The organism is Variovorax raffinosi (genome assembly GCF_051216615.1).
Lineage (GTDB): Bacteria > Pseudomonadota > Gammaproteobacteria > Burkholderiales > Burkholderiaceae_C > Variovorax.
Genome location: NZ_JBPJZR010000005.1, coordinates 221,847 through 445,385, shown reverse-complemented (window position 1 = coordinate 445,385; position 223,539 = coordinate 221,847). Strand labels below are relative to the sequence as shown.

Sequence of the window (223,539 nt, the reverse complement as noted above, 5' to 3'; positions counted from 1 at the left end):
ACTCGAGCCTGCCGAGCGAGGACTTCCTCGACTGGGGCTGGCGCTACAGCTTCTACGTGGCCTTCGCGATCAACGTGGTGGCGCTGTTCGCCCGGCTGCGCCTCGTGGCCACCGACGAATACTCGCGCCTGCTCGAAGAGCGCGAACTGGAACCCACCAGCGTGACCGAGCTGGTCAGCTCGCAGGGTGCCAACATCCTGATCGGCGCGTTCGCCGCGCTGGCCAGCTACGCGCTGTTCCACCTGATCACCGTGTTCCCGCTGTCGTGGATCACGCTGTACTCGGACCAGTCCGTCACCGAATTCCTGGTGGTCCAGATGATCGGCGCGGTGCTTGGTGCCGCCGGCATCGTGGCTTCGGGCCTGCTGGCCGACCGCATCGGCCGTCGCTTCACGCTGGGCGGCCTGGCCGCCGTGATCGCGGCGTTCAGCGGCTTTGCGCCCACGTTGCTCGACGGTGGTCGCGTGGGCCAAGACATCTTCATCCTGGTGGGCTTCGTGATCCTGGGCCTGTCGTACGGCCAGGCGGCCGGCGCCGTGACCTCGAACTTCGCGCCCAAATACCGCTACGTCGGTGCGGCCCTGACGGCCGACGTGGCCTGGCTGATCGGCGCGGCGTTCGCACCGCTGGTCGCCCTTGGCCTGTCAGCCCACTTCGGCCTTGCTTATGTCAGCGTCTACCTGCTGTCGGGCGCCATTGCTACCCTGGCGGCACTGGGCCTGAATCGGGCGCTGGCGCGCGACTGACCGGCGTTCTCAGCCGTTCTTTCCAAAAGGGGCCTGCGGGCCCCTTTCCCATTTCTGGCGCAACGGTTGGCGTGCTGGCTTAGGATTCGCCGATGTTTGCCGCCGCCATCTTCGACATGGACGGGCTGCTCATCGACTCGGAGCGGCCCATCATGGCCGCCTGGATCGAGGCGGCCCGCACGCTCGACATCGAGCTTTCGCACAGCCAGTACCTGCAGGTGGTCGGGCTCGCCACCGTGGAGTCCGAGCTGATCCTGGCCTCGCTGCTCGGCGGGCCCGAGGCGTACCGCCATGCCGTGGCCCACGTCCGCCAGCGCCTGCAACTGGAGCGCGTGGACGGCACGCCGCTCTTTCCCATCAAGCCCGGTGCGAACGAGTTCCTGACCGCCTTGCGCGAGCGCGGCACGCGCTGCGCAGTGGCGTCGTCGTCCACCAGCGGCCAGATCCAGGCCTGCCTGGGCAGCCTGGGCCTGCTGCATCACTTCTCGGCCTTCGCGGGCGGTGATGAGGTAGTGCGCGCCAAGCCCGACCCGGCGCTCTACCGGCTCGCCGCCGAGCGGCTGGACGTCGACCCGGCACAGTGCATCGCCTTCGAGGACAGCGAGAACGGCGCCAAGGCCGCGCTGGCGGCGGGCATGCGTGTGGTGGTCGTCCCGGACCTGAAGCATCCGCCCGCCTCGATCACCGAGCGCGCGTTCCATGTGCTCGATTCGTTGCACGATGCGGTGGCGCATGTGCCGCGCTGGTTTCCGCAATGACCAGCCCCTCTCTGCCTCCCGTCGCGGACCTGCTGCGCTATCAGGCGGCTCGGTTGGGTCTCGGTACGCTGGACGCCGACACGATCAAGAAAACCATCGTTGAACTCATGAACGGCGGCTTTTATGTCGACGAGTGCCAGGATGTGTTGGATGCATTCCCTCATCCTCGAATGGACGAGGTGTTGCCGGCGTTCAAGGCGGCTCTGGATCACCACGGGGTTGCGTTACCGAACAGGGAGGCTGCGGTCTGGCTGCTCATCGAGTACCGGGCTCTTCGGATGGCATCGGAACACTTCGACGCCGTGGAAGAATTGAGCCTGCTCATCGAGGACGTCTACTACTCGTACGATTTTCACGCCCCGGCCGGAGGGTTTCTTGGAGACTCTCACGACATTGAGAAGCTCATCGGAATCTATTGGGGGAGCGAAGCGTTGAGAGAAGGCTCAGGCGATTCCCCGCTGGATGGTGAGGCTCTCATCGCGCTGAATTGCGACATACGGGCCGAGGCGAGGCGCTGGCTGGCAAAGCACCCATGATCAAGATCGGCACGCTCTGCCATGTGGTCGACAGCTGCCTCGCGTCGCCAATGACCGAGCGCGCCGTGGGGCGCATCGTCGAAGTGGTCTCGCTGCCCTACGACGCGCCCAGCGAGCGCTACCTGCCCGGCACCTACTACGACGTGCTGTTCGAGGGCTGGACCTTCTACTGCCGCAGCGACAAGCTCGTGCCGATCAACGACCCCGACGCGGACGTCGGCCGCTGGGAGGACGAGTTCCTCGACCAGCCGGCGGGCGCGGCTCAGAGCACTTCGTCGCGCAACTGCGGGAACACCTTCGATACCTTCGCGAGCAGGTAATCGCCGTAGCGGCCGCTGAAGGCGTGCACGTTGGCGCGGTCCCAGCGCTCGGCGCTGTCGTCCAGCGCCTCGGCGCCCGCAAGCCCGTCGATGCGCTGCACGCGCGCCTCGAAATTCGGATCGAAGAACAGCGGAAACGACAGCCGGTCGCGGCCCGAGGTGTTGCGCTTGACGCGGTGCGGCGTCGACTTGTAGAGCCCGCCGGTCATGCGGTCGAGCATGTCGCCGATGTTGCAGATGAACGAGCCAGCAATCGGTGGCGCGTCGATCCAGCCGCCCGGCGTGTGCACTGCAAGGCCGCCCACGTTGTCCTGGTGAAGGATGGTGAGCAGGCCGTAGTCGGTGTGCTCGCCCACGCCCCATTGCACATCCAGCCCTTCGGGCACGGGCTGCGAAGGGTAGTTGAAGAGGCGAAACAAAATCAGCGGATCGGCCGTGTAGCGCTCTGCGAAGTAGGGCGCCGGCAGGCCGAGGCTGAGCGCGATGCCTTCCATCAACCGGTGGCCGAGCTGCGTGACGGCGGCCATGTAGTCGAGGATGGTTTCGCGAAAACCCGGCACGTCGGGGAACAGGTTGGGCCCGTGCACCGGCGTCTTCGCCTGCACCAGCGGGTGCGTGGCGGGCAGCTCGGTGCCGAGGTACAGGCCTTCCTTCCAGTCGGGCCGGCCCGAGGTCAGCTCGCCGCCGAGGGGGAAGAAGCCGCGCCATGCACGACCGCCCAGTGCCATGCGCCATTGCATCTTGCTTTCTTCGGGCAGCTCGAAGAACCGGTGGCTCAGGTCTTCGAGCCGCTGCACCAGCGCCGCATCAACGCCATGACCCGTGACATAGAAGAAGCCGTGCGCCCGGCAGGCCGCGCCGATCTGGGCGGCCACGTCGTCGCGTGCAGCCGTGCCGGCCACGAGCGGTGCAACGTCGATCACGGGCAGCGAGAGGAGGTCGGAAGAAGTGGTGGTCATGGTCGTGGAAAGCATGTCATGCGCTGCGGGCAAACGGCGAGCGGATGTCCGAAAGGAACTGCTGCGCGCGGGGATGCTGCGGGCGGTTGAAGAAGTCGTCGGGCGTGGCGCGCTCCAGCACCTTGCCTTCGTCCATGAAGAGCACGCGGTCGGCCACCTCGCGCGCAAAGCCCATCTCGTGCGTGACGCACACCATGGTCATGCCGTCGCGCGTGAGGTCGCGCATCACCAGCAGCACCTCGCCGACCATCTCGGGGTCGAGCGCGCTGGTGGGTTCGTCGAACAGCATCAGCGGCGGTTGCATCGCGAGCGCACGTGCGATGGCCACGCGCTGCTGCTGGCCGCCCGACAGCTCGCTCGGCCAGGCATCGGCCTTGTTCGACAGGCCCACGCGCTGCAGCAGGGCCATCGCGCGGTCTTCGGCTTCCTTGCGCGAGAGGCCACGCAGTTGCATCGGCGCCATCGTGCAGTTCTGCAGCACCGTGAGGTGAGGGAACAGGTTGAACTGCTGGAACACGAAGCCGATGCGCGAGCGGAAGGCATTCACGTCGGTACCGGGCGCGTGGATGTCCTTGCCTTCGAGCAGGATGCGGCCCGACTGGATCGGCTCCAGCCGGTTGAAGGTTCGGATCAGCGTCGACTTGCCTGAGCCCGAAGGCCCGCACACGACCACCACCTCGCCCTTGTGGATGGTCTCGGTCACGTCGACCAGGGCGTGGTAGCTGCCGTACCACTTGTTGACTTTGTCGAGTTCGATCATGCGGGCACCTTGGCGGTAGAAGCGGCGGTCGAGAGGCCGCGGCGCGCGAGCCGGCGCTCCAGCCAGTAGGCGAAGCGCGACAGGCCGAAGCACAGGATGAAGTAGGTCAGGCCCAGGATCAGGTAGATCTGCGCCGGCTTGGTGAACACCTGCGTGTTGATCTGCGTGGCGATGAACGACACCTCGGCCAGCCCGATGATGTAGCCCAACGAGGTCTCCTTGATGGTCGAGACGAACTGGTTCACCAGCGACGGCAGCATGCTGCGAAGCGCCTGCGGCAGCACCACGAGGCGCATCGCGCGGCCATAGCTCAGGCCGAGCGCGCGGGCGGTTTCCATCTGGCCGCGCGGCAGGCCTTGGATGCCGGCGCGCACGATCTCGGCCAGGTAGGCGGCGTCGAACACCACCAGCGCGATCAGCATGGTGGTGAACTGGTCGGTCTTGATGCCGGTGACGCTGGGCAGGAAGAAGTAGGCCCAGAAGATCACCATCAGCAGCGGCAGGCCGCGCACCACGAACACGAAGCCCGTGACCGGCCAGCGCAGCCAGCGCCACGGGCTCACGCGCGCCAGGCCGAGCGCGATGCCCAGGGGCAGCGCCAGAATCAGCCCGCACGAGGCCAGCAGCAGCGTGAGCACGAGGCCGCCGAGTGGCCCGTTCGGGTACTGCCCGATGAGGAAGTAGACCCAGTAGTCGTTGATGATCTGCAGCATCAGTAATGGCCCCCACGCTCGGCACTGCGTGTCCTCGCTGCCCCCCGAGGGGGCCGCTCGCGCCTTGGGGCGGCCCGGCGTCGCTCGGTCGCGTTCATATGGTCCGCACCGGGAACCGGTGCTGGTACCAGGTCGCCAACCCAGTGATCGCCAGCGACACCGTGAGGTACGCCGCGCTCGCGAACGCGAACGACTCGAAGCTGCGGAAGGTGGCGCTCTCCACCTGGCCGGCCTGGTACATCAGCTCGGCCACGCCGATCACGGTGGCGATGGAAGTGTTCTTCCACAGGCTCAGCGTCTGCGAGATCAGCGGCGGAATGGTCACGCGCAGCGCCTGCGGCAGCACCACGCGGCGCATGGTGGCCAGGTAGCTGAAACCCATCGCGCGTCCGGCCTCGAACTGCACCGTGGGAATCGCGCGGATGCCGCTGCGGATGTCTTCCGCCATGAAGGCCGCCGTGTAGAGCGCCAGCGCGATCACGGCGCTGAAGGCTTCGATGTGGCCGGCATAGAGCCACTGCTTGATGCCCTCGGGCAGCAGCTCGGGCGCGCCGAAATACCAGAACAGCATGTGCGCGAGCAGCGGGATGTTGCGGATCGACTCGACGTACGCAAAGCCGAGCCAGCGCAGCGCTGCGAAGGGCGAGAGCCGCAGCATCGCCACTGCGAGCGCGATGGGCAGCGCCAGCACCAGCGCGGCCGCGAGCAATTGCAGCGAAAGCAGCAGGCCCGCGACAAGCATGTCGTGGTACTTGCCGGTCAGCAGCAAGGAATAGTCGAACAGGGGCATGGGGGGCGACAGTATCACCGTCGCGGGGGGAATCTTCTCCCTCCCCCGTTGGGGGAGGGTTGGGATGGGGGCACGGCGGCGATCAATGCGTCACGGCCTGCGACATGTGCACAGGCCGCTTGCCCCCATCCCGGCCTTCCCCCGGAAGGGGAAGGAGAAATACCGGGAGGTCAGTCGATCTTGTCGGTATCGAGCTTGAAGTCGCGCGTCTGGAAGCCGGAGGCCGTATCCGGGCCGTACCACTTGATGAAGATCTTCTGTGCGTCGCCCGACTTCTCGAGTTCGCGCAGCGTGTCGTCCACCACGGCCTTCAGGCCGGTCTCGCCCTTCTTGATGCCGATGGCCAGCGACTCGGTGCTCAGGTTCTGCTTGAGCACCACGTACTGCGCCTTCTGCGGACCGAGCTTGGCGTAGCTGCGCAGCAGCGCGGCCTCGTCGTCCACATAGCCCACGCCCTTGCCTTGCTGCAGAGCCTGGAAGGCTTGCTGGCTGGTGTCGAAGGTCACGACGTCGGCGGTGGGCACGGCCTTGCGGATGTTGGGCTCTTGAGTGCCGCCACGGATGGTCAGCACCTTCTTGCCGCCGAGCTGCGGCACCTCGGTGATGCCGCTGTCCTTCTTCACGATGGCCTTCTGGCCGGTGACGAAGGTGGTGAGCGAGAAGTCGATCTGCGCCTCGCGCTCCTTGTTGTGCGTGAGGCCGGCAGCCACCAGGTCCACGTGGCCCTGCTGCAGCTCGGGAATGCGCGCGGCCACGGCGATCTGCTTGAGCACCGGCTTCACACCGATCTTCTTTGCGATGGCATTCACCAGGTCGACTTCGTAGCCGACGATCTGGCGCGTCTTCGGGTCGATGAAGGTAGCGGGCTCGTCGGTGCCGAGCACGCCGACCACGAGTTCGCCCTTCTTCTTGATGTCGGCCAACTGGTCGGCATGGGCGACGGTGCCGAGCAGGAAAGTGGAAGCGGCGACGGCCGCGGCGAGCAGTGTGTGGCGCATGGTTGTTCTCTCTCCGGAAGGAAATTCAGGGCCGAACCATAGCAACAAAACCCAGGATCATTAAATCGTCAATCCACATATGTATATGGGTAAGCTGAAGGCGCCCATGGCGGGCTGGGGTAAATTCGCGGCGCGAAAAATGCGCTCCCGTCGTTTTTCGCGGTTTCTCTTCCAGCGAGCTCTTCATGATCATCAAACCGCGTGTGCGCGGCTTCATCTGCATTACCACCCATCCCGTGGGTTGCGAAGCCAATGTCCGGCAACAGATCGACTACGTCAAAGCCCAGGCGCCCATCGCGGGCGGTCCGAAGCGGGTGCTGGTGATCGGCGCATCGACCGGCTACGGCCTGGCCGCGCGCATCACCTCGGCCTTCGGCTGCGGTGCCGACACGCTGGGCGTGTTCTTCGAGCGCGCCGGCAGCGAGACCAAGCCTGCATCGCCCGGCTGGTACAACACGGCCGCCTTCCATAAGGCGGCAACGGCCGAAGGGCGCTACGCGAAGAGCATCAACGGCGACGGCTTCTCCGACGCCGTCAAGCAGCAGACCATCGACACGATCCGGGCCGACCTCGGGCAGGTCGACCTCGTGGTCTACAGCCTGGCCGCGCCACGGCGCACGCACCCGAAGACCGGGCAGGTCTTCAACTCCACGCTCAAGCCCATCGGCAAGGCCGTCAACCTGCGCGGCCTGGACACCGACAACGAGGTCGTCAAGGAATCCGTGCTGCAGCCCGCCACGCAGGAAGAGATCGACAACACGGTGGCCGTGATGGGCGGCGAAGACTGGCAGATGTGGATCGACGCGCTGCAAGCGGCCGGCGTGCTGGCCGATGGCGCGAAGACCACGGCCTTCACCTACCTGGGCGAGCAGATCACCCACGACATCTACTGGAACGGCTCCATCGGCGCGGCCAAGAAAGACCTCGACCAGAAGGTGCTCGGCCTTCGCCAGACGCTGGCCGCGAAGGGCGGCGACGCGCGCGTGTCGGTGCTGAAAGCGGTGGTCACGCAGGCCAGCTCGGCCATTCCGATGATGCCGCTGTACCTGTCGCTGCTGTTCAAGGTGATGAAGGCAGAGGGCACGCACGAAGGCTGCATCGAGCAGGTGCACGGCCTGTATGCCGAGAGCCTTTACGGCAACGCACCGCACGCCGACGAAGAAGGCCGCCTGCGCGCGGACTACAAGGAACTGGCGCCGCAGGTGCAGGCCCGCGTGCAGGAACTGTGGCCGCAGGTGACCAACGAGAACCTGTACGAGCTGACGGATTTCGCCGGCTACAAGACCGAGTTCTTGCGGCTCTTCGGCTTTGCCGTCGAGGGCGTGGACTACGAGGCCGACGTGAACCCCGACGTGGGGATTCCGGACCTGATCCAGGTCTAGGGAGTCCGGGGAGGGATACTCCCGGCCATGCAGATTCAAGAAAAACCGCCCGCCGGCACCCCCTTCGAGTGGATCGGCGGCGAACCCAAGGTCCAGGCGCTCGTCGAACGCTTCTATGACCTGATGGACCTGGAGCCGGCCTACAGGCAACTGCGCGCCGTGCACGGCACCAGCCTCGACAACGCACGCCAGCGGCTGTTCTGGTTCCTGTGCGGCTGGCTCGGCGGCCCGCAGCACTACACCGACCGTTTCGGCCATCCGATGCTGCGTGCGCGCCATATGCCGCAGGCCATCGGCGGCCACACCATCGGCATCAAGGAGCGCGACCAGTGGCTGGCCTGCATGGACCAGGCCATGGGCGAGACCGAGGTGCCCGATGCTTTGCGTGAGCGCCTGCGCGGCTCGTTCTTCCAGACCGCCGACTGGATGCGCAATCGCGGCGAGTAGACAAAGACAACCAGACAACGATTCCGAAAGACAGTTCTTCATCATGAATTCCATCGTCATCATCGGCGGCGGCCACGCCGCTGCCCAGCTCTGCGCCGGGCTTGCGGAAGCGGGGCAGGGCGCGCGCGTGCACCTGGTCTGCGAAGAGGCTTGCGAGCCGTATCACCGGCCGCCGCTGTCCAAGGCGTTCCTCAAGAGCGCCGAAGAGACGACGCAACCGCACAAGGCCACCGACTGGTACCGCGAAGCGGGCATCACGCTGCACCTGGGCGATGCGGCCGTGGCCATCGACCGCGAGACGCACACCGTCACGCTGCGCTCCGGTGCGACTCTGCCGTGGGAGCGTCTGGTGCTGGCCACCGGCACGCGCGCACGGCAGATGGCCGAACTGAAGCCGGGGCTGGAAAACGTCGCCAGCCTGCGCGCCGCCGACGAAGCGCATCGTCTGCGCGCACGGCTCGCTTCGGCCGAACAGGTCACGGTGCTGGGCGGCGGTTTCATCGGACTCGAAGTGGCCGCGACGGCCAAGGCACTCGGCAAGTCGGTGCAGGTGATCGAAAGCGCACCGCGCCTGCTGGGCCGCGCCGTGTCGCCCGAACTTTCGGCGCACGTGCTCGCCACGCACCGTGCGGCCGGCATCGACATCGTGCTGGGCGCACAGGCCGGCGCATTCGAGGTGGTCGGCGACCGGCTGGTGTCGATCGAAGTCAACGGCGTGAAGCAGCCGGTGGATCTCTTGCTGCTCGGCATCGGCGCGGTGCCCGAGACGGCGCTGGCGCAGGCGGCAGGCATTGAATGTGCCGACGGCATCGTGGTCGACGGCCACATGCAAACCAGCGCGGCCGACGTGCTCGCGGTGGGCGACTGCACCCGCTTTCCCGATCGCCGCGCGGGCCGCTCGCTGCGGCTCGAATCGGTGCAGAACGCCAACGACCAGGCGCGCACCGCGGTGGCCACGTTGACCGGCGCTGCGCGCGCGCACGATGCGGTCGCGTGGTTCTGGTCGGACCAGGGCAGCATGCGCCTGCAGATGGTCGGCCTGATGCCGGCCGAAGACACGCCGGGCCTGACCAGCGTGCGCCGCCCGGGACCCAAGCCCGAGGCGTTCTCGCTGTTTTATTACATCGACGGCCAGCTCGTGTGCGTCGAGTCGGTGAATGCGCCGGTCGATCACATGATGAGCCGCAAGCTGCTCGAAGCCGGCCGCAGCCCCGACCCCGTGGCAATTGCCGATGCGTCAATACCACTAAAGAATCACCTGTCGTAGCCGCGCCAAATGACAGGGTGCGATTCACCACCCTGTCATTTGCCTTTCAGAGACTGCGTCTTCCTAAATCCGAGGGAGACGCCCGATGAAGAGTTCAGCGGCTGCGACGCTTTGCCGCCTCGCACCCATGTCCACCTGTGCCGCCGTAGTTGCCACTCTGCTGACCGCTTGCGGCGGCGGAAGCGGTGGCAGCATATTCCCGCCCATCGTGCCGACTCCCGCACCGGCCTCGGTGGCCAAGGACACGCGCACCACGGTCGCCCTGCTGGAGACCACCGACCTGCACTTCAACGTGCTCAGCTTCGACTACTTCAAGCTGGCCGAGGACAAGTCGTACGGCTACGAGCGTGCCGCCACGCTGATCAAGGCCGCGCGCAAGGACTATGCGAACACGATGCTGTTCGACGCCGGCGACACCATCCAGGGCACGGCGCTGGCCGACTACGAGGCGTTGATCAACCGCATTCCGTGCACGCAGCCGCTGTCGATGTACAAGGCAATGAATGCCGGCGGCTTCGATGCCGGCACGCTAGGCAACCACGAGTTCAACTACGGCCTGGAGTTCCTGAATCAGGCAATCGGGGGCGGTCTCGATGTCGACGGCGTCGATGCAGGCAAGAAGTGCGTCGGCCCGAACTTCCCGCTGGTGCTGGCCAACGTGCAGAGCGTGAAGACCGGCAAGCCGCTGCTCGCGCCCTACGTGATCCTGGAGCGGCAATTCACCGCGACCGGGCCCGACGGCAAGAGCGTCACGGTGCCGGTCAAGGTCGGCGTGATCGGCTTCACCACGCCCGGCATCATGAACTGGGACAAGCGCTACCTCGAAGGCAAACTGCGCGTCGACGGCACGGTTGAAGCGGCCACCAAGTACATCCCCGAGCTGCGCGCCAAGGGCGCCGACATCGTGGTCGCGCTGCAGCACGGCGGGCTCGACGGCTCGCCCTATTCGCCGACCATGGAAAACTCGGCCCTGTACCTGTCGAAGGTGCCGGGCATCGACGCGCTGATGATGGGCCACCAGCACGCCACCTTTCCAGATCGCGTTTCGGCGAAGCCCGGCTTCACGCAGACCGGCGTGGACAACGCGGCCGGCACCGTCAACGGCGTGCCCGCCGTGATGGCGTCGTCGTGGGGCAAGTCGATCGGCCTCATCAAGCTCGAGCTGGTGTACGACGGCAAGGCCTGGAACGTGGACAAGAGCAAGACGCTGGTGGAGGCGCGCTCCACGCAGACCGGCAAGGACGCCGCCAACAAGGCCGTGTACGTCGATGCCGACCCGAGCGTCGCGCCGCTGATCGACACGCAGCACCAGGCCGCGATCAGCTACGTGAAGACGCCCATCGGCAGCACCGACTTCCGGATGAACACCTTCTTCGCCGATGTGGGCGATCCGGGCGCGATCCAGATCGTGAACCAGGCACAGGCCGACTACGTGAAGACCTACATCCAGGCCAGCCTGCCGCAGTACGCGAGCCTGCCGGTGCTGTCGGTCAGCGCGCCGTTCAAGTCGGGCTTCGAGGGTGGACGCGACTACACCGACGTGGCCGTGGGCAACCTGGCGATCTTCAGCGCGGCCGATCTCTACCTGTACCCGAACACGGTGTATGCGGTGAAGGTCACGGGCGCGGAGATCAAGGCCTGGCTCGAGGCTGCGGCCAAGCGCTTCAACAAGATCGATCCGGCATTGACGACGGACCAGCAGTTGATCAGCACCTTCCCGGGTTACAACTTCGACATGTTTACCACGCCGGACGTGCAGTACGAGATCGACGTGACGCAAGCCGTGGGCAGCCGCATCAAGAACCTCACCTACCTGGGCGCGGCCATCGATCCGGCAAAGGAGTTCGTGATCGCTACCAACAACTACCGGGCCACGAGCGGCGCGAGCTTCATTCCCGCGCTGGACGGCCGCGCGACGATCTATGCGTCGCCGGATGCGAACCGCGACGTGCTGATCGCGTACATCAAGGCGAAGAAGACCATCACGCGGGCGGCCAACGGCGCGGCGCGCAGCTGGCGCTTCACCCAGGTGACGACGGCGGGCAACGTGGTGTTCACCTCGGGGCAGGGGCAGCTGGGCGCAGCCGCCGATGCGAGCCTGACGAACATCTCGCTGCTGACCGCAGATGACGGCAGCGGCAAGGGCCGCTCGGTCTACAAGCTCGATCTGAGCAAGTAGCCCGCATTGCTCCCTATCCTCCCGGGGGAGGGCTGGGGTTGGGGGCACGGCGGCCGTACCGCATGCATGGCGCCTGTTCGAAGGCCTGCCCCCATCCCAACCTTCCCCCAGCGGGGGAAGGCGCAAGACTCAGCGACGCGCGGGCGCCAGGAGCACCACGAGGGCTCCCGCGCCGCCCTCGGCAGGCTTGGCCTGCACGAAGGCAATCACTTCGTTCTTCTGTATCAGCCAGCGCTGCGCCTTGGTCTTGAGCACCGGCTGCTTGCCGGGCGAGCCCAGGCCCTTGCCGTGCACCACACGCACGCAGCGCAGGCCCTGCTTGTGCGACGTGCGGATGAAGCCGCCGAGGGCCTCGCGCGCCTCGTCGCTGCGCAGGCCGTGCAGGTCGACCTGGGCCTGGATCGACCAGTCGCCCCTGCGCAGCCGCGCGGTCACGTCGGTGCCGATGCCGGGGCGGCGAAAGCTCATGGCGTCGTCGACGTCGAGCAGCGTGGTCACGTCGAACTCGTCGGACAGCGATTCGCGCAGCACGCGCTGCTCGTCGAGCTGGTGCTGCACAGGGATCGGTGCGGGCGGCTCCGGCGTCAGCGGCACCGCAGCCTTGCGGCGCAACGGTTCGGTGGCACCGATGGCGCGGGTGAACAGGTCTTTTTCGGCGGCGCGCCTGCGTTCGGCGGCAGCCTTTGCAGCCGCTTCGGCAGCTTCGCGCTCGCGGGTTTCGGCAAGCACGCGCTGCACCTGTTTGAGGTCGGCCAGATTCTTCAGGGACGGTGGACGCGAGGCCATCAGAGCAGTCCCTTTTCCGCCATCGAGAAACTCAGCCCCGGGCTCACGATGATGTGGTCGAGCACGCGCACGTCGACCAGCGCCAGCGCGGCCTGCAGCGTCTTGGTGAGCGACTCGTCGGCGCGCGAGGGGTCGATGCTGCCGCTCGGGTGGTTGTGCGCCAGCACCACGGCCGCGGCCTGATGGTGCAGGGCGCGCGTGACCACTTCGCGCGGATACACGCTGGTCTGCGTGAGCGTGCCGCGAAACATTTCTTCCATGGCGATCAGTCGGTGCTGCACGTCGAGGAACAGCACCGCGAACACCTCGTGCGGGCGCACGCCGATGTGCAGTTGCAGGTATTGCTTGACTGCATCGGGCGAGTCGAACACCGTGCGGTGCCGCAGCTTTTCGCCCATGGCGCGGCGCGCCAGCTCGAGCACGGCGATCAACTCGGAGCGCTTGGCGTCGCCGCCCATGCCCTTGACGGTCTTGAGGTCGTCGGCGCGGGTGTGCAGCAGCCCCGAGAGGCCGCCGAAGCGTTCGAGCAGTTGCTGCGCCAGTTGAAGCACGTTCTTGCCCGCCACGCCGGTGCGCAGCAGCAGCGCCAGCAGCTCCGCGTCGGCCAGCGCGGCGGCGCCTCGGGCGATGAGCTTTTCGCGCGGCCGGGCGTCGATTGGGAGATCCTTGAATGCCATGAAACCCTGCTGAAACCTTGGAGGACGCGGGTCGAAGCCCCGATCCTTAAAATGAGGGCCAGTTTATCGGGACACCCACCTTGTCTTTGCCCACCTCTGATGCCTCCATGTCCCATGTTGTGACTTCCGGCTCCTTCCTGACCCTGCACTACCGGCTGGCCGGTCCGGCGGGCGACATCATCAACACCTTCGCCGACAAGCCCGCGACCCTGTCGCTCGGCACCGGCGAGCTTTCGCCTGCCATGGAGCAGCGCCTGCTGGGCCTGGAAGAGGGCACGCATGCCACCTTCGAGCTGCCGGCCGGCGAGGCTTTCGGCGAGCGCAATCCCGAAATGCAGCAATGGGTGGCCAAGAAGCTGCTCGCGAAGATGGGCGACCCCGACGAGCAGTACGCCAACGGCGACGTCGTGCAGTTCCCCACGCCCGACGGCACGGGCAGCTACGCGGGCGCGGTGATCGAATCGAACGAGACCGCCGTGCGATTCGACTTCAACCATCCGCTGGCCGGCCAGCCCGTCACTTTCGAAGTGAAGCTGATCGGAGTCCTATGAATCCGGACATCTCGGAAGTCCTCCTGGCCGAGCCGCGGGGCTTCTGCGCCGGCGTCGACCGCGCCATCGAGATCGTCGAGCGCGCCATCGCCAAGTTCGGCGCACCGATCTATGTGCGCCACGAGATCGTGCACAACACCTATGTGGTGAACGAGCTCAAGGCCAAGGGCGCGATCTTCATCGAGGAGCTGTCCGACGTGCCACCCGGTGCCACGCTGGTGTTCAGCGCACACGGCGTGAGCAAGGCGGTGGAGCAGGAGGCACGCGATCGCGGCTTCGCGATCTTCGACGCCACCTGCCCGTTGGTGACCAAGGTGCACGTCGAGGTCGCCAAGCTCGCGAAGGAAGGCTACGAGTTCATCATGATCGGCCACAAGGGGCACCCCGAGGTCGAAGGCACGATGGGCCAGCTCTCCAGTGGCATCCACCTCGTGGAAGACGTGGCGGACGTGGCGACGGTGTCGCCGGGGCAGACCGAGAAGCTTGCGGTCGTCACCCAGACCACGCTCAGCGTGGACGACGCCGCCGAGATCGCCGCTGCCGTGCGCGCGCGTTTCCCGAGCGTGCGCGAGCCCAAGCAGCAGGACATCTGCTACGCCACCCAGAACCGCCAGGACGCGGTGAAGATCATGAGCCCGCAGGTCGACCTCGTGATCGTGGTGGGCAGCCCCACCAGCTCCAACAGCAACCGGCTGCGCGAGTTGGCCCAGCGCCTGGGCACCGAAAGCTACATGGTCGATTCGGCCGATGAACTCAAGCCCGAGTGGTTCGAGGGCAAGGCACGCATCGGCCTCACGGCCGGCGCCTCGGCGCCCGAGGTGCTGGTGCGCGAGGTGATCGACCGCGTGCGCGCGCTCGGCGCGGTGTCGGTCCGCAAGATGGACGGCATCGAGGAAACCATCAAGTTTCCGCTCCCCAAGGGCCTCAAGCTCGACGACATTCCGCCCCCGGGGCACATCTCTTGAACACCATGAATACAACCAACTGGCGCTCTGAAATAGATAGCGCCTCCCGAAGGCTGCGCGAGCGCTCCGGCAATTTCCTGCGTGAAACCCCGCTGTGGAAGCTGCCGGCCGCCGCGTTTGGCGTCACGGTGCCGGGCGTCGAGGTCTGGCTCAAGCTCGAACACATGCAGGTCAGCGGCAGCTTCAAGGCGCGCGGCATGATGAACCGGCTGCTGGCCAATGACATTCCCGAAAGCGGCGTGGTTGTGGCCTCGGGCGGCAATGCCGGCATCGCCACCGCCGCCGCAGCCAAGGCGCTGGGCGTGCGCTGCCAGGTGTTTTTGCCCGGCGTGTCGCCCGAAGCCAAGCGCGCGCGCCTGCGGGCGCTGGGCGCCGAAGTGGTCGTGGTCGGCGAGCTGTACCCCGACGCGCTGGCCGCCTGCCTGACGCGCCAGAAGGAAACCGGCGCTTTGCTGACCCACGCCTACGACCAGCCCGAAGTGGTGGCCGGCGCAGGCACGCTGGGCCACGAGATCGAAACGCAGGGCGGCCTGCCCGATTCGGTGCTGGTGAGCGTCGGCGGTGGTGGCCTGATCGGCGGCCTGGCCGGCTGGTTCGAGAAGCGTGCCCGCGTGGTCGCGCTCGAACCCGAGAAGGCGCCCACCTTGTTCCGCGCCCGCGAGGCCGGCGAGCCGGTCGACGTCGACGTGGGCGGCATTGCGGCCGATTCGCTCGGCGCGCGCCGCATCGGCGCCATCGCGTGGGAGATCACGCAGCAGCAGGTGCAAGACGCGCTGCTGCTGTCCGACGAGTCGATCCGCGCCGCGCAGCAGTGGATGTGGAAAGAGATGAAGCTTGCCGTCGAACCCGCCGCCGCACTGCCGCTGGCGGCGCTGCAGACCGGCGCTTATGTGCCGCGCGAAGGCGAGAAGGTGTGCCTGATCATCTGCGGCGCGAACGTCGATCCGGCCACCGTCGCCTGATCGCGCGGGTGGGGTGGGGCGCGGCCGGTGCCGCGCCCACCTAAAATCGGCCGATGCTCGACATCACCCTGCTCCGCAAAGACCTGGCCTCCGCTGTGGCCGGCCTCGAAAAACGCAAGAAGAACCAGCCTTACCTCGATGTGTCGGCGTTCAGCGCGCTCGAAGCCGAGCGCAAGACGCTGCAAACCCGCACCGAAGAAATCCAGGCGCGCCGCAACACGCTGAACAAGCAGATCGGCCCGCTCAAGGCCAAGGGCGAATCGGTCGATGCGCTGATGACCGAGGTCAACGCGCTCAAGGCCGAGCAGGAATCGCAGTCCAAGCGTCTTGAAGAAATCCAGCCCGAGCTGCATGCGCTGCTGCTCGCAGTGCCCAACCTGCCGCACGCCAGCGTGCCGCTCGGCGAAGACGAAGCCGGTAACGTCGAAATGCGCCGCTGGGCTCCGCAAGGCGGCGCTGGTGCCGACGCCAAGCCATTGGCTTTCGCTGCCAAGGATCATGTCGATCTTGGCGCACCGCTGGGCCTCGACTTCGAGATGGGCGCCAAGCTTGCCGGCTCGCGCTTCACCGTGATGAAGGGCCCGATCGCCCGCCTGCACCGCGCGCTTGCGCAGTTCATGCTCGACATCCAGACCGAAAAGCACGGCTACGCCGAGTGCTATGTGCCCTACATCGTGAATGCCGCCACGCTCAGCGGCACCGGCCAGTTGCCCAAGTTCGAAGGCGACCTGTTCGCCGCGAAGAAGGGGGGCCAGGACGGCGAACCCGCGCCCGACCATTCGGCGCTGTACCTCATTCCCACCAGCGAAGTGCCGCTGACCAACTTCGTGCGCGACGAGGTGGTGGCCGAGTCGCAACTGCCGATCAAGCTCACGGCCCACACGCCGTGCTTTCGTTCTGAAGCCGGCAGCGCGGGCCGCGACACGCGCGGCATGATCCGCCAGCACCAGTTCGACAAGGTCGAGATGGTGCAGATCGTTCATCCAGAGAAAAGCTACGACGCGCTGGAGCAGATGACAGGCCACGCCGAAGCCGTGCTGCAGGCGCTGGAGCTGCCGTACCGGGTGGTGCTGCTGTGCACCGGTGACATGGGCTTCGGTTCGACCAAGACCTACGATCTCGAAGTCTGGTTGCCGGCGCAGAACACCTACCGCGAGATCAGCTCGGTATCGAACTGCGAGGCCTTCCAGGCGCGCCGTCTGCAGGCGCGTTTCAAGAACGCGCAGGGCAAGAACGAACTCGTGCACACTCTCAATGGTTCCGGCCTGGCGGTGGGGCGCGCACTGGTGGCCGTGCTGGAAAACCACCAGAACGAAGACGGCTCGATCAACGTCCCCGCAGCGTTGCGACCTTACATCGGCGGCGCAGAAGTTTTGCGCGGTTGAGACCGGGGCTTTAAAAAAGCGGAATTTCATCCGCTATAATCGAAGGCTCGACAGCACCGGAGAGGTGGCAGAGTGGTCGAATGTACCTGACTCGAAATCAGGCGTACTAGCGATAGTACCGAGGGTTCGAATCCCTCCCTCTCCTCCAAGAATGGCCCCGCAAGGGGCTATTTTTTTGCCCGTCCCGATCTGGGTGCGGGAGCCGATGCGCAACAGATGCAGGCTGAACACAGATGAAACGACTGGCCTCCCGCGAACGCAACTTGCGGTTCAACCTTCGGCCCCTGCTGGGCATTGGCTTTGGCATGGCGCTGGTTTTCCAGGCGGCTGCAATGGACGGGCAGGAGACGGCGCAAGCACCCGCCTCGCTCGCCGCATCGGCGCCACGGGCTCTCGCCGTACAAAGCAAACAGCGCACTGCCGAGACCGATCTCGGCATCACGCCCGAAGAGTTTCGCCAGCGGTTCAACGCCATCATCGACGTGCTCGACAAGAACTGGCGGCTGGCCGAACTGGACGTGATGTCCGGCAGTGGCAACGACGTCTTCAACCGAAGGCTGGACGGTATTTCCATCATCGGCGGCGTCAGCAAGAAGACCGGCAAGGTGCTGAGCCTGAACTTTGTCGTCGAACTCGGGCCCGGCGCAAACATCAACTTTGCCTCTGTCGTGCTGATGGTGAGTGCGCGGGCCGTGACGGAAAGTGCGAGCACGCGGGAAGTCGGGGATGCAATCAAGGCCGTGATGGCCGAGGCCCTGGGCCGGTTCGACCAGACACCGATGGAGTCCGTCAGGCGAACGGTCGGAAATCGAACTGTTTCGGGCCTGGCCAGCACGGCAGCCGGGCTCCTCATGAACGTCTATCCGACAGAGTAGCCAGCGAGCGTCGCCCTCCCGGCAGCCCGCCACAGCGCACGCATCGCGCGTGCCTTTCCGTGTCCATCCGCGACACGGACCTTTCCGCGCATCAGCACGGTGCCCGTCTTGCTCCACCCCGGGGCATTTCCCCCTTCAGCATCCCGTTCCAGCCGCCTCATAAACAGAAATCGGCTGGCACGCAACCTGCTAAATACACCGAGAAAATATTTTAGATATCTTACTAATATATTAGCAACCGGAGGAAGACAGCTTCCTCGCACACCGACCTTCATCCTCATCAGGAGCATTCAACGTGAGCAATCCCCGCTGGCAAGGCATCTTCCCCGCCATCACCACCAAGTTCCACGCCGACGAAAGCATCGATGCCGAGGGCACCGCCCGCCACATCGACTTCCAGATCCGCAACGGCATCCATGGCCTCGTCACCTGCGGCTCGCTCGGTGAAGCCAGCACGCTGACGCTGGAAGAAAAGCTGCAGGTCGCCAAGATCGCGCTCGAAGCCGCCGATGGCCGCATCCCGGTGCTGGCCAACGTGTCGGAAACCAGCACCCGCGAAGCGCTGCGCTATGTCGATGGCGCCAACAAGCTCGGCGTGGCCGGCTTCATGGTGATGCCCTCGGTGATCTACGTGGCCGATGCACGCGAAGCCATGCTCAACGTGCGCACCATCGCCAATGCCGCGCAGAAACCCATCATGGTCTACAACAACCCGGTGGCTTACCGCGTGGACCTCAAGCCCGAGCACATGGTCGAGCTGGCCGACTGCGAATGGATCGCGGCCATCAAGGAGAGCACCGACAACATCCGTCGCATCACCGACCTGCGCAATACCGTGAGCGACCGCTACCAGCTCTTCCTGGGCGTGGACGACCTGGCCTACGAGGGCCTGGCGCTGGGCTGCGATGGCCTGCTGGCCGGTGTCGGTTGTGCGTTCCCGCGCGAGACCGTCGCGCTGTACGACCTGATGAAGGCCGGCAAGTTTGCCGAAGCGCTCAAGCTCTACCAGTGGATGACGCCGATGCTGCACCTGGACGTGTCGACCAAGCTCGTGCAGAACCTCAAGCTCATCGACCTGCTGGTGGGCGTCGGCTCCGAGCACATGCGCCGTCCGCGCCTGCCGCTGATCGGCGAGGAACGCGCCTTCATCGAAGGCGTGGTCAAGAAGGCGCTGGCTACGCGTCCTGCCCAGTACCAGTCCGTCGCCTGAAGCGCCGGCCTACCGAGCAGCTTCGCGCGGAACGCATCGCATGGACACGGACATCATTCTCGAGACCCGGGGGCTCACCAAGGAGTTTCGCGGCTTCCTCGCTGTGCGCAACGTCGACCTGCGCGTGCGGCGCGGATCGATTCACGCGCTGATCGGGCCGAACGGCGCTGGCAAGACCACGGTCTTCAATCTGCTGACCAAGTTTCACATCCCCACCAGCGGACACATCCTGTTCAACGGTGCGGACATCACGCACGAGAAACCGGCGCAGATCGCGCGGCGCGGTGTCGTCCGCTCGTTCCAGATCTCGGCGGTGTTTCCCGAACTTTCGGTGCTGGAGAACGTGAAGATCGCGCTGCAGCGCAAGCTGGGTGTCGACTACCACTTCTGGCAATCGGTGTCGGCCATGCACAAGCTCGACGCCCCTGCGATGGCACTGCTGGAGCAGGTCGGGCTGCCGCGCTTCGCGGCATCGCTGGCCCGCGATCTTCCGTACGGCCGCAAGCGCACGCTCGAAATCGCCACCACGCTGGCACTGGACCCCGAGCTGCTGCTGCTCGACGAGCCCACGCAGGGCATGGGCCATGAAGACGTCGACCGCATCAAGGACCTGATCAAGAAGGTCTCCGCCGATCGCACGGTGCTGATGGTCGAACACAACATGAAGGTCGTCGCGGACATCAGCGACACGATCACCGTGCTGCAGCGTGGCGAGGTGCTGGCGCAAGGCCCTTACCCCGTCGTCTCGGTCGACCCGGCCGTGCGCGAAGCCTACATGGGTACCGAAGAGCATGAATGACGCCAATGCCAACGCAAAGCCGGCCGCGGCCATGCTGACCATCCGCAACCTCAACGCCTGGTACGGCGAATCGCATGTGCTGCAAGGCATCGACCTGGACGTGAAGGCCGGCGAATGCATCACGCTGCTCGGGCGCAACGGCGCGGGCCGCACGTCCACGCTGCGTGCCATCCTGGGCCTGGTCGGCAAGCGCACCGGTTCCATCCAGGTGGCGGGCACCGAGACCATCGGCATGCCGCCGCATCGCATCGCCCGGCTGGGCCTGGGCTACTGCCCTGAAGAGCGGGGCATCTACGCATCGCTCACGGCCGAAGAGAACCTGCTGCTGTTGCCCAAGGTCGGCGACGCCGGCATGTCGCTCGAGCAGATCTACGGCATGTTTCCGAACCTCAAGGAGCGCGCCTCCAGCCCGGGCACGCGCCTGTCGGGCGGTGAGCAGCAGATGCTTGCCATGGCCCGCATCCTGCGCACCGGCGCGAACCTGCTGCTGCTCGACGAAATCACCGAAGGGCTGGCGCCGGTGATCGTGCAGAAGCTCGGCCAGGTGATCCGCGAGCTCAAGGCGCGCGGCTTCACGATGGTGCTGGTCGAGCAGAACTTCCGCTTTGCCAAGCACCTGGCGGACCGCCACTACGTCATCGAACACGGACAGGTGGTCGAGGTGATCGAGCGCAACGAAGTCGAGGCCAAGCAGGACCGACTCAACGAATTGCTCGGCATCTGAACCCGACCCCTTTCTGCCTTTTCCATCCCTTGTCTTCCCGTCTTCAACTCTGGAGCCTTTCATGCATTTCAAGAAACTGTCCGTGTGTCTGATGACCGGCGCGGCGCTCACCGCCCATGCGCAGGTGAGCGACGACGTCGTCAAGATCGGCGTGCTCAACGACCTGTCGGGCATCTACTCGGATCTTGCGGGCCAGGGCTCGGTCACGGCGGCGCGCCTGGCCATCGAAGAGATGGGCGGCAAGGTGCTGGGCAAGCCGGTCGAGCTGGTCTTTGCCGATCACCAGAACAAGCCCGATGTGGCGGCCAACCTGGCGCGCGGCTGGTTCGACCAGGGCAAGGTCGACATGGTCACGGACTTTCCCACCGCATCCACGGCGCTGGCCGTGATGGAAATTGCCAAGCAGAAGAACCGCATCGTCATGCCTTCATCCGGGCTGGCCACCGCGATCCTCGGCGAGAAGTGCACGCCGCTCACGGCGCAGTGGACCACCAACACCTACGCGCTGGCGGCCGGCACGGCGCGCGCGCTGGTCAAGGAAGGCAAGAAGAGCTGGTACTTCATCACCGCCGACTACACCTTCGGCCACTCGCTCGAAAAGGACGCCACTGACGTCATCAAGGCCGATGGCGGCACGGTGGTCGGCAGCTCGCGCCATCCGTTCCCGGGCAACGATTTTTCTTCGTTCCTGCTGAAGGCGCAGGCCTCCAAGGCCGACGTGATCGCGCTCGCCAACGCGGGCAACGACACGGTCAACGCCATCAAGCAGGCCAACGAATACGGCATCACGCGCAAGCAGGTGGTGGCGCCGCTGCTCACTTACATCTCGGACGTGCACAGCATCGGCCTTGAAAAGGCGCAGGGCATGTACCTGAGCGAAGCCTTCTACTGGGACTTCGACGACCGCTCGCGTGCATGGTCGAAGAAGTTCTTCGACAAGCAAAAACGCATGCCGACCGCCGCACAGGCCGGCGTGTACTCGGCCACGCTCAACTACCTGAAGGCCGTCCAGGCCGCGGGCACCGACGAGGCCAAGGCCGTCATGGCGCAACTGCGCAAGATGACCATCGACGACGCGGTGATCCGCAACGGCAAGCTGCGTGAAGACGGCGCGCTGGTGCACGACATGCTGCTGCTGCAGGTCAAGTCGCCCGCCGAGTCGAAGGCACCGTGGGACTACTACAAGGTCAAGTCGGTGCTCAAGGGCGCCGACGTGTACCCGCCGCTGAACCCCGCCTGCCAGAACGGCCAGATCGGCAAGTAAGTAACGCCCGCACCATGTTCGATATCTCGATGCAGGCTCTGGCGGCCCAGCTGCTGGTCGGCCTGATCAACGGCTGCTTCTACGCCATGCTGAGCATGGGCCTGGCCATCATCTTCGGGCTGCTCAACATCATCAACTTCGCGCATGGCGCGCAGTTCATGGTGGCGGCGTTCTTGGCGTGGATCGGGTTCACGCAGCTGCCGCTGCTGCTCGGCCCCACCTTCCAGATCAACTTCTGGGTGGCGCTGGTGCTGGCGCCCGTCATCGTCGGCGGGCTGGGCGTGCTGCTGGAGAAGACGCTGCTCAAGCGCCTCTACCACCTGGACCATCTCTATGGGCTGCTGCTGACCTTCGGCGTTGCACTCGTGCTCGAAGGCGTGTTCCGGCATTTCTACGGCATCTCGGGCGTGAGCTACGACCCACCGCCGCTGCTGCAGGGCGGTGTCGATCTGGGCTTCATGTTCCTGCCGGTGTACCGGGCCTTCGTGGTCGTCGCGGCCATCCTGATCTGCCTGGTGACCTGGTATCTCTTCGAGAAGACCAAGCTCGGCGCGCTGCTGCGCGCGGGCACCGAGAACCCCAAGCTTTTGCAGGCGTTCGGCGTGAACATCCCGCTGATGATCACGCTCACCTACGGCTTCGGCGTGGGGCTGGCGGGGCTGGCCGGCGTCATGGCCACGCCCATCATGCAGGTCAATCCGCTGATGGGCGCCAACCTGCTCAACATCGTCTTCGCGGTGGTCGTGATCGGCGGCCTCGGCTCCATTGCGGGCGCCGTGGTCAGCGGGCTCGCGCTGGGCATTCTCGAAGGCCTGACCAAGGTGTTCTATCCCGAGGCCTCGACGGTGGTGGTCTTCGTGATCATGGCCATCGTCCTGCTGACCCGTCCCGCCGGCCTGTTCGGCAAGGAGAAATAAGCGCATGAAGTCGATACCGATGCCCATCCGCATCCTGCTGGTGCTGCTGGTTCCCGCGCTGCTGGTGCCGGTCTTTCCGGAAGTGGCCTACCCGGTCTTCGTGATGAAGGTGCTTTGCTATGCGCTCTTTGCGCTGGCCTTCAATCTGCTGATCGGCTTCACCGGCCTCGTGTCCTTCGGGCACGCCGCCTTCTTCGGCTGGGCCGGCTACACCACGGGCATTCTGATGATCCGGTTTTCGGCCAGCGGCTTTCCGGTCGAGCTGGCCATCCTGGCCGGCGTGGCCGTCGCCGTCGCCATCGGGTGGTTGATCGGCACGCTGGCGATTCGCCGCACCGGCATCTACTTCGCGATGATCACGCTCGCGCTGTCGCAGGTGGCCTACTTTCTCGCGGTGCAGATTCCGTGGACCGGTGGAGAAGACGGCATGCAGGGCATTCCGCGCGGGCACCTGCTGGGGCTGGTGGACCTGTCGGACGACAACCACATGTACTACTTCACGCTGGCCGTGTTCGTGGCCGGTTTTCTGGCCACCCACCGCATCGTGCATTCGCCGTTCGGGCAGGCGCTGAAAGCGCTGCGCGACAACGAGCCGCGCGCCGTGTCGCTGGGCTATGCCACCGACCGCTGCAAACTCTACGCGTTCATGCTGTCGGCCGGGCTCGCGGGGCTTGCCGGTTCGCTCAAGGCGCTGGTGCTGCAACTGTCGGCGCTCAACGACGTGATGCTCAGCACATCGACCGAGGTGCTGCTGATGACGCTGCTCGGCGGCCTGGGCACCAGTTGGGGGCCGGTGGTTGGCGCGACGCTGGTGGTCAGCCTGCAGAACCACCTGGCGGCGCTGGGCGGCGTGGTCACGATCGTGATCGGCATGACCTTCATCCTGTGCGTGTCGTTCTTCAGGCGCGGGCTGGTGGGGGAGTGGCAGGCATTGCTGGAGCGCCGGAAGGAAAAGCTGCAGAAGCGGTGACGCGGCCCGCTCTCTTCAGCCCGGCTTAAGGTTGCCTGGCGATACTGGAGCAGACGGTCTTCAGGCGTTGGTAGAGGTCGCTTCGGCACCCGCTCACAAGAGTGGTTCCTCGAGGCCAGAGGTCGTCACAAATTTCCCTTGCCCCTGCCCGTGACGCTGCCACAGGCGCGGGGCTGCAGCCCCCGCACCTGAAGAAGATCACCGCCTCGCGGCTCAAGCCCTGGCGCGCGCTGTCTCACCGATCCACACCGGCTCGTTCGACGTATCCGGAAAGCCCGAGGCATTCATGCCCGGGTGCCCGTTCATGTCGTCCCGATGGTGCGCATGCGCATCGTCGTCGCCCAACGACGCGGTCGGCAGATGGCGCAGCTCGTAGCCCCGCCCGTACACCGAATGCAGGTCGAACCCGCTCTCCTTGTGCAGCGAGAGCTTGCGGCGGATGTTGGCCACGCAGCAGTCGAGCACGCGACTCTTTCTTTCGATCCTGGCATCCACCCACAGCGAGGCCAGCAGCCAGTCGCGCTCCAGCAGCCGTCCGGCATTGCGGAACAGCAGCAACGCCAACTCGAATTCGCGCGGCTTCAGACGGATCTCGACGCCCTTGTGGATCACCACGCGCCGGCTTCCCAGGAACTGGTAGTCGCCGAAGAACGCGCTCACCGACTGGGGATGCAGCAGCGTCTCGTTGCGCCGCAGCGATTCGCGCACGCGCAGCTCCAGCTCGAAGTCGTCGATGGGCAGCACCGCAAAGTCGATGTTCGCGCCCGGCGAATCATTGCCCGCCGCCGAAAGCACCTGGATCAGCAGGTCGCGTTGCGAAGCGCTCGCGACCAGGCAGATCGGAATGCGCAGCGCCTTGCACATGGCCGTGAGGATCGGCCATGCGCCTTCGTCCTTGAGCAATATCAGCAGCAGGCCGAACTGGCTGCCGGCGGTCACGGCCAGCAGAAAGTCGGCGCTGGTGTCGAAGGAGGCCGGCTCGCAGCCCATCAGGCGCAGCCTGTTGCCCCAGGTGGCCTGCTGGGCTTCGTCGCAACCCACCAGCGCGATCTGGCGCGAACCCTGGGAGGCCGTCATGGCCGCGACCCGCCCGGCATGGCCACGTGTTTCAAGGGCATTGGCTTCGGAAGAGGATTCTTCATGTCGATGGCATCCATGCGGTTGTGGTGGAAGAAGGCGCGGCGGGGCGCTGATTGAAACGAAGGCACGGCAAGCAACTTGTCAGTGGTCGCCGGCACGCGGCAGCTTCCAGCCGACGCCGGCATTCAGGCCCCAGTCGCTGCCGGTGGTGGCGACGGCCATGCCCCAGGCCATCCGGCCGTCGTCGGACAGGGCCTTGAAGCCGAGGCTGGCAGAGGCATAACTTCTGTAGCTGCCCATGGCCAGACCGATGGACTTTTCTCCGGGGTAGAGCGTCGGCACGTAAGCACTCGACAGCGCCACGGCCATGGCCGTTCCGGAGTAAGCGATGCGGGCCACCTCGCGCGCCTCGGCGCGCACCTGGTTCAACTGGCCGAGATTGACCGCATCGCCGGGCAGCACACCCGGTGCCAGCTCGAAGGCGCGGGCACTGGCATGCACGGTCACAGCGGCAAGCGAAAGAACGGCCAGCACACCTGCCCACGCGAGGCGCGCGCACGGCGCGGGCTGCCTGCCCTTGCCGTCGCCTGTCGCGCTGTCGCCGTGTGGAATGACCATGTCCGTGGATGGATGAAAAAAACGCGGTGAACCCGCTGGCAGCGTGACGCGAGGCAATCAGCCCGCGGCAAGCCGGGTGCCGGCGCCCGCCTGCGTCTTGCGAACGCCGTCGGGCCCGTAGAAAAGTTGGGCGCTGGCTTGCAGGAAGTGCAGCGCCTGTTGCGTGAAGTCCAGATGCGCATAGACCATCGAGCCGTTGCGCATGTTGTGGTCGCGTGCCTGCGTGGCAAACGCCAGCAATGCGGCCCAGGCCTCCTGCATGGGCGCGCCGCCGGCGGTTGCCGCGGCATCCGCACCGGCGCGGCCGGGCTCGAAGCCCAGCGCCGCCTGCAGGGCTTCGCGCTGCTGGTCGAGTTCGGCCATGCGGTCCAGCAGTTGGGTCTTCTGGCCGGCAATGGCGGCCAGGTCGGTGAAGACGCCGCCAGCCATCGCCTCGGCTTCCCGGTCCAGCACGCCGAGGAATTCCTCGATGCAGGAAGCTTCCGCGCGCAGGTGCGCGAGCAATGTGTTCATTCCCCGCCCTTCGGATCGAGCAGGTCGCGCACGCTGGCCAGCAGGCCGTCGGCGATGCGCTCGGGGCGGATCTCGTAGCGGCCGGCGCGGATGTCCTCGCGGATCGCCGCCACGCGTGCCGCGTCGAAGTCGCTGCCACCCACGGCGGCGGGCATCGAATGAACGTGCGCGGAGGCCTGCGCCGGCTCTTTCGGGCGCTCGACGGCTTCGGCGCCGGTCGCGGGCGCAGCCACGCCGGTCGCGGGCGTTCGATGGAGGGGCGTCGGCGAAGGGGCGGGTGGATCGATTTTCAAGGTGATTCCTCAGGGGCTGACCCGTATATCGGCAGCTTGGGCAAGAACTTTAGGAATTGCGTGCACGAAGCGGCCAGGCGGTTCATTGGGTCAGCTGGATCTGTCCTTCTTCGTCGGCCACGCCGCTGACCAGCCGCCCGTCCAGGGTCTTGGCCTGCACGATGGCGCCGACCTTCGCGCCGGTCATGGCCTTGCCCTCGGTGCTGACGACGAAACCCTGCCCCTGGGCCACCACCTTCACGGCCTGCCCCTGCTGGATGACGGTGACGCCGCGCACCAGTTCCTTGCGGATCGGCGCGCCGGGTGCGATGCGGTTGGCGCTCACTACGCCAACCAACTCGGCGGCGCTGGTGATCACCGAGCGCGGCAGCCGCGAGAGGTCGCCGGTGCGTTCTGTGACATCGCCCGCGCCCAGCGGCCGGCCGGTGTCGATCGCACGCGTGGCAACGAAATAGCTGCCTTCGACGGAAACGCGGGCCTGCACGAAGCGCGTCCAGGGCCGCTCCGCCTGGCAGCGCACGCCCACCGAAATGCGGCCCCAGGGCGTGACGCCCGGCGGCAGAAAAATCTCGGGTGCCTCGCATTCGGGCAGCGTGGCGGTGCCGCGCCCTTCCAGGCTGATCGTGACCTTGCCCGGCAGGCCGGCGCTTTGCATCTGCAGGTACTTCTCGATGGCCACCGTGGCGGCATCGGGTGCCGGCGCCGCCGCGAACACGCAGGCCGAACCCATGGCCGCCACCAGTGTCATCGACACGATGCGCGGCAGGCGGGTGCGGGGCAGAAAGTGGTTCATCGGGGCGACAGGAGGGCGTGCGAAAAATTCGTTGCGCCGAACCGGCAACACACAGTCCGGCGCCGTGCAATTCTAGAAATTCGGGCTCCGGGCGAAGTCGCGAGCAGCAGGCGAAAACCCCCTTTGTTCGGGCGATTGCAAACGCGCCGCATGCATAGACTTGCTTTCCATCGGTTGCCGCGCCCCGCGCATTGGCGACCACTCAAGAGATGGAAAACAGATGATCGACAAGCTGGATGCGGCGCTTCGCTTCAACCGCGAAGCCCTCAACCTCCGGGCGGAACGCCAGGAGGTGCTCGCGGCCAATATCGCCCATGCCGACACGCCCAACTACAAGGCGCGCGACTTCGACTTCAGCAGCCGGCTGAACGAAGCCGTCGAGCGCGGCCGCGCGTCGCAGTCGGTGTCGCTGGCCACCACCTCGTCGCGCCACCTGGCCGGCCAGGCGCAGGCCGCGTCCGACAAGGACCTGCTGTACCGCACCCCGCACCAGTCCAGCATCGACGGCAACACCGTCGAGATGGACGTCGAGCGCGTGGCCTTCGCCGACAACGCGCTGCGCTACGAGTCCAACCTCACCATCATCAACGCCAAGATCAAGTCGTTGCTGTCGGCTGTCCAGCAGTAAGTCGCACGGAGCACCACGCATGCCCATCGCCAGCAACTCCATGAACATCTTCAACGTGGCGGGCTCCGCCATGACCGCGCAATCGCAGCGCATGAACGTCACCGCCAGCAACCTGGCCAACGCCGAGAGCGTGGCCGGCCCCGACGGCCTGCCCTACCGCGCCAAGCAGGTGGTGTTCGAGGTGGCTTCCTCCGGCAACCAGGACATCGGCGGCGTGAGGGTCGCCGGGGTCATCGACGACCCGTCGCCCGCCCGGCTGGTGTTCGACCCCAAGAGCCCGCACGCCAATGCCCAGGGCTATGTGTCGATGCCCAACGTCAACGTGGTCGAGGAAATGACCAACATGATCTCGGCCTCGCGCAGCTACCAGGCCAACGTGGAAGTGCTCAACACCGCCAAGACGCTCATGGTCAAGACGCTCACGCTCGGCCAGTAAATCCATCTTCAGAAAAACCCCGACACGCCATGGCCATCTCAGACACCTCCTCCATCAGCGGGCAGAACGCCACGTCCGCGACGAACAGCAACAACGTCTCGAACACGGACAGCGAGCAGCGCTTTCTCAAGCTGCTGGTCACGCAGCTCAACAACCAGGACCCGCTCAACCCGATGCAGAACGCCGAGCTGACTTCGCAGCTCGCGCAGATGAGCACCGTGAGCGGCATCGAAAAGCTCAACAGCACGCTGGCCGGCCTCGTGAGCCAGACCGGCTCCAACCAGGTGCTGCAGGCCGCCTCGCTGATTGGCTACAACGTGCTGTCGCCCGGCGACGTGCTCACCACGAAGAAACCCGAAGAGGGCAAGGAAACCGCCACCCAGGCCTTTGCGGTGCAACTGCCGGGCACGGCCGCGGACGTCGAGATCAAGATCGTCGATGCCACCGGCAAGGTGGTGCGCACCATCGACGCCGGCTCCATGAAGGAAGGCGTCAATGCCGTCACCTGGGACGGCAAGGACGACACCGGCGCCGTGGTGCCCGTGGGCGCCTACCGCTTCACGGTCGATGCCAACAACGGCGGCGTGGCGGTGAAAGCCACCGCGCTGACCTTCTCGCAAGTGGCCGCCGTCAAGCAGGGCGCCAGCGGCGTCACGCTCGAGCTGGCCTCGGGCGCCAGCATCGGCCTGGCCGACGTGCGCCTGTTCCTCTGAGTCTCCGAAACGTCCTGCGCGCAAGCGGCCTTTTTTTGCAGCCGTCGCGGCAGGTCTTTTTTACATCGCATCGAACGCATTGAAGTAAGGATCCATCATGAGTTTTTCCCAGGGCATCAGCGGTCTCGGCGTGGCCGCGGCAAACCTCGACGTCATCGGCAACAACATTGCCAACTCGGGCACGGTGGGCTACAAGTCCGCCGCCGCGACCTTTCAGGACGTGTACGCCGGCTCGCGCGTCGGCCTGGGCGCCTCGGTGTCGGGCGTGACGCAGAACTTCACGCAGGGCGTGACGCAATCGAGCAGCCGCCCCCTGGACGTGGCCATCCTGAACGGCGACGGCTTCTTTCGCCTGAGCAGCCCCAGCGGCGAGGTCATGTATTCGCGCAACGGCCAGTTCACGCGCGACAAGGACGGCTACATCGTCAACGCCTCGGGCCTGCGCCTGACGGGCTACGGCGTCAACGCCAGCGGCGGCATCAACGGCGGCACGCCGTCGCCGATCCAGGTGCAGAGCGCCTCCATGACGCCCAACCCGACCGGCAACGTCAACGCGGTGTTCAACCTCGATGCGCGCAGCACGGTGCCCGCCAAGACGCCTTTCGCGGCCGGCGACTCCGCCACCTTCAACTACTCCAATGCCATCGGCCCGGTCTACGACTCGCTGGGCAATCCGCATGACGTGGCCGTCTACTTCGTGAAGACAGCCGCCAACACCTGGAACGTGTACGGCACCTCGGACGGTGCGCCGCTCAACGCCGGCGCTCCCTTGCTGACCGGCATGGCCTTCGACACCAAGGGCGTGATGACCGCGCCGGCGGGCGGCTCGCTGAACATCGGCCCCATCAACTTCGCCAACGGCTCCGCGCCGCTGACCGCCAAGGTCGACCTGACGGGCACCACCCAGTTCGGCGCCACCAACGGCATGACCAAGCTGAGCCAGGACGGCTACAAGTCCGGCGAGCTGACCTCGTTCTCGATCAACCCCGACGGCACCATCACCGGCAAGTTCTCCAACGAACAGACCAAGCTGATGGGTCAGATCGTGCTGTCGTCCTTCGCCAACCCCAACGGCCTGGAGCCCAAGGGCAACAACGTGTGGGCCGAGACGCTGGCCTCGGGCAATGCGCTCACCGGCACGCCGGGCGAGGGCACCAAGATGGGCTCGCTGGCTTCGGGCGCGCTGGAGTCGTCCAACGTCGACCTGACCTCCGAGCTGGTCAACCTGATCGTCGCGCAGCGCAACTACCAGGCCAACGCGCAGACCGTGAAGACGCAGGACCAGGTCATGCAGACGCTGATGAACATCCGCTGACGCGGTCATCACGCACGACTGAACAGATCAGGAGCACCCAGTGGATCGAATGTTGTATGTCGCCATGAGCGGCGCCAAGCAGGCCATGGAACAGCAGGCCTCGGTCGCCAACAACATGGCGAACGTCTCGACGCCGGGCTTCCGCGCGCAGATTGCCAACTTCCGTGCGGTGCCCGTGGTCGGTGCGGAAGCGCAGACCCGCGCCTTCGTGGCCGCCACCACGCCAGGCGCCGACTTTACCCATGGCCCGCTCACCGAGACCGGCCGCTCGCTCGACGTCGCCGTGAGCGGCGCCGGCTGGCTGGTGGTGCAGACCCCCGACGGCGGCGAGGCCTACACCCGCGTGGGCAACCTGCAGATCGGTGCCGACGGCCAGCTCACGACGATGGGTGGGCGCCAGGTGGTGGGCGACAACGGCGCGCTGACCGTGCCGCCGGGCTCCACCGTGGTCATTGCCTCCAACGGCCTGGTCGCTTCGCGCGATGCTGCCTCGGGCACGCTCACGGGCATTGCCGAAGTCGGGCGCCTGAAGCTGGTCAACCCGCCCACCGCCGATCTGGTGCGCGGCGACGACGGCCTGTTTCGCATGCGCGAAGGCCAGCCGCCTGCCGAGGCCGACGAGGCCGTCACGCTGGTCACCGGCGTGGTCGAGGGCAGCAACGTCAATCCGGTCGAGGCCATGGTGGCCATGATCGCCAACGCGCGCAGCTTCGAGATGCAGATGAAGTCGCTGCAGACCGCCGACACCAACGCGCAGTCGGCCAACAAGCTGCTGTCGTACGGCTGAGCCGCAGCGCACCCGGCAACTCACGTCGCAACTCGCGCAGCAACACACCCGCAGGATTCAAGAAATGATTCGCTCCCTCTACATCGCCAAGACCGGCCTGGATGCCCAGCAGACCCAGCTCGACGTCGTGTCCAACAACCTGGCCAACGTCGGCACCACGGGCTTCAAGCGCAGCCGTGCCGTGTTCGAAGACCTCGTCTATCAAAACCTGCGCCAGGTCGGCGGCCAAAGCTCCGACCAGACCCGCCTGCCTTCGGGCCTGCAGGTCGGCACCGGCGTGCACGTGGTCGCCACCGAGCGCATCCACTCGCAAGGCAACCTCACCAAGACCGACAAGCCGACCGACGTGGCCATCAGCGGCAGCGGCTTCTTCCAGGTGCTGATGCCCGATGGCACCACCTCGTACACGCGCGACGGCTCGTTCCAGAAAGACCGCGACGGCCAGCTCGTGACCGCCAGCGGCTTCCCGGTGCAGCCGGCCATCACCATTCCGGCCAACGCCTCCAGCATCACGGTGGGCCGCGACGGCATCGTGTCGGTGGTGCAGGCCGGCAGCACGAACACCGTGCAGATCGGACAGCTTCAACTGGCCACCTTCGTCAACCCGACGGGCCTCGAGAGCAAGGGAGAGAACCTGTATGCCGAGACCGATGCATCGGGCGCGCCCAACCAGGTGAACCCCGGCGTCGACGGCGCGGGCGTGCTGAGCCAGGGCTACGTGGAAGCATCGAACGTCAACGTGGTCGAAGAGCTGGTGAACATGATCGCCACCCAGCGCTCGTACGAAATCAACAGCAAGGCCGTGCAGACCTCCGACCAGATGCTGCAGCGCCTGGCCCAGCTGTGATGCAGGGTGCGCGCTTTCTTCGTCGCGGCGTCTTCCTGCGGACGCTGCTGCTGGTGCTTGCCACTGCGTTGGCCGCGGGCTGCGCGCAGGTGCCGCGCGAGCCGCTGGTGCACCAGCCGATGACCGCGCGCGCCGATGTCTATGCCGCCAACCAGTCGCGGCGCGCACCCGGCGCGATCTTCCAGGACGGGCCCGGCGCCAATGCGCTGTTCGAGGACCGCCGTCCGCGCAACGTGGGCGACATCCTCACCATCGTCATCAGCGAGAAGGTCAACGCGACCAAGAATTCCGGCGCCAATGCCAGCCGCAGCGGCGGCACCACCGGCGTGTTCGCGGGCATTCCGAAGCTGCTGGGCGGCCTGCTCGACGGGCAGGACACCAAGCTGTCGGGCACCAACACGCTCAACGCCAAGGGCGGCGCCAATGCCAACAACACCTTCAACGGCGTGATCACGGTCACGGTGACGGACGTGATGGGCAACGGCAACCTGCTGGTGAGCGGCGAAAAGCAGATGGGCATCAACCAGGGCACGGAGTACATCCGCTTCTCGGGCGTGGTGAACCCGCGCACCGTGTCGGGCAACAACACCGTGCCTTCCACGCTGGTGGCCGATGCGCGCATCGAGTACTCGGCCAAGGGCTACATCGACGAGGCGCAGACCATGGGATGGATGCAGCGCATCTTCCTGAACGTGATGCCATTCTGAATATGACTTACCCCCAGGCTTCGCGCCCGGCAAAGCCGGTTCCGCTGCATCTCAAGAATTTTTCGGTCCGCTTGCGCATCGCTGCGCTTTGCGCGCTCGTGTTTTGCGTGCCCGTGCATGCAGAGCGGCTCAAGGAGCTGGCGAACATCCAGGGCGTGCGTGACAACCCGCTCATCGGCTACGGCCTGATGGTCGGCCTCGATGGCACGGGCGACCAGACCATGCAGACGCCGTTCACCACGCAGAGCCTGAACAACATGCTGCAGCAACTGGGCATCACGATTCCGCAGGGCGTGAACATGCAGTTGAAGAACGTGGCGGCCGTGATGGTGACGGCCACGCTGCCTTCGTTCGCGCGGCCGGGGCAGAACATCGACGTGACGGTGTCGTCGATGGGCAATGCCAAGAGCCTGCGCGGCGGCACGCTGCTGATGACGCCGCTGAAGGGCGTCGACGGCGCGACCTACGCGGTGGCGCAGGGCAACATGGTGGTGGGCGGCGCGGGCGCCGCGGCCAACGGCAGCAAGGTGCAGATCAACCAGCTCAGCTCGGGGCGCATTCCCGCCGGGGCGCTGGTGGAACGCACGGTCGAGGCGCCGGTGGGGGGCGAAGGCACCTTCACCATCGAACTCAACCGTTCCGACTTCGGCACCGCGCAGCGCGCGATGGATGCAATCAACCGGCAGTTCGGCCCCGGCACGGCCGAGGCGATGGACGCCCGCGTGATCCGCGTGCAGGCCCCCGAGCCGCAGCGGCGCGTGGGCTTTCTCGCGCAACTGCAAGACCTCGAAGTCACGCCGACGCAGGCCGGCGCGCGCGTCGTGGTCAATGCGCGCACGGGCTCGGTCGTCATGAACCAGGCGGTGCGCGTGAAGGACTGCGCCATTGCGCACGGCAACCTGTCGGTGGTCATCAACACCGAGCCGGTGATCAGCCAGCCGGGCGCGCTTTCGGGCGGCAGCACGGTGGTGGCACAGACCTCGCAGATCTCGGTCAACCAGGGCGGCGGCGCCATCCAGATGGTGCGCGGCGGTGCGTCGCTCTCCGACGTGGTCAAGGGCCTGAACAGCCTGGGTGCGAATCCGCAAGACCTGGTGTCGATCCTGCAGGCCATGAAGTCGGCCGGCGCGCTGAGCGCCGAGCTGGAGATCATCTGAGGCCGCACCCATGACCATCTCTCCCAACAGCGCATGGACCGGCGCCGATGCGGCCAGCCGCAGCGATGCGCTCGACCAGCGCTTTGCACTCGACGTGCAGGGCGTCGATGCGCTGCGGCGCACCGTGCGCAGCTCGCCCGAAGAAGGCCTGCAGCAGGTCTCGCGCCAGTTCGAGGCCCTGTTCATGAACATGGTGCTCAAGAGCATGCGCGAGGCCACGCCTTCGAGCGGCCTGCTCGACAGCCAGGACCAGAAGGTCTATCTCTCGATGTTCGACCAGCAGCTCACGCAGAACCTTTCGGGGCGCGGCGTGGGGCTGGCCGAGGCGATGCTCGCGCAACTGCGCCGCACCATGCCGTCGGGCCCGCCCGATGCCGAGGCCGACGCGGAGATCGGCGTCAGGCCCATGTCGCTGCTGCCGCGCGGCGGCCTGCCGTTCGCGCCGAATGCGGGCATCCCGCTCGGCTCGGCGCCCAGCGCCCGCGTGTCGACCGCCGCCGACCTGGGCGTCTACCAGATCAACAACAACAACGACCGCCGTGCATCGGCCGCGAATGCATCGCTGCAAGGCCAGGTCGATGAGTTCGTGGGCCGCATGGGCGCTTCGGCGCAGGTGGCCAGCACCGCGAGCGGCGTGCCCGCGCCGCTGATCCTGGCGCAGGCCGCGCTCGAATCCGGCTGGGGCAAGCGCGAGATTCGCGCCGACGACGGCACGCAGAGCTTCAACCTGTTCGGCATCAAGGCCGACCGAAGCTGGAAGGGCACCACGGTCGAGACCACCACCACCGAGTACGTCGATGGCGAGCCAACGAAGGTGCGCGCGAAGTTCAGGGCCTATGCCTCGTACGACGAAGCCTTTACCGACTACGCGCGCTTCATCACCCGCAACCCGCGCTACGCGAACGTGCTGGCGACCAGTGACCCGCACGAGGCCGCGCACGGCCTGCAGCGCGCGGGCTACGCCACCGATCCACGGTACGGCGAGAAGCTGGTTCGCATCATGCAGAAGTTCGGCTGAGCCGCACGCGGCCCGGTCTTCATTCACACGCTCTTTGGCACGCCCATCCGCACGCATGCGCGCGGCGGGGCACACCACGCAAAGGAACACCATGGCAGAGATTGCAGGCATCGGGAGACAGCAAGTGCAGCAACAGCACGCATCGCAAGGCGGCGGCGCCAACGGCCTGAAGCTGGAGGTCGTGACCTTCAAGCTGGGCGACGAGGAATACGGCATCGACATCCAGAAGGTGCAGGAGCTGCGCGGCTACGACGCGGTGACGCGCATCGCGAACGCACCGGAGTACATCAAGGGCGTGGTGAACCTGCGCGGGATCATCGTGCCGATCATCGACATGCGCATCAAGTTCGCGCTGGGCGACCCGACGTACGACCAGTTCACGGTGGTGATCGTGCTGAACATCGGCGGACGCGTGGTGGGGATGGTGGTGGACAGCGTGTCGGATGTCATCACCTTGACGGCCGAGCAGATCAAGCCGGCGCCCGAGATGGGTTCGGTGCTGGACACGGACTACCTGATCGGGCTGGGCACGCTGGACGAGCGGATGCTGATCCTGGTGGACATCGACCGCCTGATGTCCAGCGACGAGATGGGGCTCGTCGAAAAAATCGCCACCTGAACATTCGAACCCACACAACAACGACAAAGGTTCGAGAGGAGACACGCAGATGAAGAACTGGACGATAGGAATGCGCCTGGGCGCCGGCTTTGCGCTGGTGCTGGCGCTGCTGGTGGCCACCGCCGGCGTCGGCGTGCTGCGCCTGCAGGGCGTGGGCGAGGCCACGCAGGAGATGGCCCGGCGCTCGCTGGCCAAGGAGCGCCTGGCATCGGCCTGGCAACTGGGCACCAGCACCAACAGCGTGCGCACCTTCTCATTGCTCAAGAGCAACGACGCCGACGTGCAGGCCTACCTGCAGAAGAACATCGCCAGCACCAGCGCCGTGATCTCCGAGACGCAGAAGAAGCTCGAAGACATGCTGAGTTCGCCGGCCGAGCTGGCGCTGAGCGCGGACATCAAGAAAAAGCGTGGCGACTACGTCGAGCTGCGCAACCAGATCCTCAAGCTCAAGACCGATGGCCGGCAGGACGAGGCCGCGAAGCTCACCGACACGCAACTGCTGCCGGCGCTCGAAGGCTACGACGCAAGCATCCGCGCGATGGCGGCGCACCAGCAGCAGGACATCGACAGGACCGCGTCCGCCATCGACGTGCAGTACCGCTCGGGCCGCGTGTACCTGATCGCGCTGGCCGCGTTCGCCGTCGCGCTGGGCTCGGTGCTCGCATGGCTGCTGACGAAAAGCATCGCGCAGCCGATTGCCGAGGCGCTGCTGATCGCCGAGACCGTGGCCTCCGGCGACCTGAGCCAGGAGTTCGAGACCGAACGCGGCGGCGACTTCGGCCGGCTGCTGCGCGGCATGGGCGAGATGGAAGACACGCTCACCGACCTCGTGACGCGCATCAAGGCGTCCACCGATTCGATTGCCGTGGCATCGCGGCAGATCGCGGCGGGCAACCAGGACCTGTCGTCGCGCACCGAGCAGCAGGCCAGCTCGCTGGAGCAGACGGCGGCGTCGATGGAAGAACTCACCAGCACCGTCAAGCAGAACGCGGACAACGCGCGGCAGGCGAACCAGTTGGCCGTGTCGGCATCGGCCGTGGCCGTGAAAGGAGGCAGCGTGGTGTCGCAGGTGGTGGACACCATGGGCTCGATCAATGACTCGTCCAGAAAGATCGTGGACATCATCGGCGTGATCGACGGCATTGCCTTCCAGACCAACATCCTCGCGTTGAATGCGGCCGTGGAAGCGGCGCGCGCGGGCGAGCAGGGCAAGGGCTTTGCGGTGGTGGCTTCCGAAGTGCGCAGCCTTGCGCAACGCTCGGCGGCGGCCGCCAAGGAAATCAAGACGCTGATCGGCGACTCGGTGGAGAAAGTCGCGGAGGGCAGCAAGCAGGTTGCGGAAGCCGGCCGCACCATGGACGAGATCGTGGGCAGCGTCAGGCGCGTGACGGACATCATGGGCGAGATCACCGCCGCGAGCCAGGAGCAGACCTCGGGCATCGAGCAGATCAATCAAGCCATCACACAGATGGACCAGGTGACGCAGCAGAACGCCGCGCTGGTCGAAGAAGCGTCCGCCGCGGCGCAGTCGTTGCAGGAGCAGGCCGACAGCCTCGTGCAGGCTGTCAGCACCTTCAAGCTCGATGCCGACGAAGCCCTGGTGGCCTGAAGCACCCGTGTTGCGCTCGCCTCTGAACCCGAAGATCGCGCTTCGTCTGGCCATGGCCTTCGTCGCCTTGTTCCTGCTGCTGGCCGCGGCGCTCGGCCTGGGCTTCCATGCCGGTGCCGGCTGCGCCTGGGCGCGCCAGGCCGTGCTGTCCCTGGCCGGTGCCACGGTGTGCGCCGGCATCGCCGTCGCGTGGTTCGTCACGCGTTCGATCAGCCGTTCCTCCGACCACGCGGTGAAAGTCGCCGAGCGGCTGGACCGGGTCTTTCAACATGTCAACGCCAAAGATTCCTGAAAGCGCCATGAACTCCCTTCTCAACCTCAAGATCGGCACCCGTCTCGGCATGGGCTTTGCAGCCGTGCTTTTGCTGCTGGCGGCCGTGGTCGGCCTCGGCCTGAACTCGATGGCCGACATCCAGGCGCGGCTCAATGGCATCGTGACCAGCAACAACGTCAAGGTGTCTTCGGTCAACACGATGGTGGATGCGATCCGCGACATCGCGATCTTCGACGGCAACCTGATCCTGCTGACCGAAGAGGTTGCCATGCGCGAGGAGGTCAAGAAGATCGCCAGTGCGCGGGAGCGCTTTGCGGCGGGCCGCACGGCGCTTGCCAAGATGCTGGTCACGGCGGACGGCAAGGCCTTGCTGGCCAAGGTCGATGAGCGGGTGGCGGTGCTGCTGCCCTTGAACACCCAGTTGACCGAACTCGGGCTGAAGAACAGCAACGAGGAAGCGACGCAGGTGTTCGTCACCAAGTTCCAGCCGGCCGTGCAGGCGCTGGTGGATGTGCTCAACGACATGATCGCCCATGAGACCGAGCTGTCGAACCAGGCCAACGAGCAGGCCAGCGCGGGCTACGCATGGGCACGCAACCTGATGTTCGTGCTGGGCGGCTTCGCGATGCTGGTGGGCGCGGCGATTGCGTGGTTCATCACGCGTTCGATCACGCGGCCGATTGGCGCGGCGGTGCAGGTCGCCGAGAAGGTGGCTGCGGGCGACATCAGTTCGCGCATCGAGGTGCGCTCGAAGGACGAGACCGGGCGGCTGATGTCCGCGCTCAAGGCGATGAACGAGAGCCTGGTGAAGATCGTGCGTGAAGTGCGCACGGGCACGGACACGATTGCGACGGCTTCGGGGCAGATTGCTTCGGGGAATCAGGATCTGTCTTCGCGGACTGAGGAGCAGGCGAGTTCGTTGGAGCAAACCGCTGCTTCGATGGACGAGTTGACTTCGACGGTGAAGCAGAACGCGGACAACGCGCGGCAGGCCAATCAACTGGCCGTGTCGGCATCGGAAGTGGCAGTGAAGGGCGGAAGCGTCGTGTCGCAGGTTGTAGACACGATGGGTTCGATCAATGCGTCGTCCAAGAAGATCGTGGACATCATCGGCGTGATCGATGGCATCGCGTTCCAGACCAATATCCTGGCGCTGAACGCGGCGGTCGAAGCCGCACGCGCAGGCGAGCAGGGCCGTGGCTTTGCCGTCGTTGCATCCGAAGTTCGCAGCCTTGCGCAACGTTCAGCCGCAGCAGCCAAGGAAATCAAGACGCTGATCGGCAACTCGGTGGAGAAGGTCGAAGAAGGCAGCAAGCAAGTCGCCGAAGCCGGCCGCACCATGGAAGAAATCGTGGGCAGCGTCAAGCGCGTGACGGACATCATGGGCGAGATCACCGCAGCGAGCCAGGAACAAACCTCAGGCATCGAGCAGATCAACCAGGCCATCACACAGATGGACCAGGTCACGCAACAGAACGCCGCGCTGGTCGAAGAAGCCTCCGCCGCAGCCCAGTCGCTGCAGGAGCAGGCAAGCAGCCTCGTGCAAGCCGTCAGCGTCTTCAAGCTCGACGCCCACAGTGCGGCAGCCACGCCCCGCCCCGGCTTCACCCGCATCACGCCGATCCCCAAGCCAGCGAAGCCGGCGCCCAAGCCACCCACCAAGGCACTGCCCACCCGCCGCGAGCCCGGCACCGGCACGGCACCCCAACTGGCCATGGCCAACGACGCCAAGGGCGACTGGACTGAATTTTGAGAAGAAAGGACTCAAGTCTGGCGATCTGCTGCCGATAACAGGGAGACGGTGTTGTCTGGTCGGCCCGTCATGAATCCATTTCATGCCGGTGGCCCGTCGCGCGCCGCGGACACCGTCCCCGTTATTGAAGGAAGAGAGCAATGAGTTTGAAGGATCTGAAAATCGGCACGCGCCTGGGGCTGGGCTTCGCGGTGATGCTGTTGCTGATGGCTTTCATTGCAGGCACCGGCGTGCTGCGCCTGAGCAAGGTGGGCAATGCCACCGACGAAATGGTGGAAGGCGCGCTGGTCAAGGAACGGCTGGCGACCGAATGGCTCAGCCTGTTGCGCTCGAACACGGTGGCCAATTTCGCGATGGTCAAGACCACCGACCCCGCGATCGCGGCCTACTTCGCCAAGCTGCAGGCGGCAGGTTCGGCGCGCATCACGCCCGCGCAGAAAAAACTCGAGGCGATGCTCGCCACGCCGGAAGAAAAGGCGCTCTACGCCGCCGTGGCCGCTGCGCGTGCCGTGGTGCTCGAAACAGTGGGCATCCTCAACAAGCTCAAGGACGAGCAGAAGCTGGACGAGGCCAATACGCTGGTCGACACCAAGTTCACGGCCGCGCTGGCCGTCTATGCCAACGCCGTCGAGGCACTGGCCAACCACCAGCGCGAAAAGATCGACGCCGCGGCCAAGGGCATCGCGGTGGACCATACGCAAGGCCGCACCACGCTGATCGTGCTGTCCGCCATCGCGCTCGTGCTGGGCGCGCTGTTCGCATGGCGCCTGACGCTGGGCATCGTGCGCCCGCTGGGCCATGCGCTGGAAGTGGCCGAGACGGTGGCTGCCGGTGACCTGAGCGCGAGCATCCGGGTGGAAAGCCGAGATGAAGCTGGCCAGTTGATGCAGGCACTGAAGGACATGAACGCCAGCCTGGCCAAGGTGGTGGGCGAGGTGCGCATGGGCACGGACACCATTGCGACGGCGTCGAGCCAGATTGCTTCGGGGAACCAGGATCTTTCGTCGCGTACGGAGCAGCAGGCCAGCTCGCTGGAGCAGACGGCTGCGTCGATGGAGGAGTTGACTTCGACTGTGAAGCAGAACGCGGATAACGCACGGCAGGCCAATCAATTGGCCGTGTCGGCCTCGGAAGTCGCAGTGAAGGGCGGAAGCGTTGTCTCGCAAGTGGTCGACACGATGGGTTCGATCAATGCGTCCTCGAAAAAGATCGTCGACATCATCGGTGTGATCGACGGCATCGCTTTCCAGACGAACATCCTCGCGCTGAATGCGGCTGTTGAAGCTGCACGTGCTGGCGAGCAAGGCCGTGGCTTTGCGGTGGTGGCCTCCGAAGTTCGCAGCCTCGCGCAACGCTCGGCCGCAGCAGCCAAGGAAATCAAGACCCTCATCGGCGACTCGGTAGAGAAAGTCGAAGAAGGCAGCAAGCAAGTCGCCGAAGCCGGCCGCACGATGGAAGAGATCGTCGGCAGCGTGAAACGCGTGACCGACATCATGGGCGAGATCACTGCAGCGAGCCAGGAGCAGACCTCCGGCATCGAGCAGATCAATCAAGCCATCACGCAGATGGACCAGGTCACGCAGCAGAACGCAGCTCTGGTCGAAGAAGCCTCCGCAGCAGCCCAATCGCTGCAGGAGCAAGCCGGCAGCCTGTCGCAAGTCGTCGGTGTCTTCCGCCTCGGCGGCCCGAACCAACTGGCGCTGGCCTGAACGCGGCGACCGGACCATGCGCGTCAATCTGCCCATCACCGACATCGAATACGAGCTTTCGCCGGGCGAGGCCCTGGTGTCCCGCACCGACCTCAAGGGGCGCATCACCTACGTCAACCCGGCCTTCGTCGAAGCCAGCGGCTACGCCGTCGGCGAACTCATGGGCAAGGCGCACAACATCGTGCGCCACCCCGATGTGCCACCGGAGGCCTTTGCCGACCTGTGGCAAACGCTGGCCCAGGGCCTGCCCTGGACCGGACTGATCAAGAACCGGCGCAAGAACGGCGACTTCTACTGGGTGCTCGCGAACGTGACGCCCATCCGCCGCAACGGCCGCGTGCAGGGCTACATGTCCGTGCGCAGCCGGCCCGCGCGCGCCGAAGTGGCGCAGGCCGACGCGCTCTATCGCCGCATGCGCGAGGGCGGCGCCAAGGGCATCGAGATTCAGCAGGGCGAAGTGGTGCAGCGCGGCTGGACCCACCCGCTGGCACGCCTGCGGCGCATTCCGGTGCGCAGCCGGGTCTTCGGCGCCACGGCCGTGGCCGCATTGCTGTCGCTGGGTTTCGGCGCGATGGGCTGGATGGAAGCGTCCAGGCTGGCCGCGGCCTCCGGTGCGCAAAGCTGGTTGCCCGGTGTCGTGGCCGTGGCTTCCGTGGGCGCCGCGCTGGCCTGGCTTGGGCTGGGGCAGTTCCTCGGCCGCACCGTGTTCCGTCCGCTGGACGAAGCGGTGGAAGTGGCACGGGCCATCGCGGGCGGCGACCTGGCGCGCTTCGAGGTGCGGCCCGGCGACGAGATCACCGGGCTGCTGCGCGCGCTGAACCAGATGAGCGCGAACCTCTTCGCGATCGTGGCGGACGTGGGCACCAACGTGGCCGGCGTGATGTCGGCGTCGAGCCAGATCGCCTCGGGCAACCAGGACCTGTCTTCGCGCACCGAGCAGCAGGCCAGCTCGCTGGAGCAGACGGCGGCGTCGATGGAAGAGCTGACCAGCACCGTCAAGCAGAACGCGGACAACGCGCGGCAGGCCAACCAGTTGGCCGTGTCGGCTTCGGAAGTCGCGGTGAAGGGCGGCACCGTCGTTTCGCAAGTGGTCGACACCATGGGCTCGATCGATGCGTCGTCGAAAAAGATCGTCGACATCATCGGTGTGATCGACGGCATCGCCTTCCAGACCAACATCCTCGCGCTGAATGCGGCCGTGGAAGCCGCACGCGCGGGCGAGCAGGGCAAGGGCTTCGCGGTGGTGGCCTCCGAAGTGCGCAGCCTCGCGCAGCGCTCGGCATCGGCCGCCAAGGAAATCAAGACGCTCATCGGCGACTCGGTGGACAAGGTCGCGGCGGGCAGCAAGCAGGTCGCGGAGGCCGGCCGGACGATGCAGGAGATCGTGGGCAGCGTGAAGCGCGTGACCGACATCATGGGCGAGATCACGACCGCGAGCCAGGAGCAGACCTCGGGCATCGAACAGATCAACCAGGCCATCGCACAGATGGACCAGGTCACGCAGCAGAACGCCGCACTGGTGGAACAGGCTTCCGCCACCGCGCAGTCGCTGCAGGAACAAGCCGACGGCCTGGTCAGTGCCGTGCGGGTTTTCAGGGCCGAGGCCGGCGATGGCGCCGGCGGTCGGAACGAGTTTTAAACCGGAGGAGAAGAGATGCTGACGACGAACGCAAAGGATCCATTGAAACAAGCCGCCTCGGCGCCGTCCCCGGCGGCCAACGGCCCGAAGCTGGAGGTCGTGACCTTCAAGCTGGGCGACGAGGAATACGGCATCGACATCCAGAAGGTGCAGGAGCTGCGCGGCTACGACGCGGTGACGCGCATCGCGAATGCACCTGAATACATCAAGGGCGTGGTGAACCTGCGAGGGATCATCGTGCCGATCATCGACATGCGCATCAAGTTCGCGCTGGGCGACCCGACGTACGACCAGTTCACGGTGGTGATCGTGCTGAACATCGGTGGGCGCGTGGTGGGGATGGTGGTGGACAGCGTGTCCGACGTGATCACGCTGACGGCCGAGCAGATCAAGCCCGCACCCGAGATGGGTTCGGTGCTGGACACGGACTACCTGATCGGGCTGGGCACGCTGGATGAGCGGATGCTGATCCTGGTGGACATCGACCGGCTGATGTCCAGCGAAGAAATGGGCCTTGTGGAGGCCGCAGCCACCGTCTGATTGCCGGGTCGTGGCCGCAGGGCCAGGTCCGGTTCACCGCCTTCAACCTTCAAAGCCAGCACCATGACATTGTTTTCCAACCTTCGTATCGGGACCCGGCTGGCCGTGGCCTTCGCCATCGTGCTGGGCCTGACCGTGGTTTCGACCGCGATTGCGCTGGTCTCCGCGCGCAGCAACGCAGAAGCCACCCGCCTCATGATGGAAAGCCCGCTGGCCAAGGAGCGGCTGATCTCCGACTGGTACGTGCTGACCTACTCGGCGATTGCGCGCACGTCGATGATCGCTCGCACCACCGACGAGACGCTGCCGGTGGTGTTCGCGGACGTCATCTCCGACAGCGTGAAGAAGGGCAGCGAGACCATGGCGAAGGTCGAGAAGCTGCTGGTGACCGAGGAAGAAAAGGCGCTGTTCAAGTCCATCGTCGCGCTGCGCGCCAAGTACCAGGCGGCCAAGGACGAAGTGGGCAAGGCCAGGGCGAGCGGCAACGCGGTGGACACCACGCGTGCGTTCAAGGAATCGTTCCAGCCGGCCGCCAAGGCCTACGAAGGCCGGGTGCTCGATCTGCTGCAGATGGAGCGCAAGGCCATCGACGACATGAGCGTTGCCATCGACGCGGCGAACTCGCACAGCTTCAACCTGCAGATGCTGCTGAGCATCCTGACGGTGATCAGCGGCGCGATCTTCGCGTTCTTCATCTCGCGCAGCATCGTCCGGCCGCTGGCCAGGGCCGTGGTGGTTGCGGAAACGGTGGCGGCCGGTGACCTGAGCGCGAACATCGAGGTCGAGAGCCGCGACGAAGCCGGGCAGTTGATGCAGGCGCTGAAGAACATGAATGCGAACCTGGCCAAGGTGGTGGGCGAGGTGCGCACGGGCACGGAGACGATCGCGACGGCTTCGGGGCAGATTGCTTCGGGGAATCAGGATCTTTCGTCACGTACGGAGCAGCAGGCGAGTTCGTTGGAGCAGACGGCGGCTTCGATGGAAGAGCTGACTTCGACGGTCAAGCAGAACGCTGACAACGCGCGACAGGCCAATCAGTTGGCTGTGTCGGCTTCGGAGGTGGCTGTGAAGGGCGGAAGCGTCGTGTCGCAGGTGGTGGACACGATGGGATCGATCAATGCGTCGTCCAAGAAGATCGTGGACATCATCGGCGTGATCGATGGCATCGCTTTCCAGACGAACATCCTTGCGCTGAATGCGGCAGTCGAAGCAGCACGCGCAGGCGAGCAAGGCCGAGGCTTTGCTGTGGTGGCCTCCGAAGTTCGCAGCCTCGCACAACGCTCGGCTGCAGCGGCCAAAGAGATCAAGACCCTCATCGGCGACTCGGTAGAGAAAGTCGCAGAGGGCAGCAAGCAAGTCGCCGAAGCCGGCCGCACCATGGAAGAGATCGTCGGCAGCGTCAAGCGCGTGACAGACATCATGGGTGAGATCACCGCCGCGAGCCAGGAACAGACTTCAGGCATCGAACAGATCAACCAGGCCATCACGCAGATGGACCAGGTCACACAACAGAACGCCGCACTGGTCGAAGAAGCATCGGCCGCAGCGCAATCGCTTCAAGAGCAAGCCGGCAGCCTTGTGCAGGCCGTGAGCATCTTCAAGCTCGACACGGACAGCCAGGCCGCATCGCGCCCCCGCGCCAGGGCGCTGCCCGCCGCGAGCGAGAAGAAGCCGGCCGCCGCAGTGCCCCGGCTGGCCGTGGCAGGCGCCGACACCGGCGACTGGCGTGCGTTCTAGGAATGGATACCGCTGCGGGCACCGTCGGCCTGCCCGGCAGGGCGACCCGCGTCCCGCAGCGGTGAATTGAATCGGGCGCCCCATGGCCCAAAGGAAAAATCATTAAAACTTTCTACAACCTCAAAATCGCGACCAAGATGCTTGTGTCGTTCATCGCCGTCCTTGTGCTGACGGCTTGTGTCGGTGCCTTCTCGATGCTGCAACTGGGCAAGGTCCACGACATGTCCACGGACCTGGCGACCAACTGGATGCCGGCCACGCGTTCGCTGCTCGAAATGAAGAGCCTGGTGTCGCGCTACCGCTCGCAGGAGCTGCAGCACATCCTGTCGGGCTCATACGACGAGATGGCCGCCTATGAAAAGTCCATGGACGAAACCTGGGCCAGCCTGCAGAAGCACCGCGCCGAGTACGTGGCGCTCATTTCGGAGCCCGAGGAGCGCGAGGTCTATCCGGTGTACGAGAAGCTGCTCGCCCAGTACGAGATCGAGCACAAGAAGATCATCGCCGTCTCGCACACGCAGGAAAGCGAACAGGCCACCGCGCTGAGCCGGGGCAAGTCGCTGCAGTTGAGCCGCGAGATCAACGCGGCGCTGGACAAGTTGACCGAAGTGAACGTGGCGGGCGCCATCAAGGCCGGTAACACGGCCGATGCGGTGTACGCGGAAGCCCGCCTGTGGGTGCTGGGGCTGCTGCTGGGCTGCGTGGCGCTGGGCCTGGCGCTGGCGCTGTGGATCGCGCGCATCGTCGCGCGGCCATTGGCCGAAGCGGTGAAGGTGGCGCAATCGGTGGCGGCGGGCGACCTGACCAGCCGCATCGAGGCGCAAACCACGGACGAGACGGGCTTGCTGCTGGACGCCCTGCGCGGCATGAACGACAGCCTGGTGAAGATCGTTGGCGAAGTGCGCACGGGCACGGACACCATTGCGACGGCGTCGAGCCAGATTGCTTCGGGGAATCAGGATCTTTCATCGCGGACTGAAGAGCAGGCGAGTTCGCTGGAGCAGACGGCGGCTTCGATGGAAGAGCTGACCTCGACCGTCAAGCAGAACGCTGACAACGCGCGACAGGCGAACCAGTTGGCCGTGTCGGCTTCTGAAGTGGCTGTGAAGGGCGGAAGCGTCGTGTCGCAGGTGGTCGACACGATGGGATCGATCAATGCGTCTTCCAAGAAGATCGTCGACATCATCGGCGTGATCGACGGCATCGCGTTCCAGACGAACATCCTTGCGTTGAATGCGGCCGTGGAAGCTGCACGCGCTGGCGAACAAGGCCGTGGCTTTGCGGTTGTCGCCTCCGAGGTGCGCAGCCTCGCGCAACGTTCAGCCGCAGCAGCCAAGGAAATCAAGACGCTCATCGGCAACTCGGTAGAGAAGGTCGAAGAGGGCAGCAAGCAAGTCGCAGAAGCCGGCCGCACCATGGAAGAGATCGTGGGCAGCGTCAAGCGCGTGACGGACATCATGGGTGAGATCACCGCCGCAAGCCAGGAGCAGACCTCCGGCATCGAACAGATCAACCAGGCCATCACGCAGATGGACCAGGTCACGCAACAGAACGCCGCACTGGTCGAAGAAGCTTCGGCCGCAGCGCAGTCGCTGCAAGAACAAGCCGGCAGCCTCGTGCAAGCCGTGAGCATCTTCAAGCTCGGCACGCACGCCGTGGCCGCGCGCCCCGCCTTCAAGCACCTGACGCCGATTCCGAAGACCGCCAAGCCAGCGCCGAAGCCGCCTGCCAAGGCATTGCCCACCCGTCGTGCGGCTGCCTCGGGCACTGCCCCCCAACTCGCCATGGCCGGCGACGCGAAAGGCGACTGGACCGAGTTTTAAAGAAGGAAAGGGCCTCAACACCGCCCGGCCGGTGCCGATAACGAAACGACAACGCCGCGTTCCGCGGCGAGATTCGTTCCAGTTCTGAAAGAAGAAGACAAATGAGTTTGAAGAATCTGAAAATCGGCACCCGGCTGGGGCTCGGCTTCGCGGCCATCCTGTTGTTGATGGCGGTCATTGCCGGCACCGGCATGCTGCGGCTGTCGAACGTGGGCAGCGCCACCGACGAAATGATGAAGCACGCGCTGGTCAAGGAGCGCCTGGCCAACCAGTGGTCGAACCTGTTGGGGCCGACGATCGTGCGCTCGTTCGCCATGGTCAAGGCGACCGACCCGGCCGTCGTGACCTACTTCGCCAACGCCCGCGCCGAAAGCTCGGCCAAGATCAACCCGGTGCAAAAGAAGCTCGAAGAGATGCTGACTTCGCCGGAAGAAAAGAAGCTGTACGCCAACGTGGCCGACGCGCGCGCGGTGGTGCTGCAGATCATCGAGAAGATCAACAAGCTCAAGTCCGAGGACAAGGGCGCCGAAGCCAGCGAGCTGGCCGACACCCAGTTCGCGGCGGGGCTGACCGTCTACGAAAACGCCGTGGCCAACCTTGCGGCGCACCAGCGCGACCGGATCGATGAGGTGGCCCAGCGCATCGCGGCCGACCAGTCGAGCGGCCAGACCACGCTGATGGTGCTGTCGGGCATCGCGCTGCTGGTCGGCGCGTTGTTCGCGTGGCGTTTGAGCGTGGGCATCGTGCGGCCGCTGGGGCATGCGGTGACCGTCGCCGAGACGGTGGCCGGCGGCGACCTGAGCGCGAACATCCGCGTGGAAAGCCGCGATGAAGCGGGCCAGTTGATGCAGGCGCTGAAGGACATGAACGAGAGCCTGGCCAAGGTGGTGGGCGAAGTGCGCACGGGCACGGAGACGATTGCGACGGCTTCGGGGCAGATTGCTTCGGGGAATCAGGATCTTTCGTCGCGTACGGAGCAGCAGGCCAGTTCGCTGGAGCAGACGGCAGCTTCGATGGAGGAGTTGACTTCGACCGTCAAGCAGAACGCGGACAACGCGCGGCAGGCGAACCAGTTGGCTGTGTCGGCTTCGGAAGTGGCTGTGAAGGGCGGAAGCGTCGTGTCGCAAGTGGTCGACACGATGGGTTCGATCAATGCATCGTCCAAGAAGATCGTGGACATCATCGGCGTGATCGATGGCATCGCTTTCCAGACGAACATCCTCGCGCTGAATGCCGCTGTCGAAGCCGCCCGTGCAGGCGAGCAAGGCCGTGGCTTTGCGGTGGTGGCCTCCGAAGTTCGCAGCCTCGCGCAACGCTCGGCCGCAGCAGCCAAGGAAATCAAGACCCTCATCGGCGACTCGGTAGAGAAAGTCGAAGAAGGCAGCAAGCAAGTCGCAGAAGCCGGCCGCACCATGGAAGAGATCGTCGGCAGCGTCAAGCGTGTGACCGACATCATGGGCGAGATCACTGCAGCCAGCCAGGAACAAACCTCAGGCATCGAACAGATCAACCAGGCCATCACGCAGATGGACCAGGTCACGCAGCAGAACGCCGCACTGGTCGAGCAAGCCTCCGCCGCAGCCCAATCGCTGCAGGAACAGGCCGGCAGCCTGTCGCAGGTGGTCAGCGTGTTCCGCCTGGACAGCAACCGTGCCATCGAAGTGGCACACCCGCGCTACGCGCCATCGCCATTCACAGCACTGGCACCATAAAGAGGGAAAAGACAATGCAGTGGTTCCAGAATCTTCGAGTGACCGTCCGGTTGCTCCTGAGCTTTCTCGTGGTCGCGGCGATCGGCGCGGCGGTCAGCGCGCTCGGCATCTTCCACATGGGGCGCATCAGCGCCTCGACCGAGCAGCTCTACGCGAACGAGCTTCGCGCCCTGCAGGCCGTGCAGGAAGCCAACATCCACCTGTTGTACGCCAGCCGCGCCCAGGTGACGCTGCTGTCGGCCGGCACGCTGGGCGATCGCAAGGCCGGTGCGGACGAACTCAGGTCGTCGCTCGAAAGCCTGTCGTCGCGTGCCTCCGAGGTCAGGTCCTTCTTCGACGAGAGCGAGGAAGGCACCAAGCTCTACGGCCAGTTCGAGGCCCTGGTGGGCCCGCTGAAGACGCACATGAACGACTTCGTGGCGCTGGTCGGCAAGCAGCCGCTGGACAGCTCGCAGTTCTCGAACCAGGTGGGCGAGGACAGCATCGCGTTGCTGAAGGAATCGCGTGGCCTGGAAGGCGTGCTCCAGGGCATGGTCGCGCACAGCAAGGAGCTGGCGCGCGTGCGTGCCGAGCAGGCGGATGCAACCTACAAGACATCGCGGCTGCTGATGCTGGTGATGGCGCTGGCCGGTATCGTGGTCAGCGTGGGGCTGGGCGTGCTGGTCGCGCGCCTGATGGGCCGCCAACTGGGCGGCGAGCCGAAGTACGCCGCCGACGTGGTCGGGCGCATCGCCGACGGCGACCTGTCGCTCGAAGTCGAGGCCGACGCCGCGCGTGACGGCAGCCTGCTGCACTCCATCAAGCAGATGCAGGCGACGCTGACTTCGGTCGTGGGCAGGATCAAGGATTCGAGCGACACCATCGCCACGGCTTCGAGCCAGATCGCGGCGGGGAACCAGGACCTTTCTTCGCGGACTGAGGAGCAGGCGAGTTCGCTGGAGCAGACGGCTGCGTCGATGGAAGAACTGACTTCGACGGTCAAGCAGAACGCGGACAACGCACGGCAGGCCAATCAACTGGCCGTGTCGGCCTCTGAAGTCGCGGTGAAGGGTGGCACCGTTGTGTCGCAGGTGGTGGACACGATGGGCTCGATCAATGCATCCTCCAGAAAAATCGTGGACATCATCGGTGTCATCGACGGCATCGCTTTCCAGACCAATATCCTCGCGCTGAATGCTGCAGTGGAAGCAGCACGCGCAGGCGAGCAGGGCCGTGGCTTTGCTGTGGTGGCCTCCGAAGTTCGCAGCCTCGCACAACGCTCGGCCGCCGCCGCCAAGGAAATCAAGACGCTGATCGGCGACTCGGTAGAGAAGGTCGCCGAGGGCAGCAAGCAAGTCGCCGAAGCTGGCCGCACGATGGAAGAGATCGTCGGCAGCGTGAAACGCGTGACCGACATCATGGGCGAGATCACTGCAGCGAGCCAGGAGCAGACCTCCGGCATCGAGCAGATCAATCAAGCCATCACACAGATGGACCAGGTCACGCAGCAGAACGCCGCCCTCGTCGAAGAAGCCTCCGCAGCAGCCCAATCGCTGCAGGAGCAGGCCGGCAGCCTCGTGCAGGCCGTGAGCATCTTCAAGCTCGATGCCAACGCGGAAGCCACCACCCGCCCCGGCTTCACCCGCATCACACCGATTCCCAAGCCGGCCAAACCGGCACCCAAGCCACCCGCCAAGGCCTTGCCCACCCGCCGCGAGCCTGGCACCGGCACGGCACCCCAGCTCGCCGTGGCCAACGACCCCAAGGGCGACTGGTCGGAGTTCTGACCAGGAAAACCGGCATGCGCAAAACCGACCCTCAAGTTTCGGCCCGCGCTGCCGATAAACACCCAGAGGCATCGCTCGCGGTGCCAGCACCATCACCCCATTGACAGGTAAAGCCTTATGTCCAGCATGTTCTACACGGGTCTGAGTGGCCTCGGCGTCGCCCGCACCGCGCTGATGACCACGGCCCACAACACCGCCAACGCATACACGGCGGGCTACAGCCGCCAGGTGGCCGAGATCGCCTCGGCCGGTGGCATTTCGAGCGGCACGGGCTTCATCGGCTCGGGTGCCAACGTGCTCACCATCTCGCGCAGCTACGACCGCTACCTGACCGCGCAGCTCGCGTCCGCGCAATCGGCGTCGGCCGCGCTGGCCACCAACGGCACGCAGATCAACCGCATCGACACGCTGCTGGCCGACAAGACCGCCGGCCTCGCACCGCTGATGCAGAGCTTCTTCACCAGCATGCAGGGCGTGGCCAACACGCCGGCCGACCCGGCCGCGCGCCAGCAGATGATCAGCGCCGCGCAGGCGCTGGCCAGCAAGTTCCGCGCGACCGACCAGTACCTGTCGGACCTGAACAGCTCGGTCAACGAGCAGATCAGCGGCAGCGTGGACCAGATCAACACCTACGCGACCAAGATCGCCAGCCTCAACCAGCAGATCAGCCAGATCAGCGCCATGGCCGGCGGCCAGCCGCCGAACGACCTGCTCGACCAGCGCGACCTGCTCGTGAGCCAGCTCAGCCAGGTGGTGGACGTGAAGGTGCTGCAGCAGGACAACGGCAAGTACAACGTGTTCATCGCCACCGGCCAGTCGCTGGTGGTGGGCGACTACGCCGCCAAGATGGCGGCGGTGCCGTCGGCGGCCGACCCGACCCGCAAGGTGGTCGCGCTGTCGGGCTTTGCCGGCAACACCAGCGAGCTGGACGACAGCACCATCAAGGGCGGCGTGCTCGGCGGCCTGATGGCCTTTCGCAAGGACACGCTCATTCCCACGCAGAACGCCATCGGCCGGCTCGCGATGTCGGTGGCCGACGCGGTCAATGGGCAGCACAAGCTGGGCGTGGACCTGAACGGCGCACTCGGCACGAACTTCTTCACCCAGTCCGTGCCGGGCGCGATCCCCAATGCCGGCAACACGGGCAACCTCGAATTCGGCGCCACGCTGTCCGACGCCTCGAAGCTCACGACCAGCGACTACAACGTGAGCGTGACCAACGTGGCGGGCACGCTGACCTATTCGGTCACGCGGCTGTCCGACAAGACGTCGATGGGCAGCTTCACCACCTTCCCGATCACCTTCGACGGCGTGAGCCTCACGGCCGCCAGCGGCACGGCGCAGGCCGGCGATTCGTTCCTGGTGCAGCCCACGCGCACCGGCGCACGCGACCTCGACGTGCTGGTGCGCGACCCGGCCAAGGTGGCGGCCGCATCGCCCATCATCACGGGCAACACCGCAGGCAACAAGGGCAGCGGCGCGCTGGGCGCGGCCACGGTCGATGCGTCCTATCCGGGCACGCCGCTGGCCGGGCCGGTCACGCTGAGCTTCAATGCGGCCACCGGCACGCTGTCGGGCTTTCCGGCCACGTCGGCCGTCACGGTCACGCTGGCCAACGGCAGCAGCACCAGCTACCCGGCCGGCACGCCCGTGCCGTACACGGCCGGCGCCAAGATGAGCTTCGACGGCATCACCGTCGGCATGACCGGCGCGCCCGCGCAGGGCGACACCTTCACCATCAACAAGAACACCTCGGGCGTGTCCGACGGCAGCAATGCCTTGCTGCTGGGCGCGCTGCAGCGCAAGACCACGATGGCCAACGGCACGGCGACCTTCAACGGCGCCTACTCGCAACTGGTCAGCGAAGTCGGCAACCGGGCCATGGCGGTCAAGGTCGCCAGCACCACGCAGGACAGCGTGACCAGCCAGATCAAGGCCAGCCAGCAGTCGATCTCGGGCGTGGTCCAGGACGAGGAAACCGCCAACCTGCTGATGTTCCAGCAGATGTACCAGGCCAATGCCCGGGTGATCCAGACCGCGTCGACCATGTTCGACACGATCCTCGGCATCCGCGGCTGAGCTTTTCCACGCACAGATTCCAGGAACCGCGATGCGCATCAGCACCCAATCCTTCTACGAACAGAACGTCAACGCCATGGGCCTGCAGCAGCAGAAGCTGTTCAGGGTCCAGCAGCAACTGGCGACCAATTCGAAGTTCCTCACGGCCGGCGACGACCCGGTCGGCGCGGCCCGCGCGCTCGGCGTGAGCCAGACGCTCTCCGAGATCTCGCAGTACGCCACCAGCCGCCAGCGCGCGGCGCTGTCGCTGTCGACCGAAGAGAACGCGCTCAACTCGGTGACCTCGATCCTGCAGAACATCAAGACGCTGACGGTGGCGGCGGGCAGCGGCACGCTGTCGGACGCCGACCGCGGCTCGCTCGCCACCACGATCCAGAACAACCTCGACCAGCTCGTGGGCCTGGCCAATTCCGACGACGGCAACGGGCAGTTCTTGTTTGCCGGCTTCAAGAGCGGCAGCCCGCCTTTCGTGGCGGGCCCCGGTGGCGGCGTGCAGTACGTGGGCGACCAGGGCCAGCGGCTGATGCAGATCGACGTGGCACGCCAGTTGGCAACCGCCGACGACGGCCGCTCGATCTTCCAGTCGGTGCAGGGCGGCGCGGGCTATGTGACCTCGAGCGCGGCAAGCAACATCGGTACCGGCGTCTTCGGCCCGGTCGGCATCACGAGCGCCACCACGCCGGGCTATGGGAAAGACTTCACCATCAGCTTCAACAGCGGCAACTACACGGTGACGACCAAGGACACGCCACCGGTGGTGGCCGCCACCGGTCCCTTCTCGCCGAACACGCCGATTTCGTTCGGCGGCCTGCAGCTGAAGATCACCGGCGCGCCGGCGGACGGCGACACCTTCGACGTGTCGGCCGCCAAGAACGCCGGCACCGACGTCTTCGCGGCCATCGGCCAGCTGGTGAGCGCGCTGCGCACGCCGCTGACCGGCGGCGGCCCGGCGGCGCAGGCGCAACTGCTCAACGCATTGAGCACCGCCAACGTGAAGGTCACGAACGCGCACGACAACGTGCTGACGGTGCTGTCGTCGGTGGGCTCGCGCCAGAACGAAATCGACGCGCTCGACACCGGCGGTTCCGCGCGCAAGCTGCAGGAAGAAACCTACCTGTCGAGCATCGAGGACCTGGACCCGTACAGCGCGATCGCGGAGTTCTACCAGCGCCAGTCTTCGTTGCAGGCCACGCAGATGACGTTTGCGCGGCTCAACAGCATCTCGCTGTTCAACTACCTGAGCTGACCCTCGGCCAGCATCGCAAGGGCTGCGCTACGGCCGCAGCCCCTGCGTGAAGCGCAGCATGTTCGCCAGCGACTGCGCAAAGCGCGGTTCGAGAAAAGCCCCCAGGTGGGGCATCAGCAGCTGCAGCATCACGATGCCGGCCAGCAGCGTGAGCGGAAAACCCACCGCGAAGATGCTGAACTGCGGCGAGGCGCGGTTCAGGATGCCCATGGCGAGGTTGAGCGTCAGCAGCGCGGTGACGAGCGGCAGCGACAGCAGCAGCCCGCTGGTGAAGATGTCGCCGGCAGCCAGCACCAGGAACATCCAGCCGCCCGCCACCCACGGCCCGGCGGCAATGGGCAGCGTGTGAAAGCTCTGGGCCAATGCGTTCACCATCAGCAGGTGGCCGTCGAGCGCCAGGAAGATCAGCATGGCCAGCATGTTCAGCAGCCGCGACACCACCATCGTGCTGCCATGGCTCATCGGGTCGAAGAAGGACGCGAAGGACAAGCCCATCTGCAGGCCGATGTATTCGCCCGCCGCCAGCACGGCCGTGAAGATCAGCCGCATCGAAAAGCCCATGGCCGCGCCGATCAGCACCTGCTGGACGATGATCCAGAACCCACCGGCCGACACCACGGGCACCGCGGGAAACGGCCCGATGGTGGGCGAGATCACCAGCGCCAGCAGGGCGGCGATGCCCACCTTGATTTGCCGCGGCGCCCAGGGCTCCCCGAACACCGGCGCCGTGCTGACCAGGGCCAGCATGCGAATGAAGGGCCACAGGAAGGCCACCGTCCAGGCTTCGAGCTGGCCCGAGGTGACGGAAAAGATCGAAGGCGTCACGCCAGCATCTGCGGGATGCCGGCGAACAGGGCGCGCATGTAGTCGAGCATGCGGTCGAGCATCCAAGGTCCGGCGATCACCAGCGTGGCGAACACCGCGAGCAGCTTGGGAATGAAGGACAGCGTGGCTTCGTTGATCTGCGTGGCGGCCTGGAAGATGCTGACGATCAGGCCGATGATCAGCGCCACCAGCAGCAGCGGCGCGCCCAGCAGCAGAGAGATTTCCATGGCCCGGTGGCCCATGGTCATGACGGATTCGGGAGTCATCTGTGCATGCCTAAAGGTAGAAGCTCTGCGTCAGCGCGCCGATGAGCAGTTGCCAGCCATCGGCCAGCACGAACAGCATCAGCTTGAAGGGCAGCGCAATGGACGCGGGCGGCACCATCATCATGCCCATCGACATCAGCACGCTCGCGATCACGAGGTCGATGATGAGGAAGGGAATGAAGATGGTGAAGCCGATCTGGAACGCCGTCTTCAGCTCGCTGATGACGAAGGACGGCAGCAGGATGCGCAGCGGCACATCTTCCGGGCCCTGCATGTCGGGCACCTTGGCGAGCCGGGCGAACAGGGCCAGGTCGGTCTCGCGGGTCTGCTTGAGCATGAAGGTCTTGAAGGGCGCAATGCCGCGCTCCAGTGCCTTGTCGGCGCTGAGCTTGTTCTCGGAGAAGGGTACGTAGGCGTCGGTGTAGACCTTGTCGAACACCGGCGACATCACGAAGAAGGTGAGAAACAGCGACAGCCCCACCAGGATCTGGTTGGGCGGCGAGGTCTGCGTGCCGATGGCGGTGCGCAGCAGGCCCAGCACGATCAGGATGCGCGTGAAGCTGGTCATCGACAGCAGCAGCGCGGGCAAGAAGGTGAGCGAGGTCAGCAGCACCATGGTCTGCACGCTCAGCGACCAGGTCTGGCTGCCGCCGGGGCCGGGCGTGCTGGTGATGCCGGGCAGCCCCTGGGTCCAGGCTGCTGCGGGCAATGTGGCGGCGAGCAGCAACAGCGCGACGCGCAGGCCGCGGCGCAAGGCAGGATGCGTCATGGAGCGGTGCGCGCCTTGCCCGAGAGGGATTCGCGCAGCTTCTGGGAAAAGAGTTCGACCGCACCGCGTGGGGTGGCCTGTGTATTGACGGATGTCGATTGGGCCTGGGCCGGCAGCGTGTGCAGCGTGTTGACCTGGCTGCTCGTGACGCCGAGCACCAGCCATTGGCCGGCCACTTCCACCACGACCACGCGTTCGCGCTGGCCGACCATGGCGCTCGACACCACCTTCACCACCTGGCTGCCGCCCATCCGCTGAAGGCCGAAGCGCCGCGCCAGCCAGGCGCAGAGAAAGATCAGGCCCAGCACCGCGGCCATGCCGAAGCCGGCCTGCAGCAGGCCCGAGCCGCCGCTCGCGACCGGTGCGGCCTCGTGCACCGGTGTCGGCACGGTGGGCAGCGCCGCGTGGACCGCTTGCGTGCCCAGGGCCAGCAACGCCGCGCCCCGCGCAACAAGGGACGCGGCCCGCGTCAGGTGGCGGCGCGCCAGGTTCATGTGCGCGCGAGCTTCTGCATGCGCTCGGAGGGCGTGACGATGTCGGTCAGGCGAATGCCGTACTTCTCGTTCACCACCACCACTTCGCCCTGCGCGATCAGGTAGCCGTTGATCAGCACGTCCAGCGGCTGGCCGGCCAGGCCGTCCAGCTCCACCACCGAGCCCTGCGACAGTTGCAGCAGGCTCTTGATGGTGATGCGCGTGCGGCCGATCTCGGCCGTGAGCTGCACCGGCACGTCGAGCACGCGGGCGATGTCCACGGGCGTCGTGCTGCTGGAGGGCGCGATCGGCGTGTCCAGGATCTGCTGGAAGACCTGTGCGGTGGCCGGGGCCACGGCGGGTTCGGGCGCCGGCGTCGGCGCGGTGGCCGCGGTCTGCTCGGCCAGCGCGCTGGCCCAGTCGTCCGCGTCGCTGGCGGCAGGGGTGTTGTCAGTCATGGTCGTTCTTCAAATCGCTGTCTTGGTGGGAGATCATGTGTTGCACGCGCAGGGCGTAGCGCTCGTTGGAGGTGCCGTAGCCGCACTCCATGACCGGCACGCCGCCGACCTTGGCAACGACCGTCGCCGGCAGCTCGATGGGGAGCACGTCGCCGATCTGCAGCTTCATCACTTCGCCCAGCGTGGAGGGCATGGTCACGAAGTCGGCGGTGAGTTCGACGTCGGCGCTCTGCATCTGGCGCGACATCTGCGTGACCCAGCGCTTGTCGACCTCGACCTCGTCCTGGATCGGGTTGGACAGCAGGTCGCGGATGGGCTCGATCATCGAGTAGGGAATGCACACGTGCAGGAAGCCGCCCACCGGGCCGAACTCGATCTGCAGCGTGGTGTTGATCACCACCTCGTTGGGCGCCACGATGTTGGCCAGCTTGCCGTGCATCTCGGCGCGCACGTAGTCGAAGTCCAGCGGAAACACCGGCTGCCAGGCGTCGCCATAGCACTGCAGCGACAGGTCGAGCAGGCGCTTGATGATGCGCTGCTCGGTGCGCGTGAAGTCGCGGCCTTCCACGCGCACGTGGTAGCGCCCGTCGCTGCCGAACAGGTTGTCCACCACCAGAAACACCAGCTTCGGGTCGAACACGAAGAGGGCGGTGCCGCGCAGCGGCTTCATGTGGATCATGTTGATGTTCGCGGGCACCGGAAGGTGCCGCACGAACTCGCCGTACTGCTGGATCTGCACCGGCCCCACCGAGATGTCGGGGCTGCGCCGCATGAAGTTCAGCAGCGCGCTGCGCAGGCCGCGCGCAAAGCGGTCGTTGATGACCTCCAGCGTGTGCATGCGGTTGCGCACCACGCGGTCGGGCGCGCCGAGGTCGTAGGCCGGCAAGCCGTCGGGCGGTGGCGGCGGGGAGGCCGCCTGGTCGAGGTCGCCGCCGGTGACGCCTTGCAAGAGCGCATCGACCTCGTCCTGGGAAAGCACCTGTTCATACGCCATGGGTCGCTTGTCTGGGGAAGGGTGTCACTGCACGACGAAGGTGCTGAAGGAAACGCTGAAGATGCCCAGCTCGGGCATGCCGCTGGCCAGCGGCGCGTTCAGGGCCTTGCGGATTTCCTCGGCCAGCTTGGCCTTGTCGTCCGAGGTGACCAGCGACTCGGGCGGGCGGTTCGACAGCAGCACCAGCAGGCGGCTGCGCAGCTCGGGCATGAACTCGACGATCTGCGCCTTGGCAGGCTCGTCGCGCACCTTCAGCGCCATGCCGATCTGCAGGAAGCGCGAGCGGCCTTCGGACTGCAGGTTCACGGTCAACGGGTCCAGCATCACGAAGATCGGCTTCTCGGGCGTGGGCGCCTTCTTGGCCGTTTCCGCAGGAGCGGCGGCCGAGCCCATCAGGCGGGGAACGAAGACGTAGGCGGCCGCGCAGGCGGCGGCGATGCCGACGGCGATCACCAGCCCGATCAGCAGCTTCGAGGAGCGGCGTGGGGCCGACGATGACGCGGCCGAAAGAGGGGCGGCGGCGGTTGCAACTGGAGAGGAAGAAGCCATGGTGAAGCGGGTTGACGTGTCCGATCTATTCTTTGCGAAGTCCCCCGCGAATGAACGGCCGAACAAGCGCACAAAGGCGTTTCATATCCGTTCATTGCCGGACGCCCCGGGGAAGGGCGCCATCGGGGCGGGGAGGCGAAGGGGGTGCGGGCCTCAGGCGAAGGTGTCGACTCCTGGGGCCGTGTTGCCGGCAAGGCTGGCGCGTGCGACGGCGACAGGCGCGGCCGGCGTGATGGCGGCGGTGCGATTGGCGCCGGGGTAGGCGGGGCCTTGCTGCTGCCGTGCGGCGTTCTGTTGCTGCTGTTGTTGTTGCTGCTGCTGCGCGAACGCGGCGTCCTGGCCGAAGGGCTGGCGGGTTTCCGCGCCCACCGAGGTCTGGCCCAGCGTGATGCCTTGCTCCGACAGGCTGTTGCGCAACTGCGGCAGCGCGGCTTCGATGGCCTTGCGCACGCTTTCATGGGCCGACACGAACATGGCCTGCGCCTGGTTGTCGCCCATCGACAGCGTGACCTTCAGCGGGCCGAGTCCTGCCGGGTTGAGGTTCAGCTCGGCCGTGTGGGTGCCGCTGATGCTCATGCGCGCGAGCTGCTGGCCGAGGGCCGGCGCCCACTTGTCGCTGCCGACTTCGGGCGCGATGGTGTGCTGCGGGCCGCGCGTGGCGGAGGCATCGGCCGCGCGTTCGCTCGACGTTGTCACGGCGGCGGCCTGCTGCAGCGCGACGGGGGTGGCGGTTGCGGAGGCATCCGTGGCGTCGCCGCTTGCGGCAGCCAGCACGGCGGCCGTGGGTGCGGCCACGGACTTCGCTTCTTCGGCCGCCTTGGGTTGCGTGGCCGCCGCCAGTTGCTCGGCGGTGGTCGCGCTCAGGGCTGTGCGGCTCGTGCCTGCGCGGCCTGATACGGCCGTGCCCACGGGGGTGCTTGCAGGCGCGGAGGCGGGCTTTGCGTTGCCGACGGCCACCGTCTGCGCGGCCACGGCGGCGCGGGCGATGTCCTGCAGCGTGGTGAGCGGTGCGGACGATGCAGCGTCGGTGTCGGGCGGCGCTTTCTGGGCGACAGGTGCGGCGGCTTTTTCTGCAGCGGCGTCCTTGGCCGCGAAGGCGGCTTCGGGCGTGGCCTGTGTGTCGGCGCCCACCAGCACGGTGCCGGGTGGCGTCTTCGCCTGCGCGTCCTGCACGGCGGTGTCCACGGGAATGTCGGTCGACACGCCAGCGGCAACCGGCACGCCGGACGCATCGGATGCGCGGCCGTCCTGCGCGGCCGCGCGCCCGGCGAGGGTCAGCGCATGCAGCGGCGTGAGGGCGGTGGCCAGGAAGGCGAGGTTCGGATCCGCCGGCAGCGCGTCCTTCGTGTCCTCGGCCGGCTCGGTCTTGCGCAACGGCTTGCGCTCGATGGTGGCGACATCGGTGCTCTCGTCCTGCGCCTTGGCGGCGTTGCCGTTGCGCGAGCGGTCGAGCGCGGCGCCGAAGCTGCGGCCCTGCGCTTCGTCTGCGTTGCGGCTGCGCGAGCCGCCCTGCGACACCGGCTGGCCGGAGGCGTTGGGAGTGACGGAGGGCGTGATCATGGGGGGCATGTCGATTCCTGGGAATTCAGAGGGTCGGGTGCGAGGCCCGGTCGAAGAACTTGCGGGCCGCGCGCTCGTCGCTGTCGCGCTGCTCGCGCTTGGCCTGGGCCATCAGCTCCTGCATGCGCACGCGCTCGGCAAGGGTGTCGAAGGAGTTGAGGCGGCGCTTTTCCTGCTGCCAGTCGGTGCGGCCACGGTCGAGCCGGGTTTCGGTCTGGGTGGCGATGGCGCGTTGCTGCTCGATGGCGCCGTCCAGCGTGCCGAGGAAGTTGCGGTAGTTGCGCCACTGCGAGGACGGCAGGCCGCCGCGCATCAGCGCGTCGAGCTGGTCGTGATAGTCCTGCCGGTACTGCAGCAGCAGGTCGAGCTTCTGCCGGGCGCTCAGGTGCGCGCTTTGCAGCGCGCCCAGCCGGCGCGCGGCATCGTCCGTCTGGTTCTTCGCCAGGTCGATCAACATGTCCAGGGGTAGCTTGCTGCTCATGGGCGTCCTTGCTTCATCTGCATCTGCATCCGTGGTGGCTCGGCCTCGAACAGGCTGTCCAGGTGGGCGATGGAATCCGTGTAGTCGGTGCGCTCGTGCATCGACTGCTGCAGGAAGGCCTCGATGCGCGGGTACATCGCAATCGCCTGGTCCAGTTGCAGGTCGTGGCCGGGCGCATAGGCGCCCACGCTGATCAGGTCGCGGTTGCGCTGGTAGCGCGACAGCATCTGCTTGAAGCGGCGCACGGTGTCGAACTGCGCGGGCGAAATCAGCGCGGTCATGGCGCGGCTGATCGAGGCCTCGATGTCGATGGCGGGGTAGTGCCCCGCCTCGGCCAGCGTGCGCGAGAGCACCACGTGGCCGTCCAGGATGGCGCGTGCCGCGTCGGCAATCGGGTCCTGCTGGTCGTCGCCTTCCGACAGCACGGTGTAGAAGGCGGTGATCGAGCCGCCCCGGCCCTGCGCGTCGCGCGCGCCGTTGCCGGCGCGTTCGACCAATGCGGGCAGGCGCGCGAACACCGAAGGCGGATAGCCCTTGGTGGCGGGCGGCTCGCCGACGGCCAATGCGATCTCGCGCTGCGCCATCGCATAGCGGGTGAGCGAATCCATGATGAGCAGCACGTCGCGGCCCTGGTCGCGGAAGTACTCGGCCAGGCAGGTCGCATAGGCCGCGCCCTGCAGGCGCAGCAACGGCGAGTTGTCGGCGGGCGCCGCCACCACCACCGCGCGGGCCAGGCCTTCTTCGCCCAGCGTGTTCTCGATGAAGTCCTTCACCTCGCGGCCGCGTTCGCCGATCAGGCCGACCACGATCACTTCGGCGCTGGTGTAGCGCGCCATCATGCCCAGCAGCACGCTCTTGCCCACGCCGGAGCCGGCGAACAGGCCCATGCGCTGGCCACGGCCGACGGTGAGCATCGCGTTGATGGCGCGCACGCCGACGTCGAGCACCGAGTCGATGGCCGCGCGCGACAGCGGGTTGATCGGCGGCGATGCCAACGGCACCTTGCGCGCCACGTCCAGCGGGCCGAGCCCGTCGAGCGGGCGGCCGGCCGCATCGACCACGCGGCCGAGCATGCCTTCGCCGACCGGCAGGCGCTTGGTGTGGGCGTCGCCGGTGGTGCCGGGCTCCATCAGGCCGGGCCGCGCGAACACGCGCGCGCCAGGCAGCAGGCCCGCCACTTCGGTCTGCGACATCAGGAAGAGGCGGTCGCCTGCGAAGCCCACGACCTCGGCTTCGGCATGGCGTTGCGGATGGCCGGGCGGCAGCTCGATCAGGCAGTCGCTGCCCACGGGCAGTTGCAGGCCCACGGCTTCGAGCACCAGGCCGACGGCGCGCGTGAGGCGGCCCGAGGCGGTGGTGGTCGTGCAGCGGCCGACGTCGGCGCGCGCCTTGTCCAGCGTGGCCCGCAGGGATTGCAGATGGGGGTTGGGGTCGGTGGTCTGCATCGAAGGTCAGGCCGCTTCGGCCTCGCCGTCGGCATCGCCGCGCAGGGCCGCGCTCACGCGCTTCCAGCGGGTTTGCAGGCTGCCGTCCAGCTCGCCGTTGGCGGACTGCACGCGGCAGCCGCCACGTGCGATGGTGTCGTCGGGGCGCACCTGCCAGCCGGCGGTTTCGAGTTCGTGGCCCAGGCTGTTCTTGACCAGCGCCACGTCATCGGGATGCAGCAGCAGGCGCGGTTCGCCGCGCAGCGCGGGCTCGGTGTTGATCAGGTCGCGCACCAGCGGCAGCACCCATTCGGGCTCGGCCTGATAGGTGCGGTGCACCACCTGGCGCGCCACGTCGAGCGCCAGCGCGAGTACGGCTTCGGCCAGCTCGCCTTCCACGCGGCGCAGGGCATCGGGCAGCGACTGGGCCAGCGCGCGCAGGCGCTCGGCATGCACGCTGGCCGCCGCAAGGCCGGTGGCCAGGCCTTCGGTGTGGCCGACCTTGCGGCCTTCGGCCAGGCCCGCGATGCGGCCCTCGGCTTCGCCGTTGGTGCGCGCTTCCTTGCGGATGCGCGCCAGGTCGGCCAGGTCGATCTTCGGCGCGGGCGGCGCGGCCGGCACGCTGTTGTTGTTGCGTTCGGCGGCCTTGCGCGATGCCGATGTGGCGGAGGACGGGGTCTTGCCGTCGAGCGTGCCCATCTCCCAGCGCTCCCAGGCCGAAAGAACGGGCTTGCCGGAGTTGCCGGGCGTGGCCTGGCGCGCGGCCGCGCGGATGGCCGCGAGGCGTTCGCGCGATTCGCCGAAGGCGGTGGGGTCAGACGAAGTCATCGGTGCCAGGCGCCGCAATCACGATTTCGCCGGCTTCCGCCAGGCGGCGTGCCACCTGCAGGATGGCCTTCTGCTCGGTCTCGACCTGCGACACGCGCACAGGGCCGCGCAGCTCCATGTCTTCGCGCAGGGTCTCGGCCGCGCGCTGCGACATGTTGTTGAGGAACTTGTCGCGCAACTCCATCGGCGCGCCCTTGAGCGCGATGATGAGCGAGTCGCTCTCGATGTCCTTGAGCAGGCGCTGGATGCTGCGGTCTTCCAGGCCGAGCAGGTTCTCGAACACGAACATCTCGTCGACGATGCGCTGGGCCAGCGCCTCGTCCTGTTCGCGCACATGGGCAATGGCTTCTTCTTCCACCGCGGTGCTCATCAGGTTGACGATCTCGGCCGCCGTGCGCACGCCACCCAGGCGGCTGCGGCGCAGGCCCTGGCCCGCGAGCATTTCGGTGAGCACGTCGGTCAGCTCGTTCAGCGCCGAAGGCTGCACGCCGCCGAAGGTGGCCACGCGCATGATCACGTCGTGGCGCAGGCGCGCGGGCAGCTTCTCCAGCACTTCCGATGCCTTCATGCGGTCCAGGTGCACCAGCAGCGTGGCAAGGATCTGCGGATGCTCGTCGCGGATCAGCTCGGCCACTTCGCTGGCTTCGAGTTCGTTCAGCCGCTCGATGCCGCCGTGCGGCTCGTCGGGCTGCAGGATGTCTTCGAGCAGGTTGCTGGCGCGGTCGTCGCCCAGCGCCTTCTTCAGCACGGCGCGGATGTAGCTGGTCGAGCCCAGGTGCAGGGCCGAGAGCTGCTCGGTCTCCTGCCGGAACTCGGCCAGCACGGCGGCCAGCTCTTCCTTGGAGACCGACGTGAGCTTGGACATGGCCAGGCCCAGCGCCTGCACCTCGGAGGTGGGCAACTGGTGCAGCGCGGCGGCGGCGCGGTCTTCGCCCAGCGCCATCAGCAAGATCGCGCCCTTGCGGGTTCCGGTTTCGCTAGTGCTAGTCATTGGTGTTGTTCATCCAGTGCTGGATCAGCGTGGCGACCAGCTTCGGGTCCTTGTCCGCGATCTGGTGGGCGTAGTCCATGTCGGCCTTCTGGCGGCTGGCTTCGCGCTCGCGCAGGCTCTCCGCGGGCGACAGCCCCGGCGTGCCCGGTTCGTCGACCGGAGCGATGGGGGCGGCAACGGCTGCGGCCGGCGGCGGTGCGCCGGCCAGGTGGCGGCGCATCAGCGGACGCACCACGGCCAGCCAGGCGAACAGCGCCAGCAGGGCGAACAGCAGGTACTGCCCCAGGGTCTTGCCGATCTCCACGTTCTCGCGGTCGCGCCAGAACGGGACCTCGGGCGCGGGGCCGGCCTCGGTGTCGCGGGCGAAGGCGCTGTTGACCACGTTGAGCGAGTCGCCGCGCTCCTGGCTGAAGCCCATGGCTTCCTTCGCCAGGTTGCGGATCTGTTCCAGCTCGGCCGGCGTCAGCGGGCGGTTGCTGGTCTTGCCGGCGGCATCCACCGCGTCGCGGTTGTTCACCACCACGGCCACCGACAGGCGCTTCACGCCGCCGGCCGCTTGCTGGATGTGGCGGATGGTGCGGTCCAGCTCGTAGTTGGTCGTGACGTCCTTGCGGGTGTTGCTCGGGCCGTTGGCGGCGGTGGCGGTCGATGCCGCCGTGGCACCCGGCGCGCCCGGTGTTCCTGGCGCACCCGGCGTTCCCGGTGTGGGCGGCGTGCCCGGCGCGTTGGGCGCGCGCGGGCCGACGATCGGCGCGTTCGGGTTCACCGGCGGCTGGTTCGACAGCGCACCCGGCACGCCGCCGGGCGGCGCGCCGTTGTGCTGCGCCGACTCGCTGGTCTGCTGGCTGCGGATGGCCGACTGCGTCGGGTCCTGGTTGGGCTTGTACTTCTCGTCGGTGTGCTCGACCACCGTGAAGTCGATATCGGCCGCCACTTGCGCGCGCACGTTGGCGGTGCCGACGATGGGCTGCAGGATGGCCTCGATGCGGCGGATGTAGCCGGCCTCGATCTCCTGCGCATATTTGAGCTGGCTCACGTCCAGCCCGCGGTCGGCGCCGCGCGCCGAGGACAGCAGGTTGCCGCGCTGGTCGACCACGGTGACGCTCTTGGCGTCCAGGTCGGGCACGCTGCTGGACACCATGTGGACGATGGCGCTGACCTGGCCTTCGTCGATGCTGCGCCCGCGCATCAGGCTCAGCACCACCGAGGCCGAAGGCTTCTTCTGGTCGCGCACGAACAGCGAGGGCTTGGGCAGCGCCAGGTGCACGCGCGCCGACTCGATGGTGCCGATCGATTCGATGGAGCGCGCCAGCTCGCCTTCGAGCCCGCGCTGGTAGTTGATCTGCTCGGCGAACTGGCTGGTGCCGAACTTCTGGTTGTCCATCAGTTCGAAGCCGACGCCGCCGGCCTTGGGCAGGCCCTGGGCCGCGAGCTTCAGGCGGGTTTCGGCCACCTTGTCGCCCGCGATCAGGATCGCGCCGCCGCCTTCGGCGAACTTGTAGGGCACGTTCATCTGCTGCAGCGACGCGATGATCGCGCCGCCGTCGCGGTCCGACACATTGGTGTAGAGCACCTTGTAGTCGGGAGCGCGACTCCACAGCAGGAACGCGGCCGCCGCGGCCACCAGCGCCGCGGCGCCGACGATCATCGGCAGCTTCGGCTGGGCGCGCATGCGGTCCAGGATCGGGGGGAGGCCATCGGCCGCCGGCAGGCTGCCCGCAGGCGCTGCAGTGCTCATTGGCTGGCCTTCGTCATGGCCTTCGGGCCGAGGTGGTCCAGCGCCATGGTGAGAGAGGAGATTCGGTGTTGAGAGGTCATTCCGGGGGGCCGGTGATGTCGTCCGCGGCCTGTTCGTTTCGCGAACGATTGTCAACAGTCGCTGGGAAATTCGATCGGTCGAACAGCCGGGGTTTTTGCCCTCAGTTGAGCGCTTGAATCGGGGTCTTCCCTTGTTACGCTGCACGCAAGCCGGAGGGTTTGGGCCCTCCATGTCAAGTCACGCAGAAGTGTTCACACGGAAAAAGAAATCCTCATGTCGATCAACGCCATCGAATCCGTCTTGCAGCAAATGCGCACCACCGCGCTGGCCACCGGCATCGCGCCCGCGTCGGGTTCGCCCGTCGAGGCGGGTGGTTTCGCGGCCGAGCTCAAGCGCTCGCTTGCCAATATCAGCGGCGCGCAGCAAAGCGCCTATGCGCAGGCCGAGTCGTTCGAGCTGGGCAAGCCCGGCGTGGCGCTGAACGACGTGATGGTCGACCTGCAGAAGGCCAACGTGGCCTTCCAGACCGGGCTGCAGGTGCGCAACCGGCTGGTGACGGCTTATCAGGAAGTGATGAACCTGCAGGCGTGATGCGGGTTGGGGTTGTGGTGTGGGCCGCCGTACATGGAACTTTTTTGTACGCCGCCCTAAATGTTTGAAAGCTCCGGCCGATAACCAAATCAACGATGGCTTGAGTCTGACAGCAGGAGCGGGTCCAGCGTTACGGCCTAAGGCCGGTTACCACAACCTTCGTAAACCAGGAGTCGAAAATGGCATCAGTCATTAATACCAATTCTCTTTCGCTGCTCACGCAGAACAACCTCACGAAGTCGCAATCGGCTCTGAACAGCGCCATCGAGCGCCTGTCCTCGGGCATGCGCATCAACAGCGCCAAGGACGACGCAGCCGGCCAGGCCATCGCCAACCGCTTCACCGCCAACATCAAGGGCCTGACGCAAGCAACGCGCAACGCCAACGACGGCATCTCGATCGCCCAGACGACTGAAGGCGCGCTGACCGAAGTCAACAACAACCTGCAACGCATCCGCGAACTGTCGGTGCAAGCCACGACCGGCACGAACTCGGCCACCGACCTGGACTCGATCCAGGGTGAAATCACCCTGCGCCTGGACGAAATCAACCGCGTCTCGGCACAGACCCAGTTCAACGGCGTGAAGGTTCTGTCGGCTGACGCCGGCAAGCTGACCGTGCAAGTCGGCGCGAACGATGGCGAAACCATCGACATCGACCTGAAGGAAATCAGCGCCAAGACCCTGGGCCTGGACGGCTTCAACGTCAACAACACCGGTTCGAAGAACAAGACCGCAACCGAATCCGACCTGCTGATCGCCGGTTTCAACAAGCAGCCAGTCGCTGGCGGCGTGACCCCGTACACCCGCACGCTCACGGCTGCCGCCAACGGCGCATCGGCCAACGACGTGCTGGCCGGCATGAAGGACGGCGGCAAGGTCGTCATCGGTGGTGCAACGTACACGTACAGCGCCACGAGCAAGGACTACACCGTTGCTGAAACGGGCCGTACCGCCACCAACACGCTCGCCGCACTGACCCCGCCTGCAGGCACCACGGTGACCGCCACCGTCAAGCTCGGCTCGCAGTCGATGAACGTCAAGATCGACAGCAACGGTGCACTGACCGACGCTGGCGACAACTCGGCCCTGTACCTCGACACCACCGGCAACCTGACCAAGACCGGCGCTGGCACCACCGTGGCTGCAACGCTGAGCAACCTGGTCGACAACACCAACGGCATGAAGGCCGCCGGTGACTCCATCACGTTCGCCGCGACTGGCGCCAAGTACACGGTCAACACCCCGGGTGCCGGTACCGCCGCCACGTTCAACGTTGCTGGCGAGAAGGCTTCGGCTGGCCTCGTGGCTGCCAAGATCAACTCGTCGATCGGCACCATCGACCAGACCGGCGCTGGCACCACGGTGTACAACCTGGCCGCTGCCGATGGCAAGACGGACGGCTTCATGGGCGTGAGCGGCCTGACGAAGACCGCCGGCGAGACGATCAACGTCAACGCCAACGGCAACATCACGACCACCAGCGGCAGCATCGTGTATGCCGATTCGACCAAGGCTGGCAGCCTGACGGACCAGGCCGTTGGCGCAGGCAAGGCAACGATCAACCCGTTGAAGGCACTCGACGCAGCCCTGTCGAAGGTTGACCAGCTGCGCAGCTCGCTGGGTGCGGTGCAAAACCGTTTCGACTCGGTGATCTCGAACCTGGGCACCACGGTGACCAACCTGTCGTCGTCGCGCTCGCGCATTCAAGACGCCGACTACGCGGTTGAAGTGTCGAACATGACGCGCGCCCAGATCCTGCAACAAGCAGGTACCTCGGTGCTGTCGCAAGCCAACCAGACCACGCAAGGCGTGCTGTCGCTCCTGCGTTGATCCACAAGGTCTAGTCAGAAGCGAAAGAAATGCCGGCGCCCTCCCGCAAGGGTGGGTGTCCGGCGGGCGCAGGACCCCGGACGCAAGCCGGGACGGCCTGCGCTGTCCTCTGCGGCCATGCCCGATGGCAAGGCCGCAGAGGACAGCGAACACAACAAAAGGTGGAAATGATGTCGAACCCCGTGCCAGCAATCCCCGCGAAGGACAGCCATTGGACGCAGATGCTTGTCAGCGGCGCCCTGGGTGCCGGCACGCGCGGCGGCGCGGTGGCCGGCGCGAAGGACGAAGCCCGGGAAGAGGCAACGCCGGTGCAGCTAGAGCAGGCCGTGCGCCAGGTGAACACGGCCTTGGCGCTGCGCGAAGTCGGGCTGCAGTTCGAGGTCGACAAGGACACCGACAAGCTCATCGTGAAGGTGATCGACCGCACCAGCGGCGAGGTCATCCGCCAGATCCCGAATGAAGACGTCTTGCGCATCGCGAAGCTGATGAGCGAAGGCAAGGGTCTGCTGGTGGACCACGCGGCCTGAGGTCGCACCCGATTCTTCAACTGCAAAAAGCAGCACCCCTCATTCAGGAAACACTCACATGGCAACGATCAGCAGCCTCGGCGTCGGCTCCAACCTCAACCTGACCGACTTGCTCAAGCAACTCGAGACCGCCGAGAGCCAGCCGCTCGTGGCACTGCAGGCGCGCGCCAAGAGCTACACGAGCAAGCTCTCGGCCTACGGCACGATCCAGGGCGCGCTCAGCACGCTGCAGGCCGCCGCCAAGAAGCTGGGCGACCCGACGCTGTTCCAGAGCGTGGTCGGCACGCCGACGGTCAGCGGCATCCTGTCCGCATCCGCCACCGACGTGAGCGCGGCCGGCAACTACACCGTCGACGTGAAGCAGCTCGCGCAGGCGCAGACCGTCATCAGCGGCGGCCAGGCGAACACCAAGACCGCGATCGGCAACGGCACGATCACCATCGACTTCGGCACCGTCACCGGCGGAAAGCTCGATGCCACGACCGGCCAGTACACCGGCGCCACGTTCACGCAGGACACGACCCAGGTCGCCAAGCCGATCACCATCGACCCTTCGAACAACACGCTGGAAGGCATTCGCAACGCGATCAACAACGCCAAGGCCGGCGTGACGGCCAGCATCGTGAACGACGGCAGCGGCACGCCCAACCGGCTGGTGCTCACATCCGCGCAGACCGGCGAGAAGTCGAGCATGCGCATCTCGGTCGACGGCGATGCGTCGCTGAAGAACCTGCTGTCCAACGACCCGTCCGGCACGCAGAACCTGAAGCAGACGGCGGCCGCGCAGAACGCGCAGCTCAACGTCAACGGCATCGACGTCGTCAGCGCGACCAACACCGTCAAGGACGCCATCCAGGGCGCCACGCTGACGTTGGTGAACACCGGCAAGACCGGCCTGTCGCTCAAGGAAAACACGGCCGGCGTGAAGACGGCGATCAGTGATTTCGTCAAGGCCTACAACACGCTGCAGAGCACGGCCAAGACGCTGACGGCCTACGACCCCGACACCAAGACCGCCGCCGCGCTGGTGGGCGACACCACGCTGCGCAACCTGCAGGTGCGCATCCGCCAGGCGCTCATCACGCCGCAGGACGGCGGCCCGAACGACATGAAGGTGCTCGCCGAGATCGGCGTGACCTTCCAGCGCGACGGCACCCTGGCGGTGGACAACGACAAGATCGACAAGGCCCTGGCCACCAACCTGAAGGGCGTGGGCAATCTCTTCTCGAGCGCCGCCGACAGCAAGGGCGGCTACGGCAAGCAACTCGACGCGATCGTGACCGACCTGAACGCCGGTGCGCTGAAGGTGGCCAGCGACGGCGTGACCTCGACGATCAAGGCCCTGGACACCCAGTACGACGCCGCGCAATTGCGCGTGGACGCCGCGGTCGACCGCTACCGCAAGCAGTTCAACCAGCTCGACGTGCTGATCAACAGCATGAACAACACGAAGAGCTACCTCACGCAGCAGTTCAACGCGATGTCGGGCACGAAGTAACAAGACGAAGACCTGGAGCCACAGCCGATGTACACCCCTCACAACTTTCGCACCGGCGCTGGCGCGTACGCGCGCGTCGGCGTGGAAACCAGCGTGATGAGCGCGTCGCCGCACCAGCTCATCGTGATGCTTTTCGACGGCGCCAAGACCGCCATCGGCATGGCCCGCCACCACATGGCGGCAGGCGAGGGCGAAGCCAAGGGCAACGCCATCTCCAAGGCCATCGGCATCGTGGACAACGGCCTGAAGGCCGGGCTGGACGCCACGGCCGCCGGCGATGCCGGCGCCGAACTCGTGGGCAACCTGTCGGCGCTGTACGACTACATCGTGCAGCGGCTGTTTCGCGCCAACCTGCACAACGACGCGGGGGCACTGGACGAAGCCGAGGCGTTGCTCGAGAACATTGCTTCCGCCTGGCGGGAGATCGACGGCCGGGCCCGCGGCTGATGCGCGGGCCGCTAATTGAGAGAAGACAGGAAAAAATGTTAGTCCAGAGTGAGGTCGTTCATTGCTACGAAGAGCTTGCCTCCAGCATCTCGTTGATGCTGGTGCTGGCACGCGCCAAGGAATGGGGCCGGCTGCCGGAGCTGGAGTCCCGCTGCTCGGCGCTGGTCGACAGGTTGAAGGTCATCGAGCCGCAGGAGACGCTGGACGCGACGCAGGTCGAGACGGTGCTGCGCCTGATCGACCGCATCCGCGTGGAGCAGGCCGAGGTGTCCGGCCTGATCAAGCCGCAGATCGAAGATCTCCTTGGCAGGATGGGCCATCTCAATCAGCAGAAGAACCTGGGCAAGGCCTACGGGCCGACCCACTGACTGCCTGACCGGATGCCGCAACCATGAGTGGACTGACCGGACTGATCGATGCGCTGCTGGCTGCGAGGCTGACGCCGCGGCTGGACGTGCTGGGCATCAAGCCTGAAGCCACCATCGGTGCGCCCGGCGCGGCGCTCGCCATCGACAAGCTCGCCAACGATGTGCGGCTGCCTTCCAATGCGGCGCTCGAGCGGCAACTGCCGGGCACGGTGTCCCGTGGCGGCGGCGCGGCGCAGCCCGGTGCGGGCGCGCAGCCCTCGGTGGCAACGCAGTTGTCCATTGCAGCCCGCGTGATCGGCGCGGTGCTGGCGGATCTGCAGGCGGAGCCGGGGCCGGTGCGCGGCGCCGCGCCGCTGTGGCCTTCGCGGCAACCCGCGAGCGCCCCGGCGCTGGCCGGCGCGCTGGCGCAGACGGTGTCGGGCAGCGGGCTGTTCTATGAGTCGCACCTGGCGGAGTTCGCGACGGGCACGCGCACCCTGGCGCAGATGGCACGCGAGCCGCAGGCACGCTGGGCGACGCCTGTTGCTGCTGCGCAAGCTGCCGCAGCGGCAGCGGTGCCGCAGGCGCTTGCACAGGCGCTCGGGTCGGCCGCGCTGCAGGATGCGTTGCAGGCCGGTGTTCCGCAACAGCCCTTTGCATCGACATCGGACGACGGTGCCGCAGGCCAGGCGCCGCGCGCGGCAATGCATGCGAACGCGCCGCAGGGTGCGCCCGGCAATGCGTCGGCGCAAGGCCTTGCCGCATCGCCCGCCGCAAACGCGGCGCCGAATGCGGAGCCGGTTTCTTCCTCCGACGCGGCGCGTGTCCAGGCGGCCTACCGCCAGCCCGAAACCGCATCGTCCGGCAACCTGCTCGATTCGATGCCGGCGCACCGGGCGAACGAGAGCACCCGTCTTGCGGACAGCCCGGCTGCTACGCAGGCAACGCGCGGCGAGGTGATTCATCCGCAGGCCGTGACGCTCGTGCACCAGCAACTCGACCTGCTGGCCAGCGCAGCGTTCCGCTGGAGCGGCCAGGCATGGCCCGACGTGCCGATGGCGTGGTCGATCGAAGAAGAACAACGGCAGGAAGAGCAAGCGAAGTCCGATGCGCGCCATGGCGCGGGCACCGACGAAGAGAGCCAGCGCCGCTGGTCGACCACGGTGTCGCTGGTGCTGCCGCGACTGGGCGACGTCGATCTGCGCCTGAGCGTGAGCGGCCCGACGGTGCAGGCGCACCTGTCCGCAAGCCAGGCGTCCACCATGGCCCGCATGCGCGGCGATACCGGCCGGCTCGCGCAACGCTTCGAGGCCGCCGGCCTTCAACTGCAACAGGTGCAGGTCATGGCGAAGGCGCCCGCATGAGCGACGCCCTGGACAACCGCAACAGCGCGGTCGCGCTCTCGTATGCGGACAAGACCAAGGCGCCCGTGGTCGTGGCCAAGGGCTATGGCGTGGTGGCCGAATCGATCATGCGCGAGGCCCGCGAGAACGGGCTGTATGTGCACTCGTCCGCCGACCTCGTGAAGCTGTTGATGCAGGTCGATCTGGATCAACAGATCCCGCCGCAGCTCTATCTGGCGGTCGCCGAACTGATGGCGTGGATCTATGGCCTGGAAGAAAAGGCCGCAATTCCATCAACCACCGGCGCGGGCCGGCCGGTGCATTAAATAACCTGTGGTTCTATTCAAAGTAATGAATCACCCTGAAATCGAAAAGAAGGCCATTGATCGACTTGTAAAAAGGGTCAATAGTCTTTGTCAATTCAAATTCAGTGACGAATACATTTGCGCGTGAAAAGGTTATCTGTAACAACTAATTTCGCGAATGGAAGTCACTCGCATGGAGCGCTGGAGAGCGTCTTCATAGGAGAGAAGTCTTCGTTGTGTCAGATTCATCCTACGTTTTTTTGCCGATAACATGACAAAGTCTTCAAAGTGTAAAACTTTGTGTATATAATGTATACACGATTGATTGAAACGCGGAGTGGACATGGAATCGGAAATGGAAATGAGCATGGAAAATTGCAATGTCAACGCAAGCGGCGTGATTTCGAGGGAAATCGGCGAGATTAATCTGGCCTATATGCTGCTTGCACAAAAGCTGGTGAAACAGGACCGGGCAGAGGCCATGTTTCGATTGGGCGTGGGGCGCGAGCTCGCCGATTTGCTGGCGAACATGTCGCTCAGCCAGATCGTGAAACTGGCTGCTTCCAACTTCCTGTTGTGCAGCTTCCGGCTGGACGACCGGCCAATGTTTGCGGTGGTCGGCGAGGGCAAGGAGCCCGCGCTGCAACAGGCGCACATGTCGATCCTGATGAGCGCCCGGCAAGCACAGGCGCAGGCACAGCAGGGTCAGGGGCAACTGCGCGATGCAGGGGCGGCGGCCGCATGACGCGCAAGAGCGTCCTGGGCGAAGTCCGGCAGGTTCAGCTTGCCGTCGAACTGATCGGGCTGGGGGCGCGCCTCCAGTTCCTGGAAGCCGCAGTGCAACTGAGCCGGGAGCGCCTGATCCGCCTGTACAAGGAACTCAAGGGCGTCTCGCCGCCCAAGGGCCTGCTGCCGTTTTCCACCGACTGGTACATGACGTGGCTGGCCAACATCCACTCGTCGATGTTCTACAACATCTACCGCTTCATGCTCGATGAAGCCGACGAGGGCGAGCTGCCCGCGCTCATCAAGGCCTACCGCCTTTATTCGGAGCAGGTCGAGTCGCAGGGCGGCGAGGTCGTGCTCGACTTCACCCGTGCCGAGACCATGGTGCGCTTCTTCGACAGCGACATGCTGCAACTGAGCACCTGCAGCCGCTGCGGCGGCCACTTCGTGGCCCATGCGCACGACAACAAGAACGGCTACGTGTGCGTGCTCTGTCGTCCGCCTTCGCGCGCGGGCAAGGCACGCAAGCCCAAGGTGGTGGAAGTGCGCCGTGGCGGCCTGATCGCCGTGGCGCCGGTGCTGGACATCGGCGGCGCTGTCTAGGGAAGTGCCTCGCGCCTTGGTGCGGGGTTTTTGATTTGACGCCTCAGGGCATAGGGGAAGCGCGTGCTGGTTCTGGTTGGATATCTCGTGGTGATCGGTGCGGTCTTTGGTGGCTACGGCCTCATGGGCGGGCACTTCGGCGTCCTGTTCCAACCGGTGGAGTTGCTCATGATCGGCGGCTCCGCGCTCGGTGCGTTCATCGCGGGCAACAACGGCAAGACCATCAAGGCGACCATGAAGGAGCTGCCGCTGCTGCTGCGCTCTTCCAAGCACAACCGCCAGCTCTACATGGACCTGCTGGCGCTGCTGTACGAGCTGCTCGCCAAGGCCCGCAAGGAAGGCATGATGAAGCTGGAGTCCGACGTCGAGGACCCGGCCCAGAGCGAGATCTTCGGCCGCTACCCGAGCATCATGGCGCACGAGGGCATCACCGTCTTCCTGTGCGACTACCTGCGCCTGGTGATCAGCGGCAACACCGACGCGCACGAGATCGAGGCCCTGATGGACCACGAGATCGAGACCATCCGCCACGAGGCCGCCGTGCCCGGCCACAGCCTCTCGCGCGTGGGCGACGCACTGCCCGCGCTGGGCATCGTCGCCGCCGTGATGGGCGTGGTGCATGCGCTGGCCTCCGCCAACCTGCCGCCTTCCGAGATGGGCGCGCTGATCGCGCACGCGATGGTCGGCACCTTCCTGGGCGTGCTGCTGGCCTACGGCTTCGTCTCGCCGCTGGCCTCGCTGATCGAGCAGAAGGTGGAAGAGGGCATGAAGATCTACCAGTGCGCCAAGGTCACGCTGCTGGCCAGCCTGAACGGCTATGCGCCGCAACTGGCCGTGGAGTTCGGCCGCAAGGTGCTGTTCTCGACCGAGCGTCCTTCCTTCACCGAGCTGGATGACCACGTCCGTGAAGTCAAGGCGCGCTGATGCGTCCGCGCGGCGAGTGAAACAGCGAACGAGCAAGCGACCATGAGCGAAGGCAAGCCCCGGATCATCATCAAGCACGTCCACCGGGCGGGCGGCGGCGCCCATCATGGCGGCGGCTGGAAGATCGCCTATGCCGACTTCATGACGGCCATGATGGCGTTCTTCCTCGTCATGTGGCTGCTGTCGATCTCCAGCCCCAAGCAGCGCGAAGGCATCGCCGAGCACTTTCGCATGCCGCTGCGCGTCGCGATGGCCGGCGGCGACAGGAGCAGCCTGAGCACCAGCATGATCCCGGGCGGCGGCGCCGACGTGATGCATGTCGAGGGCGAGGTCAAGCACACCGAGACGGCCAGCGAGGACGAGGCCGACGCCAGCCGCCTGGTCGAGATGAAGAAGAAGCTGGACGAGCTGATCGAGAAGAGCCCGGTGTTCCAGCAGTTCCGCTCGCAGATATTGATCGACATCACGACCGAGGGCCTGCGCCTGCAGATCGTGGACAGCGAGAACCGCCCGATGTTCGAGCTGGCCAGCGCCCGCGTGGTGCCGCACATGCGCGCCATCCTGCGCGAGCTGGCGCCCGCGCTCAACGGCCTGCCGAACAAGCTCACGCTGTCGGGCCACACCGACGCCATCGTCTACACCAACGACCGTTCCTACGGCAACTGGGAACTGTCGGCCGACCGCGCCAACGCCTCGCGGCGCGAACTGGTGACGGGCGGCATGACCGAGGACAAGGTGCTGCGCGTGATCGGCCTGGCCGACAGCATGCACCTGGACCGCGCCGATCCGCGCAACCCGATCAACCGCCGCATCAGCATCATCCTGCTGAACCATCGCACGCAGGAGCGCATCGAGCGGGAGAACAGCAACGACGCAGCCGTCATGCGCGTGGGCGGTTTGCCGTCCGCGGCGAACGCGGGTGGCGGTGTTGCCCGTGTCTCCAGCAGCGAAGCCGCGAAGCCGGCGGCGCCCAAGGCAGCCGTCACGGCGGAATAACAACGACAACACCCAAGTGGCCACGCCAGCGCGCCGGCCCCGGAGCAATCAGATGGACCTCAGTCAATTCACCCAGGCCTTCTTCGTCGAAGCCATCGAGCTTCTTGCGGAGATGGAGCAGTTGCTGCTCGACCTCGACGTCGAGGCGCCGGACAGCGAACAGCTCAACGCCATCTTCCGCGCGGCGCACTCCATCAAGGGTGGCGCGGCGACGTTCGGTTTCACCGCCTTGACCAACACCACGCACGTGCTCGAAACGCTTCTGGACAGGGCCCGCCACGGGCAACTGCGCCTGAGCGGTTCGATGATCGATGCCTTTCTGGAAACGAAGGACGCCTTGCAAGAACAACTCACCGCCTACCAGGCCGGCAAGGAGCCGGACGCCGACAGGGTCGCGCACATCTGTGGCGTGCTTCAGCAACTCGCGCTGGAGAGCGGCGCGGACAGCGCGGCCGCACCTGCGCCCGCGCCGGCACCCGTGGCCGCGCCGGTGGCTGCGGCAGTGGTCGCCGCCGGCGGCGACGGCGTGCTGCGCATCCGCTTCGCACGCCTGTCCGACAGCGAATGCGAGCTGCTTGCCGGCGAGCTGGCCAACCTGGGCAAGGTCCTGTCGCGCACGCGCAGCAACGACCAGTTCACGGTGATGCTGGAGACCACCTGCGACCCCGACGACATCGTGGCCGTGTGCTGCTTCGTCATCGACGAGTCGCAGATCGACATCACGCGCGAAGCCGCTGAAGCAGTGGTGGTGGTGGCAGAGGCGCCCGTGGCGGCACCCGCACCCGAGCCGGCTATCGAGGAACCCGCCAGGCCGACGGCCGCAGCCGCCGCCCCCGTGCAAGCCGCAGCAGCAGCCCCCGGCGCCAAGGAATCCAGCTCCATCCGCGTCGACGTCGAGAAGGTCGACCAGCTCATCAACCTCGTGGGCGAACTCGTCATCACGCAGTCGATGCTCACGCAGGCCGCGACCATGCTCGACCCGGTCGCCTACGAGCGCTTCCTGAGCGGCCTGGGCCATCTGGAGCGCAATGCGCGCGACCTGCAGGAATCGGTGATGTCCATCCGCATGATGCCGATGGACTACGTGTTCAGCCGCTTCCCGCGCGTGATCCGCGACGTCAGCGCCAAGCTGGGCAAGCAGGTGCGCCTGGACACCTACGGCAAGGAGACCGAACTCGACAAGGGTTTGATCGAACGCATCGTCGATCCGCTCACGCACCTGGTGCGCAACAGCCTGGACCACGGCATCGAAACGCCCGAAGTGCGCCTGGCCAAGGGCAAGGACGCCACCGGCCAGTTGCTGCTGTCGGCGCAGCACCACGGCGGCAACATCGTGATCGAGGTCAGCGACGACGGCGCCGGCCTGAACCGCGAACGCATCCTCGCCAAGGCCATGCAGCAGGGCATGGCGGTGAGTGAAACGATGCCCGACGAAGAGGTGTGGCAACTGATCTTCGCGCCCGGCTTTTCCACCGCCGAGCAGATCACCGACATCTCGGGTCGTGGCGTCGGCATGGACGTGGTCAAGCGCAACATCCAGGAGATGGGCGGCCACGTCGAGATCCATTCGCGCGGCGGGCAGGGCACCACCACGCGCATCGTGCTGCCGCTCACGCTCGCCATCCTGAACGGCATGTCGGTCAAGGTGGGTGACGAGGCCTATATCCTGCCGCTGAGCTATGTCATCGAGTCGCTGCAGCCGCTGCCCGAGCACCTGCATTCGATCACCGCCGACGGCCATGTGATCCGCGTGCGCGGCGAGTACCTGCCGCTGATCGAGCTGCACCGCGTGTTCGACGTGGCCGGCGCGCAGACGCATCCCACGCAAGGAATATTGGTGATCGTGCAGGCCGACGACAGCCGCTTCGCGCTGCTGGTGGACGAACTGCTCGGACAGCACCAGGTGGTGGTGAAGAACCTGGAGACCAACTACCGCAAGGTGCCGGGCATCTCGGCCGCGACCATCCTGGGCGACGGCAGCGTGGCCTTCATCATCGACGTGGGCGCGATGCCGCGCATCCAGCGCGCGCAGGCCGCCAGCTCGGCCGCCCTGGCGGGGGCAGCCCGGAGAACGGACACCGTCGCCTTGTGAGCACGCCGACGGAGACCGCCGCATGAGGTTCGATTTTTTCCGCCGCTCCGGGTCCGGAGATGCCGTGTCCGACGACGGCTCGGGCACCGGCGCGACCGCGTCGCATGTGCCGGGCAATGCGGACGACACGGGCGCCGACGGCCAGGTGGCCTACGCCATGCTGCTCGACGGGCATCGCCGCGTCATCGGCTACCGCATGGCGTGGCGCGCCGCGGGCGAAGCAGCGCCCGGTGCCCACGCGGGCGCCGGCGTCAAGGCGCTCATGGACACGCTGGCCCTGCACCTCAACCCCGAGGGCAAGGGGTGGCTGCTCGGTTCGCAGATGCTGTTCGTCGACGTGACGGTCGATGCGCTGTTCCAGAGCGAGCTGCAGTCGCTGCCGGCGCAGAACGTAGTGCTGTGCATGGGCGCCGACGACCTGATGGACGCGGACATGCGCTCCATCCTGCTGTTCCTGCGCGAGCAGGGCTTCGGCTTCATGCTGTGCGGCGCACCGGCGTTGCCGGACGACGCCGAACTGCGCGCCATCGTCACCCATGTCGAGGTGAGCGCGGGCGACGCCGCCATCGTGGCGCGGCTGCAGAACGAGGTGCAACTGGGCCATCCGGCGGTCGAGCTGATCGCGCCGCGCGTGGACAACTGGGCGCAGTTCGACGCCTGCGCCGCGCGCCGCGTGAATGTTTTTGTCGACGGTGCGTTCCGCAATCCGCCGGTGAAGGAAGCTGAAGACGCGCTGCAGCCCGAGTCGCTGCTGATCGTCAAGCTGATGCAGATGATCCAGCGCAACGAAGACGTGCGCGCGATCGAAGGTGCGCTCAAGCACGACGCCGCGCTCACCTACCGCCTGCTGCGCTACATCAACTCGCCTTCGGTCGGCATGGCGGTGGAAATCCATTCGCTGCGCCATGCGGTGGCCATGCTGGGCTACTCGCCGCTGTACCGTTGGCTGTCTTTGCTGCTGGCCACCAGCAACAAGGCCAGCTCGCCCTTCATGATGAAGAAGGCCATCCTGCGGGGCCGCTTCGTCGAGCTGATGGGGCAGGGCATGCTGCCGGCGAGCGAATCCGACAACCTGTTCGTGGCGGGCATGTTCTCGCTGCTCGACCAGTTGCTGGGCGTGTCGATGGAAGGCGTGCTGCGCAAGGTGCAGCTCACCGAGTCGGTGCAGCAGGCGATTTTGTCGCGCAGCGGCCTCTACGGCCCCTTCGTTGCACTGGCCGAAAGCTGCGAGATGGACGACGGCCGCGCGCCGCGCCTGTCGGAGGCGCTGTTCCTCGGTGCATCGCAGGTCAATGCGGCGCAACTGGCGGCGCTGGTGTGGTCGCTCGATGCCGGCCCGGCCGCCACGGACGCTGCCGCATGACCCCGGAAGTGCAGGGCTTTTGCGCGTCTGATCGACCCATTGGAAACGGCGCCCGCTATGTACATTGAAAGCCATGCTTCCAGGCTGGCTGTGACTACCGAGTTCCTCTTTACCGACAACGACTTCTCCAGAATCCGGACCCTCATTCATCGCCGCGCCGGCATCGCCCTGGGCGAGCAGAAGCGGCAGATGGTGTACAGCCGGCTGTCGCGTCGCCTGCGGGAGCTTCAGCTCCCGGAGTTCACCACCTATCTGGATCTGCTGGAGGCCAGCCACGATGGGGAAGAGTGGCAGTTGTTCATCAACTCGCTCACCACCAACCTGACCTCGTTCTTTCGCGAGGCGCATCACTTTCCCGCGCTGGCCGAGCACGTGCGCAAGATGCCGCAGCCGATCACCGTGTGGTGCGCGGCCGCCTCGACCGGCGAAGAGCCCTATTCGATTGCCATCACGCTGATGGAGGCGCTGGGCGAGCGCGCGGGTTCGGCCCGCGTGATCGCCACCGACATCGACACCGCCGTGCTGGCCAAGGCCGCGACCGGCGTGTTCACCACCGAGCAGGTCGCGCGCATGTCGCCCGAGCGGCTGCGGCGCTTCTTCAACAAGGGCACGGGCGCGAACGCCGGCAAGGTGCGCGTGCGCCCCGAGGTCGCCGCGCTCGTCAAGTTCTCGCGGCTCAACCTGCTCGACACCTCGTGGTCGGTGAAGGAGCCGGTCGATGCGATCTTCTGCCGCAACGTGATGATCTATTTCGACAAGCCCACGCAAAAGAAGGTGCTCGACCGCTTCGCGCCGCTGCTCAAGACCAACGGCCTGCTGTTCGCCGGGCATTCCGAGAACGCCTCGCTCGTCAACCAGGCCTTCAAGTCGCTCGGCCAGACGGTGTACGAGCTGTCGCGCACGCGCGCATCGGGTGTGCCATGACAGCGGCATCGAACGCGGCAGCCCCCGACTCGGTGGCCAGCCACCATTATTTCGATCGCGATGTCGGCCTCATGGCCGTCAAGCTGCTGCCCTCCGAGTACTTCGTGACCGCCAACGACACCGTGCTGAGCACCGTGCTCGGCTCGTGCGTGGCGGCCTGCCTGCACGACGTGGAAGCTGGCGTGGCTGGCATGAACCACTTCATGCTGCCCGACGACGGCGAGCCCGGCGTGCGCGATGCAGCCGAGTCGATGCGCTACGGCACCTACGCCATGGACGTGCTGATCCGCGAGCTGGTGCGCGCGGGCGCGCGCCGCGACCGGCTGCGGGCCAAGGTGTTCGGCGGCGGCGCGGTGCTGGCCAACATGACCACGCTGAACATCGGCGACCGCAATGCCGACTTCGTGCTGCGCTACCTGCGCGCCGAGCGCATCGAGATCGCCGCGCAAGACCTGCGCGGCCCGCATGCGCGCCGCGTGTGCTTTCTGCCGTCCACCGGCAAGGCCATCGTGCGCAAGCTGCGCGCGCAGACCGAGGTGCAGTCGATCCAGCGTGAAGAGGGCGAGTTGCTGCGCCGGCTGTCAGGCCAGCGCGCATCCTCCCCCGAGACCGAAAGAACAACAGGCAATGCCGTGGCGGCCCGCATGGCGCCCGCGGCAGCAAACAAAGGAAGCCGGTGAGCGTAAAGAAAATCAAGGTGCTCTGTGTCGACGATTCGGCGCTGATCCGCAGCGTGATGACCGAGATCATCAACAGCCAGTCCGACATGACCGTGGTCGGCACCGCCGCCGATCCGCTGGTGGCGCGCGACCTCATCAAGGTCACCAACCCCGACGTGCTGACGCTCGACGTCGAAATGCCGCGCATGGACGGGCTGGAGTTTCTGGAAAAACTCATGCGCCTGCGGCCGATGCCGGTGGTCATGGTGTCGTCGCTGACCGAGCGCGGTTCCGAGATCGCGTTGCGCGCGCTCGAACTCGGCGCCATCGACTTCGTGACCAAGCCGCGCCTGGGCGTGCGCGACGGCCTGCTCAACTACACCGAGCTGATCGCCGGCAAGATCCGCACGGCCGCCAGCGCGCGCCTGCTGCCCAGCCGCCATGCCGCATCGGCCCGGCCGGCTTCGGACGTGCCGCAGGAGTCGCTGTTGCGCAGCCCGCTGCTGAGTACCGAGAAGCTGATCATCATCGGTGCATCGACCGGTGGCACCGAGGCCATTCGCGAAGTGCTGCAGCCGTTGCCGCCCGACTCGCCCGCGGTGCTGATCGCGCAGCACATGCCTGCCGGCTTCACGCGCTCCTTTGCGCAGCGGCTGGATGGGCTGTGCCGCATCAACGTGAAGGAAGCCGAGCACGGCGAGCGCGTGCTGCCGGGCCATGCCTACATCGCGCCCGGTGGCTATCACCTGTCGCTGGGCCGCAGCGGCGCCAACTACGTGGCGCACCTGGACCAGGAGCCGCCCGTCAACCGCCACCGGCCCTCGATCGACGTGCTGTTCGATTCGGCGGCCAAGCATGCCGGCAAGAACGCCATCGGGATCATCCTGACCGGCATGGGCAAGGACGGTGCCGAGGGCCTGTTGCGCATGAAGCGTGCGGGTGCTCACACGCTGGCGCAGGACGAGGCCAGTTGCGTGGTGTTCGGCATGCCGCGCGAAGCGATCGCGTTGGGTGCGGTGGATGAAGTGTCCCCTTTGAGTGAAGTCTGTCGCCGGGTTCTGGCGCACCTTCGCACGTTCGGCGAACGTGCGAACCGAGTTTGAAAAACGACCTGTGGAGTTGGAAACATCGTGATCGATAAGAGCATCAAAATTCTGGTTGTGGACGACTTCCCGACCATGCGGCGCATCGTGCGCAATCTGCTGAAGGAGCTGGAGTTCCTGAACGTCGACGAGGCCGAGGACGGCGCTGCCGGCATCGAGAAGCTGCGCGGCGGCAACTTCGGTTTTGTGGTGTCCGACTGGAACATGCCGAACATGGACGGGCTGACGATGCTGCAGACCATTCGCGCCGACCCGGAGCTGAAGAAGCTGCCGGTGCTGATGGTCACGGCCGAGGCAAAAAAAGAAAACATCGTCGCGGCTGCGCAGGCCGGCGCCAACGGGTATGTGGTGAAGCCTTTCACGGCTGCCACGTTGGAAGAGAAGATCACCAAGATCTTCGAGAAGCTGGCGAAGGAAGCGGGCTGAAATGAACGCCTGCGTTTCTGTGCGTCGCGTTGTGCGTGACGTGCGAAGGGCTGGGCTGTGTTCGGGGCGCTGCTGTTCAGGGCGGCACTCACGCCGACACGGTGCTCTTTTTCGCGAATGTCCCCCGCTTCGCTCCTCCTTTATTTCGCGAAAAAGAGCCCCGTATCGGCGCGAGCGCTGGACAGAGCAGTCGTTAATCAGCAGTGCACCAGCAGCGTGTCCCTGTGCGAATGACGCCGGGTGCTCCCCGCAGCGAAATAAAGGAGGAGCGAAGCGGGGGACATTCGCGGAGGGGAGTACCCGGTGTCATTCGCACTCGCCCCGAATGAACCCGAGTCCGAACCCGCCCCGCACAGCAGCGCCCCAAACAACAGCACCCCAAACACAAGCAATCCGCAACACAACGCGCGACGGAACACTGACATGACTCTAGATGCAACGGGAGCCGCAGACCCGACAGACACCGCGGAACAATTGCTGGGCCGCATCGGCCAGCTCACACGCCAACTGCGCGAGGGCCTGCGCGAACTTGGGCTCGACAAACAGGTGGCCAAGGCCGCGCAAGCCATTCCGGATGCGCGCGACCGCCTGAGCTACGTGGCCGCGACCACCGAACGTGCAGCGCATCGCGCACTCAACGCCATCGACGTGGCACAGCCGCTGCAGGAAGCCCTGGCGAGCGATGCCAAGGGCCTGAGCCAGCGCTGGGACGAATGGTTCCTGAACCCGATCGAACTCGACCATGCGCGCGAACTGGTGCTGGACACGCGCGGCTACCTCGACGGCGTGCCGCAACGCGCCAGCGCCATCAACTCGCAGTTGATGGAAATCCTGATGGCGCAAGATTTCCAGGACCTGACCGGCCAGGTCATCAAGAAGATGATGGAAGTGGTCAACGACGTCGAGACGCAACTGCTGCAGGTGCTGATCGACAACTCGCCACCCGAAAAGCGCCAGGAGGCCGCGCACAGCCTGCAGAACGGCCCGCAGATCAAGCCCGGCAACCCCGATGCCGTGACCGACCAGGCCCAGGTCGACGACCTGCTGGAGAGCCTGGGCTTCTAGGGCCGCGCGGCCTGATCGATTGTCCGAATTGCAGGGCGATACCGGCCCTGATCGACGGATTGTTCCGAGCGACCGGATTCAATAATTTGGTCTTGAGCAAGGCGTACTTCGCCAGTGCTGGTTCGGAGCATGAATGGCTGAGGAAAGCGATCTCGAAAAAACGGAACCCGCCTCCGAGCGGCGCCTGGAGAAGGCGCGCGAGGAAGGCAACGTGGCCCGTTCACGCGAGCTCACCACCTTCGTCATGCTGGGCACCGCCAGCGCGGGGCTGTGGTTCGCGGCGGAGTCGCTCAACGCGAGCATGAGCGGCGCGCTGCGCCGCGGCCTGCAGTTCGACCGCGCCAGCGCCTTCGATCCCTCGCACATGCTGGCGCAGACCGGGCTCATGGCGCTGCAGGCGCTCATGGCCATCGGCCCGCTGTTCGGCATGATGATCGTGGCGGCGGTGGCCGCGCCGCTGATGCTGGGCGGCTGGATGTTTTCCACCAAGGCCGTCGCGCCGAACTTCGGCAAGCTCAATCCACTGGCCGGCATCGGCCGCATGTTTTCCGCGCAGTCGCTGGCCGAGCTGTTCAAGGCGCTGGCCAAGTCGGCGCTGATCGGCGGCGTGGCCTGGTGGGTGATCGTGAACGACATCGAGCCGGTGATGGCGCTGATGTCGCAGCCCGCGCACTACGCGCTGCCGCACGCGATCGTGCTGGTGGCCAAGCACTGCGCGCTGATCGCGGCCACGCTGTTCCTCGTCGCGCTCATCGACGTGCCGTTTCAGTTGTGGACCTACTTCCGCAAGCTGCGCATGTCGCGCGAAGACGTGCGCCAGGAGCACAAGGAAAGCGAAGGCGATCCGCACATCAAGGCGCAGATCCGCCGCCAGCAACAGCAGATGGCACGCCGCCGGATGATGGCCGAGGTGCCCAAGGCCGACATCGTGCTGACCAACCCGACGCACTTTGCAGTGGCGCTCAGCTACCTCGACAGCGACATGCGCGCACCGCGCGTGGTGGCCAAGGGCACCGAGCTGGTTGCGGCGCGCATCCGCGAACTGGCCAAGGACAACAAGGTCGCCATTCTCGAAGCGCCGTCGCTCACGCGCGCGCTCTACAAGCACACGAAGCTGGGTGAAGAAATCCCGGCGGGCCTGTACACCGCGGTGGCCGAAGTGCTGGCCTGGGTCTACCAGCTCAAGCGCTGGAAGAACGAGGGCGGCGACGCACCCCGCACACCTACCGATCTGCCGGTGCCGGCCGATCTTCAATATTCCGTGGACCCCGCATGAACGCGATGACAAATCTTCTGCGTCTGCCGACGCGAATGCTCTCGGGGGCGCCACTGAAGGGGCTTGCCGGCCCGGTGCTGATCATCCTCATCCTGAGCATGATGGTGCTGCCGCTGCCGCCCTTCCTGCTGGACCTGCTGTTCACCTTCAACATCGCGATGTCTGTGATGGTGCTGCTGGTGAGCATGTACACCATGAAGGCGCTGGACTTCGCGGCCTTCCCTGCGGTGCTGCTGTTCTCGACGCTGCTGCGCCTGTCGCTGAACGTGGCCTCTACCCGCGTGGTGCTGATGCACGGCCACACGGGGCCGGATGCGGCGGGCAAGGTGATCGAGGCCTTCGGCCACTTCCTGGTGGGCGGCAACTTCGCGGTCGGCGTGATGGTGTTCATCATCCTCGTGCTCATCAACTTCATGGTGATCACCAAGGGCGCGGGGCGCATTGCCGAGGTGGGCGCGCGCTTCATGCTCGACGCGATGCCGGGCAAGCAGATGGCGATCGACGCCGACCTGAACGCCGGCCTGATCGGCGAGGAAGTGGCCCGCAAGCGCCGCGCCGAAGTCGCGCAGGAAGCCGACTTCTACGGCTCCATGGACGGTGCCAGCAAGTTCGTGCGTGGCGACGCCATCGCGGGCCTGCTCATCATGGTGATCAACATCATCGGCGGGCTGGTGGTGGGCATGCTGCAGCACGGGCTCGACTTCTCGACCGCCGGCAAGACCTACACGCTGCTGGCCATCGGCGACGGCCTGGTGGCGCAGATTCCGGCGCTGGTGATCTCCACCGCCGCCGGCGTGATCGTCTCGCGCGTGACCACCGACGAAGACGTGGGCAGCCAGCTCACGGGCCAGCTTTTCTCGAACCCGCAGGTGCTGTTTCTCACGGCCGGCATCATCGGCCTGATGGGCATGATCCCGGGCATGCCGAATCTGGCCTTCCTGCTGATCGCGGGCGGGCTGGTGTGGCTGGGCCGCCGCCTGGTGATGCGCAAGCCGCGCGAAGCCGCCGCGCAGGAGGCCGCTGCCGCAGAGGCCGCGAACCTTGCGCCCACGGCCGAGATGGCCGAGGCCACCTGGGACGACGTGGCCATGGTCGATCCGCTGGGCATGCAGGTCGGCTACCGCCTGATCCCGCTGGTGGACCAGTCGCAGCAGGGCGAGCTGCTGGGCCGCATCAAGAGCATCCGCAAGAAGATCGCGCAGGAGGTGGGCTTTCTGGTGCCGGTGGTCCACATCCGCGACAACCTGGAGATCAAGCCCAACACCTACGTCATCAGCCTGAAGGACGTGGAGATCGGCCGGGGCGAGGCCTTCCCCAACCAGTGGATGGCGATCAACCCGGGGCAGGTCACCGGCACCTTGCCTGGCACGCCCACGCGCGACCCGGCCTTCGGCCTTGCCGCGACCTGGATCGACGCGAGCCAGCGCCAGCAGGCGCAGGTGTACGGCTACACCGTGGTCGATGCCTGCACCGTGATGGCCACGCATTTGAACCACCTGATCCAGACCCACGCCGCCGAGCTGCTGGGCCGCCAGGAAGTGCAGCAACTGCTCGACCAGATCGGCAAGACCGCGCCCAAGCTCACCGAAGACCTGGTGCCCAAGGTGCTGTCGCTCAGCACGCTGCACAAGGTGCTGCAGAACCTGCTCGACGAAGAGGTGCCGATCCGCGACATGCGCACCATCCTCGACGTGATGGCCGAGCACGCGCCGACCATCAAGGACCCGACCGAGCTGACCACGCTCACGCGCCTGGCGCTGGGCCGCGCCATCACGCAGCAACTGTTCCCGGGCGACACCGAAATGCAGGTGATCGGCCTGGACGGCTCGCTCGACGGCGTGCTGCAACAGGCGCTGACCAACAGCAGCGGCATCGAGCCCGGCATTGCCGACAACCTGCTGCAGCAGGCGCAGGCCGCGATCGTGCGCCAGGAGCAGATGGGCCTGGCGCCCGTGCTGGTCGTGCAGCACTCGCTGCGCGTGCTGCTGTCCCGTTTCCTGCGGCGCAGCCTGCCGCAGCTCAAGGTGCTCTCGCATGCCGAGATACCTGATTCCCGCACCATCAAGATCACCGCCGCCATTGGAGGACGAGTTTGAATTCCCAGCAGACCGACATGCGCGACGTGCGCACCACCGCACGCAAATTCGTCGCGGCCACCGGCCGCGAGGCCCTGCGACTGGTGCGCGAGGCGCTCGGCGCCGAAGCCATCGTGCTCACCCACCGCGCCACGGCCGAGGGCGTGGAGATCGTCGCCATGGCCGAAGGCGATGTGCAGGACGCGCTGGAGAAGGCCGCGCCCGCCATCCAGGTGGAACCCGTCGTGCCGGTGGCGCCGGTTGCCGCGCCGGCACCGATGCCGCTCGCCGCGATCGCGGCTGCGGCGGCGACTGCACCGGCGGACACGGCCGTGCTCAGCGAACTCCATTCGATGCGCGGAATGATCGAGGAACAGCTCGCCAGCGTGGTCTGGAGCGACAAGCAGCGCCGCGACCCGGTGCGCGGCCGCCTGCTGCGCACGCTGCTCGGTGCCGGCTTCAGCGCGCGGCTGTCCAAGGCCATGCTGGAGAAGTTGCCCACCGGTCAGACCTATGCGGAAGGCATGGCCTTCGTGCGCTCCGAACTCATTCGCGCCGTGCCGGTGCATGAAGACGAAGACGCGCTGTTCGCGCAGGGCGGCGTGTATGCGCTGATGGGCCCCACGGGCGTGGGCAAGACCACCACCACGGCCAAGCTGGCCGCACGCTGCGTGATGCGCTTCGGCGCCGACAAGCTCGCGCTGGTCACCACCGACAGCTACCGGATCGGCGCCTACGAGCAGCTGCGCATCTACGGCGAAATTCTCAATGTGCCGGTGTATGCCGTGAAGGACGCGGCCGACCTGCACCTCGTGTTGCAGGACCTGCGCGACAAGCACATGGTGCTGATCGACACCGTCGGCATGAGCCAGCGCGACCGCGCCGTGTCGGAGCAGATCGCCATGTTCGGCAGCAGCCAGCGGCCGGTCAAGCGGCTGCTGCTGCTCAACGCGACCAGCCACGGCGACACGCTCAATGAAGTGGTGCATGCCTACCGCAACGGCAACGAGCTGACGGGCTGCATCTTCACCAAGGTCGACGAGGCCACGCACCCGGGCGCGCTGATCGACACCGTGATCCGTCACCGCCTGCCGGTGCACTACATCTCCAGCGGCCAGAAGGTGCCCGAGAACCTGATGAAGGCCGACCGCGCGCAACTGGTGGACAGCGTGTTCCAGCCGCGCCAGCACAGCCCGCTGTTCGTGCCTGCGGAAATCGATCTGCACGACGAACCCGCAGGCGCGGGCCCGTCGGCGCAGGTGGTGCAGGCACAGGGCGAGACCGACCGCCTGCGCCTGAAGTACCAGAACCTGATTCGCGCCATGGCGCACGACGCGCAAGAGCTGGCCACCGCCGCGAGCGCGCTGGCCGGCGCGCAGATCGGCTTCGAGCGCGCGCGCGGACTCTGGCGCCAGGCGGAAGACGATGCGATCGGCCACAAGGCGGTGCTGCAGGATCTGTCGGAACACGCCCGCGGCGAAGTCGCCGCCGGTTGCGAGACCCATGTGCTCGCGCTGTGCGGACAGGTCGGGCTGCGCTCCAGCGAAAGCGGCGATGCCTATGAATGCCACGGCAGCCTGCTGCTGTCGGACCGCACGGGCCTGCCGCTGGCCGCGCCGAACCAGTGGCTGTCTACCGCCGCCACGCGCGGCGCGACGGATGCCACGCGCAGGCCCGGCATGCGCCAGGTGCAGTGGCTGCGCCAGCAGGATTTCGGCAAGTCGCTGGTGCATGTGCTGGGCAAGCTGCCCGGCCTTGAATTCGTGGTGCAGTGGCAGGCCACGGGCCAGCGCTGGCTGGCGCGCGCGCCGGGCTCGACGGCGGTGATCGATCCGCGCACCGGCGCCGCCTGCACGCTCGCACGCATCGGCTTCGACTACGGCGAAGCGCGGCCCGTGAGCTTCCGTGGCAAGCCTGCGCTGCAGTGTGATGCGCATGCCGAGGTGGTGCCGCGCCCCGGCGCTGCCGCCGTGGCCGCCGGCATCGGCCGCGAAGCGATGCCCACGCTGCGCTGCGTGGCCACGAAGGTGATCGATGCACGCAGCCGCAAGCTGCTGTCGCAAAGCTATGCGCTGTCCAACGTCGGCAGCGAAGTCGGCGCGCAGCAGCTTGCGCAATGGCAGGGCTGGGCCAACGAGGCCGAGCCGTGCTTTCGCCTGATGCGCGACGGCGTGCAACTGGTCGGCGGCATGGGCGAGCTGGGCGACCCGAACATGATGAAGCGCCTGCTGATCGCCGGCCAGATGAGCACCACCGTGTGGCGCCTGCTGCAGGCGGACGGCGAATGGGCCGGGCGCACGCGCATGCTGCTGAGCCAGTTGACGGGGCGCCCCGTGCGTGCCGGCCGGCCGATGACCGGCGGCGCGCTGTATGCGGGCGTGGGCAAGTTCTTCCTGCTGCTCGAAGCGCTGGGCACCGAATCGACCGCGCCCACGCAGGCGCCGCGCGCACTGGCGCAGATGGGGTGAGGCGCATGGCATGAGCAAGCGGGTCACGGATCAGGCAGACGGATTGCGGCGCCTGCTCGCGCAGACGCCGACGCGGGTTGTCGCCGTGGCGGGCATGGGCCCCGGCGCGGGTGCCACCACCACTGCGATGAGCCTGGGCGCGGCGCTGGTGCAGCAGGGCAAGCAGGTGCTGCTGCTGGACGAGCATTGCCCGAAGGTGCGCTCGGCCTGCGACGGATGGGCCATCGATCCGCTGGGGAACCTGGCCGATGTTGCGAGCCAGCGCCTGACGATCGAGAAGACCGCCGCGCGCGCGGCCTGCGGCGTGCACGTGCTGCCCGCACCGCCCGGCGTGGCTGACGACGCGACCGACCCGCGTTCGATGTGGCCCAGCGGCGTGGTCATCGTCGATGCGGCCTTCGATGGCGAAGGCCGGCTGTCGGCGCTGGCGCAGGGCGCGGACGAACTGCTGCTGGTGCTGCAGCCGCATCCCGCATCCATCACCTCGGCGTATGCGGGCATCAAGCGCCTGCACTACGCGCACGGGCTCCAGCAACTGCGCTTTCTGGTCAACGGCGTGGCCGATGTCGAGGGCGTGCGGAAGATCATGAGCAACCTGGCCAATGCGGGCAGCCGCTATCTCGCGCTGTCGCTGCAGCCGGCCGGCTGGGTGCGGTCCGATGCGCGGCTGGCCGATGCATGGCGCCTGCGGCAGACCGTGGTCGAGGCTTTTCCCGCGAGCGCGGCCGCTGTCGATTTCCGCCGCATCGCCGACGACATGGGGCGCTGGCCGTGGCGCGAGGCGGCAACGCGCGCGCCGTCGGGCGGGCGCGCCGCTGCGCTGTTGCCGTCGTTGTCGCCATCGCCGCACGCGGTCGCCGCCTGAGCTGGACGAAACCGGAAAAGGACGGCCGTGTACACCGCACAGGGAACCATCGAGAAATCGCATCTGCTGGCGCAGCACCAACCGCTGGTGCGCCGCATCGCGCTGCAGATGATGGCCAAGCTGCCCGCCAGCGTGGAGCTGGACGACCTGATCCAGGCCGGCATGCTGGGCCTGCTGGACGCATCGAGCCGCTACCAGGACAACCGTGGCGCGCAGTTCGAAACCTTCGTCAGCCAGCGCATCCGTGGTGCCATGCTCGACGAGCTGCGCGCCAACGACTGGGGCTCGCGCGGCCTGCGCCAGTCGGCGCGCGGCATCGAGAAGGCGATTCAGGCGCTGGGCCACCGGCTCGGGCGCGCGCCCACCGAGGGCGAGATTGCCAAGGAACTGAAGATCGACCTGGAGGCCTACCAGTCGATGCTGCAGGAGATCCAGGGCTGCCAGCTTCTGTACGTCGAAGACTTTGCCAAGGGCGAGCCCGACAACCCTTTCCTCGACACGCATGCGCAGGACACGCGCAAGGACCGCCGCAGCAGCGACGATCCGCTGGAGCAACTGCTGGAGAGCGGTTTTCGCCACCAGCTCGTGGACGCCATCGGTGCGCTGCCCGACCGCGACCAGTTGCTGCTGAAGCTCTACTACGAGGAAGAGCTGAATCTGCGGGAAATTGGCGCGGTGCTCGAAGTGAGCCAGTCGCGCGTGTGCCAGTTGCACAGCCAGGCGATCAGCCGGCTGCGGGCGAAGCTCAAGGACGTGCTGTAGCGGGCGGTCGTTTCAGGCCTTGTCGGCGAGCGGAAATTCCTCGGCACTGAACACGGTGTGGAAGACCGTGCCGTCGAACATCTCGAACAGCGTCTTCGACACTTCGCGGCTCTCGTAGCGCACGGGAGAATCCAGCGCGCGTGCGATGTCCTCACGGCTCGCGTAGCGGATGGACAGCACCATCGCCAGCTCGGGATCGCTCACATCGCTTTCGAGCTGGCGCAGCACGCGCACTTCGAGCGCGCCGGGAAAGCGGGTCCACAGCGGCACGAGCTTGTCGTGCACGTGGCGGTCGAAGGCTTCCTGCATGCCTGCCTTGACCTGGCCCCTGAAAAACGCGCAGCGGATGAACATGGATTTCTTCTTTCCGGTTTGAAAACTGTGGGGTGTGCCGATGCGCGGATCAGGCGCGGTCGTAGCCGCTGAACTGCCGCATCATGGCGGCCGTGTCCTCGGCGCCGAGGCCGGCCGCAACGAAGCTGCGATGCAGCTCCGAGACGGCACCGGTCAGCGGCAAGGGCAGGCGTTGCCCCTGTGCAAAGGCCTGCACCGCTTCGAGGTCCTTGAGCATGTTGTCGATGCGGCCGGTGGGCGTGTAGTCGCGCGCGGCCATCTTGGGTCCGAACTCGCGCAGGATCTGGCTGTCGGCGCGGCCACCGGCCAATGCGGCGGGCAGCTTCGATGCATCGACACCGCCGGCTTCGGCCAGCCGCACCGCCTCGGCCACGGCCTGGAAGCCGATGGCGCACAGGAGTTGGTTGACCAGCTTGGTGGTCTGGCCCGCGCCGCTCTCGCCCATGTGCGTGTAGTTGGCGCACAGGCTGTCCATCACGGCGCGTGCGCGCTGCACGTCGTCGGCGCTGCCGCCCGCCATCACCGTCAGTTGGCCGAGCAGCGCCTTGGGCGCCCCGCCCGAAAGCGGCGCATCGACGAAGCCCATGCCGGTGCGCTCGCGCAGCGACTGCGCGAGCTTGCGGGTGGACGGCGGGTCGATGGAGGACATGTCGATCAGCAGCCGCTGCGCGTCGGCGGGTGCGGCGGCAATGCCGGCCTCGCCGAAGATCGCGCGCTCGACCACGGTGGCCGAGTTGAGGCTGGTGATGACGAAGTCGCTCACTGCCGCAGCCGTGGCCGCCGTGCCGGCGACCCGGGCGCCATTCGATTTCAGCGCGTCGACCTTCTGCGTGTCGAGGTCGAACACGCTGACCGTGTGGCCGCATTCGAGCAGCCGGCGCGCAATGGCCGAGCCCATGATGCCGACGCCGATCACGGCCACGCGCTGGCTGGCGGGTGGGGTGGAAGAAGATGAGCTCATGCGGGCGCTTTCATGGAGGCGGCCTTCGCGCATTGGAGAAGCTGCGCGCCGGACACGGTGCTACAGGCTCGCGGTGATGCCGCCGTCCACGTACAGGATGTGGCCGTTGACGAAGCTCGATGCGTCCGAGGCCAGGAAGATGGCCGCGCCGCCCAGCTCTTCCACGTCGCCCCAGCGGCCGGCGGGCGTGCGGCCCGAGAGCCACGAGGTGAAGGCCTCGTCGGCCACCAGCGCCTGCGTCAGTTCGGTCTTGAAGTAGCCCGGCCCGAGGCCGTTGACCTGGATCCCGTACTTGCCCAGGTCGATCGCCATGCCCTTGGTGAGCATCTTCACCGCGCCCTTGGTGGCGGCGTAGGGCGCGATGCCGGGGCGGCCCAGCTCGCTTTGCACCGAGCACACGTTGATGATCTTGCCGCGCTTGCGCTCGATCATGCGTTGCGCCACGAAGCGGCCGACCAGGAACACGCTGTCGATGTTGGTGGTGGTGATCTTGTGCCAGGCATCGATGGGGAATTCCGCGAACGGGCCGCGATGCTGCATGCCGGCGTTGTTGACGAGGATGTCGATGGCGCCGATGTCGGCTTCGATGGCGGCCACGCCGGCTTCGACCGCTGCGGCATCGGTGACGTCGAAGGCCACGGCTTCGGCCGCGACGCCCTGGGCGCGCAGCGCATCGCGGGCCGCGGCGAGCGAGGCGGCATCGCGCGCGTTGAGCACGACACGCGCGCCGGCCGCGCCAAGCGCCTGTGCCAGCGCGAAGCCGATGCCTTTGCTGGAGCCGGTGATGAGGGCGGTGCGCCCGGACAGATCGAACAGTTTCAAAAGAAGCTCCTGGGGAGTGGGGCGCAACGGCGTGCCTGATGCGTGACAGCGGGGATAAGTTACCGGTATCTTATTGGATCGTCAACCCGGTAAAACCTGCGTTGCAGGATTTATGCTCGATCAATTAGAGTTACCGGTATCCTTTGAATTTCATCGACCCGAAACGCCATCCGCAGGAGACCCGCTTGACCGCTACCGCTACATCCCCGCACGTGCTGATGACTGGCACCTATCCGGAATGGGACATGGTGCCGATGCAGGCGGCCTACACGCTGCATCGCCTGTGGGAGGCGGCGGACCGGCAGGCCTTCATCGCCGAGCACGGGCCGAACATTCGCGCCATCGCGACGCGCGGCGAACTGGGCGCCAATGCCGAGCTCATCGCGGCCTTGCCGAAGCTGGAGCTGATCGCCTGCTACGGCGTGGGCACCGATGCCATCGACCTGGCCGCCTGCCGCGCGCGCGGCATCCGCGTGAGCAACACGCCCGACGTGCTCAACGGCGATGTGGCCGACCTGGCCGTGGGGCTCACGCTGGCGCTGCAGCGGCGCATTGCGGCCGGCGACACCTTCGTGCGCAGCGGTGCCTGGGCCAATGGCGGCGTGCCGCTGGCAACGCGCGTTTTCGGCCAGCGCATCGGCATCGCGGGCTTCGGCCGCATCGGCGGCACCATCGCGCGGCGGCTCTCGGGCTTCGATGTGGAACTGGGCTACTTCAGTCGCACGGCGAAGCAGGACAGCCCGCACCGCCATTTCAGCAGCCTGCCGGCCATGGCCGACTGGTGCGATGTGCTCATCGTCATCCTGCCCGGCGGCGAGGCCACGCGCGGCATCGTCAATGCGCAGGTGCTGCAGGCGCTCGGCCCCAAGGGCTGGCTCGTGAACGTATCGCGCGGCACCACGGTCGACGAAGGCGCGCTGCTGCAGGCATTGGAATCGCGCAGCATCGCCGGCGCGGCGCTCGACGTGTTCCTCAACGAGCCGCGCATCGATGCACGCTTTGCGGCGCTCGACAACGTGGTGCTGACGCCGCACCAGGGCAGCGGCACCGAGCAGACGCGCCGCGCCATGGGCGAGCTGGTGCGCCGCAACCTGGAGGCCCACTTCGCGGGCCAGCCCCTCATCACCCCCGTGGCCTGAAGAAAGAAAAAACATCATGCGTTTGCGTTGCATGTGCCTCGTGATCCACGCGCCCGACGACCTGCGCCTGGACGAACAGGACGCCGGCGAGATCGGTCCCGGCCAGGTGCTGGTGAAGGTCGGCATGGGCGGCATCTGCGGGTCTGACCTGCACTACTTTCACAACGGCGGCTTCGGCACCGTGCGCATCAAGGAGCCGATGGTGCTGGGCCATGAAGTGGCCGGCACCGTGGTGGCGGTGGCGCCGGGCGTGGAGAGCGTGCGCATCGGCGACAAGGTGGCCGTCAACCCCAGCCGGCCTTGCGGCGCCTGCAAGTTCTGCCTCGAAGGCCTGCCCAACCAGTGCCTGGACATGCGCTTCTACGGCAGCGCGATGCGCACGCCGCATGTGCAGGGCGCCTTTCGCAACATGCTGCTGTGCGAGGCCACGCAATGCGTGAAGGTGGCCGACCACATACCGCTGCGGCTGGCGGCGCTGGCCGAGCCGTTCTCGGTCGGGCTGCATGGCGTCTCGCGCGCCGGGCCGCTGCTGGGCAAGCGCGTGCTGGTGTCGGGCTGCGGGCCCATCGGCGTGCTGGCGATCGCGGCGGCGCGCGCGCACGGCGCGGCCGAGATCACCGCCACCGACGTGGTCGATGAGCCGCTGGCGATTGCACGCGCCATGGGCGCCGACCAGACGATCAATGTCGCGCAGGACAAGGCCTGGGTGTCGCGCTACTCGGCCGACAAGGGCACCTTCGACGTGATGCTCGAATGCTCGGGCAACGAACGCGCGCTGCGCGACGGCCTGGAGGTGATGCGCCCGCGCGGCGTGGTCGTGCAGCTCGGCCTGGGCGGCGACGTGAGCATTCCGCAGAACATGGTGGTGGCCAAGGAGCTGAGCATCTGCGGCTCGTTCCGCTTCCACGCCGAGTTTGCGCTGGCGGTGCGTCTCATCAACGAAGGGCGGGTCGACCTGTCGCCGGTGGTGACGCACACCTTTCCGATGCTGAAGGCGCGCGAGGCCTTCGAGCTGGCGAGCGACCGGAAGCAGGCGATGAAGGTGCTGATCGACTTTGCGGATACCGCCGTCGCGCAACCGCAGTGAGCGAAGGCCGCGGGTTGCCGGGCGAGGTCAGGCGATCATCGATTCGAGGTCCGCGGCAAGCACGCGCGGTGCCGGCATCTCCTGCACGATGTCTTCGGTGATGCCGACGGCCATGGCGGACTGGCTCGGCCAGAAACCACCGACGTTGCTCAGGTCCACGCCCTGGCGCTCCAGCGCCACGCGCCACACGGCCAGGTGAAGAACGCCGCCGAGCGCATCGGGGTGTTCCGACTTCGCCGGGCTCACGAAGCTCGAAAGCGCACCGACCAGGTCGGCAGCGAAGTCCCAGCGCCGCGCCAGCGACGCGCTCACATCGCCGTAGTGGTAGCCGAACTCGACCAGTTCCAGTTGCGCGCGCCCCAGCGCATCGAAGGGGTGAAGGGTGTTCAGCGCGGCGATGCGCTCGGGCATCGCCTGCGCCATGAGCAGGTGGCCGATGGCGTGCATGCTGCCCGCGGTGAATGCCAGGTTGGCATCGACGCGACGGGTCTTGGACGCCAGGTACCGCGAGACCGACGCCACGCGCAGGCTGTGGGCCCAGAAGTCGGGAAGGTTGACGCCCTCCACCTTCCTGAAGGCGCCGGACAGGCCCGAACTCACGACCAGCGAGCGGATGGTGGAGAGGCCCAGCATCAGGATCGCGCCCTGGATCGACGAGATCTTTCGCCGAAGCCCGAAGAACGGCGAGTTGACCATCTGCAGCACCCGCGCCGCGAGCACCTGGTCCAGCTCGATCCGGTGCGCGATGGCCGCGAAGGGCACATCGTCGTTGCGCAACATCACGATCAGATCGGACACCACCTTCGGGACGGTGGGGAGCGACTCGTCACTGGCAAAGAGTTCGTCGAGTGTCATGGCGCGAAGGGGATGTTGCGTATGTATGCAAAAGATTTTGCGCTCGCGCACCGCCTGGCGAACCACCGATCCGTGCGAATCTGTAATTTCTACGGATTCCCGTAGGTGCGGCCTGGCGGGGCGATGCCGGCCTCGCCCGGAGGCTTCGGAACCGCCTCAGGAGCTTTCGCGCTGCTCGATATGGAACGGAATCATCACCGTCTCCGCAGGCGGCCGGTGCCCGTCCCGCGTGCCGTCGATCACCCGCAGCAGCAGCTCGCCCGCGGCCTTGCCGATGCCCACGCAATCCACCGCCACGGTGGTGATGCGCGGGTGGCAGGCGCGCGCCACCTCGAAGTCGCCGAAGCCCGCGATCGCGATGCGGCCCGGCACGTCCCAGCCCTGGCGCTGGCATTCCATCAGCGCGCCGAAGGCCGAGAGGTCGGACACGCACAGCACGGCGTCCACGTCGGGCCATTGGCGGATCAGTTGCGCCACCGCCTCGCCGCCTTGCGCCATCGAGATCGGCGGCTGGCCGAAGCTGATGACGCGTCCGTCGGGCAAGCCCAGTTCGCGGATCGCATGCGCATAGCCGCGCTGCCGGTCGGCACCGCGCGTGTCGCGGTTCGAGGTGCCCCCGATGTAGGCGATGCGCCGGTAGCCCTTGCCGTGCAGGTGCCGCACCATCGCGGCGGCGGCCTCGGCGTTCGAAAAACCGACCGTGTGCCCGATGGGCGTGGCGGGCAGGTCCCAGGTTTCGACGACCGGCACGCCGGCCGCCTGCAGCATGGCGCGCGCGGCGGGCGTGTGGGCGCCGCCCGTGAGGATCACGCCTTCGGGCCGGCGCGCGAGCATGGCGCGCAGCAGGCGCTCTTCGGTCTCCACGCGGTAGTCGGTGTAGCCCAGCAGCACCTGCAGGCCGCGCGCTTCCAGCGCCGCGGTGATGCCCTGCGCGGTCTCTGAAAAGTTGGAGTTGTTGAGCGAGGGGATCAGCACCGCGATGAAGCCCGAGCGCTTGCTGGAGAAGGTGCGTGCCGTCTGGTCGATCACGTAGCCCATCTCTTCGCAGGCCTGCAGGATGCGCTGGCGCAGCGCCTCCGAGGTCACGCGGTCGCTGCCCACGCTGCGGTTGAGCGCGCGCGAGACCGTCATCTTCGAGACGCCGACGCGCGCGGCCACATCGGCCATGGTCGCCGGGCGGGAGAGGGGGGCGGGGGCTTTGGTCGGGGGCAATGGGCGCTCTCTGGAAATCGGGTTCGAGGATATGCGACAGGACGCGCCGGGGTTGATGAGATACCGATAACGACTGAAGGGCCTCTTTGGATGCCGGAAGAACTTCGCTTTCTCTGAAAATTCTAGAGATAAAAGTCCACAGAGGCATCTGCGGGAAAAGCCTAAGTTACCGGTACCTTTTTGATGCCAGACTTCAGCCATGCCCATCGAAGTCTTCGACGCCCGCTTTTCTTTCGTCGCGCCACAGGCCGGCACCGCGCTCGAGCGCCTGTGCACCGGCGCCATCTGGAGCGAAGGCCCGGTGTGGATGAAGGAAGACGGCGCGGTGCTGTGGAGCGACATTCCCAACAACCGCATGCTGCGCTGGCACGCCGACACCGGCATGCAGGTGTGGCGCGAGGCCGTGGAGTTCACCAACGGCCACACGCGCGAAGCTGACGGCGCGTTGCTGCATTGCTCGCACGGCCTGCGCGCCATCGTGCGTACGCGCTTCGCGCCGGGCGGCCTCGTGCCGCTGGCCGACGAAGTGCTGGTCGACCGCTACCAGGGCCGCCGGCTCAACTCGCCCAACGACGTGGTCGTCAAGCGAGACGGCAGCATCTGGTTCACCGATCCGCCCTACGGCATTGCGTCCGACCATGAAGGCCACAAGGCCGAGAGCGAGCTGGGCCGCAACCATGTCTTTCGCCTCGACCCCGCCAACGGCGCGCTGCGTTCGGTGAGCGACTTCGTCGAGGAGCCCAATGGCCTGGCCTTCTCGCCCGATGAAAGCATCCTCTACGTGAGCGACACCTCGGCGGCCTTGCGCAGCGATGGCTCGGGCCATCACCACATCGTCGCGTTCGACGTGATCGGCGGGCAGGACCTGGCCAACCCGCGCGTGTTCGCGGTGGTGAACCCGGGGCTGTCCGATGGCTTTCGCGTCGACGTGCACGGCTTCGTCTACACGAGCAGCGCCGACAGCGTGCAGGTCTACCACCCCGACGGCACGCGCATGGCGCGCATCGCGGTGCCGGAGAAAGTGGGCAACCTCACTTTCGGAGGCGCGCAGGGCAACGAGCTGTATGTGTGCGCCTCGACCTCGCTCTATCGCATCCGCCTGAACACACGGGGAGCGACCTGCGCATGAGCAACACGCCGCATCTGCTGCAGTTCCAGTCCATCAGCAAACGCTTCGGCGGCACGCAGGCCGTCGACAACGTCACGCTCGATGTGCGCGCCGGCGAAATCCTCGCGCTGCTCGGTGAGAACGGCGCCGGCAAGTCGACGCTCATCAAGCTGCTCGCGGGCATCTACCCCGCGGACCAGGGCGAGATTTTTTTCGACGGCCGCGCGCAGGCCGACTGGCGGCGCAACGACCGGCGCGAACAGCCGGTGGCCTTCATCCACCAGGACCTCGGCCTTGTCGAGTGGATGACGGTGGCGGAGAACGTGTGCCTTGGCACCGGCTACCCGCGCCGCTTCGGCCTGATCGACTGGTCCGCTGCCAGCACCATCGCGCGCCGCGTGATGGCGCGCGTGGGCTGCGACATCGACCCCGGCCGCCGCGTGTTCTCGCTCACACGTGCCGAAAAATCCCTGCTCGCCATCGGCCGTGCGCTCGAAGTGAAGGCGCGGCTGCTGGTGCTCGACGAGCCCTCGGCCAGCCTGCCGATGAGCGACGTGGAGCGCATGTTCGGCGTGCTGCGCGCGCTGCGCCGTCAAGGCATGGCGATGCTGTACGTGTCGCACCGGCTCGACGAGGTCATGGCGATTTCCGACCGCGCGGCCGTGATGCGCGACGGCAAGCTGGTGGCCGTGAAGACCACGGCCGGGACGAACGAAGGCGAACTCGTGGGCCTGATCGTCGGCAAGGCCCTGTCGGCTTCGGTGCAGAAAGCCAGGGCGCCTGCGCGCCGCGAACCCGTGCTGCGGCTCGACGGCGCGGCCAGCGGCAACGCCGGGCCGTTGAGCCTGGCCGTGCATCGCGGCGAGGTGCTGGGGCTGGTGGGCCTGCGCGGCGCGGGGCATGAAGCGATCAGCCGCGCCATCTTCGGACGCGAGCCGTTGTCGGCCGGGCGCATGGACCTGCTGGGCAAGACGTGTGCTTTCACCTGCCCCGCCGATGCCATCCGCGCCGGCGTGGCCTACGTGGCCGGCGAACGGCTCGAAGAAAACCTCGCTGGTTCGATGACCGTGCTGGAAAACCTCTTTCCGAATGCCGCGATGCATGGCGACCGCGGCCTGGCCTTCGGCCGCCCGCGCCGCGAGAACGACAGCGCGCTCGCGCTGATCCGCCGCTTCGACGTCAACCCGCCCGCACCGTCGGCCGAAGTGCAGCAGCTCTCGGGCGGCAACCAGCAGAAGGTGGTGCTGGCGCGCTGGTTCCATCTGGACAAGCCGCTCGTGGTGCTCGAAGAGCCGACCGCCGGTGTCGACGTCGGCGCCAAGCGGCAGATCTACGGCGTGCTGCGCGAACGCGCGGAGGCCGGCACGGCGTTGGTGGTGGTCTCCACCGACTTCGAGGAAATCGCGACCGTGTGCACCCGCGTGCTCGTCTTTCGCGACGGGCTGATCGCCGCCGAACTCGAAGGCGATGCGATCACGGTCGAAAAACTTCTGGCATTGGCAGCAGGCGCCGTCGTGGCGCACGAGGAAATTTCCGCATGAGCAGTTCGATCAAGTCCACCGCGCTGGAGCCCGACAAGTCCCTCGACGGCGAAGCGCTTTCCGTGTCGCAGCGCATCGGCCGCGCGATGCCGGTCTATGGCCTGGTGGTGCTGATGGTGGGGCTGGCGCTGCTGTTCTCGCTGCTGCTGCCCGACACCTTTCCGACGCTGTTCAACCTGCGTGCGATCCTGGCCGACAAGTCGGTGATCGCGCTGCTCGCACTGGCCGCGACCATCCCGATGATCACCGGCAAGATCGATCTCACGGTGGGCTACGGCATCGTGCTGTGGCACATCCTGGCGATCAGCCTGCAGACGCAACTGGGCCTGCCATGGCCGGTGGCCGTGCTGGTGGTGCTGGCCTGCGCCGCGCTGTTCGGCGTGCTCAACGGCCTGCTGGTCGAGCTGGCGCAGATCGATTCCTTCATTGCCACGCTGGGCACCGGCACCGTGATCTACGCGGTGGCCATGTGGCACAGCGGCGGGCGGCAGGTGGTGGGCGAGTTGCCCGACGGCTTTGTCGGCATCGCGGGCGGCAACCTGCTGGGGCTGCCCATCGGCGCCTTCTACGTGCTCGCGGTGAGCGTCACGCTGTGGGTGGTCACCGAGTTCACGCCGTTGGGCCGGGCGCTGTATGTGATCGGTGCCAACCCGAAGGCGGCGCAGCTCAACGGCATTTCGGTGCGCAGGCATGTGATGGGCGCGTTCGTGGCGTCGGGCCTGCTGTCGGGCTTTGCGGGGGTGCTGCTGGCCTCGCGGCTGCAGATCGGGCAGGCCAGCGTGGGGCTCGAATTTTTGCTGCCGGCGCTGGTCGGTGCCTTCCTCGGCTCGACCACCATCCGGCCCGGCCGCGTGAACGTGTGGGGCACGCTGGTGGGCGTGGCCATTCTGGCCATCGGCATCTCGGGTATCCAGCAGTTCGGCGGCGCTTTCTATGTCGAGCCGCTCTTCAACGGCCTGACCTTGCTGGTGTCCATCGGCATCGCGGGCTGGGCGCAGCAGCGGCGCAACCGCTCGATCAAGCGGCGCATTGCCGAGCGGCAGCTCGATCACGCGCCATCGGTTCCCTCGACGCCTTCGGCCTGACGGCCCTTCAGACAGACAACCAACGACTGGAGACACGCATGAAGAACAAGACCCTGCGCCACGCGCGCACCGTGGCCGCCGCCGTGCTGGCCCTGTGCGGCGCCACGCTGGCAACCCAGGCCCTGGCCGACGACTTTCTCGATGTCGCGAAGAAGAAGGTCGAGGTCGCGACCATGACCAAGGAAAAATGGGACGGCCCCACCACCGGCCCCAAGGCGGCAGCGGGCAAGACCATCGTCTTCGTCGCGGGCGACATGAAGAACGGCGGCATCGTCGGCGTCAGCAAGGGCGTGGAAGAAGCGGCGCGCGCCATCGGCTGGACGGTGCGCGTCATCGACGGGCAGGGCACCGTCAGCGGGCGCACCGCGGCGCTCAACCAGGCGCTGGCCGTCAAGCCGGCGGGCATCGTGGTCGGCGGCTTCGACACCACCGAGCAGAAGGCCGCGTTCGCGGGCGCGGCCAAGTCGGGCATTCCGCTGGTCGGCTGGCACTCGGGCGAGCAGCCGGGTCCGAACGACAAGGCCGGCCTCTACGCCAACGTGACGACGGTGACCGACGACGTGGCCGATGTCGCCGCCTCGTGGGTGGTGGCCGATTCCAACGGCAAGGCGGGCGTGGTGATCTTCACCGACTCGCAGTACGCCATTGCGCTGTACAAGGCGCGTGCGATGGAGGCGGTGATCAAGAAATGCGGCGGCTGCACCGTGCTGAGCTTCGAGGACAGCCCGATCTCCGAAAGCTCCACCCGCATGCCGCAGCTCACGACCTCGCTGCTGCAGCGCTTCGGCGACAAGTGGACCCATTCGCTGGCCATCAACGACCTGTACTTCGACTTCATGGGCCCCTCGCTCACGGCGGCGGGCAAGAAGGGCGACGGCTCGCCCAAGGCGGTGTCGGCCGGCGACGGCTCCGAGGCCGCCTACCAGCGCATCCGCACGCAGCGCTTCCAGGCCGGCACCGTGCCCGAGCCGCTGAACATGCAGGGCTGGCAGATCGTCGATGAATTGAACCGTGCCTTCGCCAGCGAGAAGTGGTCGGGCTACGTGCCCAAGGTGCACCTCGTGACGGTGGGCAACGTGGGCAAGGACGGCGGGCCGAAGAACGTGTTCGACCCCGACAACGGCTACCGCACGCAGTACAAGGCGGTCTGGGGCAAGTAGCAACAGGGCTTGCGGGGTGCGGCGCTGCGCTGTTGGCGCGGCGCCTTAGACCTCGTGGTACTCGAAGGTGGCGTTGTCGATGCGGTTGTGCACCTCGAGCCCGTGCTTGTCGAAGAGCTTGATGTCGGTGCTGGCGGGCGTGTAGTCGAGGATGCCGAAGTTCTCGCGGTCGCCGACGTACTTGTACTTGGTGACGAAGGCGCCCGAGGAAATGATCTCGAAGATGTTCGTCTCGCCGGGCGGCGGCAGGAAGGCGTTCTCGTGGATGTCGCCCGACAGGAAGATGATGTTGCGCTTGTAGATGAGCTGGCGAAAGCGCGCGTAGTCGTCGCGGTAGCGCATCCAGCCATTGCCGGTCGCGCGGATCGGCGTGCCGGCGCAGATCAGCACGAAGCCGTGCTCGTCCTTCAGCTCCGCCTCCAGAAATTTGAACTGGTCTTCGCCGAGCAGCGTGTGGTTGTCTCCGGGCACATCGCGGTACCAGCGCGTGTCGAGAAAGATCGCCTTGCCGATGCGCTGCTGCTGGTGAATCAAAGGGATTGAGTAGTAGATGCCTTCGGTCGGCGGGTTGATCCGCATGAACTGCGAGAACAGCTCGCGCGTCACGGCTTTCACCGGCGGCTTGACCTGCGTGCCGCAGGCGTTGTTCCAGGCGAAGTCATGGTCGTCCCAGGTGCCGTAGACGCCGCCGCCGTTGTCCTGGCGCTGGCGCATGCCGTCGAACAGGAGCCTGAAGTTGGGCACGTTCCATTGGGCCGTGTACTTCGCGGTCATGACCTCCCTGAATTGCGGCGCCTCCCACTTGGCGGGCTCATTCAGGTTGGGAAAGAAGTCCATGTAGATCTGGTCGCCCAGCAGGAACAGGTAGTCGGGCTGCTCGGCCGCGATGCGGTTCCAGACGCGCTGGTAGCCGTTGGGACCGGCCTCGAAGTTCATGCAGGAGGCAAAGGCGATTTTCATGCGTGGGTCCCTCTCACCGGTGTCGTGCCCGGGGTGAGCCGGATCATAGGGAGCCGTTGCCTTCTGTCCCTCAGCGAAATATGGGATGGCGCGCCGAGCGCGTGCGATGCAGTCGCCGCGTTCAGGCGCGCTGTTTGAGCTGGCGAAGCGCCGCCTGCGCATGCACGATGAAGCGGCTCGACAGCAACGAGGCCGCGAAGTTCTGGTTGGTTACCGCGAACACGTCGAACAACGGCGCCTTGGCGATCGGCCGGTGGCTCAGCCGGTCGGTCATGCAGCCGCGCGCGGTGAGGTCGTCGACGATGGCAACGCCGGCGCCCGCCGCGGCCAGCGCGCAGGCGGCCTGGCCGGCGCGCACCTCGATCTGCGCATCGGGCTTGCAGGCGTTGCTCACGCACCAGTCGGCAATGATGCGGCCCTGCGGCGTGTCGGGGCTGAAGGAAATCATCCGCTCTTTCAGTATGTCGATGGGCTTGAGCGTGCGCCTGGCTTCGAGCGGATGGCCCTTGGGGAAGACGCCGGCCAGTGTCCATTTGCCGATGGGGCGCGAATCGAGCAGCGGGTCGTCCATGACCAGGGTCGAGATGGCGACGTCGACCTCGTGGGCGGCGAGCCGCTTGACCATGTCCTTGGCCAGTGCGATCTCCATGTAGATGCTGGCCGATGGAAACTCCCGGCCGAGCGCCATGAGCGCGTTGGGCACCATCTCCAGCCCGGTGCCGGGGCTGCACAGCACGCGCAGCGTCAGCATCTTGCCGTTCTTCAGCGCCTGCGTGCATTCGTCGATGCGCGCCACGCCACGGTAGACCTGCTCGACCTCGGCAAACAGCGCTTGCGCTTCGGGCGTGGGCAGCAGCTTGCCCCTGCGGCGCTCGAACAGCGGCAGCCCGAGCTGCAGCTCGATGTGCGACAGCATGCGGCTGATGCCCGGTTGCGACACATGCAGCAGCCGCGCGGCGTCGGTGACCGAGCCGGCCAGCATGACGGCGCGGAAGACTTCGATCTGTCTGAGGTTCATGACTTTCTCCGTCGTCTGGAGCCTGGGGGATAACGCGATGTTATGGGCACACGACAAGTTGGTATTTGTCGGCCGACGGGCGCCTTCCTAGGATCGGCGGATTCACAGAACACAGAGGCAGACAAGCACATGGTCCAACGTCCCCCCGCGGCTTGCGGCACGAATACTTCCGGCATCACCCGCAGAAACGTGCTGTCGGCACTGGCCCTGGCCGCTGGCGGCACGCTGGTCGCAGGGCTGCCGCGCGAAGCCGGCGCCACGGAGGCCTGGCCCACGAAGCCGTTGCGCATCATCGTGCCCTTTGCGCCGGGTGGCGGTGCCGATGGCTCGGCACGCGTGCTGGCCGAGGTGCTGGCGCCGCAACTGGGGCAGGCGGTGGTGGTGGAGAACAAGCCGGGCGCGGGCAGCGCCATCGGCGTGGCTGCAGCGGCGCAAAGCCGCGACGGCCACACGCTGCTGATGGGCAGCAACAGCATGGTGATCAACCCGGTGCTGAACCCCAAGCTGAGCTATGACGTGGCGCGCGACTTCGACGCGATCGGCATGGTGTCGCGCCAGCCGCTGGTGCTGGTGGTGCCGGCGGATTCGAAGGCCATGAGCATTGGCGACCTGATCGGGCAGGCCAAGGCGCAGCCCGGCAGGCTCAGCGCGGGCAACAGCGGCACGGGCACGCTGGCGCATCTGACGGCCGAGCTGTTCTCGCTGGAGACGGGTACTTCGCTGGTCAGCGTGCCGTACAAGGGCGAGAGCGCGCTGATGCCTGACCTGATCTCGGGGCTGGTGTCGATGGGCTTCCTGAATCTGCCGAGCGTGATCGTTCATATCCGTTCGGGGCGTCTGCGGGCGTTGGCGGTGTCTTCGCCGCAGCCGGTGGCGGAGCTGGCGAACGTGCCGACCTTTCGCAGCCTCAAGCTGCAGAGCCTGGAAGTCGAGGGCTGGGCCACGCTGGTTGCGCCCAAGGGCACGATTCCGAACGAGGGGCTGGCAAGGCTTGAAAAGCTGTTGGCTGCGGCGTTGCAGTCGGACGTGGTGACGAAGCGGTTCGATGCGCTGAGCCTTGAGACTTTCACCAGCGGGCGCGAGGCCACGGCCGAGTATCTGAAGGCGGAGGGCAATCGTTGGAGCCAGGTGGTTAAAACCCGTGGCATCCGGCTGGAGAGTTGAGGATGAACGCTTGCTTTTCTGTTCGTCACGTTGTGTTTGACGTGCGCTGTTCAGGGCGACGCTCCCGCCGACACGGTGCTCTTTTTCGCGAATGTCCCCCGCTTCGCTCCTCCTTTATTTCGCGAAAAAGAGCCCCGTATCGACGTGAGCGTTGGACAGAGCGGTCGTTGATCGGCCGCAAACGCAGAGCGTGTCCATGTGCGAATGGCACCAGGTGCTCCCCGCAGCGAAATAAAGGAGGAGCGAAGCGGGGGACATTCGCGGAGGGGAGCTCCTGGTGTCATTCGCACGCGCCCCGAATGAACCCGCACCCGAACCCCAATCCCAACCCCCGAGTACCCCAACAAACGGAACCCCTGACATGAACCCGAACACCAGCAGCCACGTCATAGAAGCCGACGTAGTGGTCTGTGGCGGCGGCGTCGCGGGCACCATGGCTGCCGTTGCGGCAGCACGGCAGGGCGCCTCGGTGGTGCTGGTGGAGCGGTACGGCTTCCTGGGCGGCAACGCCACGGCCGGTGCGGTGGCGCAGTTCAACAGTTGGCAGACCGGCAACGGCCGCCGTGTCGTGGCCGGCCTGGCCGACGAAGTGGTCGCGCGGCTGCGCTTGTATGGCGGGGCGCGCGCGCATGAGAGCTTTGTCATGTCTACCGGGCACCACATGGACCGCGTGGAGTACGCGCCCGAAGTGCTCAAGCTGGCGCTCGACGACATGGTGGCCGAGGCCGGCGTGCGGCCTCTGCTGCATGCCAACCTGCTGGATGTCGAATGCGAAGGGCGGCGCGTCGTCGGCATGCGCGTGCTGACCAAGGGCGGCGTGCTGCGCCTGCGTGCCGGTGTGCTCGTCGATGCATCGGGCGACATGGATGCGTTGAAGCAGGCCGGTGCCCGTTTTCTCGAACTCGGCGACAACGAAACGCTGCAGCCGGCCACGATGATGTTTCGCTTCGGACCCATCGATTTCGACCGCTTCGGCGCGCTGACGAAAGCAGAGCTGGCCGAACTGGCCGCACGGGGCTATGCGCAAGGCCAGCTCGCGCGGGCCGCGCTGCATTCGAGCCGTGACCCCTATTCGACGGACGGCTGGTTCAACATCAGCCGTCTGGGCATCGACGCCACCGACCCGATGGCGCTGGGCGCCGCCGAGATCGAAGGGCGCCGGCAGGCCTGGAAGGCGGCCTGGTTTTTGACCAACTCGGTGCCCGGCTGCGAAGACGGCCGGCTGCGCGCCTTTGCCACGCAAGTGGGCGTGCGCGAAACCCGCAGGGTCGAGGGCGACCATGTGCTGACGGCCGAGGAGCTGTTGAAGCCGGTGCAGTTTCCCGATGCGATCGCGGCGGGTGCGTACCCGATCGACATTCACCCGGCCTCGGGTGGTGCGCTGCACTATGTGCCAATGGATGCCGACCATGCGTACCAGATCCCGTACCGCAGCCTGATCCCGAGCACGCTCGACAACGCGCTGGTGGTGGGCCGCGGCATCTCGGCCAGCCACGAGGCGCTGGCGGCGATCCGTGTCATGACCATCTCGATGGCGGTCGGCCATGCGGCCGGCATTGCGGCGGCAATGGCCGCCAGGGCCGCGGACGCCGGCATGGGCGTGCAGGTGCGGGCCGTTCCCGTGCCGGCGCTGCGCGAGGCGCTGGTGCGCGGGGGCGCGGTGCTCGGTTAAGTCAGCAGGAAACCCAGGCTCAGAGCCAGTTGCCGCTTTGCGGCATCTGCACCTTCTCGGCCGGGTCGCTGCTCGTGACGAACGAGCCGATGACGATGCTCAGCAGCGAGATGAAGATGCTCGCGAACAGGGCGGTCCAGAAGCCGGACACCCGGAACCCTTTCACCAGCGCGGCCACCAACAGGATCATCAGCGCGTTGATGACCAGCAGGAACAGCCCGAAGGTCACCAGCGTCAACGGCAGCGTCAGCAGGATCAGCAGCGGCTTGACGACGGCGTTGGCCAGGCCCAGCAGCAGGGCGGACACCACCAGCGCGCCGGTGCTGTCGAACTTGAGCCCGCGAAACAGATGGCTGGCCACCCAGAGCGAGACGGCGGTGATGGCCCAGTGGATGAGGAAGGGGGTCAGGTTGTTCAGCATGTCGGTGGTGTGTGGCAGCAGACGCAGAGTTTGTTTCCGTCCGGATCGCGGAAATAGGCGCCATAGTAGTCCGGGTGATAGTGCGGCCGTAGCCCGGGTGGACCTTCGCACACGGCGCCCCGGGCCAGCACCGTGGCATGGACGCGGTCGACGGTGGCGCGGTCGGCGGCCAGCAGCGCCACCATCTGGCCATTGCCCGGCGTGGCGTCGTTGCCGTCGAATGCGGTACCCACCAGGAACAGCGGACGCGGCGCATCGGGGCTTTGCCAACCGGCCCAGGGCCGGGTGTCATCGCGAAACCTCAGCTTGAGGCCGAGTTCGCTCATGAGCGCCGAATAGAAGGAGAAGGCGCGCTCGAAGTCGGTCACGCCGATGAAAACATGGGACAGCATGTGGCGATTCTTCCTGAATGTTTTTCGGGAGGTCCGGCTTTGTTTTGAATCGTTACCCCGTGAAACAATAACGGACAGCCCGTTAAGATCGCCGACTCTTCACGCCCCTTGTTCCAAGGGGCTTTTTTGGGTGGCCGGATAAACAAGGGTCATGCGCCATATGGCCAATGCGTCGATCGCCAGCTTGACACCCGCCCCGGCTTCGGCCGACGAGGCTGAATCGTGGGTGCGCGGCGAACTCATCCGAAGCCTGATGCGCTCAGCGCGCGGCTCGTACTTCGTTTCCTTCGCACTGATGCCGGCCATGGTCGGCCTGAACTGGGGCTACGTGCCCCGGTGGGAGCTGATCACCTGGCTGGTGGCGGGCATCATCGCCACCGCCTGCCGCGCATGGGGCGCGCGGGTCTATGCAGTGCGCTACGCGGGCCGCAGCGCGACGGCGCAACTGCAGTTCACCGAGCGCTATGGCTTCGTGTGGAGCACCAGCGCGGTGGTGTGGGGTTTTTCGATCCTGCTGTTCTTCGAGCGCACGCCGCAGGTCAATCAGTTCATGAGCTGGCTCATCGTGGCGGGCGTGGGCACCTTCCCGCTCAACGGGCTGGCGCTGCATCCGCCGCTGCTCAAGCGGTATGTCAACACGCTGTTCATCACGATGCTGGGCGCGGTGGTGATCCGCCTGTCGTTCATCGTCCTGCAGCATCCGCAGTTCCAGTACAGCTACCTGATGCCGATCCTGCCGATCCTTCACTGGTTCCTGCTGCTGCGGGCGGGGCGGCACATCCACGAGACGGCGCGCAACAGCCTGGAGCTGCTGTTCCACAACCACATCCTGATCAAGTCGCTGACCCAGCAGCGGCAGGCGGCGGTGTCGGCCGTAGCCATGAAGAACCGCTTCCTGGCCAGCGCGGCGCACGACATGCGCCAGCCCGTGCTGGCACTTTCGTTGTACGCCGACTGGCTGCGCAACGAGCCCGAACTGGTGCTGGAGCTTGCGCCGAAGATCGTGCGCGCCACGCATGCGGTGAATGCGCTGTTCGACTCCATGTTCGACCTGGCGCGCATCGACTCGGGCCAGGTGCGGCTGCACATCGAGCGCGTCGACGTGTCGGAGCTGCTGCACGACCTCGAACTGCAATACCGTCCGGTGGCCGAAAGCCGCGGGCTGGACTTTCGCGTGCATGTGACCGAAGGCTCGTTTCTCACCGACCCGATCCGCGTGCGCCGCATGATCGGCAACCTGCTGGCGAACGCGATCAAGTACACAACCGAAGGCGGCGTGCTGCTGGCCGCGCGGCAGACGCGCGAAGGCATGCGCGTCGAGGTGTGGGACACCGGCATCGGCATCGCGCCCGAGCACCTGCGCGATGTGTTCCTGGAGTTCTACAAGGTCGCCGACCATGCGGGCACCTCGGACGGCTTCGGCCTGGGGCTGGCCATCGTGGCGCGGCTGTCGCATGTGCTGGGGCATCCGGTCAGCGTGCGTTCGCGGGTGGGTGGGGGCAGTGTGTTCCGTGTGGCGCTGCATGACGCTGATGAGGCCGTGGCGCAGGCGCGTGTGAGTGCTTCGGGCGGCTGAGCGCGCCGCTGTTCGTTCGGGGGCGGCTTAGTGCGGGGTCATTCTTGGTGCGTGCGAATGACACCAGGAGCTCCCCTCCGCGAATGTCCCCCGCTTCGCTCCTCCTTTATTTCGCTGCGGGGAGCACCTGGCGTCATTCGCACAGGACACGCTGCTGGTGATCGCCGATCAACCAGTGCTCTGAGCGCTCGCGTCGATACGGGGCTCTTTTTCGCGAAATAAAGGAGGAGCGAAGCGGGGGACATTCGCGAAAAAGAGCACCGTGTCGGCGTGAGCGACGCCCTGAATGAATGAACCGCACCCCTCAGACGCAGCCAACAAAAAACCGCGCACAAAGGCGCGGTTCCTAGACAGCAGCAGCCGCTTCCAGCCGCGAAGTCAGGGACTCAGCCCGACAGCAGCCCGTTGGTCCGCGCAAAGTGCAGCGCCTGCGTACGGCTCTTCACACCCAGCCGGCGGAACAGGCGCCACAAGTGCACCTTCACCGTGTGCTCGCTGATCTCCAGGTCAGTGGCGATGTCGCGGTTGCTCATGCCCTTGTCGAGCATGGCGATCAACTGCGTCTGGCGCTTGGACAGCTTGCCGCTGTTGGCCGCCGGCAGTTCCTCGGTGTCTTCCGAGCCCGCCATCAGCAGGCCGCGCAATGCAGCCGCCAACTCGTTCGAGCTGGCCGACTTCTCGATGTAGGTGTCGGCGCCGGCCTCGATGCAGGCGTCTTCCATGTCCGCGGCCGGTGCCGCCGAATACACGGCGATCGGCACGTTGGGGTAGACCTGCTTGACCGCGATGACGCCCGAGACGCCGTTGGTGTCCGGCAGCTTCAGGTCCAGGCAGAAAAGGGTGGGAGCGCCACGCTGCTGGACCGAGCCCGCGAGCTTGTCCAGGCGTTCGAGCTCGACGATGTTCTCGGCCGGGCGCAAGCGCCGCAAGACCATCACGATCGCGTCGCGCATCAGGGGGTGGTCGTCGATGACATAAATGCTCATGTTTTCTTCCTTTGTGATCGCACCGTCTTCTCTCTTCCTGCTCACCGGCGGATAGGCCGGTGGGTCTCATGCCGGATCAACTTCCTTGGGTTGTGGTCGTTGCCTCCGCCAGTGCCTCCAGCGCCTCGGTGACGGCGCGTGTTCCTTCTGTGTCGAGCGGCTCGAGCTGCGCGGCCAGGCTGGCCAGTGCAGCGCCGCGCTGTTCCTGCAAGACCGCGATGGTACGGCCAGCTTCTTGCGGCGACGTGAAACCGCGGCTTTGCAGCAAGGTTTCGCCGCGCGCGTCGAGCAGCTTGAAATAAAAGAGCCCGTCGGCACGCTCGCGGTATTGCTTGAAGCTGGGCTTGGCGACCTTGGCCGCCTTGGCGCCGCCCTGGCCCTTGCCCGCCGCGAGGTTGCGCAGGCCGACCGCGTGGCGCAAGCGCGTCATGAAGGGCTTCGAGAGGTCGCGTGCCTTTTCCGCGCCGATGAGCAGGATGCGCTCGATCTCGGCCGGGTTGCTCATGAGCGCGTCGTAGCGCGCGCGCAGCGGCGCCACTTCGAGGTCGATGCGCTCGAACAGCAACTGCTTGGCGTCGCCCCAGCCGATGCCGTCGGCATAGGCCTTGCGCAGCATCTCGGTCTCGTCGGCATCGGCAAAGGCCTGGTAGATCTGGAAGAGCGCGGAGCCTTCGGTCTCCTTCGGCTCGCCGGGTGCGCGCGAGTCGGTCACGATGCTGGCGATCTGCTTTTGCAGGTACGCGCGCGCTGCGAACAGCGGGATCGTGTTGTTGTAGCTCTTGCTCATCTTGCGGCCGTCGAGGCCGGGCAGGGTGGCAACCGCGTCGTCGATCTCGGCGTCGGGCAGCGTGAAGTGCTCGCCGTACTGGTGGTTGAAACGCTGCGCCATGTCGCGCGCCATCTCGATGTGCTGCACCTGGTCGCGGCCCACGGGCACCTTGTGGGCGTTGAACATCAGGATGTCCGCGCCCATCAGCACCGGGTACATGAACAGGCCCGCTGTGACGTCTGCGTCGGGGTCTTCGCCCTTGGCCACGTTCTTGTCGAGCTGCGCCTTGTAGGCATGGGCGCGGTTGAGCACGCCCTTGCCGGTGACGCAGGTCAGGAACCACGTCAGCTCGGGAATCTCGGGAATGTCCGACTGGCGATAGAAGGTCACGCGCTCGGGGTCGAGCCCGCAGGCCAGCCAGCTCGCGGCAATCTCGAGCGTGGAGCGCTGGATCTTTTCAGGCTCCTGCACCTTGATGAGTGCGTGGTAGTCGGCCAGGAAGAAGAAGCTCTCGACACCGGGCGCGACGCTTTGCCGCACCGAGTGGCGGATCGAGCCGACGTAGTTGCCAAGGTGCGGCGTGCCCGAGGGCGTGATGCCGGTCAGGACGCGCAGGGGAGCTGGAGAAGACGAAGCCATGTGACGTACGTGCGAAGAAACTTAGAGCAGCAGTGCCTTGAGCGGCGTAATGATCAGGTTGATGACGAAGTAGCCGACATCCATCAGCGGCCGCAGCCAGTAGTTGCTGACGATGCCCGCCAGCACCAGCGCCATCACGATGAAGAAGCCATAGGGCTCGATGCGCGCAAGGAAATTCTGCGCCGGCCCGTTGGGCAGCAGGCCCGCCAGCACGCGTCCGCCATCGAGCGGCGGCAGCGGGAACAGGTTGAAGGCCCACATCACGAGGTTGACCAACACGCCGCCCTGCGCCATCTTGATGAAAAAGGTTTCATTGACGCCGACCGCGACCAAAGTCACCAACACCAGAGCCCAAAGGATGGCCTGGATGAAGTTGGAGACCGGCCCTGCCAATGCGACCCACACCATGTCGCGCTTCGGATGGCGCAGCCGCCCGAAGTTGACCGGCACCGGCTTGGCATAGCCGAACAGGAAGGCACCCGATGTCGCGAAGTACAGCATCAGCGGCATCAGGATGGTCCCGATGGGGTCGATGTGCTTCATCGGGTTGAGGGTGACACGTCCCATCACCTCGGCCGTGTTGTCGCCGAAATGGCGCGCCACATAGCCGTGGGCCGCTTCGTGCACCGTGATCGCGAAGATCACGGGCAGTGCGTAGATGAGAACGGTCTGTATGAGATTGGAAATATCCACCGGGCGATTGTGTCAGACAGGCATTGGTTATCAGTCGCAACTTTTCAGAGGCCGAGCACGCCCAGCGCGCCGCGTCCCTGCCGCACCACAACCGGGTCGTCGCCCGTGCCCATGGGCGTCAGGTCGACCACGGTGGTGGGCTGCGAAGGGCAAGCACCGGCGTCGATGACGGCACCGATCTGTTTTTCGAAGCGTTCGCGGATGGTCTGCGCGTCGTTCAGCGCTTCGGTTTCGCCGGGCGCAATCAACGTGGTGGCCAGCAGCGGCGCGCCGTGCAGCGCGAGCAGCTCCAGCAGCACCTTGTGGTCGGGAACGCGCAGGCCGATGGTCTTGCGTTGCGGATGGCTCACGCGGCGCGGCACTTCCTTGGTGGCTTCGAGCAGGAAGGTGTACGGGCCCGGCGTGGCCGCCTTCAGCAGGCGGTATTGCTTGTTGTCGACGCGCGCGTAGTTGGCCAGCTCGCTCAGGTCGCGGCACAGCAGCGTGAGGTGGTGCTTGTCGTCGACCTGGCGGATGCGGCGCAACTGGTCGACCGCGTCCTTGTCATCGAGGTGACAGGCCAGCGCATAGCTGGAGTCGGTGGGCACGGCCACGATCTCGCCGCGCTCCAGCAGCGCGACGGCCTGCTTGAGCAAGCGCTGCTGCGGGTTCTCGGGGTGGACTTCGAAGTACTGGGCCATAAAGCTATCTCCTGATCAGGATTCCGCGGGTTCGATGGGCACGCGCCGCTCGCGCACCGTGAGCCACGCACCAGCCGCGCCGCAGACCGCGATCATCGCCATGCCGAGCAGCGAGAAGTGGTCGGGCACGTGGGAAAAAATGAGCCATCCGCCCAGCATCGCAAAGGCGATCTGCGCATACAGATATGGCGTGAGCGTGGATGCAGGCGCGCGCTGGTACGCAAGGATCAGCATGAAGTGTCCCACCGTGCCCATGAAACCCATGAGGCACAACAGCGCCCACCATTCCCACGAGGGCAGGGCGGTCCACACGAAGGGCAGCGCGCACGAGGCGATCAACGTGCCGACCCAGCCCGTATAGAAATGCATCGTGAGCGGGTTCTCGGTCTGCGCCAGCTTGCTGGTGAGCACCTGGAACCACGCGTTGGTCATCACCAGACCCAGCGGCAGCAGCACGGCCCAGCTGAACGAACTGCCGCCCGGGCGAAGAATCACCAGCGTGCCGAGGAAGCCGCCCGCCACCAGCGACCAGCGCAGCGGCGACACATGCTCCTTGAGCGTGGTGGCCGCCAGCAGCGTGATCACCAGCGGCGCGATCAGCACGATCGACGTGAACTCGGCCAGCGGCATGTAGCGCAGGCTCAAGAACGAAAAGATGCTCGACGACAGCAGCAGCGCCCCGCGCAGCATCTGGTAGCGCGGATGCCTGGTGCGCAGCAATGCGGGGCCGTGCAGCGGCAGCAGCACCATCGTGGTGGCGACCGCCTGGAAGGCATAGCGGAACCACACACCCATGAGGATCGGCACGCCGAGCGTGGAGTACTTGGTGGCGGTGTCGAGCGTGGCAAAGCAGGCCACCGCCACGATCACCAGGCCGATGCCCGCGAGGATGCGTTCCGATTCCTTGCTGCGGCTTTGCTGCTGCGCCGCGCGTGCATTCGCCAGCGCAACGGTCGCCGCGTTGTCGATGCCGGGCCCGGGGCTCTGGCTCACTGCTGGATGCGGTGGCCGAGCAGTTCCCACACCGGCGTGAGCTTGCCGGGCAACGGTGGCAGCTTGCCGAGATCGCAGTGGCTCTCGTCGGGGCTGTGGAAATCGCTGCCGCGCGAGGCGGCGAAATCGAACTCGAGCGCCTTGTCGGCGTATTCGACGTACTCGGCCGGCGTGTGGCTGCCCGTGACGACCTCGATCGCCTGGCCGCCATGCGCCTTGAATTCGAGGAACAGCGCGTACTCCTCGTTGGCCGTGAACTTGTAGCGGCCCGGGTGCGCGATCACGGCCATGCCCTTGGCAGCGGTGATCCAGTGCACTGCGTCTTTCAGCGAGGCCCAGCGGTGCGGCACATAGCCGGGCTTGCCTTCGGTGAGGAACTTGCGAAACACCTCGGGGGTGTCGCGGCAGTGGCCCTGCTCGACCAGGAAGCGCGCGAAGTGCGTGCGCGAAATCAGTTCGGGGTTGCCGACGAAGCGCAGCGCGCCTTCGTAAGCGCCGTGGATGCCGACCTTGGCCAGCCCCTCGGACATTTCTTGCGCGCGCTTGCCGCGGCCGCCGCGCGTGTCGTACAGGCCCTGCGTCATGGCCGCGTCGTCGGGGTCGAAGCCCAGGCCGACGATGTGCACGGTTTCGTTCGCGAAGGTCACCGAGATCTCGGTGCCGGTGAGGTAGCGCATGCCGTTTTCGCGCGCTGCAGCGGCTGCGCGGTGCTGGCCGCCGACCTCGTCGTGGTCGGTGAGGGCCCACAGTTCGACCCCGTTGGCGGCCGCGCGTACGGCCAGTTCTTCGGGCGTCAGTGTGCCGTCGGAGACCACGGAGTGGCAGTGAAGATCGGCATTGAGAATGGAGGACACCCTGGCATTCTATGGGGTCTGGAATATCGACGCGGGCGCATGGATGCTGTGCAAGGTGCTACTAAATAAATAGCATTACTGGTCCGCTGCATGCGGCTTAGCGCTTTTTGCGAAAAGCCGCCCAGGCTGCCACGGCAGTGAAAGTTGCCACGATCGCCACCACGATCCAGAAGCCGTGCTTGTGGTCCGCCAGCGGAATGCCGCCCACGTTCATGCCGAACAGGCCGGCCAGGATGTTGATGGGCAGCGCCAGCACCGTGACCACCGTCAGCACGAACAGGCTGCGGTTGTTGTCCTCGTTGACGTTGGCTGCTATTTCTTCCTGCAGCAGCTTGATGCGCTCCTGCAGTGCCTGCATGTCGCGCAGCACCACCGAGAACTCTTCCGTCGAGCCGCGCAGTTCCTGCACGTCGGGCTCGGCCATCCACGCGGGCGGACCTTGCAGCAGGCGAAAGAGGGCGGCGGGTTCCGGCGCCAGCAGCCGCTGCAGCCGCACCAGCAATCGCCGCAGCACGCCCAGCCGCGCGCGCTTGTGGTCGAGGCGACCCGCCAGCAACTCGTCTTCGATGCGGTCGATGCGGGAGGTGACGCCGCGCACGATCTTCACCAGCACATCGGCCTGCGCGCGCAGCAGGTGTTCGAGCAGCTCGGTGCTCGAGCGCGGCGCGTCGCCCGCCTTCACCGCCGTGCGCAGCGCATCGACCGAACGCAGCGGCTTGGTGCGCGCCGTGACCACGAGGCGCGGGCCCACGCTGATCCACAAGGTGGAGATGTCCGACGGCTCGAAGCTGAACTCGAAGTGCACGTCGTTGATGACGGCGATCAGCGAATCATCGGCGCGCTCGATGCGCGTGGAGGGCAGTCCCTCGTGCAGCGTCTCGTAGAAGGTATCCGACAGGTTCGCGTGCCGCACGAGCCAGCGCTCCGCATGCGCATGGCTCAGGTTGAAGTGCAGCCAGACATAGGCCGGGTTCTCGCCCTCGTCGTCATCGCTGCTGCTGCGCCGCTCGGCCAGCCATGCCGCGGCCTGCGCGGAGTCGATGGCCCGCGCGGGCTCCGGCGCCGAGGCGTCGAACAGGTAACCGGAAATCAGTCCGGCTTCGTCGCCGCCATAAGACTGGGCCGCGAGGTCATGAAATGCCGACAAGGTGCGTGATCAAAAAAAACAGGTCAGAAGAAACGGGTCAGAAGAAACGGGTCAGAAGAAACGGGTCAGAAGAAACGGGTCAGAAGAAACGGGTCAGAGGAAACGGGTCAGAACAGGCGGCTGAACAGCCAGTAGAGCGAACCCGACAGCAGCATCGCCACCGGCAGCGTGAGCACCCAGGCCAGCGCGAGGTTGCGCAGCGTGGACATCTGCAGGCCCGAGCCGCTGGCCGTCATCGTGCCGGCAACGCCGGACGACAGCACGTGCGTGGTCGACACCGGCAGGCCGTACATGTCGGCCGCGCCGATGGTGAGCATCGCCACCACCTCGGCCGATGCGCCCTGCGCGTAGCTCAGGTGCGTCTTGCCGATCTTCTCGCCCACCGTGACCACGATGCGCTTCCAGCCGATCATCGTGCCCAGGCCGAGCGCGATGGCGACCGCGATCTTGACCCACAGCGGAATGAAGCGCGTCGCCGTGTCCAGCTCTTCGCGGAAGGCGCCGACGCGCAGCTTGGTTTCGTCGTCGAACTTCGCGGCGCCGCTCTTGTCGAGGTGGCGGATGGCTTCGGAAGCCAGGTACATGTCATTGCGCACGTTGGCGACGGACTCGGCCGGCACGGCGGCCAGCGAGCCGTGCTGCTTGACCTGCTGGCCGATGCTGCCCGCGGTGGCAGCCAGTGCCGGCACGACCGACGGATTGAACTCGCGGGTGCGCACATAGGTGGAGAGTGCATCGCGCGCGGCCGCCGGTTGCAGCGCGGGCAGCGAGGTCGGCACGTTGCGGTTCAGCGCGTTCTGCGCCATCTCGGCCACGGCCACGAACTTGATCGATTCGTTGGCGGGCATCGCGCGGTTCAGCGCATAGGCCATCGGCACCGTGCCCACCAGGATCAGCATGATCAGGCCCATGCCCTTTTGCCCGTCGTTGGAGCCGTGCGCGAACGACACGCCGGTGCAGGTCAGGATCAGCAGGCCGCGAATCCACAGCGGCGGCGGCTCGCTGCCCTTGGGCTCTTCATACAGTGCGCGGTTCTTCACGAAGGCGCGCAGCGCCAGCAGCAGCAGGGCGGCGCAGCCGAAGCCGACCATCGGCGACAGCAGCAGCGAATAACCCACCTTGGTGGCCTGCGCCCAGTCGACACCGCTGGTGCCGTCGCGCCCGTGCATCAACGCATTGGCCACGCCCACGCCGATGATCGAGCCGATCAGCGTGTGCGAAGAAGAAGCCGGCAACCCGAGCCACCACGTGCCCAGGTTCCAGATGATGGCGGCGATCAGCAGCGCGAACACCATCGCGAAGCCCGCGCCCGAACCCACCTGCAGGATCAGTTCGACCGGCAGCAGCGCGATGATGCCGAAGGCCACCGCGCCGCTGGACACGAGCACGCCCAGGAAGTTGAAGAAGCCCGACCACACGACCGCGAAGTTGGGCGGCAGCGAGTGGGTATAGATGACGGTGGCCACGGCGTTGGCCGTGTCATGGAAGCCGTTGACGAACTCGAAGCCCAGCGCAATCAGCAGCGCCACGCCCAGAAGAATGTAGGGAACCCAGGTCGTGACCGGCGCACCCGAGGCGGTGACGTCGCCCACGAGGCTCCAGGCGGTGAACAGAAGGCCTGCGGCCAGCAGGCCCACGAAGGTGATCAGCGTGATCGGGCCGGGCTTGGCATCGAGCTTGGGCCGGTGCGCGGCGGCGGGCGCCGGCGGTATCTCGGCGTGGGGAGCGGCGAGCGTGTTCATGGGCGCGTTTTTCGTGTTGGAGTGGCTGCAGATGGTGTTCGCGGCATATGACAAAGCCGTGTCGAAGGCCGGAAACCGTGTGTAAAGCGTCACGCGGCAGACATATGCGGCGGGCAGCATGCCCTTTCCCGACCCCCACCACCTCCTTCCTTTCCATCATGCTGACGAGCGCACTTCCAGACCACGAAGACCTGATGCAACGCATCGCCCGCGACCTGATCGACAGCTACGACGAAGAGCTCGAGCTGGAGATCGAGGACCGCAACATCGACGGGCTCGACCCCGCCGCCCCCACCTCCGCCGACAAGGCGGCCCGCCAGGCCTACTTCAAGGAGCTGTTCCGCCTGCAGGGCGAACTGGTCAAGCTGCAGGACTGGGTGCAGCACAGCAAGCAGAAGGTGGTCATTCTTTTCGAGGGCCGTGATGCGGCGGGCAAGGGCGGCGTCATCAAGCGCATCACGCAGCGGCTGAACCCGCGCGTGGCCCGCGTGGCCGCGCTGCCTGCGCCCAACGACCGCGAGCGCACGCAGTGGTACTTCCAGCGCTATGCAGCGCACCTGCCCGCCGCTGGTGAAATGGTGCTGTTCGACCGCAGTTGGTACAACCGCGCCGGCGTCGAGCGCGTCATGGGTTTCTGCAGCGACGACGAGTACGAGGAGTTCTTCCGCACCGTGCCCGAGTTCGAGAAGATGCTGGTGCGCTCGGGCATCAAGCTCATCAAGTACTGGTTCTCCATCACCGACGACGAGCAGCACATGCGCTTTCTCGGCCGCATCCACGATCCGCTCAAGCAGTGGAAGCTGAGTCCGATGGACCTGGAAAGCCGCCGCCGCTGGGAGGAATACACCAAGGCGAAAGAGACCATGCTGGAGCGCACCCACATCCCCGAAGCACCGTGGTGGGTGGTGCAGGCGGTCGACAAGAAGAAGGCGCGCCTCAATTGCATCAGCCACCTGCTGGGCCAACTGCCCTATCAGGAAGTGCCGCATCCAACGGTCGAGTTGCCGTCGCGCGTGCGGCATGACGACTACCTGCGCCAACCCGTGCCGGTCAACATGATCGTGCCGGAGATCTACTGACGGTTCGCGGCCGTTTGGCCGCCCGGCGCTTTGCCTGCACACTGCGCCATGGCCCGTCGTTCCACCGCTTCCGTCTTTGCCCGCGCTTACGAGCGCAACCTGAAGGCGCTCACCAAACTCACGCTGAGCAGCAGCAAGCGCGTGGCGGGGCAGGTCCAGCGCGCGGCCGCCAAGCGGATGAAACCGCCGCCCGGCAAGGGCGACTGGCTCAGCGGCATGGCGATGGGGGCGGGCGGTGCGCGGGGCTATCACCTGTTTCGTCCGGCCGACCTGAACCTGCAGCCCGGCGAGAAGCTGCCGCTCATGGTCATGCTGCATGGCTGCGGCCAGACCGGGCGCGACTTCGCGGCCAGCACGCGCATGAACGCGCTGGCGGTGCGCCAGCGCTTCCTGGTGCTCTACCCTGAACAGGACCGGCTGGCCCATCCGCAAGGCTGCTGGAACTGGTACGAGCGCCGCTCAGGCAAGGCCGATGCCGAGGCCGCCACGCTGATGGCCGCCGTCGATCAGGCCTGCATGCTGTATCCGGTCGACCGCGATCGCGTGGCAGTCGCGGGCCTGTCGGCTGGCGCCAGCATGGCGGCCCTGCTGGCCACGCGCTACCCGAACCGCTTTCGCGCGGTCGTCATGCATTCGGGCGTGGCGCCGGGCGCTGCGAAGTCATCGGCCACCGCGCTCGGCGCCATGCGCGGCCAGAACGTGCCGCCGATGCCCGTCACCGCCGTCGGCAAGGCCATGGGTGCCGCGGCCGTCTTCACGACCCTGCCGCCGATGCTGGTGCTGCATGGCGATGCCGACGCCGTGGTGGCGCCCAGCAATGCCGCCAGCAGTGCGGCCGTGTGGGCCACGGCCATGGGCGCGCGGCCGGGGCTGTCGCGCGACACACAGCGCGGCAAGCGCCGTGCGATGCGCGTGACCGACTTCAAGCGCAAGGGGCGCACGGTCGTCATGCTGTGCGAGATCGCGGGCCTGGGGCATTCATGGAGCGGTGGCGCGGCGCGGCTGATGTTCAGCGACCCGTCCGGGCCGGATGCCACGCGCATGACCTGGGCCTTTGCGTCCGCGCAGTTCAAGCACGCGGCCAAAGCGACCAGGGACTGAGAAAGAAGCAGCCCGCTACCCGGCTACCGTTTCGCGGGCGGCCGCGCGCCATGCACCGGGCGCCATGCCTTTCTCGCGCTTGAAGGCCTTGCTGAAAGCGGCCTCCGATTCGTAGCCCACCGCGCCGGCAATCGTGCCCACGGCGGCGTGGCCCTGGCCCAGCATGTTGCCGGCCTTGAACATGCGCCACTGCGTGAGGTATTCCAGCGGCGCCTGTCCCACGCGCTCGCGAAAGCGCTGCGCGAAGGCCGAGCGCGACAGGCTCGCGGCAGCGGCCAGCGATTCGACCGTCCAGTCGTGCGCCATGTCCTTGTGCATGGCGCGCAGGGCCGGGCCGATGCGCGCGTCGGCCAGCGCGGCCAGCCAGCCCGTCTGCGATTCGCCGTGGGCCGCGACATGGGCGCGCACCGCCTGCACGAACACGATGTCGGCCAGCCGGCTCACGAGCAGGCCGGAGCCCAGGCCCGGCTCGCCGGTTTCCATCGCCAGCAGTTGCAGCGTGCCCTGCAGCGCGAGCGCGCGGGCCTGTTCCATCTTCACGTGCAGCAGCACCGGCAGCAGGTCGAGCAGCGGCCGCGCGGCGCGCTGGTCGAAGTGGAACCAGCCGCAGATCACCGAGGCCGCCGTGCCCGTGCCACCCAGTTCCACGAGGCCGCCGATGCGGTCGCGCACGACCGAAGCGCAGCTCACCGTGGGCGTGTTCGGATGGTCGCGCAGCACATAAGGCGTGCCGTGCGCCAGCACATAGCAGTCGCCCGCGGCCAGCGCCACGGGCTGGTCCACGCCCTCGACTTCGAGCAGGCAGCCGCCGCGCACCACGAGGCCGAAGCGCGCGCTTTCTCCGCCGGCCAGGCTCACCCCCCAGGGTGCGCCGGCTTCGAGGCGGGCATACAGCGCGCTGCGCACGCGCATGGCGGCGAAAACGTCGTCGAGTGGGTCCATGAAGGCTCCTGAGGCGGTGGACGAATGGACAAGATTGTCGGCTTTCCAGGCATTCACTGTCCATCGCTGGCGGCAGAAACTGCAGGCTCACTCTTTCACCGCACAGGAGCAGACCCCATGAACACCATCACCAACACCACCACCTTTGCCGAACTCGCAGACCGCTACGTCGCCGTCTGGAACGAAACCGATGCCGCCGCGCGCCGCGACGCCATCGCTCGCCTCTGGGTGCCTGAAGGCGAGCACTACGTGCGCATGCTGCAGGCCAAGGGCTACGAGGCGCTGATGCAGCGCGTTACCAGCTCGCACGAGAAGAACGTGCGCGACGCCGGCTTTCGCTTCATCGCCACGGGCGACGCCCAGGCGCTGCACAACGGCGTGATGTTCCATTGGCAGATGGTGCCGGCCGCCGGTGGCCCCGTGGCCGCGCTCGGGCTGGAGTTTCTGGTTCTGTCGGAGGACGGCCGCATCGCCACCGACTACCAGTTCATCCTGCCCACGCCCGCCGTCTGAATGCTTCAACGACGTCCGGCCATGACCTCCGGGGTAATTGCCGCGATGCGCCCGCAACCCAACACTCGAGCCCCTCATGACGCAATCCAACATTGCGGCTTCGGCCGCATCGCTTTCTTCCCCAGGCCGCAAGGGCGCGAGCGCGACGGCGCCCGGACGGCTCGGCCTGTGGGTCATGCTCAGCGGCACCTTCCTGGTGGTGCTGGACTTCTTCATCGTCAACGTCGCGCTGCCCTCGATGCAGCATGAACTGCAGGCCGGGACCGCGACCTTGCAGCTCGTGGTGGCCGGCTACGGCCTGGCCACCGCCGCCGGCCTGATCACCGGCGGCCGGCTCGGCGACATGTTCGGCCGCCGCCGCATGTTCATGTTGGGCTTGCTGCTGTTCACGCTGGCGTCGGCCGCCTGCGGCTTTGCACCGAATGCCGAACTGCTGGTGGCGGCCCGCGTGCTGCAGGGCCTGGCCGGCGCGCTGCTGCAACCGCAGGTGCTGGCGATGATCGGCCTGGCCTACACAGGCGAAGACCGCGTGCGTGCCTTCGCGGCCTACGGCCTCACGCTGGGGCTCGGCGCCACGCTGGGGCAGCTCGTGGGAGGCCTGCTGATCCATGCGGATCTGGCGGGGCTCGGCTGGCGCAGTTGCTTTCTCATCAACGTGCCCATCGGCCTGCTGGCGCTGGTGCTCGCACCGCGCGTGATTCCGCCGCTGGCGAACGGCGGCAACAGCAAGCTCGACCTGATCGGCATGCTGCTCGTGGCTGCCGGATCGGTCGCGGTGGTGCTGCCGCTGGTGGAAGGCCGCCAGCAAGGCTGGCCGCTGTGGAGCTGGCTGTGCCTTGCCGCCGCGCTGCCCCTGCTGGCCGCGTTCGCCTTCCAGCAGCGCCGGCTCGCCGCGCGCGGCGGTGCGCCGCTGGTGGCGCCTGCCTTGCTGGCGAACGGCCGCTTCGTGATGGGGCTGCTGACCACGCTGGCCTTCTACGTGGGCAACGCCTCGCTGTACTTCGTGCTGGCCCTCTATCTGCAGCAAGGGCTGGCGCTGGACCCGATGACCTCGGGCATCGTCTTTACGTCACTGGCGGTCGGCTTCTTCGCCACCTCGATGGCCGGTGCGCGCATGGCACGCCGCTTCGGCGGCAAGCCGCCCATCGCGCTCGGCGCCCTGGTGCTGGCGGCGGGCCATGCGCTGCAGTTTGTCAACGTGGCTGGCTGGGCGGGGCACACGCACGTGGTCGCGTGGATGGTGCCGCTGCTCCTGTTGCAAGGCGCGGGGCTCGGCATGGTGATGGCGCCGCTGGTGTCGACCGTGCTGGCCGGCCTGCCGCCGCAGCACGCGGGCGTGGCTTCGGGTGTGCTGTCGATGGTGCAGCAGGGGAGCAATGCGCTGGGCGTCGCGCTGATCGGCATCCTGTTCTATGGGCGGCTGGGCGTCGCGACGGATGCGGCCGGCTATTCGGCCGCGTTCGGCGTGGCGCTGATCTACCTGATGGTGTCGGCGCTGGTGGTGGCGGTGCTGCACCGGCGAGGCAACCAGCAACCCTCCGCGCAAGGGTGAGCCGAGCGGTCGCCATGCCAAACTCCTGCCCGCATCACAGCAGGAGCGCAGGAGCGACATGGACACCGGACTGGAACAACTGAATCAGGCGCTGCGCGAGTTCGCCAAGGCCCGCGACTGGGAGCCCTTCCATTCGCCCAAGAACCTCGCATCGGCGCTCTCTGTGGAAGCGGCCGAGCTGCTGGAGCATTTCCAGTGGCTGACCGAGGCGCAGAGCCGGTCGCTCTCGCCCGAGAAGCGCGCCGAGGTCGGCACCGAGATCGCCGATGTCTTTCTCTACCTGCTGCAACTGGCCGACAAGCTAGGCATCGACCTCGTCGAAGCGGCAAAAAGCAAGATGCTCCAGAACGCGATCAAGTACCCGGTGCCGCCGCAGTCGCCGCTGGCCTGAGTACCTCCGTGTACGCCACCCGGCGTATTTCCCCTTCCTGGTGCATTCCGCAGACTCCTCTCCATCGCCAGCCGTGCGCTGTCGACAAGGTTCAACCCACCCGGAGCAGGAGTCCACATGCAACGTCGTTTCACACTCAAGGCGCTCACCGCCGCCGTCGCGCTGGCCAGCATTTCTGCTGCGCCTGCATTCGCTGCCGACACCATCAAGGTCGGCGTGCTGCACTCGCTGTCGGGCACGATGGCCATTTCGGAAACCGTGTTGAAAGACACGGTGCTGATGGCCATCGACGACATCAACAAGAAGGGCGGCGTGCTGGGCAAGCAGCTCGAACCCGTGGTGGTCGACCCGGCCTCCAACTGGCCGCTGTTCGCTGAAAAAACCAAGCAGCTGCTCGGCCAGGACAAGGTCTCGGTCATCTTCGGCTGCTGGACCTCTGTGTCGCGCAAGTCGGTGCTGCCGGTGGTCGAGGAAATGAACGGCCTGCTGTTCTACCCCGTGCAGTACGAGGGTGAAGAACTCTCGAAGAACGTGTTCTACACGGGTGCCGCGCCCAATCAGCAAGCCATTCCCGCAGTCGATTACCTGATGAGCAAGGAAGGCGGCGGTGCCAAGCGCTGGGTGCTGCTGGGCACCGACTACGTCTACCCCCGCACCACCAACAAGATCCTGCGCGCCTACCTCAAGAGCAAGGGCGTGGCCGACAAGGACATCGACGAGAAGTACACGCCCTTCGGCCACAGCGACTACCAGACCATCGTTGCCGACATCAAGAAGTTCTCGGCCGGTGGCAAGACGGCCGTGGTCTCGACCATCAACGGCGACTCCAACGTGCCCTTCTACAAGGAACTCGGCAACGCGGGCCTGAAGGCCAAGGACGTGCCGGTCGTCGCCTTCTCGGTCGGTGAAGAAGAACTGCGCGGCGTGGACACCAAGCCGCTGGTCGGCCACCTGGCCGCCTGGAACTACTTCATGAGCCTGAAGAACCCGACCAACACGGCGTTCATCAAGGAGTGGAGCGAGTACGCCAAGGCCAAGAAGATCCCCGGCCACATGGACAAGCCGCTGACCAACGACCCGATGGAAGCCACCTGGATCGGCATCCACATGTGGAAGCAGGCGGTCGAGAAGGCCAAGAGCACCGACACCGACAAGGTGATCGCAGCGATGGCCGGCCAGACCTTCACTGCCCCCTCGGGCATCGTCTCGAAGATGGACGAGAAGAACCACCACCTGCACAAGAGCGTGTTCATCGGCGAGATCAAGGCCGATGGGCAGTTCAACGTGGTGTGGAAGACGCCGGGCCCGGTGAAGGCCAAGCCCTGGAGCCCGTACATCGAAGGCAATGACAAGAAGCCGGATTACCCGGCTGGCAAGTCGATGTAACTCTTCGACAACTCCCTTGCCTTGCTCCCTCTCCCCTTGGGGAGAGGGCGGGGGTGAGGGCAACGGCGGTCGATCTGGCCGCCGTGTCTTTTGGAAGGCCGCCGGCCCTCACCCCAACCCTCTCCCCAAGGGGAGAGGGGGCAACACGAATTCATGATGCTTCGACGAACCCTTCACTGCGCAATCGCCGCCATGCTCCTCATGGCATCGGCCGCCCACGCGCTGACCGCCGACGAAGCGAAGGCCATCGCCTCCGGTGAATCCGAAGCCCGCATCGCCGCGCTCAACAAGGCCGTGCTCACGGCCGACGACAAGACCGCCGCCTTCATCCAGGCCATGTCCGACGACGCGGTCAAGTACACCGAAGACAAGGTCTTCGTGATGAAGGACGACAAAGGCTACGACCCCGTCACCGGCGCCGAGTTGAAGGTGCCAGACACCGCCGAAGACGTCGTCAACAACAACCTCATGCGCGGCGCGCTCGATGCCGCGCAAGCCGCGCTCAAGCTCACGAGCAAAGACGACACCGTGCGCGCCGAAGCCGCACAGGCGCTCTTCAAGGACCCCGACGAATCGCGCATTCCCATGGTCGAGAAGGCGCTGGCCGCCGAGACCAACCCCAAGATCAAGGCGCAGCTCGAACTCGTGCGCGCCGCCGGCATGCTCACCAGCGCCGACAAGGCCAAGCGCCTCGTGGCGGCCAAGGAGCTGGGCAACAACCGCAACCCCGACACCAAGCTGCTGCTCAACCAGCGCCTGGCCGACGAAACCGAAGCCGACGTCAAGGCTGCCATCGTCGCGTCCATCGCCAGCATCGACGGCTCGCTGGTCTGGGGCGACCGCATCAACGCCATCTTCAGCGGCATCAGCCTGGGCTCGGTGCTGCTGCTCGCCGCGCTGGGCCTGGCCATCACCTACGGCCTGATGGGCGTCATCAACATGGCGCACGGCGAGCTGATGATGATCGGCGCCTACGCCACCTACGTGATGCAGGGCATCTTCCAGAAGTACATGCCCGAGGCGGCCTTCGGCTGGTATCTGGTGGCTGCGATCCCCGTGTCCTTCCTCGCATCGGCGCTGGTGGGTGCGGTGCTGGAACGCGGCGTGATCCGCTTCCTGTACGGCCGCCCGCTCGAAACCCTGCTCGCCACCTGGGGCATCAGCCTGATGCTGCAGCAACTGGTGCGCACGCTGTTCGGCGCGCAGAACGTCGGCGTCGAAAACCCCGGCTGGATGAGCGGCGGCTTCACCATGCTGAGCAACGTCACGCTGCCGTGGAACCGCATCTGCATCATCATCTTCGCGGCGCTGGTGTTGCTGGCCATGGGCTGGCTCATCGGCAAGACGCGCCTGGGCCTCTTTGTGCGCGGCGTCACGCAGAACCGCCCGATCGCCTCGTGCATGGGCGTGAACACCGCGCGCATCGACACCTACGCCTTCGCGCTCGGCTCCGGCATCGCGGGCCTGGCCGGCTGCGCGCTGAGCCAGATCGGCAACGTCGGCCCTGACCTCGGCCAGAGCTACATCGTCGACAGCTTCATGGTGGTCGTGATGGGCGGCGTCGGCCAGCTCGCGGGCACCGTGTATGCGGCGCTGGGGCTGGGCATTCTCAACAAGTTCATCGAAGGCTGGGCGGGCGCGGTGCTCGCCAAGATCGCGGTGCTTGTCTTCATCATCATCTTCATCCAGAAGAGACCACAGGGCATCTTCGCGATGAAGGGCCGGAGCGCAGAGGCATGAGCAAGGTCACGTTACCAACCAAGGGGCCGCTGCTGAGCGGCAAGGGCTGGACGGCCTTTTTCATCGCGCTGATCGTGGTGTGTGCAGTCGCGCCCGTGCTCAACATGTGGGTGCCGGTAGACAGCCCGCTGCACATGAGCGACTACGCCGTGGCGCTGGTCGGCAAGATCATGTGCTACGCCATCTGCGCGCTGGCCATGGACCTGATCTGGGGCTACACCGGCATCCTTTCGCTGGGCCACGGCCTGTTCTTCGCGCTCGGCGGCTACATGATGGGCATGTACCTCATGCGCCAGATCGGCCGCGATGGCAACTACAAGAGCGACCTGCCCGACTTCATGGTGTTCCTCGACTGGAAGACGCTGCCCTGGCACTGGACCTTCAGCGACAGCTTCGTGATGACGCTGGTGCTGATCGTCGCGGTGCCCGGCTTCATCGCCTTCGTGTTCGGCTTCTTCGCCTTCCGCTCGCGCATCAAGGGCGTGTATTTCTCCATCATCACGCAGGCCATGACCTTCGCCGCGATGCTGCTGTTCTTTCGCAACGAGACGGGCTTCGGCGGCAACAACGGCTTTACCGACTTCAAGCGCATCCTGAACATTCCGATCGCCACGCAAGAAATGCGCATGACGCTGTTCGCGCTCACCGGCCTCACGCTGCTCGGCTTCTTCCTGTTCGCCAAGTGGCTCATCGGCAGCAAGTTCGGCCGCGTGCTGCAGGCCATTCGCGACGCCGAAACGCGCGTGATGTTCTCGGGCTACAACCCGCTGCCCTACAAGCTCACGATCTGGGTGATCTCGGCCGTGATGTGCGGCGTGGCCGGTGCGTTGTACGTGCCGCAGGTCGGCATCATCAACCCGGGCGAGATGAGCGCGGCCAACTCCATCGAGATCGCGATCTGGGCGGCGGTGGGCGGACGCGCCACGCTGATCGGTCCGATCATCGGCGCCTTCATCGTCAACGGCGCCAAGAGCTGGCTCACCGTGGCGTACCCCGAGTACTGGCTGTACTTTCTGGGTGCGTTGTTCATTGCTGTCACGCTGTTCCTGCCGAACGGCATCGTGGGGTTGGTGCGCAAATGGTTGTCGCGCGAGAAGAAGGCCACGCCCGCTGCTGAAGCGGTGCAGGAGGCACGACGCGCCGTGGCAACCGAGCAGGGCATGGAGCCGGATGCACTGGCCTCGTTGCCGGTGGATGCGAAGGGAGCCCGCGCATGACGCCCGACCTGATGGAAGCCGGCGCCGAGCGTGCGGCGCGCGCGAGCGGCCTTGTGCATGGCAGCGGCAACACCGAGTCCGGTGGCCGCGCTGCCGGCTTCGGCCGCGTCGCGACGCCGGGTGAGGTCGACATCACGCACGGCCGCATCCTGTACCTGGAAGACGTGAGCGTGAGCTTCGATGGCTTCAAGGCCATCAACAAGCTGTCGCTCGACATCGCGCCGGGCGAGCTGCGCTGCATCATCGGCCCGAACGGTGCGGGCAAGACGACGATGATGGACATCATCACCGGCAAGACGCGGCCCGATTCGGGCACCGTGTTCTTCGGCAGCACCATCGACCTGCTGCGCCATCGCGAGGCCGACATTGCGCAACTGGGCATCGGCCGCAAGTTCCAGAAGCCGACGGTGTTCGAGCACCTGACGGTGTTCGAGAACCTCGAACTCGCGCTCAAGACCAACAAGGGTGTGCGCGCGTCGATGCTGTTCAAGCTCGACTCGGCACAAAGCGACAGGCTGGCCGAAGTGCTGGAGACCATCCACCTGGCCGACAGCGTGTCGCGCCTTGCAGGCAACCTGAGCCACGGCCAGAAGCAGTGGCTCGAAATCGGAATGCTGCTGATGCAAGACCCGAAGCTGCTGCTGCTCGACGAGCCCGTGGCCGGCATGACCGATGAAGAAACAGCGCGCACGGCAGAGCTGTTCCTCACGCTCAAGGGCAAGCATTCGCTGATGGTGGTCGAGCACGACATGAGCTTCATCCGCACCATCTCCGAGATCGTCACCGTGCTGTGCGACGGCTCTGTGCTGGCACAGGGCACTTTGGACGAAGTGCAGGCCGACGAACGCGTGATCGAGGTCTATCTTGGACGCTGATTCTGTTCGGGGTGCGGCGATGGGGGTTGAGCCCTCGGGCGGCCGACGTCACCGGCCCTTCGGGCTCCCCTGCGCTGCTCACGACGGGCGGGGTCTCGCAGAACTCGCTTCGCTCAAACAGCTGCGAGCCCTGATCCGCCCGTCGCTCCGCTGCTCGGCGGTGCCTCAACGGCCACCCGAGGGCTCAACCCCCATCGCCTTGGTCAGCGCGGTTGTCGATTCCTCCACCGCAAAGTCCATGCCCCCGAATTGCTCCCTCTCCCTCTGGGAGAGGGCTGGGGTGAGGGCCGACAGCACCAACGTCACGACAAGCGCCCGGTACGCGGTACGGCGCAGTCAGCCCCTCTGGGCCGCCGAGGAGCGCAGCGTTTCGCGGATCAGGGCTCGCAGCTGTTTGAGCGAAGCGAGTTCTGCGAGACCCCGCGAGACGCGAGCACCGCAGGGAAGCCCGAAGGGCCGGCACAGCGGGGCTGACTGCGCCGTGCCGTGTACCGGGCGCTCCCCCCAAAGACAAAGGAAGGAGCCCAACAAATGCTGACAGTAAAAAACATCCACCAGTACTACGGCGGCTCTCACATCCTGCGAGACGTGAGCTTCGAGGCAACGCTGGGCAAGGTCACGGTACTGCTTGGCCGCAACGGCGTAGGCAAGACCACGCTGCTGAAATCACTGATGGGCCTCGTCCCCATCAAGAGTGGCAGCATAGAACTCGAAGGCAAGCCGATCCAGAAGGCCACCCCTTACGACAGGGCAAGAGCCGGCATAGGCTTCGTCCCGCAAGGCCGAGAGATCTTCGCAAGGCTCACAGTAGAAGAAAACCTGCGCATGGGCCTGGCCTACAAGAGCGGCAGCACGCCCATTCCCGCAGAGCTGTTCGAGCTGTTCCCTGTGCTCAAGCAGATGATCAACAGAAGAGGCGGTGACCTCTCCGGCGGCCAGCAACAGCAACTCGCCATCGCCCGCGCCCTCGCACCCAAGCCCAGACTCTTGATCCTCGACGAGCCCACAGAAGGCATCCAGCCCAGCATCATCAAGGACATCGGCCGTGTCATCCGCATGCTCGCCGACCGTGGCGACATGGCCATCGTGCTGTGCGAGCAGTACTACGATTTCGCGCAAGAACTGGCCGACGACTACCTCGTGATGGAGCGCGGCGAAGTCATCGCGCGCGGCCTCGGCAAGGACATGGAAGCGCAGGGCGTGCGCCAGCTCGTCGCCATCTGAACCCGCCGGGGAGGGCCAGCAAGGCGATACGGATACCGGGCCATCGGCATCTGCGTATAGGCGCGATTTCAGGGTTTACCCTAAAATCGCGCTTCTGCCCGTCGCCGCCGGGCACCCTCCCAGGAGCCTGGCCTTGAACGCCTCCCCACCCGCGCTGGACAGCGCGGACACCAACATTCCCCCTTCCCCGACTTCGCCTCCAAACTTCCTGCGGGCAGTGCTCGCGCTCGGCGTCGGCGGCTTTGCCATCGGCACCGGCGAGTTCGTCATCATGGGCCTGCTGCCCGAGGTCGCGAAGGACATCGACGTCAGCATCCCGCAGGCGGGCCACGTCATCAGCGCCTACGCGCTTGGCGTGGTCATCGGCGCACCCGTGCTCGCGGTGCTTGCGGCCGGCTGGGGCCGGCGCGCACTGCTGATTGCGCTCATGGCCGTGTTCGCCGCTGGCAACTTCGCCAGCGCGATGGCGCCGGGCTACCTGTCGCTCAACCTGCTGCGCTTTGCCACGGGCCTGCCGCACGGCACCTACTTCGGCGTTGCCGCGCTCGTGGCCGCTACGCTCGCGCCACCCGGGCGCCGCGCGCGCGCCGTGGGCCTCGTGATGCTGGGGCTCACCGGCGCCACGCTCGTCGGCGTGCCCATCGCCGCATGGCTCGGCCAGTTCTTCGGCTGGCGCGCGGCCTTCGTGTTCGTCGGCGTCATCGCGCTGATCGCCGTGGCACTACTGCGCCGCGACATCCCCGACATCGCCGCAGCACACGGCGCCAGCCCGTGGCGCGAACTCGGCGCGCTCAAGCGCAAGCAGGTGTGGTTCACGCTCGGCATCGGCGCCATCGGCTTCGGCGGCATGTTCGCCGTGTTCAGCTACATCAAGCCCACGCTCGTCGAAGTGGCCGGCCTGCCGATCGGTGGCGTGCCCCTGGTGCTTGCGCTGTTCGGCCTGGGCATGGTCATGGGCAACCTCGTCGGCGCGCGGCTGGCCGACAAGTCGCTGATGCGCACCATCGGCGGCCTGCTGGTCTATGCGGCGCTGGTGCTCGCCATGTTCACCTTCGCGGCCCACAACGTGGTGACGGCGGCCATCAACGTCTTCCTGATCGGCACCACCGTCGCCATCGGCCCGGCGCTGCAGATCCGCCTGATGGACGTGGCCGGCGACGCGCAGACGCTGGCGGCCGCGCTCAACCACTCGGCCTTCAACATGGCCAATGCGTTGGGCGCGTGGCTCGGCGGCGTGGCCATTGCGGCGGGCCTGGGCTGGACGTCGACCGGCTGGGTCGGTGCCTTGCTGGCACTGGCGGGCATGGGCGTGTTCGGCTGGGCGATCGCTAGCGCGCGCGCCGAGGCGAGGCGGCCGGGCACGGTGCCCTGCTGAGCGCTGCTCGCGTCGTGCTTCGCTAAGGGCGTGCGGTGGTCGGTGCGGTGCGCTCGCGCATCAGCGACGCAAAGTTCTGCAGCTCCGCCGCATTCAGGTCCGACACGGCCCAGGCCTGCATGCCGCCCTGGGTCCAATGGATGAGCTGGTAGCCCTGCCTTGTGGAGAACGCCGGTGCTGCCGGCTTCGCATCCGCTGCCGCTGGCCAGTAAAAAAGATTGATGACGTGCGGGCCTGATCGGTACACCAGCGCGGCCACGGTGCGCCCATCGAGATAGTCGAGCCGGCCGCCCGTCAGCGGAAAGCCATCGGCCACCAGATCGACCACGGGCGGCGAGAAATCGAGCTTGCCCGCAAACCACGGCTTCACCGTGTGCTGGTCGGACGAAGCCACATCGGCCAGATGCGAGGCCATCAACGAGCGCACATGGTTGCCCGTGACCGCCTCGGCCAGCGCGTCTTGCGGCGGCAACGGGCTCGCCAGCAGAACCAGCGCAAGGCCCCACGCCGTCGCAGCACCCGTGCCGAACCATGCCAGTCCCTTCCACCAATCGCGCTGCTTTCGCGTCGGCGCTTGTGGTGCAGCAGCCGCCTCGGCCCGCACCGACTGGCGGATGCGCTCCGCCAGCCCCTCGGGCGGCGCATGCCGCACCGCATGGCGACGGATCAGCGGCCCCAGTTCATCGTCAGAAACCTGCATGGTGTGTCCTTTCTCCAGCGTCGCCGGGGCGTTCCGCGCGCAGGCTGTCGCGCAACAAGGCCCGCGCCCGCGACAGGCGCGACATCACCGTGCCCAGCGGCACGCCCACGATGCGCGCGATGTCTTCGTAGCGCATCTCTTCCAGTTCGCGCAGCACGATGACTTCGCGGTACACCGGCGGCAATGCGTCGATGGCCGCGTTGACGCGCTCGCCCTGCGCGCGCTGCTCCCACAGCTGCGCCGGATCACCCGCATCCGCCGAAGCTGGCGCGGCCGCGGACTCGCTGTCGCGCAGCTCATCGAACTCCACCTGATCGGCCAGTTGCCGGTTCTGCCGCATCCAGTCGTAGCAGGCATTGCGCACGATGCCGAGCAGCCACGGCCGCGCGCTTTCGCCGCGCAGTCCTTCGAAGAAACGGAACGCGCGCAGGTACGCCTCCTGCACCGCGTCGTCGGCGAGCTGGTCGTCACGCAACAACCAGCGCGCAAGGTTCCACGCCGCATCGAGATGCGGCAGCGCGGCGGCTTCGAACTGGCGTGTGCGGTCGGTCAATGGGCTTCTTCTTCCTGCATGACGTGGCGGCCCGGCGTTTTATTCCCGACTTTTTTCAAAGACCTGTCGGGAATAAGAAAGGCACGCCATGCGTCATGCCCTGTGTCGATTCTGCTCTTCATCAGGAGTTCTTCACCATGACCGCCATTCCCCGATTCACCCGCTTCCTCATTGTTCTCGCGGCCCTTGCCGCCTCCGCCGCCACCGCTTCCGCAGCCGGTCCCAAGGCCTATGTAGGCAACTTCAAGGACAGCACGGTCAGCGTGATCGACACCGGCAGCGAAGCTGTCGTCGCCACCATCCCAGTCGCGGCAGGGCCGGACGGAATCGTCGTTTCCGCCAACGGCCGTGCCGTGTACGTCAGCGGCTCCAGCGCTTCGGCGGTGAGCGAGATCGATGCCGCCACCGACCGCATTGCGCGCAGCATCGACGTGGGCAAGGGGCCCCAAGGCCTGGCGCTGACGCCCGATGGCAAGTGGCTGCTGGTCGCGGTCAATGGCGACGACCGCATGGCCCTCGTCGACACGGCGACGCATGCCGTGAGCGCCACCGTGCCCGTGCCCAAGCCGCACACCATCGCCGTGCGGCCCGACGGCCGGCTGGCGTACGTCGCGTCGCAGGAGCCGGGGCACTTCGCGCTCGTGGTCGTCGACCTGGCGGCGCGCAAGGTGGTCACCGAGCTGCCGCTCGACAAGGCGCCGCGCGACCTGGAGTTCGGCCACGACGGCAAGGCGCTGTACCTCACGCTGGCGGGCGTGCCCGCCGTGCAGGTGCTCGATGCGGCGACCAACCAGTGGGGCGCGCCGATTCCCACGGGCGTCTCGCCGCACATCGCGCAACACTTCGCCGGCATGGCGAGCGGCGTGGTGGTGGTGCAGGGGCCCGGCGAGGTCATGCTGTTCGACCCGGCCGCGCGCACGGCGGTGCGCAGCATCGGCGTGGGCAAGCAGCCGCACTGGCTCGACCTGTCGGCCGATGGCAAGAAGCTGTGGGTGAGCAATGAAGGCTCCAACGATGTGAGCGTGGTCGATCTGGCCGGTGGCCCGATGCACACCGTGGCCGTGGGCAATGCGCCGCGCAAGATCGCTGTGCAGCGTGTCTCGACGACGGCAGCGGCAGCGGCGGGGGCCGCGCACGCCATGCATGCTGCCGGCTCCACGCATGCTGCCGGGGCCACGCAAGTGGTCGGAGCCACGCAAGTTGTCGACTCCACGCACGCCACTGGCTCCACGCAGGTGGCGATTCGCAACTTCGCCTTCGAGCCCGCGCAGATCACCGTCAAGGCCGGCCAGAGCGTCACATGGCAAAACGATGACGGCGCCCCGCACGGCCTGGTCTTCAAGGACGGCTCCACGGGTATCGACCTGATGCTGCCGGGCAAGTCTTTCGCGCGCAGCTTCGACAAGCCGGGCACCTACGACTACGCCTGCACGGTGCACCCTTACATGACGGCCCGCGTGACGGTCATTGCACCCTGACCGGCGCGGTTTCGGTGCGATGTCTATGATGGTTCGGCGAGCCGCGCGCGTGCACGGCCCATCCGCTTTCCAGGAGCCAACCCCATGAGCATTCCCACCACGCGGCTCGGCCGCACCGGCCTGACCGTGTCCCGCCTTGCCCTCGGCACCATGACCTTCGGCCTGCAGACCGACGAGACGGTGTCGCACCAGATCCTCGACAAGGCGGCCGACGCCGGCATCAACTTTCTCGACACCGCCGACGTGTACCCGCTGGGCGGCACCGTCGAGACCACCGGCCGCACCGAAGAGATCATCGGCAACTGGCTGCAAAAGCAGGGCCCGGTCGGCCGCCGCCGCTTTGTCGTCGCCACCAAGGCGGTCAACAAGGTCGGCCCCAACCCCTGGGACCAGGGCGCGTCGCGCAAGCATCTGCTCGATGCCATCGACCTTTCTCTCAAGAGGCTGAAGACCGATCACGTCGACCTGTACCAGTTGCACATGGACGACCGCGAGACGGCGCTCGAAGAAAGCCTGGAGGCGCTCGACATCATCGTGAGGTCGGGGCGTGCGCGCTACATCGGCGTGTCCAACTTCCTGGCGTACCGGCTGGCCCGCGCGCTCGGCAAGTCAGAGCTGCACAAGCTCACGCGTTATGTGTCGGTGCAGCCGCGCTACAGCCTGCTGTTCCGCGAGATCGAGCGCGAGCTGCTGCCGCTGGCGAGCGAAGAAGGCCTGGGCGTGATTCCCTACAACCCGCTGGCCGGCGGCCTGCTGACCGGCAAGTACAAGGCCGGCGCCAAGCCCGAGGACAACACGCGCTTCACGCTCGGCACGGCCGGCAACATGTACCAGGACCGCTATTGGAACGAGCGCAGCTTCAACACCGTGACGCAACTGCACAAGCTGGCCGATGAAGCTGGCGTGCCGCTGGCGACGCTGGCGGTGGCGTGGGTGATGGCCAATCCGCTGATCACCGCGCCGCTGCTGGGGGCGAGCCGGCCCGAGCAGCTCGATGCGACCATTGCGGCGGCGGAGTACACGATCGATCCGGCGCTGAAGCAGAAGCTGGATGAGCTGACCGCCGAGTACCGCAAGGGCGACGCGCCGCGCTGAGCGTGTCTTGGTCTTGCTCCTTCCCCCTTTGGGGGAAGGCTGGGATGGGGGCAGGCCTGGGAACAAGCGCCGCGCTTTTCTAGGCGCCGCCGTGCCCCCACCCCAACCCTCCCCCAGCGGGGGAGGGAGAAAAACCGAACCTGTCTTGCTCCTTCCCCTTCCGGGGGAAGGCTGGGATGGGGGCAGGCCTGGAAACAAGCGCCGAGCTTTTCCGGGCGCCGCTGTGCCCCCACCCCAACCCTCCCCCGGAAGGGGAGGGAGCAAAAAACCGGAGGGCGCAAAACCGAAACTGTCAGAACTGTCAGTTAGTCGACAGCGAGGGGTTTGAGCAGGGTTCCTAGAGTGGGCCCATCATGGTTCTCTCTTCCGCCAACCTCCCTTCGCGCAGGGCGCTCGCGCCGACAGCCATTGCGCTCGCCACCTTGCTCCTCGCGGGCTGCGCCGTCGGTCCCGACTACGTCCGGCCGCAGATGGACGTCCCGACCGCCTACAAGGAAACCGGCGGCCCCTGGAAGACCGCCACGCCGCAGGTCATCGACGCCGATCACCCGTGGTGGTCGGTCTATGGCGACAGCACGCTCAGCGCCTTGATCGTGCAGGCCAATGCAGCCAACCAGAACATCCGGCAGGCCGAGGCCCAGTACCGCGAGGCGCAGGCCATCACCGCGGCAGCGCGCGCCAACTTCTTTCCCTCCGTGGGCCTCAACGCCGGCGCAACGCGCGCTCAAGGCAACAGCACTGGCACCGTCAAGCTCGGCACCACCGACACCCTGGGCCTGAGCGCAAGCTGGGAGCCCGACCTGTGGGGCGCCGTGCGCCGTTCGGTCGAGGCCGGCACCGCCAGCCAGCAGGCCAGCGCCGACGACCTGGCCGGCGCCCGGCTCAGCATCCAGACCACGCTCGCACAAGACTACCTGCAGGTGCGCGTGATCGACCTGCAGCGCGACCTGTACGCCAGCACCACCGCCGCCTACGCCAAGGCGCTCGAACTCACGCAGCACCAGTACGCGGCCGGCACCGTGCTGCGCTCCGACGTGGCGCTGGCCGAGAGCCAGCTCAAGACCGCGCAGGCGCAGGCGGTGGACCTCGAAGCGCAGCGCAGCCTGCTCGAACATGCGATCGCGGTGCTGACCGGGCAGGCGCCCGCGTCGTTCTCGCTGCCGCCGCTGGACTCGGCCTCGGCCGCGCAGCCACCGACGGCCGAATCGCTGTCCTCGGCCGCAGCCCTGCATGTGCAACTGCCGGTCACGCCCACGGGCCTGCCTTCGGAGCTGCTTGAACGCCGCCCCGACATCGCGGGCGCCGAGCGCCGCGTGCAGGCCGCCAACGCCAACATCGGCGTGGCCAAGGCCGCGTACTTTCCGCAGATCGTGCTCAGCGCCACCGGCGGCTTCAGCGCCGGCAACCTGGCGTCGCTCTTCAACACGCCCAGCCGCGTGTGGTCGCTCGGCGCTGCGCTGGCGCAGACCGTGTTCGACGGTGGCCTGCGCAAGGCGCACAGCGACCAGGCCGTGGCCGCCTACGACGTGTCGGTCGCTCAATACAAGCAGACCGTGCTCGCGGGCTTCCAGCAGGTCGAGGACAACCTCGCCACGCTGCGCGTGCTCGACAGCGAATCCGGCCTGCAGGCCGACGCCGTGCGCGCCGCACAACTCGCCGAGCGCATGGCCCTGAGCCAGTACCGCGCCGGCACCGCCACCTACCTGAGCGTGGTGACCGCGCAGCAGCTTTCGCTCACCAACCAGCGCACGGCCGCGCAGGTGCTGGGCCGCCAGCTGGCCGCCAGCGTCGCGCTCATCGCGGCCACGGGCGGCGGCTGGACCGCTGCAGAAACGACTTCCGGGAATTGATGCCATGACGACGACCACAGCAGCCACCACCACGCACCCTTTCTTCCAGCGCCGATCCACCTGGCTCGCGACCGCCACGCTCGTGCTCCTGCTGGGCGGCGGCGTCTGGTCGATCAACCACAACACGGCCCATGCCGCCACGGCCGAGGCACCCCGCACGCCGCCGGTGCAGGTGACCACCACGCGCGTGAAGCAGCAGGAGGTGCAGGTCTACCGCTCGGGCATCGGCACCGTCGCCTCGATGGCCACGGTCACGGTCAAGGCGCGCATCGACGGCCAGCTCGACAAGGTCGGCTTCGTCGAAGGGCAGGACGTGAAGGCCGGCCAGATGCTGGCCCAGCTCGATCCGCGCACGCTGCAGGCGCAGCTCGCGCAGGCGCAGGCCACCAAGGCCAAGGACCAGGCCACGCTGGTCAATGCGCGCGCAGACCTGCAGCGCTACACCACGCTGATCGCGCAGGACGCGGCCACGCAGCAGCAGGTCGACACGCAGAAGGCGCTCGTCAACCAGCTCCAGGCCACCGTGCAGAACGACGCCGCGCAGGTGCAGTACGCCGAAGTGCAACTGAGCTTCACGCGCATTGCCTCGCCCATGAGCGGGCGCGTCGGCGCGCGGCTGGTGGACCCGGGCAACATCGTGCATGCGGCCGACACCAACGGGCTGGTGGTCATCAACCAGATCGACCCTATCGCGGTGCAGTTCACGCTGCCCGAAGACGCGGTGCAGGACATCAACCGCGTGCAGCAGCAAAGCGCGCAGCCGCTGTCGGTGGTGGCCTATGACCGCAGCGGCAGCCAGATGCTGGGCACCGGCAAGCTCATCTTGCTGAACAACCAGATCGACACCACCAGCGGCACCGTGCAGCTCAAGGGCAGCTTTGCCAACCCGCAGCACACGCTGTGGCCCGGCCAGTACGTCAACGTGCGGCTGCAGCTCGACCGCCGGGCCAATTCGCTGACCGTGCCCGCCGCCGCCGTGCAGCGCGGACAGGACGACACCTACGTTTGGGTGGTCGATGACCAGAACAAGGTCAGCAACGTGCCGGTGCATGTGGTGCAGATCGCCGACGGCACGGCCGTGATCGACAAGGGCCTGAGTGCCAACCAGCGCGTGGTGGTCGACGGCCAGTACAAGCTCAAGCCCGGTGTCACGATCATCGAGCCGCCGCCCGCGCAAAAGGGCGGTACGGGCGCGGGTGCCGACGCCAAGAAGCCGGCGAGCGGGAGCAGCAATTGAGCATTTCCGCCGCCTTCATCAAGCGCCCCATCGGCACGACGCTGCTGGCGCTGGCCATCCTGCTGGTCGGTGCGGCGGTGTTTCCGCTGCTGCCGGTGGCGCCGTTGCCGCAGGTCGACTTTCCGACGATCCAGGTCTCGGCCAGCCTGCCGGGCGCCAGTCCGGAGACCATGGCCTCCAACGTGGCGCAGCCGCTGGAGCGGCAGTTCTCGCTGATCGCGGGGCTGTCGCAGATGACATCGACCAGCGGCCTGGGCAGCACGCAGATCACGCTGCAGTTCGACCTTGACCGCAGCATCGATGCCGCTGCGCTCGACGTGCAGGCCGCCATCAACGCATCGACCGGCCAGTTGCCGGCCAACCTGCCGAGCCCGCCGACCTTTCGCAAGGTGAACCCGGCCGACGCGCCCATTCTCATTCTCTCGGTGCAGTCGAAGACGCTGCCGCTGACCGAGGTGAACGACTACGCCGACAACATCCTGGCGCAGCAGATCTCGCAAATATCTGGTGTGGGCCTGGTCAACATCGGCGGCGTGCAGAAGCCGGCCGTGCGCATCCAGGTCGACCCCGCCAAGCTCGCCGCGCTGGGCCTGAGCCTGGAAGACGTGCGCACCGTGCTGGCATCGGCCACCGTGAACGCGCCCAAGGGCACGATCGACGGGCCCAACCAGAGCTTTACCGTCTACACCAACGACCAGTTGCTCAAGGCGCAGCCGTGGAACGACGTGGTGCTGGCCTACCGCAACGGCGCGCCGATCCGCGTGCGCGACCTGGGCGTGGCGGTCGACGGCCCCGAGAACGCCAAGATCGCCGGCTGGGCCTACGCCGGTGCCGCAGCGCCGGCCGGTAGCAATGTGCAGAACGGCCGCTCCATCGTGCTGGCCATCACCAAGCAGCCGGGCGCCAACGTGATCGAAACCGTGGACCGCATCAACGCCGCGCTGCCACGGCTGAAGGCGTCGATTCCGCCGACCGTGGACGTCAACGCCATCATCGACCGCACGCAGACCATTCGCGCGTCGGTGAAGGACGTGGAGTTCACGCTGCTGCTGACCATCGCGCTGGTGGTGGCCGTGATTTTCGTGTTCCTGCGCAACGTGCCGGCCACGCTCATTCCCAGCGTGACGGTGCCGCTCGCGCTGCTGGGCACGGTGGCCGTGATGTACGTGCTGGGCTACAGCCTGGACAACCTCTCGCTCATGGCGCTGACCATCGCGGTCGGCTTCGTGGTGGACGACGCCATCGTGATGCTGGAGAACATCTACCGCTACGTCGAAGAGGGCATGACGGCGATGGAGGCCGCGTACAAGGGCGCGAGCGAGATCGGCTTCACCATCATCTCGATCTCGGTGTCGCTGGTGGCGGTGTTCATTCCGCTGCTGCTGATGGGCGGCATCGTGGGCCGGCTGTTCCGCGAGTTCGCGGTGACGGTCACGCTGACCATCGTGGTGTCGGTGATCATCTCGCTCACGCTGACGCCCATGCTGTGCTCGCGTTTCCTGAAGAACGAACACGGCAGCAAGCATGGCCGCCTGTACCAGTTGTTCGAGCGCGGCTTCGACGCCATGCTCAATGGCTACAAGCGCGGGCTGCACGTGGTGCTCGACCATCAGTTCATCACGCTGATGGTCTTCATTGCCACGGTGGCCGCCACCGGCGTGCTGTTCGCGGTGATTCCCAAGGGCTTCTTTCCGCAGCAGGACACCGGCTTCATCTCGGGCTTTGCGGAGTCGGCGCAGGACGCGTCCTTCGCCTCGATGAACGCCCGCATGATCCAGTTGGCCGACGTGGTGCGCAAGGACCCCGACGTGACCGGCTTCGGCATGAACGGCAGCTCGTCCACTTACAACACCGGCAACTTCTACATCAGCCTGAAGCCCAAGGACGAAGGCCGCACGGCCACGGCCGACGAGATCATCACGCGGCTGCGCCCGCAACTGGCCAAGGTGCAGGGCGTGAACCTGTTCCTGCAGGCCGGGCAGGACATCCGCGTGGGCGGGCGTGCCTCTCGCACGCAGTACCAGTACACGGTGACCGACGCCAACCTCGATGAACTGAACACCTGGGCGCCGCAACTGCTGGCGCGCTTCACGAAGCTGCCCGAGATCACCGACCTCGCGTCCGACCAGCAGAACGCCGCCGCATCGGCCGTGCTGACCATCGACCGCGACCGCGCATCGAGCTTCGGCATTTCGCCGGCCACCATCGACGCCACGCTCTACGACGCGATCGGCCAGCGCCAGGTGGCGCAGTACTTCACGCAGCTCAACAGCTACCACGTGGTGCTGGAAGTGACGCCCGCGATGCAGCAAGACCCGGCGCTCTTCAGCAAGCTCTATCTCAGCTCGCCGATCACCGGCCAGCAGGTGCCGCTGTCGACCTTCGTGAAGGTGGACACCAGCAAGACGGCCTACCTGTCGATCAGCCACCAGGGGCAGTTTCCGGCGGTGACGATCTCGTTCAACCTCGCGCCGGGCCATGCGCTGGGCGATGCGGTGAATGCCATCAACAAGGCGCAGGCCGAGATGGGGCTGCCGCAGTCGCTGACCGGTTCGTTCCAGGGCACGGCGCAGGCCTTCCAGGATTCGCTGTCCACGCAGCCCTACCTGATTGCCGCGGCGCTGGTGGCGGTGTACATCGTGCTGGGCCTGCTGTATGAGAGCTACATCCATCCGCTGACGATTCTCTCGACGCTGCCTTCGGCCGGCGTGGGGGCCCTGCTGATATTGATGGCAGGCGGCTACGACCTGAGCGTGATCGCGCTGATCGGCATCATCCTGCTGATCGGCATCGTGAAGAAGAACGGCATCATGATGATCGACTTCGCGCTCAAGGCCGAGCGCGAGCAGGGCATGTCGCCGCACGACGCCATCTACCAGGCCTGCCTGCTGCGCTTTCGCCCGATCATGATGACGACCATGTGCGCGTTGCTGTCCGGCCTGCCGCTGATGCTGGGCCACGGCTCGGGCTCCGAGCTGCGCCGGCCGCTGGGCTATGCGATGGTCGGCGGGCTGATACTCTCGCAGGCACTCACGCTGTTCACGACCCCGGTGGTGTACCTGTACCTGGACCGCGCGCACTACTGGTACCTGAGCCGCAAGGAAGCGCGCAAGGCCCGCAAGGCGGCCCGGGCCGGGGAAGCCCCGCCGCCGGTGGCCGAGGCGCACTGATGAATACCGTTTGAACGGAGCGACGAGAGACATCGCAACGCCATGAAGATCCTGATTGTCGAAGACGAACTGAGAACCGCGGACTACCTCTCGAAGGGTCTGACGGAGCAGGGCTGCGCGGTCGACATGGCGCACAACGGCATCGACGGCCAGCATCTGGCGCTCACGCACGACTACGACGTGATCGTGCTCGACGTGATGCTGCCGGGGCAGGACGGCTTTTCGGTGCTGCGTGCGCTGCGCGCCGTCAAGCAGACGCCGGTGATCATGCTCACCGCCCGCGACCGGGTGGAAGACCGCATCAAGGGCCTGCACGAAGGCGCGGACGACTACCTCATCAAGCCTTTCTCTTTTCTCGAACTGCTGGCGCGGCTGCAGGCGCTGAACCGGCGCGGCCGCAAGCAGGAGCCGATGCAGTTGCGCATTGCCGACCTGCAGATCGACCTGCTCGCGCGCAAGGCCTTTCGTGGCAACGGGGGCAGCAACACGCGCATCGACCTCACGGCCAAGGAGTTCGCGCTGCTCGCGGTGCTGGCGCGGCGCCAGGGCGAGATTTTGTCCAAGACCGCCATCGCCGAGCTGGTGTGGGACATGAACTTCGACAGCAACACCAACGTGGTCGAGGTGGCCATCAAGCGGCTGCGCGACAAGATCGACGTTCCCTTCAGCCCCAAGCTGCTGCACACGATCCGCGGCATGGGCTATGTGATGGAGGTGCGCGAGACCGGGAGCGAAGGGGAGGGCGCCGACCTGTGAAGCGCTCCATCACCGCGCGGCTGGTCATCATGTTCGCGGCTGTGGCGCTTGCGACCTTCGCGCTGGCGGGCTTCGCGCTGCACAACGTGCTGGCGCGCGAGCTGGAGCGGCACCAGTACGAGGAGCTGGACACCACGCTCAAGAACCTGCAGTTCTGGATCAAGGCCATCGGCACTCCGGAGCGCTGGTCGCGCGTGCAGGCGCGCATGGACGCGCTCACGCCCGCCGACGGCAGCGTGCGCTTCTGGGTGCTCAGCGACGATCCACGCTTCCAGTACGGCAAGGGCCTGGCCGAGATCGATGGCCTCACGCGGGAGGCCAACGGCCACACCAGCGCCATCGTGCTGCCCGGGGAGGAGAAGCCGTTTCGCACGCTGTCCGTGCACATCGGCGCCTTCGATCAGCGCCCGGCCGTGCGGCTGATCGTCGGGCGCAACACCGAGCCCTATGCGCGCACGCGCCAAACCTTTCTCACGGCGCTCGTCGCGCTCGGGCTGGGTGCGATGGTGGTGGTGGCCTTCATGGGCTACTGGATTGCCCGCGTGGGGTTGCGGCCGCTGGAGCGGCTGTCGGCCGAGGCGCAGACGCTGCGGCCCAAGACCTTGTCGCAGCGGTTGCGCTCGGAGCCGCTGCCGGTGGAGTTGTCGGCGCTGGCCGAAGCCTTCAACGGCGCGCTCAGCCGGCTCGAAGAAGCCTACGCCCAGCTCGAATCCTTCAACGCCGACGTGGCCCATGAACTGCGCACGCCGCTGGCCAACCTGATCGGCAGCACGCAGGTGGCGCTGTCGCGCCAGCGCAGCGCGGGCGAGTTCCAGGAGGTGTTGCAGGCCAACCTCGAAGACCTGGAACGCGTGCGCTCCATCGTCAACGACATGCTGTTCCTCGCGCGTGCCGACCGCGGCGAGGTGGCCACCGGGCAGGTGCTCACGCCGGTGGCGCAAGAGGTGCGAAAGACCATCGAGTTCTTCGAGTTCGTGCTCGACGAGACGCGCACGCAGGTCAGCATCGAAGGCGACGTGCTGGCCGAAGCGCGGCTGGAAAGCGCGCTGTTCCGCCGCGCCATGTCGAACCTGCTGCAGAACGCCATCGAGCACACGAAGCCGGGCGCGGGCATCACCGTCACCCTGCGCGAAGAGCGGGCCGCGACCTGGATCACCGTGTCCAACCCCGGCGCCGCCATCGACGAGCAGCACCTGCAGCATCTGTTCGACCGCTTCTACCGCGTCGATGCCGCGCGCAACGACGGCGGCGAGCACCACGGCCACGGCCTGGGGCTGGCCATCGTGAAGGCGGTGGCGAGCATGCATGGCGGGCAGGTCAGCGCCTCCAGCGCGGACGGGGTGAACACCTTCGGCTTCAGTGTGTCGCGGGCCGGCTGAATCGGCGGCCTGCAAATGGCCTGTGCGCGGTACGTTCATGGGCCATGCTGGAGAATCGCCGGTGGCATGAATTCCCCACCTCGTTCGCAAACTCCCTGCATCGGATCGACCGAAAGGCTGTCATGGCACAGCTGATGTCGCTGTTGGTGCAGAACGCGATCCTGGTGGTGTTCGCCGCGAGCTTTGCCGCGCGCCTCGGGCTGCCGGTGCCGGCGGCTGCCGTGCTGGTCGTCACGGGGGCCCTGCTGGCGGCGGGCGATGTGTCCGTGGTGGGCGTGGTGCTCGCCGCGGTGGTCGCCAACCTGCTGGGCGACGGGGCCTGGTTCTATGCGGGCCGCCGCTTCGGCTACCGCTTCATGCGGCTGCTGTGCCGCATCTCGCTGTCGCCCGACTCGTGCGTGCGGCGCGGCGAATCGCTCATCACCGACTGGGGCGGCCTGTCGCTGGTGGCGGCCAAGTTCGTGCCGGGTGTGTCGGTGGTGGCGCCGCCGATGGCGGGCGCGCTGGGCATGTCGGTGCGGCGCTTCATCGGCTTCGACGTGGGCGCGGCGCTGGTCTGGACGGGTCTGTTCCTCGGCCTGGGCTGGCTCTTTCGCAACCAGATCCAGGAAGTGCTGGCCGTCATGGCGCAGGCCGGCGGCATTGCCACGGCCGCGCTGGCGGTGCTGCTGGTGGTGATCCTCGCGGTGCGCTACTGGCGCCGCCGCGCCTTTCGCCGGCTCACGGGCATGCCGCGCATCAGCGTCGACGAGCTGCACGATCTGCTGAGTGGCGAAGAGCCGCCGCTCATCATCGACGTGCGGGGCAAGGCCGGCGTACAGGTCGATCCGCGCCGTATTCCGGGTGCGGTGCCGTACACGCTCAAGGCGCTGCAGCAGCGCACCCTCGACCTGACGATCGACCCCAACCGCGACGTGGTGCTGTACTGCAATTGCCCCAACGAGGTGTCGGCCGCACAGGCCGCGCGCGTGCTGCTGGCACGCGGCGCCCGGCGCGCCTTGCCGCTGACCGGTGGGCTCGACGCCTGGGTGGCCTCGGGCCGCCCCACCAGCCTGCATTGACCGGCGCCTGCAGGAATCGGCCTGCCATGCTAAGGTGCCCGCCCCGGGTTAACCCTTGGTCTTCTTTCTCTTTTCCAGAGACAGCCACGGCCCGCTACAGAGGCTCTCCGTGCCACTTCCAGACGCTCCTTTCCCCAATGCCGCCCAGGCGGACAGGGCCGACAAGGCCGACGCTGCCGCCAACGACGCCGGCCACATCACCGGCCTCTCGCCCGCACTCACGCTGGTTTTCGCCGTCGCCTGCGGCCTGTGCGTGGCCAACATCTACTACGCCCAGCCGCTGATCGGCCCCATCTCCGACACGCTGCAACTGCATGCGGGCCTGGCCGGTCTGATCATGACGCTGACCCAGCTCGGCTACGGCGCCGGCCTGCTGCTGCTGGTGCCGCTGGCCGATGTGGTCGAGAACCGGCGCCTGATCATCGGCGCGCTGTTCGGTGCGGTGATCGGGCTCGTGGGCATTGCGCTCTCGGGCTCGGCCGTCACCTTCCTGGCTGCGTCGTTCGTGGTGGGCGCATGCGCCGTGGCGGCGCAGGTGCTGTTGCCCTTTGCCTCGCACCTCGCACCCGAGGCCACGCGCGGCAAGGTCGTCGGCAACATCATGGCCGGCCTGCTGGGCGGAATCATGCTGGCGCGGCCTTTCGCCAGCGTGGTGGCCGCCACCCTTGGCTGGCGCGCGGTGTTCTGGATCTCGGCCGTGCTGATGGCCTCGCTCATCGTCGTGCTGTGGCGCGTGCTGCCGCAACGGCATGCGCATGCGTCGGTGGGCTATGCGCGCACCATGGCTTCGCTGCCCGGCATCGTGTGGAACACGCCGCTGCTGCGCCGGCGCGGCCTGTACCAGGGAATGATGTTCGCGGCCTTCCAGGCCTTCTGGACGGCGGTGCCGCTGGCGCTGGTGCATGAGTTCGGCATGGGGCAGGGCGGCATCGGCCTGTTCGCACTGGCTGGTGCGGCGGGCGCGTTGCTGGCGCCGGTCGCGGGCCGGCTGGCCGACCGTGGATTGACGCGGCCCGCCACCGGCGCGGCCATCGTCGTCGCGCTGCTGTCCTTCGTGCTGGGCGGCGTGTCGATGCACTTCCATTCGCTGGCCGGGCTGGTCGCGGCGGGCATCCTGCTCGATGGCGCGGTGCAGCTGTGCCAGGTGCTCAACTTCCGCAGCCTGTTCATGCTGGCGCCCGAATTGCGCGGCCGGCTCAACGGCTTGTTCATGACCTTCATCTTCATCTGCGCGGCGATCGCTTCGGGCATTGCAGCGGCGGTGTACGCCTTCCACGGCTGGACGGGTTTGTGCCTGCTCGGCGGCGGCTTCGTGACCGTGGCGCTGCTGTACTACGCGACCGAATTCATCGGCCGCACGGCACCCGCCACCGCCACTTCGGGGCGCTGAACGACAGAGGCGAAATGGCCGCGCGCTTAGACTGCGCGCCATGAATTTCCTTCGCCGCTGGTGGGACCGGCAGAACGAACGCGACGCCTTCAAGAAAGGAATGATCGCGTTCAGCAAGCATTGCGTGGCGGCCGTGAAGCAACACGTGCCAGAAGCCACGCGGGTTCGCACCCGTGCCCTCTGGTACGGCGACCAGACTCGCACGCGCGTCTTGTGGACCGATGGCAGCGGCCGCCAATGGCAATGGCCTCTTTACCTCGCCTTTCAGGCGTTCCGAAAAATACCCGAGCAGCGCGAAGCCGTCATCGCGCGTTCGCTGCATGCCCTGTTGAACCCGCCCGACGACGAAGAGGACGATGAAGAAGAACAGCGCATGCCCCGCACCCCGGAGCAGGTCGCGCAGCGCCTGCTGGCACTGGTCGCCGTGGTGTGGCGCGCCAACGCCAGCGAAGAGATCGCGCAGGAAGGCATCACCTGGGCCAAGGCGAAGGGCATCACCGCGTTTCTCTCTCCCGATGAACACAGCTTCATCTTTCACGCGCAGCGTCCGCCGCAATCGGACATCGTGAACCTCGGCTGGCGCGCGGAGGCCATGGTGCCGATGATCTGGGCCCTCGGCGGCCTGGCCGCCATGCCGCCGTCGAATGAGCGCAGCACAAGCTGGTCGAACCCGATGCTCCGGCAGGCCATGAAATCGCCGGCCGACTTCATCGCAAGCGCAACACTGCGCCCGGCCGTCGAAGTGGAAGACGAAGAAAGCCGCCTGCACGACGAGCACTGGCACGTGCGCGACGCTCAACTGCGCCGCCAGCCCGTGCCCTCGGGCCTTGACGCCGGCATCGTCATCGAGCGGCGCTATGCGCTGAGCTGGATGGTCGGCTACGGCGACAACTGGGTCGACGTGCCCACCGACACCTGATGCGACCCCGGGGCGCGGATGCGCTCCCACAGCCGCCCGACCACGGCCCGCGCATTGGCCCGCGACCGGTAGGCCACGATGCTCACTTCCACGTCCCAGGTGCCGTCGCCCACGGGCACGAGGTCCGCGAGCCGCCCTGAAACGAAGGAGCTGTCGGGCAGCCACGCGATGCCCATGCCCTGCGAAGCCAGGTCGCCCAGGACGTCCGTCATCTCGGCCTCGAAGGCGCGATAGCCGAAGAGCGGCTGGGACGACTGCTCGATGGCCGAGTCGACCACGCGCGCGAAGTAGCCGCTGGGCGAATACATGAGCAGCGGCACCGGCTTGGCCGGCGTGCCCGGCAGCGCGAGCCGGCCTGAATCGGCCAGCGCACGCGACACATACGGCCGCACCTTTTCAATGCCGAGTTCATGCCGGTCGAAGCGCGCCATGTCGAGCTGCACCGGATGCGCCGCCTGGTGAAAGCCGATGAGGATGTCGGCCGAACCCGCGTTGAACGCGGACACCGTGTCGTGCACGTTGCCCACCTCCAGGCTGCAGGTGATGTCGCCTTCTTCAGACCACTGCGGCCACCAGATCGGCAGCCGCGTGCTGACCAGCGCATAGGTCGAGGCGATCCGCACGTGGTTGCGCGATGGCGCGTCGCCGATCTCCGCCCTGGCATCGGCGATCTGGTTCAGCAGGCCGGTCGCGATCTTGCGAAAGCGCTCGCCCGCGGGCGTGAGCCGCGTGGGAAACGCAGCCCGGTCGATCAGCTTGGCGCCCAGCCATTGCTCCAGCGCCTGGATGCGGCGGCTGAACGCGGCCTGCGACACGTTGCGCATCTCTGCCGCGCGGGTGAAGTTCTGCACTTCGGCCAGCGTCACGAAGTCCTGAAACCAACGAGTGTCCATCGCGAGATCTGCTCCTTTGCACACGCGGATTGCAAGCCGTGTGCCCATTCGTTTGGTGCATCGCCCATGCGTGCCGCGCATTGCGGCCGGATGCAAACTCGACATTGGACCGCAGGCCCGCTGCTCGCGACCATTCACGAATCCTCTTTTCACAACCTCAAGGATTCGATCATGAGCGAGCAACTTCGTGCGGCGGCAAGGCAATACATGGTTCGCTACGGCGGCGACACGTTCCCCAACCTGTTCCGCAGCGCCCGGGGCGCCATCGTGATCGATGACACCGGCCGCGAGATCCTCGATTTCACCTCTGGCCAGATGTGCGCCACCATCGGCCACAACCACCCGGCCATCGTGCGCGCGGTGCATGAAGCGGGCGAGAAGGCCTTCCACATGTTCAGCGGCATGATCCCCGAGGTGGTCGCCGAACTCGCGCAGAAGATGGCGACCGACTGGATGCCCGCGCCGCTGACCAAGTCGATCTTCGTGAACACCGGCTCCGAGAGCAACGAAGTGGCGCTGCGCATGGCGAAGATGTACACGGGCGGCTTCGAGATTCTGGCCGTGGGCGGCTCGTGGCATGGCGTGACGGGCGGCACCAGCGCCGTGTCTTTCGCGAGCGACCGCAAGGGCTATGGCGTGCATGTGCCCGGCGTGTTCGTGATGCCCGAGCCGAACGCCTACCGGCCCTACATCAAGGGCATGTCGGCCGAAGAGTCGGCGCTGACCTGCCTCGAGCTGGGCCTGAAGATGTACGACATGGCATCGACCGGCCGCCGTGCGGCCATCATCATCGAGCCCATCATCAGCGCCGGTGGCGTGCTGGTGCCGCCCCGGTCGTACATGCAGGCACTGCGCAAGGCGGCGGACGAGCGCGGCATGCTGCTGATCTTCGACGAGGCGCAAACCGCCTTCGGTCGCATCGGCCATCGCACCGCGTCGGACTTCTATGGCGTGGTGCCGGACATCATGTCGGTCTCGAAGACCATGGGCGGCGGCCTGCCGCTGGCCGCGACCGTCACCAGCCCGAAGATCGAGCAGGACGTGTTCGAGAAGGGCTTCACCTTCTACACGAGCCATGTCTCCGACCCGCTGCCCGCCACGGTGGGTTTGGCCGTTCTCGAAACCATCCGCCAGGAAGGCCTGATCGAGCGCGCCCGCACCACCGGCGCCTACCTGCGCGGCCAGTTGCTCGACATGCAGAAACGCTACGAGGCCATCGGCGATGTGCGTGGCGAAGGCCTGCTGCTGGGCGTGGAGTTGGTGCAGGACCGCGAATCGCGCCTGCCGTACCACGACCTCGGCGCCCGCACGACGAAGAAGTGCTTCGAGCTGGGCCTGAGCATGAACATCCGCCGCCGGCCCGAGCGCGGCTCGGTGTGGCGCATTGCGCCGCCGCTCACGGTGAGCAACGAAGAGATCGACCGCGCCACCGCCATCCTCGACCGCGCGCTGCGCGAAAGCCTCGACGAGATCGCCCGGCCCGCGCCCGTGGCCTCTGCGGCTGCGAAGGTGTCTGCATCCGTCGCAACGAGCAACTGAACGCCATGACAAGCAGGTCTCTTCTTCTAGGCGCCGTGCTGGCCCTCGCGCTCGTGAGTGCCAGCGCGCAGGACAACGATACGCTGGCCAAGGCAAAGGCGGCAGGCACGATCACCATGGGCGTGCGCGAGGCATCGCCGCCGCTGTCGTACTCGCTGGGCACCGCCTACGTGGGCTACCACGTCGAGCTGTGCGAGCAGATGCTGTCGAAGCTGCTGCCCGGCGTTGCCATCCGGCAGATGGCCGTCACTTCGCAGAACCGCCTGCCGCTGCTGCAGAACGGCACCATCGACATCGAGTGCGGCTCCACCACCAACAATGCCGCGCGCCAGCAGCAGGCCGCGTTCGCCAACACGACCTACATCACCGAAGCGCGCTTCGCCGTGCGGGCTGCCAGCGGCATCACCTCCGTCGAGCAGCTCAAGGGAAAGACCGTGGTGACGACCACTGGCACCACGCTGGTCCAGCGGCTGCGCAAGCTCGAACAGGACAGGAGCTTCGGCATCACCGTGGTGCTGGCCAAGGACCACGCGGAGAGCTTCCTGCTGCTGGAAAGCGGCCGCGCCGACGCCTTCGCCATGGACGACAACACCCTGGCCGGCAACATCGCCAACGCCCGCAATCCCGCCGACTTCAGGATCGTGGGCAAGCCACTGGGCATCGAGCCCATCGCCATCATGATTCGCAAGGACGACCGCGCCTTCAAGAGCGCGGTCGACGGCTACCTTGCCGGCGTCGCGGCCTCGGGTGCACTGGAGAAGCTGTACGCCAAGTGGTTCATGGCGCCGATCCCGCCGAAGAACGCGGTCATCAACATTCCGCTGAGCGATTCGCTGAAGGCGGCGTTTCTGTCGCCGAATGATCGGCCGGCGGAGGCTTACGAAGACAGGTAGGCGGGCAGGCGCCGGGGCGGGGATCAGTCGAGCCGGGTCATCGGGCATTCGAGCACGACTCGCCCCGGCAAGGGCGAGTCGCGCCAGTCGGGCAGGTCCTTCTTGCGGAACGCCTCGAGCGACGGATAGGCGTCGGCAGTCCAATCGGTGCCGTCCACCTGTTCAAGGGCGAGTACCTCGTACAGGCACTTGCTGCCACCGGCCTTGAGGCGAAAGGCCACCCGCTGCCTGCCATCGGCCTGGCTGGTTTCCAGCACCTCATAGGCGCTGCGCCTGCAGGTGCTGAAGCTGGACTTCCATTCGATGGTCTGGCTGCGCACATGAAGCGTGCCGTTGCACGCTCTGCCGGTGCCGCTGAATGTGCCCCTGAAGGCGCCGGCAGCCCCGGCCGAGCAGGCGAATGCCAGAAGGCACAGCGCGGCGCATTTGCCTACTTGCATGCGGCGGCCTCCGCTTGTCTGCGCACGGCGGCCAATGCATAGCTCAGCTTCTTTGCATAGACCGCGTCGCCGCCCGCGTTGTAGTAGGCCGCCACACCCGAGGCAGTGATGGGCTTCCAGCCTGTGATGACTCTCTGGATGGAGGCCTTCTGATAGCGCAAGACGTCACCAGGCCGAAGCATGTGCGCCGCCGGGTTGAGCCTCTTCATGACTTCCGGCGTGCTGCCATGCGCTCGGGCGATGCTGCTCAGGTTGTCACCACTCCTGACAACGACGTCATAGGTCCGAGTGTCCGCATCCGGTACGCTTTGAAAGGAAAAATTGGTCATGCGCAACAGCAGATAGCCAATGCCGGCACGGATGTTGTGTATCGGCGCGCGCCTGACACCGTCGATCGACAGACTCCTGCGGTACGACGGCGGCAGGATCAGTTCGCCACCATCGCCGTCACCCAACAGCGCCTGGAGGCCGGGGTCGCCGGTGTTGCCGATCTGCATCGGGCGGGTTTTCCACTGCGACCGCTTTGCGCCTGTTTCCACCCAGAGCATGGCCTTCACCATTTTCCAGTCCAGAGGGACATAACCCGGTGTCCGGGAGAGATGTATGTCGTATTCACGGACGGCTTCGCGGACATCGCAGTCATGGCTGTCCCATTCGTTGTCTGCCTTGTCGATGCTGCGCTCCCAGCCCGCCGTGTCCGGCTCGGACGTCGCTTGCGCGCGTGTCTTGCTCATGCATTTCCTCCCAGCGTTGTTGATGTGTCCGTGTTTTAGGCCGATCCGCCGCCGCACACTGTCACCCAACGTCATCCGCATGGAATTTTTCCGCGAACCAGCGGCCCAGATTCCCCCTTTCAACCCCAGTGGTAGCCTTGCCCCCGATGAACCTCCGCACCAAGATCGTTGCGCTTGCCGTGGCACCTTTGCTTGTCGCACTGGTGCTGGTGGCGCTGGCGGTGCGCCACCAGGAGCACGGCCTCGCGCAGCGCGAGCGGGCGCTCATCGAGGGCAGCTACATGGCCCAGCGCCGCAGCGAGCTGCGCAGCTATGTCGACCTGGCCGTGAGCAACCTGCTCCCGCTCTATGAGTCCGGGCAGGACGACGAAGCCACCCGCAACGAGGCGCTGCGCCGGCTGGCTGCGCTCAACTACGGCGACGACGGCTACTTCTTCGTCTACGACCTGGAAGGCAATTCGCTCATGCACTCGCGCCAGCCCGAGCTGGTCGGCCAGAACCTCTGGGAGCTGCGCGACTCGCGCGGCCGCTACACCATCCAGGAGCTGATCAAGGGCGCGAAAGAAAACGGCGGCGGCTATGTCGAGTACGAATGGCGCAAGCCCTCGAGCGCACAGATGGCGCCCAAGCTCGGCTACGTGACCGCCATGCCGCGCTGGAACTGGATGGTCGGCACCGGCCTGTACCTGGACGATATCGAGTCGACCATGGACACGCTCGATCGGCAGATGAATGCCAACGTCACCGCCACGCTGCTGTGGATTGCCGGCATTGCCGCGCTGTGCCTGGGCGTCGTCAGCGCAGCCGGCCTGTTGCTGAACCTGAGCGAGCACCGCACGGCAGAAGCCAAGCTGCGCCTGCTCGCGCGGCGCGTGGTGCAGTCGCAGGAAGAAGAGCGCGGTCACCTCGCGCGCGAACTGCACGACGGCACCAGCCAGACGCTGGTGTCGGCCAAGCTGCTGATCGAATCCGCCGTCGAATCGCTCGACCGCCAGCAGCAGCCCACGCCGCCCGCGCTTGGCAAGGCGCTGCAGCGGCTCAACGATTCATTGCTCGAAGTGCGCCGCATCTCGCACCGTCTGCGCCCCGCGCTGCTCGACACCCTGGGCCTGCCCGCCGCGCTGGAGCGGCTGGTCGACGAGTTCAGGGAAGAGGGCGGCGTCGATGCGTCCATCATGCGACAGGGCGAAACCTTCGAGCTGTCGCCCGAGGTCAAGACCGCGCTCTTTCGCCTGACGCAAGAGGCGCTGACCAACGTGCGCAAGCACGCGCAGGCCCGGCATGTGCACGTTGCGCTGGGCTTCGATGAAGAAGAGGGCGTGCGGCTCGAAGTGAGCGACGATGGCATCGGCTTCGACATCGACGCCGTGCAACTCGACCCCAAGCGCGGCATCGGCCTGCGCAACATGCGCGAGCGCATGGAATCCATCGGCGGTCGGCTCACCATGTGCTCCAACGAAGGCCGCACTTCCATACTGGCCGAGGTGCCGGCCCGCAATGCGAGGCCTGAAGCCACATGACAGCGAAGTCAGAAAAAGATGCATCGGCAGGGCCCGCGGTGATCCGCCTGTTCCTGGTGGACGACCACCCGCTGGTGCGCGACGGCCTACGCGCCCGGCTCAGCACCATGCCCAACCTCGAGATCGTCGGCGAGGCCGGCAGCGCCGCCGAAGCGCTTGCGCTGGTGGGCGGCGTGCAACCCGACCTGCTGCTGATGGATGTCGGCATGAAGGACATGAACGGCATCGACTTGGCCCAGTTGCTGCTGCAGCGCCAGCCCGCGCCGCACATCGTGATGCTCAGCATGTACGACAACCCCGAGTACGTGCAGAAGGCCTTGCAGGTAGGCGCGCGCGGCTATGTGCTGAAAGACGCGCCGGCGGCAGAGATCGTCGCCGCCATCGAGGCCGTGTCGGCCGGCGGCACCTTCCTGAGCCCGGCGGTGTCGAAGAAGCTGTTTCGCAACCAGGCGCCCAGGCCGCTGCTCACGCCGCGCGAGAGTGAGATCCTCACCGCGCTGGGCCGGGGCGAATCGAGCAAGCAGATTGCGCGCGACCTCGACCTGAGCGTGCGCACGGTGGAGGCGCACAGGCAGAGCATCAAGCGGCGCCTGGGCATCGAAGGGCAGGCCGAGCTGATCAAGTACGCGGTGGAGCATGCGCGGGAATTCGGCGGGCGCTGAGCTGCTGCTGCTGCCCTGACCGTCCGTGGTTCGCTTGCATGCCCATCCTTGGGTGATGCGCGCTTTTCGAGCGATGAGGAGGATGCCTTTTCCTCCCTCCCATCTCGTTCCCCTTCTTCGAACAAGGAAGTCATCAAGCTTTCAAATTTCGCTCGCCCGAAAGGCACCCGATTCGGTTCGACGGACAAATATCCGACATGGCAAATATGTAATTTGAGAGAGCGAAAAACGTAATCAAAAAAAGAAAACCCAAGCCGATGATTCATTGCAGATGCACGGAAATCCAGGCCATCAGAAAACCTGAAATTCCAAAGCGCATCCGGATTTCATGGGAGGCCCGGAAGGGAGAGCCGTGAACTTCGCAACAAGGGTCCGAGGCCACTGCCGAGGGCTCATGAATCAAACCTTCAACACGAGATTCGCAATGAAAAGAACGTTCATCGCAGTAGCGACCCTGTCCGGCATCGGATTGGCCAATGCACAGACATCCGTCACGATGTTCGGCGTCGTCGATGTCGGCGTCAGCAGCTATTCGTCCAAGTCGCAAGACACGAGCCGGGGGACACTGCTGAAGCCGTTCTACCTGAACCAGGGTTCCCGCACCGCCAGCCGCACCGCCCTGAGCAATGGCAACTACGCATCGAGCCGGTTGGGCTTTCGCGGCACGGAGGACCTGGGTGGCGGACTGGCGGCCAGCTTCTGGCTCGAAGCACCGATCTCGCCGGACGACGGCAGCACGGGCATCTCCACCTTCCAGCGCCGTTCCACGCTCAGCCTGTCGGGCGGATTCGGCGAGCTGCGCCTGGGGCGTGACTACGTTCCCACGGCCTGGAACGACATCGTGTTCGATCCCTTCGGCATCGTCGGTGTCGGCCGCAGCCTGATCTTTACGGCACTCAACACCAACACGAGAGGCGGCCCCGGAGGTTTCGGCGGTGATCTCAACTACAACCGCGCCAGCAATTCCATCGGCTATTTCTTTCCGCCGAATCTCGGCGGCGTCTACGGCCAGTTGATGTACGCGATCAACGAGAACACCAAGTACGACCCGGGCAACACCACGCCTCCGGGCGTCAATGGCGCGGGTTCGCTCAATCCGGGAACGGTCGCGACCGTGCGGGCCGGCCGATACATCGGCGGCCGCGTCGGCTATGCCAACGGTCCCTTCGATATCGCCCTGTCCTATGGAAACAGCACGACCGCGGACAGCTTCTATGCCGGCACCACGGATGCGGTGAAGACCTTCAACCTCGGCGCCTCGTACGACTTCGGGCCGGCCCAGGTGTTCGGTGAACTGTCGCGCGCCAAGAGCTCGCGCAAATACGCCACCACGCCTCTCGGCGGCGGCGTTCCGGACACTGATCTCACGGGCTACCTGCTCGGCGTCAAGGTGCCGGTGGGGGCCGGCCTGATTCGGGCTTCTTACTCGCAGGTCAAGTACGACCTCAACACCCCGGCCGGTCTTCCCTTCGGTGTGGCGGCCGGTGACCCGAAGGCCAACAAGCTGGCCATCGGCTATGTCCACAACCTGTCGAAACGCACGGCGCTCTACGCCACCATCGCGCGCGTCAGCAACAAGAACGGTGCAGCGCTCACCGTTGGTGGTCCGTCTTTCATCAGCAGCGGCGTGTTCACGCCGAAGACCTCGACGGGCTACGACCTGGGCTTGCGCCACGCGTTCTAGACATGGCGGATTCCGCAGCGCGATGCGCCGCGGAATTCAAGGTTTCTCCAAGGGTGCTTCAGTAGAGTTCCCTTTTTGGCCCGCGCATTGCGCGGGTCTTTTTTTTGGGCGGTCATTCATTCGCTGAAGATAGTGAATGCGCAGCATCGTCTCGATGGCAAAGGGCGGACGACCCGTCTTGGCCCCTGGGCTGCGCGGCTCAACGATCTGCACCAGCGTGTTCTGTGGAACCACTCGGTTCAGCTCATCGAGGCACTCACGCTTGCGTGTCTTCTTCGTCGACAGGTTCAGGTCCAGTCCGAGCTGGCTCGGTGGCATTACGCGTTTGGCAATCGTGGGTACAGATCGTGCAAGGCTCGGACCGGTTTTGCAGACCATTCCGAGGGTCAGAGATCGACGGAATCCAACAGTCGATACCTTTGGAGGTGTGACATGCGGGCGAAACGTTTGCACTCCGTTGATCAAATGCGAACAGGCAGCGCCATCAAGGCGCGAACCAGATCGGCCTGCCGCTCCACGGCCGCTTTTCGCAGGACATGCTGAAGGTGCGTGCGCACAGTCGACAGCTCGGTGCCCGTGCGCTGGGCAATCTGCTTGAGATTTGCACCTTCGGTGATTGCGATCGCGATCCGGGCTTCGGCTGGCGTGAAGTCGAAGCATTCCGTCAGCACAAGCAAGTCCCGTCCCGGTCGTGTTTCTTGGGGATCGTGCAGGATGACCAGCGCGCGGGCGCCGCGGCCGAATGCGGCCATGGTGCGCTCCGACTGAATCGCGCTGATGAGCGCAAGGTACGAGCCGCCGTTGCTCCCACGCAGGCGCACTGCTCGCCGGCTGGGTGTTGTTTGGGGCGTATCGTTGAGCGCCTGAAGTTCGTAGATAGCCTCCGTCAGCGCTGCATCCCCTGCCTTGTCGTGACAGGCCAAAAGACCCGCGCGGTTGCCCACCACGACACCGGCCTGCAACATCGCCGTCCCCCGAGCATTGCTGTGCCAGATGCCTCGCGTTTCATCCACCAGCAGCATGGGGTAATTCAGCTGTCCCAGAAGCTCACGGGCCATGCCGAGTTCGGCGAAAGTCTCGCGCGAATGCACCAGGTTCTTCATCGCTGCGGAAAAGTGATGCCGAAGCTGATCGGCCACACTCTGCTCTTGGCGTGTCAGCGGCGGGCTGCCGTGGCCTCGCATCAAGGCCAACATGAACACAACTTCGTCGTTGTCGATGAGATTGGTCGCCGAGGCATAGCGTCCCCCATGGGGAATCAGGAACTCCTGGTAGAACGGGTCTCGTGCGACGAATGAATCATCGAAGTGCTCATGGCAATGGAACCACTGGCCCAACGGTGTGCGAGCGGCCAAACCCACTCGCGGATCGATGGCGTGGTAGCAGCGAAAGTAATCGAGTCCCGTCTGCGGAGTCGACTTGCCTCCGTGCACGCTGAACATCAGATGGCCATTTTTCTTGTCGATGCCCAACACCTGCACTGTCCAAAGGTCGAGGAACTCGGCGACGTGCGTCAACGTGGTGGTCCAGTCACTTCGCCCGCTGGCCGCGGCATACAAGCTGGAGATGAGCGCGTCGAACGTCATGTGACACGCGTCGGCAGATTCAGCAATAGGAGGATCAGGTCCGATTGCCGGCTCACAACGGTTTTTTCCATCACCCGCTGAATGTGTGTGCGCACGGTGGGCAATGCCGCGCCACTGCGTTGAGCGATCTCTTTGGCGTTGGCGCCGTCGGCGATCTGGACTGCGATGCGGGCCTCTGCGGGTGTGAGATCGAAGCATTCGGCAACGATGAAGGGGTCCAGGGTGCTTCGACCTTGTGCTGGATCGTGCAGCACGATCAGCGCACGCGAAGCCCGACCGAAGGCGCCCATGGTCTGCTCGGGCCGCACTGCACTGATGAAGGCGAGGCAGGGCACACCCTCTGTGGAATGCAACTTCAATACTTGCCGAGCGGGTTGAGCCGACCCAGCCGGTGTGGTGAACGCCAATGCATGCAGCGCGCGCGTCAACGCTTCGTTGTCTTCCTTGCGCCGGCACGTCAGAAAGCCTGCCTGCGCTTTGAGAAGGTCGCCCTGAGCCAGGACCTTTGCTGCGGCTGCATTGTGGTGCCACAGGCCCCGAAGCTCATCCACCAGCAGCATGGGGTAGTCAAACTGACTGAGCAGGTCTTTGGCCATGTCCAGTTCGGCATAGGTGCTGCGCAGGTGCACCATGTTGCGAAAAGCCTCACCGAGGTGATGCTTGAACTGATTCATGAACGGAAGTTTGACCGGGTCGAGCGGCGGCGCGTTGTGCGCCCGCACCATGGCAAGCATGAACTGCATGTTGTCCACTTCCAGCACCTTGGCGCCTGCCATGGCGCCCCCACCATGGGGAATCAGAAACTCCTGGTAGAAGCGGCTGCTCTGCACAAATGCGGCGTCGTGGTGCTGGTGACTCAACATCCAGTTGTCGGACGGCGTGGCCAGTATGGCGGGAATGCGCGGATCAATGGTGTTGTAGAAGCGCACGTAGTCCAGTGAAGACGCCGGTGTACCGCCAGGTCCACCGTAGCCCGTGAAAAGCAGGGTGCCTGTTCTCATATCGAGCATGGCGATCTGTACCAGCCAGAGGTCCAGATAGGTGGCCAGGCTCCCCAACACGGCCCCCCATTCAGCGCGGCCATGGGCGGCCGTATACAGGCCCGAGATCAACGTATTGACGTCCATGGAGTCGCGCGGCAAAACTGCGGGCTCTTGATCAAGCATGTAGGAATTTTGTACCAAAGCACTCGAAGTCTGCATCCCTTATTCCAAGGTGGCACGATCAATTTCCGTCATCAAGATTGATGATGGACGTTGGTGGCGACAACTGTTAAGCCTTGTGCCCGAACGAGATCCTTTCCAACATGACCACCTCCGATACACCCCTGTCCAGCCACGCCGTCGAAAGAGTGATCTCCAATATCTACGCCGCCGTCGCCGGACGGTTGCCATGGCAGCAACCACTTGACGAGTTGGCCGTCCTGCTTGGTTTGTGGGCGGCGCAGATCATCGGCATCGACAAGCACAACGGCGGGTTGATATTCACCGAGGAAGGGGGCCCGGGCCGATCATCGGCTGCGCTGGACTATTTGCGGTTCTTTCATACCAGCAACCCCCGTATCGCGCCGACCTTGGCCACGCCCATGGGAGACTGGATGCACTGCCACGAGCACTTCGATGAGGCATACGTCGAGCAGAGCGCCTTCTACCAGGAGTTTCTGATCCCCCATGGCGGGCGCTACCTGTCGGCCACCAAGCTGATCGAGGGTGATGATTTCATTTTCTTGTTTGGCGTCTTGCGTGGACGCGGCGGCAGGCCGATCGGTCCGGAAGACATTCCGCTGCTGCAGCAGATCAAGCATCACCTGACAGAGGCATTCCGAGATTTTTCCTATCTGCGCGAAACCTTTGTGGAGCTGGGCATGGCGCGCCAACTGCTCGCGCGGTTTGACTACCCGATGCTGGTCGTCGACCAGGCGTGCGGTATCTGGCACCGCAATGAGAGCGCCGAGCGCCTGATGAAAGGCAGTGATGTCGTCTTCGAGAGCGCCGGGGTGCTGGCCTTCCGCGACGACCGGGCCAGTACCGCGTTGACACTGGCCATACGCAACCTCGGACTCTTCGAAGGCGCCAAAGCTGCAACGGTTGCTGCGAGGAGATCAGTGGCAGTGATACCGCGACGTGCAGGCGTGCCTCTGCTGGCCCTGGTCAGTGCACTGCGCCCCTCGGAATCCATGCAGATGTTCGGTTCGGCGCCGCGGGTGCTGGTGATCCTGCACGACCCTGCCACTGCACACCCAACCTTCGATCCCCAGATCATTTCGGAGTGCTACGACCTGACGCCCGCGGAGGCACGTGTTTCCATCCAGGTTGCCGAGGGGGCTAGCGCCAAAGAGATTGCGTCTCGAACCGGTGTGGCCCTGTCGACGATACGCACGCACATTCAGCGAGCCATGCTGAAATTGGGCGTGACGAGGCAAAGCGATCTCATCCGCGCCTTCGTTGCGATTCCTGCGCTCAAGGGCGCTCCTGTCGAGCTGCGCGAATGAGCAATCCTCGGGATGCAGAAGTTTGCACATAGCCGTTCCCCGAGTCCATACATCATCTTGATGACGCCTGCGCACCGATTCTTCTGAACACTGCATGGCGGCGCAAACACGCCGTTCAGAAACATCGTTCATTTGCGTGAGGAGTCAAAAAAATGTCGAAGTCGAAGATGAAGCGACAGCTGTCGTGCATTGCCGGGGTCGCGTTGCTGGCCTTGGCCGGTTGCGGCGGAGGGGGAGGTGGGGGTGGAGGTGGGGCGTTCCTTCCTCCGGTGGGAACTGTGGACCCCCCGCAGACGCCAGTGGCGTCCACCACTTTGTCCGGGGTCGCTGCCACCGGGGCACCTTTCGCCGGCGCAGCCGTCAGCGTGACCGATGCCACAGGTGCCACTGTCTGCGAGACGCAGACCAATGCGCAAGGGGCCTACAGTTGCACGTTGCCCGCCGGCACCAAGGCCCCGCTGGCCATCCGAGCTTCGCGCGAAGACCAGGTCTTCTACAGCGCTGCCGCCGGCGCTGCCGATATTGCCAACGTCACGCCGCTGACCACGGTCGTGGTGGCGCGGATTTCGCCCAACGGAAATCCTGCCAGCCTGGCGGGCGCATTGCAAAGCAACCCAGAGACTGTCACGGCCGATACGCTCTCGCGACAGGTGGCGGCGCTGAATGCCGCGCTGCGACCGGTGCTCGATGCGCTGGGACTGCCCGCAGCGAACCTGCTGTCCGAAGCCATGGTGGCCGATGGCACCGGCCAGGACAAGCTGTTGGATTCGTTGAGCGTCACTACCCGTCCGGATGGAAAAGCCGCCAACATAGAAATCACAGTCAAGACCGCCGACGGCACACCGGTGTCCATCCGCTTTCGCAGCGACGAGGCCAGCATTCCGGCAGTCGATTCCTCTGTGAAGGTGGCCGACGTGCCCGCACCGAACGTGGTCAGTGACCTGTTCAAACGCCTCGCCGACTGCTACGCGTTGCCGTTGACCCAGCGGGTCAGCGGTGCCAGCAATGACTCCGACGCCGCCGTCGGCGGCCCGGCAGAGGTGATCGCGGATGTATGCCGCGGACTCTTCCTCGGCGATGACCCTGCCACGTTCTACAGCAACGGGGCCACCGTGGGCCGCTCGAGCGCCAACAGAGGTGCCTTCGCGAGCCTGTTCCGTGGTGGTGCCACCGGGCTTCAGTGGGACCAAGGCAACGTGGAGTTCTTCCGCGGCAACGGCGACATGGTGCTGAGCTATCGAACGAAGGATGCCCAAGGCAACACGACTTTCGAGACGCTGGGCGCGCGCAAGGTTGACGGAAAGCTCAAGCTGGTGGGCAATGGGTATGCCTACCAGGCCATTGTTCAACCCTATGAGCAATTGCGGGATCTGCTCAACACGCCGGCGTTCAGCAACTATGGCACTGGCTATGACGTCACGATTCCCAACCTCACCGACAACAACGGCCATCCGATCTTCCAGAAGGCCGTTGTCACCGCCCCCTGGGGAACGCAACTGACCTTCCTGCCCAGTGTCGGCTACTCCTCGCTGAGATTCGGCAAGCCGAACGGGACGGTCACAGGCAGTTCGGTGTACCGGTTGAGGGGTGAATACGAGAGCACAAGCACTGCGGGAAATCCGGCGGAAAAGGAAAGCTCCCTCACGTACGCCGAGCCTCAGTACACCGACACGCAAATCGCGGGACTGATCAACCAAGGCGTTTGGAGCATCGAGTTCTTCCACGCGGACACGACCAAGTCCAACGTGACGCAGACCACCCGGACCCTCTCGCGCGCGCTGACGGTCGGTGAATTGCGGCAGCGGCCCCTGGCACGCCTGTCGGACGGCATGCGCAACTTCCTGAAGACGGGTTCAGCCAACGGCTACCTCCTGGTGGACACGCCGACCTGGTTCAATTTCAGCACCCAGCCCGACGGACAGGATGGGTGGATCGTGCCAGACGGCGCGTTGCAGCCAACCCTGCTCTCGGTGTATGGCAACGCGCCCTATGGCAGCAGCACTGCAGGTCAGAACGGGGCGGGCTTCAACGATACGACCACCTTTCCAAGCAGCGCCCGCAAGGCTGTCGTCTACTGCTCTGCGCAGACGGCATCTGACAAACACTGCGACAGTGCCGATCCCACAAGGTACGCGAAGAATTCGACCCTCAATGCCTTCCAGCTGCTGGCCACGAATCAGAGGCAGATGGTGTTCAGCACGACGGTCGGGGTGTACAAGTTGCAATAGCGTTGCCATCGCGCTGCGCCAGCCTGGTCCATCGGGTCAGGCTGGCGGCCGGCAGACCCATCTCAATTGCGACAGCTGAAACGGCGCGAGGTCGGAACCCTTCAAGACAAATCCAGCGAGCACCTGCAAGCCCCCAACATTCCTCGCGACGGTGCCACGGCAACGCTCTCAAGGCAAAGGTCCTCGCGGGATGCGCTCACCCGAAATCTACTTCGTCATTCGCAGGAGAAAAACTCCTTGATCAACACGACAGGCAGACAGCTTTCGTCCCGGATCTTTCAGTAGGCCTTAGGGATGATCTGTAGAACGCGATTTGCGATCGCGGCTGAATGAATAGGGTGATGACGAGTCATTGGGATGTTCGGATCGAACAACCTTGGCATCGATTTGTTGCGCGAGACACTCATCATCAGGCTGGTGGTCTCATCAGGGCAGGCGGCACGCGCCATCGCTCAGGCCAGCGAACTTCCGGTACACGGGTACATCGTGCAGCGCCTCTTCCATGGTCTATCACGCCGCAAGCGCAGTGCTGCTCGGGTTGGGGCTCGAACTCTGTTGCAATCTATCGCAACACTCGATGACCGGTTCTGGCCGAAATCCGCGCGCCTTCCGCTACCTCCCGGGTTGCTGCACCAACTGAAGCTCATTGCCCGCCGGATCGCGAAGCGTGGCGAGAATACCGCCCCATCGCTGCAGCTCGGGAAGCCCGCTGAACACGACGCCGAGCGACGAAAGCTCCCTGTACTTCGACTGGATGTCCGTCACATCGAAAGACAGCCCCGTGAAGCGTCCCACCAAGTCCTGGTCCTCTGCCGGAGCGGCCTCGTCGACACGCTCGACCACCAGGCTCATCGGTCCTGCGTCGAATACGCAAAAACCCTGTTCGCGTCCGTCGGCCTTCAGTGGCAGGCCAAGTATTTCCTCGTAGAAGCGGGAGGCGTCGACGAGGTCCTGGACGAAGATTCGCGCGGTATGAAGCTCCATGGGTTCTCCTGGCAAGCGTGTGGATCGGGTGCGTCTTCGTATCATGCATGGCGCACCGCACCAAGGTCGGCATTCAACCCGGGGCCCAGTCGAATGCCAACCCAACGGGCTCCAGCATCATGACGGGATTGCGACGTTGAATATGGAAAAAGTCTCCCAAACGATTGAAGCAAAAGTGCGCGAGATTTTCTCTCTCGAAGATGCCGCGGTGGCGCTCGCAGCGCTTTCAGCAATGGAGATACCCCTCTCCAACAGCGAGTGGTCAACGACTCGCGACAGGGTGCAAGCCGCAATTCTTGTGCTGTCCAACTCCCGGATCGACAGGCTTCTGAAAGAGGTCTCCGCCTCCCAGGTGGACTGGCGAGATACCTTGATGGGGGCGGGTCTTGCGGGAAGCGACTGGCCTTTGATTGCCAAGAAGCTGGGCTTTGAAATCGCCTAAACGACGAGCCGCGCCGGACGCCACATCAAGAAATATCGGTCGAGCGAGTCAGCCCTTCATGCTGTGTCAGGCTCGCCTGCATCGCATCGAGCTTCGCTCGCACGAGCCCGAGCGCGTCGCTGCCGATCAGCAGATGTTCCGGCGGCTGCGGCATGTCCACCAGGGTGAGGATCGCCGCCGCGGCCTTGTCCGGATCGCCGAGCTGCTTGCCGCTCTTGTTCATGCGCGATTGCCGAACCGGATCGAACACGCTGTCGTAGTCGCTGATGGAACGCGCGCTGCGCACCATCGAACGGCCGGCCCAGTCCGTCCTGAAGGATCCCGGCGCGACAGCCGTGACTGCGATGCCGAGCTCCTTCACCTCTTTGGCCAAGGTCTCGGAGATCCCTTCGAGCGCGAACTTGCTGCCGCAGTAGTAGCTGATGCCGGGCATCGTGATGTAGCCGGCCATCGACGTGATGTTGATGATGTGGCCGCGTCGGCGCTGACGCATGAACGGCAGGAACGCCTTGATGACCGCGACCGCGCCGAAGACGTTGACGTCGAACTGGCGGCGCATGTCATCGAGCGACGATTCCTCCAGGATGCCTTCATGGCCGTAGCCCGCGTTGTTGATCACCACGTCCACCGGCCCGATCTCCGCTTCTACGGCAGCGACGAGTGGTACGACAGCGTCGAACTGCGTCACGTCGAGCAGCCTGACATGGGCCTCTGCGTGAAATTGCCCTTTGAATTCGATCGCCGCTTGCTCGGTGCGAACGGTTCCGACGACGCGGTGGCCAGCTTGTAGAGCAGCGCTCGCAATGGCGCGCCCGAAGCCGCTGCTGACGCCGGTGATGAAGAAAGTCTTGCTGTTTTTCATGCGTCGATTCTGGAATCGAGACGACGTTGAAGCCAGTCGCAGTCCTATGAATTGCTTGCCTATTGCTATGAGCGCTGTCCAACAACAGGTCACTTTTTGCCCGGATTGATGCACAGTCGGCTGAATGAGCAAGCCGCACGCATCAACCATCGACCGCGTCAGCAAGTCCCGCCAGGAGCGTCAGGCCCGCATGGTGGCGCTTCTGAGGCGACTCGCGCCTGAAGAGGGCTATACGCTGACGTCGTTGCCCGACGTGCGTTTCCTGCGCTCCGATCGTCCATTGGCCTCGACCCCTGTGCTCTACGAACCCGGCATCGTCATCGTGTGCCAGGGGCGCAAGCGTGGCCTCTGGGCCAACCAGGTCTATCTCTACGATGCCCAGCACTACCTCGCGGTGTCCGTGCCGGTGCCGTTCACCATGGAGACCGACGCCAGCGCCGACGAGCCTCTGCTCGCGATCTACTTCAGCCTAGACCTTCCCGTCCTTGCCGGTCTTGCGTTGCAGCTCGATGAATTCACCGGGAGTGATGAGAGTGCACAAGCCGCGCCGGTCGGCATGTTCTCCACACCGATGGACGACGCGCTGGCCCAGACCGTCCTTCGATTTCTTGAAGCCATGAGTTCGCCTGTGGAGGCAGTGTTGCTCGGGCCGGCGATCGTGCGCGAGATCTACTTTCGGGTCCTCAGTTCAGAGCAGGGTGCGTCGATGCGCGCGGCGCTCGTCAGCCAGGGGCAGTTCGGAAAGATCGCCAAGGCCGTGCGGCGCATCCACTCCACCTTCAGCGACCGCCTCACCGTCGAGCGCCTGGCTCGCGAGGCGGGCATGAGCATCCCTACGTTTCACGCTCACTTTCGCGCCGTCACCCAGAGTTCTCCGATGCAGTACCTCAAGTCGGTACGCCTTCATCAGGCGCGCCTGATGATGCTGCGAAACGGGAAGACGGCGTCCGCGGCGAGCGTCGAGGTGGGTTATGAAAGCGCGTCGCAGTTCAGCCGCGAGTTCAAGCGCTTCTTCGGTCTCAGTCCGGGCGATGAGGTTGCGCGCCTGAAGTCGAGCTTTGCGATGCCTCCTTTGCCGGGCAAGCAGGGATGGGTGACGTCGCATTGATCGATCGATCGACCGATTGATTGATTGATCGCTTGACGAGGCCAGGTTCGCGCAGCGTGGTCGTTTGTTGTCGAACGACCTCGCCTGATACCCTTCAACCCGCATCCATCAACGCCCAGCCCGAATGACCGATCTCCCCCACAGCCCCGCCGCCGACCGCAACAAGCAGCCCATTCTCGATGCTTTGACCGGCATCCTCGGCAAGAGCGGCACCGCGCTGGAGATCGCATCCGGAACAGGCCAGCACGCCGCGTGGTTCGCAGCGGCAATGCCTCAGTGGATCTGGCAGCCGACCGACGCGGATGCCCGCATGCTTGCTGCGCTCGCAAGGCGGGTCGAAGAAGCCGCGCTGCCCAATCTCCGCCCGCCGCTCCTGCTCGACGTGATGGCCCCTGAATGGCCGTCGCATGGTTCCGAATTCGCGGACAAGGCGGAGAAGTTCGACGCCATCTACTGCGCCAACATGCTGCACATCGCACCGTGGCCCGCATGTGCCGCCCTGATGCAAGGGGCTGCGCGGCATCTTCTTCCCGGCGGGTTGCTGATCACCTACGGGCCTTACTTCGAGGAAGAAGGCCCACCAGTGCCAAGCAACCGGGCGTTCGACGAAGACCTGCGCGCCCGAAATCCCGATTGGGGCATCCGCCGCCTGGAAGATGTGGTGGCGCAGGCGGGGCGCTCAGGCCTCGCGCTGCGCGAGCGGCATGCGATGCCAGCGAACAACCTGCTGCTGGTCTTCGTCCGCGAATAAGCGCGGTCAGTGCTGCGGCACTGCAGTCGTCAGCAGCGCAAGCGCCTTGTTCAGCGTCGAGGTTGAGAACGCCGCGCCTTTGGAATAACCGATCCGCACCACGATGAGGTCGTGCGACGGAATCACGACCACGAACTGCCCGTCGGCGCCGAGCATGTAGTAGGCCGACGTCGGCGCGGCCAGCCCGCCCATTCCGTTGATCCAGAAGAAGCCGCCATAGATCGGGCGCTTGTCCGCGGCCCATGCCGGCGCCACGCTGCTCACGAATTTGACGAAACCCTCGGGAAGAATGCGCTCGCCATTCCACACGCCGTCCTGCAGGTAGAGGTTGCCCAGGCGGGCCCAGTCGCGCGCCGACATGAAGTCGTAGCCCTGCGTGAGGAAGTTGCCGTAGGGGTCGGTCTCGATCACCATGGAGCGGATGCCGATCTTGTCGAAGAGCGCGCGCTGCGGAAACGAGAGGTACTGCTCGCCGCGTTTTTCCACCGCAAGACGAATGAGGTAGTTGGCCAGCACCGGGTCGGTGTTGCGGTAGCGACCCACCGCGCCCGGCGGCCATTGCTGCGGTCGGGTGGCGGCGTAGTTGAACGCGTTGATGCGGCCCGTGTAGAAGTAGATGTGATCGGGGTAGGTGCCGTTGGGGTCGAAGTCCGGATCGTCCGGGGCCTTGATGCGCAGCCCGCTCGACATCTGCATGATGTCCGAGATCTTGATCTTCTGGCGCCCGTCGCCGGCGGTTTGCCACTCGGGAATCGGCGCCTGCTGGTCGAGCGTGTAGACCCCCTGCTTCATCAGGATGCCCATCATCGTGGCCGTGACGCTCTTGCCCATCGACCATGATTCGAGCGGCGTCGTCGGGCCGACCCCGTTCATGTAGCGCTCGCCGACGATGCGGCCCTTGTGCGTGACCACGAAGGCCGATGTGTAGGCCTCGGGCACGCTGAACGCGGCGTCGACGGCCTGGGTGATCTTGGCCATGTCGACACCGGCCGGCGGCGGGTCGCTCGGCAGCACGTCGCCCATGGGCCAGGGCTGGGTGGCGGGGTCGGGCAGGGTGCTCTTGACTTCGACGGGCGTGAAGAGCACGTCGTCCTTGCCGGCCGGCAGCGTGATGCAGCCTTGCGAACCGAAGTAGCGCGCCACCAGCGTCGGGCCGTTGGGGATCGTGATGCGTACTTCCTTCTTCGCACGGTCGACCACGGGCTTGTCCACGTTCTTGCGCTGGGCGTACGGTCCGACGAAGTAGCCGAGGCTTTCTGCTGCAACGTCGGGGTCGACGCCGGTGATGAACACGGCGGAACACATGGACTTGGCAAAGCCGGAGGTGTTGTGCTCCAGCACGTTGCCGGGCGGCGGCACGTAGGGCGTGTCGAGTTCGAGGGCGAGGGCCCGTGCGATGAGGGCGTCGCGTGCCGGTAATTGCGCCGTGGTGGTGGGCGGTGGCGTCACGGGAGCGCCGATGCCGATTCCACCGCCACCTCCTCCGCCCCCACCGCCGCCTCCACCACAGGAGGCCAGCACCGCCGCCAGGCACAGCGCGGCGGCTGTCGTGAGTGAACTGCGGATCGAGCTCTTCATGGGCGGTCCTTGTGATGGGCGGTTGCGGTCGCGAACTTCAACACCGGCGGGATTGTGGGCGAAGACCGCGCCGATGCCTAGCTTTCTTAAAAGTCAGAAGAGCTTCATACCCGGACAGGTCTGCCGTTCAACATACTGCTGCTCCCATCCGCGCTTTGCCATGCAGGCGTCGAACTTCGGCTTCCAGCAGGCCTCGGGCGAGACGATGGCTTGCGCATGGTTGGAGTAACGGGCGCCGGGCGCTTTTTCGCAGGCATCGAAGAGCGACGCGAGTTCCTTCGTGCAGGCCGCGTCCGCGTTTTCCTGGCTTTCTGCCAGCAGCGAAGTCTTGACCCACTGCTGCTGCGAGCTTGTCATGGCGGGGCCCCAGAAGCAGCATCCCGTCATCGTCGCGGTCAGCGCGAGAAGGGCGGTGGCCTTGATCCATGGTGTGGTGTTGAACATTTTTCGAGTTGTTGTGTTGGGGTTGGCACTGGTTCAAGCAAGGGAGGTAGGCGGCATTGTGGCCGCCATCTCGCGGCCGGCATCGTCCACAGCAATTCAGCGTGCAGGGCGACGCTCGCCAGCGCCCGGCCGGCCGAAGTCCCGGCCATCGATCACGATGTTTCAGTTTTGAAACGCCTGCGCCCCGCGATACGGGCTCCGGGGCGTTTAAATTCGGTGCCGGCGCGCTTGTGCGTGCGCCGAACTCTCCCAACCCTTCCATTGAAGAAAGAACCCCTCGTTTTGAACAAGACCGAACTCATCGCCGCCATCGCCACGGACACGAACCTCAGCAAGGCCGACGCAGCCCGCGCGCTCGACTCCGCCATCGAAAACCTGTCGGGCGCCCTGGCGCGTGGCGAAACGGTGCAACTGATCGGCTTCGGCACCTTCACGGTGGCGAGCCGCCCCGAGCGCACGGGCCGCAACCCGTCGACCGGCGAGCCGATGACCATCAAGGCCAGCAAGGCGCCTAAGTTCGCCGCCGGCAAGGCGCTGAAGGACGCGGTCAACGTCGCCTGACGACCGTTTCGGCGGCATCCGCGTCGCACAGCCTGTCTGTCATGCTTTGGCGCGGATCAACTGCGCAAGCAGGGTCAGCACGGCGAACACCAGGATGACCGCCACGCCCGCATACAGCATCGACAGCTGTGTGCCGGGCAGGATCGCTGCGGTGACCACCGCGAGGCCGCAAGCCCCGCCCACCTGCAGCGAGCTGTTGAGCAGGCCGGCGGCGAGCCCTTGCTCTTCGTCGGCCACACCGCTGGTGCCGGCCACCATCAACCCCGAGATGCTCAGGGCAAAGCCCACACCCCACAACACCGACGCGGGCAGCAGCACGCCCCACAGGTCCGGCTCCGGGCCGATGCGCAGCATCAGCAGGTAGCAGGGCACGAAGGCCGCGAGCCCGACCAGCAGCACGCGGTTGACGCCGAACCTGCCGATGAGCGCGCCGATCTTCGGCCCGATGACGACCACCATCAGCCCCGCCGGCAGCAGCACCAGCGCCATTTGCCACGGCGTCCAGCCTTGCAGGTTCTGCAGGTACAACGCCATCAGAAACTGAAAGCCCATCGCGCCGCCGTACAGCAGCGCGGCACTGACGTTGGCGGCCACCAGGCCCCGGTTGCGGAAGATGCCCAGCCGGATCAGCGGCTGCTTCGCATTGCGCTCGATGACGACGAAGCCGACGAGCAACAGCGCGGACAAAGCGAACCCGCCGAGGGTCCGCAGCGACACCCAGCCCGCCTCTTCCGCGGAGACCACGGTGAAGACCAGCAGCAGCGTTCCCGCAACCAGCGTCAGCGCACCGCCGATGTCCAGCCGCAGCCGTTCGGTGCGCGGCGGGTCCGGTGGCAGAAAGCGCAGCGCGGCCAACAGCAGCAGCACGGCCACCGGAATCGGCAGGATGAAGATGTAGCGCCAGTTCATCGCCGCGAGCAGACCACCGATCAGCAGCCCCGAGGAATAACCCGATGCCTCGAAGAGATTGAAGATGCCGAAGGCCTTGTTGCGGTGCGGTCCTTCGGCAAAGGTGGTGGCCAGCAGCGACATGGCGGCCGGCCCGGTGAAGCCTGCCGCCATGCCCTTGATGAAGCGCGAGACGATGAGCAGGAACGCGTTGTCGGCGAACACGCCGAACACCGACACCAGCGCGAACACGGCCAGCCCGATCACCAGCACGCGTCGCCGGCCGAACAGGTCGGCGCATCGCCCGCCAAGTAAGAGGAAGCTGCCGAACGCGAGGATGTAGGCGCCGACAAACCACTGCGCGGTGCCTGCGCTGATGCCGAACTCGTGCTGTATCTCCGGTATCGCGACGGCAATCATCGAGATGTCGAGCCCGTCCAGCAGAATCACGCCGCTGAAGATGAGCAGCGCCACCCACAGCCGCGCGGGCCAGTGCAGGGAGTTTTCATCGAGGTCCATGGGGCGGCCCAAGGCCCCGCCGGCCGTGCGCTCTTCGCACGGGGTCGAGCAAGCTGACATTTATATTCACTCCATCGTTGTCAATTCGCACGATCATTCCCGGGGGAGCGGGCGTTGGGAAACGAGTAGTTCTCGACGAACCATCAAATGGAGCTTGAAGATCGATGAACCGCATGCTGCCGGGAACGCGCGCGCTCCGAACCTTCGAGGCAGCCGCGCGGCACCTGAACTTCACGCGCGCGGCGGACGAGGTCGGGTTGACGCCAGCGGCGGTCAGCTACCAGATCAAGGAAATCGAAGACCAGTTGGGCGTGGTGCTGTTCACGCGCACCAGCCGCACCATCCAGCTCACACCGGCGGGCGCCGTGATGTTCGAGGCAACGGCCGATGCGCTGGACATCCTGCAGCGCGCCGCCGGGCGCGCCCGGCGCATGACGCGCAGCGCCGCGCACCTGCGCATTTCGCTGAGCGCCAGGTTCGCAACCAACTGGCTGTTGCCCAGGCTTCCCCGGTTCCGCGCTGAAAACCCGGGGCTGGAGCTGAGCTTCGACATCAGCGACGAGCTTCGCAGTTTCGACATCGACGACATCGACGTTGCGATCCGCTTCGGCACCGGCAAGCATGAGCACGCGCGATCCGACCGTTTGTTCGACACGGTGATCGTGCCGGTCTGCAGCCCGAAGCTGCTCGAAACCGGACCGAGCCTGCAGGCGCCGCGCGACCTGTTGCAGCACACGCTGTGCTACGTGGACTGGAAGGCCGAGGGCATGGTCTGGCCCAACTGGCGCATGTGGATGGCCGCGGCCGGCATTGCCGATTTCGACGACAGCCGCTGCGTGGCATTCTCCGATTCGGGCTTCGTGGTGCAGGCGGTCATCGAAAGCGGCGCCGTGGGCCTGGCCGACCTGGACATGATCGCGACCGATCTGGCGCAGGGCCGGCTGGTGAGGCTGTTCGACATCGGCGTGCCCGTGGCGCAGCCTTACGCCTATCACCTTGTCTGTCCGGAGGACAGCAGCGACGATCCGCGCGTGCTCGCGTTTCGCGAGTGGGTGCTCAAGGAGGCGGGCGACTCGCGTTAGAGTCCGCCCACGTCCACAAGACCCGCCACGCCACATGCCTGTGCTTCAACTGCTTCGATGGCTCCCGATCGGGGCCTGCCTTCTGGTGCTGGGTTGCGCGAGTCCGCCGGGGCCGCCATCTTCATCGTCGTCCGCACCCGTCATGTCTTCGCTGACGCCCGATCAGTCGAACGGTATTGCGATCCATGCGCTGGGTCTGGTCGGCACGCCGTACCGCTATGGCGGCAACACGCCGGATGGCGGCTTCGACTGCAGCGGCCTCATCGGCTATGTGTACCGCAGCAGCGTGGGGCAGGTGCCGCCGCGCACGGTGGCGCGAATGGCGAGCTTCGGCCGTCCGGTGGCCATGTCCGAGATCCGCACCGGCGACCTGGTGCTGTTCGGTCCGTCCACGCCTTCGCATGCGGGCATCTATGTGGGCGGCGGGCGCTTCGTGCATGCGCCGTCGACCGGTGGCGAAGTGCGGCTCGATCGGCTGGACGGCGTGTACTGGTCGCGGCAGGCGATGCAGGCGCGGCGGCCCTGAGCATTCATTTAGTCAGTCAGTCTTCGAGGTCGCGCTGCTTCCTCTTGCGCCAGGCACGGTGTTCATCGCTGACGCGCGCCGGCCTGCATGCCGTTCGTGCGGGGACAGCCTCGCTGTGCTTCAAAAGTTGCCAGTCGCTCGGGTTCTCGGCCTGAGACAGGCTCAGCCACTCCGCGCCGCAGTGACTGCATGAAGCCACGAGCGCGTCGCGCCCGCCGTGGCGTCCGACGAGGGTCTGTTCGCCGAGCGCGGGCGTGCCGCAGCATGACCAGAACAGCGTCATGTCCGGCCGCGCCTGGGTCTGCCTGACCCACGCGGCGGCGCGATACCAGAGCGTTGCGTTCAACACCATGTCAGGCCTTGCCCGAACGGCGGCGCGGTGCGTCGAGCCTGCGAACGCGCACCCATGTTTCAGCCGAGACGATCCACACGGCCGCGATGACGGCCAACCACACGAAGTCCATTGCTCACTCGTTGCCTTGCGAAGCATCGAGTGTCTAAAGACGCGCATAAAAACGGCGTCGAATGTTCACGCGGGCGCGTAAACAAGACATAAAGAAAGAAGTGTTCAGGCGCGCGGCGACTGCACATGCTCGGGCCGCACACCCAGCCCCACCGCGCGCGCGGGCAGCCGGCGCAGCAAGGGCCAGCGCGACAGCAGCCGCAGCGGCCACGGCACATGCCCTGCCGCGCCCGAAATCTTGCCGTCGAGCACGGGCATCAGCACGCGGTCTTGCACCATGCGCTGCACCGCCTGCGTCACGCGCACCGGCCATTCCCTTCGGCGTTGCAGTTGAGGCAGCAGGTTGTCGATCTGCTTGTCGGTGGTGCTGCCGGCCAGCGGCGATGCCAGCAGGTTGGCGGCGGCCACCGCGTCCTGCACGGCAAGGTTGATGCCGACACCGCCCACCGGCGACATCGCGTGCGCGGCATCGCCGATGCACAGCAGGCCGGGGCATGACCATGATTCGAGCCGGTCGACCGTCACTTCGAGCAGCTTCACTGCATCCCAGTCGGGCAGGGCGGACAGCAGCCTGCCCGCAAGAAAGGGCGCGATCCTGGCGATCTCGTTGTGGAAGGCGATCATGCCCCTGCCTTGCAGCGAGGCATGGCCGCCCTTGGGGATGACGAAGGCGCACTGCCAATAGTCGCCACGGTTCAGGGTCACCAGCAGATGCCCGCCGGCGATGTGGCCGGCGGTGGCTTCGGGGTCGCCGGGTGCCTTGGGAATGCGCATCCACAAGACGTCGATGGGCGCGCCGTAGCTGATGTGTGGCAGCGCGGCGGCATCGCGCAGCGTGGAGTGCCGGCCGTCGGCCGCCACCACCAGCGAGGCGTGCAGTTCGATGTCCTGCGGCTGGCCGGTGCGGCGGCCGCGCCGCACCTTCACGCCGTTGACGCGGCCCTTGTCCTGCAGCAGGCCGATGGCCTCGGCATCGGTCCACAGCTCGAAGCCGGGGTAACGCCGCGCCTCGTCGCACATGAAATCCAGGAACTCCCATTGCGGCATCAGCACCAGGAACCGGCAGTGCGAGGGCAGGTACGAAAAGTCGGCCACGGGGAAGCTCTGGCCCTCGAAGGTGGCGCGCAGTTCCTCGATGCGGTCGTGCGGGCGCTGCAGGAACGCGTCGAGCAGGCCCAGCTCATGCAGGATCTCCAGCGTCGACGGGTGCACGGTGTCGCCGCGAAAGTCGCGCAGAAAGTCGGTGTGCTTTTCCAGCACCACGACGGGCACGCCGGCCCGGGCAAGCAGCAGGCCCAGCACCATGCCGGCCGGGCCGCCGCCCGCGATGCAGCAGCGCGGTTGCGCGGCGGCCGGGGGAGTGGCGGAAGGTGTGTCCATGGCTTCGATCTTTCTGCACCGTCGATGGCAGGGGCGTATGTTGCAGTGTGGTCCGGTTCGTGCGTGTAGGCCCGCAGGCATTGCACTGCTGGGCGGCAGGCTGATTGTTGGGGTTTTCCATTACGCAATGCCACGCAGGCCGCCCACGCGGTCCGACGGATGCGCCAACACCCCGCGCCAGCAAGACTCCTCGCTCCAATATTGAGGAGACATCCGCATGCACAGCATCCGACGCCACCTGGTGTGGCTGGTCGTGGCCGTGGTCGGCGCATTCGCGCTCGGCACCGTGGCCCTGACACGAGGTGAAAGCGTCAACGCCCTCTGGGTGGTGACCGCCGCGATCTGCACCTACCTGATCGCTTACCGCTACTACAGCCTTTTCATCGCCGACAAGGTGCTGGGCCTGGACGGCAACCGCAAGACGCCGGCACACCGCCACAACGACGGGCTGGACTACGTGCCGACCGACAAGAACGTGCTGTTCGGTCACCACTTCGCGGCCATCGCGGGTGCGGGTCCGCTGGTGGGCCCGGTGCTGGCCGCGCAGATGGGCTACCTGCCCGGCTTGCTGTGGATCCTGGCGGGCGTGGTGTTCGCCGGCGCGGTGCAGGACTTCATCATTCTGTTCATCTCGACGCGGCGCGACGGCCGCTCGCTGGGCGATCTCGTCAAGCAGGAGATGGGCGTGGTGCCCGGCATGATCGCGCTGTTCGGCACCTTCATGATCATGATCATCATCCTGGCGGTGCTGGCGCTGATCGTGGTGAAGGCGCTGGCCGAATCGCCGTGGGGCACCTTCACGGTGGCGGCCACGGTGCCGGTGGCGCTGTTCATGGGCGTGTACCTGCGCTTCATTCGGCCGGGGCGCATCGGCGAGGTGTCGCTGATCGGCTTCGTGCTGCTGATGCTGGCCATCTTCGGCGGCCAGGCCGTGAGCCAGAGCGCCGAATGGGCGCCGCTCTTCACTTTCGACGGCAAGGCGCTCACCTGGATGCTGGTGGGCTACGGCTTCATCGCCGCGAGCCTGCCGGTGTGGCTGCTGCTGGCGCCGCGCGACTACCTCTCGACCTTCCTGAAGATCGGCACCATCATCGCGCTGGCCATCGGCATCGTGTTCGTGATGCCCACGCTGCAGATGCCGTCCATCACGCAGTTCGCGCAGGGCAACGGCCCGGTGTGGTCGGGCAGCCTGTTCCCGTTCCTGTTCATCACCATCGCCTGCGGCGCCGTCTCGGGCTTTCATGCGCTGATCTCCTCGGGCACCACGCCCAAGATGCTCGACAACGAGCGCCATGCGCGCTTCATCGGCTACGGCGGCATGCTGGCCGAATCCTTCGTGGCCGTGATGGCGCTGGTGGCAGCCTCCTGCATCGAGCCGGGCGTGTACTTCGCGATGAACAGCCCGGCCGCGCTGGTCGGCAGCACGGCGCAGCAGGTGGCGGCCACGGTGTCGGGCTGGGGCTTCGTGATCACGCCCGAGATGCTGCTGCAGACCGCCAAGGACGTGGGCGAAACCACCATCCTCGGCCGCGCAGGCGGTGCGCCGACGCTGGCGGTGGGCATGGCTCACATCCTTCACCAGGTGATCGGCGGGCAGGCCATGATGGCCTTCTGGTACCACTTCGCGATCTTGTTCGAGGCGCTGTTCATCCTCACGGCGGTCGATGCCGGCACCCGCGCGGGCCGCTTCATGCTGCAAGACCTCTTGGGCAGCTTCGTGCCCGCGCTCAAGCGCACCGATTCGCTGCCGGCCAACCTGATTGCCACCGCGCTGTGCGTGGCGGCCTGGGGCTACTTCCTGTACCAGGGCGTGGTCGATCCGCTGGGCGGCATCAACACGCTGTGGCCGCTGTTCGGCATCTCCAACCAGATGCTGGCCGCAGTCGCGCTGCTGCTGGGCGTGGTGGTGCTGTTCCGCATGAAGCGCGAGCGCTATGCGTGGGTGGCGATTGCGCCGGCCGCATGGCTGTTGGCCTGTACGCTCACGGCGGGCTGGCAGAAGATCTTCTCGGCCGACCCGAAGATCGGCTTTCTCTCGCATGCCGCGAAGTACACCGAAGGCCTGGCCAACGGCGTGCTGGTGGCGCCGGCCAAGACGCCCGAGGCCATGTCGCGCATTGTGTTCAACGACCGGCTCGACGCGGCGCTGTGCGCGCTCTTCATCTTCGTGGTGCTGAGCGTGCTGGTCTACAGCATCAAGGCCTGCCTGGCGGCGCGCGCCGCCAACCGGCCGACCACGCACGAGACGCCGTTCGAGCCGCTGGGCGCCGCGTCGTCGGCGGCCCACTGACGCCATGGGCCTCGCATTGCCGGAGGCGGGGCGCTACTTCGCTCGCTCGCTCAAGCAGTCGCTGCGGCTCATGGTCGGGCTGCCCGACTACGACGCCTACCTGACCCACATGGCGGCCACCCACCCGGACCGGCCGCCGATGAGCTACGAGGTTTTCTTCAGGGAGCGGCTGGAGGCGCGCTACGGCGCGGGCAAGGGCCGCTGCTGCTAGCGGCGCCCTTGTGGCCTCTGGCCTGTGTGGCTTGCGGCCAACGCGTTGGTTGGCCACAAAAAAGTCACATTTATAATCCTTTGGTTCGCGCGATGCGATCCCATTGCTGCAAGCCCGGCCCCGCGCCGGTGCCGTGCGGCAAAGGCACCCAACCCAGATTTTTCCAGGCAGGGCACATCCGGTTTCTCCACTTGAGAGGTGGCGAAGCGGCGTGTTGCTTCGCGATTTCACAAAAAAATCGCCCTGAGGGAAATCAACCATGTCCGTTCGCTCGCCTGCGCCGCGCTTTCGCCTGCGCCATCCGTCCCTGTTCCTTGCCGTGCTGGCCGCCCTGAACGGCGCCGCGCATGCGCAGCAGAGTGCCGCCGGCACCACGCTCAAGGAAGTCACCGTCAGCTCCGAGCAGGACGCTGGCTACGCCCCCTCCGTCAGCAGCACCGCCACCAAGGGCAGTGCGCCGCTGCGCGACATTCCGCAGGCGGTGAACGTGCTGCCGGCACAACTGCTGCACGACCAGGGCGCGACCTCGATGCAGGACGCCCTGCGCAACGTGCCCGGCGTGTCCTTCAACGCCGGTGACGGCCAGCGCGACCAGGTGGTCATTCGCGGCTTCACGGCCATTGCCGACTGGTTCGTGGACGGCGTGCGCGATGACGCGCTGTACTTTCGCGACCTGTCGGACACCGAGCGCATCGAGGTGCTGAAGGGCCCGGCCGCCGTGCTGTATGGCCGTGGCTCGTCGGGCGGCCTCATCAACCGCGTGACCAAAAAGCCCGTGTTCGAGCGCCCCTTCGGTGAAGTCTCGCTCGGCCTGGGCAGCCACGACTTCAAGCGGCTGACCACCGACCTGAACACGCCCATCGGCGAGAACATGGCCTTTCGCCTGAACGTCGCGCGCGAGAAGTCGGGCAGCTACCGCAACCAGCAGTTCATCGACCGCTACAGCATCGCGCCGTCGCTGGCCATCAAGTTCAGCCCGCAGACCGACCTGCTGCTGCAGTACACCAACGCCTACGACCAGCGCCTGACCGACTTCGGCGTTCCCGCGCTCAACGGCCGGCCGGTGAACGTGCCCATCGGCACCTACTACGGCTCCGCATTCGCCAAGCGCGACGACACCACCACGACCCGCGTGCAGTCGTTCACCTCGACGCTGAACCACCGCTTCAACGAATCGCTGGACCTGCGCAACGTCACGCGCTACTACACCTACAAGCTGGACCGCTTCAACACCCTGCCCAGCGGCACCACCGACCCGGTGCGCATGACGGTGGGCCGCACGCGCGGCTTCGTGGACCGCGACGAAAGCGGCTGGTTCAACCAGACCGACCTGACCTGGCGCAACAACCTCGGCGGCTTCAAGCAGGAATGGCTGGTGGGCGCGGAGTTCGGCAAGCAGGAAAAGCGCCTGTACTCGGTGTCCTCGGCCACCGGCTACGAGCGCGTGAGCATCCTGAACCCGATGAGCGCGCCGGCGCCCATTCCGCTGGCAAGCTACCAGGCGGCCAGCGCGATCCCGAGCAACTCGACCTTCAAGACGGCCGCGATCTACGCACAGAACCAGATCACGCTGGCGCCGCAATGGAAGGCGCTGGTCGGTGGCCGCTATGACGTGTTCGGGCAAGAGACCTCGTTCGAGCGCACGCAGGCGCCCATCGAGCGCACCGACCGCAAGTTCAGCCCGCGCGCGGGCGTGGTCTGGCAGCCGAGCGAAACGCAGTCCTACTACGTGTCGTACAGCCGTTCGTTCCAGCCTTCGGCCGAGACCTTCGCGCTGTCGACCGGCATCGCGGCCAACGACCCCGAGATCACCGTCAACAAGGAGATCGGCGCCAAGATCGACCTGCTCGACGGCGCGCTCAACTTCACCACGGCCATCTTCAACCTCGAACGCTCGGGCATGAAGAACACCGACCCGGCCAACCCGGCGCGGCAGATCAACGTGGGCACGCAGCGCACCAACGGGCTCGAACTCGCGCTGGCCGGCAAGCTGCCGGGCCGCTGGGACATCAGCGCGGGCTATGCGTACCTGGACGGCCGCATGGTGAAGTCGCTGGCCACGGTGAGTTCGCTGCAGTTGCCGGTGGGCGCGGCGCTGCCGGTGCAAGGCAAGGTGGCGGCGCTCACGCCGCGCCACTCGGCCTTCGTGTGGCTCATGAAAGACCTGGGCAACGGCCTGAGCGCGGGCGGTGGCGTGAACTACGTGGCCTCGCGCTACGCCTCGCTCACCAACCTGGTCACGCTGCCGGGTTATGTCACGGCCGACCTGGCGGCCAGCTACAAGACGGCGCGCTACGAGCTGTCGGTGAACCTGAAGAACCTTGCCAACAAGAAGTACTACGTCTCCGGACACGGCAGCGTCGACAACCTGATCATGCCCGGCGCAGGGCGCGAACTGCAGGTGTCGTTGACCGCCAAGTTCTGACGGCGTTTGTTGTTGCGCATCAGGCCCGCGGCGCGCGGGTCGATGCGCTGCCGCCCTTGCGCTCCAGCAACTCGACCATCTTGAGCGCGGCGGGCGCAAGCGGCCGGTTCTTCAGCGCCAGCCGGTAGAGCGGACGCGAGAGCGCGGCACCGCCCGCCAGCTTCAGCTCGCGCAGCGTGCCGAGCGCGAGCATGTCGGCCACCACCACGCGCGGCAGCATCGAGATGCCGACACCGCTGGCCACGGTGCGCGCAATGGCCTCGTTGCTGGCCATTTCCATCCAGGGCACAGCCGCGATGCCGTGGGCCTCGCACAGCGCCTCGGTGGCCTGCCGCGTGCCCGAGCCGGGCTCGCGCAAGATCCAGTTCTGGCGGCCCAGCGCATCGGCCGTCACCGCGCGGCGCGGCAACGCCGAGCCCGGCGCCACCACCAGCGTGAGCGGGTCGGCCTTCCATTCGCTGACCTCGATGCGTTCTTCATCGACACGGCCTTCCACCAGCGCCAGGTCGATGCGGCATTCGAGCAACTGCTCGCACACCCACTGCGTGTTGCCGACCGTCATGCGCGGCACCACGGCCGGATAGGCGTCGCAGAAGGCAGCGACATACGGCGGCAGCCAGTAGCTCGCAACCGTGGTGCTGGCGCCGATGGTCAGGCTGCCGCGCTGCACGCCGACACGCGCACGTACATCGTCGAGCGCCGCGCGTTCCATCGCGAAGATGCCGCGCGCATGCGTGAGCAGCGAGGTGCCCGCCTCGGTGAGCCGGAAGCCCTTGCCGGTGCCGCGCTCGATCAGCGTCAGGTCGAGCTGGTGCTCCAGTTCGCGGATGCCCTTGGAGACAGCCGGCTGGCTGATCCACAGCCCTTCGGCCGCGCGAGAAAAGCTGCCCGCCTCCGCCACCGCGACGAAAAGGCGCAGCAGGTGCAGGTTCATTGCCATAACTTCATTTCATGCATCGGTGAAGTTTATGTCTTTGACTCATGGGGCGTCCATTCCTAACCTCGGGTTCATGCACTCCCTCGTTGCTTCGTTCCCCGGTTTCTCTTTCGTTCGCACCCGCGGGCCCGGCCTGTTGCTCGCGGCGCTGCTGGCCGCCATGGCCGCGTTGCTGGCGCAGTGGAGCCCGATGCTGCAGATGGGTCTGAGCGCGATGACGCTGGCCATCGCGTTGGGCATGCTGGTGGGCAACACGGCATTCCCTGCGGTCGCGGACCGCGCCGGCGCGGGCGTGGACTTTGCGCGCAGCGTGTTGCTGCGCGCGGGCATCGTGCTCTACGGCTTTCGCATCTCGCTGCACGACATCGGCGCGGTCGGCTGGCCCGGCCTGCTGATCGGCATGGCGATGGTGGCGCTGACCTTCGGCATCGCGGTCTACGTCGGCACCCGCTGGCTGGGGCTCGACCGGCAGACCGCCGCGCTGATCGGCGCAGGCAGCGCCATCTGCGGCGCCGCAGCGGTGATGGCCACGCAGCCCGTGGTGCGCGGCGAAGAGCACAAGGTCTCGATCGCGGTCGCCACGGTGGTGGTGTTCGGCACGCTGTCGATGGTGCTGTACCCGCTGGTGTTTCCGTACCTCGGGCTGTCGGAGCATGCCTTCGGCCTGTTCGCCGGATCGACCATCCACGAAGTGGCGCAGGTGGTGGCCGTGGGCGAAACCGTCGGCCCAGCAGCCGCCAATGCGGCGGTGGTCGAGAAGATGCTGCGCGTGATGATGCTCGCGCCGTTCCTCATGTGGCTGTCGTTCCAGTCGGCCGCATCGATGAAGGGCGCGACCAGCTTCAAGGCCTGCTGGAAGCAGGTGCGCATTCCATGGTTCGCGGTGCTGTTCATCGCCGTGAGCGCGGTGCATTCGCTCGACGTGCTGCCGCATGCGCTGGTCGAAGGGCTGGTGCAGCTCGACACGCTGCTGCTGGCCACCGCCATGGCCGCGATGGGCCTGCGCACCAGCGCCGTGAGCCTGCGCCGCGCCGGCGTGCAGCCGCTGAAGCTGGGGGCGCTGCTGTTCGTGTTCCTGACGGTCGGCGGCTACTGCGTGAATGCGCTGGTGCTGTCGATGTTCTGAGGGTCGATGAAGGCAAGGCCTCAGGCGGCGGCTGAGGCGGCCTGCGTGAATTCCAAGTTCTCTTACGCGGGGCTTAGCGCGACGATGGCATCCACGTCATTTGTGGAGAACATCCATGTCATCCGAACTCAACCAGATCGCCAGTTGGTCGCTGCGCTGGCGCGTTTTTCTTTCAGGCGTGCTGTTGCTCGCGGCGGCACTCGCATCGGCAAAGCCCTTCGACGAGAAGACCGACCTGTATGCGGAGCAGCGCTTCCAGTTGGCCCTCGAAGCGCAGGCGGGCCGTGACTACCGCACCATGCTCGACCAGTTGCGGCTGGCCGCCAACGACGGCCACGCCGAGGCGCAGGAAATGCTGGGCATGGTGCTGCTGACAGGCCAGACGCTGTACGGACCGGCCGTGAAGGCCGACCGCTGCGAAGCGCGGACATGGATGCTCCGCGCGGCCGGGCAGGGCAGTGAAACCGCGAAGGTTCAACTGGCGTTCCTGAACAGGTTGCGCGGGTCGCCGGCCGGCAAGAGCGCCTGCGGTTGAACCAAAGGAGCGCGGCTGCGGTCAGAATCCGGGCAACCCGCCCATGACCCAGCCCGCCGCCACACCACCCAGTCGCCTTCATCGCGCAGGCATCGTCATCCTTGTCGCGGGGTGGGTCGTCGCGGCCTTTCTCTTTGTGCTGGCGGAGCGCAACGAAGACGGGGTGGCCGCCGACCAGCGCGTGGTGAACGGGCAGGTCTACACGGTGCCGCTGGACGCATCGAAACGCGAACTGCAAGAGGTCGAGCGGATGGGCGGCAAGGCGACCGTCTGGATGGTCGAGTCCGAGGCATGGCTCGGATCGCTCTTTCATGGCAAGCGGCTTGCGTACACGCTGGCGGTGTTGTCTACGCTGATCGCCGGCGCGTGCATCCATCTTGCGGCCTTGGCGGCGGAAGAGGTGGACGGGTAGAGGCCGCGTCGCAGTTCCTCTGCGCACAGTTGGGGTTTCAACGGGGGCCCGCCGCGCAAGCGCGGTGAGAGCATGGCGGCGCCCAGGCGAGGTCCGAAGCGGGCGCATCCGTCGAAAGAACCACAGAGGAAGACAATGAAATTCAGGCTCCCCCTCCATGTCGCGGCGCTGCTTGCCGCTGCCGCACTCACCGCCTGTTCGCAACTGCCGCCGACCTATGCCGAGAAGGCCGCAGCGCAAGCCACGGCCAATGCGCAGCCCGGTGCACGACGCTCTCCGGCGCAGGTGAGCCCGGTGCCGACGAACGAGGTGAGCCCGCAGATGCAGGCCTTGATCGGCGGTGGCTACCCCGGCCACTTCAACGCGGCACCCAAGGACGCGGCCGAGTGGAAGGCGCTGGTCAACAGCCGCGCCGCGCCGGTGATTGCGGCGATACCGGCGCTGAAGGAAAAGCTCGGCGTCTCCGTGCAGTCCGTGAAGATCGCCGGCGTGAACGCGTTCATCGTCACGCCCAACAAGATCGCGCGAGGCAACGAAAAGCGCCTGCTGATGCACGTGCATGGCGGTGGCTATGTGTTCGGCCCCGGCGAGTCCGCCTTGCCCGAGGCGATGCTGCTGGCCAGCTTCGGCGGCTTCAAGGTGGTGTCGGTCGACTACCGCATGCCGCCCGACTTTCCCTATCCCGCGGCCATGGACGATGCGATGGCGGTCTGGAAGGAACTGGTCAAGACCAACAAGCCGCAGAACATGGCGGTCTTCGGCACCTCGACGGGCGGCGCGATGACATTGGCACTCGTGCTTCGCGCGAAGGCCGAGAACGTGCCGCTGCCCGCCGCCATCGCACCGGGAACGCCGTGGTCGGACATCGCGAAGATCGGCGACAGCTACCAGACCAACGAATGGATCGACAACATCCTCGTCACCTGGGACGGCTGGCTGGGCCGCGCCGCGCTGCTCTACGCCGCAGGCCGCGACCTGAAAGACCCGCAGCTCTCGCCGATCTATGGCGACTTCAAGGGCTTTCCGCCCGCGATCCTGACCACGGGCACGCGTGACCTGTTCCTGTCGAACACGGTGCGCACGCACCGCAAGCTGCGGCGTGCGGGTGTCGAGGCGGAGCTGAATGTCTACGAAGGGCAGTCGCACGCGCAGTACGGGATCAACCCCGATGCGCCCGAAACCCGGGAAGCATTTGGCGATATCGCGCGGTTCTTCGACAGGCACCTGGGGCGATAGGAGCGTCGCCCGTACATACTCGGTCGCCACGAAAAGAACGACCCTGTATGCCCACTCCTTCTCCCGTAGACCGTTTCAAGAACGACGTTGCCCATGAAATCCGCAAGGGCGTAGACCTCGCCCTCTCGCACGGACCGCTGCGTCGCGGCAAGGGCATGGTCAGCGGAATGATCGCCCTCGTGCTGGCCAACTTCAGCATGCTGGCCGTGCTGATGTTTCAGTTTCCGGTCTTCCTGAGCACGCCCAAGGTGCGCGAGGTGCTGAGCTTCGATGCGATGCGCACCGTGCTGCTGGTGGCAATGGTGCTGTGCGGCGCGCTGGCGTTGACCAACATCGTCTTCAACCGCGTGCGCCGCCTGTCGGCATGGGCCCTGTTCTGGCTGGCGGTTGCGGTGGTCGGGTCCCAACTGGGCGTGAGCGCCACCGGGCACGGATGGCTGCCCGCCGGCAGCCTGCCTTCGAACATGCCTTACCTCGGCGTCGACTGGTTCATCTTCGACCTGCTGGCGACCACGCTGCTGTTCACCACGATCGAGAAGCTCAAGCCCTTGCGGCCCGACATGCCGATCTTCCGCAAGGAGTGGCAGACCGACTTCATGTACTTCGTGACGGGCCACTTGCTCGTGGGGCTCACGCTGTTCCTGGTCTACGCCATCCTCTACGGCGTGACCGGCATGTTCGCTGGCGTGAACCCGGTGGGGCAAGACACGCTGCGCGGCTGGTTTCGCAACCTGCCGTTCGGCTATGCATTGCTGTTGCTGATGCTGATCACCGACTTCGCGCGCTACTGGCTGCATCGCTTCTATCACGAGACCGCCATCGGCTGGCGCCTGCATTCCATTCACCACAGCGCCGAAAGCATGGACTGGATTTCAGGCAGCCGCACGCATGGCGTCGAGACGGTGTTGTCGACCGTGGTGATCCTGGCGCCAGCCTTCCTGCTCGGGTTTTCGCAGAGCGTGATCAACGTCTACATCGTGATCGCGGGCGTGCAGGCGGTGTTCAACCACACCAATGCATCGGTGCGGCTGGGGCCGCTGCGCTACCTGATCGTGACGCCGAATTTCCATCACTGGCACCACAGCCGCGATGCGGAAGGGCTGGACCGCTGCTATGCCGCGCACTTCGCGTTCTGGGACTACCTGTTCGGCACGGCGGTGAAGGCCAACAAGAACAAGGTCTGGCCCGACAACTACGGCGTGGTGGGCGACTATGTGCCCAAGGGCTTCTGGCAGCAGCAGCTTTATCCGCTGACGTGGTCGGGGCGATGGACGGATGAGAACGGCGTCGAGCATCGGGAAAATCGCTGAGACCCACGAACGAGGGCACCACCTGATGAGAGCACGCGACTGCCTGGGATTTCCGCTCATCGCACTGGGCCTGAGTGCTGTCTCTCTGGGACACCACTGGTTCGGTCCGTTGCTGTTCTGGGCGGGCGTTCCTGTTCTGGCCATCGGCATCGCGATTGCTGCGAGCGGAGGGCTTCAGAGAAAAATCGACGAGGCCTGGCGTTCTTACCGGGGAGGTGGTGACTTTGGCGATCGGCACTATCACGGTGGCGGCGACCTCCCATCCCACGGCCGTGGAAGCGATGCTGGCGGCGGCGATGTGGGAACGGGCAACGATTGAAGTCTTCAGGCGGTCGCCTTCATTGCATCGAACCCGCGCGCCAGATCCACCACCAGATCTGCCGGCGCCTCCAGCCCGACGTGCAGCCGCACGACCGCACCACGCCCGCTCCAGTCCGTCACGCTGCGCGCCGCACGCATGTTGGTCCAGGCCACGAGGCTTTCATAACCGCCCCATGACGAGCCGCGCCCGAACAGCGTGAGTGCATCGACAAAGCGCTCGACCGCTGCGTTCCCGATGCCCGGTTGCAACTCGATCGACAGCAGGCCGTTGGTACCGCGACAGTCGCGCTGCCAGATGGCATGCCCCGGATGCTGCGGCAGCGCAGGGCAGAACACCGTTGCCACTTCGGGCCGCGCCTGCAGCCAGCGTGCCACTTCAAGCGCATGCCGCTCGTGCATCTGCAGCCGCGCCGACAGCGTGCGCATGCCGCGCAGCACCAGCCATGCGTCGTCGGGGCTCACGGTCATGCCGAAGGCGTCGCAGCGTTCGTTCAGCGGCTGCCAGGCTTCGCGCGTGGTCGCGACGGTGCCCATCATCACGTCGGAGTGGCCCGAGAGGTACTTGGTGGCGGCCATCGTCGAGATGTCCGCACCCAGTTCGAGGGGGCGGTACTGCACGCCCGATCCCCAGGTGTTGTCGGCCGCGAGCAGCGCGCCGCGTGCATGCGTCAGCGCGGCCAGCTTCGGCAGGTCGCACATCTCGTAGACCAGCGAGCCGGGGCATTCGGCATACACCAGCTTGGTGGTGGGCTCGAACAGTTCCTCGATGCCGCTGCCATCCGCCGCGAAGAACGAACTGCGAATGCCATAAGGCGCCAGGAACGAATGCACGAGGTTGCGCGTGGGCTCGTACACGCTGTCCGACAGCAGCACATGGTCGCCGGGTTTCAGGTACGAGAGCAGCACCATGCCGATGGCCGCCAAGCCGGTCGGAAAGAGCCGCGTGCGGTAGGCGCCTTCCAGCTCGCTCACCGCATCTTCGAGCGCGAAGGTGGTGGGCGTGCCGCGCGCGCCGTAGCTGAAGGCGCGTTCGTCGCCACGGCGTGCTCGGGTGTCGCGCATCGCGGCCACGCTGTCGAACAACACGGTGCTCGCGCGCACCAGCGGCGTGTTGACGGGTGCGCCGCCGAAATACGCGGGCGCCTTGCCGGTGCGCGTGAGCCGGGTGTCGAGGGCCTGTGCAGCAGCAGGGGCTTCTTTGTGCGGGTCGGACATGGTGTTCTTCGATCGATCGAGCGTGGGCCAGGCCTCAATGGTGCGTCAATCCGCCTTCGCGCCGGAAAGTTTGACGATGCGCGACCAGCGATCGATGTCCTGGCGCAACTGCGCGGCGAAGGCTTCCGACGAGTTGGCCACCACTTCGCTGCCGCCGTCGTTCACGAGCTTGGTCACTTCGGGCATGCGCAGCGTGCGCACGATGGCTTCGTTCAGATAGGCCACGCGTTCGGGTGGCGTGCCGGCCGGTGCGAAGAAGCCGTACCAGTCTTCGAAGCGTGCGCCGGCGTAGCCCAGTTCTTCGAGCGTCGGTGCCTTGGTGAAGACACCGATGCGGCGCGGGCTGGTCACGGCCAGCACGCGCAGCTTGCCGTTCTGCACGAGGCCCGCGACCGAGGACGTCGAGGTCACGAGCACATCGACCTGTCCGCCGAGCAGGTCGGTGAGCGCGGGGCCGGCGCCCTTGTAGGGCACGTGCGTCATGGCGATGCCGTCGTCCTTCGACAGCACCACGCCGACAAGGTGCGACAGCGTTCCGTTGCCGGGCGTTGCATAGGTCACCTTGCCGGGGCTGGCCTTGGCCTTGGCGGCCAGGTCGGCGAAGCTCTTGAGCGGCGAGTTGGCATCCACCACGAGCGCGAGCGGCGCGGCGTTGATCTGCGTGATCGGAATGAAGTTCTTGATCGGATCGAAGCCCGCCGATGCATAGAGCGTGGGGTTGACGGCCATGATCGACACCTGCGAGGTGAGCACGGTGTAGCCGTCGGGCCGGGCGTCGGCCACGGCCTTGGCGCCGATGTTGCCGCCCGCGCCGCCGCGGTTGTCGACCACCGCGACCTGCCCCATGACTTCCGACAGCCGCGTGGTGACCAGCCGCGCCGTGGCGTCGTTGCCGCCGCCCGGCGGGAAGGGCGAGATGAACTTCACCGTTTGCGAGGGGAAGCCGTTGCGCGCGGGCAGCGGCTCGGCCGAGGCGGGCTGCAGGGCGAGCGTCGCGAGCCACGCGGCGGCAACCGCAAAGTGGGCGAAGGGGGCAAGGCGGGCAAGGTGCGGGATGCGGCTGGCAGACGACATGACGGAACTCCTGGGGTAGGAACGGACAACGACGAACAGAAAGCGATGCGAAACCGGGGGCTGGGCGGGTGTGACGCGGCTAGTGCGATGAGGCAGGGCCGGCGGGCAGCCGGAAGGCCGCGCGCTCCTGCGCGTCGAGCTGCGCGACGAGGCCTGTTTCCCAGGCGAGGTAGCGGCGCGCGGCTTCCTTGTTGCCGTCGTGCCGGTCGTGCACGAAGAACAGGTAGTCGATGCAGGCCGCGTCGGCGGGCAGGTCGGGCGTGGCGGCTACCGGCAGGCCGGCCTTGCGCCATGCGGCCATGCCGCCTTCGAGCAGCAGCGGGGCGGGCGTGTGGCCCGCGAGTTCGGAGGCGGCCGCCCAGGCCGCGAGCGAAGCGTCGTCGGCAACCAGCACGAGCTGCCGCGTCTCGCCCTTCAGGTCATCGGCCAGGCGCGGGCGGATCGACCAGCGGGCCTGCGGGATGTGGCCGGCACGGAATTGCGTGCTCGCGCGCAGGTCGATCAGCGCGACATCGCCGCGTGCCAGTTGCGCGGACAGCGTTTGTGCATCGATGGTCGACAGCGCCGGTGCAGCAGGCGCAGACGCAGGCGCCAGCGACAAGCCGCTCGCCAGCCCGCCTTCGAGCACGCTCGCGTCATGCCCCATCTGCCGCAACCAGCTTGCGATGGTGGGCGCGCGCACGCCGTCGTTGTCGAACAGCACCAGCCGCGCGCCGCGCACGCCGAAGTACTGGTCGCCGGCCTGCATCAACTGGCCGCCGGGCGTGTGCTGCGCACCCGGCAGGCTGCCGGCCGCGAATTCCTCGGGCGTGCGCACGTCGCACAGGAACAGCGTGCGGCCCGCGTCGGCAGCCCACTGCTGCACCGTGGGTGCCGTGACGGTCGGCACATCGAAGCGCGCGGCCAGTGCCTTGGCGGCGGGGCGCAGGTCGGTGTTGCCGCTGTCGTCCGCATAGCGCTGCGTGCCGCCGTGTCCCAGCACATGGTCGCCCAGGTACCAGCCCTGCGTGCCGTTCTCCAGCGCATAGACGGGGTTGGGCAGGCCCAGGTTGATGAGCGTCTGCGCGCCGATGATGCTGCGCGTGCGGCCCGCGCAGTTGATGACGATGGGCGTGGTGGTGTCGGGCACCAGCCGGCGCACGCGATACGCCAGCTCGCCGTTGGGGCAGCAGGTGGCGCCCGGAATGTTCATCTTGTGGAACTCGCTGACGGGGCGACCGTCGAGCACCACCACCTTGTCGTGGCGCGCCAGCATGTCCGCCAACTGGTCGGCGCTGACACGGGGCGTGTGGTACGTCTCCTCGGCCAGTTCGCCGAAGGTCTTGGAGGGCAGGTTGACGCCTGCGAAGAGCACGTAGCCCGCGGCCTTCCAGGCGCGCGTGCCGCCTTGCAGCACATGCACGTAGGTGTAGCCCAGCGATGCGAGGCGCTCGGCGGCGCGCTCGGCCACGTCGGCGGTGCTGTCGTCGCCCGCGTCGTAGGCCACCACCCGCACGGCGCGGCGCGGCACGAGGCGCGGCGCATCGATCTCCATCCGGCTGAAGGGCAGGGGGATGCCGTAGAACAGGTGCGCCTCGCCGTACTGGCCGTGCTCGCGCACGTCGAGCAGCGCGATCTCGCTGCCGTCGTGCAGCCAGGCTTTGAGGGTCTTCGGGTCGATGTAGGAAGTCGTCATGGGCAGGAAGGTCGGTCAACAACAGCAGCGGATGCGGCGGGACGAGCGCGCCCCTGCGAGGCCGCACGGCGGCCCGCATCCGGAAACTGCAAAAGGGAAAAAGAAGAAAGGGCGCTTAGCGGCGCGTCTGCACGCCGATGCCCATGGTCTGGTACGTGCCGGCGGCCATGTCGTAGGCGGTGCGCTGGTTCAGTGTTTCGAGCGCGCGGCCGTACATGTGCAGATGGCGAATCACCTGCTCGCCCTGGATCTCGACCGAGTGAATGTCTTCAGGCATCAGCGCGATGCCCGTGCCCGGCGCCACGATGACCAGCGCCGTCTCTTCGAGCTTGCCGACGCCCGGCACGGAACCGTCGTCGGTGCGTTCGTACACGCGGTTGTGCTCGGTGCCTTCCACGGCCGCGATGCAGGCCCAGGTCGTGTGGTTGTGCGGCACGATCTTCTTGCCGGGGCGCATCACGTTCAGGTAGAGCGCGTAGCTCTGGTCCGGGTCTTCGGCAATCAGGTAGCGGGCCTGGTGCTCGCCCGCCTCGGGCGGCGGAAAGTCGGCGGCGCCCCAGTACGCGGTGTGCGCGGCCAGCCCTTCCAGCGAATCCAGCACTGCCGCGAGCTTTTCGCGGGTGGGTTCAGCGCCGCCAATGCTTTGCTTCATATCGGCGACGGATGCGGCGACGGCCTGGCGGCGTTGCTCGGATGGGGTGCTCATGCGGTGTTCTCCAGTGGGGTAGCCTGTTTCGTGTGCATTCACTGTAGTGACGCTGGCGTGACGCAACAATCCAAGCGGCGCAAGAAACACATCAATAAAATTAATGAATGCCCACGCTCGATCTTGAACTGCTGCGCTCCTTTGCGGCTGTCGTCAGCCACCACAGCTTTGCGGCGGCGGCCGTCCACCTGGACCGCACGCAGTCGGCCATCACGCAGCAGATGCAGCGGCTCGAAGAGCAGATCGGCCAGCCGCTCTTTGCCAAGCAGGGCCGCCAGAAGCGGCTGACCGAGCAGGGCGAACGGCTGCTCACCTACGCGCACCACATGCTGGCGCTGAACGACGAGGCGCTGCGCAGCATGCGGCAGGGCCAGCTCGAAGGCAACCTGCGCATCGGCGCGCCGCACGATGTGGCCGAGACCATGCTGCCGCTGCTGCTGACCGAGGTGGCGCGCACGTCGCCGCTGCTGCAGCTCGACATCCACATCGGCCGCAGCCCCTACCTGATGACCTCGCTCAAGAGCGGCGAGGTCGACATGATCATCTCCAACCGGGCCGATCCGCAGTTCGACGGCGTGGTGCTGCGCAACTCGCCCACCGTGTGGCTGTGCGCCGCGAGCTATGTGCACGACCCGACCAAGCCGGTGCCGCTGATCATGGCGGACGGCCCCAGCATCTTTCGCCGCATCGGCCACGAAGCGCTCGACGCGGCGGGCGTGGCCTGGACGCCGCGCTACACCTCGTCGAGCCTGATCGGCATCAAGGCGGCACTGCGCGCGGGCCTGGGCGTGACGGCGCGCGGCGTGGAGCAGCTCGACGCGGGCCTGCGCGTGCTGGGCGCGGGCGACGGCATGCCGCGCCTGCCCGACCTGGCGTACTACCTGTACGTGCGCAGCCACGTGCTGAACCCGGTCACGCGGCAGGTGTTCGAGACCCTGAAGAAGCACCTGCGCCTGCCGGGCACCGACGCGCCGGCCTGAAGGCTACGGCGCGGGCGTCAGTGCGTAGCTGCCGCGCCCGCTCTGCTTGGCTCGGTACATGGCCTTGTCGGCTGCGGCGAGCAGGTCTTGCGGCGTTTCGTTGCCGCTGCCCAGGGCAATGCCGATCGACGCGCCGATGACCGTCTCGGAATGCACAAGCTGCAGGGGCTGGGCGATCGCATCGATGCATCGCTGTGCCAAGGTCAAGGCGCCCTGTTCCGGGCCCTCCGCGAAGTCGGCGGCCAGCAGCACGAATTCGTCGCCGCCGATGCGCGCCACCGTGTCGGTCTGCCGCACCAGCGCCTGCAGCCGGCGCGCGATTTCCCTGAGGGCCTTGTCGCCCGCCTCGTGGCCGAAGGTGTCGTTGAGCGCCTTGAATCCGTCGAGGTCGAGGTAGAGCACGGCCACCTGGTGGGCATGCCGCCTGGCGCGAACCAGCGCCTGCTGCAGCCGTTCGTCCAGCAGCTTGCGGTTGGGCAGGCCGGTCAGCGTGTCGTGGTGGGCCAGGTGCGCCAGCGCCTGCTGGTTGTCGACCAGCTTGGCCAGCAGCCGGTTGAAGGCCTGCGTCAGGTGGCCGATCTCGTCGTCGCGCACCACCCGCAGCGGCGCGAGCGCGAGTTCGCCACGGGTCATGCGGTCGGCCTGGTCGGCGGCGCGCAACAGCGGGCGCAGCAGCCAGGCCATGATGAGTCCGATCACGACCAGCACCAGGGTCACCGCGGGCGCGCGCTGCTGCAGGATGAAGGTCTGCATGCGCCCCACCGGGGCCAGCGCTTGCGCAACCGGCACACGGGCCACCACGAACCAGCCGCTGTTCGGCACCGAAGCAATGGCGGAAATCTCGTCGATGCCCTTGGCGTTGCGCGTCGTGCCGCTGCCGCGAAAACCAGTCATGGCGCGGTCATGCAGCAGGTTCACGCCTTCGGGCGGGGTCGGCGTGAGCGACATCGTGACGTCCGTCGAGGCCACGAAGATGCGGTCGCGCGGCGACACCACCAGGATGCCGCCGTCCTGCCCCACGCGCCCGCGCTGCAGGTGGTCGAGCAGGCCGTCGGCTGACAGGTCCGCCGTGCCGAGCAGCAGGGCGGTGACCTGCCCTGCGGCGTTGCGCACGGGCACGGCCATGGGCAGCACCGAGTGCCCGGAGGGCGACGCCTGCGGGCGGCCCAGCGCGGCGCGGCCCTCGCGCGCGGCCGCGTATTCCGAACCGTCCGTGACCAGTTGCCCTTCGCCGTCGAGCCGCTTGCCGGTGATGTCCGCGACCTTCAGGCCGAGCGGGAAGACGGGGCTCAGCGTGCTGCGCTCCTGCAGCCACGCGCGCAGCCGCTCGGGCTGTGCCAGGCGTTCCGGCGGCAGTGTGGCGGCCAGGCGCTCCAGGAACGACAGGCGCTCGCCGAGGTAGTTGTCGACATTGCGCGCCACGTAGGCCGCCAGCGCCGTCTGCTGCACCGCCACCGATTGGGTCAGGTCCTCCCGCAGGAAGCGGCTGAGCTGGATGTAGCTGGTGGCGGTTCCCACGATGGCCATCAGCAGGCCCATCACGAGCAGGCGCACAACCAGGCTGTTGGCAGGTTTTCTGAAGTTCACTCTGGCGGCGGGACTTGGGGGAGGTGCGGGACTGTATCCCAAGCGACACCCCGCGCAGGCCCCGCGCGGCGGGTATCCCCGCCCGTTACACGTTCTGGGCGGCGAGCGCGTCGCGCGCCGGCCGCAGGCGCCGCGACCAGACGAAGATACCGCCCATGGCCAGCACCAGGAAGCCGCCGAGGCCCGCCAGCGTGGGCAGCAGCGGCGCCTCGAAGTAGATCAGCGCGCCGTACACACCGAGCATGGCCAGCGAGGCTAGGCTTTCGTTGAAGTTCTGCACCGCGATCGATTGGCCCGGGTTCATGCGCAAGAGGCCCCGGCTTTGCAGCAGCGCGTTCATCGGCACCAGCAGCAGGCCGGCGAACGCGCCGATCACCACCAGCAGCACGGCCGCGACGACGGGCTGCGTGACCAGCGTCATCAGCAGCACCACCGCACCGAGCACGACGCCCAGCGGCAGCGCACGCAGGGCGCGCGGCAGCGGAAACCAGCGCGATGCGCCCAGCGCGCCCATCGCCATGCCGACCGCCACCGCGATCTGCAGCAGCGCGCCTTGCGACAGCCTCATGCCCAGCCGTTCGGCGGCGAAGCGCAGCACCAGGAACTGCAGCGTGGCCGAGGCCGCCCAGAACAGGCTGGTGACGGCCAGCGAAATGCGCGCATCGGGGTCGCGCCACAGCAGGCCCAGCGAATGGCCGAAGTCCCGCAGCAGCACGACTGGATGCGCCAGCGCCGTGCGGTTGCGCGCCGGGCTGTGCGGAATCGCGAGCGTGCACGCGGCGGCCAGCAGGTAGATCGCGCCGATGGCCAGCAGCGACTGGCCGCTGCCGACCAGCGTGCTGCCGAGCGCCACGCCGAACAGGATCGACAGCACCGTGGCCGCCTCGACCCAGCCATTGGCGCCCACCAGCGCGTCCTGCGGCAGCAGCTCGGGCAGGATGCCGTACTTGGCCGGCGAGTAGGCCGCCGCACCCAGCCCGACCAGCGCATAGGCCACCAGCGGCTGCACATGGAGCAGCAGGCCGCAGCCGCCGAGCTTGATGAGGTTGGTGACCATCAGCACACGGCCCTTGGGCGCGGCGTCGGCCACCGCACCCGCGAAGGCGGCCAGCAGCACGTAGGACAGGTAGAAGAACAGCCGCAGCGCCGGCGTCATCCAGCCCGGCGCGTGGCGCTGCATGAGCAGGTCGATGGCGACGATCAGCAGCGCGTTGTCGGCCAGCGAGCTGAAGAACTGGGCCGAGACCACCGTGGCCAGCACGCGCCGCGAACGCAGGTGCACTGTCACGCGGGGGCGCCGAAGAAGTGCTGGCGATAGCGCGGTGCCACGTCCTCCACGCGCAGCATCAGCGGCAGGTCGGCGGTGTTGAACGCCAGGTCGAGCGCGGGTGGGCCGAGCAGGCGCGCGCCGCAGCGCAGGTAGCCCTTGATGAGCGGGGGCGGGGCGGTGTCGCTGCTGTCGTCATCGGCCTGTGCGTCGGTGTCCAGCGGCAGCGCGACGCGGGGCTCGACGCGCCAGCGCTGCTCGACCAGGTGCGTGCGGCACAGCCGGTGCCACAGCCGCGCGGCCGTCAGGCCGTGATCGTCCATGCCGATGCTGGCGCAGCCGATCATGGTGTCGAGCCGGTGCTCGACCATGTACTGCCCCAGCGCGGTCCACAGCGCCATGATCACGCTGCCCGAGCGCCAGTCGGCATCGACGCACGAACGGCCCAGCTCCAGCGCGCGGCCGCGCAGCGGCGCGAGCGGTGCCAGGTCGAACTCGGTGTCGGTGTAGAAGCCGCCCGCGCGCCGCGCCGCCTCGGGCGTCAGCACGCGGTAGGTGCCGATGAGCGGGCCGGGCCCGTGCACCGGATCGACGGCGCGCACCAGCAGGTGGTCGCAGAACGGATCGAAGCGGTCGACATCCAGGCCGGGCGGCGTGCCCTCGGGCGGTGTCAGGTGCGCGCCCATTTCCTGTGCGAAGACGCGGTAGCGCAGGCGCTGGGCGTCGCGCACCTCGTCCTCGCAGTCGGCCCAGTGCGTCTGCAACCGGGGCGCGTGCGTGCGGGCGGGCCAGTGATGCGATGAGGTGTGCCGGGCGAGGGTTTCCGTCTGCATGCGATGACTCAGTTGGAGGGCGGGTACCGGTCGACCAGCCGATTCTGCCTCCGGTTGAGCCGTGCGAGCGCGAGCAGGCCGATCGGCCGCACGCCGGCCTTGCGTTGGGCCGCACCAATGGAAAACAGCAGCCGCTGCTTGGCGAACACCATGCGAAAGCCTTGCAGCACGCCGGTGTCCGGGTCCCAGGCTTCGATGGCTTCGGAGCCCGCACCGTTGATTTCCATCAGGGTGAAGCCGCGCCCGGCGCCCAGCTCGCGCAGGCTGTCATAGCGCAGGTCGAAGCGCCCGAAGTGAAAGTCGGGCATGTCGCGCGCGACCGCATCGATGGCGCGCACCAGCTCCGGCGTGATGAGCGCAGCGCCGTCGCGGTACAGCCCGCCCACGCGGGTCGAGCCGATGGTGGCCAGTCGCACCTGCTGCCCGGCGGCGGGCACGCTGTCGGGCGGCACGCTGCATTGGTGGCGCGGCGAGCGTGCGATGCGGCGCGCGCGCACATCGGCGGCCACCAGTTCGGCCACCGTGCTGTGGCCGTCGCCCGTCACGCGCGGGAAGTAGCGCAGTGCCAGCCCGATGATGCGGCCCTGGCCGCTGACCGGGTCGCGCGCATAGAAGATGCCGGCTTCGCCTTCCTGCGGCAGGTAGCGCTGCAGCACCACGGTTTCATCGCGCGGGAATGCGTGCAGGTAGGCCTGCAGGGCGGCCATGTCGGCCAGCAGGCGAACGCCGTAGCCGCACAGGCCGAGGTTCGGCTTGGCGACCACGGGGAAGGCGAGGCCGCTGTCGGCCATGGCTTGCTGAAGCGAGGCTTCGGTTGCCGAGCCGTCGTTGAAGACCCCGCAGTAGTCGGCCGTGACCGAGCGCGCCAGCGGCCCCATGCCATTGAAATATTCGAGCTTGCCTTCGCCCACCAGCCCGCCCGAGGTGATGTGCGGGTTGGCGGCGGACGGAACGGTGGCGCCGCCATAGCGCAGCGAGAGCCACAGCCACTGCACGACCAGCGGCACGCAGATGAGCCACTTGGGCATGCGTTCGAGCACGCTGCATTCGCGCACCACGGCCAGCCGGCCGGTGTCCACGCCGAGGTCGAGTTCGGCGGCCATCAGGCAGCTCCCGCGCGGCGGGCGGCGACGAGCCCGACGGCCGCGATGCGGTCGATGTGCGCATACACCGGCCGCTCGAGTTCTTCGCCGAACACATCGGGATCGATCTCCGCGTACGACCATTCGCAGCCCGAGGCTTCCAGCAGTGGCTGCATCTCCGCGATGAAGGGGTCTTCCCCGTCGACGATGGCCACGCCCGTGTAGAGCAGCAGTTGCCCGCCCGGTGCGAGCCGCCGCAGCGACTCGGCCGCGATGCGCGCGCTGAGCGCCCGCCCGAGCCGTGTGCCGCCGTGCCGGTACGCGCGTTGCGCCGCATCGTCGAGGTAGGGCGGGTTGGAGATGATGAGGTCGAAGTCGCCTTCGACGGACGACAGTGCATCGCCTTGTGCCAGCGTCACCGGCACTTGCGCCACGTCTGCGTTGACGGCGGTGAACTGCAGCGCCAGCGGGTTGATGTCGTTCATGACCACCGCAGACGACAAGCCGGCTTCGGCCAGCGCGCGTGCTGCGGCAATGCCGCCCGCGCCACTGCCGCAGCCCACGTCCAGCACGCGCAGCGGGTGCGGCGTGTGCGCCCGCTGAGGCTGCAAGGCATGGCGGACGAAGCGCGCGAAGCGGCTGGTGTCGGGCCCGAAGAACACCGCGTTCTCCTGCACGGTCGGGTAGGCCGAGTGAAAGAACAGGTCGTCGCCAAGGCTGGCGATGCGCACGGTGCTTTGCAGCAGCGCGCCCGAATGCCGCACGATGCCGGCGTCCTTCATGCCGGCCAGCAGCGACGGCGAAACGGCGCCGGTCTCGAACGGCAGGCTCCAGCCGAAGATGTCCCGCAGCGTGGTGCCGGGTTCGCGCCCGCGCCGGGCCATCACGCGCTGGTGGGTGAGCGGCGTGACCGTGGTGAAGCGGTAGCCGGTGGCGGCCACCTCGCGCAGCACGCCGGCGGCATTCAGCATGCGAGCGCCTCTTCGGTGCGCAGCAAGGTGTCGCTGTAGCGCGCGAAGCAGCGCTCGCCGCACACCAGCCGCATGAGCGCGCCTTCGGCGATGAACTGCCCGCAGGCCGGGTCGGCCTCGACCAGCGGGTGGATCACCTCGCGCATCCATGCGCGCGCATGTGACACGTCCAGCGCCCCATGCAGGTCGAAGTAGGCCCGCGCACGGCCGCTCAGACCCAGGCGGCGCATGCCGGCCGCCACCTGCTTCACGCGGCCGGGGGCCGTGAGTTCGATGACGCCGAGCGCGCCGATGGCGTGGTAGCCGTAGCGGCGCGTGGTCGCCAGGCCGACCATGGTGTTGGCGAGCGCGAGCGATTCCCACACGGTGGTGTCGATGCGCGGGTGCAGGTCGAGTTCGCGCACCATGTGTTCGAGCATCTGGCCGTGCATCGCGCTCTGCTTGCCATGGCCCATCTCGTCCCAGAAGTTGCGCGCGCATTCGAGCTTGGGCTGCGGCGGCAGCTTGACCTGGGTGTAGGCCAGCAGGTCCTCGAAGCCCGCTTCGCCTGCCGCTTCCTGCGTGAGGAACCAGCGCATCTGCGGCAGCGTGGCTTCGTGTGCCAGCCAGTCGAACAGCGGGTGCTGCTGGCCGGGGCCGGTGTGTTCGAGGGCCTGGAACCATTCGATGAAGTGCGTTGCGTTGCCCGCTGCGCCTGCGGCCTGCTCTTGCACCATGGCGCGCAGGGTTTCGAGGTAGTGGCCCTCCATCAGCCGGCAGTCGTGCTCGCGGGCCAGATCTTCCTGCCACCGTGCAGAGGGAACACCGAGCCGCAGCCGTTCGGCGTTGAATTTCGCCAGGCGCCGGTGAAGCTGCGTGTTTTTCTCGTTGTGGGTGTCGTGCGCAGACATGGCCGTTCCTTGTTGTCCAGCAGGGAAGGGGCAGCGTGCGCCTTTGCGGCGTGGCTGTCCGTCAGACAGCGGCTACAAATTCGTCCCCGGGCAGGGCCGGGGCCTCGGGGCCTTCAGGTTGCCCAGATGCGCGGGGTGGCCGCGTTCAGTTGCCACAGCTCGCTGCGCCATGCCAGCCAGACCTGCCGCAGCAGTTTCATGGCGGGCTCGACCACGGGGGCCAGCACGCGCAGCACCACCACTTCAGGGTGCGGGCTGGTGGCGCCCGCGCTGTCCTGCAGGCCATGCGCATCGAGCAGGTCGCGCGCCTGGGCGAGCAGCGCATCGCGACGCGCGCGTGCCACCGGCGAGCCGGCCACGAAGAACAGCGAGGCCATGCAGCGGTGCCCGCCCAGCCCGAGCGGGCTTTGCAGCAGCCGGTGGTCGGCCGCGTCGATGCGCCCGCGCTCCAGCCACACGCCGGGCACTTCGATGTGCTGCAGGTAGGTGCCGCGCTCGAAGGGCTGGTTGGCGTTCGGCAGGCCGAGCGCGGTGACGTCCCAGCCGATCAGCTCGGCGCCGGGTTCGACTTCGATGTTCAACCGGTTCTCGGCCTGGCAGCCGCTGTAGCAGATGGCTTCGAGCGGCAGCCATTCGAGCCGCGCGCCGGCCGCCAGCCGGATGCGCGTGCGCTGCAGCGCCAGTTCGTCTTCGGAGCGGTAGAAGCGCGAGGCGCCCGGCGTGGTGATCAGGCCGTGGCTGCCGTCGGCCGCCTCGATGTCGATGTCGAGCGTGTCGCCGCCCACCAGGCCGCCCGGCGGATGCACCAGCACGTTGTGGCAGACGGTGTCGCCTTCGGGGTAGAGGCTCTGCAGGATGCGCAGCGGCCCGTCGTGCCGGAAACGGGCGACGGTGCGGGCGGCTTCTTTTTGGTAGTCGAGATGGAGACGGGCGTGCCAGGGCATGCGGCGAGTCTAGTGCGCGGTCTTGCGTCCGGTCAGACCTTCCAGGCGCCGTCGTGCGCGGCGCTGGCTTCGTCGATCAAAGCCGGCCCGATGCATTCGATCGGATGCGGCGAAGCGCGGAACACGTCCCGGCACGACAGTTCGGCATCGCGCTGGTCTTGCCGTTCGCCACGGAACACGCGCAGGCGCTCGGCGTCGATGCCGAACACGACGCGGCCGATGTTCGACCAGAAGATCGCGCCCGCGCACATCACGCAGGGTTCGCCCGAGGCGTAGAGCGTGGCGCCCGCGAGTTCTTCGCGCGGGATGTTGCGCCCGGCCAGCGCGCGCAGCGCATTGATCTCGGCATGGGCGGTGCAGTCGCCGGTTTCGGTGTTGCTGTTGCCGGCCTCGGCCAGCACTTCGCCTGCGGCCGAGACGATGACCGAGCCGAAGGGCCGGTTGCCGCGTCGGCGCGCCGCGTGCGACCAGACGATGGCCTTGCGCAGGTAGCGGCCGTCGCGTTCGTCAAGCGTGGTTTCTTCGGGGAAGGTGGTGGAGTTGCTGGAGTTCATGCCTTGGTGGGGATCGTTCGTTCGCTGCGCGATGGGAGCATGGTGCCGTTGAAGATGGCGTCGGACGCGGGCTTGACCTTCAGGCCGAACACATCGGCCACTTCGTCGACCTGCTGTTCGAGCGTGAGCTTTTTGATGTCACCGAGGCCGTGGCCGCGCGTGTCCGCCGCGCCCACATACTGCGCCGTGACGCCCCAGCGTTCAAGCTCGATCTTCTCGTCGAGGATGGGCTCGCGCTGGCGCATGGCGGCGATGCTGGGGGCGGGGTTGGCAAAGGTCTCGACGATGGCGCGGTTGGTCGCGCGCAGGAAGGCGGCGACCACCTTCGGGTTTTGCGCGATGAGGTTGCTGCTCGCCAGGATCGCGTTGCCATAAAGGTTGACGCCCGCGTCCGCGTACTTCAGCACCGAGAGTTCTTCGGGCTTCATGCGCGCGAAGAGCGAGATGGCCGAATCGTGGAAGTAGGTGGCGGCATCGACGTCGCCGCGCACCATCACGTTGTCGCGCGCGCTGAAGTCGGTGGTCTGCCACTGGAAGGCGTCGGCGCGCATGCCTTGCTTGCGCGCCACCATCGGCCAGGCACGGCGGGTCGACTCGACGGCAGCCGCTGCCACCTTCTTGCCGGCGAGGCTCTTGAAGTCACCCGTCACGCCACGGTCCTTGCGGCCGATGATCACGAACGGTGCGCGGTTGTAGTACTGGTACACCGCCTGCACCATCGGCGTGCCGGGGTTCTGCGCATTGAACTCGACCAGCGAGCTGATGTCGCCCAGGCCCAGTTGATAGACACCGCTGGCGATGCGCGTGATCGACGCGACCGAGCCGGCGCCGGTGTCGATGCTCACGTCCAGGCCTTCGTCCCTGTAGTAGCCCTTGGCTTGCGCGAGGAAGAAGGGCGCGGTCTGCCCGTTGATGCGGAAGTCGAGCGTGAACTTGAGCGGGGTGAGCTTGCCGCCGCCCTGTGCCAGTACGGAAGGGGCGGCAAGCGATGCGGCGACGGCGGAGGTGGTGGCCGCGAGAAAGGATCGGCGTTGCATGGTGGGGCCTCGGAATCGTGGGTCTTGAAAATCCCCCTGCAGGGCAGCAGAAGGCGCTTCAAGAGCAATTTCCGGGCGGCGCACCCGGGTGGTGCGTGCGCTGCTGAACGCTTCTACTCTTGCCGGGGGTATTGCAGGAGGCATGCCAAGGCGAATCGCTCGGGCTTTGCGCGAAAGTGCGTGCATCGGCCGCGAGGGCGCGCCACAATCCGGGCGCGCAATTTGCATGGCATCTGGCGCAGAGTAGAAGCGTTCAGCCCCTTGCCTTCACAACAGATATCCCGAAGGCACCGCGGTCGGAAATTGCTCTTTCACGTTCGTCCCCACACGCACACCGAAGGAGTCCGCGCATGCTCGTTACCCAACAACCCGTCTTCCGCAAGTTCTGGCATGCCGTCATGCCGCTCACCGAACTGGCCCACGGCCCCAAGCCTTTCAGGCTGCTGGGCGAAGACATCGTTCTCTTTATCGACGCCGACGGCCAGCCCGCCGCGCTGCGCGACCGCTGTTGCCACCGCACCGCGAAGCTCTCCAAGGGCTGGTGCGTGGATGGCGAAGGCAAGGCCTGCGGGCAGGGCGCCATCCAGTGCGGCTACCACGGCTGGACTTACGACCGCAGCGGGCAGGTGATCCGGATTCCGCAGTACGAGGCCGACCGCAAGATTTCGCCCGACTACCGCACGACGGCCTACCGCTGTACTTCGCGCTACGGCTATGCATGGGTGGCGCTGGAAGAGCCCATTGCCGACATTCCGGCGATTCCGGAGTTCGAGGACGCGGGCTATCGCACCATCTTCCAGTTCTACGAGGAGTGGCAGACCAGCCCGATGCGCGCGCTCGAAAACTCTTTCGACAACTCGCACTTCAGCTTTGTGCACCGCGCCACTTTCGGCGTGGCCGCGAGCCCGAAGCCGAGCAAGTACGAGCTGGTCGAGAACGAGTCGGGCTTCTACGCGGAGACGGTGATCGAAGCGAACAATCCGGTGAAGTTTCACGCGATCAGCGGCGTGACCGATGCGATCACCACGCGCCACATGCGCAACGCTTACTTCCTGCCGTTTTCGCGCCGGCTCGACATCGAGTACCCCTCGGGCATTCGCCACATCATCATCAACTGCTTCACGCCCATCGACGATGGCCGCATGCAGTTGTGCCAATGGCTGTTTCGCAATGACACGGAGGCGGATTGCGCGGCGCAGATGCTGATCGATTTCGACGAAGAGATCACGCGGGAGGACAAGGACATCCTGGAGTCGACGGACCCTGATGCGCTGGTCGATACGCGGCGGCGCGGGGTCGAGTATTCGATGGAGTCGGATCGGCCTGGGATGTTGATTCGCAAGCATCTGATGCAGTTGCTTGCCAGGCATGGTGAGGCTGAGGTTTATCGCGGTATGGGTACTGCGGTTGTTCCTATTGCCAAGGCTGCATGAGGGGCTTGCTGCGCTGCTTGTTCTGAGCGCTGCTGTTCGGGTGCGGGTGCGGGTGCGGGTTCATTCGGGGTACGTGCGAATGACACCAGGAGCTCCCCTCCGCGAATGTCCCCCGCTTCGCTCCTCCTTTATTTCGCTGCGGGGAGCACCTGGTGTCATTCGCACAGGGACACGCTCTGCGTTTGCGGCCGATCAACCAGTGCTCTGAGCGCTCACGTCGATACGGGGCTCTTTTTCGCGAAATAAAGGAGGAGCGAAGCGGGGGACATTCGCGAAAAAGAGCACCGTGTCGGCGTGAGTGCCGCCCTGAACAGCAGCGCCAACAAACAACCAAATCGGCAAGTCAAGCAGGCGCGGTCGTGGGGTTCGGACGCGTACCGCGCGACGACGTTTCCTCATAGCGGTCCATGCCCAATCCGTCGGTGCGGATTTCCGGCCGCTGGCCCATCACCATGTCGGAGATGAGCTTGCCTGAGCCACAGGCCATGGTCCAGCCCAACGTGCCGTGGCCGGTGTTGAGGAACAGGTTCGCATAGCGCGTGGCGCCGACGATGGGCGTGCTGTCGGGCGTCATCGGGCGCAGGCCGGTCCAGAAGCTGGCGTTGGGCAGGTCGCCGCCCGGGAACAGGTCGCTCACCACCTTCTCGAGCGTGGCACGGCGGTTCGGATTCAGGCGCAGGTCGTAGCCGCCGAGTTCGGCCATGCCGCCCACGCGGATGCGGTTGTCGAAACGGGTGACCGCGACCTTGTAGGTCTCGTCGAGCACCGTCGATTGCGGCGCGAGCGATTCATCGACCAACGGCACGGTGAGCGAATAGCCCTTGACCGGGTAGACCGGGATGTCGAGGCCCAACGATGCGATGGCGGCGCGCGAGTAGCTGCCGAAGGCCATCACATAGCGGTCGGCCGTGAGGATCTTGCCGGTGGTGGTGCGCACGCCGGTGATGCGACCGCCGTCGGTTTCCAGGCCGTCGATGGTCTGGCCGAAGCGGAAGTCCACGCCCAGGCCGCGTGCGATGTCGGCCAGGCCGCGCGTGAACAGGTGGCAGTCGCCGGTTTCGTCGTTGGGCAGGCGCAGGCCGCCCGTGAGGCGGTCGCGCGCGCCGGCCAGCGCGGGCTCGACGCTGGCGAGCGCATCGCGGTCGAGCAGTTCATAAGGCACGCCGCATTCTTCAAGCACCGCGATGTCGCGCTGCACCGCATCGAGCTGCGCCTGCGTGCGGAACAGTTGCAGCGTGCCGCCGGTGCGGTGCTCGTACTGCAGGCCGGTGTCGGCGCGCAACTGCTGCAGGCAGCCGCGGCTGTATTCGGCCACGCGCATCATGCGTTCCTTGTTGATCGCATAGCGCTCGGGCGAGCAGTTGCGCAGCATCGCGGCCATCCAGCGCAACTGGTAGAGCGTGCCGTCGGGGCGGATCGACAACGGCGCGTGCTTCTGGAACATCCACTTGATCGCCTTCAGCGGAATGCCCGGCGCGGCCCACGGCGTGGAGTAGCCGGGCGACACCTGGCCGGCATTGCCGAAGCTGGTTTCTTCCGCCGGGCCGGCCTGCCGGTCGAGCAGGGTGACCTCGGCGCCGGAGCGTGCGAGGTAGTAAGCCGTGGTGGTGCCGATCACGCCGCCGCCGAGAACGATGACTTTCATGGTGTATCCGCTGATTCAAATGGAATGATGTGAATCTAAAGTGCACAATGCAGTGAATTCCATCGTTTTTGGAGGTTTGACGGTGGAATCCACTGCAGAGAAACCTCCAATGCCACGCGCGGAGTGAAATGCCCGAACTCGACCGAATCGACCGCAAGATCCTCGACCTGCTGCAGCGCCAGGGCCGCGTCTCCATGACCGAGCTGGCCGAGCACATCGGCCTGTCGGCCTCGCCCTGCGCCGAGCGCGTCAAGCGCATGGAACGCGACGGCGTCATCACCGGCTACCACGCGCGCGTGTCGCCCGAGGCGCTGGGCAAGACGCTGTTGGTGTTCGTCGAAATCAAGCTGTCGGCCAAGTCGGGCGACGTGTTCGACAAGGTGAAGCAGGAACTGCTGCACATGCCCGAAGTGCTCGAATGCCATCTGGTGTCGGGCAGCTTCGACTACCTCGTGAAGGCGCGCCTGAGCGGCATGAGCGAGTACCGGCACCTGCTGGGCGACATATTGAAGAAGCTGCCGGTGGCGGCTGAATCGCACAGCTACGTGGTCATGGAAGAGATCAAGGAAACGCTGATCCTCGCAGTGGACCGCTGAGCGCCGCGGCTACCATCGCCAGCGTATGCAACAAGACTCCGCCGCCATCACCATCCGTCCCTGGCAACTCGCCGACTTCGACGCCGTCAAGGCCATCCTCGACGACACCTTCGCGAGCACCTGGCAGCCGCAGCTCACGCCCGAGGCCCTGCAGGCCTACCGCGACAGCGGCGAGCCGGTCGGCTACATCGACCAGATGGGCACCGCCTTCTTCGTGGCCGAGATCGACGGCGAAGTGGTCGGCATGGTGCATTGGGAACACGACTTCGTGCATGCACTGCACGTGCCCACCGCGCACCAGCGCAAGGGCATCGCCCGCGCGCTGATGGCCTTTGCCGAAGACGGCATGCGCGCGGCGGGCGTCGAAGTGGCACGGCTCGAAACCGACACCTTCAACGAAAGCAGCCAGGGCTTCTACACGGCGTACGGCTACCGCGAGGCCGGCCGCTACCCCGATCTCGAATGGCACAGCGGCTTCACGACCATCCTGTACGTGAAGCCGCTCGGCGCCTGAACCCTTTCCCTTCACCAAGGACACCGGCATGAGCATTTCGATCCACCGCGACGGCACCACCGGCACGCGCCACATCCTCAAGATCCGCAGCCACGAGATTCCGGTTGACGCCTCGCCGGAGGGCGGCGGCAGCGATGGCGGCCCGACGCCGCACGACCTGTACGACGCATCGCTGGCCGCCTGCAAGGCGCTGACGGTGTTGATCTATGCGCGCCGCAAGGGCATTCCGGTGGAAGACATCGAAGTGGTGGTCGACCGCGACGACAGCGAGGAACGCAAGGGCGTCTACCGCTTGAAGTCGGGCCTGCGCCTGACCGGTGACCTGACCGACGTGCAGCGCGACGAGCTGCTGCGCGTGGCGGGCAAGTGCCCGATCCACAAGCTCATGACCGAGGTGAAGACCGAGATCGAGACCGGCTGGGCTGATTGATTAATTGATTGATCGATCAGCGCAGCACGCGGTAGGCCCGCAGGGCACGCAGCAGCGCCCACAGGCCCGCTTCCGCCGGCACGTTCTTCTCGTTGAACGACACGGCGATGTACACGTCGTCGGCCGGCACATAGGCCACGATGCTCGTGAAGCCCTCGATGCCGCCGCTGTGGCCGAGCATCAGCCCGGGGCCGTCGGGCACGTCGTACAACTGCACACCCATGCCGTAGAAGGCATTGCTCCCGGCATAGGGCCCGAGCATCGGCGGCATGTCGGTGAACATGCGGTGCACCGTCTGCGCGGGCAGCACCTGTCCGGCCAGCAGCGCATGCCAGAAGTGCACGAGGTCGCTCGCGGTCGATGCCAGCGCGCCGGCTGCGTAGGGCGTGGCGTACTGGTCCGGCGCGTCGACGGGGCGGCCGGTCGCATGCCCCGCCACCACGGGCAGCGCGACGCCGGGCTGGCGCATCACCGTGTGGGAGAGCGACAGCGGCTGCAGCAGCCGCTTGGCGAGCACGTCGGACAGCGGTATGCCTTCGATCTTCTCGACGATCACGCCGAGCATCGCGTAGCCGGTGTTGGTGTAGCTCCAGCCCGTGCCGGGGCAGAACTGGGGCGGCTGCGCGGTGCCGAGCGCGATGATCTCGGCGGGCGGGCGGTACTTCGTGCCGAACGAAGGCAGCGCGTTGAAGCTCACCAGCCCGTTCGTGTGCCGCAGCAATTGCTCGATGGTGATGAGCCGCGCATTCGGCGCATCGGGAAACCAGTGGTCGATGGTGTCGCCGAGCTTCAGCTTGCCCTCGTTGACGAGTTGCAGCACCACGGCCGCCGTGAAGGTCTTGGCCGTGCTGGCGACCTGGAAGGCCTGGTCGGCAACGACCGGTGTGGACGATGCCTTGTTCGCCATTCCGCGCGTGGCGGACCACATGCCTTCGCCCGGAATCGCGACCGCCACGCTGGCGGCGGGCACGTGCTGGAGCATCCTGTCGAGCGCATCGCCCAGGGTCTTTTGCAACTCGGCGGGGAGTTCGCCATCGATGGGGCGGCCGAAGTCCTTGCGCCACACCGCCTCGGGCGCCGAACGCATCGGCGGACCGACGTAGACGGGCGAGGGCGCGCAGGTCGATTGCGCCAGTGCCAGGCCGGGCGAAAGCTGCAGGGCCGCGAAGAACACGGCCGATGAAATCTTCAGCAGCGATGGCATGTGGTTCTACCGGCTTGCGCGATCACTTCGCCGCTTCGGCCTTCTTGCGCGCGGCATCCACGCGCTTGGCGTAGAGGTCGCCCCAATCGGCCAGTGGGCCGAGCGCTGCGTTGAGCGTTGCGCCCATCTTGGTCTCGGAATATTCGACGCGCGGCGGCACTTCATGGAACACCTCGCGGTGGACGATGCCGTCGGTTTCCAGCTCGCGCAGTTGCTGGATCAGCATCTTCTCGCTGATGGCGGGCAGCAGCCGCTTCAGTTCGCCGAAGCGGCAGGGCTTGGCGTGCAGCTCCCAGAGGATCACCGCTTTCCACTTGCCGCCGATGACGTCGAACGCGGGACCGATACCGCAGTTGTAAGGCTTCTTGGACTTCATGAGGGTTCCATTACTGTCGTTTAAGTAAGTACCTTACTTTATTGTAGGTACTTGACCGTTGGGATGCGAAATTTCTACGATGCGGGCGTCATCACAACCTGCGAACAAATCGTCATGAGCAACAAGGAAGTTTCCGTTCTGGGCCTGGGCGCCATGGGCCTCGTCATTGCACAGATCTACCTGGACCAGGGCTACAAGGTCACGGTGTGGAACCGCACGGCGGACAAGGCCGATGCACTGGTGGCCAAGGGCGCCGTGCTGGCGCGCAGCGCGGCCGAGGCGTTTCGCGCCAGCCGCGTCGCCGTGATGTGCGTGTACGACTACCGCGCCGCAGAAGCCATCTTTGCGATGGACGGTGTTGCGGCTGCCATGGACGGCCGCCTGCTGGTGCAACTGACCACCGGCAGCCCGCGCGATGCGCGCGACGCCGAAGGCTGGGCGCACCGGCACGGCGCCGCGTACCTCGAAGGCGCGATCCAGGCCGCGCCGGACCAGATGGGCCGCCCTGACACGCCGCTGCTGGTGTCCGGCGCGCAAGGCGTGTTCAACGAGGCCGAGCCGTGGCTGAAGGTGCTGGCCGGCGGCATCGTCTACCTGGGCGAAAAGGCCAGCGCGGCGGCGGCCATGGACCTGGCCACGCTGTCCACCATCTACGGCACGATGCTCGGCTTTCTGCATGGCGCGCGCATTGCCGAGCACGAAGGCTTCGACGTGGCCGAGTTCGGCCGCATCGTCGCGGGCATCATGCCGACCTTCGCGGCCTTCCTTCAGCATGAAGGCTCCGTGATCCAGTCCGGCGACTTCACGATCTCGCAAAGCCCGATGCGCATTTCGGTCGAGGCGACGCAGCGCATCCTGCAGGCGGCGCAAGAGGCGAACATCAACAGCGAGTTTCCGGCCTTTGCGTCGGGCCTTTTCAAGCGGGCCGACGCGGCGGGACTCGGTGGCGAGGAACTGGCGGCGCTGATCAAGCTGTTGCGTCAATAGATGGAGCACCGCAGGGAATGGGCGTTGATGTTCAAGCCCATGTCATGAACTGGATCGCCCGCAACACCTCGGCTTCGCGCTCCATGTAGAAGTCGGTGTGGCCGCAGTTGTCGAGGGTCAGGCGATGCGGCGTGTTCAGCGCGGTCATGAGGCGGTTCGAGTCCGAGATGCGTGCGTGCCGGAAGATGCGCAGGTAGTCCGCCGCGTCTTTCGCCGTCTTTGCATCGAGCGGCAGTTCGAGCCAGGGAAACAGGTCGCGGTTGTCGGCCGGCAGGGCGGTCACGACCAGCGAGGGCGCGCGCACGGCCCGGTAGTCGGGCGAGAAGTTGTGGGCGGCGGTGTCCATGGCGGTGTCGATGTCCTCGGGTGTGTTCATGCGCACGCTGCCGTCGGCGCGCAGGTCGACGGCATCGAGCAGGTTCGCTTCGAGCGCGGGCCACCAGTTCTTGGTCTTGCGCCGGTTGAAGGCAATGGCCGCCTCCAGCGAACGGCCGTCCTTGGGGCCCGGCCTGGGTTCGTCGAGCCGCCGGTTGAGCGGGGGCTCCTCGCCGCCGGTGTCGCCGCTCACGGTGTAGTCGAAGCTGGTGTCCAGGTAGATGAGCCCGCGCACCCGCTCGGGGTGGCGCCCCGCAAAGCGCGTCAGTTCGTTGCCCGCGATCGAATGGCCGCCGAGCACCACGCGCAGCAGGCCCAGTTCGTCGAGCACCGCCTTCAGGTCGGAGGTGAGCGTGTCCACCTCGTAATGCTGGGTGGCCGTCTTCACCGGCAGCGGCTTGTCTGACTGGCCGTAGCCGCGCCGGCTGATCGCCACCACGCGCGAGCGGGAGGCCAGCGCGGGCGCCAGGCTGTCGAAACACCGCGCATTGCCGCCCAGGCCCGCCAGCAGCACAATGGTCGGCCCGGTGGCGCCGGGGCGCTGCCAGTCGCGCACCTGCAATGAGACATCGGGCGCGGTCGACACTTTCACGCGGCGGTCGGTCACGGATACCGGGCCGTGGCCGGCGCTGCTGCCCACTCCCACATGAGGGGCGCTGCTGCGGCCGCAGGCTGCGAGGCCGGCCACGCCGGTGAGTGCCAAGGTACGCAGGATGTCTCTTCGGCCGGGCTGGAACCGGGTGGGCCGAAGCGGCTGGACAGGGGAGCGATTGACGTCGAAGTTCCGTGTGTGAGGCATCGATTCAGTGTCGTTTTCGTACCTGAAGAACCCCTGCAGCATTCATGAAGATTTCCTGAAGTGCGTGGTTGGTGCTTGGCAGATACTTCGGCCCTTATCCCGAAATCGGGCGAGTTCGCGTGGAGACCCATGAATCTTTTGCTTGTTGAGGACGACCTAGATCTCGGCAACGGCGTGCGCATTGCGCTGGCCAACCAGGGCATGGACGTGGTGTGGGTCCGCCGCCTCGACGACGCACTGCGCACCCTTGATGGCGGCACCTTCGACATGGTGCTGCTCGACCTGGGCCTGCCCGATGGCGACGGACTCGACCTGCTGTTCCGCCTGCGCCGCGACCGCCAGATCCTGCCGGTGCTGGTGCTGAGCGCGCGTGACGCGCTCAACGACCGCCTGCGCAGCCTGGACGACGGCGCAGACGACTATCTCGTCAAGCCCTTCGCGTTGGCCGAGCTGCTGTCGCGTGTGCGGGCGCTGGCCCGCCGCAGCTACGGCTTCAACGACGAGACCATCCGCATGCGCGGCCTGGCGCTGCACGAGCCCACACGCGGCGTGATCGTCGACGGCGAGCCGGTGGAACTGTCGCGCTGCGAATTCGACCTGCTGGCGCTGCTGCTCAAGCGCACCGGCCGCGTGGTCACGCGCCGCGTGATGGAAGAGCAGGTGCTGCCCGGTGGCCAGGCCAACGGCAGCAACTCGCTCGAAGTGCATATCTCCAACCTGCGCCGCAAGATCGGCCAGGGCTACATCCGCACGGTGCGTGGCATCGGTTATGTGATCGACGTGCAATCGCTGGTGCGGAGCAGCCCCAAATGATGCAGGCGCTGGCGCAGCGCTGGAAGAACTGGGCACAACCTTCCCTGATGCGGCGCCTGCTGCTGGCGCAGATGGGCGTGGTCGCCCTGCTGTGGACCATGGCGATTGCGCTGCTGCTGTACGACTCCTACGAAGACCCGGAGCTGCTGAAGTACGACAAGATCTACCAGACCGTGACCTCGATCGCGCAGAACCTGGTCGATCGCCCCGACAAGCAGCAGGAAACGCTCGCGGCCTTCGACGCCGCGCTGCTCGAAACCGTGGGTGACGGCGATGCCGCCTCCGACACCTCGCCCGTCATGCAGGTGTGGCAACGCGGCAAGCTGATCTACCGTTCGACGGCGGCGGTGCCCGTCATCTTGAATTCGGCGCCGAACCTCATCGAGACCGTCAAGGCGGGCGGGCGCGAGTGGCGTGCGCGCACGCTGCAGTCGCCCAACTCCGACACCAGCGTGATGCTGGCCGAGCCCAGCGTCTGGCGGCTGACGGTCACAGTCATCAACCGGGGCTTCTACCTGCTGCCGCTGGTCATCAGCCTGCCGTTCCTGATCTTTCCGGCCTGGCTGTCGGTGCGGCTGGCGCTGCGTCCGTGGCGGCAGGTGAGCAAGGAAACTTCCGAGCGCGGCCCCAACGACCTGACACCGCTGTCGTATGCGCCGCCCCACAAGGAACTGAAGCCGCTGGTGCACAGCATCAACAGCCTGCTGCAGCGGGTGCGCGACAGCACCTCGCGCGAACGCAGCCTGATCGCCGATGCGGCGCACGAGCTGCGCACGCCGTTGGCGGCGATGCGCGTGAACGTGGAGGCGCTGAAAGAGCAGAGCACCGACGAGGGCCAGCGCGAGTTGATGGGCAATCTGCTGCGAAGCAACGACCGCGCGGCGCGGCTGGTGGGCCAGTTGCTGCAGCTCATGCGCAGCGACGCCGTCTCCGACAGCGCCTTGCCGGTCATGCTGTCGCTCGACGCGCTGGTGCAGGACAGGCTCGCCATGATCGAAGGCCTGGCCAGCGCCCGCGACGTCGAGCTGGAACTGGTGAGCGACGACCGCGTGCCGGTGCTGGGCGAGCGCGAGAGCCTGGTCTCGATGATCGACAACCTCATCAACAACGCCATCAAGTACAGCCCGCCGGGCGGAACGGTCATGGTGCACGTGGCCCAGGACGGGCAGCAGGCCCTGCTGACGGTGGCTGACCAGGGCCCCGGCATCCCGGCCGCGCTGCGCGAGCGGGTGTTCGACCGGTTCTTCCGCAACCCCGACCAGAACCAGAGCGGCAGCGGCCTGGGGCTGGCCATCGTCAAGTCGGTGGTCGACAAGCACGGCGGCGAAGTGGTGCTGGGCGAAGCGCCGGGGGGCGGCCTGCTGGCCTCCGTGCGGCTGCCGCTGGCCATGGCCGACGCGCCCCAGCCCATGCTCTGCAGCTGAAACATCCCCTGCGGGGTGTGGCCAAAGGGCCTGGTCAGGTCCGTTTCGGGGCCCCGATTTACACTAGCCGGTGCGCTCTACAGGACACTTTCAAAAATGAAGTGGGTCATTCTTGCTATCTTCGCGCTCAGCGCGCTCTACGTTCATTTCCGCGGCCAGGTCCGGCACAAGTTTTTCAGACAGCTCTCTGACCACTCGACCTTCCTCGCCCCGCTGAACGTTTTCATGTACCTTTTCTCGAAGGTGCCGGGTACGCCGTACCTGTCGCCCGCGCAGTTCCCCGAAATGCGCATCCTCGAAGAGAACTGGGAAGTCATCCGCGAAGAAGCGCTGGCCATGCGCAACGGCGGCAGCATCAAGGCATCGAGCCAGTTCAACGACGTGGGCTTCAACTCCTTCTTCAAGAGCGGCTGGAAGCGCTTCTACCTGAAGTGGTACGACGAGGCTCATCCCTCGGCGGCGGTGCTGTGCCCGCGCACGACCGAGCTGCTCAAGGGCATCGGCACCATCAAGGCAGCCATGTTCGCCGAGCTGCCACCCGGCAGCCGCCTCGTGCGCCACCGCGACCCCTTCGCCGGCTCGCTGCGCTACCACCTGGGCCTGTGGACGCCCGGCGTCGAAGGCTGCTACATCGACGTGGACGGCCAGCGCTACCACTGGCGCGACGGCGAAGCCGTGGTGTTCGACGAAACCTTCATCCACTATGCCGAGAACACCACCGACCACGACCGCGTGATCCTGTTCTGCGACATCGAGCGCCCGCTGAAGTACCGCTGGGCCAGCGTGGTGAACCGCTGGTTCGCCAAGAACCTGCTGGCCGCCGCCAGCTCGCCCAACGACGCGGGCGACAAGACGGGCGGCATCAACCGCGCCTTCAAGTACATCTACCAGATCCGCGTGGTCGGCAAGCGCCTGAAGGCCTGGGACAAGCGCGCGTACTACCTCGTGAAGTGGGCCATCTTCGGCGGCCTTGCGCTCTGGATCTTCTGGTAGGCAAGGCTCAGGTCGGGCGTGCGTCGAACACGGTGGCGAACGCCTGCGCTACCGCCTCCACGTTGCGGCTGCCTTCGTCCGAGCTTCGCCAGACAAGGGAGAGCTTCCTGAAGGGAGCCCGGCTTCCGAGGCTCACCTCGCGTACCGCGTAGGCGCGCACCAGCGGGCGCCTTGGCTGGGGAACCACGGAGACTCCCAGGCCCTGGGCGACCATCGCGACGATGGCGTCCATCGAGCGCAACTCCATCACGCAGCGTGCGCTCGGCATCAGGCTGCGCACATACCGCGCCGCGACGCGGCCGCCCGCCAGGGACAGGTCGTAACCGACCCAGTCATGCGTCTCCAGCAGTTGCCTGGCGTTCTTTCCGGCGGCGTTCGGTGGGGCCAGCATCACATAGGGCTGGCGATGCAGTTCGCGCCAGATCAACCGGCGCGAGCCGCCCGATTCAGGACGCACCAGCAAGGCCACGTCCAGCCGCGCGGCCTTCAGTTCCGAGATCAGTTCATCGCTGTCGTTCAGCGGCGGCACTACGACATCGAGCGACGGGTGCCGTTGGCGCAGCGCATGCAGCGCCTGTGGCAGCACGTCGCTCTGCATGCTGGTGATCACCCCCACCCTGACGCGCCCCGCGACGTCCACCACCGGGCGGGAGCGCAGCGTCTGCAGCCGGTCGGAGAAGTCGCCCACGGCATCCACAACCTCACGGGCGAAAGCCGTCGGCAGCATCACGCGCGTCGAGCGGTCGAACAGCGGCTGGCCGAAATACTGTTCCAGCTGCTTGACCTGCAGGCTGACCGCGCTCGGGCTGCAACCGACGACCCCGGCAGCAGCGGTGAAGCTGCCCTGCTCGATGATGGTGCGCAGCGTGACCAGCAGGGCGAGATTCATGAAAAATTCTCACAGTTGAGATTTGTATATATCGCTTTACTCATTCTATGGCGTGCCTAGGATCGCCTTGTTGCCACCTCGATCCGCGTGGATTCACCCCCTCAGCCAGACTGGAAGCACCTGCCATGAAACCGACCCGACGCCACGCTGTCACGCACGCCAAGCGGCTGACCTGCATGCTCGCCATCGCGCTGGCTGCGTGGCAGGCACATGCCGCCGCAGCGTGGGTGCCCGAGCGGCCCATCCATCTCGTCTCGCCGAGCCCTCCGGGCGGCGGCACCGACGCTGTCGCCCGCCTGCTCGCGGCCAAGCTGGGCGACCAGGCCAAGTGGCAGGTCATCGTCGACACCAAGCCCGGCGCAGGCAACAACATCGGCCTGGAGTTCGGCGCCAAGTCGCCGCCCGACGGCTACACCGCCGTGCTTGGCGAAACCAGCAACCTCACGGTCAACCAGTTCCTTTATAAAAAGCTGAGCTTCGACCCCGTGAAGGACCTTGCGCCGGTCGCGCTGGTGGGCACCGGCGTGTCGGTGCTGGTCGTGAATGCCAACAGTCCGTTCGACAGCCTGGCGTCACTGCTGGCGGGTGCGAAGAAAAAGCCGCTGGCCTATGCATCGTCCGGCAACGGCACCGTGGGCCACCTGGTGGCCGAGAACCTGCGCGTTGCCACGGGTGCCAGCCTGCTGCACGTGCCCTACAAGGGAGGTGGCCCGGCAATGACGGACATGCTGGGTGGACAGGTCGACTTCTACATTTCCTCCCTGGTGTCCGCGCTGCCGTTGATCAAGGACCGCAAGCTGCGCGCGCTGGCGGTGACCTCAGGCACGAGGGACGCGTCGCTGCCCGAGGTGCCCACCTTCATCGAGAGCGGGTTCAAGGGCTTCGAGTACTACACGCTCTACGGTGTTGTTGTGCCCGCCAGGACGCCGGACAACATCGTCCGGACCATGAACCGGGAAATCAACCGCGTGCTCGATACACCGGACGTCCGGGCCAACCTCGCCACCCGCGGCATCTATGTGCGCACGGGCACGCCGGAAGCGTTTGACGCGTTCCTCAACAGCGAACGAAAAAAATGGGCGGAGGTCGTGAAAGCGTCCGGCGCGACGGCTGAATGACGCAAGCCACCACCACCACTGCGGCCTCGGCCGGGCTCCCTCCCGTGGACCTGCGCAGCGACACTGTGACGCGGCCCACGCCGGCCATGTACGAGCGCATCGCATCCGCCCCGCTGGGCGACGACGGGCTCGACGGCGACCCGACGGCGCTGGCGCTGGAAGCGGCCACGGCGACCTTGTTGGGCAAGCAGGCCGCGCTGTACGTGCCCAGCGCAACCATGGCCAACCTGCTGGCGATCCTTGCGCAGGCCGAGCGCCAGCAGCTGGTGCTGGCCGAGGCGGCCTCGCACATCTACGTGACCGAACGCGGCGCGGGTGCCCTGACCGGAACCTTCTACGAAGGCATTGCCGGCGTCGACGGCGCGATGGATCTGGACCGGCTCGCCGACGCGCTCGCACCTGGGCGCTACAAGCTTCGCGCGGGCGTCGTGTGCCTGGAAAGCTCGCACAACAACGCCGGCGGCGCGGTGCTGCCGCTCGCTCACATGCAGGCCGTGTTCGAGGCATCGAAGCGCGTGGGCGCATGCGTCCACCTCGACGGTGCGCGGCTGATGAATGCCGCGGTTGCCTTGGGCGTGCCGGCCGCGGAAATCACCGCCTTCACCGACACGGTGTCGCTCTGTCTTTCCAAGGGCCTGAGCGCGCCCATGGGGGCCGTGCTGGCCGGGTCGACCGGCACCATCGAGCGCGCCAGGTCGCTCAGGAAGATGCTCGGCGGCAGCCAGCGTCAAGTGGGCGTCGTGGCGGCGGCGGGGCTGGTTGCGATCACCTCCATGGTGGAGCGGCTTGCCGACGATCATGCGGCCGCCCGGCGGCTCGCGCAGGGCATCCGCCAGGTCCAGGGGCTTTCCACCAACGAACCGCAGACCAACATCGTGCAGGTCGATGTGAGCGCCACGGGGTTGGACGCGGCGCAATGGGCGCTCGAGCTGCACCGCCTGGGCGTGCTGGTTCGCCCCTGGGGCCGGCAGCGGCTGCGCTGCGTCACGCATCGCCATGTGGGTGAGCGCGAGGTCGACCGGGCCATGCAGTCCTTTGCGGCGGTGGCCGCGAAGGCCGCGCGGGATGCGCGCGGTTCAGCGGCCTGAACCTCGGCTGACGTCCGGGCTCAGGTCAGGCGCCCGGCGTGGGCGCCGACCATTTCCGCCAGCGCGTCGGCCACGGCCCGCACGCGCGGCGAGCGCCTCACATCGGGGTGCACCACGCTCCATATCTCCCGCATGGCCGGCCGGCCTTCGCCGGGCACCTCGGCCAGCAGCGCGTCGCCTCGCGCCATGAAGTCCGGCAGCATCGCAAGCCCGAGGCCGCCGCGGCAGGCGTTGTGCAGTGCCGTCAGGTCGTTGCTGCGCAGCACGAAAGGCCGTTCGCCCGCGATCTCGGCCAGCAACTGCTGGTGCGGCACATTGCCGGGCGGATCGCTGTAGCCCAGGAAGCGCCAGTCGGCTTCGGGCCGTGACAGCCATGCCGGTGCGGCGTACAGCCTGAACGACAGCTCGCCGAGCTTGCGCGCCGCAAGGCCGGGCTCGGTCGGGCGCATGAAGCGCAGTGCGATGTCCGCGTCGCGCCGCTGCAGGTTGGCGCTGCGCAGCTCGCCCACGATGTCCAGTTCGATGCCCGGCCACCGTTCGGCCTGTGCGGCCCACAGCGGCACGATGAAGTGGCTGGCAAAGGCCGGCGGCGCGGAAACCCGAACGGTGCCCTGCGCGGCGGTGCTGGCTGCGGCGGCGCGCGCGAAGGCCATCACCTCCTGCTCCAGCCGCTCGGCGGGCGCGAGCAGCGCTTCGCCCTCGCCGGTCAGAGCCCAGCTTCGCGGCAGGCGATCGAACAGGCGCACGCCGATGTGCGACTCCAGCGCGCCGACCCTGCGCGCCACCGTCGAATGCTCGACGCGCAACTGCCGCGCCGCGCCCGACAGGCTGCCTTCGCGCGCCACCGCCACGAAATAGCGGATGTCGTCCCAGGTGAGCGAGGCGAGCGCGGCGTCGTGGGGGTGAGCTGGCGATTCGTGCACAACAGATGCGAAGGTTTGGGGAATGGCGGTTGATTCTGCCCGTCGCTATTGTTCAACGCATCGTTCGTTTCATCTTCCAAGGACTTCGCATGAACATCGCGCCACCGCCGCAACAGCAACTACAACAACCCTTCATTCCCTACGGCGCGCCCGTGTCCCTCGATGTGGCGCGCCGAGTGGCCGCCACCGCCGAGGCCGAAGCCCGCGCCAACGGCTGGCCCATGGTGATCGCCGTGATGGACAGCGCCGCCAACCTCGTGCTGCTGCACAAGATGGACCATGCGCAGACCGGCAGCGTGGAGATCGCGCAGGCCAAGGCCCGCAGCACCGTGCGCTTCAAGCGGCCGACGCGCGTGTTCGAGGAAGCGCTGGCCGCGGGCGGCCTGAACTTGCGGCTGCTCGCCACCGAAGGCGCGTGCCCGCTCGAAGGCGGCTTGCCGCTGATGCACGGCGGGCAACTGATCGGCGCCATCGGCGTCTCGGGCATGCAGTCGACGCAGGATGCGCGGGTGGCGGCCGTGGGCGCGCAGGCCGTCGCCTGACGACTCGGCTCAGGCTTCGTTCCAGACCAGCCAGTCGCGCGTGGTTCCGGCCCAGCTGATCACGCCCGCGAGCAGCGTGCCGCCGAGCACGTCGATCAGCACGTGCTGCCGCGTCGCCAGCGTCGAGTAGACGATGCCGAGCGACCACAGCACATTCACCGCATGCGTCCACGCGGGCGCCTTCACGCTGCGCAACTGGCGCCCCAGCAGCACGGCGGTGAGCACCGCGAACGCGACGTGCAACGAAGGGAAGGCATTGCCGCCCACGTCGGTGGCCTTGAGGAACTGCAGCGCCGGGTACTGCGCCCAGTCCACCGGAAACACCGGTACTGTGGTCGGAAAGAGCCAGAAGACCACCAGCCCCACGGCCGCCATGATCGCGGCGTCGCGCGCGCAGGCCCACAGTTCGGCCTTGTCCTTCGCCAGGGCCGGGGCCAGCGAGATGTAGAACCACAGCGAGCCGTACAGCAGCATGGCGTCGTCGCTCACGCCGACCCAGTGGTCCAGCGGCGTGAGCGGCATCACCGTCGGCTCCGACGGCGGGTTGTGCATCACCCAGAAGTACAGGAAGAAAAAGCCCGAGATGCCGAGCGTGGTGCCGATCATCTTGACCAGCCAGAGCGCGGCGATCCGCTGTCCCAATGCCATGTACCAGGGCACGGCAGGCAGGAAGGAGGGGCTCGCGGGGCGGGATGTCACCGATGCAGCTTCAGTAGGACGAAACGGCACAGCTTATGCGCGTGCATTGCGCGAACATTGCGCCTTCATTGCAATGTCTCTCCTAGAATGACCCGCTTATTTTTTCAGCAACAGCGCGTCACCATCCCCCATGAGAATCCTGCTCGTCGAAGACGAAGTCGACCTGGCACAAGCCCTTGCATCAGCGCTGCGTCAGAACCAGGCGGTGGTCGATGTGGCCAGCTCGCTGCGCGAAGCCGAAGAGGCCGTGCTCGGCGCCCAGCATGACGTGATCGTGCTCGACCGCGGGCTGCCCGATGGCGACGGCCTGTCGCTCGTGGCCTTCCTGCGCCAGAACGAGATTGCCACGGCCGTGCTGGTGCTCACCGCCATGACCGACGTGGCCGAGCGCGTGCTCAGCCTCGATGGCGGCGCCGACGACTACCTGGCCAAGCCTTTTTCAATGGACGAGCTGATGGCGCGCGTGCGTGCATTGGCGCGACGCCCCGCCGTGCGCGCCAACCTCGTCATGACGCTGGGGCAACTGCGCTTCGACCACCATGCGCGGCAGGCCCATGTGGGCGAGTCGAGCTTCACGCTGCCGCGCCGCGAACTGCTCGTGCTCGAAACCCTGCTCGAACACCGGGGCCGCACGGTGCTGCGCGAAACCCTGCAAGACCGCGTGTACGGCCACAAGGACGAGATCCAGTCGAACGCGCTCGACACGCACGTCTCGCGCCTGCGCTCCAAGCTCGACAAGGCCGGCGCGCAGGTCGAGATCCATGCGATACGCGGCGTGGGCTACCTGATCTGCGCCACGTCGTCTTCCCCATGATGAGCCTGCTCTCGCTGCGGTGGCGGCTGATCTGGAGCCTGATCCTGCTGCAGGTGGTGGTCGGCTCGTTGGTGCTGGGCGGCTTCATCGGCCTGGTCTGGGTGCTGGGCCGCATGGTCGATGAAACCGGGCAGGAGACCATCGGGGTGATCCAGCGGGCGCTGGCCCGCGATGCCCAGGGCAAGCTCGTCATGGCGCCGACGTCCGAGTTCCAGCGCCTGCGGAAGGCCGATCCGCCCTTCTGGTTCATCGCCCGCGATGACAAGGGCGGTGAAATCCGCGAAGGCGAGGTGCCGCCGAGGTACGTCGCGCTCCTGTCCGCATTCAACGGCATGGAACGCATGGGCATCGAGCCCTCGTCGGACAACACGCAGCCCAAGGCCCGCTTCGAGCGCGTGCAAAGCAGTGCGGGCCCGGTCAACGTGATGGTGCAGACCGGCGGCCCGCTGACGGTCAAGAACACGCTCAAGGGCACGGGCATGGTGTTCCTGTTCCTGGTCGCGCCGATGGCGCTGCTGACCAGCCTCGGCGTGATCCTGGCCACGCCCTTCGTGGTCAAGCGCGGCCTGAAGGGCGTGGTGGCCACGGCCGAGCATGCCGAGAGCATCGACGTGCACGAACGCACCACGCGGCTGCCGCTGGACAACGTGGCCAGCGAGATCCGGCCGCTGGTCAATGCGGTCAACCGCGCCTTCGACCGGCTCAACGAAGGCTACGACCGGCAGGAGCGCTTTCTGGCCGACGCGGCGCACGAGTTGCGCACGCCGATCACCACGCTGCAGATTCACCTCGAAGGGCTGCCGAGCGGCCCGCTCAAGGTGAAGCTGATGCAGGCCTCGGCACGGCTTGCCACGCTGGCCGAGCAGCTGCTCGACCTGCAGCGGCTCGACCACATCGCGTCGCACGACCAGCAGGTGGACCTGAAGGCACTGTGCGAGCGCGCGGCGGCCGACATTGCGCCGCTGGCGATCATGAACCGCTGCACGCTGTCGGTCGACGCGCCGCGGGCACTGATGGTGCGCGGCGATGCGCCCTCGCTCGAACGCGCGCTGGCCAACCTGATCCAGAACGCCATCGAGCATGGCGGGCAGGGCTGCGATATTCAGGTGCGGTTGTGCGAGCCGTCGTGCATCGAGGTGCTGGACTCGGGCCCCGGCATTCCCGAGGCCGACCGCGAGCGCGTGGTGGCGCCGTTCCACCGGCTCGTGCCGCGTGGGCGCGGTGCGGGGCTCGGGCTGCACCTGGTCGCCGAGGTCGCGCGCCTGCACGGCGGGCAGCTCACGATCGGGTCGGGCGAATCGGGTGGCGCGAAGATGCGGCTGGAGCTGAATCTCGACGCCTGAGCATCCGGTTGCAGGGTTCGGAAAACCACCGCGCTATCGCTTGCCCCAGCAGGCCCGAGGCGGCGACCACTGCCACGAACCAGAGCGGAATCCATGCAGCCGGCGCACCGGCCTGCTGGTACAGCCACGCACCGGGGATCACGACGAACATGTGCGTCAGGTAGACCTCGTAGCTGTTGCGGCCGAACCAGCGCAGCGGCGCGGCCACCGCACCCGCACACCATGTCCACGGCCGCCACTGCGTGACCGCCAGCAGCAGCGCCACGCCCATCTCCAGCAGCGTCACCTGAAGGCCGAAGCGCGTCAGGCCCAGGTGGAACACCTCCTTCCGAAAGCAGAAGACCCCGACGCTCAGCGCCGCGCCCGCGATCAGCATGAGCCGCTGCATGGCGACCGTCGGCAGCCGGGGCATGCGGTGCGCGAGCAGGGCGGCCAGACAGCCGAAGGCGATGCCGTCCATGCCTGAGAGGTACGAGTGGTCCTGCCACAGCTCGTTGTCGCTGAACACGCTGCGTGCGAAGGGGCCGAGCGCGATCGGCACGAGCAGCAGCCAGCCCAGCCGCCGCTCGTTGCCCATCAGCACGCAGAGCAGGGGAAAGGCCAGGTAGAAGGCTTCTTCCACCGACAGCGACCACAGCACGCCCCATGGCCCCGGCAGGTAGCCGACCTGTGCCTCCAGCCAGTTCAGATGCAACCCCAGCGCGGCCAGCAGTGCGCGCCACAGCGAGACCTTGTTCGTGTCCAGCGCGAACCACGCGCTGCCCGCCAGATGCAGCGCGCTCAGCACCACCAGGAGCAACAACAGGCTCGGCAGGATGCGTGCGGCGCGCAGGCGATAGAAGGCCGCCGGCCGCACCTGCGACAGATCGCCCCAGCGCCGTATCGATGCACTCGTGATGAGATAGCCCGAGACCACGAAGAACACGATCACCGCGTAGTAGCCGCTGCGAAACAGGATGCCCATGAGCCGTGGCCCGAGCGACTGCGCCAACTCCGGTGGACCAAATGGAATGCGCAGGTTCGCGTGCAGCAGCACGACGAACACCACCAGCAGGCCGCGCAACAGGTCGACGTGCGCCATGCGCGGCAGCGTGGTTTGGGTTTGCAACGGGAGCAGGGCGGCGGCAAGACGGGCCATCGCGGCGATTCTGTGCGAGCCCTTTGCATCGTGCCTGAAGGGCTGCTGAAGCACCGACAATCGACCGCTGCCCATGCCTTTCGCCGACCTCGACCTTCCCCAGCCGATCGACCTTGCCAGCGCCCAGGCGCTGATCGCGGCCATTCAATCCGAAGCCGCGGCGCAGCAGGTCGCCTTGCGCGTGCCACCGTCCGAGCCCACCACCTGCTGTGGTCGCGGCTGCAATGGCTGCGTGTGGGAGGGCTGGCTGGCGGCCGTGGCCTATTGGCGCGACGAGGCTTCGCTGCTGCTCGACTCGGCCTGAGGCGCCGTCGCAGTGGCATGCACTAGCACACGAACCTGAAGGCCCCGGCGGTCACCGCCGTTTAGAGTGGCCGATTCAAATTCAGGAGGAACCCGCATGACCGCATTTCGCCGAAGCAATGTCGCTCGCCTCGTTTCCGTTCTTGCGCTGCCGTTGGTCGTCGTGCTTGCCGGATGCAAGCCTGAGGCCCCTGCGGCACCGTCGGCTGCGGTGGCCCCAGCCGGCCTCGTGGTGCCCGAGAAGCAGCAGGCCGAAAAGCTCAACGCCTATGTCGTGGCCTACAACAAGCTGCTGCAATGGCACAGCTTCGGCAAGATCCTGCGCGACTACCAGCGCGCCAATCCGAAGATCGCCAAGGCAGGTGCCGCGCTCGACAGCTACAGCTTCAGTGGTGGCGACGTCGACGACGCCCTGCGCGCCTTCGACAAGGCGATGGCCATGACGCAATCACTGCCCGAACTCGACGAGCCGGGCAAGGCGCTCAAGGCCGCGCTCGAAGCGGTCAACCCGTTGATCAAGGAAGCCCGCACCTACGAAAGCACCAAGGAATACCTGAGCGACAAGGGCGCCAAGGCGCGCCAGATGGACGGCCCGCTGGTTGCTGCACTGGTCGCGGCCAACAGGGCCACTGCAACCTTCGGCACCGCCCTGTCCGGGCAGACGCTCAAGCGCGACGAGGCGGAGCTGGCCACGCTCAAGCCGGGCACCGTGGGCTTTCACAAGCTGAAGGTATCGCTCGAAACCCGCAAGCTCGCCAGCGCCGTCAAGCTCGCGCTCGACGACCCGCAGAACGTGCCCGCCATCGACATCGCGCTGCAGGCCGTGAGCGCCGCGAACACCGAACTCGGCACGCTGCGCAAGGACCCGAAGGCGCCGCCCGCATGGGACCCGGTGTGCGCGATGTACAAGGACAAGATCGACACGCTGATCGGCGGCACGCGTACATTGGTGACCGCCATGAAGGGCGGTTCGGGCAAGGCGGTTGCCGATGCTGCCAACCAGTGGTTCGACATGCGCAACAAGGCGGTCGACGCGTCGAACAGTTGCGGCGATTGAGCCTCGCTGCATGCACGCGCCGCAGGGGGGCGCGTGCCGGTCGGGCAACGGTGGCCGTGGACTATTGGTTCTGCGAACCGCGATGCGCCCAGCCGGTGGTGTGCTTCTCGATCACGCTGAAGAGTTCGTACATCAGCATGGCCATCGCGCCCACCACCATCAGGCCCGCGAAGGCCAGGCCCATCTGCATGGCCGAGCCGGCCGAGATCAGCAGATAGCCAATGCCTTCGTTGGCGGCCGTCATCTCGCTCACCGTGGTGCCGACGAAGGCCAGCGTGATGGCGACCTTCAGTGAGCCGAAGAAGTAGGGCATCGAGCGCGGCAGGCCGATCTTCATGAGCACGTCCCAGCGCTTGGCGCCGAGCACGCGCAGCACGTCTTCCAGCTCGGGCTCCAGCGTGGCCAGGCCGGTCGCGATGTTGACCATGATCGGGAAGAAGCTGATCAGAAAGGCCGTGAGAATCGCCGGCCCGACACCGATGCCGAACCACACCACCAGGATCGGCACGAAGGCCGCCTTGGGCAGCGCATTGAAGGCCGTCATGAGCGGGTAGACGGCCGCATAGGCGATGCGCGAGCTGCCGATGACGAAGCCCATCAGCACGCCCACCACGATCGCCAGGCCGAAGCCCGCCATCGTGACCCAGAAGGTGCGCCACGCATGGCCCGCGATGATTTCCTTGTATTCCCAGAACTGCGTCCAGATGCGCCAGGGGCTCGGGAAGATGAAGTCGGAGACCTCGAAGCCCGCGCAGATGATCTGCCACAGCAGGATCACCGCGACCAGCAGCAGCCACGGCGACCAGCGTTCGATTTGCTTGGTGTTCTTCATGGGTGCGCTCCGCTCAATGGGCCGCAGCAGCGGCCGTCTGGGCCGCGCTGATGCCCGTGTTGCGGATGGCACCGATGTGCCCGCGCAGCTCCAGCACGATGTCGGTGAACTCCTTGGTGTACGTGAGTTCGAGTTCGCGCGGACGCGGCAGCTCGATCTCGCGCTTGACCACGAAGCGCCCCGGGCTCTTGCTCATCACATACACCGTGTCGGCCAGGAACACCGACTCGCGCAGGTCGTGCGTGACCAGGATCACGTTGAACTGCTGCTCGGTCCAGAGGTCGCGCAGGATGCACCACAGCTCTTCGCGCGTGAACGCATCGAGCGCGCCGAAAGGCTCGTCGAGCAGCAGCATCTTGGGCTCATGGATGAGCGCGCGGCAGATGCTCGCGCGCTGCTGCATGCCGCCCGAGAGCTGCCACGGAAACTTGTCTTCATAGCCCGCAAGGCCCACCTTCTGCAGCAGCTTGCGCGCGCGCTCGACGTATTCCTTGCGCTTGGCCTTGAAGTTCGAGCGGTAGGGCTCGACGATTTCCAGCGGCAGCAGCACGTTGTCGACCGTGGTGCGCCAGGGCAGCAGCGAGGGCGCCTGGAAGGCCATGCCCGAGATCTTCAGCGGCCCGGTGACCGGTTCGCCGTCGATGCGGATCTTGCCCATCGACGGCATCTTCAGCCCGGTGGTGAGCTTCATGAAGGTCGACTTGCCGCAGCCCGAAGGCCCGACGATGGCGATGAACTCCCCGCGCTTGACCTTCAGGTCGATGGCCTCGACCGCGAAGTGGTTCTCGCGCAGCAGCTCTTCGTTGTAGGCGAGCCAGACGTCCTGGAAGTCGACGAAGGGGGCCGTGGTGTCTGGTGCGGCTGCCTGCATCACTTGCGCAGGACGGTGTTGAGTTCAGCGGCGGGCGGCAGCAGCGAGGCTGTCCACACGGCATCGGGGCTCACGCGGGTCTTGGTGTTGAAAGCGTCCGACACCTGCGAGGCCATCAGCGCCATGCGGCCCGCGTTGACGCCGCCGAAGCCTTCGGTGCGTGCATCGGGGCTGTTGATGACGGTGTCGATGGCCAGTTGCAGGCGTCGCGTTTCGAGCTTGCTGTCGATGATGCCGTCGCGTGCCTTCACCGAGGCGATGGCCACCGCGGGGTTGGCGATGACTTCCTTCGCGCCCTTGGTGAAGGCCGAGAGGAAGGCCTTCACCGCCGCCGGGTTCTCCTTGATGAGCTTGGGCGACGCGATGATGACGTTGCCGTAGAGCTTCACGCCGTAGTCGGGGTAGGGAAGGATCACCACGTCGGCCGTCTTGGCGCCGCGCGCTTCGAGGTTGAGCAGCGAGGTGAAGGTGAAGCCGGTGATGGCGTCGATGTCGCCGCGCATCAGCATGGTCTCGCGCAGCGTCGGGTCCATCGCGGTCCAGTTGACGGCGCCGATGTTGTTGGCCTTGGCGAAGATCGGGAACGCACGGCGGCCCGCGTCGAACACTGGCGCGCCGAGCTTCTTGCCCGCAAGGTCGGCGGGCTTGGTGATGCCGCTCTTCTTGAGCGCCATGACCGAGGCCGGCGTGTTGTTGTAGACCATCATCACCGCGACCGGCTTGTTCGGGCTGTCAGGGTTGTTGGCGTGGAATTCCATCAGCGCCGCGAGGTCGGCAAAGCCCATTTCATACGCACCCGAAGCCACGCGCGTGACCGTGCCGCCCGAGCCGTTGCCCGCGTCGATGGTCACGTCCAGGCCGGCTGCCTTGAAGTAGCCCTTGGCGGCGGGGTGCAGGAACAGTGCGGCCGGTCCTTCGAAGCGCCAGTCGAGCTGGAACTTGATCGGCGTCGGGGTCTGGGCAAAGGCCGAAGAGAGGCCGAAGCTGAGGGCCGAAACGGCGAGGAAGGACTGGACCAGTTGGCGCTTGTTCATGCGAGTTCCGTGAATGTGAGTGCTTCGGCATTCAAGCAAAAACGGTGCCCGCACGCGATTGGTGCGAACCCTTCCGGTGAAACACGGTGGTGCGCCGCCCGCGCCCCGGTGGTGCCTAGCCTTGCATCTCAGGCATTGGATGCACCGAAGCCGAGCCAATACGGGTCGCCCACCCGCTTGCCGACGCTGCTGGCGGCATCGCGCACGATCGCGCCGAAGCGTTCGATGAGCGGCTCCGACAGCATTTCCGCCGGCAGCGCGATGCCGAAGGCGTAGGTCTGGCGTGTGGCGGCATCGAACACCGCCGCCGAAATGCCGGCCACGTTGGTCACGTATTCACCGCGCGACAACGCCCAGCCGGTGTCGCGGATCACGGCCAGCCGGCCGAGCAAATCCTTTCGCGTCTTGGGGGCATGGCCGCGGCCCTGGTCGAGCCGGGGGCCGAGCAGCGCCGTCACTTCTTCGTCGCTCTGGCGGGCCAGCAGCGCGCGGCCCATGGCGCTTGAATAGGCCGGCGCACGGCTGCCCGGCGGCGTGTAGATCTGCAGCGCGCCGGCGCCGGTGCGCATCTGGATCACCAGCGTGTCGATGCCGTCGAGCACGTTGATGTAGCCGGTGAAGCTGGTCTCGTGCACCAGCGCGTCGAGCGCTTCCTCCACCAGCGAGGCGGTGTTGCGCGAGGCGCGGAAGTGGTACGACGCTTCCATGATCACGCCGCCCGGCCGGTAGGCGCGCGTGGCCGCGTCGCGGTCGAGAAAACCGTAGCCGGCCATCATGCTCAGCGTGCGCGAGGCCGAGCTTTTCGGCAGGCCCAGCTCGGTCACCACGTCCGTCACCGTGATGTCGCGGCGCAGCCGCGCGATCAGCTTCAGGACGTCCATGGCGTTGGCGAGGGTGCTCATATTTCTTGGCTTGTGGCGGGTTGGGGATCATAGGTTCGGCGGCATCGGGGTCTTCCCGGATCGGTGCGGACGCGCCTTGACAGCGGATTGCGCCGATCTATCATTCAGTTCTATTTTATTGGATTGAGTTCCAAAAAATGGAACTTTCAAGGAATGACCATGACCCATGAAGTGACGGCGCTCGCACCGCTGCACGACGAAGGCGATGCATCGAAGGCGCGGCTGGCCGCGCAGGCATCGAGCGGCCCGCATCCGAAAGCGCTGGCGCCTGCGAACCTGATCCTCACGGTGGTGTTGAGCGTGTTCGGCGCCATCGTCGGCATCCAGATGCTGGCGAGCCTGGGCATCACGCCGAGCACTTCGCTGATCGGCGCGCTCGCGGCCATGACGCTGGCGCGCGTGCCGCTGGCCATGTTCCGGGGCTTTCGCTCGGTGCATGCGCAGAACCTGGCGCAGACCAGCATTTCGTCGGCCACCTTCGGCGCGGCCAACAGCCTGTTCCTGCCGATCGGCATCCCCTTTCTCTTCGGCCTGCCCGACATGGTGGTGCCGATGCTGGTGGG

General features: G+C 66.5%; 217 protein-coding genes, 1 tRNA gene and 2 pseudogenes (2 of these 220 running past the window's edge). 135 read left to right on the top strand and 85 right to left on the bottom strand.

Features of this window, described 5'->3' with window-relative positions:
- From ACSFB7_RS18575 to ACSFB7_RS18560, 4 genes are all read left to right on the top strand, one after another.
- Positions 1-746, top strand: partial view of an MFS transporter gene (locus ACSFB7_RS18575; protein ID WP_435472659.1) — the 3' portion only. Its footprint begins 592 nt before the window's first position; 746 of the gene's 1,338 nt are visible here — the last part of the coding sequence; its start codon lies off the left edge, out of view; the stop codon is at positions 744-746.
- A gap of 92 nt (positions 747-838) precedes the next feature.
- Positions 839-1,504 carry an HAD family hydrolase gene (locus ACSFB7_RS18570; protein WP_435472657.1) on the top strand — a complete coding sequence of 222 codons (666 nt, stop codon included), beginning with the start codon at positions 839-841 and terminating at the stop codon, positions 1,502-1,504.
- Entirely contained in the window at positions 1,501-2,040 is a 540-nt protein-coding gene (locus ACSFB7_RS18565) for a hypothetical protein (protein ID WP_435472655.1), read from the top strand. Before ACSFB7_RS18570 ends, ACSFB7_RS18565 begins: the two co-directional genes overlap by 4 nt.
- Entirely contained in the window at positions 2,037-2,360 is a 324-nt protein-coding gene (locus ACSFB7_RS18560) for a hypothetical protein (protein ID WP_435472653.1), read from the top strand. Before ACSFB7_RS18565 ends, ACSFB7_RS18560 begins: the two co-directional genes overlap by 4 nt.
- On the opposite strand, the gene ACSFB7_RS18555 is transcribed toward ACSFB7_RS18560, so the two are convergent.
- From ACSFB7_RS18555 to ACSFB7_RS18535, 5 genes are all read right to left on the bottom strand, one after another.
- Entirely contained in the window at positions 2,303-3,319 is a 1,017-nt protein-coding gene (locus ACSFB7_RS18555) for an isopenicillin N synthase family dioxygenase (protein WP_435472651.1), read from the bottom strand. The genes ACSFB7_RS18560 and ACSFB7_RS18555 overlap by 58 nt on opposite strands.
- Before the next feature lie 16 nt (positions 3,320-3,335).
- Positions 3,336-4,079 (bottom strand): amino acid ABC transporter ATP-binding protein, encoded by a 744-nt coding sequence (locus tag ACSFB7_RS18550; protein WP_435472649.1) that lies wholly within the window; start codon positions 4,077-4,079, stop codon positions 3,336-3,338.
- Entirely contained in the window at positions 4,076-4,792 is a 717-nt protein-coding gene (locus ACSFB7_RS18545; protein ID WP_093238210.1) for an amino acid ABC transporter permease, read from the bottom strand. Before ACSFB7_RS18545 ends, ACSFB7_RS18550 begins: the two co-directional genes overlap by 4 nt.
- Before the next feature lie 94 nt (positions 4,793-4,886).
- The gene (locus ACSFB7_RS18540) at positions 4,887-5,582 is read right to left on the bottom strand and encodes an amino acid ABC transporter permease (protein ID WP_435472646.1); all 696 of its coding nucleotides are present in this window, start codon (positions 5,580-5,582) and stop codon (positions 4,887-4,889) included.
- Between the two features lie 170 nt (positions 5,583-5,752).
- Complete coding sequence (locus tag ACSFB7_RS18535) at positions 5,753-6,580, bottom strand: ABC transporter substrate-binding protein (RefSeq protein WP_435472644.1); 828 nt, start codon at positions 6,578-6,580, stop codon at positions 5,753-5,755.
- Positions 6,581-6,765: 185 nt separating this feature from the next.
- Between ACSFB7_RS18535 and fabV the strand changes: the two genes are divergently transcribed.
- From fabV to ACSFB7_RS18515, 4 genes are all read left to right on the top strand, one after another.
- Positions 6,766-7,962, top strand: a complete 1,197-nt coding sequence (fabV, locus tag ACSFB7_RS18530; RefSeq protein WP_435472642.1) for an enoyl-ACP reductase FabV — start codon at positions 6,766-6,768, stop codon at positions 7,960-7,962.
- 27 nt (positions 7,963-7,989) lie between these two features.
- Positions 7,990-8,409, top strand: a complete 420-nt coding sequence (locus ACSFB7_RS18525; RefSeq protein ID WP_435472640.1) for a group II truncated hemoglobin — start codon at positions 7,990-7,992, stop codon at positions 8,407-8,409.
- Between the two features lie 43 nt (positions 8,410-8,452).
- On the top strand, positions 8,453-9,676 hold the full coding sequence (locus ACSFB7_RS18520) for an NAD(P)/FAD-dependent oxidoreductase (protein ID WP_435472638.1): 1,224 nt from the start codon (positions 8,453-8,455) through the stop codon (positions 9,674-9,676).
- Between the two features lie 127 nt (positions 9,677-9,803).
- Positions 9,804-11,855 (top strand): bifunctional 2',3'-cyclic-nucleotide 2'-phosphodiesterase/3'-nucleotidase, encoded by a 2,052-nt coding sequence (locus tag ACSFB7_RS18515; RefSeq protein ID WP_435472636.1) that lies wholly within the window; start codon positions 9,804-9,806, stop codon positions 11,853-11,855.
- Between the two features lie 129 nt (positions 11,856-11,984).
- On the opposite strand, the gene ACSFB7_RS18510 is transcribed toward ACSFB7_RS18515, so the two are convergent.
- Entirely contained in the window at positions 11,985-12,641 is a 657-nt protein-coding gene (locus tag ACSFB7_RS18510; protein ID WP_435472634.1) for a Smr/MutS family protein, read from the bottom strand.
- On the bottom strand, positions 12,641-13,318 hold the full coding sequence (gene radC, locus ACSFB7_RS18505; protein ID WP_435472632.1) for a RadC family protein: 678 nt from the start codon (positions 13,316-13,318) through the stop codon (positions 12,641-12,643). The genes ACSFB7_RS18510 and radC overlap by 1 nt, the downstream gene beginning before the upstream one ends.
- Before the next feature lie 107 nt (positions 13,319-13,425).
- Between radC and ACSFB7_RS18500 the strand changes: the two genes are divergently transcribed.
- The 12 genes from ACSFB7_RS18500 (at position 13,426) to ACSFB7_RS18445 (ending at position 23,940) form a co-directional block, all read left to right on the top strand.
- A complete protein-coding gene (locus ACSFB7_RS18500) occupies positions 13,426-13,869 on the top strand; it encodes an FKBP-type peptidyl-prolyl cis-trans isomerase (protein ID WP_187111734.1) in 444 nt (147 codons plus the stop codon).
- Positions 13,866-14,834 (top strand): 4-hydroxy-3-methylbut-2-enyl diphosphate reductase, encoded by a 969-nt coding sequence (ispH, locus tag ACSFB7_RS18495; protein ID WP_435472630.1) that lies wholly within the window; start codon positions 13,866-13,868, stop codon positions 14,832-14,834. Before ACSFB7_RS18500 ends, ispH begins: the two co-directional genes overlap by 4 nt.
- Positions 14,831-15,796 carry a threonine/serine dehydratase gene (locus ACSFB7_RS18490; RefSeq protein ID WP_435472628.1) on the top strand — a complete coding sequence of 322 codons (966 nt, stop codon included), beginning with the start codon at positions 14,831-14,833 and terminating at the stop codon, positions 15,794-15,796. The genes ispH and ACSFB7_RS18490 overlap by 4 nt, the downstream gene beginning before the upstream one ends.
- 53 nt (positions 15,797-15,849) lie before the next feature.
- Positions 15,850-17,181, top strand: coding sequence for a serine--tRNA ligase (gene serS, locus ACSFB7_RS18485; RefSeq protein WP_435472627.1), 1,332 nt, complete (start codon positions 15,850-15,852; stop codon positions 17,179-17,181).
- Between the two features lie 58 nt (positions 17,182-17,239).
- Positions 17,240-17,329: transfer RNA gene (locus ACSFB7_RS18480), tRNA-Ser, on the top strand.
- An 85-nt stretch (positions 17,330-17,414) separates the two neighbouring features.
- The gene (locus ACSFB7_RS18475) at positions 17,415-18,056 is read left to right on the top strand and encodes a hypothetical protein (RefSeq protein ID WP_435472625.1); all 642 of its coding nucleotides are present in this window, start codon (positions 17,415-17,417) and stop codon (positions 18,054-18,056) included.
- 295 nt (positions 18,057-18,351) lie between these two features.
- Positions 18,352-19,266, top strand: a complete 915-nt coding sequence (locus ACSFB7_RS18470; protein ID WP_435472623.1) for a dihydrodipicolinate synthase family protein — start codon at positions 18,352-18,354, stop codon at positions 19,264-19,266.
- A gap of 40 nt (positions 19,267-19,306) precedes the next feature.
- Positions 19,307-20,065, top strand: coding sequence for an ABC transporter ATP-binding protein (locus tag ACSFB7_RS18465; RefSeq protein WP_435472621.1), 759 nt, complete (start codon positions 19,307-19,309; stop codon positions 20,063-20,065).
- Positions 20,058-20,789 (top strand): ABC transporter ATP-binding protein, encoded by a 732-nt coding sequence (locus tag ACSFB7_RS18460; RefSeq protein ID WP_435472619.1) that lies wholly within the window; start codon positions 20,058-20,060, stop codon positions 20,787-20,789. The genes ACSFB7_RS18465 and ACSFB7_RS18460 overlap by 8 nt, the downstream gene beginning before the upstream one ends.
- 61 nt (positions 20,790-20,850) lie before the next feature.
- Positions 20,851-22,053 (top strand): ABC transporter substrate-binding protein, encoded by a 1,203-nt coding sequence (locus ACSFB7_RS18455; RefSeq protein ID WP_435472617.1) that lies wholly within the window; start codon positions 20,851-20,853, stop codon positions 22,051-22,053.
- Positions 22,054-22,067: 14 nt separating this feature from the next.
- A complete protein-coding gene (locus ACSFB7_RS18450) occupies positions 22,068-22,970 on the top strand; it encodes a branched-chain amino acid ABC transporter permease (RefSeq protein WP_435472615.1) in 903 nt (300 codons plus the stop codon).
- Between the two features lie 4 nt (positions 22,971-22,974).
- Positions 22,975-23,940, top strand: a complete 966-nt coding sequence (locus tag ACSFB7_RS18445; RefSeq protein ID WP_435472613.1) for a branched-chain amino acid ABC transporter permease — start codon at positions 22,975-22,977, stop codon at positions 23,938-23,940.
- Between the two features lie 213 nt (positions 23,941-24,153).
- Here the strand turns inward: ACSFB7_RS18445 and ACSFB7_RS18440 are convergent, their stop codons facing one another.
- The 5 genes from ACSFB7_RS18440 to flgA form a co-directional block, all read right to left on the bottom strand.
- On the bottom strand, positions 24,154-25,017 hold the full coding sequence (locus ACSFB7_RS18440; protein WP_435472611.1) for a response regulator transcription factor: 864 nt from the start codon (positions 25,015-25,017) through the stop codon (positions 24,154-24,156).
- Positions 25,018-25,161: 144 nt separating this feature from the next.
- Positions 25,162-25,638, bottom strand: coding sequence for a YadA-like family protein (locus ACSFB7_RS18435; protein ID WP_435472609.1), 477 nt, complete (start codon positions 25,636-25,638; stop codon positions 25,162-25,164).
- A 57-nt stretch (positions 25,639-25,695) separates the two neighbouring features.
- Positions 25,696-26,151 carry a flagella synthesis protein FlgN gene (locus ACSFB7_RS18430; protein WP_435472607.1) on the bottom strand — a complete coding sequence of 152 codons (456 nt, stop codon included), beginning with the start codon at positions 26,149-26,151 and terminating at the stop codon, positions 25,696-25,698.
- Entirely contained in the window at positions 26,148-26,444 is a 297-nt protein-coding gene (gene flgM / locus ACSFB7_RS18425) for a flagellar biosynthesis anti-sigma factor FlgM (RefSeq protein ID WP_435472605.1), read from the bottom strand. The genes ACSFB7_RS18430 and flgM overlap by 4 nt, the downstream gene beginning before the upstream one ends.
- Before the next feature lie 82 nt (positions 26,445-26,526).
- Positions 26,527-27,237 (bottom strand): flagellar basal body P-ring formation chaperone FlgA, encoded by a 711-nt coding sequence (gene flgA / locus ACSFB7_RS18420; protein WP_435472603.1) that lies wholly within the window; start codon positions 27,235-27,237, stop codon positions 26,527-26,529.
- Between the two features lie 220 nt (positions 27,238-27,457).
- Here flgA and flgB point away from each other — a divergent pair, with 220 nt between their 5' ends.
- The 22 genes from flgB (at position 27,458) to flgL (ending at position 53,351) form a co-directional block, all read left to right on the top strand.
- Positions 27,458-27,865 carry a flagellar basal body rod protein FlgB gene (gene flgB / locus ACSFB7_RS18415; RefSeq protein ID WP_435472601.1) on the top strand — a complete coding sequence of 136 codons (408 nt, stop codon included), beginning with the start codon at positions 27,458-27,460 and terminating at the stop codon, positions 27,863-27,865.
- 40 nt (positions 27,866-27,905) lie between these two features.
- On the top strand, positions 27,906-28,301 hold the full coding sequence (flgC, locus tag ACSFB7_RS18410) for a flagellar basal body rod protein FlgC (protein ID WP_435472707.1): 396 nt from the start codon (positions 27,906-27,908) through the stop codon (positions 28,299-28,301).
- Between the two features lie 29 nt (positions 28,302-28,330).
- Positions 28,331-29,014: a flagellar hook assembly protein FlgD gene (locus ACSFB7_RS18405; RefSeq protein WP_435472599.1), complete on the top strand. Its 684-nt coding sequence runs from the start codon at positions 28,331-28,333 to the stop codon at positions 29,012-29,014.
- A gap of 97 nt (positions 29,015-29,111) precedes the next feature.
- The gene (flgE, locus tag ACSFB7_RS18400; protein WP_435472597.1) at positions 29,112-30,329 is read left to right on the top strand and encodes a flagellar hook protein FlgE; all 1,218 of its coding nucleotides are present in this window, start codon (positions 29,112-29,114) and stop codon (positions 30,327-30,329) included.
- Positions 30,330-30,369: 40 nt separating this feature from the next.
- The gene (locus ACSFB7_RS18395) at positions 30,370-31,116 is read left to right on the top strand and encodes a flagellar basal body rod protein FlgF (protein ID WP_187111693.1); all 747 of its coding nucleotides are present in this window, start codon (positions 30,370-30,372) and stop codon (positions 31,114-31,116) included.
- 64 nt (positions 31,117-31,180) lie between these two features.
- A complete protein-coding gene (gene flgG / locus ACSFB7_RS18390) occupies positions 31,181-31,963 on the top strand; it encodes a flagellar basal-body rod protein FlgG (protein WP_187111692.1) in 783 nt (260 codons plus the stop codon).
- A complete protein-coding gene (locus ACSFB7_RS18385; protein ID WP_435472594.1) occupies positions 31,963-32,670 on the top strand; it encodes a flagellar basal body L-ring protein FlgH in 708 nt (235 codons plus the stop codon). Before flgG ends, ACSFB7_RS18385 begins: the two co-directional genes overlap by 1 nt.
- Positions 32,671-32,741: 71 nt before the next feature.
- A complete protein-coding gene (locus tag ACSFB7_RS18380; protein ID WP_187114133.1) occupies positions 32,742-33,827 on the top strand; it encodes a flagellar basal body P-ring protein FlgI in 1,086 nt (361 codons plus the stop codon).
- 10 nt (positions 33,828-33,837) lie between these two features.
- Complete coding sequence (gene flgJ, locus ACSFB7_RS18375) at positions 33,838-34,845, top strand: flagellar assembly peptidoglycan hydrolase FlgJ (protein ID WP_435472592.1); 1,008 nt, start codon at positions 33,838-33,840, stop codon at positions 34,843-34,845.
- A 91-nt stretch (positions 34,846-34,936) separates the two neighbouring features.
- A complete protein-coding gene (locus tag ACSFB7_RS18370) occupies positions 34,937-35,464 on the top strand; it encodes a chemotaxis protein CheW (protein ID WP_435472590.1) in 528 nt (175 codons plus the stop codon).
- Positions 35,465-35,513: 49 nt separating this feature from the next.
- Positions 35,514-37,073: a methyl-accepting chemotaxis protein gene (locus ACSFB7_RS18365; RefSeq protein WP_435472588.1), complete on the top strand. Its 1,560-nt coding sequence runs from the start codon at positions 35,514-35,516 to the stop codon at positions 37,071-37,073.
- Entirely contained in the window at positions 37,048-37,365 is a 318-nt protein-coding gene (locus tag ACSFB7_RS18360; RefSeq protein ID WP_435472586.1) for a hypothetical protein, read from the top strand. Before ACSFB7_RS18365 ends, ACSFB7_RS18360 begins: the two co-directional genes overlap by 26 nt.
- 7 nt (positions 37,366-37,372) lie before the next feature.
- A complete protein-coding gene (locus ACSFB7_RS18355) occupies positions 37,373-39,100 on the top strand; it encodes a methyl-accepting chemotaxis protein (protein WP_435472584.1) in 1,728 nt (575 codons plus the stop codon).
- A gap of 140 nt (positions 39,101-39,240) precedes the next feature.
- Complete coding sequence (locus ACSFB7_RS18350; protein WP_435472582.1) at positions 39,241-40,809, top strand: methyl-accepting chemotaxis protein; 1,569 nt, start codon at positions 39,241-39,243, stop codon at positions 40,807-40,809.
- A 16-nt stretch (positions 40,810-40,825) separates the two neighbouring features.
- The gene (locus tag ACSFB7_RS18345; RefSeq protein ID WP_435472580.1) at positions 40,826-42,448 is read left to right on the top strand and encodes a methyl-accepting chemotaxis protein; all 1,623 of its coding nucleotides are present in this window, start codon (positions 40,826-40,828) and stop codon (positions 42,446-42,448) included.
- Between the two features lie 15 nt (positions 42,449-42,463).
- A complete protein-coding gene (locus tag ACSFB7_RS18340; protein ID WP_435472578.1) occupies positions 42,464-42,988 on the top strand; it encodes a chemotaxis protein CheW in 525 nt (174 codons plus the stop codon).
- 63 nt (positions 42,989-43,051) lie between these two features.
- The gene (locus ACSFB7_RS18335; protein WP_435472576.1) at positions 43,052-44,725 is read left to right on the top strand and encodes a methyl-accepting chemotaxis protein; all 1,674 of its coding nucleotides are present in this window, start codon (positions 43,052-43,054) and stop codon (positions 44,723-44,725) included.
- A 101-nt stretch (positions 44,726-44,826) separates the two neighbouring features.
- Positions 44,827-46,548 (top strand): methyl-accepting chemotaxis protein, encoded by a 1,722-nt coding sequence (locus ACSFB7_RS18330; RefSeq protein ID WP_435472705.1) that lies wholly within the window; start codon positions 44,827-44,829, stop codon positions 46,546-46,548.
- Between the two features lie 101 nt (positions 46,549-46,649).
- Positions 46,650-48,260, top strand: coding sequence for a methyl-accepting chemotaxis protein (locus ACSFB7_RS18325; RefSeq protein WP_435472574.1), 1,611 nt, complete (start codon positions 46,650-46,652; stop codon positions 48,258-48,260).
- 14 nt (positions 48,261-48,274) lie between these two features.
- Positions 48,275-50,026, top strand: coding sequence for a methyl-accepting chemotaxis protein (locus ACSFB7_RS18320; protein WP_435472572.1), 1,752 nt, complete (start codon positions 48,275-48,277; stop codon positions 50,024-50,026).
- A 117-nt stretch (positions 50,027-50,143) separates the two neighbouring features.
- Positions 50,144-52,105, top strand: a complete 1,962-nt coding sequence (flgK, locus tag ACSFB7_RS18315) for a flagellar hook-associated protein FlgK (RefSeq protein WP_435472571.1) — start codon at positions 50,144-50,146, stop codon at positions 52,103-52,105.
- 31 nt (positions 52,106-52,136) lie between these two features.
- Positions 52,137-53,351 carry a flagellar hook-associated protein FlgL gene (gene flgL / locus ACSFB7_RS18310; protein ID WP_435472570.1) on the top strand — a complete coding sequence of 405 codons (1,215 nt, stop codon included), beginning with the start codon at positions 52,137-52,139 and terminating at the stop codon, positions 53,349-53,351.
- 27 nt (positions 53,352-53,378) lie between these two features.
- Here flgL and fliR read toward each other — a convergent pair whose 3' ends face one another.
- From fliR to fliF, 13 genes are all read right to left on the bottom strand, one after another.
- On the bottom strand, positions 53,379-54,164 hold the full coding sequence (gene fliR / locus ACSFB7_RS18305) for a flagellar biosynthetic protein FliR (RefSeq protein ID WP_435472703.1): 786 nt from the start codon (positions 54,162-54,164) through the stop codon (positions 53,379-53,381).
- Positions 54,165-54,172: 8 nt separating this feature from the next.
- The gene (fliQ, locus tag ACSFB7_RS18300; protein WP_435472568.1) at positions 54,173-54,442 is read right to left on the bottom strand and encodes a flagellar biosynthesis protein FliQ; all 270 of its coding nucleotides are present in this window, start codon (positions 54,440-54,442) and stop codon (positions 54,173-54,175) included.
- Between the two features lie 10 nt (positions 54,443-54,452).
- Positions 54,453-55,211 (bottom strand): flagellar type III secretion system pore protein FliP, encoded by a 759-nt coding sequence (fliP, locus tag ACSFB7_RS18295; protein ID WP_435472566.1) that lies wholly within the window; start codon positions 55,209-55,211, stop codon positions 54,453-54,455.
- Complete coding sequence (gene fliO / locus ACSFB7_RS18290; protein WP_435472564.1) at positions 55,208-55,705, bottom strand: flagellar biosynthetic protein FliO; 498 nt, start codon at positions 55,703-55,705, stop codon at positions 55,208-55,210. The genes fliP and fliO overlap by 4 nt, the downstream gene beginning before the upstream one ends.
- Complete coding sequence (gene fliN / locus ACSFB7_RS18285; protein ID WP_435472562.1) at positions 55,702-56,142, bottom strand: flagellar motor switch protein FliN; 441 nt, start codon at positions 56,140-56,142, stop codon at positions 55,702-55,704. Before fliN ends, fliO begins: the two co-directional genes overlap by 4 nt.
- The gene (gene fliM, locus ACSFB7_RS18280) at positions 56,135-57,136 is read right to left on the bottom strand and encodes a flagellar motor switch protein FliM (RefSeq protein ID WP_187111676.1); all 1,002 of its coding nucleotides are present in this window, start codon (positions 57,134-57,136) and stop codon (positions 56,135-56,137) included. Before fliM ends, fliN begins: the two co-directional genes overlap by 8 nt.
- A gap of 24 nt (positions 57,137-57,160) precedes the next feature.
- The gene (fliL, locus tag ACSFB7_RS18275; protein WP_435472560.1) at positions 57,161-57,685 is read right to left on the bottom strand and encodes a flagellar basal body-associated protein FliL; all 525 of its coding nucleotides are present in this window, start codon (positions 57,683-57,685) and stop codon (positions 57,161-57,163) included.
- Between the two features lie 153 nt (positions 57,686-57,838).
- On the bottom strand, positions 57,839-59,254 hold the full coding sequence (locus ACSFB7_RS18270; RefSeq protein ID WP_435472558.1) for a flagellar hook-length control protein FliK: 1,416 nt from the start codon (positions 59,252-59,254) through the stop codon (positions 57,839-57,841).
- Between the two features lie 16 nt (positions 59,255-59,270).
- On the bottom strand, positions 59,271-59,726 hold the full coding sequence (gene fliJ / locus ACSFB7_RS18265) for a flagellar export protein FliJ (protein WP_435472556.1): 456 nt from the start codon (positions 59,724-59,726) through the stop codon (positions 59,271-59,273).
- Entirely contained in the window at positions 59,723-61,171 is a 1,449-nt protein-coding gene (gene fliI / locus ACSFB7_RS18260) for a flagellar protein export ATPase FliI (RefSeq protein ID WP_435472554.1), read from the bottom strand. The genes fliJ and fliI overlap by 4 nt, the downstream gene beginning before the upstream one ends.
- A gap of 6 nt (positions 61,172-61,177) precedes the next feature.
- Positions 61,178-61,978: a flagellar assembly protein FliH gene (gene fliH / locus ACSFB7_RS18255; RefSeq protein ID WP_435472552.1), complete on the bottom strand. Its 801-nt coding sequence runs from the start codon at positions 61,976-61,978 to the stop codon at positions 61,178-61,180.
- Positions 61,965-62,969, bottom strand: coding sequence for a flagellar motor switch protein FliG (fliG, locus tag ACSFB7_RS18250; RefSeq protein WP_435472550.1), 1,005 nt, complete (start codon positions 62,967-62,969; stop codon positions 61,965-61,967). The genes fliH and fliG overlap by 14 nt, the downstream gene beginning before the upstream one ends.
- A complete protein-coding gene (gene fliF, locus ACSFB7_RS18245; protein WP_435472548.1) occupies positions 62,962-64,707 on the bottom strand; it encodes a flagellar basal-body MS-ring/collar protein FliF in 1,746 nt (581 codons plus the stop codon). The genes fliG and fliF overlap by 8 nt, the downstream gene beginning before the upstream one ends.
- Before the next feature lie 294 nt (positions 64,708-65,001).
- Here fliF and fliE point away from each other — a divergent pair, with 294 nt between their 5' ends.
- From fliE to ACSFB7_RS18125, 24 genes are all read left to right on the top strand, one after another.
- Positions 65,002-65,319: a flagellar hook-basal body complex protein FliE gene (gene fliE / locus ACSFB7_RS18240; RefSeq protein WP_475545397.1), complete on the top strand. Its 318-nt coding sequence runs from the start codon at positions 65,002-65,004 to the stop codon at positions 65,317-65,319.
- A gap of 179 nt (positions 65,320-65,498) precedes the next feature.
- A complete protein-coding gene (locus tag ACSFB7_RS18235; RefSeq protein WP_435472546.1) occupies positions 65,499-67,151 on the top strand; it encodes a flagellin N-terminal helical domain-containing protein in 1,653 nt (550 codons plus the stop codon).
- A 182-nt stretch (positions 67,152-67,333) separates the two neighbouring features.
- Complete coding sequence (locus ACSFB7_RS18230) at positions 67,334-67,678, top strand: flagellar protein FlaG (RefSeq protein ID WP_435472544.1); 345 nt, start codon at positions 67,334-67,336, stop codon at positions 67,676-67,678.
- A gap of 58 nt (positions 67,679-67,736) precedes the next feature.
- Positions 67,737-69,176 carry a flagellar filament capping protein FliD gene (gene fliD / locus ACSFB7_RS18225; RefSeq protein ID WP_435472542.1) on the top strand — a complete coding sequence of 480 codons (1,440 nt, stop codon included), beginning with the start codon at positions 67,737-67,739 and terminating at the stop codon, positions 69,174-69,176.
- Positions 69,177-69,203: 27 nt separating this feature from the next.
- On the top strand, positions 69,204-69,623 hold the full coding sequence (gene fliS / locus ACSFB7_RS18220) for a flagellar export chaperone FliS (RefSeq protein ID WP_435472540.1): 420 nt from the start codon (positions 69,204-69,206) through the stop codon (positions 69,621-69,623).
- A gap of 35 nt (positions 69,624-69,658) precedes the next feature.
- Positions 69,659-69,991 (top strand): flagellar protein FliT, encoded by a 333-nt coding sequence (locus tag ACSFB7_RS18215; protein ID WP_435472538.1) that lies wholly within the window; start codon positions 69,659-69,661, stop codon positions 69,989-69,991.
- A gap of 23 nt (positions 69,992-70,014) precedes the next feature.
- Positions 70,015-71,334, top strand: a complete 1,320-nt coding sequence (gene fliK / locus ACSFB7_RS18210; protein ID WP_435472536.1) for a flagellar hook-length control protein FliK — start codon at positions 70,015-70,017, stop codon at positions 71,332-71,334.
- Positions 71,331-71,639: an EscU/YscU/HrcU family type III secretion system export apparatus switch protein gene (locus tag ACSFB7_RS18205; protein ID WP_435472535.1), complete on the top strand. Its 309-nt coding sequence runs from the start codon at positions 71,331-71,333 to the stop codon at positions 71,637-71,639. Before fliK ends, ACSFB7_RS18205 begins: the two co-directional genes overlap by 4 nt.
- Positions 71,640-71,961: 322 nt before the next feature.
- Entirely contained in the window at positions 71,962-72,363 is a 402-nt protein-coding gene (flhD, locus tag ACSFB7_RS18200; protein WP_435472533.1) for a flagellar transcriptional regulator FlhD, read from the top strand.
- Entirely contained in the window at positions 72,360-72,947 is a 588-nt protein-coding gene (gene flhC, locus ACSFB7_RS18195) for a flagellar transcriptional regulator FlhC (RefSeq protein WP_435472531.1), read from the top strand. The genes flhD and flhC overlap by 4 nt, the downstream gene beginning before the upstream one ends.
- A gap of 63 nt (positions 72,948-73,010) precedes the next feature.
- Positions 73,011-73,871 carry a flagellar motor stator protein MotA gene (gene motA, locus ACSFB7_RS18190; protein WP_435472529.1) on the top strand — a complete coding sequence of 287 codons (861 nt, stop codon included), beginning with the start codon at positions 73,011-73,013 and terminating at the stop codon, positions 73,869-73,871.
- Between the two features lie 42 nt (positions 73,872-73,913).
- Positions 73,914-74,867, top strand: coding sequence for a flagellar motor protein MotB (motB, locus tag ACSFB7_RS18185; protein WP_435472527.1), 954 nt, complete (start codon positions 73,914-73,916; stop codon positions 74,865-74,867).
- A 52-nt stretch (positions 74,868-74,919) separates the two neighbouring features.
- A complete protein-coding gene (cheA, locus tag ACSFB7_RS18180; RefSeq protein ID WP_435472524.1) occupies positions 74,920-76,959 on the top strand; it encodes a chemotaxis protein CheA in 2,040 nt (679 codons plus the stop codon).
- A 22-nt stretch (positions 76,960-76,981) separates the two neighbouring features.
- Positions 76,982-78,322, top strand: coding sequence for an EAL and HDOD domain-containing protein (locus ACSFB7_RS18175; protein ID WP_435472522.1), 1,341 nt, complete (start codon positions 76,982-76,984; stop codon positions 78,320-78,322).
- Positions 78,323-78,379: 57 nt separating this feature from the next.
- On the top strand, positions 78,380-79,246 hold the full coding sequence (locus ACSFB7_RS18170) for a CheR family methyltransferase (protein ID WP_435472520.1): 867 nt from the start codon (positions 78,380-78,382) through the stop codon (positions 79,244-79,246).
- Positions 79,243-79,926, top strand: a complete 684-nt coding sequence (gene cheD, locus ACSFB7_RS18165) for a chemoreceptor glutamine deamidase CheD (protein WP_435472518.1) — start codon at positions 79,243-79,245, stop codon at positions 79,924-79,926. Before ACSFB7_RS18170 ends, cheD begins: the two co-directional genes overlap by 4 nt.
- A gap of 56 nt (positions 79,927-79,982) precedes the next feature.
- Positions 79,983-81,008 carry a protein-glutamate methylesterase/protein-glutamine glutaminase gene (locus tag ACSFB7_RS18160; RefSeq protein ID WP_435472699.1) on the top strand — a complete coding sequence of 342 codons (1,026 nt, stop codon included), beginning with the start codon at positions 79,983-79,985 and terminating at the stop codon, positions 81,006-81,008.
- A 30-nt stretch (positions 81,009-81,038) separates the two neighbouring features.
- A complete protein-coding gene (gene cheY / locus ACSFB7_RS18155) occupies positions 81,039-81,434 on the top strand; it encodes a chemotaxis response regulator CheY (RefSeq protein ID WP_185546042.1) in 396 nt (131 codons plus the stop codon).
- Positions 81,435-81,857: 423 nt separating this feature from the next.
- Complete coding sequence (gene cheZ, locus ACSFB7_RS18150; protein ID WP_435472516.1) at positions 81,858-82,499, top strand: protein phosphatase CheZ; 642 nt, start codon at positions 81,858-81,860, stop codon at positions 82,497-82,499.
- A gap of 133 nt (positions 82,500-82,632) precedes the next feature.
- Positions 82,633-83,775 carry a flagellar biosynthesis protein FlhB gene (gene flhB / locus ACSFB7_RS18145; RefSeq protein ID WP_435472514.1) on the top strand — a complete coding sequence of 381 codons (1,143 nt, stop codon included), beginning with the start codon at positions 82,633-82,635 and terminating at the stop codon, positions 83,773-83,775.
- The gene (gene flhA / locus ACSFB7_RS18140; RefSeq protein ID WP_435472512.1) at positions 83,772-85,871 is read left to right on the top strand and encodes a flagellar biosynthesis protein FlhA; all 2,100 of its coding nucleotides are present in this window, start codon (positions 83,772-83,774) and stop codon (positions 85,869-85,871) included. Before flhB ends, flhA begins: the two co-directional genes overlap by 4 nt.
- On the top strand, positions 85,868-88,318 hold the full coding sequence (gene flhF / locus ACSFB7_RS18135; protein WP_435472509.1) for a flagellar biosynthesis GTPase FlhF: 2,451 nt from the start codon (positions 85,868-85,870) through the stop codon (positions 88,316-88,318). The genes flhA and flhF overlap by 4 nt, the downstream gene beginning before the upstream one ends.
- Positions 88,319-88,328: 10 nt before the next feature.
- Positions 88,329-89,183 (top strand): MinD/ParA family ATP-binding protein, encoded by an 855-nt coding sequence (locus tag ACSFB7_RS18130; RefSeq protein WP_435472507.1) that lies wholly within the window; start codon positions 88,329-88,331, stop codon positions 89,181-89,183.
- Positions 89,184-89,210: 27 nt separating this feature from the next.
- A complete protein-coding gene (locus tag ACSFB7_RS18125; RefSeq protein WP_435472505.1) occupies positions 89,211-89,945 on the top strand; it encodes an RNA polymerase sigma factor FliA in 735 nt (244 codons plus the stop codon).
- Positions 89,946-89,957: 12 nt separating this feature from the next.
- Here ACSFB7_RS18125 and ACSFB7_RS18120 read toward each other — a convergent pair whose 3' ends face one another.
- From ACSFB7_RS18120 to ACSFB7_RS18110, 3 genes and pseudogenes are all read right to left on the bottom strand, one after another.
- On the bottom strand, positions 89,958-90,299 hold the full coding sequence (locus tag ACSFB7_RS18120) for an EthD domain-containing protein (protein WP_435472503.1): 342 nt from the start codon (positions 90,297-90,299) through the stop codon (positions 89,958-89,960).
- A gap of 49 nt (positions 90,300-90,348) precedes the next feature.
- Positions 90,349-91,302, bottom strand: a pseudogene (locus ACSFB7_RS18115) (NAD(P)-dependent oxidoreductase); the annotation flags it as partial.
- 18 nt (positions 91,303-91,320) lie between these two features.
- Positions 91,321-92,082, bottom strand: a complete 762-nt coding sequence (locus tag ACSFB7_RS18110) for an SDR family oxidoreductase (protein WP_435472501.1) — start codon at positions 92,080-92,082, stop codon at positions 91,321-91,323.
- Between the two features lie 185 nt (positions 92,083-92,267).
- On the opposite strand from ACSFB7_RS18110, the gene ACSFB7_RS18105 reads away from it, so the two are divergent.
- A complete protein-coding gene (locus ACSFB7_RS18105; protein WP_435472499.1) occupies positions 92,268-93,221 on the top strand; it encodes a 2-hydroxyacid dehydrogenase in 954 nt (317 codons plus the stop codon).
- Positions 93,222-93,237: 16 nt separating this feature from the next.
- Positions 93,238-94,308 carry an L-idonate 5-dehydrogenase gene (locus ACSFB7_RS18100; protein ID WP_435472497.1) on the top strand — a complete coding sequence of 357 codons (1,071 nt, stop codon included), beginning with the start codon at positions 93,238-93,240 and terminating at the stop codon, positions 94,306-94,308.
- A 27-nt stretch (positions 94,309-94,335) separates the two neighbouring features.
- Here the strand turns inward: ACSFB7_RS18100 and ACSFB7_RS18095 are convergent, their stop codons facing one another.
- Both ACSFB7_RS18095 and ACSFB7_RS18090 read right to left on the bottom strand, forming a co-directional pair.
- Positions 94,336-95,163, bottom strand: a complete 828-nt coding sequence (locus tag ACSFB7_RS18095) for an HDOD domain-containing protein (protein ID WP_435472495.1) — start codon at positions 95,161-95,163, stop codon at positions 94,336-94,338.
- Positions 95,164-95,319: 156 nt separating this feature from the next.
- A complete protein-coding gene (locus tag ACSFB7_RS18090; protein WP_435472493.1) occupies positions 95,320-96,330 on the bottom strand; it encodes a LacI family DNA-binding transcriptional regulator in 1,011 nt (336 codons plus the stop codon).
- A 244-nt stretch (positions 96,331-96,574) separates the two neighbouring features.
- Here ACSFB7_RS18090 and ACSFB7_RS18085 point away from each other — a divergent pair, with 244 nt between their 5' ends.
- From ACSFB7_RS18085 to ACSFB7_RS18070, 4 genes are read left to right on the top strand one after another with little or no spacing between them, the layout of a single operon-like run.
- On the top strand, positions 96,575-97,504 hold the full coding sequence (locus ACSFB7_RS18085; protein ID WP_435472491.1) for an SMP-30/gluconolactonase/LRE family protein: 930 nt from the start codon (positions 96,575-96,577) through the stop codon (positions 97,502-97,504).
- Positions 97,501-99,024: a sugar ABC transporter ATP-binding protein gene (locus ACSFB7_RS18080; RefSeq protein ID WP_435472489.1), complete on the top strand. Its 1,524-nt coding sequence runs from the start codon at positions 97,501-97,503 to the stop codon at positions 99,022-99,024. Before ACSFB7_RS18085 ends, ACSFB7_RS18080 begins: the two co-directional genes overlap by 4 nt.
- Positions 99,021-100,109, top strand: a complete 1,089-nt coding sequence (locus tag ACSFB7_RS18075; RefSeq protein WP_435472487.1) for an ABC transporter permease — start codon at positions 99,021-99,023, stop codon at positions 100,107-100,109. Before ACSFB7_RS18080 ends, ACSFB7_RS18075 begins: the two co-directional genes overlap by 4 nt.
- Positions 100,110-100,147: 38 nt before the next feature.
- Entirely contained in the window at positions 100,148-101,269 is a 1,122-nt protein-coding gene (locus tag ACSFB7_RS18070; RefSeq protein WP_435472485.1) for an ABC transporter substrate-binding protein, read from the top strand.
- Positions 101,270-101,314: 45 nt separating this feature from the next.
- Here the strand turns inward: ACSFB7_RS18070 and ACSFB7_RS18065 are convergent, their stop codons facing one another.
- Positions 101,315-102,229, bottom strand: a complete 915-nt coding sequence (locus ACSFB7_RS18065) for an alkaline phosphatase D family protein (RefSeq protein ID WP_435472483.1) — start codon at positions 102,227-102,229, stop codon at positions 101,315-101,317.
- Between the two features lie 121 nt (positions 102,230-102,350).
- Positions 102,351-103,247, bottom strand: coding sequence for a LysR family transcriptional regulator (locus ACSFB7_RS18060; RefSeq protein WP_435472481.1), 897 nt, complete (start codon positions 103,245-103,247; stop codon positions 102,351-102,353).
- 129 nt (positions 103,248-103,376) lie between these two features.
- Between ACSFB7_RS18060 and ACSFB7_RS18055 the strand changes: the two genes are divergently transcribed.
- Both ACSFB7_RS18055 and ACSFB7_RS18050 read left to right on the top strand, forming a co-directional pair.
- Entirely contained in the window at positions 103,377-104,411 is a 1,035-nt protein-coding gene (locus ACSFB7_RS18055; protein ID WP_435472479.1) for a Bug family tripartite tricarboxylate transporter substrate binding protein, read from the top strand.
- Positions 104,412-104,772: 361 nt separating this feature from the next.
- The gene (locus tag ACSFB7_RS18050) at positions 104,773-106,083 is read left to right on the top strand and encodes an FAD-dependent oxidoreductase (RefSeq protein ID WP_435472477.1); all 1,311 of its coding nucleotides are present in this window, start codon (positions 104,773-104,775) and stop codon (positions 106,081-106,083) included.
- A gap of 19 nt (positions 106,084-106,102) precedes the next feature.
- Here ACSFB7_RS18050 and ACSFB7_RS18045 read toward each other — a convergent pair whose 3' ends face one another.
- Complete coding sequence (locus tag ACSFB7_RS18045) at positions 106,103-106,504, bottom strand: phage holin family protein (protein WP_435472475.1); 402 nt, start codon at positions 106,502-106,504, stop codon at positions 106,103-106,105.
- Positions 106,498-106,896, bottom strand: a complete 399-nt coding sequence (locus ACSFB7_RS18040) for a VOC family protein (protein WP_435472473.1) — start codon at positions 106,894-106,896, stop codon at positions 106,498-106,500. The genes ACSFB7_RS18045 and ACSFB7_RS18040 overlap by 7 nt, the downstream gene beginning before the upstream one ends.
- Positions 106,897-107,056: 160 nt before the next feature.
- On the opposite strand from ACSFB7_RS18040, the gene shkS reads away from it, so the two are divergent.
- The gene (shkS, locus tag ACSFB7_RS18035; protein WP_435472697.1) at positions 107,057-108,472 is read left to right on the top strand and encodes a surface-behavior sensor histidine kinase ShkS; all 1,416 of its coding nucleotides are present in this window, start codon (positions 107,057-107,059) and stop codon (positions 108,470-108,472) included.
- Positions 108,473-108,858: 386 nt separating this feature from the next.
- Here shkS and ACSFB7_RS18030 read toward each other — a convergent pair whose 3' ends face one another.
- The 8 genes from ACSFB7_RS18030 to ACSFB7_RS17995 form a co-directional block, all read right to left on the bottom strand.
- Positions 108,859-109,458, bottom strand: coding sequence for a LuxR C-terminal-related transcriptional regulator (locus tag ACSFB7_RS18030; RefSeq protein ID WP_187111633.1), 600 nt, complete (start codon positions 109,456-109,458; stop codon positions 108,859-108,861).
- Positions 109,459-109,534: 76 nt separating this feature from the next.
- Positions 109,535-110,866: a tryptophan--tRNA ligase gene (locus ACSFB7_RS18025; protein WP_435472471.1), complete on the bottom strand. Its 1,332-nt coding sequence runs from the start codon at positions 110,864-110,866 to the stop codon at positions 109,535-109,537.
- Between the two features lie 21 nt (positions 110,867-110,887).
- Positions 110,888-111,559, bottom strand: a complete 672-nt coding sequence (locus ACSFB7_RS18020) for a site-2 protease family protein (protein ID WP_435472469.1) — start codon at positions 111,557-111,559, stop codon at positions 110,888-110,890.
- Positions 111,560-111,603: 44 nt separating this feature from the next.
- Positions 111,604-112,239, bottom strand: coding sequence for an L-threonylcarbamoyladenylate synthase (locus ACSFB7_RS18015; RefSeq protein ID WP_435472467.1), 636 nt, complete (start codon positions 112,237-112,239; stop codon positions 111,604-111,606).
- 15 nt (positions 112,240-112,254) lie between these two features.
- Positions 112,255-113,232: a DMT family transporter gene (locus ACSFB7_RS18010; RefSeq protein ID WP_435472465.1), complete on the bottom strand. Its 978-nt coding sequence runs from the start codon at positions 113,230-113,232 to the stop codon at positions 112,255-112,257.
- Positions 113,229-114,086, bottom strand: coding sequence for a 3',5'-nucleoside bisphosphate phosphatase (locus tag ACSFB7_RS18005; protein WP_435472463.1), 858 nt, complete (start codon positions 114,084-114,086; stop codon positions 113,229-113,231). Before ACSFB7_RS18005 ends, ACSFB7_RS18010 begins: the two co-directional genes overlap by 4 nt.
- 97 nt (positions 114,087-114,183) lie before the next feature.
- Positions 114,184-115,233, bottom strand: coding sequence for a transporter (locus ACSFB7_RS18000; protein WP_435472461.1), 1,050 nt, complete (start codon positions 115,231-115,233; stop codon positions 114,184-114,186).
- 107 nt (positions 115,234-115,340) lie between these two features.
- Entirely contained in the window at positions 115,341-116,975 is a 1,635-nt protein-coding gene (locus ACSFB7_RS17995; RefSeq protein ID WP_435472459.1) for an inorganic phosphate transporter, read from the bottom strand.
- A 158-nt stretch (positions 116,976-117,133) separates the two neighbouring features.
- On the opposite strand from ACSFB7_RS17995, the gene ppk2 reads away from it, so the two are divergent.
- Both ppk2 and ACSFB7_RS17985 read left to right on the top strand, forming a co-directional pair.
- Complete coding sequence (ppk2, locus tag ACSFB7_RS17990; RefSeq protein ID WP_435472457.1) at positions 117,134-118,054, top strand: polyphosphate kinase 2; 921 nt, start codon at positions 117,134-117,136, stop codon at positions 118,052-118,054.
- A 48-nt stretch (positions 118,055-118,102) separates the two neighbouring features.
- The gene (locus tag ACSFB7_RS17985; RefSeq protein WP_435472455.1) at positions 118,103-119,155 is read left to right on the top strand and encodes an extracellular catalytic domain type 1 short-chain-length polyhydroxyalkanoate depolymerase; all 1,053 of its coding nucleotides are present in this window, start codon (positions 118,103-118,105) and stop codon (positions 119,153-119,155) included.
- Between the two features lie 15 nt (positions 119,156-119,170).
- Here the strand turns inward: ACSFB7_RS17985 and ACSFB7_RS17980 are convergent, their stop codons facing one another.
- Positions 119,171-120,097, bottom strand: coding sequence for an AraC family transcriptional regulator (locus tag ACSFB7_RS17980; protein WP_435472454.1), 927 nt, complete (start codon positions 120,095-120,097; stop codon positions 119,171-119,173).
- A 117-nt stretch (positions 120,098-120,214) separates the two neighbouring features.
- Here ACSFB7_RS17980 and ACSFB7_RS17975 point away from each other — a divergent pair, with 117 nt between their 5' ends.
- The 9 genes from ACSFB7_RS17975 to ACSFB7_RS17935 all read left to right on the top strand — a co-directional run bounded on the left by ACSFB7_RS17975 (position 120,215) and on the right by ACSFB7_RS17935 (position 130,370).
- Positions 120,215-120,610: a nuclear transport factor 2 family protein gene (locus ACSFB7_RS17975; protein ID WP_435472452.1), complete on the top strand. Its 396-nt coding sequence runs from the start codon at positions 120,215-120,217 to the stop codon at positions 120,608-120,610.
- 76 nt (positions 120,611-120,686) lie between these two features.
- Positions 120,687-122,162 (top strand): MFS transporter, encoded by a 1,476-nt coding sequence (locus ACSFB7_RS17970; protein ID WP_435472450.1) that lies wholly within the window; start codon positions 120,687-120,689, stop codon positions 122,160-122,162.
- A 58-nt stretch (positions 122,163-122,220) separates the two neighbouring features.
- Positions 122,221-122,553, top strand: coding sequence for a nucleotide pyrophosphohydrolase (locus ACSFB7_RS17965; RefSeq protein WP_435472448.1), 333 nt, complete (start codon positions 122,221-122,223; stop codon positions 122,551-122,553).
- Positions 122,554-122,670: 117 nt separating this feature from the next.
- Entirely contained in the window at positions 122,671-123,939 is a 1,269-nt protein-coding gene (gene urtA / locus ACSFB7_RS17960) for an urea ABC transporter substrate-binding protein (protein ID WP_093238358.1), read from the top strand.
- A 192-nt stretch (positions 123,940-124,131) separates the two neighbouring features.
- A complete protein-coding gene (gene urtB / locus ACSFB7_RS17955; RefSeq protein WP_435472446.1) occupies positions 124,132-125,679 on the top strand; it encodes an urea ABC transporter permease subunit UrtB in 1,548 nt (515 codons plus the stop codon).
- Complete coding sequence (gene urtC / locus ACSFB7_RS17950) at positions 125,676-126,896, top strand: urea ABC transporter permease subunit UrtC (RefSeq protein ID WP_435472444.1); 1,221 nt, start codon at positions 125,676-125,678, stop codon at positions 126,894-126,896. The genes urtB and urtC overlap by 4 nt, the downstream gene beginning before the upstream one ends.
- Positions 126,893-127,771 (top strand): urea ABC transporter ATP-binding protein UrtD, encoded by an 879-nt coding sequence (gene urtD / locus ACSFB7_RS17945; RefSeq protein ID WP_435472442.1) that lies wholly within the window; start codon positions 126,893-126,895, stop codon positions 127,769-127,771. Before urtC ends, urtD begins: the two co-directional genes overlap by 4 nt.
- 531 nt (positions 127,772-128,302) lie before the next feature.
- Positions 128,303-128,995 (top strand): urea ABC transporter ATP-binding subunit UrtE, encoded by a 693-nt coding sequence (gene urtE, locus ACSFB7_RS17940; protein WP_435472440.1) that lies wholly within the window; start codon positions 128,303-128,305, stop codon positions 128,993-128,995.
- A gap of 133 nt (positions 128,996-129,128) precedes the next feature.
- Positions 129,129-130,370 carry an MFS transporter gene (locus ACSFB7_RS17935; protein WP_435472438.1) on the top strand — a complete coding sequence of 414 codons (1,242 nt, stop codon included), beginning with the start codon at positions 129,129-129,131 and terminating at the stop codon, positions 130,368-130,370.
- 22 nt (positions 130,371-130,392) lie between these two features.
- Here the strand turns inward: ACSFB7_RS17935 and ACSFB7_RS17930 are convergent, their stop codons facing one another.
- Genes ACSFB7_RS17930 through ACSFB7_RS17920 form a run of 3 tightly spaced genes read right to left on the bottom strand, consistent with a single transcriptional unit; the run spans position 130,393 to position 131,745 of the window.
- Entirely contained in the window at positions 130,393-131,070 is a 678-nt protein-coding gene (locus ACSFB7_RS17930; RefSeq protein ID WP_435472436.1) for an anti-sigma factor family protein, read from the bottom strand.
- Positions 131,057-131,623, bottom strand: coding sequence for a sigma-70 family RNA polymerase sigma factor (locus ACSFB7_RS17925; RefSeq protein ID WP_435472434.1), 567 nt, complete (start codon positions 131,621-131,623; stop codon positions 131,057-131,059). The genes ACSFB7_RS17930 and ACSFB7_RS17925 overlap by 14 nt, the downstream gene beginning before the upstream one ends.
- On the bottom strand, positions 131,620-131,745 hold the full coding sequence (locus ACSFB7_RS17920; RefSeq protein ID WP_435472432.1) for a hypothetical protein: 126 nt from the start codon (positions 131,743-131,745) through the stop codon (positions 131,620-131,622). The genes ACSFB7_RS17925 and ACSFB7_RS17920 overlap by 4 nt, the downstream gene beginning before the upstream one ends.
- 15 nt (positions 131,746-131,760) lie before the next feature.
- Here ACSFB7_RS17920 and ACSFB7_RS17915 point away from each other — a divergent pair, with 15 nt between their 5' ends.
- The 10 genes from ACSFB7_RS17915 to ACSFB7_RS17870 all read left to right on the top strand — a co-directional run bounded on the left by ACSFB7_RS17915 (position 131,761) and on the right by ACSFB7_RS17870 (position 145,958).
- Complete coding sequence (locus ACSFB7_RS17915) at positions 131,761-133,101, top strand: YVTN family beta-propeller repeat protein (RefSeq protein ID WP_435472430.1); 1,341 nt, start codon at positions 131,761-131,763, stop codon at positions 133,099-133,101.
- A gap of 84 nt (positions 133,102-133,185) precedes the next feature.
- A complete protein-coding gene (locus tag ACSFB7_RS17910; protein WP_435472428.1) occupies positions 133,186-134,196 on the top strand; it encodes an aldo/keto reductase in 1,011 nt (336 codons plus the stop codon).
- A 353-nt stretch (positions 134,197-134,549) separates the two neighbouring features.
- The gene (locus ACSFB7_RS17905) at positions 134,550-136,046 is read left to right on the top strand and encodes an efflux transporter outer membrane subunit (protein ID WP_435472426.1); all 1,497 of its coding nucleotides are present in this window, start codon (positions 134,550-134,552) and stop codon (positions 136,044-136,046) included.
- 4 nt (positions 136,047-136,050) lie between these two features.
- Positions 136,051-137,283, top strand: a complete 1,233-nt coding sequence (locus tag ACSFB7_RS17900; protein WP_435472424.1) for an efflux RND transporter periplasmic adaptor subunit — start codon at positions 136,051-136,053, stop codon at positions 137,281-137,283.
- Positions 137,280-140,453 carry an efflux RND transporter permease subunit gene (locus ACSFB7_RS17895; RefSeq protein ID WP_435472423.1) on the top strand — a complete coding sequence of 1,058 codons (3,174 nt, stop codon included), beginning with the start codon at positions 137,280-137,282 and terminating at the stop codon, positions 140,451-140,453. The genes ACSFB7_RS17900 and ACSFB7_RS17895 overlap by 4 nt, the downstream gene beginning before the upstream one ends.
- 42 nt (positions 140,454-140,495) lie before the next feature.
- Complete coding sequence (locus tag ACSFB7_RS17890; RefSeq protein WP_435472421.1) at positions 140,496-141,209, top strand: heavy metal response regulator transcription factor; 714 nt, start codon at positions 140,496-140,498, stop codon at positions 141,207-141,209.
- On the top strand, positions 141,206-142,588 hold the full coding sequence (locus ACSFB7_RS17885; RefSeq protein ID WP_435472419.1) for a heavy metal sensor histidine kinase: 1,383 nt from the start codon (positions 141,206-141,208) through the stop codon (positions 142,586-142,588). Before ACSFB7_RS17890 ends, ACSFB7_RS17885 begins: the two co-directional genes overlap by 4 nt.
- Before the next feature lie 122 nt (positions 142,589-142,710).
- Positions 142,711-143,649: a DedA family protein/thiosulfate sulfurtransferase GlpE gene (locus tag ACSFB7_RS17880; RefSeq protein ID WP_435472417.1), complete on the top strand. Its 939-nt coding sequence runs from the start codon at positions 142,711-142,713 to the stop codon at positions 143,647-143,649.
- A 109-nt stretch (positions 143,650-143,758) separates the two neighbouring features.
- Positions 143,759-145,039, top strand: a complete 1,281-nt coding sequence (locus ACSFB7_RS17875; RefSeq protein WP_435472415.1) for an MFS transporter — start codon at positions 143,759-143,761, stop codon at positions 145,037-145,039.
- 40 nt (positions 145,040-145,079) lie between these two features.
- Entirely contained in the window at positions 145,080-145,958 is an 879-nt protein-coding gene (locus tag ACSFB7_RS17870) for a DUF4272 domain-containing protein (RefSeq protein ID WP_435472414.1), read from the top strand.
- Here ACSFB7_RS17870 and ACSFB7_RS17865 read toward each other — a convergent pair.
- A complete protein-coding gene (locus ACSFB7_RS17865) occupies positions 145,919-146,851 on the bottom strand; it encodes a LysR family transcriptional regulator (RefSeq protein ID WP_435472413.1) in 933 nt (310 codons plus the stop codon). The two genes, ACSFB7_RS17870 and ACSFB7_RS17865, sit on opposite strands and share 40 nt — an antisense overlap.
- A gap of 171 nt (positions 146,852-147,022) precedes the next feature.
- On the opposite strand from ACSFB7_RS17865, the gene ACSFB7_RS17860 reads away from it, so the two are divergent.
- Together ACSFB7_RS17860 and ACSFB7_RS17855 are read left to right on the top strand one after the other, a co-directional pair.
- Positions 147,023-148,390, top strand: a complete 1,368-nt coding sequence (locus ACSFB7_RS17860; protein WP_435472412.1) for an aspartate aminotransferase family protein — start codon at positions 147,023-147,025, stop codon at positions 148,388-148,390.
- Between the two features lie 5 nt (positions 148,391-148,395).
- Positions 148,396-149,283, top strand: coding sequence for a transporter substrate-binding domain-containing protein (locus tag ACSFB7_RS17855; protein ID WP_435472411.1), 888 nt, complete (start codon positions 148,396-148,398; stop codon positions 149,281-149,283).
- A gap of 23 nt (positions 149,284-149,306) precedes the next feature.
- Here ACSFB7_RS17855 and ACSFB7_RS17850 read toward each other — a convergent pair whose 3' ends face one another.
- Both ACSFB7_RS17850 and ACSFB7_RS17845 read right to left on the bottom strand, forming a co-directional pair.
- A complete protein-coding gene (locus ACSFB7_RS17850) occupies positions 149,307-149,723 on the bottom strand; it encodes a hypothetical protein (RefSeq protein ID WP_435472410.1) in 417 nt (138 codons plus the stop codon).
- Positions 149,714-150,457, bottom strand: a complete 744-nt coding sequence (locus tag ACSFB7_RS17845; RefSeq protein ID WP_435472409.1) for a LysM peptidoglycan-binding domain-containing protein — start codon at positions 150,455-150,457, stop codon at positions 149,714-149,716. Before ACSFB7_RS17845 ends, ACSFB7_RS17850 begins: the two co-directional genes overlap by 10 nt.
- Positions 150,458-150,603: 146 nt before the next feature.
- Here ACSFB7_RS17845 and ACSFB7_RS17840 point away from each other — a divergent pair, with 146 nt between their 5' ends.
- From ACSFB7_RS17840 to ACSFB7_RS17830, 3 genes are all read left to right on the top strand, one after another.
- Positions 150,604-151,977 carry a cache domain-containing protein gene (locus tag ACSFB7_RS17840; protein ID WP_435472408.1) on the top strand — a complete coding sequence of 458 codons (1,374 nt, stop codon included), beginning with the start codon at positions 150,604-150,606 and terminating at the stop codon, positions 151,975-151,977.
- Positions 151,974-152,639: a response regulator transcription factor gene (locus tag ACSFB7_RS17835; RefSeq protein WP_435472406.1), complete on the top strand. Its 666-nt coding sequence runs from the start codon at positions 151,974-151,976 to the stop codon at positions 152,637-152,639. Before ACSFB7_RS17840 ends, ACSFB7_RS17835 begins: the two co-directional genes overlap by 4 nt.
- A 424-nt stretch (positions 152,640-153,063) precedes the next feature.
- Positions 153,064-154,323: a porin gene (locus ACSFB7_RS17830; RefSeq protein ID WP_435472404.1), complete on the top strand. Its 1,260-nt coding sequence runs from the start codon at positions 153,064-153,066 to the stop codon at positions 154,321-154,323.
- Positions 154,324-154,443: 120 nt separating this feature from the next.
- Here ACSFB7_RS17830 and ACSFB7_RS17825 read toward each other — a convergent pair.
- The 3 genes and pseudogenes from ACSFB7_RS17825 to ACSFB7_RS17815 form a co-directional block, all read right to left on the bottom strand.
- Positions 154,444-154,641 (bottom strand): annotated as a pseudogene (locus ACSFB7_RS17825) (transposase); the annotation flags it as partial.
- Between the two features lie 143 nt (positions 154,642-154,784).
- Positions 154,785-155,909, bottom strand: a complete 1,125-nt coding sequence (locus ACSFB7_RS17820; protein WP_435472402.1) for a helix-turn-helix transcriptional regulator — start codon at positions 155,907-155,909, stop codon at positions 154,785-154,787.
- Positions 155,906-157,075 (bottom strand): helix-turn-helix transcriptional regulator, encoded by a 1,170-nt coding sequence (locus tag ACSFB7_RS17815; RefSeq protein ID WP_435472401.1) that lies wholly within the window; start codon positions 157,073-157,075, stop codon positions 155,906-155,908. Before ACSFB7_RS17815 ends, ACSFB7_RS17820 begins: the two co-directional genes overlap by 4 nt.
- A 140-nt stretch (positions 157,076-157,215) precedes the next feature.
- On the opposite strand from ACSFB7_RS17815, the gene ACSFB7_RS17810 reads away from it, so the two are divergent.
- Together ACSFB7_RS17810 and ACSFB7_RS17805 are read left to right on the top strand one after the other, a co-directional pair.
- Positions 157,216-158,400 carry a helix-turn-helix transcriptional regulator gene (locus tag ACSFB7_RS17810; protein WP_435472400.1) on the top strand — a complete coding sequence of 395 codons (1,185 nt, stop codon included), beginning with the start codon at positions 157,216-157,218 and terminating at the stop codon, positions 158,398-158,400.
- Between the two features lie 365 nt (positions 158,401-158,765).
- Positions 158,766-160,628: a carboxypeptidase regulatory-like domain-containing protein gene (locus ACSFB7_RS17805; protein WP_435472399.1), complete on the top strand. Its 1,863-nt coding sequence runs from the start codon at positions 158,766-158,768 to the stop codon at positions 160,626-160,628.
- A 612-nt stretch (positions 160,629-161,240) separates the two neighbouring features.
- On the opposite strand, the gene ACSFB7_RS17800 is transcribed toward ACSFB7_RS17805, so the two are convergent.
- On the bottom strand, positions 161,241-161,612 hold the full coding sequence (locus ACSFB7_RS17800) for a VOC family protein (protein ID WP_435472398.1): 372 nt from the start codon (positions 161,610-161,612) through the stop codon (positions 161,241-161,243).
- Positions 161,613-161,748: 136 nt separating this feature from the next.
- Between ACSFB7_RS17800 and ACSFB7_RS17795 the strand changes: the two genes are divergently transcribed.
- Positions 161,749-162,054, top strand: a complete 306-nt coding sequence (locus ACSFB7_RS17795) for a hypothetical protein (protein ID WP_435472397.1) — start codon at positions 161,749-161,751, stop codon at positions 162,052-162,054.
- 25 nt (positions 162,055-162,079) lie between these two features.
- Here the strand turns inward: ACSFB7_RS17795 and ACSFB7_RS17790 are convergent, their stop codons facing one another.
- Positions 162,080-162,916: an oxidoreductase gene (locus tag ACSFB7_RS17790; RefSeq protein ID WP_435472396.1), complete on the bottom strand. Its 837-nt coding sequence runs from the start codon at positions 162,914-162,916 to the stop codon at positions 162,080-162,082.
- 124 nt (positions 162,917-163,040) lie between these two features.
- Between ACSFB7_RS17790 and ACSFB7_RS17785 the strand changes: the two genes are divergently transcribed.
- Together ACSFB7_RS17785 and ACSFB7_RS17780 are read left to right on the top strand one after the other, a co-directional pair.
- Positions 163,041-164,024 carry an AraC family transcriptional regulator gene (locus ACSFB7_RS17785; protein ID WP_435472395.1) on the top strand — a complete coding sequence of 328 codons (984 nt, stop codon included), beginning with the start codon at positions 163,041-163,043 and terminating at the stop codon, positions 164,022-164,024.
- A gap of 124 nt (positions 164,025-164,148) precedes the next feature.
- A complete protein-coding gene (locus ACSFB7_RS17780) occupies positions 164,149-164,775 on the top strand; it encodes a DUF938 domain-containing protein (protein ID WP_435472394.1) in 627 nt (208 codons plus the stop codon).
- 6 nt (positions 164,776-164,781) lie between these two features.
- Here ACSFB7_RS17780 and ACSFB7_RS17775 read toward each other — a convergent pair whose 3' ends face one another.
- Both ACSFB7_RS17775 and ACSFB7_RS17770 read right to left on the bottom strand, forming a co-directional pair.
- Positions 164,782-166,353, bottom strand: a complete 1,572-nt coding sequence (locus tag ACSFB7_RS17775; RefSeq protein WP_435472393.1) for a serine hydrolase domain-containing protein — start codon at positions 166,351-166,353, stop codon at positions 164,782-164,784.
- Between the two features lie 93 nt (positions 166,354-166,446).
- A complete protein-coding gene (locus ACSFB7_RS17770) occupies positions 166,447-166,797 on the bottom strand; it encodes a hypothetical protein (protein ID WP_435472392.1) in 351 nt (116 codons plus the stop codon).
- 282 nt (positions 166,798-167,079) lie between these two features.
- Between ACSFB7_RS17770 and ACSFB7_RS17765 the strand changes: the two genes are divergently transcribed.
- Positions 167,080-167,358, top strand: coding sequence for an HU family DNA-binding protein (locus tag ACSFB7_RS17765; RefSeq protein ID WP_435472695.1), 279 nt, complete (start codon positions 167,080-167,082; stop codon positions 167,356-167,358).
- A gap of 39 nt (positions 167,359-167,397) precedes the next feature.
- Here ACSFB7_RS17765 and ACSFB7_RS17760 read toward each other — a convergent pair whose 3' ends face one another.
- A complete protein-coding gene (locus ACSFB7_RS17760) occupies positions 167,398-168,765 on the bottom strand; it encodes an MFS transporter (RefSeq protein ID WP_435472391.1) in 1,368 nt (455 codons plus the stop codon).
- Between the two features lie 164 nt (positions 168,766-168,929).
- On the opposite strand from ACSFB7_RS17760, the gene ACSFB7_RS17755 reads away from it, so the two are divergent.
- Together ACSFB7_RS17755 and ACSFB7_RS17750 are read left to right on the top strand one after the other, a co-directional pair.
- Positions 168,930-169,847, top strand: coding sequence for a LysR substrate-binding domain-containing protein (locus ACSFB7_RS17755; RefSeq protein WP_435472390.1), 918 nt, complete (start codon positions 168,930-168,932; stop codon positions 169,845-169,847).
- A 34-nt stretch (positions 169,848-169,881) separates the two neighbouring features.
- Positions 169,882-170,373, top strand: a complete 492-nt coding sequence (locus ACSFB7_RS17750; RefSeq protein ID WP_435472389.1) for a C40 family peptidase — start codon at positions 169,882-169,884, stop codon at positions 170,371-170,373.
- 16 nt (positions 170,374-170,389) lie between these two features.
- On the opposite strand, the gene ACSFB7_RS17745 is transcribed toward ACSFB7_RS17750, so the two are convergent.
- Entirely contained in the window at positions 170,390-170,725 is a 336-nt protein-coding gene (locus tag ACSFB7_RS17745) for a hypothetical protein (RefSeq protein ID WP_435472388.1), read from the bottom strand.
- A 216-nt stretch (positions 170,726-170,941) separates the two neighbouring features.
- Positions 170,942-172,216, bottom strand: coding sequence for an FAD-dependent oxidoreductase (locus tag ACSFB7_RS17740; RefSeq protein WP_435472386.1), 1,275 nt, complete (start codon positions 172,214-172,216; stop codon positions 170,942-170,944).
- Positions 172,217-172,433: 217 nt separating this feature from the next.
- Between ACSFB7_RS17740 and ACSFB7_RS17735 the strand changes: the two genes are divergently transcribed.
- The 3 genes from ACSFB7_RS17735 to ACSFB7_RS17725 all read left to right on the top strand — a co-directional run bounded on the left by ACSFB7_RS17735 (position 172,434) and on the right by ACSFB7_RS17725 (position 177,142).
- The gene (locus ACSFB7_RS17735; protein ID WP_435472385.1) at positions 172,434-174,506 is read left to right on the top strand and encodes a carbon starvation CstA family protein; all 2,073 of its coding nucleotides are present in this window, start codon (positions 172,434-172,436) and stop codon (positions 174,504-174,506) included.
- Positions 174,507-174,510: 4 nt separating this feature from the next.
- On the top strand, positions 174,511-174,717 hold the full coding sequence (locus ACSFB7_RS17730) for a YbdD/YjiX family protein (RefSeq protein WP_093238419.1): 207 nt from the start codon (positions 174,511-174,513) through the stop codon (positions 174,715-174,717).
- A gap of 259 nt (positions 174,718-174,976) precedes the next feature.
- Positions 174,977-177,142: a TonB-dependent receptor gene (locus ACSFB7_RS17725; protein ID WP_435472384.1), complete on the top strand. Its 2,166-nt coding sequence runs from the start codon at positions 174,977-174,979 to the stop codon at positions 177,140-177,142.
- Positions 177,143-177,161: 19 nt separating this feature from the next.
- Here ACSFB7_RS17725 and ACSFB7_RS17720 read toward each other — a convergent pair whose 3' ends face one another.
- The gene (locus ACSFB7_RS17720) at positions 177,162-178,076 is read right to left on the bottom strand and encodes a LysR substrate-binding domain-containing protein (protein WP_435472382.1); all 915 of its coding nucleotides are present in this window, start codon (positions 178,074-178,076) and stop codon (positions 177,162-177,164) included.
- A 76-nt stretch (positions 178,077-178,152) separates the two neighbouring features.
- Here ACSFB7_RS17720 and ACSFB7_RS17715 point away from each other — a divergent pair, with 76 nt between their 5' ends.
- The 6 genes from ACSFB7_RS17715 (at position 178,153) to ACSFB7_RS17690 (ending at position 183,017) form a co-directional block, all read left to right on the top strand.
- Positions 178,153-179,205 (top strand): YeiH family protein, encoded by a 1,053-nt coding sequence (locus ACSFB7_RS17715; protein WP_435472380.1) that lies wholly within the window; start codon positions 178,153-178,155, stop codon positions 179,203-179,205.
- 115 nt (positions 179,206-179,320) lie between these two features.
- On the top strand, positions 179,321-179,740 hold the full coding sequence (locus tag ACSFB7_RS17710; protein WP_435472378.1) for an SEL1-like repeat protein: 420 nt from the start codon (positions 179,321-179,323) through the stop codon (positions 179,738-179,740).
- Positions 179,741-179,783: 43 nt separating this feature from the next.
- Positions 179,784-180,152, top strand: coding sequence for a hypothetical protein (locus tag ACSFB7_RS17705; RefSeq protein ID WP_435472376.1), 369 nt, complete (start codon positions 179,784-179,786; stop codon positions 180,150-180,152).
- A 135-nt stretch (positions 180,153-180,287) separates the two neighbouring features.
- Positions 180,288-181,388, top strand: a complete 1,101-nt coding sequence (locus ACSFB7_RS17700) for an alpha/beta hydrolase (RefSeq protein ID WP_435472374.1) — start codon at positions 180,288-180,290, stop codon at positions 181,386-181,388.
- A 47-nt stretch (positions 181,389-181,435) separates the two neighbouring features.
- Positions 181,436-182,698 (top strand): sterol desaturase family protein, encoded by a 1,263-nt coding sequence (locus tag ACSFB7_RS17695; RefSeq protein WP_435472372.1) that lies wholly within the window; start codon positions 181,436-181,438, stop codon positions 182,696-182,698.
- Positions 182,699-182,723: 25 nt separating this feature from the next.
- On the top strand, positions 182,724-183,017 hold the full coding sequence (locus tag ACSFB7_RS17690; RefSeq protein ID WP_435472370.1) for a hypothetical protein: 294 nt from the start codon (positions 182,724-182,726) through the stop codon (positions 183,015-183,017).
- A 5-nt stretch (positions 183,018-183,022) separates the two neighbouring features.
- On the opposite strand, the gene metC is transcribed toward ACSFB7_RS17690, so the two are convergent.
- The 4 genes from metC to ACSFB7_RS17670 form a co-directional block, all read right to left on the bottom strand.
- Positions 183,023-184,234 carry a cystathionine beta-lyase gene (gene metC, locus ACSFB7_RS17685; RefSeq protein ID WP_435472368.1) on the bottom strand — a complete coding sequence of 404 codons (1,212 nt, stop codon included), beginning with the start codon at positions 184,232-184,234 and terminating at the stop codon, positions 183,023-183,025.
- Positions 184,235-184,279: 45 nt separating this feature from the next.
- On the bottom strand, positions 184,280-185,308 hold the full coding sequence (locus tag ACSFB7_RS17680; RefSeq protein ID WP_435472367.1) for a Bug family tripartite tricarboxylate transporter substrate binding protein: 1,029 nt from the start codon (positions 185,306-185,308) through the stop codon (positions 184,280-184,282).
- A 79-nt stretch (positions 185,309-185,387) separates the two neighbouring features.
- Entirely contained in the window at positions 185,388-186,983 is a 1,596-nt protein-coding gene (locus ACSFB7_RS17675) for a rhodanese-like domain-containing protein (RefSeq protein WP_435472365.1), read from the bottom strand.
- Between the two features lie 115 nt (positions 186,984-187,098).
- A complete protein-coding gene (locus tag ACSFB7_RS17670; RefSeq protein WP_435472363.1) occupies positions 187,099-187,689 on the bottom strand; it encodes a cysteine dioxygenase family protein in 591 nt (196 codons plus the stop codon).
- Positions 187,690-187,796: 107 nt separating this feature from the next.
- Here ACSFB7_RS17670 and ACSFB7_RS17665 point away from each other — a divergent pair, with 107 nt between their 5' ends.
- Entirely contained in the window at positions 187,797-188,669 is an 873-nt protein-coding gene (locus ACSFB7_RS17665; RefSeq protein ID WP_435472361.1) for a LysR substrate-binding domain-containing protein, read from the top strand.
- A 3-nt stretch (positions 188,670-188,672) separates the two neighbouring features.
- Here ACSFB7_RS17665 and ACSFB7_RS17660 read toward each other — a convergent pair whose 3' ends face one another.
- The 9 genes from ACSFB7_RS17660 to ACSFB7_RS17620 form a co-directional block, all read right to left on the bottom strand.
- The gene (locus ACSFB7_RS17660) at positions 188,673-190,256 is read right to left on the bottom strand and encodes a diguanylate cyclase domain-containing protein (RefSeq protein ID WP_435472359.1); all 1,584 of its coding nucleotides are present in this window, start codon (positions 190,254-190,256) and stop codon (positions 188,673-188,675) included.
- A gap of 85 nt (positions 190,257-190,341) precedes the next feature.
- Positions 190,342-191,544 (bottom strand): lysophospholipid transporter LplT, encoded by a 1,203-nt coding sequence (lplT, locus tag ACSFB7_RS17655; RefSeq protein ID WP_435472357.1) that lies wholly within the window; start codon positions 191,542-191,544, stop codon positions 190,342-190,344.
- A complete protein-coding gene (locus ACSFB7_RS17650; RefSeq protein ID WP_435472355.1) occupies positions 191,541-192,356 on the bottom strand; it encodes a GNAT family N-acetyltransferase in 816 nt (271 codons plus the stop codon). The genes lplT and ACSFB7_RS17650 overlap by 4 nt, the downstream gene beginning before the upstream one ends.
- 8 nt (positions 192,357-192,364) lie before the next feature.
- Positions 192,365-193,459, bottom strand: coding sequence for a hypothetical protein (locus tag ACSFB7_RS17645; RefSeq protein ID WP_435472353.1), 1,095 nt, complete (start codon positions 193,457-193,459; stop codon positions 192,365-192,367).
- The gene (locus ACSFB7_RS17640) at positions 193,459-194,409 is read right to left on the bottom strand and encodes a methyltransferase (protein ID WP_435472351.1); all 951 of its coding nucleotides are present in this window, start codon (positions 194,407-194,409) and stop codon (positions 193,459-193,461) included. Before ACSFB7_RS17640 ends, ACSFB7_RS17645 begins: the two co-directional genes overlap by 1 nt.
- Positions 194,403-195,299, bottom strand: a complete 897-nt coding sequence (locus ACSFB7_RS17635; RefSeq protein ID WP_435472349.1) for an iron-containing redox enzyme family protein — start codon at positions 195,297-195,299, stop codon at positions 194,403-194,405. The genes ACSFB7_RS17640 and ACSFB7_RS17635 overlap by 7 nt, the downstream gene beginning before the upstream one ends.
- 113 nt (positions 195,300-195,412) lie before the next feature.
- A complete protein-coding gene (locus tag ACSFB7_RS17630; RefSeq protein ID WP_435472347.1) occupies positions 195,413-196,243 on the bottom strand; it encodes an urease accessory protein UreD in 831 nt (276 codons plus the stop codon).
- Between the two features lie 32 nt (positions 196,244-196,275).
- Positions 196,276-196,797: a nucleoside deaminase gene (locus ACSFB7_RS17625; protein WP_435472345.1), complete on the bottom strand. Its 522-nt coding sequence runs from the start codon at positions 196,795-196,797 to the stop codon at positions 196,276-196,278.
- A complete protein-coding gene (locus ACSFB7_RS17620) occupies positions 196,794-197,834 on the bottom strand; it encodes an ABC transporter substrate-binding protein (RefSeq protein WP_435472343.1) in 1,041 nt (346 codons plus the stop codon). The genes ACSFB7_RS17625 and ACSFB7_RS17620 overlap by 4 nt, the downstream gene beginning before the upstream one ends.
- A gap of 350 nt (positions 197,835-198,184) precedes the next feature.
- Between ACSFB7_RS17620 and ACSFB7_RS17615 the strand changes: the two genes are divergently transcribed.
- Entirely contained in the window at positions 198,185-199,267 is a 1,083-nt protein-coding gene (locus ACSFB7_RS17615; RefSeq protein ID WP_435472341.1) for an aromatic ring-hydroxylating dioxygenase subunit alpha, read from the top strand.
- A 343-nt stretch (positions 199,268-199,610) separates the two neighbouring features.
- Here the strand turns inward: ACSFB7_RS17615 and ACSFB7_RS17610 are convergent, their stop codons facing one another.
- On the bottom strand, positions 199,611-200,912 hold the full coding sequence (locus ACSFB7_RS17610) for a D-amino acid dehydrogenase (protein ID WP_435472339.1): 1,302 nt from the start codon (positions 200,910-200,912) through the stop codon (positions 199,611-199,613).
- A gap of 128 nt (positions 200,913-201,040) precedes the next feature.
- On the opposite strand from ACSFB7_RS17610, the gene ACSFB7_RS17605 reads away from it, so the two are divergent.
- From ACSFB7_RS17605 to ACSFB7_RS17595, 3 genes are read left to right on the top strand one after another with little or no spacing between them, the layout of a single operon-like run.
- Positions 201,041-201,508: a winged helix-turn-helix transcriptional regulator gene (locus ACSFB7_RS17605; protein WP_435472337.1), complete on the top strand. Its 468-nt coding sequence runs from the start codon at positions 201,041-201,043 to the stop codon at positions 201,506-201,508.
- A 25-nt stretch (positions 201,509-201,533) separates the two neighbouring features.
- Entirely contained in the window at positions 201,534-202,022 is a 489-nt protein-coding gene (locus tag ACSFB7_RS17600; protein ID WP_435472335.1) for a GNAT family N-acetyltransferase, read from the top strand.
- A 28-nt stretch (positions 202,023-202,050) separates the two neighbouring features.
- Positions 202,051-202,452, top strand: a complete 402-nt coding sequence (locus tag ACSFB7_RS17595) for an OsmC family protein (RefSeq protein ID WP_435472333.1) — start codon at positions 202,051-202,053, stop codon at positions 202,450-202,452.
- A gap of 16 nt (positions 202,453-202,468) precedes the next feature.
- On the opposite strand, the gene ACSFB7_RS17590 is transcribed toward ACSFB7_RS17595, so the two are convergent.
- Both ACSFB7_RS17590 and ACSFB7_RS17585 read right to left on the bottom strand, forming a co-directional pair.
- Positions 202,469-203,656: a serine hydrolase domain-containing protein gene (locus ACSFB7_RS17590; RefSeq protein WP_435472331.1), complete on the bottom strand. Its 1,188-nt coding sequence runs from the start codon at positions 203,654-203,656 to the stop codon at positions 202,469-202,471.
- A 22-nt stretch (positions 203,657-203,678) separates the two neighbouring features.
- Positions 203,679-204,032 (bottom strand): winged helix-turn-helix transcriptional regulator, encoded by a 354-nt coding sequence (locus ACSFB7_RS17585; RefSeq protein ID WP_435472329.1) that lies wholly within the window; start codon positions 204,030-204,032, stop codon positions 203,679-203,681.
- 114 nt (positions 204,033-204,146) lie between these two features.
- Between ACSFB7_RS17585 and ACSFB7_RS17580 the strand changes: the two genes are divergently transcribed.
- Positions 204,147-205,019 carry an NAD(P)-dependent oxidoreductase gene (locus tag ACSFB7_RS17580; RefSeq protein ID WP_435472327.1) on the top strand — a complete coding sequence of 291 codons (873 nt, stop codon included), beginning with the start codon at positions 204,147-204,149 and terminating at the stop codon, positions 205,017-205,019.
- 31 nt (positions 205,020-205,050) lie between these two features.
- Here the strand turns inward: ACSFB7_RS17580 and ACSFB7_RS17575 are convergent, their stop codons facing one another.
- A complete protein-coding gene (locus ACSFB7_RS17575; RefSeq protein WP_435472325.1) occupies positions 205,051-206,193 on the bottom strand; it encodes an alpha/beta fold hydrolase in 1,143 nt (380 codons plus the stop codon).
- Positions 206,194-206,322: 129 nt separating this feature from the next.
- Here ACSFB7_RS17575 and ACSFB7_RS17570 point away from each other — a divergent pair, with 129 nt between their 5' ends.
- The 3 genes from ACSFB7_RS17570 (at position 206,323) to lpxO (ending at position 209,423) form a co-directional block, all read left to right on the top strand.
- Entirely contained in the window at positions 206,323-207,006 is a 684-nt protein-coding gene (locus ACSFB7_RS17570) for a response regulator (RefSeq protein ID WP_093238458.1), read from the top strand.
- Positions 207,003-208,430 carry a sensor histidine kinase gene (locus ACSFB7_RS17565; protein WP_435472323.1) on the top strand — a complete coding sequence of 476 codons (1,428 nt, stop codon included), beginning with the start codon at positions 207,003-207,005 and terminating at the stop codon, positions 208,428-208,430. Before ACSFB7_RS17570 ends, ACSFB7_RS17565 begins: the two co-directional genes overlap by 4 nt.
- Before the next feature lie 96 nt (positions 208,431-208,526).
- Positions 208,527-209,423 carry a lipid A hydroxylase LpxO gene (gene lpxO, locus ACSFB7_RS17560; RefSeq protein ID WP_435472321.1) on the top strand — a complete coding sequence of 299 codons (897 nt, stop codon included), beginning with the start codon at positions 208,527-208,529 and terminating at the stop codon, positions 209,421-209,423.
- Positions 209,424-209,430: 7 nt separating this feature from the next.
- On the opposite strand, the gene ACSFB7_RS17555 is transcribed toward lpxO, so the two are convergent.
- Positions 209,431-210,312, bottom strand: coding sequence for a LysR family transcriptional regulator (locus ACSFB7_RS17555; RefSeq protein ID WP_435472319.1), 882 nt, complete (start codon positions 210,310-210,312; stop codon positions 209,431-209,433).
- Between the two features lie 125 nt (positions 210,313-210,437).
- Between ACSFB7_RS17555 and ACSFB7_RS17550 the strand changes: the two genes are divergently transcribed.
- Together ACSFB7_RS17550 and ACSFB7_RS17545 are read left to right on the top strand one after the other, a co-directional pair.
- A complete protein-coding gene (locus ACSFB7_RS17550) occupies positions 210,438-211,430 on the top strand; it encodes a tripartite tricarboxylate transporter substrate binding protein (RefSeq protein WP_435472317.1) in 993 nt (330 codons plus the stop codon).
- Positions 211,427-212,518 carry a GntG family PLP-dependent aldolase gene (locus ACSFB7_RS17545; RefSeq protein WP_435472315.1) on the top strand — a complete coding sequence of 364 codons (1,092 nt, stop codon included), beginning with the start codon at positions 211,427-211,429 and terminating at the stop codon, positions 212,516-212,518. Before ACSFB7_RS17550 ends, ACSFB7_RS17545 begins: the two co-directional genes overlap by 4 nt.
- Positions 212,519-212,538: 20 nt before the next feature.
- On the opposite strand, the gene ACSFB7_RS17540 is transcribed toward ACSFB7_RS17545, so the two are convergent.
- Entirely contained in the window at positions 212,539-213,441 is a 903-nt protein-coding gene (locus ACSFB7_RS17540) for a LysR family transcriptional regulator (protein WP_435472313.1), read from the bottom strand.
- Positions 213,442-213,530: 89 nt separating this feature from the next.
- On the opposite strand from ACSFB7_RS17540, the gene ACSFB7_RS17535 reads away from it, so the two are divergent.
- Positions 213,531-213,983 (top strand): GlcG/HbpS family heme-binding protein, encoded by a 453-nt coding sequence (locus tag ACSFB7_RS17535; protein WP_435472311.1) that lies wholly within the window; start codon positions 213,531-213,533, stop codon positions 213,981-213,983.
- Positions 213,984-213,992: 9 nt separating this feature from the next.
- Here ACSFB7_RS17535 and ACSFB7_RS17530 read toward each other — a convergent pair whose 3' ends face one another.
- On the bottom strand, positions 213,993-214,682 hold the full coding sequence (locus tag ACSFB7_RS17530) for a phosphatase PAP2 family protein (protein ID WP_435472309.1): 690 nt from the start codon (positions 214,680-214,682) through the stop codon (positions 213,993-213,995).
- A 130-nt stretch (positions 214,683-214,812) separates the two neighbouring features.
- Between ACSFB7_RS17530 and ACSFB7_RS17525 the strand changes: the two genes are divergently transcribed.
- The gene (locus ACSFB7_RS17525) at positions 214,813-215,496 is read left to right on the top strand and encodes a response regulator (protein WP_435472307.1); all 684 of its coding nucleotides are present in this window, start codon (positions 214,813-214,815) and stop codon (positions 215,494-215,496) included.
- A complete protein-coding gene (locus ACSFB7_RS17520) occupies positions 215,493-216,839 on the top strand; it encodes a sensor histidine kinase (RefSeq protein WP_435472305.1) in 1,347 nt (448 codons plus the stop codon). The genes ACSFB7_RS17525 and ACSFB7_RS17520 overlap by 4 nt, the downstream gene beginning before the upstream one ends.
- Here ACSFB7_RS17520 and ACSFB7_RS17515 read toward each other — a convergent pair.
- Positions 216,775-217,977: an acyltransferase family protein gene (locus ACSFB7_RS17515; RefSeq protein ID WP_435472303.1), complete on the bottom strand. Its 1,203-nt coding sequence runs from the start codon at positions 217,975-217,977 to the stop codon at positions 216,775-216,777. The genes ACSFB7_RS17520 and ACSFB7_RS17515 overlap by 65 nt on opposite strands.
- Before the next feature lie 73 nt (positions 217,978-218,050).
- Here ACSFB7_RS17515 and ACSFB7_RS17510 point away from each other — a divergent pair, with 73 nt between their 5' ends.
- Together ACSFB7_RS17510 and ACSFB7_RS17505 are read left to right on the top strand one after the other, a co-directional pair.
- Positions 218,051-218,281: an oxidoreductase-like domain-containing protein gene (locus tag ACSFB7_RS17510; protein WP_435472301.1), complete on the top strand. Its 231-nt coding sequence runs from the start codon at positions 218,051-218,053 to the stop codon at positions 218,279-218,281.
- A 96-nt stretch (positions 218,282-218,377) separates the two neighbouring features.
- Positions 218,378-219,337: a DUF3829 domain-containing protein gene (locus ACSFB7_RS17505; protein ID WP_435472299.1), complete on the top strand. Its 960-nt coding sequence runs from the start codon at positions 218,378-218,380 to the stop codon at positions 219,335-219,337.
- A 61-nt stretch (positions 219,338-219,398) separates the two neighbouring features.
- Here the strand turns inward: ACSFB7_RS17505 and ACSFB7_RS17500 are convergent, their stop codons facing one another.
- From ACSFB7_RS17500 to ACSFB7_RS17485, 4 genes are all read right to left on the bottom strand, one after another.
- Positions 219,399-220,169, bottom strand: coding sequence for an ABC transporter permease (locus tag ACSFB7_RS17500; RefSeq protein ID WP_435472297.1), 771 nt, complete (start codon positions 220,167-220,169; stop codon positions 219,399-219,401).
- A 13-nt stretch (positions 220,170-220,182) separates the two neighbouring features.
- Positions 220,183-221,040, bottom strand: a complete 858-nt coding sequence (locus ACSFB7_RS17495) for an ABC transporter ATP-binding protein (RefSeq protein WP_435472295.1) — start codon at positions 221,038-221,040, stop codon at positions 220,183-220,185.
- Positions 221,040-222,074: an ABC transporter substrate-binding protein gene (locus ACSFB7_RS17490; protein ID WP_435472293.1), complete on the bottom strand. Its 1,035-nt coding sequence runs from the start codon at positions 222,072-222,074 to the stop codon at positions 221,040-221,042. The genes ACSFB7_RS17495 and ACSFB7_RS17490 overlap by 1 nt, the downstream gene beginning before the upstream one ends.
- 128 nt (positions 222,075-222,202) lie before the next feature.
- Positions 222,203-222,976: an IclR family transcriptional regulator gene (locus ACSFB7_RS17485; RefSeq protein ID WP_435472291.1), complete on the bottom strand. Its 774-nt coding sequence runs from the start codon at positions 222,974-222,976 to the stop codon at positions 222,203-222,205.
- 159 nt (positions 222,977-223,135) lie between these two features.
- On the opposite strand from ACSFB7_RS17485, the gene ACSFB7_RS17480 reads away from it, so the two are divergent.
- Positions 223,136-223,539, top strand: the start of a protein-coding gene (locus ACSFB7_RS17480; protein WP_435472289.1) for an OPT/YSL family transporter. 1,258 nt of this gene lie beyond the right edge of the window; the window shows 404 of its 1,662 coding nt (coding positions 1-404); its start codon is at positions 223,136-223,138; the stop codon falls past the right edge of the window.

What these genes read in the sequence shown, in the direction of transcription:
- ACSFB7_RS17695 (WP_435472372.1), top strand. Translation starts at nt 181,436, where the DNA reads ATGCCCACTCCTTCTCCCGTAGACCGTTTCAAGAACGACGTTGCCCAT.
- ACSFB7_RS18075 (WP_435472487.1), top strand. Translation starts at nt 99,021, where the DNA reads ATGAGCAGTTCGATCAAGTCCACCGCGCTGGAGCCCGACAAGTCCCTC.
- flhD (WP_435472533.1), top strand. Translation starts at nt 71,962, where the DNA reads ATGGAATCGGAAATGGAAATGAGCATGGAAAATTGCAATGTCAACGCA.
- ACSFB7_RS18405 (WP_435472599.1), top strand. Translation starts at nt 28,331, where the DNA reads ATGGCCATCTCAGACACCTCCTCCATCAGCGGGCAGAACGCCACGTCC.
- flgL (WP_435472570.1), top strand. Translation starts at nt 52,137, where the DNA reads ATGCGCATCAGCACCCAATCCTTCTACGAACAGAACGTCAACGCCATG.
- ACSFB7_RS17780 (WP_435472394.1), top strand. Translation starts at nt 164,149, where the DNA reads ATGACCGATCTCCCCCACAGCCCCGCCGCCGACCGCAACAAGCAGCCC.
- metC (WP_435472368.1), bottom strand. Translation starts at nt 184,234, where the DNA reads ATGTCCGACCCGCACAAAGAAGCCCCTGCTGCTGCACAGGCCCTCGAC.
- ACSFB7_RS17575 (WP_435472325.1), bottom strand. Translation starts at nt 206,193, where the DNA reads ATGCCTCACACACGGAACTTCGACGTCAATCGCTCCCCTGTCCAGCCG.
- fliF (WP_435472548.1), bottom strand. Translation starts at nt 64,707, where the DNA reads ATGAGCACTGCAGCGCCTGCGGGCAGCCTGCCGGCGGCCGATGGCCTC.
- ACSFB7_RS18055 (WP_435472479.1), top strand. Translation starts at nt 103,377, where the DNA reads ATGGTCCAACGTCCCCCCGCGGCTTGCGGCACGAATACTTCCGGCATC.
- ACSFB7_RS17585 (WP_435472329.1), bottom strand. Translation starts at nt 204,032, where the DNA reads ATGAAGTCCAAGAAGCCTTACAACTGCGGTATCGGTCCCGCGTTCGAC.
- ACSFB7_RS17535 (WP_435472311.1), top strand. Translation starts at nt 213,531, where the DNA reads ATGAACATCGCGCCACCGCCGCAACAGCAACTACAACAACCCTTCATT.
- fliI (WP_435472554.1), bottom strand. Translation starts at nt 61,171, where the DNA reads ATGCAGACCACCGACCCCAACCCCCATCTGCAATCCCTGCGGGCCACG.
- ACSFB7_RS17855 (WP_435472411.1), top strand. Translation starts at nt 148,396, where the DNA reads ATGACAAGCAGGTCTCTTCTTCTAGGCGCCGTGCTGGCCCTCGCGCTC.
- ACSFB7_RS17630 (WP_435472347.1), bottom strand. Translation starts at nt 196,243, where the DNA reads ATGCCCTGGCACGCCCGTCTCCATCTCGACTACCAAAAAGAAGCCGCC.
- ACSFB7_RS17680 (WP_435472367.1), bottom strand. Translation starts at nt 185,308, where the DNA reads ATGTCGTCTGCCAGCCGCATCCCGCACCTTGCCCGCCTTGCCCCCTTC.
- flgJ (WP_435472592.1), top strand. Translation starts at nt 33,838, where the DNA reads ATGACCATCTCTCCCAACAGCGCATGGACCGGCGCCGATGCGGCCAGC.
- ACSFB7_RS17615 (WP_435472341.1), top strand. Translation starts at nt 198,185, where the DNA reads ATGCTCGTTACCCAACAACCCGTCTTCCGCAAGTTCTGGCATGCCGTC.
- ACSFB7_RS18045 (WP_435472475.1), bottom strand. Translation starts at nt 106,504, where the DNA reads ATGCTGAACAACCTGACCCCCTTCCTCATCCACTGGGCCATCACCGCC.
- ACSFB7_RS18085 (WP_435472491.1), top strand. Translation starts at nt 96,575, where the DNA reads ATGCCCATCGAAGTCTTCGACGCCCGCTTTTCTTTCGTCGCGCCACAG.
- ACSFB7_RS18385 (WP_435472594.1), top strand. Translation starts at nt 31,963, where the DNA reads ATGCAGGGTGCGCGCTTTCTTCGTCGCGGCGTCTTCCTGCGGACGCTG.
- fliM (WP_187111676.1), bottom strand. Translation starts at nt 57,136, where the DNA reads ATGGCGTATGAACAGGTGCTTTCCCAGGACGAGGTCGATGCGCTCTTG.
- ACSFB7_RS17720 (WP_435472382.1), bottom strand. Translation starts at nt 178,076, where the DNA reads ATGAACCTGCACCTGCTGCGCCTTTTCGTCGCGGTGGCGGAGGCGGGC.
- ACSFB7_RS18465 (WP_435472621.1), top strand. Translation starts at nt 19,307, where the DNA reads ATGGACACGGACATCATTCTCGAGACCCGGGGGCTCACCAAGGAGTTT.
- ACSFB7_RS17595 (WP_435472333.1), top strand. Translation starts at nt 202,051, where the DNA reads ATGAGCATTTCGATCCACCGCGACGGCACCACCGGCACGCGCCACATC.
- ACSFB7_RS18540 (WP_435472646.1), bottom strand. Translation starts at nt 5,582, where the DNA reads ATGCCCCTGTTCGACTATTCCTTGCTGCTGACCGGCAAGTACCACGAC.
- ACSFB7_RS18340 (WP_435472578.1), top strand. Translation starts at nt 42,464, where the DNA reads ATGCTGACGACGAACGCAAAGGATCCATTGAAACAAGCCGCCTCGGCG.
- ACSFB7_RS18520 (WP_435472638.1), top strand. Translation starts at nt 8,453, where the DNA reads ATGAATTCCATCGTCATCATCGGCGGCGGCCACGCCGCTGCCCAGCTC.
- ACSFB7_RS17975 (WP_435472452.1), top strand. Translation starts at nt 120,215, where the DNA reads ATGAACACCATCACCAACACCACCACCTTTGCCGAACTCGCAGACCGC.
- ACSFB7_RS17580 (WP_435472327.1), top strand. Translation starts at nt 204,147, where the DNA reads ATGAGCAACAAGGAAGTTTCCGTTCTGGGCCTGGGCGCCATGGGCCTC.
- ACSFB7_RS18440 (WP_435472611.1), bottom strand. Translation starts at nt 25,017, where the DNA reads ATGACGGCCTCCCAGGGTTCGCGCCAGATCGCGCTGGTGGGTTGCGAC.
- ACSFB7_RS17705 (WP_435472376.1), top strand. Translation starts at nt 179,784, where the DNA reads ATGACCCAGCCCGCCGCCACACCACCCAGTCGCCTTCATCGCGCAGGC.
- cheD (WP_435472518.1), top strand. Translation starts at nt 79,243, where the DNA reads ATGACAGCGGCATCGAACGCGGCAGCCCCCGACTCGGTGGCCAGCCAC.
- ACSFB7_RS17840 (WP_435472408.1), top strand. Translation starts at nt 150,604, where the DNA reads ATGAACCTCCGCACCAAGATCGTTGCGCTTGCCGTGGCACCTTTGCTT.
- ACSFB7_RS17910 (WP_435472428.1), top strand. Translation starts at nt 133,186, where the DNA reads ATGAGCATTCCCACCACGCGGCTCGGCCGCACCGGCCTGACCGTGTCC.
- ACSFB7_RS18325 (WP_435472574.1), top strand. Translation starts at nt 46,650, where the DNA reads ATGAGTTTGAAGAATCTGAAAATCGGCACCCGGCTGGGGCTCGGCTTC.
- fliK (WP_435472536.1), top strand. Translation starts at nt 70,015, where the DNA reads ATGAGTGGACTGACCGGACTGATCGATGCGCTGCTGGCTGCGAGGCTG.
- fliO (WP_435472564.1), bottom strand. Translation starts at nt 55,705, where the DNA reads ATGAACCTGGCGCGCCGCCACCTGACGCGGGCCGCGTCCCTTGTTGCG.
- ACSFB7_RS18080 (WP_435472489.1), top strand. Translation starts at nt 97,501, where the DNA reads ATGAGCAACACGCCGCATCTGCTGCAGTTCCAGTCCATCAGCAAACGC.
- ACSFB7_RS17800 (WP_435472398.1), bottom strand. Translation starts at nt 161,612, where the DNA reads ATGGAGCTTCATACCGCGCGAATCTTCGTCCAGGACCTCGTCGACGCC.
- ACSFB7_RS18535 (WP_435472644.1), bottom strand. Translation starts at nt 6,580, where the DNA reads ATGCGCCACACACTGCTCGCCGCGGCCGTCGCCGCTTCCACTTTCCTG.
- ACSFB7_RS18450 (WP_435472615.1), top strand. Translation starts at nt 22,068, where the DNA reads ATGTTCGATATCTCGATGCAGGCTCTGGCGGCCCAGCTGCTGGTCGGC.
- fliE (WP_475545397.1), top strand. Translation starts at nt 65,002, where the DNA reads ATGTCGATCAACGCCATCGAATCCGTCTTGCAGCAAATGCGCACCACC.
- ACSFB7_RS18060 (WP_435472481.1), bottom strand. Translation starts at nt 103,247, where the DNA reads ATGAACCTCAGACAGATCGAAGTCTTCCGCGCCGTCATGCTGGCCGGC.
- ACSFB7_RS17835 (WP_435472406.1), top strand. Translation starts at nt 151,974, where the DNA reads ATGACAGCGAAGTCAGAAAAAGATGCATCGGCAGGGCCCGCGGTGATC.
- ACSFB7_RS18350 (WP_435472582.1), top strand. Translation starts at nt 39,241, where the DNA reads ATGAGTTTGAAGGATCTGAAAATCGGCACGCGCCTGGGGCTGGGCTTC.
- ACSFB7_RS17740 (WP_435472386.1), bottom strand. Translation starts at nt 172,216, where the DNA reads ATGGACACACCTTCCGCCACTCCCCCGGCCGCCGCGCAACCGCGCTGC.
- ACSFB7_RS17830 (WP_435472404.1), top strand. Translation starts at nt 153,064, where the DNA reads ATGAAAAGAACGTTCATCGCAGTAGCGACCCTGTCCGGCATCGGATTG.
- ACSFB7_RS18015 (WP_435472467.1), bottom strand. Translation starts at nt 112,239, where the DNA reads ATGGCCCAGTACTTCGAAGTCCACCCCGAGAACCCGCAGCAGCGCTTG.
- ACSFB7_RS18435 (WP_435472609.1), bottom strand. Translation starts at nt 25,638, where the DNA reads ATGGTCATTCCACACGGCGACAGCGCGACAGGCGACGGCAAGGGCAGG.
- ACSFB7_RS17865 (WP_435472413.1), bottom strand. Translation starts at nt 146,851, where the DNA reads ATGGACACTCGTTGGTTTCAGGACTTCGTGACGCTGGCCGAAGTGCAG.
- flgG (WP_187111692.1), top strand. Translation starts at nt 31,181, where the DNA reads ATGATTCGCTCCCTCTACATCGCCAAGACCGGCCTGGATGCCCAGCAG.
- ACSFB7_RS17815 (WP_435472401.1), bottom strand. Translation starts at nt 157,075, where the DNA reads ATGCTTGATCAAGAGCCCGCAGTTTTGCCGCGCGACTCCATGGACGTC.
- ACSFB7_RS17485 (WP_435472291.1), bottom strand. Translation starts at nt 222,976, where the DNA reads ATGAGCACCCTCGCCAACGCCATGGACGTCCTGAAGCTGATCGCGCGG.
- ACSFB7_RS17555 (WP_435472319.1), bottom strand. Translation starts at nt 210,312, where the DNA reads ATGAATCTCGCCCTGCTGGTCACGCTGCGCACCATCATCGAGCAGGGC.
- ACSFB7_RS18560 (WP_435472653.1), top strand. Translation starts at nt 2,037, where the DNA reads ATGATCAAGATCGGCACGCTCTGCCATGTGGTCGACAGCTGCCTCGCG.
- flhC (WP_435472531.1), top strand. Translation starts at nt 72,360, where the DNA reads ATGACGCGCAAGAGCGTCCTGGGCGAAGTCCGGCAGGTTCAGCTTGCC.
- ACSFB7_RS17770 (WP_435472392.1), bottom strand. Translation starts at nt 166,797, where the DNA reads ATGTTCAACACCACACCATGGATCAAGGCCACCGCCCTTCTCGCGCTG.
- fliP (WP_435472566.1), bottom strand. Translation starts at nt 55,211, where the DNA reads ATGACGCATCCTGCCTTGCGCCGCGGCCTGCGCGTCGCGCTGTTGCTG.
- ACSFB7_RS18070 (WP_435472485.1), top strand. Translation starts at nt 100,148, where the DNA reads ATGAAGAACAAGACCCTGCGCCACGCGCGCACCGTGGCCGCCGCCGTG.
- ACSFB7_RS18215 (WP_435472538.1), top strand. Translation starts at nt 69,659, where the DNA reads ATGTTAGTCCAGAGTGAGGTCGTTCATTGCTACGAAGAGCTTGCCTCC.
- ACSFB7_RS17505 (WP_435472299.1), top strand. Translation starts at nt 218,378, where the DNA reads ATGACCGCATTTCGCCGAAGCAATGTCGCTCGCCTCGTTTCCGTTCTT.
- ACSFB7_RS18370 (WP_435472590.1), top strand. Translation starts at nt 34,937, where the DNA reads ATGGCAGAGATTGCAGGCATCGGGAGACAGCAAGTGCAGCAACAGCAC.
- ACSFB7_RS17610 (WP_435472339.1), bottom strand. Translation starts at nt 200,912, where the DNA reads ATGAAAGTCATCGTTCTCGGCGGCGGCGTGATCGGCACCACCACGGCT.
- ACSFB7_RS17785 (WP_435472395.1), top strand. Translation starts at nt 163,041, where the DNA reads ATGAGCAAGCCGCACGCATCAACCATCGACCGCGTCAGCAAGTCCCGC.
- ACSFB7_RS17690 (WP_435472370.1), top strand. Translation starts at nt 182,724, where the DNA reads ATGAGAGCACGCGACTGCCTGGGATTTCCGCTCATCGCACTGGGCCTG.
- ispH (WP_435472630.1), top strand. Translation starts at nt 13,866, where the DNA reads ATGAATCCGGACATCTCGGAAGTCCTCCTGGCCGAGCCGCGGGGCTTC.
- fabV (WP_435472642.1), top strand. Translation starts at nt 6,766, where the DNA reads ATGATCATCAAACCGCGTGTGCGCGGCTTCATCTGCATTACCACCCAT.
- ACSFB7_RS17755 (WP_435472390.1), top strand. Translation starts at nt 168,930, where the DNA reads ATGAACCGCATGCTGCCGGGAACGCGCGCGCTCCGAACCTTCGAGGCA.
- ACSFB7_RS17715 (WP_435472380.1), top strand. Translation starts at nt 178,153, where the DNA reads ATGCACTCCCTCGTTGCTTCGTTCCCCGGTTTCTCTTTCGTTCGCACC.
- lpxO (WP_435472321.1), top strand. Translation starts at nt 208,527, where the DNA reads ATGAAGTGGGTCATTCTTGCTATCTTCGCGCTCAGCGCGCTCTACGTT.
- serS (WP_435472627.1), top strand. Translation starts at nt 15,850, where the DNA reads ATGCTCGACATCACCCTGCTCCGCAAAGACCTGGCCTCCGCTGTGGCC.
- ACSFB7_RS17965 (WP_435472448.1), top strand. Translation starts at nt 122,221, where the DNA reads ATGGACACCGGACTGGAACAACTGAATCAGGCGCTGCGCGAGTTCGCC.
- ACSFB7_RS17995 (WP_435472459.1), bottom strand. Translation starts at nt 116,975, where the DNA reads ATGAACACGCTCGCCGCTCCCCACGCCGAGATACCGCCGGCGCCCGCC.
- ACSFB7_RS17665 (WP_435472361.1), top strand. Translation starts at nt 187,797, where the DNA reads ATGCCCACGCTCGATCTTGAACTGCTGCGCTCCTTTGCGGCTGTCGTC.
- ACSFB7_RS17860 (WP_435472412.1), top strand. Translation starts at nt 147,023, where the DNA reads ATGAGCGAGCAACTTCGTGCGGCGGCAAGGCAATACATGGTTCGCTAC.
- urtC (WP_435472444.1), top strand. Translation starts at nt 125,676, where the DNA reads ATGAGCAAGGTCACGTTACCAACCAAGGGGCCGCTGCTGAGCGGCAAG.
- ACSFB7_RS18445 (WP_435472613.1), top strand. Translation starts at nt 22,975, where the DNA reads ATGAAGTCGATACCGATGCCCATCCGCATCCTGCTGGTGCTGCTGGTT.
- ACSFB7_RS17970 (WP_435472450.1), top strand. Translation starts at nt 120,687, where the DNA reads ATGACGCAATCCAACATTGCGGCTTCGGCCGCATCGCTTTCTTCCCCA.
- ACSFB7_RS17495 (WP_435472295.1), bottom strand. Translation starts at nt 221,040, where the DNA reads ATGCAGGCAGCCGCACCAGACACCACGGCCCCCTTCGTCGACTTCCAG.
- motB (WP_435472527.1), top strand. Translation starts at nt 73,914, where the DNA reads ATGAGCGAAGGCAAGCCCCGGATCATCATCAAGCACGTCCACCGGGCG.
- fliS (WP_435472540.1), top strand. Translation starts at nt 69,204, where the DNA reads ATGTACACCCCTCACAACTTTCGCACCGGCGCTGGCGCGTACGCGCGC.
- fliH (WP_435472552.1), bottom strand. Translation starts at nt 61,978, where the DNA reads ATGACTTCGTCTGACCCCACCGCCTTCGGCGAATCGCGCGAACGCCTC.
- ACSFB7_RS18510 (WP_435472634.1), bottom strand. Translation starts at nt 12,641, where the DNA reads ATGGCCTCGCGTCCACCGTCCCTGAAGAATCTGGCCGACCTCAAACAG.
- fliD (WP_435472542.1), top strand. Translation starts at nt 67,737, where the DNA reads ATGGCAACGATCAGCAGCCTCGGCGTCGGCTCCAACCTCAACCTGACC.
- ACSFB7_RS18565 (WP_435472655.1), top strand. Translation starts at nt 1,501, where the DNA reads ATGACCAGCCCCTCTCTGCCTCCCGTCGCGGACCTGCTGCGCTATCAG.
- ACSFB7_RS18365 (WP_435472588.1), top strand. Translation starts at nt 35,514, where the DNA reads ATGAAGAACTGGACGATAGGAATGCGCCTGGGCGCCGGCTTTGCGCTG.
- ACSFB7_RS17745 (WP_435472388.1), bottom strand. Translation starts at nt 170,725, where the DNA reads ATGGTGTTGAACGCAACGCTCTGGTATCGCGCCGCCGCGTGGGTCAGG.
- ACSFB7_RS17980 (WP_435472454.1), bottom strand. Translation starts at nt 120,097, where the DNA reads ATGGACCCACTCGACGACGTTTTCGCCGCCATGCGCGTGCGCAGCGCG.
- urtA (WP_093238358.1), top strand. Translation starts at nt 122,671, where the DNA reads ATGCAACGTCGTTTCACACTCAAGGCGCTCACCGCCGCCGTCGCGCTG.
- shkS (WP_435472697.1), top strand. Translation starts at nt 107,057, where the DNA reads ATGGCCAATGCGTCGATCGCCAGCTTGACACCCGCCCCGGCTTCGGCC.
- ACSFB7_RS18545 (WP_093238210.1), bottom strand. Translation starts at nt 4,792, where the DNA reads ATGCTGCAGATCATCAACGACTACTGGGTCTACTTCCTCATCGGGCAG.
- flhB (WP_435472514.1), top strand. Translation starts at nt 82,633, where the DNA reads ATGGCTGAGGAAAGCGATCTCGAAAAAACGGAACCCGCCTCCGAGCGG.
- urtD (WP_435472442.1), top strand. Translation starts at nt 126,893, where the DNA reads ATGACGCCCGACCTGATGGAAGCCGGCGCCGAGCGTGCGGCGCGCGCG.
- ACSFB7_RS17790 (WP_435472396.1), bottom strand. Translation starts at nt 162,916, where the DNA reads ATGAAAAACAGCAAGACTTTCTTCATCACCGGCGTCAGCAGCGGCTTC.
- ACSFB7_RS18355 (WP_435472584.1), top strand. Translation starts at nt 37,373, where the DNA reads ATGAACTCCCTTCTCAACCTCAAGATCGGCACCCGTCTCGGCATGGGC.
- ACSFB7_RS17760 (WP_435472391.1), bottom strand. Translation starts at nt 168,765, where the DNA reads ATGGACCTCGATGAAAACTCCCTGCACTGGCCCGCGCGGCTGTGGGTG.
- ACSFB7_RS17515 (WP_435472303.1), bottom strand. Translation starts at nt 217,977, where the DNA reads ATGGCCCGTCTTGCCGCCGCCCTGCTCCCGTTGCAAACCCAAACCACG.
- ACSFB7_RS18430 (WP_435472607.1), bottom strand. Translation starts at nt 26,151, where the DNA reads ATGAACACATTGCTCGCGCACCTGCGCGCGGAAGCTTCCTGCATCGAG.
- ACSFB7_RS17625 (WP_435472345.1), bottom strand. Translation starts at nt 196,797, where the DNA reads ATGAACTCCAGCAACTCCACCACCTTCCCCGAAGAAACCACGCTTGAC.
- ACSFB7_RS17930 (WP_435472436.1), bottom strand. Translation starts at nt 131,070, where the DNA reads ATGCAGGTTTCTGACGATGAACTGGGGCCGCTGATCCGTCGCCATGCG.
- ACSFB7_RS18550 (WP_435472649.1), bottom strand. Translation starts at nt 4,079, where the DNA reads ATGATCGAACTCGACAAAGTCAACAAGTGGTACGGCAGCTACCACGCC.
- ACSFB7_RS17915 (WP_435472430.1), top strand. Translation starts at nt 131,761, where the DNA reads ATGACCGCCATTCCCCGATTCACCCGCTTCCTCATTGTTCTCGCGGCC.
- ACSFB7_RS18345 (WP_435472580.1), top strand. Translation starts at nt 40,826, where the DNA reads ATGCGCGTCAATCTGCCCATCACCGACATCGAATACGAGCTTTCGCCG.
- ppk2 (WP_435472457.1), top strand. Translation starts at nt 117,134, where the DNA reads ATGCTGACGAGCGCACTTCCAGACCACGAAGACCTGATGCAACGCATC.
- ACSFB7_RS17670 (WP_435472363.1), bottom strand. Translation starts at nt 187,689, where the DNA reads ATGAGCACCCCATCCGAGCAACGCCGCCAGGCCGTCGCCGCATCCGTC.
- ACSFB7_RS17775 (WP_435472393.1), bottom strand. Translation starts at nt 166,353, where the DNA reads ATGAAGAGCTCGATCCGCAGTTCACTCACGACAGCCGCCGCGCTGTGC.
- fliG (WP_435472550.1), bottom strand. Translation starts at nt 62,969, where the DNA reads ATGACTAGCACTAGCGAAACCGGAACCCGCAAGGGCGCGATCTTGCTG.
- ACSFB7_RS18095 (WP_435472495.1), bottom strand. Translation starts at nt 95,163, where the DNA reads ATGACACTCGACGAACTCTTTGCCAGTGACGAGTCGCTCCCCACCGTC.
- ACSFB7_RS18270 (WP_435472558.1), bottom strand. Translation starts at nt 59,254, where the DNA reads ATGCCCCCCATGATCACGCCCTCCGTCACTCCCAACGCCTCCGGCCAG.
- ACSFB7_RS17730 (WP_093238419.1), top strand. Translation starts at nt 174,511, where the DNA reads ATGGGCCTCGCATTGCCGGAGGCGGGGCGCTACTTCGCTCGCTCGCTC.
- ACSFB7_RS17890 (WP_435472421.1), top strand. Translation starts at nt 140,496, where the DNA reads ATGAAGATCCTGATTGTCGAAGACGAACTGAGAACCGCGGACTACCTC.
- ACSFB7_RS18025 (WP_435472471.1), bottom strand. Translation starts at nt 110,866, where the DNA reads ATGGCTTCGTCTTCTCCAGCTCCCCTGCGCGTCCTGACCGGCATCACG.
- ACSFB7_RS18475 (WP_435472625.1), top strand. Translation starts at nt 17,415, where the DNA reads ATGAAACGACTGGCCTCCCGCGAACGCAACTTGCGGTTCAACCTTCGG.
- ACSFB7_RS18360 (WP_435472586.1), top strand. Translation starts at nt 37,048, where the DNA reads ATGCCGACGAAGCCCTGGTGGCCTGAAGCACCCGTGTTGCGCTCGCCT.
- fliN (WP_435472562.1), bottom strand. Translation starts at nt 56,142, where the DNA reads ATGACTGACAACACCCCTGCCGCCAGCGACGCGGACGACTGGGCCAGC.
- ACSFB7_RS17570 (WP_093238458.1), top strand. Translation starts at nt 206,323, where the DNA reads ATGAATCTTTTGCTTGTTGAGGACGACCTAGATCTCGGCAACGGCGTG.
- ACSFB7_RS18525 (WP_435472640.1), top strand. Translation starts at nt 7,990, where the DNA reads ATGCAGATTCAAGAAAAACCGCCCGCCGGCACCCCCTTCGAGTGGATC.
- urtE (WP_435472440.1), top strand. Translation starts at nt 128,303, where the DNA reads ATGCTGACAGTAAAAAACATCCACCAGTACTACGGCGGCTCTCACATC.
- ACSFB7_RS17810 (WP_435472400.1), top strand. Translation starts at nt 157,216, where the DNA reads ATGACCACCTCCGATACACCCCTGTCCAGCCACGCCGTCGAAAGAGTG.
- ACSFB7_RS18205 (WP_435472535.1), top strand. Translation starts at nt 71,331, where the DNA reads ATGAGCGACGCCCTGGACAACCGCAACAGCGCGGTCGCGCTCTCGTAT.
- ACSFB7_RS17850 (WP_435472410.1), bottom strand. Translation starts at nt 149,723, where the DNA reads ATGCAAGTAGGCAAATGCGCCGCGCTGTGCCTTCTGGCATTCGCCTGC.
- ACSFB7_RS17640 (WP_435472351.1), bottom strand. Translation starts at nt 194,409, where the DNA reads ATGCTGAATGCCGCCGGCGTGCTGCGCGAGGTGGCCGCCACCGGCTAC.
- cheZ (WP_435472516.1), top strand. Translation starts at nt 81,858, where the DNA reads ATGACTCTAGATGCAACGGGAGCCGCAGACCCGACAGACACCGCGGAA.
- ACSFB7_RS17520 (WP_435472305.1), top strand. Translation starts at nt 215,493, where the DNA reads ATGATGAGCCTGCTCTCGCTGCGGTGGCGGCTGATCTGGAGCCTGATC.
- ACSFB7_RS17750 (WP_435472389.1), top strand. Translation starts at nt 169,882, where the DNA reads ATGCCTGTGCTTCAACTGCTTCGATGGCTCCCGATCGGGGCCTGCCTT.
- ACSFB7_RS17985 (WP_435472455.1), top strand. Translation starts at nt 118,103, where the DNA reads ATGGCCCGTCGTTCCACCGCTTCCGTCTTTGCCCGCGCTTACGAGCGC.
- ACSFB7_RS18455 (WP_435472617.1), top strand. Translation starts at nt 20,851, where the DNA reads ATGCATTTCAAGAAACTGTCCGTGTGTCTGATGACCGGCGCGGCGCTC.
- fliQ (WP_435472568.1), bottom strand. Translation starts at nt 54,442, where the DNA reads ATGACTCCCGAATCCGTCATGACCATGGGCCACCGGGCCATGGAAATC.
- ACSFB7_RS17635 (WP_435472349.1), bottom strand. Translation starts at nt 195,299, where the DNA reads ATGTCTGCGCACGACACCCACAACGAGAAAAACACGCAGCTTCACCGG.
- ACSFB7_RS17620 (WP_435472343.1), bottom strand. Translation starts at nt 197,834, where the DNA reads ATGCAACGCCGATCCTTTCTCGCGGCCACCACCTCCGCCGTCGCCGCA.
- ACSFB7_RS17725 (WP_435472384.1), top strand. Translation starts at nt 174,977, where the DNA reads ATGTCCGTTCGCTCGCCTGCGCCGCGCTTTCGCCTGCGCCATCCGTCC.
- flhA (WP_435472512.1), top strand. Translation starts at nt 83,772, where the DNA reads ATGAACGCGATGACAAATCTTCTGCGTCTGCCGACGCGAATGCTCTCG.
- ACSFB7_RS18175 (WP_435472522.1), top strand. Translation starts at nt 76,982, where the DNA reads ATGAGGTTCGATTTTTTCCGCCGCTCCGGGTCCGGAGATGCCGTGTCC.
- ACSFB7_RS17700 (WP_435472374.1), top strand. Translation starts at nt 180,288, where the DNA reads ATGAAATTCAGGCTCCCCCTCCATGTCGCGGCGCTGCTTGCCGCTGCC.
- ACSFB7_RS18170 (WP_435472520.1), top strand. Translation starts at nt 78,380, where the DNA reads ATGTACATTGAAAGCCATGCTTCCAGGCTGGCTGTGACTACCGAGTTC.
- ACSFB7_RS18040 (WP_435472473.1), bottom strand. Translation starts at nt 106,896, where the DNA reads ATGCTGTCCCATGTTTTCATCGGCGTGACCGACTTCGAGCGCGCCTTC.
- ACSFB7_RS17545 (WP_435472315.1), top strand. Translation starts at nt 211,427, where the DNA reads ATGACGCAAGCCACCACCACCACTGCGGCCTCGGCCGGGCTCCCTCCC.
- ACSFB7_RS18030 (WP_187111633.1), bottom strand. Translation starts at nt 109,458, where the DNA reads ATGAGCATTTATGTCATCGACGACCACCCCCTGATGCGCGACGCGATC.
- ACSFB7_RS18320 (WP_435472572.1), top strand. Translation starts at nt 48,275, where the DNA reads ATGCAGTGGTTCCAGAATCTTCGAGTGACCGTCCGGTTGCTCCTGAGC.
- ACSFB7_RS18090 (WP_435472493.1), bottom strand. Translation starts at nt 96,330, where the DNA reads ATGGCCGATGTGGCCGCGCGCGTCGGCGTCTCGAAGATGACGGTCTCG.
- ACSFB7_RS18335 (WP_435472576.1), top strand. Translation starts at nt 43,052, where the DNA reads ATGACATTGTTTTCCAACCTTCGTATCGGGACCCGGCTGGCCGTGGCC.
- flgK (WP_435472571.1), top strand. Translation starts at nt 50,144, where the DNA reads ATGTCCAGCATGTTCTACACGGGTCTGAGTGGCCTCGGCGTCGCCCGC.
- ACSFB7_RS17710 (WP_435472378.1), top strand. Translation starts at nt 179,321, where the DNA reads ATGTCATCCGAACTCAACCAGATCGCCAGTTGGTCGCTGCGCTGGCGC.
- ACSFB7_RS17490 (WP_435472293.1), bottom strand. Translation starts at nt 222,074, where the DNA reads ATGAACAAGCGCCAACTGGTCCAGTCCTTCCTCGCCGTTTCGGCCCTC.
- ACSFB7_RS18120 (WP_435472503.1), bottom strand. Translation starts at nt 90,299, where the DNA reads ATGTTCATCCGCTGCGCGTTTTTCAGGGGCCAGGTCAAGGCAGGCATG.
- ACSFB7_RS18100 (WP_435472497.1), top strand. Translation starts at nt 93,238, where the DNA reads ATGCGTTTGCGTTGCATGTGCCTCGTGATCCACGCGCCCGACGACCTG.
- urtB (WP_435472446.1), top strand. Translation starts at nt 124,132, where the DNA reads ATGCTCCTCATGGCATCGGCCGCCCACGCGCTGACCGCCGACGAAGCG.
- flgE (WP_435472597.1), top strand. Translation starts at nt 29,112, where the DNA reads ATGAGTTTTTCCCAGGGCATCAGCGGTCTCGGCGTGGCCGCGGCAAAC.
- fliL (WP_435472560.1), bottom strand. Translation starts at nt 57,685, where the DNA reads ATGGCTTCTTCCTCTCCAGTTGCAACCGCCGCCGCCCCTCTTTCGGCC.
- ACSFB7_RS17500 (WP_435472297.1), bottom strand. Translation starts at nt 220,169, where the DNA reads ATGAAGAACACCAAGCAAATCGAACGCTGGTCGCCGTGGCTGCTGCTG.
- ACSFB7_RS17920 (WP_435472432.1), bottom strand. Translation starts at nt 131,745, where the DNA reads ATGAAGAGCAGAATCGACACAGGGCATGACGCATGGCGTGCCTTTCTT.
- ACSFB7_RS17510 (WP_435472301.1), top strand. Translation starts at nt 218,051, where the DNA reads ATGCCTTTCGCCGACCTCGACCTTCCCCAGCCGATCGACCTTGCCAGC.
- ACSFB7_RS17735 (WP_435472385.1), top strand. Translation starts at nt 172,434, where the DNA reads ATGCACAGCATCCGACGCCACCTGGTGTGGCTGGTCGTGGCCGTGGTC.
- ACSFB7_RS17870 (WP_435472414.1), top strand. Translation starts at nt 145,080, where the DNA reads ATGAATTTCCTTCGCCGCTGGTGGGACCGGCAGAACGAACGCGACGCC.
- ACSFB7_RS17820 (WP_435472402.1), bottom strand. Translation starts at nt 155,909, where the DNA reads ATGACGTTCGACGCGCTCATCTCCAGCTTGTATGCCGCGGCCAGCGGG.
- ACSFB7_RS18235 (WP_435472546.1), top strand. Translation starts at nt 65,499, where the DNA reads ATGGCATCAGTCATTAATACCAATTCTCTTTCGCTGCTCACGCAGAAC.
- ACSFB7_RS18065 (WP_435472483.1), bottom strand. Translation starts at nt 102,229, where the DNA reads ATGAAAATCGCCTTTGCCTCCTGCATGAACTTCGAGGCCGGTCCCAAC.
- ACSFB7_RS17650 (WP_435472355.1), bottom strand. Translation starts at nt 192,356, where the DNA reads ATGCAGACGGAAACCCTCGCCCGGCACACCTCATCGCATCACTGGCCC.
- ACSFB7_RS17880 (WP_435472417.1), top strand. Translation starts at nt 142,711, where the DNA reads ATGGCACAGCTGATGTCGCTGTTGGTGCAGAACGCGATCCTGGTGGTG.
- ACSFB7_RS18050 (WP_435472477.1), top strand. Translation starts at nt 104,773, where the DNA reads ATGAACCCGAACACCAGCAGCCACGTCATAGAAGCCGACGTAGTGGTC.
- ACSFB7_RS17675 (WP_435472365.1), bottom strand. Translation starts at nt 186,983, where the DNA reads ATGACGACTTCCTACATCGACCCGAAGACCCTCAAAGCCTGGCTGCAC.
- ACSFB7_RS17645 (WP_435472353.1), bottom strand. Translation starts at nt 193,459, where the DNA reads ATGGCCGCCGAACTCGACCTCGGCGTGGACACCGGCCGGCTGGCCGTG.
- flgA (WP_435472603.1), bottom strand. Translation starts at nt 27,237, where the DNA reads ATGAACCACTTTCTGCCCCGCACCCGCCTGCCGCGCATCGTGTCGATG.
- ACSFB7_RS18555 (WP_435472651.1), bottom strand. Translation starts at nt 3,319, where the DNA reads ATGACCACCACTTCTTCCGACCTCCTCTCGCTGCCCGTGATCGACGTT.
- ACSFB7_RS17905 (WP_435472426.1), top strand. Translation starts at nt 134,550, where the DNA reads ATGGTTCTCTCTTCCGCCAACCTCCCTTCGCGCAGGGCGCTCGCGCCG.
- flgC (WP_435472707.1), top strand. Translation starts at nt 27,906, where the DNA reads ATGAACATCTTCAACGTGGCGGGCTCCGCCATGACCGCGCAATCGCAG.
- ACSFB7_RS17605 (WP_435472337.1), top strand. Translation starts at nt 201,041, where the DNA reads ATGCCCGAACTCGACCGAATCGACCGCAAGATCCTCGACCTGCTGCAG.
- flgB (WP_435472601.1), top strand. Translation starts at nt 27,458, where the DNA reads ATGATCGACAAGCTGGATGCGGCGCTTCGCTTCAACCGCGAAGCCCTC.
- ACSFB7_RS17565 (WP_435472323.1), top strand. Translation starts at nt 207,003, where the DNA reads ATGATGCAGGCGCTGGCGCAGCGCTGGAAGAACTGGGCACAACCTTCC.
- ACSFB7_RS17900 (WP_435472424.1), top strand. Translation starts at nt 136,051, where the DNA reads ATGACGACGACCACAGCAGCCACCACCACGCACCCTTTCTTCCAGCGC.
- ACSFB7_RS18130 (WP_435472507.1), top strand. Translation starts at nt 88,329, where the DNA reads ATGAGCAAGCGGGTCACGGATCAGGCAGACGGATTGCGGCGCCTGCTC.
- ACSFB7_RS17550 (WP_435472317.1), top strand. Translation starts at nt 210,438, where the DNA reads ATGAAACCGACCCGACGCCACGCTGTCACGCACGCCAAGCGGCTGACC.
- ACSFB7_RS17845 (WP_435472409.1), bottom strand. Translation starts at nt 150,457, where the DNA reads ATGAGCAAGACACGCGCGCAAGCGACGTCCGAGCCGGACACGGCGGGC.
- fliJ (WP_435472556.1), bottom strand. Translation starts at nt 59,726, where the DNA reads ATGAGCAGCAAGCTACCCCTGGACATGTTGATCGACCTGGCGAAGAAC.
- ACSFB7_RS18500 (WP_187111734.1), top strand. Translation starts at nt 13,426, where the DNA reads ATGTCCCATGTTGTGACTTCCGGCTCCTTCCTGACCCTGCACTACCGG.
- cheA (WP_435472524.1), top strand. Translation starts at nt 74,920, where the DNA reads ATGGACCTCAGTCAATTCACCCAGGCCTTCTTCGTCGAAGCCATCGAG.
- ACSFB7_RS17590 (WP_435472331.1), bottom strand. Translation starts at nt 203,656, where the DNA reads ATGCCATCGCTGCTGAAGATTTCATCGGCCGTGTTCTTCGCGGCCCTG.
- ACSFB7_RS17525 (WP_435472307.1), top strand. Translation starts at nt 214,813, where the DNA reads ATGAGAATCCTGCTCGTCGAAGACGAAGTCGACCTGGCACAAGCCCTT.
- ACSFB7_RS18570 (WP_435472657.1), top strand. Translation starts at nt 839, where the DNA reads ATGTTTGCCGCCGCCATCTTCGACATGGACGGGCTGCTCATCGACTCG.
- radC (WP_435472632.1), bottom strand. Translation starts at nt 13,318, where the DNA reads ATGGCATTCAAGGATCTCCCAATCGACGCCCGGCCGCGCGAAAAGCTC.
- ACSFB7_RS18160 (WP_435472699.1), top strand. Translation starts at nt 79,983, where the DNA reads ATGACCGAGATCATCAACAGCCAGTCCGACATGACCGTGGTCGGCACC.
- ACSFB7_RS18515 (WP_435472636.1), top strand. Translation starts at nt 9,804, where the DNA reads ATGTCCACCTGTGCCGCCGTAGTTGCCACTCTGCTGACCGCTTGCGGC.
- ACSFB7_RS18460 (WP_435472619.1), top strand. Translation starts at nt 20,058, where the DNA reads ATGAATGACGCCAATGCCAACGCAAAGCCGGCCGCGGCCATGCTGACC.
- ACSFB7_RS17600 (WP_435472335.1), top strand. Translation starts at nt 201,534, where the DNA reads ATGCAACAAGACTCCGCCGCCATCACCATCCGTCCCTGGCAACTCGCC.